This window comes from Pseudescherichia sp. L3 (assembly GCF_024656065.1).
GTDB lineage: Bacteria > Pseudomonadota > Gammaproteobacteria > Enterobacterales > Enterobacteriaceae > Pseudescherichia.
Genome location: NZ_JANKYC010000002.1, coordinates 57,672 through 288,357 on the forward strand (window position 1 = coordinate 57,672; position 230,686 = coordinate 288,357).

213 protein-coding genes, 7 tRNA genes and 1 riboswitch (1 of these 221 running past the window's edge) are annotated in these 230,686 nt (G+C 56.9%); of the genes, 73 read left to right on the forward strand and 147 right to left on the reverse strand.

Features of this window, described 5'->3' with window-relative positions; all coding sequences use genetic code 11:
• Positions 1-185: 185 nt before the first annotated feature.
• The gene (locus tag NR795_RS11820) at positions 186-1,010 is read left to right on the forward strand and encodes an RNase A-like domain-containing protein (RefSeq protein ID WP_257758640.1); all 825 of its coding nucleotides are present in this window, start codon (positions 186-188) and stop codon (positions 1,008-1,010) included.
• A gap of 12 nt (positions 1,011-1,022) precedes the next feature.
• The gene (locus NR795_RS11825) at positions 1,023-1,322 is read left to right on the forward strand and encodes a contact-dependent growth inhibition system immunity protein (RefSeq protein WP_257758329.1); all 300 of its coding nucleotides are present in this window, start codon (positions 1,023-1,025) and stop codon (positions 1,320-1,322) included.
• A gap of 816 nt (positions 1,323-2,138) precedes the next feature.
• Here NR795_RS11825 and NR795_RS20730 read toward each other — a convergent pair.
• A complete protein-coding gene (locus tag NR795_RS20730) occupies positions 2,139-2,357 on the reverse strand; it encodes a phage polarity suppression protein (protein ID WP_374544319.1) in 219 nt (72 codons plus the stop codon).
• A 260-nt stretch (positions 2,358-2,617) separates the two neighbouring features.
• On the opposite strand from NR795_RS20730, the gene NR795_RS11830 reads away from it, so the two are divergent.
• The 15 genes from NR795_RS11830 (at position 2,618) to NR795_RS11900 (ending at position 15,700) form a co-directional block, all read left to right on the forward strand.
• Positions 2,618-3,142 carry a DUF2778 domain-containing protein gene (locus tag NR795_RS11830; protein WP_257758330.1) on the forward strand — a complete coding sequence of 175 codons (525 nt, stop codon included), beginning with the start codon at positions 2,618-2,620 and terminating at the stop codon, positions 3,140-3,142.
• The gene (locus NR795_RS11835) at positions 3,132-3,395 is read left to right on the forward strand and encodes a hypothetical protein (RefSeq protein ID WP_257758331.1); all 264 of its coding nucleotides are present in this window, start codon (positions 3,132-3,134) and stop codon (positions 3,393-3,395) included. Before NR795_RS11830 ends, NR795_RS11835 begins: the two co-directional genes overlap by 11 nt.
• Positions 3,396-3,475: 80 nt before the next feature.
• A complete protein-coding gene (locus NR795_RS11840; protein ID WP_257758332.1) occupies positions 3,476-3,886 on the forward strand; it encodes a hypothetical protein in 411 nt (136 codons plus the stop codon).
• 330 nt (positions 3,887-4,216) lie between these two features.
• Positions 4,217-4,663 (forward strand): DUF943 family protein, encoded by a 447-nt coding sequence (locus NR795_RS11845; RefSeq protein WP_257758333.1) that lies wholly within the window; start codon positions 4,217-4,219, stop codon positions 4,661-4,663.
• Positions 4,664-5,005: 342 nt separating this feature from the next.
• Positions 5,006-5,479 carry a hypothetical protein gene (locus NR795_RS11850; RefSeq protein WP_257758334.1) on the forward strand — a complete coding sequence of 158 codons (474 nt, stop codon included), beginning with the start codon at positions 5,006-5,008 and terminating at the stop codon, positions 5,477-5,479.
• Between the two features lie 285 nt (positions 5,480-5,764).
• The gene (locus tag NR795_RS11855; protein WP_257758335.1) at positions 5,765-6,814 is read left to right on the forward strand and encodes a dipeptidase; all 1,050 of its coding nucleotides are present in this window, start codon (positions 5,765-5,767) and stop codon (positions 6,812-6,814) included.
• Positions 6,815-6,929: 115 nt separating this feature from the next.
• Positions 6,930-7,007, forward strand: a complete 78-nt coding sequence (gene pqqA / locus NR795_RS11860) for a pyrroloquinoline quinone precursor peptide PqqA (protein ID WP_144817913.1) — start codon at positions 6,930-6,932, stop codon at positions 7,005-7,007.
• Between the two features lie 57 nt (positions 7,008-7,064).
• Positions 7,065-7,976 (forward strand): pyrroloquinoline quinone biosynthesis protein PqqB, encoded by a 912-nt coding sequence (gene pqqB, locus NR795_RS11865; protein ID WP_257758336.1) that lies wholly within the window; start codon positions 7,065-7,067, stop codon positions 7,974-7,976.
• A gap of 9 nt (positions 7,977-7,985) precedes the next feature.
• Complete coding sequence (pqqC, locus tag NR795_RS11870; RefSeq protein WP_257758337.1) at positions 7,986-8,741, forward strand: pyrroloquinoline-quinone synthase PqqC; 756 nt, start codon at positions 7,986-7,988, stop codon at positions 8,739-8,741.
• Positions 8,741-9,019 carry a pyrroloquinoline quinone biosynthesis peptide chaperone PqqD gene (gene pqqD, locus NR795_RS11875; protein ID WP_144817873.1) on the forward strand — a complete coding sequence of 93 codons (279 nt, stop codon included), beginning with the start codon at positions 8,741-8,743 and terminating at the stop codon, positions 9,017-9,019. The genes pqqC and pqqD overlap by 1 nt, the downstream gene beginning before the upstream one ends.
• Positions 9,012-10,145, forward strand: coding sequence for a pyrroloquinoline quinone biosynthesis protein PqqE (gene pqqE / locus NR795_RS11880; protein ID WP_144817872.1), 1,134 nt, complete (start codon positions 9,012-9,014; stop codon positions 10,143-10,145). The genes pqqD and pqqE overlap by 8 nt, the downstream gene beginning before the upstream one ends.
• Before the next feature lie 2 nt (positions 10,146-10,147).
• Entirely contained in the window at positions 10,148-12,475 is a 2,328-nt protein-coding gene (gene pqqF, locus NR795_RS11885; RefSeq protein ID WP_257758338.1) for a pyrroloquinoline quinone biosynthesis protein PqqF, read from the forward strand.
• Between the two features lie 111 nt (positions 12,476-12,586).
• Positions 12,587-13,231 (forward strand): helix-turn-helix domain-containing protein, encoded by a 645-nt coding sequence (locus tag NR795_RS11890; RefSeq protein ID WP_144817870.1) that lies wholly within the window; start codon positions 12,587-12,589, stop codon positions 13,229-13,231.
• Between the two features lie 151 nt (positions 13,232-13,382).
• Positions 13,383-14,219 (forward strand): glycerophosphodiester phosphodiesterase family protein, encoded by an 837-nt coding sequence (locus NR795_RS11895; RefSeq protein WP_257758339.1) that lies wholly within the window; start codon positions 13,383-13,385, stop codon positions 14,217-14,219.
• 68 nt (positions 14,220-14,287) lie between these two features.
• Positions 14,288-15,700 (forward strand): DNA cytosine methyltransferase, encoded by a 1,413-nt coding sequence (locus NR795_RS11900; RefSeq protein ID WP_257758340.1) that lies wholly within the window; start codon positions 14,288-14,290, stop codon positions 15,698-15,700.
• A gap of 42 nt (positions 15,701-15,742) precedes the next feature.
• Here NR795_RS11900 and NR795_RS11905 read toward each other — a convergent pair whose 3' ends face one another.
• Positions 15,743-15,901 carry a YqaE/Pmp3 family membrane protein gene (locus NR795_RS11905; RefSeq protein ID WP_042387589.1) on the reverse strand — a complete coding sequence of 53 codons (159 nt, stop codon included), beginning with the start codon at positions 15,899-15,901 and terminating at the stop codon, positions 15,743-15,745.
• Positions 15,902-16,140: 239 nt separating this feature from the next.
• On the opposite strand from NR795_RS11905, the gene NR795_RS11910 reads away from it, so the two are divergent.
• Positions 16,141-16,320: a hypothetical protein gene (locus NR795_RS11910; protein WP_042387590.1), complete on the forward strand. Its 180-nt coding sequence runs from the start codon at positions 16,141-16,143 to the stop codon at positions 16,318-16,320.
• 294 nt (positions 16,321-16,614) lie between these two features.
• On the forward strand, positions 16,615-17,064 hold the full coding sequence (gene alaE, locus NR795_RS11915) for an L-alanine exporter AlaE (RefSeq protein WP_257758341.1): 450 nt from the start codon (positions 16,615-16,617) through the stop codon (positions 17,062-17,064).
• A gap of 12 nt (positions 17,065-17,076) precedes the next feature.
• Here alaE and NR795_RS11920 read toward each other — a convergent pair whose 3' ends face one another.
• Complete coding sequence (locus NR795_RS11920; RefSeq protein WP_144817866.1) at positions 17,077-17,421, reverse strand: DUF2002 family protein; 345 nt, start codon at positions 17,419-17,421, stop codon at positions 17,077-17,079.
• 161 nt (positions 17,422-17,582) lie between these two features.
• Here NR795_RS11920 and NR795_RS11925 point away from each other — a divergent pair, with 161 nt between their 5' ends.
• Positions 17,583-17,909, forward strand: a complete 327-nt coding sequence (locus NR795_RS11925; RefSeq protein ID WP_042387595.1) for a DUF883 family protein — start codon at positions 17,583-17,585, stop codon at positions 17,907-17,909.
• A gap of 16 nt (positions 17,910-17,925) precedes the next feature.
• On the opposite strand, the gene NR795_RS11930 is transcribed toward NR795_RS11925, so the two are convergent.
• A complete protein-coding gene (locus NR795_RS11930) occupies positions 17,926-19,275 on the reverse strand; it encodes a PLP-dependent aminotransferase family protein (protein WP_257758342.1) in 1,350 nt (449 codons plus the stop codon).
• Between the two features lie 88 nt (positions 19,276-19,363).
• Between NR795_RS11930 and NR795_RS11935 the strand changes: the two genes are divergently transcribed.
• From NR795_RS11935 to leuA, 13 genes are all read left to right on the forward strand, one after another.
• Positions 19,364-19,798: a carboxymuconolactone decarboxylase family protein gene (locus NR795_RS11935; RefSeq protein ID WP_257758343.1), complete on the forward strand. Its 435-nt coding sequence runs from the start codon at positions 19,364-19,366 to the stop codon at positions 19,796-19,798.
• Positions 19,799-19,979: 181 nt separating this feature from the next.
• Positions 19,980-20,225, forward strand: coding sequence for a glutaredoxin-like protein NrdH (nrdH, locus tag NR795_RS11940; RefSeq protein WP_144817863.1), 246 nt, complete (start codon positions 19,980-19,982; stop codon positions 20,223-20,225).
• Entirely contained in the window at positions 20,222-20,632 is a 411-nt protein-coding gene (nrdI, locus tag NR795_RS11945) for a class Ib ribonucleoside-diphosphate reductase assembly flavoprotein NrdI (RefSeq protein WP_144817862.1), read from the forward strand. Before nrdH ends, nrdI begins: the two co-directional genes overlap by 4 nt.
• The gene (gene nrdE, locus NR795_RS11950; RefSeq protein ID WP_257758344.1) at positions 20,605-22,749 is read left to right on the forward strand and encodes a class 1b ribonucleoside-diphosphate reductase subunit alpha; all 2,145 of its coding nucleotides are present in this window, start codon (positions 20,605-20,607) and stop codon (positions 22,747-22,749) included. The genes nrdI and nrdE overlap by 28 nt, the downstream gene beginning before the upstream one ends.
• A gap of 10 nt (positions 22,750-22,759) precedes the next feature.
• Positions 22,760-23,722: a class 1b ribonucleoside-diphosphate reductase subunit beta gene (nrdF, locus tag NR795_RS11955; protein WP_144817860.1), complete on the forward strand. Its 963-nt coding sequence runs from the start codon at positions 22,760-22,762 to the stop codon at positions 23,720-23,722.
• Between the two features lie 353 nt (positions 23,723-24,075).
• Complete coding sequence (gene proV / locus NR795_RS11960; RefSeq protein ID WP_144817859.1) at positions 24,076-25,278, forward strand: glycine betaine/L-proline ABC transporter ATP-binding protein ProV; 1,203 nt, start codon at positions 24,076-24,078, stop codon at positions 25,276-25,278.
• The gene (proW, locus tag NR795_RS11965; protein ID WP_257758345.1) at positions 25,271-26,362 is read left to right on the forward strand and encodes a glycine betaine/L-proline ABC transporter permease ProW; all 1,092 of its coding nucleotides are present in this window, start codon (positions 25,271-25,273) and stop codon (positions 26,360-26,362) included. Before proV ends, proW begins: the two co-directional genes overlap by 8 nt.
• A 69-nt stretch (positions 26,363-26,431) precedes the next feature.
• Positions 26,432-27,427: a glycine betaine/L-proline ABC transporter substrate-binding protein ProX gene (gene proX / locus NR795_RS11970; protein ID WP_144817857.1), complete on the forward strand. Its 996-nt coding sequence runs from the start codon at positions 26,432-26,434 to the stop codon at positions 27,425-27,427.
• 126 nt (positions 27,428-27,553) lie between these two features.
• Positions 27,554-28,738 carry an MFS transporter gene (locus tag NR795_RS11975; RefSeq protein WP_257758346.1) on the forward strand — a complete coding sequence of 395 codons (1,185 nt, stop codon included), beginning with the start codon at positions 27,554-27,556 and terminating at the stop codon, positions 28,736-28,738.
• 163 nt (positions 28,739-28,901) lie between these two features.
• A complete protein-coding gene (gene mprA, locus NR795_RS11980; protein WP_042387615.1) occupies positions 28,902-29,432 on the forward strand; it encodes a transcriptional repressor MprA in 531 nt (176 codons plus the stop codon).
• A gap of 122 nt (positions 29,433-29,554) precedes the next feature.
• Positions 29,555-30,730 (forward strand): multidrug efflux MFS transporter periplasmic adaptor subunit EmrA, encoded by a 1,176-nt coding sequence (gene emrA, locus NR795_RS11985; RefSeq protein ID WP_144817855.1) that lies wholly within the window; start codon positions 29,555-29,557, stop codon positions 30,728-30,730.
• Positions 30,731-30,735: 5 nt separating this feature from the next.
• Positions 30,736-32,283: a multidrug efflux MFS transporter permease subunit EmrB gene (emrB, locus tag NR795_RS11990; protein ID WP_144817854.1), complete on the forward strand. Its 1,548-nt coding sequence runs from the start codon at positions 30,736-30,738 to the stop codon at positions 32,281-32,283.
• A gap of 102 nt (positions 32,284-32,385) precedes the next feature.
• Positions 32,386-34,035 (forward strand): 2-isopropylmalate synthase, encoded by a 1,650-nt coding sequence (gene leuA, locus NR795_RS11995; protein WP_257758347.1) that lies wholly within the window; start codon positions 32,386-32,388, stop codon positions 34,033-34,035.
• Here the strand turns inward: leuA and NR795_RS12000 are convergent.
• From NR795_RS12000 to norR, 16 genes are all read right to left on the reverse strand, one after another.
• Positions 34,032-34,790, reverse strand: a complete 759-nt coding sequence (locus tag NR795_RS12000) for a helix-turn-helix domain-containing protein (RefSeq protein WP_222888624.1) — start codon at positions 34,788-34,790, stop codon at positions 34,032-34,034. The genes leuA and NR795_RS12000 overlap by 4 nt on opposite strands.
• Before the next feature lie 59 nt (positions 34,791-34,849).
• Positions 34,850-35,365, reverse strand: a complete 516-nt coding sequence (luxS, locus tag NR795_RS12005; RefSeq protein ID WP_042387630.1) for an S-ribosylhomocysteine lyase — start codon at positions 35,363-35,365, stop codon at positions 34,850-34,852.
• A gap of 159 nt (positions 35,366-35,524) precedes the next feature.
• Complete coding sequence (gshA, locus tag NR795_RS12010) at positions 35,525-37,069, reverse strand: glutamate--cysteine ligase (RefSeq protein ID WP_144817849.1); 1,545 nt, start codon at positions 37,067-37,069, stop codon at positions 35,525-35,527.
• Between the two features lie 78 nt (positions 37,070-37,147).
• Positions 37,148-37,576 carry a YqaA family protein gene (locus tag NR795_RS12015; protein WP_257758348.1) on the reverse strand — a complete coding sequence of 143 codons (429 nt, stop codon included), beginning with the start codon at positions 37,574-37,576 and terminating at the stop codon, positions 37,148-37,150.
• On the reverse strand, positions 37,573-38,139 hold the full coding sequence (yqaB, locus tag NR795_RS12020) for a fructose-1-phosphate/6-phosphogluconate phosphatase (RefSeq protein WP_238081137.1): 567 nt from the start codon (positions 38,137-38,139) through the stop codon (positions 37,573-37,575). The genes NR795_RS12015 and yqaB overlap by 4 nt, the downstream gene beginning before the upstream one ends.
• A gap of 299 nt (positions 38,140-38,438) precedes the next feature.
• Positions 38,439-38,515 (reverse strand) — tRNA-Arg (locus tag NR795_RS12025).
• 28 nt (positions 38,516-38,543) lie between these two features.
• Positions 38,544-38,620, reverse strand: a tRNA-Arg gene (locus NR795_RS12030).
• A gap of 61 nt (positions 38,621-38,681) precedes the next feature.
• Positions 38,682-38,758: transfer RNA gene (locus NR795_RS12035), tRNA-Arg, on the reverse strand.
• A 3-nt stretch (positions 38,759-38,761) separates the two neighbouring features.
• Positions 38,762-38,854 (reverse strand) — tRNA-Ser (locus NR795_RS12040).
• Positions 38,855-39,168: 314 nt separating this feature from the next.
• Complete coding sequence (gene csrA, locus NR795_RS12045) at positions 39,169-39,354, reverse strand: carbon storage regulator CsrA (RefSeq protein ID WP_000906486.1); 186 nt, start codon at positions 39,352-39,354, stop codon at positions 39,169-39,171.
• Positions 39,355-39,596: 242 nt separating this feature from the next.
• Positions 39,597-42,224, reverse strand: coding sequence for an alanine--tRNA ligase (alaS, locus tag NR795_RS12050; RefSeq protein WP_257758349.1), 2,628 nt, complete (start codon positions 42,222-42,224; stop codon positions 39,597-39,599).
• A 145-nt stretch (positions 42,225-42,369) separates the two neighbouring features.
• A complete protein-coding gene (gene recX / locus NR795_RS12055; RefSeq protein WP_144817846.1) occupies positions 42,370-42,855 on the reverse strand; it encodes a recombination regulator RecX in 486 nt (161 codons plus the stop codon).
• 70 nt (positions 42,856-42,925) lie between these two features.
• Positions 42,926-43,990 (reverse strand): recombinase RecA, encoded by a 1,065-nt coding sequence (gene recA / locus NR795_RS12060; protein ID WP_144817845.1) that lies wholly within the window; start codon positions 43,988-43,990, stop codon positions 42,926-42,928.
• Between the two features lie 89 nt (positions 43,991-44,079).
• The gene (pncC, locus tag NR795_RS12065) at positions 44,080-44,577 is read right to left on the reverse strand and encodes a nicotinamide-nucleotide amidase (RefSeq protein ID WP_257758350.1); all 498 of its coding nucleotides are present in this window, start codon (positions 44,575-44,577) and stop codon (positions 44,080-44,082) included.
• 135 nt (positions 44,578-44,712) lie between these two features.
• Positions 44,713-45,795: a lytic murein transglycosylase B gene (gene mltB, locus NR795_RS12070; RefSeq protein WP_042387649.1), complete on the reverse strand. Its 1,083-nt coding sequence runs from the start codon at positions 45,793-45,795 to the stop codon at positions 44,713-44,715.
• 34 nt (positions 45,796-45,829) lie between these two features.
• A complete protein-coding gene (norR, locus tag NR795_RS12075) occupies positions 45,830-47,362 on the reverse strand; it encodes a nitric oxide reductase transcriptional regulator NorR (RefSeq protein ID WP_257758351.1) in 1,533 nt (510 codons plus the stop codon).
• Between the two features lie 189 nt (positions 47,363-47,551).
• On the opposite strand from norR, the gene norV reads away from it, so the two are divergent.
• Together norV and norW are read left to right on the forward strand one after the other, a co-directional pair.
• Positions 47,552-48,994 (forward strand): anaerobic nitric oxide reductase flavorubredoxin, encoded by a 1,443-nt coding sequence (norV, locus tag NR795_RS12080; protein ID WP_257758352.1) that lies wholly within the window; start codon positions 47,552-47,554, stop codon positions 48,992-48,994.
• Positions 48,991-50,151, forward strand: a complete 1,161-nt coding sequence (gene norW / locus NR795_RS12085) for an NADH:flavorubredoxin reductase NorW (RefSeq protein WP_257758353.1) — start codon at positions 48,991-48,993, stop codon at positions 50,149-50,151. The genes norV and norW overlap by 4 nt, the downstream gene beginning before the upstream one ends.
• Here the strand turns inward: norW and NR795_RS12090 are convergent.
• The 5 genes from NR795_RS12090 to NR795_RS12110 form a co-directional block, all read right to left on the reverse strand.
• Positions 50,096-51,124 (reverse strand): HoxN/HupN/NixA family nickel/cobalt transporter, encoded by a 1,029-nt coding sequence (locus NR795_RS12090; protein WP_257758354.1) that lies wholly within the window; start codon positions 51,122-51,124, stop codon positions 50,096-50,098. The genes norW and NR795_RS12090 overlap by 56 nt on opposite strands.
• Before the next feature lie 15 nt (positions 51,125-51,139).
• The gene (gene hypF, locus NR795_RS12095; protein WP_257758355.1) at positions 51,140-53,362 is read right to left on the reverse strand and encodes a carbamoyltransferase HypF; all 2,223 of its coding nucleotides are present in this window, start codon (positions 53,360-53,362) and stop codon (positions 51,140-51,142) included.
• Between the two features lie 4 nt (positions 53,363-53,366).
• On the reverse strand, positions 53,367-55,514 hold the full coding sequence (gene fdhF, locus NR795_RS12100) for a formate dehydrogenase subunit alpha (RefSeq protein ID WP_257758356.1): 2,148 nt from the start codon (positions 55,512-55,514) through the stop codon (positions 53,367-53,369).
• Positions 55,515-55,551: 37 nt separating this feature from the next.
• Positions 55,552-56,097 (reverse strand): electron transport protein HydN, encoded by a 546-nt coding sequence (hydN, locus tag NR795_RS12105; RefSeq protein WP_257758357.1) that lies wholly within the window; start codon positions 56,095-56,097, stop codon positions 55,552-55,554.
• A gap of 133 nt (positions 56,098-56,230) precedes the next feature.
• Positions 56,231-57,343: a LacI family DNA-binding transcriptional regulator gene (locus tag NR795_RS12110; RefSeq protein ID WP_374544360.1), complete on the reverse strand. Its 1,113-nt coding sequence runs from the start codon at positions 57,341-57,343 to the stop codon at positions 56,231-56,233.
• Positions 57,344-57,467: 124 nt separating this feature from the next.
• On the opposite strand from NR795_RS12110, the gene ascF reads away from it, so the two are divergent.
• The gene (gene ascF / locus NR795_RS12115) at positions 57,468-58,916 is read left to right on the forward strand and encodes a PTS cellobiose/arbutin/salicin transporter subunit IIBC (RefSeq protein WP_144817831.1); all 1,449 of its coding nucleotides are present in this window, start codon (positions 57,468-57,470) and stop codon (positions 58,914-58,916) included.
• Positions 58,917-58,934: 18 nt separating this feature from the next.
• A complete protein-coding gene (locus NR795_RS12120) occupies positions 58,935-60,359 on the forward strand; it encodes a 6-phospho-beta-glucosidase (RefSeq protein ID WP_257758358.1) in 1,425 nt (474 codons plus the stop codon).
• Between the two features lie 78 nt (positions 60,360-60,437).
• Here the strand turns inward: NR795_RS12120 and hycI are convergent, their stop codons facing one another.
• The 9 genes from hycI to hycA all read right to left on the reverse strand — a co-directional run bounded on the left by hycI (position 60,438) and on the right by hycA (position 68,241).
• Entirely contained in the window at positions 60,438-60,893 is a 456-nt protein-coding gene (gene hycI / locus NR795_RS12125) for a hydrogenase maturation peptidase HycI (protein WP_257758359.1), read from the reverse strand.
• Positions 60,886-61,296 (reverse strand): formate hydrogenlyase maturation HycH family protein, encoded by a 411-nt coding sequence (locus NR795_RS12130; RefSeq protein WP_144817828.1) that lies wholly within the window; start codon positions 61,294-61,296, stop codon positions 60,886-60,888. The genes hycI and NR795_RS12130 overlap by 8 nt, the downstream gene beginning before the upstream one ends.
• Positions 61,293-62,060 carry an NADH-quinone oxidoreductase subunit B family protein gene (locus NR795_RS12135; RefSeq protein ID WP_144817827.1) on the reverse strand — a complete coding sequence of 256 codons (768 nt, stop codon included), beginning with the start codon at positions 62,058-62,060 and terminating at the stop codon, positions 61,293-61,295. The genes NR795_RS12130 and NR795_RS12135 overlap by 4 nt, the downstream gene beginning before the upstream one ends.
• On the reverse strand, positions 62,060-62,602 hold the full coding sequence (locus tag NR795_RS12140; RefSeq protein ID WP_257758360.1) for a formate hydrogenlyase complex iron-sulfur subunit: 543 nt from the start codon (positions 62,600-62,602) through the stop codon (positions 62,060-62,062). Before NR795_RS12140 ends, NR795_RS12135 begins: the two co-directional genes overlap by 1 nt.
• 9 nt (positions 62,603-62,611) lie before the next feature.
• The gene (gene hycE / locus NR795_RS12145) at positions 62,612-64,321 is read right to left on the reverse strand and encodes a formate hydrogenlyase subunit HycE (protein WP_144817825.1); all 1,710 of its coding nucleotides are present in this window, start codon (positions 64,319-64,321) and stop codon (positions 62,612-62,614) included.
• Positions 64,322-64,338: 17 nt separating this feature from the next.
• Positions 64,339-65,262, reverse strand: a complete 924-nt coding sequence (locus NR795_RS12150) for a respiratory chain complex I subunit 1 family protein (RefSeq protein ID WP_144817824.1) — start codon at positions 65,260-65,262, stop codon at positions 64,339-64,341.
• A gap of 2 nt (positions 65,263-65,264) precedes the next feature.
• On the reverse strand, positions 65,265-67,091 hold the full coding sequence (hycC, locus tag NR795_RS12155) for a formate hydrogenlyase subunit 3 (protein WP_257758362.1): 1,827 nt from the start codon (positions 67,089-67,091) through the stop codon (positions 65,265-65,267).
• Positions 67,088-67,693 carry a 4Fe-4S dicluster domain-containing protein gene (locus NR795_RS12160; protein WP_222888646.1) on the reverse strand — a complete coding sequence of 202 codons (606 nt, stop codon included), beginning with the start codon at positions 67,691-67,693 and terminating at the stop codon, positions 67,088-67,090. Before NR795_RS12160 ends, hycC begins: the two co-directional genes overlap by 4 nt.
• 80 nt (positions 67,694-67,773) lie before the next feature.
• Complete coding sequence (gene hycA, locus NR795_RS12165) at positions 67,774-68,241, reverse strand: formate hydrogenlyase regulator HycA (protein ID WP_257758363.1); 468 nt, start codon at positions 68,239-68,241, stop codon at positions 67,774-67,776.
• 188 nt (positions 68,242-68,429) lie between these two features.
• Here hycA and hypA point away from each other — a divergent pair, with 188 nt between their 5' ends.
• From hypA to flhA, 6 genes are all read left to right on the forward strand, one after another.
• A complete protein-coding gene (gene hypA, locus NR795_RS12170) occupies positions 68,430-68,780 on the forward strand; it encodes a hydrogenase maturation nickel metallochaperone HypA (protein WP_257758364.1) in 351 nt (116 codons plus the stop codon).
• 3 nt (positions 68,781-68,783) lie between these two features.
• A complete protein-coding gene (hypB, locus tag NR795_RS12175; protein ID WP_257758365.1) occupies positions 68,784-69,656 on the forward strand; it encodes a hydrogenase nickel incorporation protein HypB in 873 nt (290 codons plus the stop codon).
• Positions 69,647-69,919: a HypC/HybG/HupF family hydrogenase formation chaperone gene (locus NR795_RS12180; protein WP_257758366.1), complete on the forward strand. Its 273-nt coding sequence runs from the start codon at positions 69,647-69,649 to the stop codon at positions 69,917-69,919. The genes hypB and NR795_RS12180 overlap by 10 nt, the downstream gene beginning before the upstream one ends.
• Positions 69,919-71,040 (forward strand): hydrogenase formation protein HypD, encoded by a 1,122-nt coding sequence (hypD, locus tag NR795_RS12185; protein ID WP_257758367.1) that lies wholly within the window; start codon positions 69,919-69,921, stop codon positions 71,038-71,040. The genes NR795_RS12180 and hypD overlap by 1 nt, the downstream gene beginning before the upstream one ends.
• On the forward strand, positions 71,037-72,047 hold the full coding sequence (gene hypE, locus NR795_RS12190) for a hydrogenase expression/formation protein HypE (RefSeq protein ID WP_257758368.1): 1,011 nt from the start codon (positions 71,037-71,039) through the stop codon (positions 72,045-72,047). The genes hypD and hypE overlap by 4 nt, the downstream gene beginning before the upstream one ends.
• A gap of 71 nt (positions 72,048-72,118) precedes the next feature.
• Complete coding sequence (flhA, locus tag NR795_RS12195; protein ID WP_257758369.1) at positions 72,119-74,188, forward strand: formate hydrogenlyase transcriptional activator FlhA; 2,070 nt, start codon at positions 72,119-72,121, stop codon at positions 74,186-74,188.
• 35 nt (positions 74,189-74,223) lie between these two features.
• Here flhA and NR795_RS12200 read toward each other — a convergent pair whose 3' ends face one another.
• Positions 74,224-74,586: a nitrous oxide-stimulated promoter family protein gene (locus tag NR795_RS12200; protein WP_257758370.1), complete on the reverse strand. Its 363-nt coding sequence runs from the start codon at positions 74,584-74,586 to the stop codon at positions 74,224-74,226.
• A gap of 137 nt (positions 74,587-74,723) precedes the next feature.
• On the opposite strand from NR795_RS12200, the gene NR795_RS12205 reads away from it, so the two are divergent.
• Both NR795_RS12205 and NR795_RS12210 read left to right on the forward strand, forming a co-directional pair.
• Positions 74,724-74,960 carry a DUF2171 domain-containing protein gene (locus NR795_RS12205; RefSeq protein WP_042387703.1) on the forward strand — a complete coding sequence of 79 codons (237 nt, stop codon included), beginning with the start codon at positions 74,724-74,726 and terminating at the stop codon, positions 74,958-74,960.
• 235 nt (positions 74,961-75,195) lie between these two features.
• A complete protein-coding gene (locus NR795_RS12210; RefSeq protein WP_257758371.1) occupies positions 75,196-76,467 on the forward strand; it encodes an EAL and HDOD domain-containing protein in 1,272 nt (423 codons plus the stop codon).
• Here the strand turns inward: NR795_RS12210 and uca are convergent.
• The 8 genes from uca to NR795_RS12250 all read right to left on the reverse strand — a co-directional run bounded on the left by uca (position 76,464) and on the right by NR795_RS12250 (position 85,486).
• A complete protein-coding gene (gene uca / locus NR795_RS12215; RefSeq protein ID WP_257758372.1) occupies positions 76,464-80,075 on the reverse strand; it encodes an urea carboxylase in 3,612 nt (1,203 codons plus the stop codon). The two genes, NR795_RS12210 and uca, sit on opposite strands and share 4 nt — an antisense overlap.
• Positions 80,076-80,231: 156 nt before the next feature.
• Positions 80,232-80,867, reverse strand: a complete 636-nt coding sequence (locus NR795_RS12220; RefSeq protein WP_257758373.1) for an urea amidolyase associated protein UAAP2 — start codon at positions 80,865-80,867, stop codon at positions 80,232-80,234.
• Positions 80,868-80,878: 11 nt separating this feature from the next.
• Complete coding sequence (locus NR795_RS12225) at positions 80,879-81,607, reverse strand: urea amidolyase associated protein UAAP1 (RefSeq protein ID WP_144817810.1); 729 nt, start codon at positions 81,605-81,607, stop codon at positions 80,879-80,881.
• Positions 81,608-81,611: 4 nt separating this feature from the next.
• Positions 81,612-82,388 carry an ABC transporter ATP-binding protein gene (locus NR795_RS12230; protein ID WP_144817809.1) on the reverse strand — a complete coding sequence of 259 codons (777 nt, stop codon included), beginning with the start codon at positions 82,386-82,388 and terminating at the stop codon, positions 81,612-81,614.
• Complete coding sequence (locus tag NR795_RS12235) at positions 82,385-83,200, reverse strand: ABC transporter permease (RefSeq protein WP_042387713.1); 816 nt, start codon at positions 83,198-83,200, stop codon at positions 82,385-82,387. Before NR795_RS12235 ends, NR795_RS12230 begins: the two co-directional genes overlap by 4 nt.
• 18 nt (positions 83,201-83,218) lie before the next feature.
• A complete protein-coding gene (locus NR795_RS12240; RefSeq protein WP_257758374.1) occupies positions 83,219-84,277 on the reverse strand; it encodes a putative urea ABC transporter substrate-binding protein in 1,059 nt (352 codons plus the stop codon).
• A 56-nt stretch (positions 84,278-84,333) separates the two neighbouring features.
• Positions 84,334-84,432: riboswitch (guanidine-I (ykkC/yxkD leader) on the reverse strand.
• Between the two features lie 157 nt (positions 84,433-84,589).
• Entirely contained in the window at positions 84,590-85,045 is a 456-nt protein-coding gene (locus tag NR795_RS12245) for a DMT family transporter (RefSeq protein ID WP_144817806.1), read from the reverse strand.
• A gap of 6 nt (positions 85,046-85,051) precedes the next feature.
• A complete protein-coding gene (locus tag NR795_RS12250) occupies positions 85,052-85,486 on the reverse strand; it encodes a DMT family transporter (RefSeq protein WP_257758375.1) in 435 nt (144 codons plus the stop codon).
• 100 nt (positions 85,487-85,586) lie between these two features.
• Between NR795_RS12250 and NR795_RS12255 the strand changes: the two genes are divergently transcribed.
• Both NR795_RS12255 and NR795_RS12260 read left to right on the forward strand, forming a co-directional pair.
• Positions 85,587-86,522, forward strand: coding sequence for a LysR family transcriptional regulator (locus NR795_RS12255; protein WP_257758376.1), 936 nt, complete (start codon positions 85,587-85,589; stop codon positions 86,520-86,522).
• Between the two features lie 114 nt (positions 86,523-86,636).
• Positions 86,637-86,864, forward strand: coding sequence for a YgdI/YgdR family lipoprotein (locus NR795_RS12260; protein WP_042387723.1), 228 nt, complete (start codon positions 86,637-86,639; stop codon positions 86,862-86,864).
• A 52-nt stretch (positions 86,865-86,916) separates the two neighbouring features.
• On the opposite strand, the gene NR795_RS12265 is transcribed toward NR795_RS12260, so the two are convergent.
• The 5 genes from NR795_RS12265 to pgaA all read right to left on the reverse strand — a co-directional run bounded on the left by NR795_RS12265 (position 86,917) and on the right by pgaA (position 94,234).
• Complete coding sequence (locus NR795_RS12265) at positions 86,917-87,876, reverse strand: sensor domain-containing diguanylate cyclase (RefSeq protein ID WP_257758377.1); 960 nt, start codon at positions 87,874-87,876, stop codon at positions 86,917-86,919.
• A gap of 108 nt (positions 87,877-87,984) precedes the next feature.
• Positions 87,985-88,419, reverse strand: a complete 435-nt coding sequence (gene pgaD, locus NR795_RS12270) for a poly-beta-1,6-N-acetyl-D-glucosamine biosynthesis protein PgaD (protein WP_257758378.1) — start codon at positions 88,417-88,419, stop codon at positions 87,985-87,987.
• Complete coding sequence (pgaC, locus tag NR795_RS12275; protein ID WP_144817800.1) at positions 88,416-89,750, reverse strand: poly-beta-1,6-N-acetyl-D-glucosamine synthase; 1,335 nt, start codon at positions 89,748-89,750, stop codon at positions 88,416-88,418. The genes pgaD and pgaC overlap by 4 nt, the downstream gene beginning before the upstream one ends.
• Entirely contained in the window at positions 89,747-91,762 is a 2,016-nt protein-coding gene (pgaB, locus tag NR795_RS12280; protein ID WP_144817799.1) for a poly-beta-1,6-N-acetyl-D-glucosamine N-deacetylase PgaB, read from the reverse strand. The genes pgaC and pgaB overlap by 4 nt, the downstream gene beginning before the upstream one ends.
• 9 nt (positions 91,763-91,771) lie before the next feature.
• Positions 91,772-94,234: a poly-beta-1,6 N-acetyl-D-glucosamine export porin PgaA gene (pgaA, locus tag NR795_RS12285; protein ID WP_257758379.1), complete on the reverse strand. Its 2,463-nt coding sequence runs from the start codon at positions 94,232-94,234 to the stop codon at positions 91,772-91,774.
• A 397-nt stretch (positions 94,235-94,631) separates the two neighbouring features.
• Between pgaA and NR795_RS12290 the strand changes: the two genes are divergently transcribed.
• On the forward strand, positions 94,632-95,612 hold the full coding sequence (locus tag NR795_RS12290) for a GlxA family transcriptional regulator (RefSeq protein WP_238081207.1): 981 nt from the start codon (positions 94,632-94,634) through the stop codon (positions 95,610-95,612).
• Between the two features lie 78 nt (positions 95,613-95,690).
• Positions 95,691-96,701, forward strand: coding sequence for a type I glyceraldehyde-3-phosphate dehydrogenase (gene gap, locus NR795_RS12295; protein ID WP_257758380.1), 1,011 nt, complete (start codon positions 95,691-95,693; stop codon positions 96,699-96,701).
• A 78-nt stretch (positions 96,702-96,779) separates the two neighbouring features.
• Here the strand turns inward: gap and NR795_RS12300 are convergent, their stop codons facing one another.
• The 39 genes from NR795_RS12300 to NR795_RS12490 form a co-directional block, all read right to left on the reverse strand.
• On the reverse strand, positions 96,780-97,853 hold the full coding sequence (locus NR795_RS12300; protein ID WP_257758381.1) for a hypothetical protein: 1,074 nt from the start codon (positions 97,851-97,853) through the stop codon (positions 96,780-96,782).
• A gap of 14 nt (positions 97,854-97,867) precedes the next feature.
• Positions 97,868-98,311: a hypothetical protein gene (locus tag NR795_RS12305; RefSeq protein ID WP_257758382.1), complete on the reverse strand. Its 444-nt coding sequence runs from the start codon at positions 98,309-98,311 to the stop codon at positions 97,868-97,870.
• 24 nt (positions 98,312-98,335) lie between these two features.
• Positions 98,336-99,391: a PAAR domain-containing protein gene (locus tag NR795_RS12310; RefSeq protein ID WP_257758383.1), complete on the reverse strand. Its 1,056-nt coding sequence runs from the start codon at positions 99,389-99,391 to the stop codon at positions 98,336-98,338.
• 22 nt (positions 99,392-99,413) lie between these two features.
• A complete protein-coding gene (locus tag NR795_RS12315) occupies positions 99,414-101,375 on the reverse strand; it encodes a type VI secretion system Vgr family protein (RefSeq protein WP_257758384.1) in 1,962 nt (653 codons plus the stop codon).
• A 94-nt stretch (positions 101,376-101,469) separates the two neighbouring features.
• Positions 101,470-101,889, reverse strand: a complete 420-nt coding sequence (locus NR795_RS12320; protein WP_257758385.1) for a hypothetical protein — start codon at positions 101,887-101,889, stop codon at positions 101,470-101,472.
• 53 nt (positions 101,890-101,942) lie between these two features.
• A complete protein-coding gene (locus NR795_RS12325; protein ID WP_257758386.1) occupies positions 101,943-102,443 on the reverse strand; it encodes a hypothetical protein in 501 nt (166 codons plus the stop codon).
• Between the two features lie 150 nt (positions 102,444-102,593).
• Positions 102,594-103,322, reverse strand: coding sequence for an ankyrin repeat domain-containing protein (locus NR795_RS12330; RefSeq protein WP_374544361.1), 729 nt, complete (start codon positions 103,320-103,322; stop codon positions 102,594-102,596).
• A 41-nt stretch (positions 103,323-103,363) separates the two neighbouring features.
• Positions 103,364-104,842, reverse strand: a complete 1,479-nt coding sequence (locus NR795_RS12335; protein WP_144817787.1) for a phospholipase — start codon at positions 104,840-104,842, stop codon at positions 103,364-103,366.
• A 39-nt stretch (positions 104,843-104,881) separates the two neighbouring features.
• Positions 104,882-106,324, reverse strand: a complete 1,443-nt coding sequence (locus NR795_RS12340) for a serine/threonine-protein kinase (RefSeq protein ID WP_257758388.1) — start codon at positions 106,322-106,324, stop codon at positions 104,882-104,884.
• 26 nt (positions 106,325-106,350) lie between these two features.
• Complete coding sequence (gene tssH / locus NR795_RS12345) at positions 106,351-108,966, reverse strand: type VI secretion system ATPase TssH (protein ID WP_257758389.1); 2,616 nt, start codon at positions 108,964-108,966, stop codon at positions 106,351-106,353.
• A gap of 46 nt (positions 108,967-109,012) precedes the next feature.
• Positions 109,013-110,056: a type VI secretion system baseplate subunit TssG gene (gene tssG, locus NR795_RS12350; RefSeq protein ID WP_144817784.1), complete on the reverse strand. Its 1,044-nt coding sequence runs from the start codon at positions 110,054-110,056 to the stop codon at positions 109,013-109,015.
• The gene (gene tssF, locus NR795_RS12355; RefSeq protein WP_257758390.1) at positions 110,053-111,924 is read right to left on the reverse strand and encodes a type VI secretion system baseplate subunit TssF; all 1,872 of its coding nucleotides are present in this window, start codon (positions 111,922-111,924) and stop codon (positions 110,053-110,055) included. Before tssF ends, tssG begins: the two co-directional genes overlap by 4 nt.
• Positions 111,925-111,926: 2 nt before the next feature.
• The gene (gene tssE, locus NR795_RS12360; RefSeq protein ID WP_144817782.1) at positions 111,927-112,490 is read right to left on the reverse strand and encodes a type VI secretion system baseplate subunit TssE; all 564 of its coding nucleotides are present in this window, start codon (positions 112,488-112,490) and stop codon (positions 111,927-111,929) included.
• A complete protein-coding gene (locus NR795_RS12365) occupies positions 112,483-113,295 on the reverse strand; it encodes a type VI secretion system accessory protein TagJ (protein WP_144817781.1) in 813 nt (270 codons plus the stop codon). Before NR795_RS12365 ends, tssE begins: the two co-directional genes overlap by 8 nt.
• 9 nt (positions 113,296-113,304) lie before the next feature.
• The gene (locus tag NR795_RS12370; RefSeq protein WP_257758391.1) at positions 113,305-114,294 is read right to left on the reverse strand and encodes a hypothetical protein; all 990 of its coding nucleotides are present in this window, start codon (positions 114,292-114,294) and stop codon (positions 113,305-113,307) included.
• Between the two features lie 20 nt (positions 114,295-114,314).
• Positions 114,315-115,109 (reverse strand): PP2C family serine/threonine-protein phosphatase, encoded by a 795-nt coding sequence (locus tag NR795_RS12375; protein ID WP_144817779.1) that lies wholly within the window; start codon positions 115,107-115,109, stop codon positions 114,315-114,317.
• A complete protein-coding gene (tagH, locus tag NR795_RS12380; protein WP_257758392.1) occupies positions 115,106-117,046 on the reverse strand; it encodes a type VI secretion system-associated FHA domain protein TagH in 1,941 nt (646 codons plus the stop codon). The genes NR795_RS12375 and tagH overlap by 4 nt, the downstream gene beginning before the upstream one ends.
• A gap of 173 nt (positions 117,047-117,219) precedes the next feature.
• Positions 117,220-117,627, reverse strand: coding sequence for a hypothetical protein (locus NR795_RS12385; RefSeq protein WP_257758393.1), 408 nt, complete (start codon positions 117,625-117,627; stop codon positions 117,220-117,222).
• A gap of 86 nt (positions 117,628-117,713) precedes the next feature.
• On the reverse strand, positions 117,714-118,115 hold the full coding sequence (locus NR795_RS12390) for a hypothetical protein (RefSeq protein WP_257758394.1): 402 nt from the start codon (positions 118,113-118,115) through the stop codon (positions 117,714-117,716).
• A 57-nt stretch (positions 118,116-118,172) separates the two neighbouring features.
• Positions 118,173-118,583, reverse strand: coding sequence for a hypothetical protein (locus tag NR795_RS12395; RefSeq protein ID WP_257758395.1), 411 nt, complete (start codon positions 118,581-118,583; stop codon positions 118,173-118,175).
• A gap of 1 nt (position 118,584) precedes the next feature.
• Complete coding sequence (locus NR795_RS12400; protein ID WP_257758396.1) at positions 118,585-119,598, reverse strand: hypothetical protein; 1,014 nt, start codon at positions 119,596-119,598, stop codon at positions 118,585-118,587.
• 304 nt (positions 119,599-119,902) lie between these two features.
• The gene (locus NR795_RS12405) at positions 119,903-120,295 is read right to left on the reverse strand and encodes a hypothetical protein (RefSeq protein ID WP_257758397.1); all 393 of its coding nucleotides are present in this window, start codon (positions 120,293-120,295) and stop codon (positions 119,903-119,905) included.
• Between the two features lie 108 nt (positions 120,296-120,403).
• Entirely contained in the window at positions 120,404-120,805 is a 402-nt protein-coding gene (locus NR795_RS12410) for a hypothetical protein (RefSeq protein WP_257758398.1), read from the reverse strand.
• A gap of 1 nt (position 120,806) precedes the next feature.
• The gene (locus NR795_RS12415; protein ID WP_257758399.1) at positions 120,807-121,796 is read right to left on the reverse strand and encodes a hypothetical protein; all 990 of its coding nucleotides are present in this window, start codon (positions 121,794-121,796) and stop codon (positions 120,807-120,809) included.
• A gap of 262 nt (positions 121,797-122,058) precedes the next feature.
• Positions 122,059-122,460, reverse strand: a complete 402-nt coding sequence (locus NR795_RS12420) for a T6SS amidase immunity protein Tai4 family protein (RefSeq protein WP_374544355.1) — start codon at positions 122,458-122,460, stop codon at positions 122,059-122,061.
• Between the two features lie 63 nt (positions 122,461-122,523).
• A complete protein-coding gene (locus tag NR795_RS12425; RefSeq protein WP_374544362.1) occupies positions 122,524-122,823 on the reverse strand; it encodes a T6SS amidase immunity protein Tai4 family protein in 300 nt (99 codons plus the stop codon).
• A gap of 114 nt (positions 122,824-122,937) precedes the next feature.
• The gene (locus NR795_RS12430) at positions 122,938-123,420 is read right to left on the reverse strand and encodes a type VI secretion system tube protein Hcp (RefSeq protein ID WP_144817769.1); all 483 of its coding nucleotides are present in this window, start codon (positions 123,418-123,420) and stop codon (positions 122,938-122,940) included.
• Between the two features lie 575 nt (positions 123,421-123,995).
• The gene (locus NR795_RS12435) at positions 123,996-124,430 is read right to left on the reverse strand and encodes a Rap1a/Tai family immunity protein (protein WP_186370571.1); all 435 of its coding nucleotides are present in this window, start codon (positions 124,428-124,430) and stop codon (positions 123,996-123,998) included.
• 41 nt (positions 124,431-124,471) lie between these two features.
• Positions 124,472-124,897 (reverse strand): type VI secretion system amidase immunity protein Tai4, encoded by a 426-nt coding sequence (locus tag NR795_RS12440; RefSeq protein WP_257758401.1) that lies wholly within the window; start codon positions 124,895-124,897, stop codon positions 124,472-124,474.
• Positions 124,894-125,400 carry a type VI secretion system amidase effector protein Tae4 gene (locus NR795_RS12445; RefSeq protein ID WP_144817767.1) on the reverse strand — a complete coding sequence of 169 codons (507 nt, stop codon included), beginning with the start codon at positions 125,398-125,400 and terminating at the stop codon, positions 124,894-124,896. The genes NR795_RS12440 and NR795_RS12445 overlap by 4 nt, the downstream gene beginning before the upstream one ends.
• A 51-nt stretch (positions 125,401-125,451) precedes the next feature.
• Positions 125,452-126,951: a type VI secretion system contractile sheath large subunit gene (tssC, locus tag NR795_RS12450; protein WP_144817766.1), complete on the reverse strand. Its 1,500-nt coding sequence runs from the start codon at positions 126,949-126,951 to the stop codon at positions 125,452-125,454.
• Positions 126,952-126,954: 3 nt separating this feature from the next.
• The gene (gene tssB / locus NR795_RS12455) at positions 126,955-127,479 is read right to left on the reverse strand and encodes a type VI secretion system contractile sheath small subunit (protein WP_042387797.1); all 525 of its coding nucleotides are present in this window, start codon (positions 127,477-127,479) and stop codon (positions 126,955-126,957) included.
• Between the two features lie 75 nt (positions 127,480-127,554).
• Positions 127,555-128,571, reverse strand: coding sequence for a type VI secretion system protein TssA (gene tssA / locus NR795_RS12460; protein ID WP_257758402.1), 1,017 nt, complete (start codon positions 128,569-128,571; stop codon positions 127,555-127,557).
• An 11-nt stretch (positions 128,572-128,582) separates the two neighbouring features.
• A complete protein-coding gene (gene tagF / locus NR795_RS12465; protein WP_257758403.1) occupies positions 128,583-129,290 on the reverse strand; it encodes a type VI secretion system-associated protein TagF in 708 nt (235 codons plus the stop codon).
• A gap of 16 nt (positions 129,291-129,306) precedes the next feature.
• Positions 129,307-132,930: a type VI secretion system membrane subunit TssM gene (gene tssM / locus NR795_RS12470; RefSeq protein WP_257758404.1), complete on the reverse strand. Its 3,624-nt coding sequence runs from the start codon at positions 132,928-132,930 to the stop codon at positions 129,307-129,309.
• Position 132,931: 1 nt separating this feature from the next.
• Positions 132,932-134,170 (reverse strand): DotU family type VI secretion system protein, encoded by a 1,239-nt coding sequence (locus NR795_RS12475; protein WP_042387804.1) that lies wholly within the window; start codon positions 134,168-134,170, stop codon positions 132,932-132,934.
• A gap of 17 nt (positions 134,171-134,187) precedes the next feature.
• Positions 134,188-135,531, reverse strand: coding sequence for a type VI secretion system baseplate subunit TssK (gene tssK / locus NR795_RS12480; RefSeq protein WP_144817762.1), 1,344 nt, complete (start codon positions 135,529-135,531; stop codon positions 134,188-134,190).
• A gap of 29 nt (positions 135,532-135,560) precedes the next feature.
• A complete protein-coding gene (gene tssJ / locus NR795_RS12485) occupies positions 135,561-136,067 on the reverse strand; it encodes a type VI secretion system lipoprotein TssJ (protein WP_144817761.1) in 507 nt (168 codons plus the stop codon).
• A gap of 24 nt (positions 136,068-136,091) precedes the next feature.
• Positions 136,092-136,586, reverse strand: coding sequence for an SH3 domain-containing protein (locus tag NR795_RS12490; RefSeq protein WP_257758405.1), 495 nt, complete (start codon positions 136,584-136,586; stop codon positions 136,092-136,094).
• 918 nt (positions 136,587-137,504) lie between these two features.
• Here NR795_RS12490 and mutS point away from each other — a divergent pair.
• Positions 137,505-140,066 (forward strand): DNA mismatch repair protein MutS, encoded by a 2,562-nt coding sequence (gene mutS / locus NR795_RS12495; protein WP_222888701.1) that lies wholly within the window; start codon positions 137,505-137,507, stop codon positions 140,064-140,066.
• A 62-nt stretch (positions 140,067-140,128) separates the two neighbouring features.
• Positions 140,129-140,557 carry an OsmC family protein gene (locus NR795_RS12500; RefSeq protein ID WP_144817758.1) on the forward strand — a complete coding sequence of 143 codons (429 nt, stop codon included), beginning with the start codon at positions 140,129-140,131 and terminating at the stop codon, positions 140,555-140,557.
• Positions 140,558-140,681: 124 nt separating this feature from the next.
• Here NR795_RS12500 and rpoS read toward each other — a convergent pair whose 3' ends face one another.
• The 12 genes from rpoS to cysD all read right to left on the reverse strand — a co-directional run bounded on the left by rpoS (position 140,682) and on the right by cysD (position 150,477).
• Positions 140,682-141,674 (reverse strand): RNA polymerase sigma factor RpoS, encoded by a 993-nt coding sequence (gene rpoS / locus NR795_RS12505; RefSeq protein ID WP_103818262.1) that lies wholly within the window; start codon positions 141,672-141,674, stop codon positions 140,682-140,684.
• A 120-nt stretch (positions 141,675-141,794) separates the two neighbouring features.
• A complete protein-coding gene (gene nlpD, locus NR795_RS12510) occupies positions 141,795-142,949 on the reverse strand; it encodes a murein hydrolase activator NlpD (protein WP_374544356.1) in 1,155 nt (384 codons plus the stop codon).
• A gap of 109 nt (positions 142,950-143,058) precedes the next feature.
• Positions 143,059-143,685, reverse strand: a complete 627-nt coding sequence (locus NR795_RS12520) for a protein-L-isoaspartate(D-aspartate) O-methyltransferase (protein WP_144817756.1) — start codon at positions 143,683-143,685, stop codon at positions 143,059-143,061.
• Positions 143,679-144,440, reverse strand: a complete 762-nt coding sequence (gene surE, locus NR795_RS12525; RefSeq protein WP_257758407.1) for a 5'/3'-nucleotidase SurE — start codon at positions 144,438-144,440, stop codon at positions 143,679-143,681. Before surE ends, NR795_RS12520 begins: the two co-directional genes overlap by 7 nt.
• Positions 144,421-145,470, reverse strand: coding sequence for a tRNA pseudouridine(13) synthase TruD (gene truD / locus NR795_RS12530; protein ID WP_144817754.1), 1,050 nt, complete (start codon positions 145,468-145,470; stop codon positions 144,421-144,423). The genes surE and truD overlap by 20 nt, the downstream gene beginning before the upstream one ends.
• Positions 145,467-145,946 carry a 2-C-methyl-D-erythritol 2,4-cyclodiphosphate synthase gene (gene ispF / locus NR795_RS12535; protein ID WP_144817753.1) on the reverse strand — a complete coding sequence of 160 codons (480 nt, stop codon included), beginning with the start codon at positions 145,944-145,946 and terminating at the stop codon, positions 145,467-145,469. The genes truD and ispF overlap by 4 nt, the downstream gene beginning before the upstream one ends.
• A gap of 2 nt (positions 145,947-145,948) precedes the next feature.
• Positions 145,949-146,656 carry a 2-C-methyl-D-erythritol 4-phosphate cytidylyltransferase gene (gene ispD, locus NR795_RS12540; protein WP_257758408.1) on the reverse strand — a complete coding sequence of 236 codons (708 nt, stop codon included), beginning with the start codon at positions 146,654-146,656 and terminating at the stop codon, positions 145,949-145,951.
• Positions 146,657-146,675: 19 nt separating this feature from the next.
• Positions 146,676-146,987, reverse strand: coding sequence for a cell division protein FtsB (ftsB, locus tag NR795_RS12545; RefSeq protein WP_042387824.1), 312 nt, complete (start codon positions 146,985-146,987; stop codon positions 146,676-146,678).
• A 168-nt stretch (positions 146,988-147,155) separates the two neighbouring features.
• Entirely contained in the window at positions 147,156-147,479 is a 324-nt protein-coding gene (locus tag NR795_RS12550; RefSeq protein WP_144817751.1) for a DUF3561 family protein, read from the reverse strand.
• 47 nt (positions 147,480-147,526) lie between these two features.
• The gene (gene cysC / locus NR795_RS12555; protein WP_144817750.1) at positions 147,527-148,132 is read right to left on the reverse strand and encodes an adenylyl-sulfate kinase; all 606 of its coding nucleotides are present in this window, start codon (positions 148,130-148,132) and stop codon (positions 147,527-147,529) included.
• Positions 148,132-149,559: a sulfate adenylyltransferase subunit CysN gene (cysN, locus tag NR795_RS12560; protein ID WP_257758409.1), complete on the reverse strand. Its 1,428-nt coding sequence runs from the start codon at positions 149,557-149,559 to the stop codon at positions 148,132-148,134. Before cysN ends, cysC begins: the two co-directional genes overlap by 1 nt.
• Positions 149,560-149,568: 9 nt before the next feature.
• Entirely contained in the window at positions 149,569-150,477 is a 909-nt protein-coding gene (gene cysD / locus NR795_RS12565) for a sulfate adenylyltransferase subunit CysD (protein WP_042387833.1), read from the reverse strand.
• 298 nt (positions 150,478-150,775) lie between these two features.
• On the opposite strand from cysD, the gene NR795_RS12570 reads away from it, so the two are divergent.
• Positions 150,776-151,822: an aminopeptidase gene (locus NR795_RS12570; protein WP_257758410.1), complete on the forward strand. Its 1,047-nt coding sequence runs from the start codon at positions 150,776-150,778 to the stop codon at positions 151,820-151,822.
• Positions 151,823-151,967: 145 nt separating this feature from the next.
• Here the strand turns inward: NR795_RS12570 and NR795_RS12575 are convergent, their stop codons facing one another.
• Positions 151,968-152,303, reverse strand: a complete 336-nt coding sequence (locus NR795_RS12575; protein ID WP_257758411.1) for a HigA family addiction module antitoxin — start codon at positions 152,301-152,303, stop codon at positions 151,968-151,970.
• A gap of 73 nt (positions 152,304-152,376) precedes the next feature.
• Positions 152,377-152,673: a type II toxin-antitoxin system RelE/ParE family toxin gene (locus NR795_RS12580; protein WP_257758412.1), complete on the reverse strand. Its 297-nt coding sequence runs from the start codon at positions 152,671-152,673 to the stop codon at positions 152,377-152,379.
• A gap of 443 nt (positions 152,674-153,116) precedes the next feature.
• Here NR795_RS12580 and NR795_RS12585 point away from each other — a divergent pair, with 443 nt between their 5' ends.
• The 3 genes from NR795_RS12585 to NR795_RS12595 all read left to right on the forward strand — a co-directional run bounded on the left by NR795_RS12585 (position 153,117) and on the right by NR795_RS12595 (position 154,418).
• On the forward strand, positions 153,117-153,527 hold the full coding sequence (locus tag NR795_RS12585) for a hypothetical protein (protein WP_257758413.1): 411 nt from the start codon (positions 153,117-153,119) through the stop codon (positions 153,525-153,527).
• A 195-nt stretch (positions 153,528-153,722) separates the two neighbouring features.
• Positions 153,723-154,118: a YfeC-like transcriptional regulator gene (locus NR795_RS12590; RefSeq protein WP_257758644.1), complete on the forward strand. Its 396-nt coding sequence runs from the start codon at positions 153,723-153,725 to the stop codon at positions 154,116-154,118.
• Between the two features lie 171 nt (positions 154,119-154,289).
• Positions 154,290-154,418: a hypothetical protein gene (locus NR795_RS12595; RefSeq protein ID WP_256380191.1), complete on the forward strand. Its 129-nt coding sequence runs from the start codon at positions 154,290-154,292 to the stop codon at positions 154,416-154,418.
• Positions 154,419-154,718: 300 nt separating this feature from the next.
• On the opposite strand, the gene NR795_RS12600 is transcribed toward NR795_RS12595, so the two are convergent.
• From NR795_RS12600 to NR795_RS12620, 5 genes are all read right to left on the reverse strand, one after another.
• Complete coding sequence (locus NR795_RS12600) at positions 154,719-156,116, reverse strand: AAA family ATPase (RefSeq protein WP_257758414.1); 1,398 nt, start codon at positions 156,114-156,116, stop codon at positions 154,719-154,721.
• Between the two features lie 535 nt (positions 156,117-156,651).
• Complete coding sequence (locus NR795_RS12605) at positions 156,652-156,954, reverse strand: hypothetical protein (protein ID WP_257758415.1); 303 nt, start codon at positions 156,952-156,954, stop codon at positions 156,652-156,654.
• Positions 156,955-158,426: 1,472 nt separating this feature from the next.
• The gene (locus NR795_RS12610) at positions 158,427-159,371 is read right to left on the reverse strand and encodes an S-4TM family putative pore-forming effector (protein WP_257758416.1); all 945 of its coding nucleotides are present in this window, start codon (positions 159,369-159,371) and stop codon (positions 158,427-158,429) included.
• A gap of 3 nt (positions 159,372-159,374) precedes the next feature.
• Entirely contained in the window at positions 159,375-160,370 is a 996-nt protein-coding gene (locus tag NR795_RS12615; RefSeq protein ID WP_257758417.1) for a nucleotidyltransferase, read from the reverse strand.
• Positions 160,371-160,944: 574 nt separating this feature from the next.
• On the reverse strand, positions 160,945-161,625 hold the full coding sequence (locus NR795_RS12620) for a hypothetical protein (protein WP_257758418.1): 681 nt from the start codon (positions 161,623-161,625) through the stop codon (positions 160,945-160,947).
• A 632-nt stretch (positions 161,626-162,257) separates the two neighbouring features.
• On the opposite strand from NR795_RS12620, the gene NR795_RS12625 reads away from it, so the two are divergent.
• Complete coding sequence (locus NR795_RS12625; RefSeq protein ID WP_257758419.1) at positions 162,258-162,500, forward strand: hypothetical protein; 243 nt, start codon at positions 162,258-162,260, stop codon at positions 162,498-162,500.
• 123 nt (positions 162,501-162,623) lie between these two features.
• On the opposite strand, the gene NR795_RS12630 is transcribed toward NR795_RS12625, so the two are convergent.
• The 4 genes from NR795_RS12630 to cysJ all read right to left on the reverse strand — a co-directional run bounded on the left by NR795_RS12630 (position 162,624) and on the right by cysJ (position 168,914).
• Entirely contained in the window at positions 162,624-163,631 is a 1,008-nt protein-coding gene (locus tag NR795_RS12630; RefSeq protein ID WP_257758420.1) for a hypothetical protein, read from the reverse strand.
• A 927-nt stretch (positions 163,632-164,558) separates the two neighbouring features.
• On the reverse strand, positions 164,559-165,293 hold the full coding sequence (gene cysH / locus NR795_RS12635; RefSeq protein ID WP_144817747.1) for a phosphoadenosine phosphosulfate reductase: 735 nt from the start codon (positions 165,291-165,293) through the stop codon (positions 164,559-164,561).
• Between the two features lie 97 nt (positions 165,294-165,390).
• Positions 165,391-167,103, reverse strand: a complete 1,713-nt coding sequence (gene cysI / locus NR795_RS12640) for an assimilatory sulfite reductase (NADPH) hemoprotein subunit (RefSeq protein ID WP_257758421.1) — start codon at positions 167,101-167,103, stop codon at positions 165,391-165,393.
• The gene (cysJ, locus tag NR795_RS12645; protein WP_257758422.1) at positions 167,103-168,914 is read right to left on the reverse strand and encodes an NADPH-dependent assimilatory sulfite reductase flavoprotein subunit; all 1,812 of its coding nucleotides are present in this window, start codon (positions 168,912-168,914) and stop codon (positions 167,103-167,105) included. Before cysJ ends, cysI begins: the two co-directional genes overlap by 1 nt.
• A 305-nt stretch (positions 168,915-169,219) precedes the next feature.
• On the opposite strand from cysJ, the gene queD reads away from it, so the two are divergent.
• Complete coding sequence (gene queD / locus NR795_RS12650) at positions 169,220-169,582, forward strand: 6-carboxytetrahydropterin synthase QueD (RefSeq protein WP_154058438.1); 363 nt, start codon at positions 169,220-169,222, stop codon at positions 169,580-169,582.
• Between the two features lie 60 nt (positions 169,583-169,642).
• Here the strand turns inward: queD and queE are convergent, their stop codons facing one another.
• The 6 genes from queE to rlmD all read right to left on the reverse strand — a co-directional run bounded on the left by queE (position 169,643) and on the right by rlmD (position 178,178).
• Entirely contained in the window at positions 169,643-170,314 is a 672-nt protein-coding gene (gene queE, locus NR795_RS12655) for a 7-carboxy-7-deazaguanine synthase QueE (protein ID WP_042387845.1), read from the reverse strand.
• 134 nt (positions 170,315-170,448) lie between these two features.
• The gene (gene eno / locus NR795_RS12660) at positions 170,449-171,747 is read right to left on the reverse strand and encodes a phosphopyruvate hydratase (protein WP_144817744.1); all 1,299 of its coding nucleotides are present in this window, start codon (positions 171,745-171,747) and stop codon (positions 170,449-170,451) included.
• A 79-nt stretch (positions 171,748-171,826) separates the two neighbouring features.
• On the reverse strand, positions 171,827-173,464 hold the full coding sequence (gene pyrG, locus NR795_RS12665; RefSeq protein WP_144817743.1) for a glutamine hydrolyzing CTP synthase: 1,638 nt from the start codon (positions 173,462-173,464) through the stop codon (positions 171,827-171,829).
• 226 nt (positions 173,465-173,690) lie between these two features.
• A complete protein-coding gene (mazG, locus tag NR795_RS12670) occupies positions 173,691-174,482 on the reverse strand; it encodes a nucleoside triphosphate pyrophosphohydrolase (protein ID WP_144817742.1) in 792 nt (263 codons plus the stop codon).
• Positions 174,483-174,589: 107 nt separating this feature from the next.
• Positions 174,590-176,827, reverse strand: a complete 2,238-nt coding sequence (gene relA / locus NR795_RS12675; protein WP_144817741.1) for a GTP diphosphokinase — start codon at positions 176,825-176,827, stop codon at positions 174,590-174,592.
• 52 nt (positions 176,828-176,879) lie between these two features.
• Positions 176,880-178,178, reverse strand: a complete 1,299-nt coding sequence (rlmD, locus tag NR795_RS12680; protein ID WP_257758423.1) for a 23S rRNA (uracil(1939)-C(5))-methyltransferase RlmD — start codon at positions 178,176-178,178, stop codon at positions 176,880-176,882.
• Between the two features lie 57 nt (positions 178,179-178,235).
• On the opposite strand from rlmD, the gene barA reads away from it, so the two are divergent.
• A complete protein-coding gene (gene barA, locus NR795_RS12685; RefSeq protein WP_257758424.1) occupies positions 178,236-180,998 on the forward strand; it encodes a two-component sensor histidine kinase BarA in 2,763 nt (920 codons plus the stop codon).
• 50 nt (positions 180,999-181,048) lie between these two features.
• Here barA and NR795_RS12690 read toward each other — a convergent pair whose 3' ends face one another.
• The 8 genes from NR795_RS12690 to syd form a co-directional block, all read right to left on the reverse strand.
• Entirely contained in the window at positions 181,049-182,191 is a 1,143-nt protein-coding gene (locus NR795_RS12690) for a glycerate kinase (RefSeq protein WP_257758425.1), read from the reverse strand.
• An 86-nt stretch (positions 182,192-182,277) separates the two neighbouring features.
• Positions 182,278-183,618 carry a glucarate dehydratase gene (gudD, locus tag NR795_RS12695; protein ID WP_257758426.1) on the reverse strand — a complete coding sequence of 447 codons (1,341 nt, stop codon included), beginning with the start codon at positions 183,616-183,618 and terminating at the stop codon, positions 182,278-182,280.
• Positions 183,619-183,642: 24 nt separating this feature from the next.
• Complete coding sequence (locus NR795_RS12700) at positions 183,643-184,983, reverse strand: glucarate dehydratase family protein (RefSeq protein WP_257758427.1); 1,341 nt, start codon at positions 184,981-184,983, stop codon at positions 183,643-183,645.
• A gap of 2 nt (positions 184,984-184,985) precedes the next feature.
• The gene (gene gudP, locus NR795_RS12705; protein WP_144817735.1) at positions 184,986-186,338 is read right to left on the reverse strand and encodes a galactarate/glucarate/glycerate transporter GudP; all 1,353 of its coding nucleotides are present in this window, start codon (positions 186,336-186,338) and stop codon (positions 184,986-184,988) included.
• Between the two features lie 335 nt (positions 186,339-186,673).
• Positions 186,674-187,123: a flavodoxin gene (locus NR795_RS12710; protein WP_257758428.1), complete on the reverse strand. Its 450-nt coding sequence runs from the start codon at positions 187,121-187,123 to the stop codon at positions 186,674-186,676.
• A gap of 3 nt (positions 187,124-187,126) precedes the next feature.
• Positions 187,127-187,921, reverse strand: coding sequence for a tRNA pseudouridine(65) synthase TruC (truC, locus tag NR795_RS12715; protein WP_257758429.1), 795 nt, complete (start codon positions 187,919-187,921; stop codon positions 187,127-187,129).
• Entirely contained in the window at positions 187,921-188,250 is a 330-nt protein-coding gene (locus NR795_RS12720; RefSeq protein ID WP_257758430.1) for a YqcC family protein, read from the reverse strand. Before NR795_RS12720 ends, truC begins: the two co-directional genes overlap by 1 nt.
• A 634-nt stretch (positions 188,251-188,884) precedes the next feature.
• The gene (gene syd / locus NR795_RS12725; RefSeq protein ID WP_144817731.1) at positions 188,885-189,430 is read right to left on the reverse strand and encodes a SecY-interacting protein; all 546 of its coding nucleotides are present in this window, start codon (positions 189,428-189,430) and stop codon (positions 188,885-188,887) included.
• Positions 189,431-189,499: 69 nt separating this feature from the next.
• Between syd and queF the strand changes: the two genes are divergently transcribed.
• The 5 genes from queF (at position 189,500) to xni (ending at position 195,899) form a co-directional block, all read left to right on the forward strand.
• Positions 189,500-190,348 carry an NADPH-dependent 7-cyano-7-deazaguanine reductase QueF gene (gene queF / locus NR795_RS12730; protein WP_144817730.1) on the forward strand — a complete coding sequence of 283 codons (849 nt, stop codon included), beginning with the start codon at positions 189,500-189,502 and terminating at the stop codon, positions 190,346-190,348.
• A gap of 127 nt (positions 190,349-190,475) precedes the next feature.
• Positions 190,476-191,840: a nucleotide 5'-monophosphate nucleosidase PpnN gene (gene ppnN / locus NR795_RS12735; RefSeq protein ID WP_144817729.1), complete on the forward strand. Its 1,365-nt coding sequence runs from the start codon at positions 190,476-190,478 to the stop codon at positions 191,838-191,840.
• 496 nt (positions 191,841-192,336) lie between these two features.
• Positions 192,337-193,638, forward strand: a complete 1,302-nt coding sequence (locus NR795_RS12740; RefSeq protein ID WP_257758431.1) for an HAAAP family serine/threonine permease — start codon at positions 192,337-192,339, stop codon at positions 193,636-193,638.
• A gap of 62 nt (positions 193,639-193,700) precedes the next feature.
• A complete protein-coding gene (locus tag NR795_RS12745) occupies positions 193,701-195,068 on the forward strand; it encodes an L-serine ammonia-lyase (protein ID WP_257758432.1) in 1,368 nt (455 codons plus the stop codon).
• Between the two features lie 75 nt (positions 195,069-195,143).
• Positions 195,144-195,899 (forward strand): flap endonuclease Xni, encoded by a 756-nt coding sequence (xni, locus tag NR795_RS12750; RefSeq protein WP_257758433.1) that lies wholly within the window; start codon positions 195,144-195,146, stop codon positions 195,897-195,899.
• A 39-nt stretch (positions 195,900-195,938) separates the two neighbouring features.
• On the opposite strand, the gene rlmM is transcribed toward xni, so the two are convergent.
• The 4 genes from rlmM to NR795_RS12770 form a co-directional block, all read right to left on the reverse strand.
• A complete protein-coding gene (gene rlmM, locus NR795_RS12755) occupies positions 195,939-197,039 on the reverse strand; it encodes a 23S rRNA (cytidine(2498)-2'-O)-methyltransferase RlmM (protein WP_144817725.1) in 1,101 nt (366 codons plus the stop codon).
• Positions 197,032-197,427, reverse strand: a complete 396-nt coding sequence (locus NR795_RS12760) for a DUF423 domain-containing protein (RefSeq protein WP_144817724.1) — start codon at positions 197,425-197,427, stop codon at positions 197,032-197,034. The genes rlmM and NR795_RS12760 overlap by 8 nt, the downstream gene beginning before the upstream one ends.
• A gap of 43 nt (positions 197,428-197,470) precedes the next feature.
• Positions 197,471-198,385 (reverse strand): glycine cleavage system transcriptional regulator GcvA, encoded by a 915-nt coding sequence (gene gcvA / locus NR795_RS12765; protein ID WP_042387892.1) that lies wholly within the window; start codon positions 198,383-198,385, stop codon positions 197,471-197,473.
• Positions 198,386-198,763: 378 nt separating this feature from the next.
• The gene (locus NR795_RS12770) at positions 198,764-198,991 is read right to left on the reverse strand and encodes a YgdI/YgdR family lipoprotein (RefSeq protein WP_144817723.1); all 228 of its coding nucleotides are present in this window, start codon (positions 198,989-198,991) and stop codon (positions 198,764-198,766) included.
• A 192-nt stretch (positions 198,992-199,183) separates the two neighbouring features.
• On the opposite strand from NR795_RS12770, the gene csdA reads away from it, so the two are divergent.
• Both csdA and csdE read left to right on the forward strand, forming a co-directional pair.
• Entirely contained in the window at positions 199,184-200,389 is a 1,206-nt protein-coding gene (csdA, locus tag NR795_RS12775; RefSeq protein ID WP_257758434.1) for a cysteine desulfurase CsdA, read from the forward strand.
• A complete protein-coding gene (gene csdE / locus NR795_RS12780; protein WP_257758435.1) occupies positions 200,389-200,832 on the forward strand; it encodes a cysteine desulfurase sulfur acceptor subunit CsdE in 444 nt (147 codons plus the stop codon). Before csdA ends, csdE begins: the two co-directional genes overlap by 1 nt.
• Before the next feature lie 30 nt (positions 200,833-200,862).
• Here csdE and tcdA read toward each other — a convergent pair whose 3' ends face one another.
• Together tcdA and mltA are read right to left on the reverse strand one after the other, a co-directional pair.
• Positions 200,863-201,669, reverse strand: a complete 807-nt coding sequence (gene tcdA / locus NR795_RS12785) for a tRNA cyclic N6-threonylcarbamoyladenosine(37) synthase TcdA (RefSeq protein WP_144817720.1) — start codon at positions 201,667-201,669, stop codon at positions 200,863-200,865.
• Between the two features lie 41 nt (positions 201,670-201,710).
• Positions 201,711-202,814, reverse strand: a complete 1,104-nt coding sequence (mltA, locus tag NR795_RS12790; RefSeq protein WP_222888736.1) for a murein transglycosylase A — start codon at positions 202,812-202,814, stop codon at positions 201,711-201,713.
• A 209-nt stretch (positions 202,815-203,023) separates the two neighbouring features.
• Between mltA and NR795_RS12795 the strand changes: the two genes are divergently transcribed.
• From NR795_RS12795 to NR795_RS12805, 3 genes are all read left to right on the forward strand, one after another.
• Positions 203,024-203,100 (forward strand) — tRNA-Met (locus tag NR795_RS12795).
• Positions 203,101-203,148: 48 nt separating this feature from the next.
• A tRNA-Met gene (locus tag NR795_RS12800) sits at positions 203,149-203,225 on the forward strand.
• Between the two features lie 42 nt (positions 203,226-203,267).
• Positions 203,268-203,344 (forward strand) — tRNA-Met (locus NR795_RS12805).
• A 70-nt stretch (positions 203,345-203,414) separates the two neighbouring features.
• Here the strand turns inward: NR795_RS12805 and amiC are convergent.
• Positions 203,415-204,668, reverse strand: coding sequence for an N-acetylmuramoyl-L-alanine amidase AmiC (amiC, locus tag NR795_RS12810; protein ID WP_257758436.1), 1,254 nt, complete (start codon positions 204,666-204,668; stop codon positions 203,415-203,417).
• A gap of 230 nt (positions 204,669-204,898) precedes the next feature.
• Between amiC and argA the strand changes: the two genes are divergently transcribed.
• Positions 204,899-206,230, forward strand: a complete 1,332-nt coding sequence (gene argA / locus NR795_RS12815) for an amino-acid N-acetyltransferase (protein ID WP_042387905.1) — start codon at positions 204,899-204,901, stop codon at positions 206,228-206,230.
• A 36-nt stretch (positions 206,231-206,266) separates the two neighbouring features.
• Here the strand turns inward: argA and recD are convergent, their stop codons facing one another.
• The 12 genes from recD to rppH form a co-directional block, all read right to left on the reverse strand.
• Complete coding sequence (gene recD, locus NR795_RS12820; protein ID WP_257758437.1) at positions 206,267-208,099, reverse strand: exodeoxyribonuclease V subunit alpha; 1,833 nt, start codon at positions 208,097-208,099, stop codon at positions 206,267-206,269.
• A complete protein-coding gene (gene recB / locus NR795_RS12825; protein WP_257758438.1) occupies positions 208,096-211,656 on the reverse strand; it encodes an exodeoxyribonuclease V subunit beta in 3,561 nt (1,186 codons plus the stop codon). Before recB ends, recD begins: the two co-directional genes overlap by 4 nt.
• Positions 211,653-214,538, reverse strand: coding sequence for a pitrilysin (gene ptrA, locus NR795_RS12830; protein ID WP_257758439.1), 2,886 nt, complete (start codon positions 214,536-214,538; stop codon positions 211,653-211,655). Before ptrA ends, recB begins: the two co-directional genes overlap by 4 nt.
• Positions 214,539-214,654: 116 nt before the next feature.
• Entirely contained in the window at positions 214,655-218,023 is a 3,369-nt protein-coding gene (gene recC, locus NR795_RS12835) for an exodeoxyribonuclease V subunit gamma (protein WP_257758440.1), read from the reverse strand.
• Between the two features lie 12 nt (positions 218,024-218,035).
• The gene (locus NR795_RS12840) at positions 218,036-218,359 is read right to left on the reverse strand and encodes a prepilin-type N-terminal cleavage/methylation domain-containing protein (protein ID WP_257758441.1); all 324 of its coding nucleotides are present in this window, start codon (positions 218,357-218,359) and stop codon (positions 218,036-218,038) included.
• Positions 218,344-218,751 (reverse strand): DUF2509 family protein, encoded by a 408-nt coding sequence (locus NR795_RS12845; RefSeq protein ID WP_257758442.1) that lies wholly within the window; start codon positions 218,749-218,751, stop codon positions 218,344-218,346. Before NR795_RS12845 ends, NR795_RS12840 begins: the two co-directional genes overlap by 16 nt.
• On the reverse strand, positions 218,748-219,311 hold the full coding sequence (locus NR795_RS12850; protein ID WP_257758646.1) for a prepilin peptidase-dependent protein: 564 nt from the start codon (positions 219,309-219,311) through the stop codon (positions 218,748-218,750). The genes NR795_RS12845 and NR795_RS12850 overlap by 4 nt, the downstream gene beginning before the upstream one ends.
• A complete protein-coding gene (locus NR795_RS12855; protein WP_144819064.1) occupies positions 219,302-219,772 on the reverse strand; it encodes a prepilin peptidase-dependent protein in 471 nt (156 codons plus the stop codon). The genes NR795_RS12850 and NR795_RS12855 overlap by 10 nt, the downstream gene beginning before the upstream one ends.
• Positions 219,773-219,955: 183 nt before the next feature.
• Positions 219,956-220,750, reverse strand: coding sequence for a thymidylate synthase (gene thyA, locus NR795_RS12860; protein WP_144819062.1), 795 nt, complete (start codon positions 220,748-220,750; stop codon positions 219,956-219,958).
• A gap of 6 nt (positions 220,751-220,756) precedes the next feature.
• Complete coding sequence (lgt, locus tag NR795_RS12865; protein WP_144819060.1) at positions 220,757-221,632, reverse strand: prolipoprotein diacylglyceryl transferase; 876 nt, start codon at positions 221,630-221,632, stop codon at positions 220,757-220,759.
• 164 nt (positions 221,633-221,796) lie between these two features.
• Positions 221,797-224,043, reverse strand: a complete 2,247-nt coding sequence (gene ptsP, locus NR795_RS12870) for a phosphoenolpyruvate--protein phosphotransferase (protein WP_144819058.1) — start codon at positions 224,041-224,043, stop codon at positions 221,797-221,799.
• Positions 224,044-224,055: 12 nt separating this feature from the next.
• A complete protein-coding gene (rppH, locus tag NR795_RS12875; protein ID WP_042387929.1) occupies positions 224,056-224,586 on the reverse strand; it encodes an RNA pyrophosphohydrolase in 531 nt (176 codons plus the stop codon).
• A gap of 680 nt (positions 224,587-225,266) precedes the next feature.
• Here rppH and mutH point away from each other — a divergent pair.
• Entirely contained in the window at positions 225,267-225,962 is a 696-nt protein-coding gene (mutH, locus tag NR795_RS12880; protein ID WP_257758443.1) for a DNA mismatch repair endonuclease MutH, read from the forward strand.
• Positions 225,963-226,025: 63 nt separating this feature from the next.
• Positions 226,026-226,739 (forward strand): TerC family protein, encoded by a 714-nt coding sequence (locus NR795_RS12885; RefSeq protein WP_144819054.1) that lies wholly within the window; start codon positions 226,026-226,028, stop codon positions 226,737-226,739.
• Positions 226,740-226,771: 32 nt separating this feature from the next.
• On the opposite strand, the gene NR795_RS12890 is transcribed toward NR795_RS12885, so the two are convergent.
• From NR795_RS12890 to NR795_RS12900, 3 genes are read right to left on the reverse strand one after another with little or no spacing between them, the layout of a single operon-like run.
• Complete coding sequence (locus NR795_RS12890) at positions 226,772-227,209, reverse strand: putative T6SS immunity periplasmic lipoprotein (RefSeq protein WP_144819052.1); 438 nt, start codon at positions 227,207-227,209, stop codon at positions 226,772-226,774.
• A gap of 2 nt (positions 227,210-227,211) precedes the next feature.
• On the reverse strand, positions 227,212-227,739 hold the full coding sequence (locus tag NR795_RS12895) for a type IV secretion protein Rhs (protein WP_257758647.1): 528 nt from the start codon (positions 227,737-227,739) through the stop codon (positions 227,212-227,214).
• 36 nt (positions 227,740-227,775) lie between these two features.
• Positions 227,776-228,033 (reverse strand): hemolysin XhlA, encoded by a 258-nt coding sequence (locus NR795_RS12900; RefSeq protein ID WP_238081370.1) that lies wholly within the window; start codon positions 228,031-228,033, stop codon positions 227,776-227,778.
• 186 nt (positions 228,034-228,219) lie between these two features.
• Between NR795_RS12900 and NR795_RS12905 the strand changes: the two genes are divergently transcribed.
• On the forward strand, positions 228,220-228,438 hold the full coding sequence (locus NR795_RS12905) for a YgdI/YgdR family lipoprotein (RefSeq protein WP_042387937.1): 219 nt from the start codon (positions 228,220-228,222) through the stop codon (positions 228,436-228,438).
• A gap of 123 nt (positions 228,439-228,561) precedes the next feature.
• Positions 228,562-229,602, forward strand: coding sequence for an NADP(H)-dependent aldo-keto reductase (locus NR795_RS12910; RefSeq protein ID WP_222888749.1), 1,041 nt, complete (start codon positions 228,562-228,564; stop codon positions 229,600-229,602).
• Positions 229,603-229,752: 150 nt separating this feature from the next.
• Here the strand turns inward: NR795_RS12910 and lplT are convergent, their stop codons facing one another.
• On the reverse strand, positions 229,753-230,686 hold the 3' portion of the coding sequence (gene lplT, locus NR795_RS12915; RefSeq protein ID WP_144819044.1) for a lysophospholipid transporter LplT. The gene runs 260 nt beyond the window's last position; only the last 934 of its 1,194 coding nucleotides appear in the window; its start codon lies off the right edge, out of view; it ends in the stop codon at positions 229,753-229,755.

Here is a 230,686-nt window from a genome sequence, read left to right on the forward strand (position 1 = left end):
CTGGCTGCCGAAATGCGATGAACCCGCAACGACATAAACAACTCCAGACCGGCAACAGCCGGTCTTTTTATATCAGCTGAATATGATGAGTTTAAATAAATAAGGAAGGTTAAGAATTTACTCTTATCAACCGAAGAAAGTTTTGGCTATTATTGAGTAAGGATATGGGGGAATGGGATACTGTGATGGAAGAAGGTGGAATGATCGTTGTTATGTCACCGGTACAACTGGCGGCGGTGCTTTCAGATAAGAGCGTTACAGAGGCGGAAACGCTGAGTAACCGATTATTGGGTGGACTTGGTGTTTTACTCGGAGCGGTAGAAATGGTCGGTGCCACGGCACTATGTATCGCACCAGAACCAACAGGACTAACGAAAGCGGGATGTGTGGTTGTTGGTGCACATAGTCTTGACGCTGTTCAAAGCGCAGCCAGACAGGTGATAACCGGTCGTGATACGCGCTCAGCCACCTGGCAGATCGCTGTGAGCGCGGCAAGAGAACTTGGTGCCGATGAAGACACCGCCCTCAATATCGGCATGACAGTTGATATAGCCGTTCCGCTTGGATTTGCAGCGGCTATTGGTGCCGTCCGTGTAGCTGCAATTAAAGCTGGCCGCATCAAATTGATCCAGCATGAATCAGTTACGGGTCTCAAACCCGGTGGGCATACACTCGCAAATCATGTCGGAAAAACTGACAGTGAGTTACTTGCCCGATTCGAGAAAAATAAGCGACTTTTAATGTCTTCAACGTTTAAAGATTTAAATGTTGCTGAAAATGTTATTTCGAAGGCAGTCTATCTTAACCGGGCAAATATAAAATCTTTACTCGGAGGTGGTAAAAACGGTGGACGCCTTACCATCAATTATCCTGTCGGGCAGGAGGTTGGGTATGGATTCACGCGAGGCAGCACACAGCGCATCAGCATGCGTGGAGTGAGGATTGTTATCGAACTGCAAGAGTATAACGGAAAACCTTACTATATCCTTACAGCATTCCCGACCCCATAGGACAGGTGGATTATGCAAAGTTTCTATCATCTTGATCAGCTGATTCAGGGTTATTTCAATCAGGATTATGACCTCATAAATGAGGGAGAGAATACTATTGAGGGCACTGTTAAACTCTATAAAAAAACAGCCCCCAACTGGATGTTAAAAGAGTTAGCCGAAGAGGTCGATTCTTTCCTTGAGCTTTACGGAGACAAGTTGGATGAGGAGTTCAAAAGCCGGTATGGATTTGATTTTTCACCTGAGTTGTGGGATTCAACCCCCTTCGATTTCCTGATGACAGTGCGCAGACTTGCACTTTCTTCGAAGTAGCTACAGGAAGACAAACCCGCAGCGACTTAACCGACCTCAGACCGGCAACAGCCGGTCTTTTACTTTCTAAACATAACTTAAGGGTGAACAGTCCACGGTTCACCCTTCACCGTATGTTCACCATCTAACCGCATGAAATTAATTGTAAAAATCAAAGATGAACAGTGTGAACAGTTAAATGCAAAAAAACTTTTTTCTTGATGTGCTCCATTCAAAAAACAGGTTTGCTCAACCACAGGAAACACTGCAACAAATCGCCATTGGTATACGTTTAGGTATACCAATGAAAGTTGAATTAATGAATTATCAATAAAAACAATACATTAAATAATTTATTCAGACTCCGCCAACCCAACAAAATTCTTTGTCAATGGTCACCAGAGCCTGAGATGAAGTCCCGAAAGCCCGTAAGGCGTAAGCCTGGCGGGCTTTTTTGTGCCTGTTGTTGTTCAGCGAGAATTGCTGAGAGCTATCACTTTTGGCACCCTGGATGGGACCCACAACGAAGGGTCAAAAAATCGAGGGTCCCAAAATGGCAATGGCTTATAACCCCATTGATCTCCCTAATAATCTTAGCCTGTTTTGTCATATTTAAAAGCACAACAAAGCAAAGAGACGCCATAAAAGCTTGTAATGATACAATGCTTTTTTATAAGTGTTATAACCACAGCAACCCTAACCATAAAAATATTAAATTGACGGGAATTTAGCGTTTTTTCACACCGGCTCGTGGACTGCATGTCCGGCTTTACGACGCGCATAAATCAAATTTTGTGCTGAGTTATATTTTTCCTATTAATCAACGTGCGGGGCCTTTTAAGGCCTGAATCCTATAGTGGTTAAAATGTCATTATCCTGTGCCGCATAACTAGTCTCTGCACCTTCTTCCAGCCAGGCTGCCAACGCATCACGCACATACGCTGTAGCACGGTCAAGGACGCGATTTTTTATCAGCGTAGGTTGGCTGTTCAGGTTCATCAGCTTCGGAGCAAGGGCGACGTCTAACTTCGCACCATGAGCGCAGCATAAAGTCATTCAGCTCTTGCCGGATGCTAAGGCACTAAACTTTTCCATGTGAACGAGTAACCCCCTTGTCAGCCATATTACTTTCCTGCTTCGTGAACTTAATAAATTGGCGCAGATCGTAATAAAAACATAATTATCATCTATCAATTTTTAGAATTAATAAATCACAAGAATGTATTATTCGGATTTTACCCTCAACTATTTTGTTCAATCATAAATCAAATGGTGGTACCCTTTTTTGGCGTTAATTGACAACATTTGGAAATAAAATGATTGATTGCTTACTCGACTTTGACCAAATTTCAGCCGACCGAAAAAAAGTGTACTTACAATGCCCTGGCATTGGTAAATTTGAAGTTTTCAGCGGTGATATGCCATTCACCAATCGCCCTGAATGCTCTTTTATCGACCATTCAGCGATACCTAACGGGAAGTACTGGATAGTAGATCGCCCAAGAGGGCCCTGGAAATCACGGACTCTTACTTGGGCAGAGGATTTTGCAACCGGAAACGAACATAGTACATGGTTTGCTTTGTATCGGGCCGATGGCAGCATTGATGATGAAACCTTTATCAGCGGTGTAAGACGCTCACATTTTAGGACCCATCCTTTACGGCCTGACGGTTCTGGTACATCATGGGGTTGTATCACATTCTTTCGTAGTTCGGAGTTTATGTTTTTTCGGAACTCTTTACTTAGAGTACAGAAGTTTAGGATTAATAATACTAACCTGCTGTCATATGTGTCAGTAACGGTAAAAGGTTCGGTTGAGGGGCCATGTTATGTTAGGTAATAAAATTATTTATCCTCTTCTTTTTATTGCCCTCACTACCTGCTTAGTAAAAAGCAGAGTCTTATTAACTGTGTCCGATAGTATTCTTAATTTTGTTGACCGAGCCTGTCGAGCTTCATCCATTCAATGCACAGGTGGCGATCATGATTTAGCTTTACTGATAACGCTGCTGATCGTTAACGGGATTGTTGCTCTAATACTTATTGCTGCAATTAATAGGATCCTTCGTGCCATGCGAATGAATTTTAATTAAAAAGGCTATAGCAGGTATCAACAGCTTGCGTTCATCGGCAATAAGATAAATCGCGAGCAAAAAGTACAGAGGAGAAACTGATGCGCTTTAACGAGACAGAGTTAGCTATCCGCATCCCAGTATGGCACGCGTTATCCGAGCTTTTTACCGGTCGTGAGCTTCAGGACTATGACTACAGATGGATAGCGCAGGCGCTGAAGAAGTCAGCGTTAAGCCGTAAAGAGATCTTCACGATTCTGGATGAGGAAGTTGCCCCTGCCTTCCAGGATAATCTTCTTTATAACCCAACGCCGGTGATGGATGGCTGGACAGAAGAAGATGTTAAACGGCTCATAATACAGTATGTGAGCAGGAAGCCGACCATTATTGAGCGTGTTGTTCCAGCCAGTTTATTGTTAAAACTGCGTAGGAAACACATTCGGGATGAGCTAAACAGGCTTACTGCCGAGCTGGATAAATGCACACAGGAAATAAACCCAAAAGCCTGTTAAGCGAAGCGATTGATATACGCTTTCTTTGTCGATGGTCACCAGAGCCTGATGTAAAGTCTTGAAAGCCCTGCGGGCTTTTTTGTGTCTGTAATCGTTTAGTGAGAATTGCTGAAATCTATTACTTATGGCACCCTGAACAGGACCCGTTGAAAAGGGTCCAAAACTGAGGAGCCCACAATGGCATTGATTGCTAAGAAACTTTCAGACACTGAAATCAAAATGAAACACCCAGACTACATTTTCAGCTACAAAAAGGTTGGGAAAAACCCCAACTGCACCACTTAAGTATATAGTAATTTTAAGCCACTATAACATTGACAGGAGAAACCAATGTTTAATTATAAAAGGATTGGAGCTATTATAGTTGCTTTAATAGCCGCATATTTTTTATGGATTACTGTAAGACCAACCAAAATAGTCAGAGTGGATAAGGGTGCTGTTTTTGTAGAACATTTGCCATTAAGTACAGAGGGAAAATTAAGCTGGTGGATGAAAAACAAGGATTTACTTCAGCAAAAATATCATGTTATTAATACACCTTATAACTTCACAGTTACCATCATGAACTTCAATGGTTATGAACAATTACCCAAAGGAACAAGAGATGGTTCCATCGACGATTACGCCTGCTTTGATGATACTGATGGGAAGCATCATAAATGCGTATATAATAGTATTGCAATAATTATTAGAGGCAACCTTAAAGGTAAAAAATTCATAAACATAGACGGTAAAACGTATATTGAGAATGCTAATGGCCAAGTCACTTTAGAATAAAAAACAATAATTTTAACCATTCAAAAAATAAACTAAGAATAATTTACTATGGAAAACAATAAGTTCATACTAAGCGACCGCCAAAAGCACGAACCAACAAGCTCTTTACAAGGCGCGGATACAGTGCCGAGCCCCCATTACTTATCCTTAACACGAGTTAAACCCTGATAAAGCTTGCTCACCATATACCGCCCACCATCGCGACCACGATGGAGGCAATGCCCACAAACACCATCACAGAGAGGAATGGGCTGAAAAGACCACCCAAACTCGTAAATCAGCTCAGACTGACAAGGGTTTCACCTGATACAGTCCTTAACACGAACTCAGGAATAATTAGAAATGAAATTAATTGATACCGTATCGCTAGAAATAGCCAAAGACTCTGACGCTTTTTCAGAAACTCAGTGTTATGTCAATATTAATAACGCTAATACCAAAATCATCATTTCTGGAAAGATTCTTGAAGCCGCAATTTTTGTTGACGTTGATCTCTACCTATTATTTACAACTGATGGTATCGATTATGAAGAAACCCTGAAAATATCGCTTATAAATTTAAAAAAGGGCTTGCTTGAGGTCGTCTCTTTGGGCGGACAGTATCTCACGGGTACCTTTGAAAAAATGCGAGTGCGAGATGATTATATTGATTTTAGTTTTTTTGGAGATACTACCTGGACCGTAAGAGTAATGAGAGATCCTTCATTAAGATTGCCGTTTTCTGATCCGCGTGGCGTATCGCGCCGATTTGGCTTTAAGAAATTTATTGATATTTCAGCCAATCCTCCACTCGCTCGTGCAGACGGTCGTCGTTGATGTAATATGTAAGAGATCCCGGCATAAGGCCGCTCCTAGCTCCTACCTATAGTAACAGTAAGATTTTTGAGGCTAAACTGCGAAAAAATCTCAGGAGAGAAACTGATGCGCTTTAACGGGGCAGAATTAGCTATCCGCATCTCAGTATGGTATGCGTTATCCGAGCTTTTTATCGGTCGTGAGCTGCAGGACTATGACTATAGATGGATAGTTAAAATTAAAAACATCAAAAAATAATCAATGCAGTTATTGTAATCATCAATGAAAACACTCAGTAAAATGCCCATGCCCTTCGCCCCTCTCTGGCCAGTGTTTGACGGCCACAACGATCTGCTGCTGAACCTGTGGCTACAGCATGACAACGATCCGGTCACGGCCTTCTACTCCGGGATCCCGTCGGGTCATCTCGACTTCCCGCGTATGCAGCGCGGCGGCTTCTGCGGCGGACTCTTTGCGGTGTTCATACCGCCCGTTAGCTATATCGCACAGATGCGTAAGCAGACGCACGCCGAAGCGCGTGCAGCCTTCGACCCATTAGCCATCGCCGAGCGGCAGATCGCTATTATGCACCAGCTCGAGCAGGCCTCTCAGGGGCAGCTGCGCATCTGTTGTACGGTCGAGGAGATTGAGCAGTGCCGCCTTAATCGGCAGATCGCTGTGGTACTGCATATTGAAGGTGCCAGCATGATGGATGCCGGGCTATCGCAACTGGAGGCCTTTTATCAGCTGGGCGTGCGCAGCATTGGTCCGTTCTGGAACCTGCCGAATGCTTTTGGCGAAGGCGTTAACGGGCCGTTCCCCGGTTCGCCCGATACCGGCCCCGGCCTGACGCCTGCGGGTGAAGCGTTAATCCGTGCCTGTAACCGGCAGCGCCTCCTGATCGATGTCTCACATATGAATGAAAAAGCCTTCTGGCAAACCGCTGAGCTGAGCCGCGCCCCGCTGGTTGCGACCCACTCCAATGCCCACGCGCTTTGCCCGCAGCCACGCAACCTGACCGACGCCCAGCTGGAGGCGATTGCCCGCAGCGGCGGGCTGGTCGGCGTCAATTTCGGTACCGCTTTCCTGCGGGCAGATGGAAAACGCGACAGTACGACAACCGGAATAACGGAAATTGTTAAACATGTTACGTATTTGATCGCTAAACTTGGTGAGGATCGTGTGGGATTTGGTTCTGATTTTGACGGGGTTAACGTTCCGCACCAGTTGGAAGATGTCGAAGGTCTGCCCCGCCTGATGCTGGCGCTGTCGAAGGCAGGATTCGACGATCGACTGCTGGAGAAACTGGCCTGGCGTAACTGGCTGAACGTGCTCTCTGCCACCTGGGGCAAATAACCTGTTACCTTTTTAAAGTTGTGAACCAAATCACATTTCGTTAACATTCACCGGCCTGATGCGAATGCTTATCATCAGGCCTGACACTCTACGATGCATCTAAAGGAGCACCGCTATGACTACCTGGATTAAACCTGAGTTTGTTGATCTGCGCCTGGGCCTGGAAGTGACGCTGTACATTTCCAACCGTTAATCGCCCGTCTGCCCGCTTTTCGTGCGGGCATTTCTTTCTCTTTCTTCTGGTTTTGACATGCAGATAAAAGTTCTCGGCTCGGCAGCGGGCGGCGGTTTTCCCCAGTGGAATTGCAACTGTGAAAACTGCCGCGGCGTTCGCGATCACAGCATCAACGCCACGCGCCGCACCCAGTCATCCATCGCCGTCAGCGACGACGGTAAAAACTGGGTCTTATGCAATGTCTCGCCGGACATTTGCCATCAGCTGCTGGCCTCACCCGAATTGAATAACCCTGACGTACTGCGTGGGACCGGTATCGGCGCAATCATTCTGACGGACAGTCAGATCGATCACAGTGCGGGATTACTCAATTTACGTGAAGGCTGCCCTCATCACGTGTGGTGCACCCCGGAAGTGCATAACGATCTCAGCACCGGTTTTCCCGTGTTTCCTATGCTCTCCCACTGGAACGGCGGGCTAATTCACCATCCGGTGACGCCCGGCGAGCCGTTTCAAACCGCGGTCTGCTCCCATGTGCGCTTCACCGCCATCCCGCTGTTGAGCAACGCACCGCCCTATTCACCATACCGGGATCGCCCGTTGCCAGGCCATAACGTGGCGCTATTTATCGAGGATACCGCACGCGGGGTTGGGCTGCTATATGCCCCAGGCCTGGGTGAACCAGACGAGGCGCTCATGCCCTGGCTACGCCGGGCAGATTGTCTGCTGATCGACGGCACGCTATGGCGTGATAATGAGCTGGCCAATACTGGCGTAGGCCGCAATACCGGTAAAGACATGGGGCATCTGGCGCTGGCGGAAGAGAACGGGCTGGCGGCGCTGCTTAGCACCCTGCCCGCCAGGCGTAAGATCCTCATTCATATTAACAATACCAACCCGATCCTCAACGAGGACTCCGCGGAGCGGCGGAGCCTGAACGCCGCTGGCATCGAAGTGAGCTGGGATGGCATGAACATCGAGTTGTAGGAAATGACCATGACACAACCACAGCTTCTCTCTTCTGAGGCATTTGAGGCGGCGCTGCGCGCGAAAGGTGCTTACTACCACATTCATCATCCGTATCACATCGCAATGCATAACGGTGAAGCCACCCGCGAGCAGATCCAGGGTTGGGTCGCCAACCGGTTCTACTATCAGACCAGCATTCCCATCAAGGATGCAGCCATCATGGCTAACTGTCCGCAGCCGGAAACCCGCCGCAAGTGGGTGCAGCGTATTCTGGATCACGACGGCTACGGCGGTAGCGAGGGGGGGATTGAAGCGTGGCTGCGCCTCGGTGAGGCCGTCGGCCTGCAGCGCGAGAGTCTGCTCTGTGAAGAGCGAGTGCTTCCTGGCGTGCGCTTCGCGGTGGATGCCTATGTGAACTTCGCGCGCCGCGCCTGCTGGCAGGAAGCCGCCTGTAGCTCCCTGACCGAACTCTTCGCACCGCAGATCCATCAGTCGCGCCTCGACAGCTGGCCGCAGCACTACCCGTGGATCGACGCAGCGGGCTATGACTACTTCCGCAGCCGCCTTGGCCAGGCCAATCGCGACGTTGAGCATGGTCTGGCGCTGGCGCTAGAGTACTGCGATACCGTTGAGAAGCAGCAGCGGATGCTGGAGATCCTGCAGTTCAAGCTGGATATTCTGTGGAGCATGCTGGACGCCATGAGCATGGCCTACACCCTGAACCGTCCCCCTTATCACAGCGTGACCGCCGAGCGGGTATGGCACAATCAGAGGCTGGTATAATGACATTAACCCCTGAACAAATTCCCCTCTTCCGTCGCGGCTACCGCCTGCAATGGGAGCAGGTTCAAAATAGCCATGTGATCCTCTACCCGGAGGGCATGGCCAAACTAAACGATAGCGCGGCCGCCATTTTACAGCTGGTCGATGGCCACACGACGCTGGAGGGCATTATCGCGCAGTTAAACGCGCGTTTCCCCGATGCCGGAGGGCTGGCGGACGACGTAATGGAGTTTTTCCAGCGCGCCTATGAACAAAAATGGGTGATCTTCCATGACTGACCACGCGCCCACGGTGAACCCACCGCTCTGGCTGCTGGCGGAGCTGACCTACCGCTGCCCGCTGCAGTGCCCCTACTGCTCCAACCCACTCGATTTCGCCGCCCAGGAAAAAGAGCTGAGTACCGAGCAGTGGATCGAGGTATTTCGCCAGGCACGCGCGATGGGCAGCGTGCAGTTGGGCTTCTCCGGCGGCGAGCCGCTGGTGCGTAAAGATCTCCCCGAGCTGATCGCCGCCGCGCGCGATCTCGGCTTTTACACCAACCTGATCACCTCCGGCATCGGCCTGACCGAGAAGAAGCTGCAGACCTTCGCCGATGCCGGGCTGGACCATATTCAGATCAGCTTTCAAGCCAGCGACGAGACGTTAAACGCGGCTCTGGCTGGCTCTGCCAAAGCATTTCAGCAGAAGCTGACAATGGCCAAAGCGGTTAAGGCGCTCGGCTATCCGATGGTGCTCAACTTCGTGCTGCATCGCCATAATATCGATCAGATTGACCGTATCATCGAGCTGGCGATCCAGCTGGATGCCGATGACGTAGAGCTGGCAACCTGCCAGTTCTACGGCTGGGCGCACCTGAATCGCGAAGGCCTGCTTCCCACCCGCGAACAGATCGCCAAAGCAGAGAGCGTGGTCCAGCGCTACCGCGAACGCATGGCCGTCGACGGCAAGCTGGCTAATCTGCTGTTTGTCACGCCGGACTACTATGAGGAGCGGCCAAAAGGCTGTATGGGCGGTTGGGGAGCCATTTTCATGAGCGTGACGCCGGAAGGAATGGCCCTGCCCTGCCACAGTGCCCGTCAGCTGCCGGTGAAGTTTCCGTCGGTGCTGGAACACGATCTCGAGCATATCTGGTATCACTCCTTCGGCTTTAACCGTTACCGCGGCAATGCGTGGATGCCGGAGCCGTGCCGATCCTGCCCGGAGAAAGAGAAAGACTTCGGCGGCTGCCGCTGCCAGGCCTTCATGCTCACCGGCGACGCTGATAATGCCGACCCGGTGTGTGCTAAATCGCCCCATCACGGCACCATTTTGGCGGCGCGAGAAGCGGCAAACCGCACCCAGCTCGGCATCGATCAGCTGCGTTTCCGCAATCAGGCCAACTCCCGGCTGATTTTCAAAGGCTAAACGTGGAGATCGCCAACGCCTGCTGGCTGCTCGATAACGGCCTACGCATTCACGCCGTCAGCGACCCCGCCGCAACCTGCGCCGCGGCTCTGGTGCGGGTCGAGGCGGGATCTTTCCAGGAGCCCACCGCCTGGCCTGGCCTCGCACATCTGCTGGAGCATATGCTGTTTCGCGGCAGCGCTAACTTTGCCGCAGAGGATAGCCTTATTGCCTGGGCACAGTCGGTAGGTGGCAGGGTGAACGCCACGACGCAGACCACGCAAACGGCTCTCTTCTTTGAAGCCGGCAGCGAACACCTGGCGGATGGACTGGCCCGTCTGAGCGATATGCTCGCCGCGCCGCGGCTTACTGCCGGGGCGGTAAAGCAAGAGATTGAGGTGATCGACGCAGAGTATCATCTGCTCCGTACCGATGCGGAAACCTGCTGCGAAGCCGCACAGCGGCACATGTTCAGCGGCATTGACGCCCTGCACCGCTTTCATATCGGCAGCCGCGCGGCCTTTGGCGATAACACTCCAGCCCTGCAACGCGCCCTGCGGCAGTTTCATCGCCGCTATTTCCGTGCCCCGGCCATGACGCTATGGCTGCATGGCCCCCAGCCGCTGGAGGCGCTGCATACGCTGGCGACACGCTACGGCAACCGTTTTATCGCTGGCAATGCCCTCCCGCAGGTAGCAGCGCCGCCGCTGGTCGCCGGGCAGGATTATACCCTCTCTCTCCCCGGTGCCCCCCAGCTGCGGCTGGTGTTTGCCCTTCAGCCCTTCCGGTCACGTAGCTGGCTGCGGCGTCTGGAGCGCCTGCTGCTGGATGAGGCCCCCGGAGGGCTGCTGGCCAGGCTGCGGGCTCAGGCATGCTGCGACGCCGTTCGACTCGATTATTTACGCTGTAGTGAAAACAGCGCGCTGCTGAGCTTTATCTTTACCGTCAATAGCGGGTCGGCTCACGAAGCCGCTAACATTGAAAGCGCCCTGCTTGCGTGGCTGGGGTCTCTACGTGACCTGACCCCTGCCCAGCTTGAGCATTATCGCCAGTTGGCGAACCGCGACGTCAAACAGCGGGCGCCGCTCGATCAGCTGCGGGCCAAAGCATTTGGTCTGCCGCCCGCAGAACAGCATGACGGCTGGCGTCAGCATATCGCTGCACTGATTGTCGCCCCCCGCCGCCGTCTGGCCGTGCGCCCTGAGGGCGGCGGCGAAAAACATGAACTTCAGGGGTTGCCGCTGGTGCTCGGCCCTTTTACCAACGCCGCCGCCGCTCCTGCCGCCGAAGCGTTCCACTTTTTCTCCTCTTCGGCACTACCGCCAATGCCGGTACTGCCTGCAGATCGGGCACCGCTTCGGCATCTTCTTCCCGGAGACGCACAGCCGGTGCTGTTGCTCTATCCCGCATGGCCCGCAGCGCTTACCGATGAGCATGCCGGATGCATGCAGGTGGCGCTGCGTGCCGTCGCCGCTGAACTGGCACACCGGGATGGACATGTCAGCGTGGAACGTCATCAGGGTATATGGCTGCTGCAGCTGACGGGCAGCGAGGCGCTGATCTGCCATGGTCTGAGTCTCATAAACCGTGCGCTGGCGGGGCTGACACCGGCAATGCGCCATGAAGCAGCAAGAAACCAGCGCCGCGCCCGGCTGGCAGAGCAATACGATATCGCTATCCGCCGCCTGTTAGCGCAGCTACCCGCGGCGTTAAATGCCTCACCACAGCCAATGCCCAACTGGCACGCCACGCTGGTCGGCGGCGATGAAGCATTACAGCAGCGGCTGGCGCATCTGCTCAGCGATTCTCCCTGTTCCGTCACTGCTGAACGGTCAATAGCCTCTCCGCGCCAGCATCATCCTGTCATGCTGACAGAGAGCGGCAGCGAACATGCGCTGCTGCAATTTTATCCTTTAGCAAATAATGAAGCTGAGGGACGCTGGGCGCTGCGCGTGCTGGCTCAGCTATACGCGCCGCGCTACTTCCAGCGGCTCCGCGTGGAGCACAACATCGGCTACGTAGTGCAGTGCGCGCTCTACCGCAGCGGTGAGGTTGAAGGTCTGCTGTTCGCTCTCCAGTCCCCGACGTTTAGCGTTGAACAGCTGCAACGGTTTACCAATGAATTTTTACTCAACATGCAGCATACGTTAGCGACTCTGGAGGTCGGTGAGTTGAATCAGATACAGCAAAGAGTGCGGCAAAATGTGCGGCAGCTTAGTGCTGAGCCGCTGCAGCGCGCCCGGGAAATCGCACTGGAAAACCGTATGCCTCTGGAGCACGTCTCCTTATTATCATTGACGCAGCTCCAGTATTGGCAGCAGAGGCTGCACCAGAGTATTAAGCTATTATAAAAATATTATTAATGCCGTGCTTATGATTTTTGGCCGCGCCTGCTCATTTCATTCCACACCATCAGCTTGTACTATTCCACTCTTCATATTTTTATAGCACGGTAGACAACAATGGATCTGAAAGCATTAGAAAAACCGCTGGCTTCTATTGAAAATATTTTATCTCACTTTCCTGTTAACCAGCCCTGTCTTATCGAAACAGGCCAGACATTGCCAACCGCCGCACGAAATGGCGCCCCGCCAGGAAAGATCGTTTTTTTGCTCAGCGGAGCCATGATTTGTGCGTTGGGTGAGGGAGATAAAAAGCAAAATTTAGCCATCGTCACCGGCCCATCGATTCTGGGCCTCGGACAGCTTGCGCCTTCGGGTGCTATTGCCCAATATGAAGCTATCGCGCCGTGTATGGTTTATTCAGTAGGCGTTGATAAATTTATTAAGATCGTCGAAGAGAACCGGCTCTGGCCAGATGTTATGAAGATTATACTGACGATTGTTAATACTCTGGCAGCGAGAACCGCAGCGTCTGGACTACAGTCGGCTTATGATATCATCAGAAGCTATCTTATCTATATGGACCGAGAGACCGCCTACTCGCTGAAGGAGCGCTACACCGTAGTCAAATATATGCAGACGTTTTCCAGGCTATCGCGCAGCATCATTTTGAAAATTCTTGCAGAACTGAAGGCGGGTGGGTTTATAGAGATGAAAAAAGGCAAGCTTATACGCATCAACAGAAACCTGCCGGAAAAATTTTAATTAAACCGTTAAGGCATAAAAATAGATAGCTTAATACATTCATCGTAAGAATATTATTTTATAATTAATTCTTTAACATGCCATCTTTACGCACCCCCTGTAAAAAAAGAGAGGGTCTTCACGATGCTGCCGCCCTGTAAGAGAAACAACAATGCGTATTTTGTTTAAATTAATGCTCTCTGTCGGTATGCTATTTTCAATCGTGGCACTGGCTTCAGAGCCGCTGGTCATTACCCGCCAGGGTACGGTAGATACCCCAGAAAATACGCTTTTATCAATCAAAAAGGCTGTCGATAGCGGGGCGAATGCCATCTGGCTGACCCTACAGCTCAGTAAAGATAATGAGATCGTCCTCTATCGCCCTGCCGATCTGCAGACGTTAACCAACCTGAAAGGGCCGGTCGCGGCCTATACCGTCGCCCAACTTCACCAGGCCGACGCAGGCTACTGGTATGGTAAACCAGATTACCCCTTGCGAGGCAAAAATCTCTATGTACCTACCCTGGCAGAGGTGCTCAAAAGATGGCCCAACACCTTTTTCTTTCTCGAGATTAACTCACCCGGTACGCCTCCTCAGCTCTTTTCCGTGCTGCTGGAAGACGTACTTGAAAAGAGCCATAGCTACAACAGGGTGCGCGTATATGCAAATAATGCGCTCTTCCTTGACGCTCTGCCCGATACCATCGCGCGATTTGAGACCGAGCAAGCTACCCAGACGGTGCTCTCGGATATCATCATCAACCATCGCTGTGATGTTCCTTCATTCGCAATTGAAAAGTGGTATATCCTAAAATATCAACGCTATATACAAAATGCACCAGGCGCTTCGCCGCTGGCGTGGGGTCAGGAAGCCATGCGCTGCTTCAGGAATAACAAGCTTGCCAAAGTGATCCTTACTGGAGGGGATACTGAAACCCTGTACCAGATAGCGCAGACGCTGCACGCAGATAGCGTACTTGTTGACTCCCCGCTACCCGATACCCGTTAGCAAGAAATCTCTGTTTCGCTGGGTCAAATGAGTGATATATTTTCACGCATTAACCCCAAGGAGAGATCATGGCGGAATTTGATGTAATAGCGCAGGATTTGCTTGAGCGTGCGCGTACGCATGAGGAGCTGCAGCAGGCTCAGGACAGGAAGCTGCTGGACCAGGTGCTGGCCATCTATGGTCAAAAATATGTGGCGGAGCAGCTGCGTAAGCTGGGTAAGAGCGAGTGGAGTCGGGAGACGCTTAACCGCTGGGTAAACGGGAAAAGCGCACCGAAAACTCTGACGGCATTAGAAGCAGAGCTGCTGCATAAGATGCTTCCCTCTCCTCCGGCACATCATCCCCACTATGCCTTTCGCTTTATCGATCTTTTTGCCGGCATCGGTGGCATACGCCACGGCTTTGAAGCCATCGGCGGACAGTGTGTGTTCACCAGCGAGTGGAACAAAAATGCGGTTCGTACCTACCAGGCTAACTGGTTCAATGACGAAGCATCCCATCGCTTTAACCAGGATATCCGCGAAGTCACGCTTAGCGCGGATAAAGACGTGTCGGAAACCGAGGCCTATGCGCATATTGACGCTGAGATCCCCGATCACGACGTGCTGCTGGCCGGTTTCCCCTGCCAGCCGTTCAGTCTGGCAGGCGTCAGCAAGAAGAACGCCCTGGGCCGGGCACACGGCTTTGAGTGTGAAGCGCAAGGCACCCTCTTTTTCGACGTTGCGCGAATTATCAAAGCGAAAAAGCCCGCTATCTTCGTGCTGGAAAATGTGAAGAACCTAAAGAGCCACGATAAAGGTAAAACTTTCGCCGTCATCATGGCGACGCTGGATGAGCTGGGCTATGAGGTTGCCGATGCGGCCGCAGTGGGTAAAGACGATCCCAAGGTTATCGATGGCCGCCACTTCCTGCCCCAGCACCGGGAGCGCATTGTGCTGGTGGGGTTCAGACGCGATCTGGGCATCCATAACGGCTTTACCCTGCGCGACGTTGCCCGCTTCTACCCTGAACGCCGCCCTGCCTTTGGTGAGCTCCTGCAGCCGGACGCGGACAGCAAATACATCCTGTCAGAAAAGCTGTGGCACTATCTCTGGCACTACGCCAAAAAACATCAGGCAAAGGGTAACGGCTTTGGTTTCGGTCTGGTGGATCCCACCCGCGCAGAGAGCGTGGCGCGTACTCTGTCAGCCCGCTACTACAAGGATGGTTCAGAGATTTTAATCGACAGGGGATGGGATCGCGCGCTCGGCGAAGCTGACTTCGGCAACGCTGATAACCAGCTGCGGCGGCCCCGACGCTTAACGCCGAGGGAGTGCGCTCGTCTGATGGGGTTTGAAAAGCCTGGGCAGGCACCGTTTCGTATACCGGTGTCCGATACCCAGGCTTACCGCCAGTTCGGTAACTCCGTCGTGGTTCCGGTCTTCGCTGCCGTGGCGAAGCTGCTGGAACCCTGGATCCTCGAAGCGGTTAAAAAACGCTAGCGGGATGATGGTTACGGGCAGGTCTCCTGCCCGAAAACGGCATTATGAACGCGACTGCACCCAGAAAGCGTGGATCAGCCCCGGGATGTACCCCAGAAGTGTCAGGATGATGTTCAGAATGAACGCCATACCAAAGCCCTTGCCAAGCAGCACGCCCAGCGGGGGCAGAATAATTGTCAGTACAATTCGCCAGAAACCCATAATTACTCCCGTGTAAAATTTATCCAGGTGGCTGTATAAAAAGACATTTTCTCTTTAAGCGTAGCTATTTTAAGTGACTCTGCCACTTTCGCCCCGTGCTTTTACCCTCTTTTACTTACCCTTAAACTTTGGCTTAATCTGTCTTAAGGTGTTGAACGATAGTTATAATCGGTCTTATTTATTTTCTCAGGCCGCTGGCCTGACCTATAGTGAATGCATCAAAAGAGAGGAGAGACGCTATGTTTTCAGTTGGTGATTATGTGCAGCCCCGCATCGGCGGCCAGAAGCTTAAAGTTGTGGAAGTAAATGATGACCAGATTGTGGCCGTACCCGCCAGTAACGAGCAGGGTGAAAAGGTAACCATTAAGGCTGCTGATGTCACCTTGTACAAAGAAGAAGGCAATTTCGGCGTCTGCTAAAAGACACCGCTTCTACGGTGGGCATCCGCTCACCGTACCGCTTCCCCTCGCCGTTCCACCTCTTTTTAATAACTTCTTGATTAGTAAAACATTACCTAACTACCCCACCAAAAATAACGCAGCGGATGAAAAACAGCCTGCCGCAGAGAATGTTATCGACAAAAGCGTGATAAATAAAAATTTTACGCTAGTTGTACGCTGACAGGCAGAGATATAATCTATGCGCAATCAAAGCAGCGCCGCAAAACGCTGTCAAACCTTCCCCTTTCGTTGCCTTTATGCAGGAGCATCAGCATGTTCTCTCCCCAGTCTCGCCTGCGTCATGCCATGGCAGACACCTTTGCGATGGTCGTCTACTGTTCTGTCGTGAACATGCTGATTGAGATTTTCCTCTCGGGAATGACGTTCGAGCAGTCTCTCTCCTCGCGGCTGGTAGCGATCCCGGTAAACATCCTTATTGCATGGCCGTATGGCCTCTACCGCGATGCCTTTATGCGCTTCGCCCGACGCCTCTCCCCTGCTGGTGGAGTTAAAAACATGGCGGACGTGCTGGCGTATGTGACTTTTCAGTCGCCGGTCTACGTGACAATCCTGCTAGTGGTGGGGGCTGACTGGCATCAGATTGCTGCTGCCGTCAGTTCAAATATCGTGGTTTCAATGGTGATGGGCGCAGCCTATGGCTACTTTCTCGATTACTGCCGTCGCCTGTTCCGGGTGAGCAGCTATCATCAGGCCAAAGCCTGATGGCGTGGCGAGTCAGGCCGACTCGCCAAAGAGTCCAGTCAGATAACGCTCCAGCGCCATACGTGAACTAAAACCGTGCGGAATGCCGTAGTGCTCCTGCGCATCGCCGCCTAAGTAGAGCGGAAAGTGCTGATAGTGATCGCTGGTCTTGATATCGGAAGCCGGTTCAGCCAGCGTCTGGCTGCGCTCTTTTAGCGTAGGATGAATAATCAGCGCCGTGCGCCCCATTCGCGCTTCACGATTCACATACACATAGTTATCTCCGCGACGATAGCCATAGGCCTTTGGCGTCGCGACGTCCATGGTAAATCCCGCCTTCTCAAGAACGCGTGCCACCTCATCGGGTCGTAAATACATATTTTATCCTCGTCATCGTCTACAGCAGCGCCACCTTACAGTATTGAGCATTAGCAGCGCTTTCGGAAAAGTCCATAAACGCCCCATCAAGTCGTGATTGGCGTCAGAGGTTAAAATTTTGCGCTACACTGATTAATACATCGAAATCAAGGGAGGATCATATGCTTAGAAGACCAAACCGTAGCGACGTAGATGCAGGCGTAGACGATATTAATAATGATGTCAGCCAGCTAGCGGACTCTCTGGAGGCGGTATTGAAGTCCTGGGGAAGCGATGCAAAAGATGATGCAGACGGTGCCCGTCGTAAAGCACAGGCGCTGCTGAAACAGACCCGAGCCAAGCTGCATGGCCGTAACCGCGTTACGCAAGCAGCGACCGATGTTGCCGGCTGTGCGGATAGCTTTGTTAAAGACAGGCCATGGTGCAGCGTAGGTGCTGCCGCTGCCGCCGGGATCTTCCTCGGTGCGCTGCTAAGCCTCCGTCGTTAATACCCAACCCCGTGAGCTAACCCTCACGGGGTTTCTTTTCGTTCTCATAGAGCCGCCCTACCCACTGCATCGCCATTTCGGCGGACGTAATATTCGTGAAGCTCATTAAAATCCCGCGACGTCCCGGCTGCGCGCTGTGCCAGTCGCTTAACGCCTGTACTGCCAGCCCCCTCTGCTGCGCCCGCGCCACAATGGCTCTGTCATCCCCGTCGATCTCGGCCACCAGCTGAATACCACCTTGCTGAGGCACTACGTTAAAGCCGTAGTGGATGAGCGCCGCTTCCAGCCAGGCGCGCCGTTGAGCATAGTGCAGCCGCATCTTTTTTAAATGACGCCAAAAATGTCCCTGCTGAATAAAATCCGCCAGCGCGCACTGCCACAGCGTGGGGACGCTGCACGGAGTGCTGGTGATCCGCTGGCGAAACGCCGCTGCTTCCGCGGCTGGCACGACGATCCAGGCCGTGCGTATGGCTGGAAACAGGGATTTACTAAAGGTGCCGGTATAGATCACCCGCTGCGGGGCATCGAGGCTCTTTAACGGCGGCAGCGGCCTGCCGTGATAGCGAAACTCGCTGTCGTAGTCATCCTCAATAATCCACGCGGCCTGCTGGGCCGCCCATGCCAGCACCTGCCTGCGGCGGGGGAGCGACAGCGCAACGCCCAACGGGCTTTGATGGGCCGGGGTGAGCAACGCAAAACGCGCCTGGGGCCAGCGCGCTATCGCCGTCTCGATATCCATTCCGTTCTGGTCCACGGGCACCGGGAGACGCTGGACCCCTTCCCCCTCAATGGCAGAAGAGATCAACGGGAACCCGGGATCTTCCACCCACATGCCATCCCCCGGGCGGGCCAGCGTTTGCAGGATCAGGCTCATCGACTGCGCATAGCCCGAGGTAATAAATATCTGCTCCGGCTGGCACTCAATGCTGCGGGAGAAGCGCAGGTAGTCGGCGATGGCCTGGCGCAGCATAGCCTCGCCCGCCGGATCCCCAAGCGTGAGATCGAAGCGCGACTGGGTACGCAGACGTCTGCCGGTCAGCCGCGCCCACAGCGCACGCGGAAAGAGATCCAGCGCGGGCAGGCCCATCTGAAACGGCTTCGGCTCATGCTCGTCGCCGTGCTGTACGGCGGGCGTCTCTGCTAACGCCGAAGGTGAAGTCTGGCTCACGAAGGTGCCCGCCTGCCCACGCCGCTCCAGCCATCCCTGCGCGACCAGCTCGCCGTAAGCCTGCTCAACCGTTGTACGTGAAATGCCATTCTCCTGGGCCCATGTCCGGCTCGACGGCAGCCGACTCCCGGTTTTGAGCTCTCCTGAAGTAATGGCGGCCTTAAGCTGCCGGGCAATTTGCTGATAGCGTGCGTCCATTATGGTCTGCCTTTTTAATCAAAATATGGCTCTCCAGAGCAGACCATCATAGTGCTACATTTTCGCCATCTTAACGAGGAGAAGAGTGATGACCCAGCTACTACGCCAGCCTTTCTATGAACTTAGCCCAGCCATCTATAACGGCCTGATTCAGGCCAGCCAGGCACTGGAGCAATGCTCGCTTGATAACACGTTTATTGAGCTTATCTACCTGCGTATTTCACAGATCAACGGCTGTGCATTCTGTCTCGACAAGCACAGCCGGGCGCTGCGTAAAGCGGGTGTTGAGCAGGCAAAACTCGATGCGCTGGCAGGGTGGCGGATCAGCCACCACTTCAGTGACAGAGAGCAGGCGGCGCTGGCATGGGCCGAGTCGGTGACCCATATTGCCGACAGCCACGCGGAAGAGAGCGTTTATCAGCCGCTGTTGGCCCATTTTAGCGCTGAGCAGGTGAGCGATCTGACATGTGCCATAAGCCTTATGAATGCATTTAACCGCCTCGCCGTTGCCATGCGCCTGTAATTTCAGCCAAAACCTCCCCGCCCCCGTCGCATGCGTCGACGGGGCAAAAATCCGCCCTAAAACCTATATATAGCGTGGTTGATAATTTTTATATCTACATCTAGTATTCCTGTAAGCAAGAACAACATCTCCCGGGGCGACATTTCGCGCCGACCTGCTATTATAGATGGGAATACGAATCATGATCATTACTATTTACACTCGAAACGACTGTGTTCAGTGCCACGCCACAAAACGGGCTATGGAGAGCCGGGGCGTGAAGTTTGAGATGGTGAATATCGATCTCGTTCCGGAAGCTGCCGATACGCTGCGGGAGCAGGGTTTCCGCCAGCTGCCGGTGGTAATTGCGGGCGACACCAGCTGGTCGGGCTTTCGTCCGGATATGATTAACCGCCTGCAGCCCGCCTCCCGCGTCGCCAGCGCATGAGCACCCTCGTCTACTTCTCCAGCAGCTCGGAAAATACGCAGCGCTTTATTGAGCGTCTCGGGCTGCCGGCGGTGCGCATTCCGCTTAACGAGCGCGAGCGTATTCAGGTGGACGCTCCCTATATTCTGATCGTTCCCAGCTACGGCGGAGGCGGTACGGCAGGCGCGGTGCCGCGCCAGGTGATCCGCTTTCTGAACGATCCACAAAACCGGGCGCTGATCCGTGGCGTTATTGCCGCTGGCAACCGTAACTTCGGTGATGCCTATGGCCGCGCCGGGGATGTGATTTCTCAAAAGTGCAGCGTCCCTTATCTCTACCGTTTTGAACTGATGGGCACGCAGCAGGATCTCGACAACGTGCGAAAAGGAGTGAGCGAATTTTGGCAACGACAACCGCAGAACGCGTGATGCAGGCCGCGCCGGACTACCATGCGCTGAATGCCATGCTGAATCTCTATGATTCATCAGGCCACATTCAGTTGGATAAAGATCGTCAGGCGGTGGAGGCGTTTTACACCGCGCATGTCCTGCCGAATACCGTGACCTTTGCCAGCCAGCAGGCGCGGCTGGACTACCTGGTGAACGAGGGCTACTACGACGGCAGCGTGCTGGCACGCTATGGTCAGGAGTTTGTTGTCGATCTCTTTGCCACCGCTCACCGCAGCGGCTTTCGTTTCCACACTTTTCTGGGTGCATGGAAGTTCTACACCAGCTATACGCTAAAAACCTTCGACGGCAAGCGCTACCTGGAGCACTTTGAGGATCGGGTGGTGATGGTTGCCTTGACCCTGGCCCAGGGCGACGAGGCGCTGGCGCGCCAGCTTAGCGAAGAGATGCTCTCCGGCCGCTTCCAGCCTGCAACGCCTACCTTTTTAAATGCGGGTAAGCAGCAGCGTGGGGAGCTGGTCTCCTGCTTCCTGCTGCGCATTGAAGACAATATGGAGTCGATTGGCCGGGCGGTGAACTCGGCGCTCCAGCTCTCCAAGCGCGGCGGCGGCGTCGCCTTCCTGCTGTCGAACCTGCGCGAGGCGGGCGCGCCGATCAAGCGGATAGAAAACCAGTCCTCGGGCGTTATCCCGGTAATGAAGATGCTGGAGGATGCCTTCTCCTACGCCAATCAGCTGGGGGCGCGCCAGGGGGCCGGGGCCGTCTATCTGCACGCTCACCACCCGGATATCCTGCGCTTTCTTGATACCAAGCGCGAGAACGCCGATGAGAAGATCCGCATTAAAACCCTGTCGCTGGGCGTCGTAATCCCGGACGTCACCTTCCGACTGGCGAAGGAGAACGCCCCGATGGCACTCTTCTCCCCCTACGACGTAGAGCGCATCTACGGCAAACCCTTTGCCGATATCGCTATCAGCGAGCACTATGACACGCTGGTCGCCGACGATCGCATTCGCAAAACCACCATTAACGCCCGTGATTTCTTCCAGCGGCTGGCAGAGATTCAGTTCGAGTCGGGCTACCCGTATATTATGTTCGAGGATACGGTCAACCGCGCTAACCCGATTGCCGGGCGAATCAACATGAGCAACCTCTGCTCGGAGATTTTGCAGGTCAACAGCGCCTCGACGTATGACGAGAACCTCGACTACGCCCAAACCGGACACGACATCTCCTGCAATCTTGGCTCGCTGAACATCGCCCATACCATGGACTCGCCCGATTTTGGCCGCAGCGTAGAGACCGCCATCCGCGGACTGACGGCGGTGTCGGACATGAGCCATATTCGCTCCGTGCCCTCAATTCAGGCCGGCAACGCCGCGTCGCACGCCATTGGCCTTGGGCAGATGAACCTGCACGGCTACCTGGCCCGGGAGGGCATCGCCTACGGCAGCGAAGAGGGGATCGACTTTACCAATCTCTACTTCTACACCGTTACCTGGCATGCGCTGAACACCTCCATGATGCTGGCCCGCGAACGAGGCCAGCGCTTTGCCGGATTTGAGCAGTCGCGCTACGCCAGCGGCGACTACTTTACGCACTATATTGAGGAGCGCTGGCAGCCGAAAACAGAGGCCGTGCGGGCGCTGTTTGCGCGGGCGGGCATCGTACTGCCAACGCGGGAGATGTGGTGCCAGCTGCGCGACGACGTGATGCGCTACGGCATCTACAACCAAAATTTGCAGGCCGTGCCGCCTACCGGCTCCATCTCCTACATCAACCATGCCACCTCCAGCATCCATCCCATCGTATCGAAGATTGAGATCCGCAAAGAGGGAAAAACCGGGCGCGTCTACTACCCTGCCCCGTTTATGACTAACGATAACCTGCATCTCTATCAGGATGCCTATGAGATTGGCCCTGAGAAGATCATCGACACCTATGCGGCGGCCACGCGCCATGTGGATCAGGGGCTCTCTTTAACCCTCTTCTTCCCGGATACCGCCACTACCCGCGACATTAACCGGGCGCAGATCTACGCCTGGAAGCGGGGCATCAAAACGCTGTACTACATTCGCCTGCGCCAGCTGGCGCTGGAAGGCACCGAAATTGAAGGCTGCGTGTCATGCGCGCTGTAAGGAGAAGAGAATGAGCCGTTTATCACGGGTTAGCGCCGTTAACTGGAACATTATTCAGGATGATAAGGATCTGGAGGTCTGGAACCGGCTGACCAGCAACTTCTGGCTACCGGAGAAGGTGCCGCTGTCGAACGACATTCCCGCGTGGCAAACGCTAAGCCACGCCGAGCAGCAGCTGACAATCCGCGTCTTCACCGGCCTGACGCTGCTGGACACCATTCAGAACGGCGTCGGCGCACCGGCGCTGATGGCGGACGCCATCACCCCCCATGAAGAGGCGGTGATGTCCAACATCAGCTTTATGGAGGCGGTCCACGCCCGCTCCTACAGCTCGATATTCTCCACCCTCTGTCAGACCAGCGACGTGGACGCCGCCTACGCGTGGAGCGAGGAGAACGCTCCGCTCCAGCGTAAGGCGCAGATTATTCTGGCGCACTACGCCGCCGATGCGCCGCTGAAGAAGAAGATCGCCAGCGTCTTTCTGGAGTCGTTCCTCTTCTACTCTGGCTTCTGGCTGCCGATGTACTGGTCCAGCCGCGGCAAGCTGACCAATACCGCCGATCTTATCCGGCTGATCATTCGTGATGAAGCGGTACACGGCTACTACATTGGCTATAAGTACCAGCGCGGGCTGGAAAAAGTAGAGGCTGGCGAACGGGAGGCGTTGAAAAATTTCGCCCTCGATCTGCTGATGGAGCTTTACGACAATGAGCTGGCCTACACCGAGGCGCTCTACGCGGGAACCGGCTGGGAAGAGGAGGTGAAAGCCTTTCTCTGCTACAACGCTAACAAGGCGCTGATGAACCTCGGCTATGAAGCGCTGTTCCCGCCGGAGATGGCCGACGTGAACCCGGCCATCCTGGCCGCGCTGTCACCCAATGCCGACGAAAACCATGACTTTTTCTCCGGCTCTGGTTCCTCCTACGTGATGGGAAAAGCGGTGGAAACCGAAGACGCAGACTGGGACTTTTAATTACCTTTTTAGCGGGCCATATTCCCGGCTGGCCCGCCAGGATATTTCCCAAAACCAACATTCATATTACAAATTTATTTCTTTCTAACGTATGGTTAACCTGCGCTAATTATTCCTCTGAATTGCGTAAATTCGGAGGAATTTCTGTCGCCTGGGCAAAAAAATTCCGCCCCTCGCATATCACCGCCAGGCCCTTATATCACTGGAAGTCGCGCCGCTCGCGGTTCGGCAATTTCCATGCCAGGGTGCAATTGAGGGTTGTCTCAGATTCTCACTGTGCTAGGGTATAGCCCGTTCATTATTTCCATCAGGATTGTTATTGATATAAATAAATACGGGAACCTTTTTATTGCATGGCAATTAAACTCGAAGTAAAAAATCTCTATAAGATATTTGGCGACAACCCGCAGCGGGCGTTCAAATATATCGACAAGGGACTTTCGAAAGCACAGATTCTGGAAAAAACAGGGCTATCCCTTGGCGTTATCAACGCCAGTCTGGCCATTGAAGAAGGCGAGATCTTCGTCATCATGGGGCTCTCCGGTTCGGGGAAATCGACCATGGTTCGCCTTCTCAATCGCCTGATTGAACCCACCCGCGGCCAGGTGCTGATTGACGGCGTAGATATCGCCAAAATATCAGACGCCGAACTCCGTGAGGTGCGCAGGAAAAAGATTGCGATGGTTTTCCAGTCATTCGCGCTAATGCCACACATGACCGTACTGGACAATACGGCGTTTGGTATGGAATTAGCGGGAGTGCCTGCTGGCGAGCGCCAGACCAAAGCGCTGGATGCGCTGCGTCAGGTGGGGCTGGAGAACTACGCCCACGCTTACCCGGATGAACTCTCCGGCGGCATGCGCCAGCGCGTTGGCCTTGCCCGCGCCCTTGCGATCAACCCCGATATTCTGCTGATGGACGAAGCGTTCTCGGCCCTCGATCCGCTGATCCGTACCGAGATGCAGGATGAGCTGGTGAAGCTCCAGTCTAAACAGCAGCGTACCATTGTCTTTATCTCCCACGATCTCGACGAAGCCATGCGCATCGGCGACCGCATCGCCATTATGCAGGGCGGCGAAGTGGTGCAGGTCGGCACACCGGATGAGATCTTAAATAACCCGGCCAACGACTACGTGCGCACCTTCTTCCGCGGCGTGGACATCAGCCAGGTGTTTAGCGCCAAGGATATTGCCCGTCGTAGCCCGGTTGGCCTGCTGCGTAAAGCCCCCGGCTTCGGCCCGCGCTCGGCGCTGAAGCTGCTGGAGGACGAGGATCGCGAATATGGCTACGTCATCGAGCGCGGCAACAAGTTTGTCGGCACGGTCTCCATCGACTCCCTGAAGGCGGCGCTGAGCCAGCAGCAGGGTATCGACGCGGCGCTCATTGACTCTCCGGCTCCGGTCGACGCAGAGACGCCGCTTAGCGAACTGCTCTCCCACGTAGGCCAGGCACCCTGTGCCGTACCGGTAGTGGGTGAAGAGCAACAGTACGTCGGCATCATCTCAAAACGGATGCTGCTGCAGGCTTTAGATCGCGAGGGGGCAAACAATGGCTGATCAATCTAATCCGTGGGGAACCACCGAGGCGGCAGACGCCGCGCAATCTGCTGCTACACAATCTACCGCAACGCAGTCCGCCGACGCATGGGGTACGACTCCGGCTGCGGCACCGACCGACGGCGGCAGCGCAGACTGGCTGAACAGCGCCCCGCCTGCGCCGGAACACTTCAACATTATGGATCCGTTCCACAAGACGCTGATCCCGCTGGACAGCTGGGTCACTACCGGCATTGACTGGGTGGTCACCCACTTCCGTCCGGTATTCCAGGGCATCCGCGTACCGGTGGACTATATCCTCAACGGCTTCCAACAGCTGCTGCTGGGTATGCCTGCCCCGGTCGCCATCGTGGTCTTCGCCCTGATCGCCTGGCAGTTTGCCGGCGCGGGTATGGGCATCGCTACCCTGGTGTCGCTGATCCTGATCGGCGCGATCGGTGCCTGGTCGCAGGCGATGATCACCCTGGCGCTGGTGCTGACCGCCCTGCTCTTCTGCGTGTTGATTGGCCTGCCGATGGGGATCTGGCTGGCACGCAGTCCACGGGCGGCGAAAATTATTCGTCCGCTGCTGGATGCGATGCAGACGACGCCGGCCTTTGTCTACCTGGTGCCGATCGTCATGCTGTTCGGGATCGGCAACGTGCCGGGCGTGGTGGTAACCATTATCTTCGCCCTGCCGCCGATCGTGCGTCTGACGATCCTCGGTATTAACCAGGTGCCGGAAGATCTGATCGAAGCCTCACGCTCGTTCGGGGCCAGCCCGCGCCAGATGCTGTTTAAAGTGCAGCTGCCGCTGGCGATGCCGACCATCATGGCCGGTGTGAACCAGACGCTGATGCTCGCCCTCTCGATGGTGGTGATCGCCTCGATGATCGCCGTGGGCGGCCTCGGCCAGATGGTGCTGCGCGGTATTGGCCGTCTCGATATGGGCCTGGCCACCGTGGGCGGCGTCGGGATCGTGATCCTGGCGATCATCCTTGACCGCCTGACCCAGGCCGTGGGCCGCGACTCCCGCAGCCGTGGCAACCGCCGCTGGTATACCTCGGGTCCTATCGGGTTAGTGACGCGTCCTTTCATTAAATAAGTGACTTTTTGCCCGGCGGCGCTTCGCTTGCCGGGCCTACTCCTCCCTTCCCATAATTAAGGAACAACGATGCGACATAGCGTACTTTTTGCCACAGCGTTTGCCACCCTTGTCTCAACCAGCACCTTCGCGGCGGATCTGCCGGGCAAAGGCATGACCGTCCAGCCGATCCAGAGCACCATCTCTGAAGAGTCCTTCCAGACGCTGCTGGTCAGCCGCGCCCTTGAGAAGCTCGGCTACACCGTGAACAAGGCCAGCGAAGTGGACTACAACGTCGGCTACACCTCTATTGCCTCCGGCGATGCCACCTTTACCGCCGTCAACTGGCAGCCGCTGCATGACGACATGTACGCCGCCGCCGGTGGCGATAAGAAGTTCTACCGCGAAGGCACCTTTGTTTCCGGCGCGGCGCAGGGCTACCTGATTGATAAGAAAACCGCCGAGAAGTATCACATCACCAATATCGAGCAGCTGAAGGATCCAAAGATCGCCAAACTGTTTGATACCAACGGTGACGGCAAGGCCGACATGATGGGCTGTTCGCCGGGCTGGGGCTGCGAAGCGGTGATTAACCACCAGAACAAAGCCTTCGATCTGGAGAAAACCGTCGAGGTCAGCCACGGTAACTACTCCGCGATGATGGCCGACACCATTGCCCGCTTTAAAGAGGGTAAGCCCATCATCTATTACACCTGGACCCCATACTGGGTGAGTGACGTGATGAAGCCGGGCCGGGACGTCGTCTGGTTACAGGTACCCTTCTCCTCCCTGCCGGGCGAGCAGAAAGATATCGACACCAAGCTGCCGAACGGCATGAACTATGGCTTCCCGGTTAACACCATGCATATCGTTGCCAACAAAGCCTGGGCCGAGAAAAACCCGGCGGCGGCGAAGCTGTTCTCCGTGATGAAGCTGCCGCTGGCGGACATCAACGCCCAGAATGCCATGATGCACGCGGGCAAAGCCTCGGAAGCGGATATCCAGGGCCACGTCGACGGCTGGATCAAAGCCCACCAGCAGCAGTTTGACGGCTGGATCAAAGAGGCGCTGGCCGCTCAGCAGTAAGCTTTCTCTCCCTCACCTGCAGGTGGGGGAGCATTTTTTCCACAGCACGAACCGACACACGATCTCTCCCCAGCTATCCGCGAATTCGTTATGATAAATAATCATTTATCTGAATATCGCCTACTTATGACCAAATCCTCCCATCCGCTCAGCCCCGCGCTGATTGTGCTTATGTCCGTGGCTACCGGCCTGACCGTGGCCAGCAACTACTATGCCCAGCCCCTGCTCGATACCATCGCGCGCGCCTTTTCACTCTCCTCCAGCCAGGCCGGGTTTATCGTCACTGCCGCCCAGCTCGGCTATGCAGCAGGCCTGCTGCTGCTGGTGCCGCTGGGAGATATGTTCGAGCGCCGGTCGATGATCGTGGTGATGACCCTGCTCGCGGCGGGCGGGATGTTAATCACCGCCACCAGCCAGTCGCTGGGCATGATGATCCTCGGTACCGCCCTCACCGGCCTCTTTTCCGTCGTCGCGCAGATCCTTGTCCCGCTGGCTGCGACCCTCGCTACACCGGCGAAGCGCGGCAAGGTCGTCGGGACGATCATGAGCGGCCTGCTGCTGGGGATCCTGCTGGCGCGCACCGTGGCCGGGCTGCTGGCGAACCTCGGCGGCTGGCGTACAGTCTACTGGGTGGCTACCGTTCTGATGGTGGTGATGGCATTTGCCCTCTGGCGCGGCCTGCCCAAGGTCAAGCAGGACAACCACCTCAACTACTTCCAGCTGCTCGGCTCGGTGTTCTCCCTCTTTACCCATGACAGGCTGCTGCGTACCCGCGCCGTACTGGGTTGCTTTACCTTTGCCAACTTCAGCATCCTCTGGACCTCCATGGCCTTCCTGCTTGCCGCTCCGCCTTTTAACTACTCCGAAGGTGTCATCGGCCTGTTTGGCCTGGCAGGGGCCGCAGGTGCGCTCGGCGCACGTCCAGCGGGAAGCCTTGCCGATCGTGGCAAATCGCACCTGACCACCACCTGGGGTCTGCTGCTGCTCCTGCTGTCGTGGATTGCCATCTGGTTCGGCCACGCCTCGGCGCTGGCGTTAATTGTCGGTATTGTCGTGCTGGATCTCACGGTGCAGGGGGTACATATCACCAACCAGACGGTGATCTACCGCGTTAAGCCGGAGGCGCGTAACCGCCTCACCGCTGGCTACATGACCAGCTACTTTATCGGCGGCGCGGCCGGGTCGCTGATCTCCGCCAGCGCCTGGCAGCACGACGGCTGGCGCGGCGTCTGTCTGGCGGGCAGCGCCGTGGCGCTGATCAACCTGCTGGTCTGGTGGCGTGGCTATCACCGCCAATCGGCTACGGAGTAACCGTTCATTGACCTTTAGTTAGCATCGATAACGGCGGGGGTGGTAAGGTATGCCCCGCCTGGTGACGGTTTCAGTTACTGAATGTATATCCTCAACTAATACATTTACTTTATTTGTCACTATCGTTACTATATCGGCTGTAACTAATGAGGTCATGCCCAAAATGGATAGTTCGTTTACGCCCATTGAACAAATGCTAAAATTTCGCGCCAGTCGCTACGAGGATTTCCCGTTTAACGAGATCCTCCTCACCCGTCTGTGCATGCACATGCAGGGGAAGCTGCTGGATAACCGCAATAAGATGCTGAAAGCTCAAGGGATTAACGAGACGTTATTTATGGCGTTAATTACGCTGGAGTCTCAGGAAAACCACAGCATTCAACCCTCTGAGCTGAGCTGTGCGCTGGGTTCGTCACGTACTAACGCGACCCGTATCGCCGATGAACTGGAAAAGCGCGGCTGGATCGAACGTCGCGAGAGCGATAACGATCGCCGCTGCCTGCATCTGCAGCTGACCGATAAAGGTCATGAGTTTTTACGTCAGGTACTGCCTCCGCAGCATAACTGCCTGCATCAGCTCTGGTCTTCGCTTACCGTCGAAGAGAAAGAGCAGCTTGAGCAGATCACCCGTAAGCTGCTTACCCGCCTGGATGAGATGGATGAACAAGACGTCATCCTTGAGGCGCTGCGCTAACGCGACGATCCGCACGACAATCCTGATTACATAAGAAATTGCCAGGCCAGCACAGCGTGCTGGCCTTTTGGTGAACAGGTCGGCTCAGCCGATGTGAAATAATAAGATCGTGGAGAACAAACATGAGCGCAAATGCGGAGAGTCAGACCCCGCAGCAACCGGTCAATAATAAGAAAGGTAAGCGTACGCGCATCCTGCTTATTCTGACCTTGCTCTTTATCGTTATTGCCGTGGCATATGGGATCTATTGGTTTTTAGTTTTGCGTCATCATGAAGAGACTGACGACGCTTACGTGGCAGGGAACCAGGTTCAGATCATGGCGCAGGTGTCCGGCAGCGTGACGAAAGTCTGGGTCGACAATACCGACTTTGTGAAAAAGGGTGACGTGCTGGTCACGCTGGATCCCACTGACGCTCAGCAGGCGTTCGAGAAAGCGCAGACCGAGCTCGCGTCGAGCGTGCGCCAGACCCGCCAGATGATGATCAACAGCAAGCAGTATCAGGCCAATATTGAGGTGAAGAAGACTGCTCTCGCCCAGGCGCAGAGCGATCTTAACCGCCGCGTGCCGCTGGGTACCGCAAACCTGATTGGCCGTGAAGAGCTGCAGCACGCCCGCGACGCCGTTGCCAGCGCCCAGGCCCAGCTCGACGTGGCGGTTCAGCAGTATAACGCCAACCAGGCGATGATTCTGGGCACCCGCCTGGAAGATCAGCCTGCGGTGCAGCAGGCCGCTGCCGAAGTACGCAACGCCTGGCTCGCCCTGCAGCGTACCAAGATCGTCAGCCCCATGACCGGCTATGTATCACGCCGTGCGGTTCAGCCTGGGGCGCAGATCGGCGTCACCACCCCGCTGATGGCCGTGGTGCCAGCCTCCGGCCTGTGGGTGGATGCTAACTTCAAAGAGACCCAGCTGGCGCACATGCGTATCGGCCAGACGGCAACCGTGGTGAGCGATATCTACGGCGACGACGTGACCTACACCGGTAAGGTGGTCGGTCTCGATATGGGTACCGGCAGCGCCTTCTCGCTGCTTCCGGCACAAAACGCTACCGGGAACTGGATCAAAGTGGTTCAGCGCCTGCCGGTGCGTATTGAGCTGGATGCCAACCAGCTTACCCAGCATCCGCTGCGTATTGGCCTGTCGACGCTGGTCACCGTAGACACCAGTAACAGTGACGGCCAGATGCTGGCCAGCCAGGCACGCACCACGCCAGCCTATGAGAGTAACGCGCGGGAGATCGGCCTCGAACCGGTTAATATCCTGATTAACGATATCGTGCAGGCCAACGCGGGCTAATCCTGATGAGCGCTACGCAACCGAGAAAACCGCTGGAGGGGGCGCAGCTGGTCATCATGACCATTGCGCTGTCGCTGGCGACCTTTATGCAGGTGCTGGACTCCACCATCGCCAACGTGGCGATCCCCACTATTGCCGGTAACCTTGGCGCGTCACTGAGCCAGGGAACGTGGGTGATCACCTCTTTTGGGGTGGCAAACGCCATCTCTATCCCGATCACCGGCTGGCTGGCGAAGCGCGTCGGTGAGGTAAAGCTGTTTTTGTGGTCGACCATCGCCTTTGCCATCGCCTCCTGGGCGTGCGGGATGTCCACCAGCCTCAACATGCTGATCTTCTTCCGCGTCCTGCAGGGGATCGTTGCCGGGCCGCTGATCCCGCTCTCACAGAGCCTGCTGCTTAGCAACTATCCACCGGCGAAGCGCTCTATCGCCCTGTCGCTATGGTCCATGACGGTGATCGTCGCCCCGATCTGCGGCCCGATTCTGGGCGGTTACATCAGCGATAACTATCACTGGGGCTGGATCTTCTTCATCAACGTGCCCATCGGTATCGTGGTAGTCGTGATGGCGATGCAGAGCCTGCGCGGTCGGGAAACCCGCACCGAGCAGCGGCGCATTGATGCCGTTGGCCTGGCGCTGCTGGTGATCGGCGTGGGCTGCCTACAGGTCATGCTCGACCAGGGTAAAGAGCTGGACTGGTTCAACTCCAGGGAGATCATTATCCTAACCATTGTGGCGGTGGTGGCGCTCAGCTTCCTGATCGTCTGGGAGCTGACCGACGACCACCCCATCGTCGATCTCTCGCTGTTTAAGTCGCGCAACTTCACCATCGGCTGCCTCTGTATCAGCATGGCCTACATGCTCTATTTTGGCGCGATTGTACTGCTGCCGCAGCTGTTGCAGGAGGTCTACGGCTACACGGCCACCTGGGCGGGGCTGGCCTCTGCGCCGGTGGGGATCATCCCGGTGATCCTGTCGCCGATTATCGGCCGCTTTGCCCATAAGCTGGATATGCGTCGGCTGGTCACCTTCAGCTTTATTATGTATGCGGTCTGCTTCTACTGGCGTGCCTATACGTTCGAGCCGGGCATGGACTTTGCCGCCTCGGCACTGCCGCAGTTTATCCAGGGGTTTGCCGTCGCCTGCTTCTTTATGCCGCTGACGACCATTATCCTCTCTGGACTACCGCCCGAGCGTCTTGCAGCCGCCTCCAGCCTGTCGAACTTTTCGCGTACGCTGGCAGGCTCCATCGGCACGTCCATTACTACCACGCTGTGGACCAACCGGGAGTCGATCCATCACGCCCAGCTTACGGAGTCGGTGACCCCCTACAACCCTAACGCCCAGCTTATGTATGACCAGCTGCAGGGAATGGGGATGACACAGCAGCAGGCATCCGGCTGGATAGCCCAGCAGATCACTAACCAGGGTCTGATTATCTCGGCAAACGAGATATTTTGGATCTCCGCAGGGATATTCGTCATCATGCTGGGGCTGGTGTGGTTTGCGAAACCGCCGTTTGGCGCAGGCAGCGGCGGCGGCGGCGCGCACTGATCGCCGAGTAAATTGACCGGACTGCGACAGGGATTGTCCGTCCTGATAAAGCCGTGCTCCTGAAATCGCTTCACGATAGTGAAAAGACAACAGGAGCACACCATGCTGAAAAATCCCGCCCAGAAATACCAGCCCTATCCCCCTCTCTCCCTGCCCGATCGCACGTGGCCGGAAAAGCAGATCGCTCACGCACCGCGCTGGCTCTCTACCGATCTGCGTGACGGTAACCAGGCTCTGGCCGAGCCAATGGACGTGGCGCGTAAAATGCAGCTCTGGAACCTGCTGCTTGACTGCGGCTTTAAGGAGATTGAAGTTGCCTTCCCTTCGGCTTCGCAGACCGATTTCAATTTTGTGCGCCAGCTGATAGAAGAGCATCGTATTCCCGACGACGTGACGATCCAGGTGTTAACCCAGGCGCGCGAGGATCTCATTGCGCGCACCTTCGACGCGCTGCGCGGAGCCAGCCGCGCGACGGTGCATCTCTACAATGCCACTGCGCCGCTGTTTCGCCGTCTGGTGTTCGGTATGGAGAAGGCGCAGGTAATTGAACTGGCTACCCGCAGCACGCGCCAGATTCGTCAGCTGTGCGAAGAGAACCCGCAAACGCGCTGGCAGTACGAGTACTCGCCGGAAACCTTCTGCTTTACCGAGCCTGAATTTGCCCTGGAGATTTGCGAAGCGGTGGCGGCTATCTGGCAGCCCTGTGCCGAACGACCAATGATCGTCAATCTCCCCGCCACCGTGGAGGTAAACACGCCTAACGTCTATGCCGATCAAATTGAGTGGTTTTGCCGCCGTTTCAGCCAGCGCGAGGCGGTCTGTATCAGCGTTCATCCGCATAACGATCGCGGCACGGGCGTGGCGAGCGCCGAGCTGGCGGTCATGGCGGGGGCAGATCGCGTTGAGGGCTGTCTGTTTGGCAACGGCGAGCGTACCGGCAACGTCTGTCTGGTAACGCTGGCGATGAATCTCTACAGCCAGGGCATCTCGCCGGAGCTGGATTTCAGCGATATGACGCGCGTGGTGGAGGTGGTTGAAAGCTGCAATCAGCTGCCGGTGCACCCGCGTCACCCCTGGGCCGGGCGGCTGGCCTATACCGCCTTCTCCGGTTCACACCAGGATGCAATCAAGAAAGGATTCGACGCGCGCAGGCCGGGCGAACGCTGGGAAATGCCCTATCTGCCTATCGATCCGCAGGATATCGGCTGCACCTATGAGGCCGTGATCCGCGTTAATAGCCAGTCGGGCAAGAGCGGCAGCGCATGGCTCATTGAACAGAATCACGGCCTGACGCTTCCCCGCGCCCTGCAGCAGGACTTCAGCCAGCTCGTACAGCGGGAAGCCGACGAAGGCGGTAAAGAGATGACGCAAAATGCGCTCTGGCAGCTTTTTCGCAGTCGCTATGGGCTGGTGCCAGCCCCGCGCTTCCGTCTGCTCAGCTACAGCAGTGAAAGCCAGCAGGATGGGCTGTTACGGTTAACCGCCGCCGTCTCGCACGACGGTGAAACGCGACAGCTTGAAGGGTGCGGCAATGGGCTGCTCTCTGCCGCAGCCAGCGGGTTATCGGCATGGGTAGCGCAGCCGTTTGTGATAAAAGATTACCATGAGCACACCCTGGGCGAGCGCAGCGACAGCCGCTCGGTCGCCTATATTCACTGTCTGTTTCAGGATGGCAGCAGCCGCTGGGGCGTAGGCATCGATAATGACGTTGCTCGCGCGTCGCTCCAGGCGCTGTTGAATACGCTGGGCTAGCGAAAGTAGTCGCTGGGTGAAACGCCCATCACCCGGCGGAACATGGCGGTAAAGGCGCTATGGCTGCCGTAGCCGGTATCCAGCGCCACACGCAGCACCGACTGCCCCTGCGCCAGGCGCATAAGGGCCGCCATCAGGCGAGCCCGACGCACCCACTCTCCAAAGCTTAATCCCGTCTGCTGCTGAAAATGGCGGTTGAGCGTGCGCTCACTCATGTTCGTCACGCTAGCCGCCAGGGCTGTGGTCCACTCTCGGGCAGGCTCTTCGCCGATCTGCTGACAGAGCGTGCGCAGGAGATTACTGTGCGGTTCAGGAAGATGGAAAGGCAGCGCCTGCATCACGCGGATCTCATCGAGGATCAGCTCATAGATCCGCTCATCGCGGCTACCCGGCGTGTAGCGTTCAGCCAGATCGAATGATGAGACAATCAGCTCGCGCAGCAGAGGGGAAATTTGCACGATTTGGCAGGAGGCAGGCAGATCAGCGCGTGCCAGCGGATCGATAAACAGCGTGCGGGCGGCAACGTTGCCGGTAATACGTAACGCGTGCTGCGTTGCGGCAGGGAGCCAGACGCCCCGCCCAGGCGGTACCACCCAGCAGCCTGCTGCGGTCTCAACCCTGACCACGCCGCTCAGGCTATGCAGCAGCTGCGCGCAGTCGTGTTGATGCCACGGCTCACTGTCGCCATGGGCGTAATCATGAGCAAAGGGGATCAGCGGGCGATGGGTAAAAGAGAAGGTTGTGGTGGTAGTCATAGTGATCTACAGATGCTGAAACGCCCGGCGGCACTGCGTTTGCCGGGCGTTTGCTACGACTAGATGTGCAGCTCTTGCAGCTTATCTTTCGGCAGCGCCAGCTCGTCGTTGCTGTTGACGCGCACGTCGCGCTCCAGGATATGACGCGCAATCTCCTGCGCCTCATCCAGAGAGTGCATCTGATAGGTGCCGCACTGGTAGACGTTCAGCTCAGGGATCTGGTTCTGCTCTTTCACCTTCAGCACGTCAGCCATCGCCGCTTTCCAGGCATCGGCAACGCGCTGCTCGTCAGGGGTGCCAATCAGGCTCATGTAGAAACCGGTCCGGCAGCCCATCGGCGAGATATCGATGATCTCAACGCCGTTGCCGTTCAGGTGATCGCGCATAAAGCCTGCGAACAGGTGTTCCAGGGTGTGGATGCCCTTCTCTGGCATCACTTCTTTATTCGGGATGCAGAAACGCAGGTCGAAGACGGTGATGGCATCGCCGTGCGGCGTGTTCATAGTTTTCGCAACGCGAACAGCAGGGGCTTCCATACGGGTGTGGTCGACAGTGAAGCTATCCAACAACGGCATTTTTTCACCTCCGGAGTGATTTTTTTAAAAATAAGTGAACTCTTTGAACGCATGCCAGTCTGAATATATGAAAGACGCGCATTTGTTATCATCATCCCTGTTTTCAGAGATGAAATTTTGGCCACAGCAATGTGGCCTTTTTCTTTTCTGTCAGGCCTGTCAGGCGTGTTTTGCCAACAGATCTTCAAACGACTCGCTGTCCGCCGCCTCAATCTCACGCAGACGCGCCCAGGATGCATCGCGCTCTTTGGTGAAGTCCTCGTCCAGCAGAACCTCCAGCGGCTCTTCCCGCAGCATATCACGATACTGTGCCGCCAGCGCCTTGCCGGTACCGCCAATCCCGCTTTCGAGCATTGAATGCAGAATACGCGCCGAGAAGGTCAGCTCCGGATCGTCAAAGCTCGCCACCAGCTGATCGCACACCTCGGCATAGGCGGTGCCGCCGTCAATGCTGTCCAGCGTCAGCGCAACGCGCTTCAGGTCGCGGAACAGATCTTTGCCAACGTCTTTTAACGGGAACTGCGCGGTTTCACAGCCGATGCCCAGGGTCAGGCCCGGCTTGCGCCCTTCCAGAATTACACGATTCCAGTTGGTCCGCGTACAGAGCAGTTCATCGCTGCTCATCTCTGGCGCATCCGCCAGCACGCACCAGACCATAAACAGATCGAGGAAACGCACCTGCTGCTCGTCCACGCCCACCGCCGAGAAGGGGTTAATATCCAGAGAGCGAACCTCAATGTACTCAATGCCGCCGCGCAGGAGCGCATCCGACGGCGCTTCACCACTGCGGGTCACTCGTTTCGGGCGTACCGGCGCATAGAGCTCATTTTCGATCTGCAGAATATTGGTATTGATCTGCAGATGCTTACCGTCCTTCGTCAGCCCCATCTTCTCGTAGTCAGCAGACGGCGTTTTGATCGCCCGTTTCAATGCTGCCACATAACCCTCTAAATCGTTAAACGTAATACCGAGATTGCTTTGCGATTTATTGGTATAGCCGAGGTCGCTCAGACGCAGGGAGGTGGCGTACGGCAGGTAGTACATCCCCTCTTCCGTTTTTTCAAACGGCAGCGTAGTGGGTTTGCCTTGCAAGAACGAGGAGCAGATAGCCGGCGATGCGCCGAAAAGGTAAGGGATCACCCAGCCGAAGCGGTAGTAGTTACGGATCAGGCGGAAATAGCCGTCGGAGACCGCCTCTTTATCCGTACTGCCGCACTTTGCCTGCCAGAAGGCCATTGGCAAAGAGAAGTTGTAGTGCACGCCCGAGATGGTCTGCATCAGCGCACCGTAGCGGTTTTTCAACCCCTCACGGTAAAGCGTCTTGAGACGACCAATATTGGATTTGCCGTACTGCGCCAGCTCAATATCCTGCCCATTCTCGATGTAGCAGGGCATACTCAGCGGCCACAGCCGTTCCTCTCCCAGGTTGCGCACGCTGTAGCGGTGCACGTCGCGCAGCACCGTCAGCATATGATCGATATCGCCATCAACTGGGGTAATAAATTCCAGTAGCGCTTCGGCGAAATCAGTGGTGATCCATTTATGTGTCAGCGCTGCACCAAGCTGCTCCGGATGTCCGGTTGTTGCAAGCGTGCCGTCAGCGTTAACGCGCAGCGTTTCGCGCTCAAGCCCTCGCATAATCCCTTTCAGGACATGAGGATTTTTTTCCAGCCAGGACAGCGCCTGTGATACGTCCGGGATCAAGTTGACCTCCCGCCTGTCGAAATCATTTCTAATAAGCATAATTGTAATGGTTGACGATAAAAGCGTATGACCAACCAATTAGTGCCACCACGTCATACCTTGCAGGGTCAGGGCCGCCAAAACGGCATAGCGTAGCCCCTTGCCAAGGCATAAAAAAAAGATAACCGGCCCCCACGCAATGCGCATCCATCCCGCAAGCAGGCACAGCAGATCACCGATAACAGGCATCCAGCTCAATAATAGCGTGGCTGCGCCATAACGTTTCAAATAGTGTTGGGCTTTTTCCTGCCAGCGTGATGTTTTACGCAGCGGAAAGAAACGTCCAAGGATAACGTTAGTCACCCCTCCAAGGCTATTACCCATTGTTGCTATTAAGATAATGAGCCAGGGCTGGCTGATGCCAGAGATTAACAGGGCAACCAGCAGCACTTCTGAACTGCCCGGCAGAAGCGTGGCACTGAGAAAGCTGCTGGTAAAAAGTGAAAGGAGTGACAGCGCGTCGCTCACAGCGTACGCACGTCCACGGCATCCATTCCTGCCCGCCGCGCCGCCTCAAGACCAAAGTCAGCGTCTTCAAACACCACGCATTTGGTCGGGTCAACGCCCATTAGCTCCGCACAGAGCAGGAAGGTGTCGGGTGCAGGCTTATGGTGCTCAACGTCATCGGCGGCAACCACCGCGGTAAAATAGTGGCGCAGATTAAGGTGAGTGAGCAGCGCTTCGGCAATGGCGCGCTCGCTGCCGGTGCCTACCGCCATAGGACGACGACCGTGCCACGCTTTCACCACGTCAATCAGCGGCAGCGGCTCTACGGTGTCCAGCAGCATCGCCTTCACCGCTTCGGTTTTTTCACGCGCCAGGGCGTAAGGATCGAGATCGCCGTGGTTCCACTCAATGACCGCCTGCGCAATACGCCAGGTCGGCGAGCCGTTAAGCGCGACAATAGCCTGCTCATCAAAGCGCATGCCATAGTGCGCCAGCACGTCGTGCCAGGCTTTACGATGGGTAGGTTCGGTATCAAGGATGGTGCCATCCATATCGAAAATCAGACCGTCATAACGTTCGTACATCGCGTTCTCACACTGCGGATAACAGAACATTACTTTAACGTAAACAGGGCGTTTTGTCGCTGATGGCGATAGAGAGTTAGGGTGTAAAACAGATGATTGAAATTAGAGATAAAAAAGAGAGTGTATTTCGGAGGTTAACGCTGAGAAATATCTTTTGACTTGAAGAATGGTGCATCCAGGAGGATTACTCGGCTGCGCCTCGCCCTACGGGCCGTTGCTTACGCAACGTTATCCTCCCTGGTGCTAGCGATAATTTCGCAGACCTTGAAACAGCAGCCTGGCTGTTATCTCGGAGAATATGGTGCATCCAGGAGGATTCGAACCTCCGACCGCTCGGTTCGTAGCCGAGTACTCTATCCAGCTGAGCTATGGATGCATTAAGGTGGTGCTTTGTTTCCAGAAGATGGTGCATCCAGGAGGATTCGAACCTCCGACCGCTCGGTTCGTAGCCGAGTACTCTATCCAGCTGAGCTATGGATGCATCAGGGTACTGCTTTACAACTTTTTCAATGTCGCTCAACGTGCCGCAACACTGCACAATATGGTGCATCCAGGAGGATTCGAACCTCCGACCGCTCGGTTCGTAGCCGAGTACTCTATCCAGCTGAGCTATGGATGCAAATGGCGGTGAGGCGGGGATTCGAACCCCGGATGCAGCTTTTGACCGCATACTCCCTTAGCAGGGGAGCGCCTTCAGCCTCTCGGCCACCTCACCAACACGCCTCTTGCGAGTGCTTCGAAGAACTTGTTTCCGCTCTTCGTCGCTGCGTTGGCGCACATATTACTTTCTGGGACTTATAAGTCAAACAATTTTTCCCAGCCCTGATTCGTTTGCACACTTCGCAAACAATTTGCGCTGAAAAGGATCAAAAAGAGTGTTTTATCAGCACAATCCTTGACGTAACGCAGCATAAAGAAAGCGAGCCGAGAAATGAAAATGTCATGCAAAAGGGGCAGAATAGGAGGAAAGCGTGAAAAAAAGCGGGCTGGCAAGAGCTGCGTCTCGCCAGAAAGCGAGACGCGATGATATCAGTAGCTGGACTGTTGTGATTTTTCAGCCTGGATACGCTGGTAGATCTCTTCACGATGAACAGATACTTCTTTAGGGGCGTTCACACCAATTCGCACCTGGTTGCCCTTAACCCCTAAAACTGTCACGGTGACCTCGTCCCCAATCATGAGGGTTTCACCAACTCGACGAGTCAGAATCAGCATTCTTTGCTCCTTGAAAGATTAAAAGAGTCGGGTCTCTTGTATCCCGGCATTATCCATCATATAACGCCAAAAAGTAAGCGATGACAAACACGTAAAGTGTAAGCAGTCACGGCATCACATTCTGTTAAACGTAAGTTTAGCCGATATACACAACTTCAACCTGACTTTATCGTTATCAACAGCGTAGTGGCAAGTACGCCATAACCCGAAGGCTATGGCGTCTGCATTCGCTTTGTTTGTTATTACAGTTTTGCGCTTACCCAGCCTTTAACGCTGGCTAACGCCGCAGGAAGCGCGGCTGCGTCGGTACCGCCGGCCTGCGCCATATCTGGACGGCCACCGCCTTTACCACCCACCTGCTGGGCAACCATACCAATCAGCTCCCCTGCTTTCACGCGGTCGGTCACCTCTTTCGAGACCCCCGCAATCAGAGAAACCTTACCCTCTGCTACCGTGGCAAGAACGATTACCGCGGAACCCAGCTGGTTCTTCAGATCGTCAACCATAGTACGCAGCATCTTCGGCTCGACGCCCGCTAGCTCGCTCACCAGCAGCTTCACGCCGTTAATCTCTTCAGCCTTATCGGAGAGGTTTGCGCTCTCCTGCGCCGCCTGCTGCGCTTTCAGCTGCTGCAGCTCTTTCTCTAGCTGGCGAGTTTTATCGAGAACGGAGCGCACTTTCTCGCCCAGGTTCTGACTGTCACCCTTCAGCAGCTGAGCAATGTCCTGCAGCTGCTCGCTCTGCGCATGGAGGCTGGCAAGCGCATTTTCACCGGTAACGGCTTCAATACGACGAACGCCTGCCGCCGTGCCGGATTCCGACACGATGCGGAACAGCCCGATATCACCGGTGCGGGAGGCGTGGGTGCCGCCGCACAGCTCGGTAGAGAAGTCGCCCATGCTCAGAACGCGTACGCGCTCGTCATACTTCTCGCCAAACAGCGCCATCGCACCTTTGGCTCGCGCGTCTTCGAGGTCCATAATCTGGGTTTCAATCGGCAGGTTACGACGAATCTGGGCGTTAACCAGATCTTCTACCGCGCGGATCTCCGCAGGCTTCATGGCTTCAAAGTGGGAGAAGTCAAAGCGCAGCACCTTGTCGTTCACCAGCGAGCCTTTCTGCGCCACGTGGGTGCCCAGCACGTCGCGCAGCGCGGCGTGCATCAGGTGCGTTGCAGAGTGGTTCAGACGGATACGCTCGCGGCGGGCTTCATCCACCTCGGCCTTAACGCCGTCGCCCACTTTCAGCGAGCCGGATGCCAGCTTGCCCTGATGACCTATAGCCTGGCCATATTTCTGGGTATCGGTCACGGTAAAGGTGAAGCCATTGCCTTTCAGCTCGCCCTTGTCGCCCACCTGGCCGCCGGATTCCGCGTAGAACGGCGTTGCGTCAAGAATGACCACCGCCTCCTGCCCTGCGCTAATCGTGTTGACGGACTGGCCCTCAACAAACAGCGCGGTGACCTTGCTGGTCAGCTCCAGGCTGTCGTAACCTTTAAATTCAGAGGCGCCCTCAACGCGGATCATGGCGTTGTAGTCTGCGCCAAAGCCGCTGGATTCACGGGCGCGGTTGCGCTGCGCTTCCATCGCGACCTTAAAGCCCTCTTCGTCGACTTTAATATCGCGCTCGCGACAGACGTCGGCGGTGAGATCCATTGGGAAGCCGTAGGTATCATACAGACGGAAGACGGTTTCACCGTCCAGCGTATCGCCGGTCAGCTTCGCCAGCTCTTCGTCGAGCAGCGCCAGGCCACGCTCCAGCGTGCGGGCAAACTGCTCTTCTTCGGTTTTCAGCGTCTGCTCAACCTGCGCCTGCTGGCTCTTCAGCTCTTCGCCTGCCGCACCCATCACGTCGATCAGCGGGGCAACCAGCTTGTAGAAGAAGGTCTCTTTCGCGCCGAGCATGTTGCCATGACGGACCGCGCGACGAATGATACGGCGCAGCACGTAGCCACGGCTCTCGTTCGACGGCAGCACGCCATCGGCGAGCAGGAACGCACAGGAGCGGATATGGTCGGCAATGACGCGCAGGGATTTGTTGTTCAGATCGGTTGCGCCGGTCACTTTCGCAACGGCAGCGATCAGATCGCGGAACAGGTCGATCTCATAGTTCGAGTTAACGTGCTGCAGCACTGCCGCAATACGCTCCAGGCCCATACCGGTGTCCACGGACGGCTTCGGCAGCGGCTCCATGGTGCCATCGGCCTGGCGGTTGAACTGCATAAAGACGATGTTCCAGATCTCAATGTAGCGATCGCCGTCTTCGTCCGGGCTGCCCGGAGGACCGCCGGCGATATGCGCGCCGTGGTCGAAGAAGATCTCGGTACAGGGGCCGCACGGACCGGTGTCGCCCATCTGCCAGAAGTTATCAGAAGCGTAGGCACCGCCTTTGTTATCACCAATGCGGATGATACGTTCGCGCGGGATGCCAACCTCTTTTTCCCAGATTTCGTAAGCTTCGTCGTCGGTTTCGTAGACGGTTACCCACAGGCGATCTTTCGGCAGGTTGAACCAGTTTTCACCGGTCAGCAGTTCCCATGCGTACTGGATAGCATCGTGTTTGAAATAGTCGCCAAAGCTGAAGTTACCCAGCATTTCAAAGAAGGTGTGATGGCGCGCGGTGTAACCGACGTTTTCCAGATCGTTGTGTTTACCGCCCGCACGCACGCAGCGCTGCGAGGTGGTTGCGCGGGAATAATTACGCTTGTCGAGACCAAGGAAAACATCCTTGAACTGGTTCATCCCGGCGTTAGTAAACAGCAGAGTTGGATCGTTGTTGGGTACCAGGGAGCTGCTTGCAACAACCTGATGACCTTTACTATGGAAAAAATCGAGAAACGCCTGACGGATCTCAGCGGTGCTCTTGCTCATAATTATCCTGAAATCAAGCTAACGAAATGTCGCAGCTGGCGTTTCTCCCTGTTACAGGCGAGGACCAGCTACTGGAAAAAGTGGGAATAAGATAAGTTTTCTTGACTGCGAAGTAAAATCCCGTATGCAGCCAGGACGTAAAATTTCACCAAAGTTCTTTAATATCCTCCATCAGGAATCCCCGATAGAGTAAAAAACGCTGTACTTTCACCTTCTCAGCAAAGACCGCTGGCAGCGGATCGCCATATTTGCGCTGCGCCTGCTCGCGGGCAATCTCAATCCAGTCGATGTCGCTTTCGCGCATCGCCTCCTCTCCCGTTTCCCGGTCAATTCCCTTCTGGGTCAGCTCCTGGCGGATACGTGCCGGACCATAGCCTTTACGGCTGCGGCTGGCGATAAACTGGCGGGCAAAACGGGCATCGTCAAGATAGCGGTTTTCATAGCACCAGTTCACCACGTTATTGATATCGTCTTCAGTGGCATCTACCGGCTCAGGTCCGGTTTTGGTCATCACCGGGGCGGTCAGCTTGCGGCGGAACTCCTGTTCGCTGTGGTCGCGCATGCCGAGAATGCGCATGGCGCGATCGAGCAAGCGGGAATAGGCGGAGCGGCGGGGCGAGGTATCTGTCATGGCACACCTGCTGGATAGATAAATAGCAAAAAGGGCTGCATCGGCAGCCCTTGTTCGTTACGTCAGATTATTAAAAATCTTCGTTGGTCTCTTTCGCATTGACGTCGTTGTCGTCAACCGTAAAGTCCGGTTTGGTGTCCGGGTTCGTGAGCAGAATCTCACGGATCTTCGTTTCGATCTCTTTCGCGGTAGCCGGGTTCTCTTTCAGCCAGGTGGTCGCATTCGCTTTACCCTGACCGATCTTCTCACCGTTGTAGCTATACCATGCGCCCGCTTTTTCGATCAGCTTCTCTTTCACGCCCAGGTCAACCAGCTCGCCGTAGAAGTTGATACCTTCGCCGTAGAGGATCTGGAACTCAGCCTGTTTGAACGGCGCAGCGATCTTGTTTTTCACCACTTTCACGCGGGTTTCGCTCCCGACCACGTTATCGCCCTCTTTCACCGCGCCGATACGGCGGATGTCGAGACGCACGGAGGCGTAGAATTTCAGCGCGTTACCGCCGGTGGTGGTTTCCGGGTTACCGAACATCACACCAATCTTCATACGGATCTGGTTGATGAAGATCAGCAGGGTGTTGGACTGCTTCAGGTTACCCGCCAGCTTACGCATCGCCTGGCTCATCATACGTGCCGCGAGGCCCATGTGAGAGTCGCCGATCTCGCCTTCGATCTCGGCTTTCGGCGTCAGTGCCGCAACGGAGTCAACCACCAGCACGTCAACCGCGCCGGAGCGCGCCAGCGCGTCACAGATCTCAAGCGCCTGCTCACCGGTATCCGGCTGCGAGCAGAGCAGGTTGTCGATATCAACGCCCAGCTTGCGCGCGTACACAGGGTCAAGCGCGTGCTCTGCATCGATAAAGGCACAGGTTTTACCCTGACGCTGGGCAGCAGCGATAACCTGCAGTGTCAGAGTCGTTTTACCTGAGGACTCCGGCCCGTAGATCTCTACGATACGGCCCATTGGCAGGCCGCCCGCACCGAGGGCGATGTCCAGCGAAAGCGAACCCGTGGAGATCGTTTCTACGTCCATAGTACGGTCTTCACCCAGGCGCATGATGGAGCCTTTACCGAATTGCTTTTCGATCTGGCCCAGTGCTGCCGCCAACGCTTTCTGTTTGTTTTCGTCGATAGCCATTATTACTCCTGTCATGCCGGGTAAAGCAGGTGATGCTCGCCGGGGATTACTGTTTTGTTGCGCTCATTATACTGTATACGCATACAGTATCAAGCTCTTTGTAGAAAATGTTGCCACAGGGTTTGCAGGGCATAAACGGTGGCCTGACGGCGCACGCTTTCACGGTCACCGGCGAAGCATTCCCGCCGCGTGATCCCCTCTCCCGCCGCGCTGGCGAAGCCAAACCAGACCGTGCCGACCGGCTTGCTTTCGCTGCCACCGTCCGGGCCCGCGATACCGCTAATAGAGACGGCATAGGTCGCGCGGGCGGCCTTAATCGCACCGATCGCCATCTCAACGACCACTGGCTCGCTGACCGCCCCGTGCTGGGCTAACGTCTCGGGTTTTACGCCGATCATCTGCGCCTTGGCTTCATTAGAATAGGTGACAAAACCCCGTTCAAACCAGGCAGAGCTGCCGGCGATATCGGTAATGGCTTTGGCTACCCAGCCGCCGGTACAGGATTCAGCCGTGGTCACGGTCGCGCCGCGCGCCTTTAGCGCCAGGCCTATGCGCTCGCTGAGCTGCATCAATTCACTGTCAGTCATAACCGCTCCGTAAACGGCTGAAATGAGAGAGATAAGATAGCACTTTCTCTCTTAATATGGGGGCGAAGGCAGGATTTTACGAGGGTGATTCAGAAAAAAGGCCAGCGTGCGCTGGCCCTGGATCCTGAGTAAGCGCTACTGTACGCGAGCCAGTGACACCGCCTGGCCCAGCTGCCAGACCGCCATCGCGTAGTGGGTACTCGCGTTATAGCGGGTGATGGTGTAGAAGTTCGGCAGGCCGTACCAGTATTCGTACCCGGTGCCGACGTCGAGGCGCAGCAGGCTCACCTGCTGATGGTTGCCCACTGGCTGCTGCGGCGTCAGGCCAGCGGCCGCCAGCTGCGAGACGCTGTATTTGGTTTTAAAGCCGTTTGCCAGCCCCGGTGCCTGGCCGTTAGCCGGAATAGCAACCGGATCGCCCTTCACCCAGCCATTGGCTTTAAAGTAGTTCGCTACGCTGCCAATGGCGTCAACCGGATCCCACAGGTTAATGTGACCGTCGCCGTTAAAGTCGACCGCCAGCTTTTTATAGGATGAGGGCATAAACTGACCGTAGCCCATCGCCCCGGCAAAGGAGCCTTTCAGCTCCAGCGGATCGTCCTGCTCGTCACGGGCCATCAGCAGGAAGGTCTCCAGTTCGCTGGAGAAGTACTCGGCGCGGCGCGGGTAGTTAAATGACAGGGTCGCCAGCGCGTCGAGAATACGCGTTTTACCCATCACGCGGCCCCAGCGGGTCTCAACCCCGATAATGCCCACGATAATCTCCGGCGGCACGCCGTAGACCTGCCAGGCGCGGTTGAGGGCGTCTTCATACTGGTTCCAGAACGCGACACCGTTCTGCACGTTGTCCGGGGTAATAAACTGCTTCTTGTAGCGCAGCCATGCGCCGTTCGGGCCAACCGGGGCTGGGCCAGTAGGCGCCTGGCGATCCATCAGGCGCAGGACGTAATCAAGACGCTTCGCCTGGGATAAAATTTCACGCAGCTGCTGGGGATCGAAACCATGCTTGCTGACCATTTTATTTATGAACTGCTCTGCCGCCGGGTTATTGGCAAAGTCACCGCCTGACATAATGACATCATGCTGGGGTTGAAGCAGGAAGCCGCCGGACGGCGTACCGGTGGTAGCCGGAGGCGCTTCAGGCGTTTTGGGTTTGCTGCTGCAGGCAGAGAGCAAAACAAGCGCGGGAAGAAGAGTGATATAACGACGCTTAAACATGGGTTGTCCCTAATACAAAATCGACCTGAGAGAATCATGGTAAATCATCTGGCTGGCCTTTCAAGCCCAGCCGCTTCGCCAGCCGGTGCAGGTTGGCGACGTCCATCTCCAGCGCCCTGGCACAGGCGGCCCAGCTCTGGTTATGCTGTGCCAGCGCCTGGCGGATAGTCTGGCGCTGAAAATCCTCCGTCGCCTCGCGCAGGTTTCTGCCCGGTACGGAGGGTGCGGCGACCGGTATCTGCGGCAGAGGCGCGTCGGCAAAGGCAAAATGCTGCGCCTCCAGCGTGACGTCCTCCCCTGCCCGTGCGGCACGCGCCAGCACTACGGCACGGTGGATGGCGTGCTCCAGCTCACGCACGTTGCCTGGCCAGCCATACTGTAGCAGCTGCGAACGCGCTCCGCTGCTTAATAGCACCTGCGCGAGGCCAAAGCGCTGTCGGCACTGCTCGCAGAAGTACCCCGCCAGCAGCACCACGTCCTCACCGCGCTCGCGCAGCGGCGGCACCGCCAGCGGAAAGACGCTCAGGCGGTGGAAGAGATCGGCACGAAAGCGTCCGGCCAGCACCTCTTCCCGCAGATCGCGGTTGGTAGCCGCCAGCACCCGGACGTCTACCCGCAGGCTGCGATCGTCCCCGACGCGCTGAATATCGCCATACTGCAACACGCGCAGCAGCTTAGCCTGGAGCGCCAGCGACAGCTCGCCAATCTCATCAAGGAACAGCGTGCCGTTATCCGCCATCTCAAACTTGCCGCTGCGGTTGCTGATCGCACCGGTAAACGCCCCTTTGACGTGACCAAACAGCTCGCTCTCCGCCACGCTCTCCGGCAGCGCCGCGCAGTTAAGATAGACCAGCGGCTGGTCTGCACGCGGAGAGCCTTCATGAATGGCTTTCGCCACCAGCTCTTTGCCGGTGCCGGTCTCGCCGCTAATCAGCACGTTCAAATCCGAGGCGGCAACAATATCGATCTCTTTTTTCAGCTGCGTCATGCCCGGCGACAGGCCGATCATCCGGGTGGTGGTCACCGGCTCGAAGATCGCAGGCGCGCCCGGGAGCATATTCTGGCTCTCCAGCTGCTCAATCAGCAGGGCGTTATTGAGTGCCCCCGCTGCCAGAGCGGCAATCAGCCGTAGCTCCTCATCGCTGAAGTTATCGAAGCGATCCGGCGACATGCCGTCAAGGGTCAGGGCACCAATCAGGTGCTGCCCGGCAAACAACGGCAGGCCGATGCAGGCGTGCACTTTCAGCTCCTCCTGGCCAGGAATAAGTCCGTCATAGGGATCGGGCAGATCGCTGTCGGCAGGGAAACGCACCACGTCCCCTGCCCTGGCGATGGCCTCCAGCCGGGGATGTCCCTCAAGGGTAAAACGCCGCCCCAGCACGTCTGGCGCGAGGCCGTCGATAGCTAAGGGAATAAACTCCCGCGCGCTGTAGCGCAGCAGCGCCGAGGCGTCGCAGCCTAAGACCTGACGCAGGGTGGCGATCAGCCGCTGAAAGCGATCCTGATGGCCGATGCCGCTTTGTAACTCAATGGCGATCCCGGCTAATACCTCAACTGAAAAACTCATCGTTACCTCGCTGTCACTTTGACAATACATAGTGTCATATTGACAACAGTGATGATAGTCAAAGTGACTACCCACCTGGAGTTAACTCATTAATAAATTATTTAATTTCAGTCAGTTATAAAGTTGGCATACAACTTGATATAGACAAAGCATCTGAGTCAAACATGCTGAATTGAAATTGAGGTTGCTATGTCTATTCTGGTTAAAAATAACATTCATTGGGTTGGTCAACGTGACTGGGAAGTTCGCGATTTTCATGGGACCGAATATAAAACGCTGCGCGGCAGCAGCTATAACAGCTATCTCATTCGCGAAGGCAAAAACGTGCTGATCGATACCGTCGATCATAAATTCAGCCGCGAGTTCGTGCAGAACCTGCGCAGCGAGATCGACCTTAACGCTATTGATTACATCATTATTAACCATGCCGAAGAGGACCACGCGGGTGCGCTGACCGAGCTGATGTCCCACATCCCGAATACGCCGATCTACTGCACTACCAACGCCATCGACTCTATTAACGGTCACCATCACCATCCGGAGTGGAACTTCCATACCGTGAAGACCGGCGATAGCTTAGATATCGGCAACGGCAAACAGCTGATCTTTGTTGAAACCCCAATGCTGCACTGGCCGGACAGCATGATGACCTACATGACCGGTGACGCGGTGCTGTTCAGCAACGACGCCTTCGGTCAGCACTACTGCGATGAACGCCTGTTTAATGATGAAGTCGATCAGAACGAGCTGTTTGAGCAGTGCCAGCGCTACTACGCCAATATCCTGACCCCATTCAGCCGCCTGGTGACACCAAAAATCACCGAGATCCTCGGCTTCAACCTGCCGGTGGATATGATTGCGACCTCTCACGGCGTGGTCTGGCGTGAAAACCCGACCCAAATCGTTGAGCTGTATCTGAAGTGGGCGGCGGACTATCAGGAGGATCGCATCACTCTCTTCTACGACACCATGTCCAATAACACCCGCATGATGGCAGACGCCATTGCCCAGGGGATCAACGAAGTCGACCCCAACGTGGCGGTAAAAATCTTCAACGTGGCGCGCAGCGATAAGAACGAGGTATTAACCAACGTCTTCCGCTCCAAAGGCGTGCTGGTGGGAACCTCCACCATGAACAACGTGATGATGCCGAAAATTGCCGGTCTGGTAGAGGAGATGACCGGCCTGCGCTTCCGCAACAAACGCGCCAGCGCCTTTGGCTCCCACGGCTGGAGCGGCGGCGCGGTAGACCGCCTCTCTACGCGTCTTCAGGATGCCGGTTTTGAGATGTCCCTGAGCCTGAAGGCGAAATGGCGTCCGGACATTGATGCCCTTGAAATTTGCCGTCAGCACGGCCGCGATATTGCACGTCAGTGGGCACTTACTCCATTACCTGTCGCTGCACCCGCATCCTTCAAGACGCCGGACGCCAGCTCCTGTGCAACCGCTGCCGATCTGGGGCCGAGCATGCAGTGCAGCGTCTGCCAGTGGATCTACGATCCGGCTAAAGGCGAGCCGATGCAGGAGGTCGCTCCTGGGACGCCGTGGTGCGACGTGCCGGACAACTTCCTCTGTCCGGAGTGCTCCCTGGGTAAAGAGGTCTTTGATGAGCTGGCTACGGAGGTTAAATGAACCACGGTATCGTGATTATTGGCTCGGGCTTTGCCGCCCGCCAGCTGGTGAAAAATATCCGCAAGCTTGATGCGAACGTACCGCTGAAGCTGATTGCAGCCGATAGCATCGATGAATACAACAAGCCGGACTTAAGCCACGTTATCAGCCAGAGCCAGCGTGCAGACGACCTCACCCGCCAGACGGCGGGGGAGTTTGCCGAACAGTTTAACCTGCGGCTATTTCCCTGGACCTGGGTGACCGATATTGACGCCGCCGCGCACGTGGTGAAAGCGGGTCAACAATCCTGGCAGTACGATAAGCTGGTGCTGGCGACAGGTGCATCCGCCTTTGTGCCGCCGGTTGAGGGGCGCGAGCTGATGCTTACTCTCAACAGCCAGCGGGAGTATCGCGCCTGTGAAACCGCGCTTCGCGACGCGCAGCGGGTAATGATTGTCGGCAGTGGTCTGATTGGCACCGAGCTGGCGATGGATTTTTGCCGCGCCGGAAAAGTGGTTACCCTCATTGATCAGGCTGCCAGCATTCTGCCTATGCTGATGCCGCCCGAAGTAAGCGGTCGCTTACAGCACTGCCTGACCGATATGGGCGTGCAGCTGCTGCTGAAGTCGCAGCTGCAACGGCTGGAGAAAACCTCTGACGGTATCCGCGTTCAGCTGGATCGCAGCCGCAGCGTGGAGGTAGATGCCGTGGTGGCTGCCACCGGTCTGCGGGCGGAAACCGCGCTGGCGCAGCGCGCCGGCGCAGAAACGCATCGCGGGGTGAAGGTCGACAGCTACCTGCAAACCACGCAGGCAGATATCTATGCGCTTGGCGACTGTGCAGAGATCAACGGCGACGTGCTGCCGTTTCTCCAGCCGATTCAGCTGAGCGCTATGTACCTGGCGAAAAACCTGCTCGGTGCCCGCGTTCCGCTTAAGCTGCCCGCGATGCTGGTAAAAGTCAAAACCCCTGCGCTGCCCTTACAGCTGGCGGGCGAGACCGGGCGGCGCGATCTGCGCTGGCAGATAGAGACCAGCGCAGCGGGGATGGTCGCTCAGGGGTTTGATGAAGGCGATCAGCTCTGCGCCTTTGCGATTAGCGAGGATCGCATGAAAGAGGCGTTTACTCTGCTGAAGCAGCTCCCACCAGCGAGTCATAACCCCGCACCCGGTAGTTAACAATCGAGGCTAGCCAGCAAAGGATAAAAATCGCCACCACGATAAAACCAGCGTCGCCGAGGTTATCGTTCAGCGTGGCGATGGCGTTCCACACGCCGCCGCTCAGGGCAAATTTATCCGCCAGCAGCCCCAGCGCTTCCAGCCCGCCGATAAACAGCGCCACCACCACTGACGTACCGGTGATGGTCATGTTGTAGTAGAGCTTGCGCTGGGGTTTAGCGAAGGCCCAGCCGTAGGCGTTGACCATCAGCAGGTTATCCAGCGAATCCACCAGCGCCATGCCGCTGGCAAACAGCGCCGGGAAGACCATAATCGACCAGATAGAGATACCGTTAGAGGCGCTGGCGGCAGAGATCCCCAGCACGCCAATCTCCGTTGCGGTATCGAAGCCCAGGCCAAAGAGAAAGCCCACCAGATACATGTGCCAGCTCCTGCCCACCAGGCGAAAGGCAGCGCTAAACAGCCAGTGCATCACCCCACCCGGCGTGGCGCTTTCGGCCTCCACCGGCTTACCCTGCTTCAGAGCCTGGAAGCTGCGCCATACGCCGCGCAAAATCACCAGGTTCACCAGCGCCATTGCCAGCAGAAAGATGGCCGATACCGCCGTACCAATCATGCCGCCGGTTTCATGAAACCACGCCATCCGGTGCTGAAACGCTGCTGCCGTGGCGGCAATGGCCACAGAGGCGAGCACCACGATGCTGGAGTGGCCCAGCGAGAACCAGGCCCCGACGCCAAACGGGCGTTTGCCCTGCTGCATCATTTTGCGCGTCACGTTATCAATGGCGGCGATGTGATCCGCATCGACCGCGTGGCGCAGCCCATAGCCCCAGGCCAGCAGGCTGGCGGCCATCAGCGCCGGGCTGCTGGCAAAGGCGTGCCACGCCCAGCCCCAGGCCAGCAGGTTAGCCACAGTCAGCCCCAGCATCAGCAGCGCCGCGCACGGCTCACTGCGTAACATTCGCATCAACATTATCAGGTTCCTTATTTATAAGAGTCTGGCGGCGGCGATGGCCGCCTGCCCAAAGGCAATTGCCCCGTCACCCGCAGGGAGCCTGCGGGGAAACAGCAGCGTAAAATCGTGCAGATAGACGTTCAGGCGGGCGCGCAGAAGTCGGTTATGGATCGCTCCGCCGCTAAAGCAGAGCGTGCGGATCCCGTGGGCGTCGGCATGGTGGCGCATCAGCTCTGCCAGGCCGTGCGCCAGCGCGTCGTGAAAAGCCCACGCCCGCGCCTGCGGTTCCGCCTGCCAGTCAAGGAGTTGCGGCCAGAAGCGCGCCAGATCGAGCCTGCCCTCGTGCAGCGGCAGAGTAAGCGGATGTGCCACGCCAGGGCAGCGTGCGGCCAGCGCCTCCAGTCGACAGGCCGCTTCCCCCTCATAGCTCAGGGTCTCTGGGGCGCACCCCAGCGCACAGGCCACCGCATCAAACAGACGCCCGCAGGAGGAGGCCTGCGGCGCATTAATACCGCGCGTAATCGCCCGCGCCAGCGGCGGCCAGCTTTGCGCCTGCACCGGCTGGGTTTCAGCATAGCTCTGCCAATCAGGAACAAACGCCAAGCAGTGCGCCAGCAGGTTTCGCCAGGGCTGCCGCGCGGCCAGATCGCCGCCGGGGAGCGCCACGGCGGGCAGACCGCCCAGCCATTCGCACTCGCGGTAGTTCACCCGCAGGCACTCTCCGCCCCACAGCGCACCGTCAGCGCCCATGCCGATCCCGTCCAGAGTCAGGGCGATAGCGTCCCCACCCGACAGCGGCCAGCCGTGTTCGGCCAGGCAGGCCGCCGCATGGGCGTGGTGATGCAGCACCCGCGTGATCGGCAGCCCGCTCGCCTCTGCCCACTGGCTGGAGCGATACCCCGGATGGGCATCGCAAACAATCTGACGAGGAGAGAAGTGATAGATGGACTGCATCAGATCCAGCGCCTGTCGCCACTGCGCCTCGACGCCCTCGTCGCCGAGATCGCCGAAGTGCTGGCTCATCACCGCCTGCCCGCCGCGCACTAGGCAGAAGGTATTCTTCATATCCGCGCCCATGCAGAGCAGCGGCGGCACCTCGCTAAAGCCCGGCGGCAGCGGCAAGGCGTCTGGCACAAACCCACGCGAGCGGCGGAGCATCTCCCCGTCGGCCCGCATCACCGAGTCGTCCATCCGCTGGACGATATCGCGGTTATGCAGCAGAAAACCGTCGGCGATGGCGGCGAGATCCCGCAGCGCCTCGTGGTTGGTCAACGCGGGCGGTTGACCGCTGAGGTTGCCGGAGGTCATCACCAGCGGGCGGTTAAGGTGCTGCATCAGCAGATGCTGGAGAGGATTGGCGGGCAGCATCACGCCCACCTCGTTAAGCCTTGGGGCGATGCCCGCGTCCAGCGCAGGCAGCAGGGTTTTATCCACCAGCACCACCGGCGCGGCCGGGGTCTCCAGCGCCGCGCGAACCTGCTCTGGCAACCTCTCTGCATCAGCAATCATCACCGCCAATGGCTTGCCCGGACGCCGCTTACGCAGACGCAGACGCGCTACCGCCTGCGGGTTAAGCGCGTCGCAGGCGAGATGAAAGCCGCCGAGGCCCTTCACCGCCACGATGCCGCCAGCATCCAGTGCCGCCACTGCCGCCGCCAACGCCGCCTCTCCTGCCAGCGTCTCGCCCGCTGCATGCCATGCCAGCTGCGGGCCACACTCCGGGCAGGCTACCGGCTGGGCGTGAAAGCGGCGATCCGCCGGGTTGCGATACTCCGCCTCGCAGGCCGCACAGAGCGGAAACGCCGCCATTGCGGTCTGCGGGCGGTCATAGGGCATAGCGCGGATAATGGTGAAGCGCGGCCCGCAGTGGGTGCAGTTGACGAAGGGGTAGCGATAGCGGCGATCGGTGGGATCGTTCATCTCTGCCAGGCAGGCCGGACAGGTTGCCGCATCCGGCACGATCTGGGTATCCATGCCGCCTGCCGCGCTGGGCAGAATAGTGAACGCCACAGGAGGCTGCGGCCAGTGAAACGGCACGACCTCAGTCTGGTCGATGCGCGCCAGCGGCGGACAGGCCTGCCGCATTTGCGCCATAAACCCGGCCTCCTCTCCCCAGAGCCGCACCACCACGCCCTGCCCGTCGTTGCAGACGTCGCCGGTACGCTGGAGCCGCTGCGCCAGCTGCCAGACAAAGGGGCGGAAGCCCACCCCCTGAACTCTGCCCCGCACGCGGATAAGGACGCCGCTATCGCTCATGCCTTTACACTGCCGCGTCGCGCAGGCGGGTTTTCATCGCCTGATAGGTGGTCTGGGTATAGTTTTCCGCCCAGGGCTGATCGGCAATGGCGCTGACCTTCACCGCGCAGTACTTGGTTTCCGGCGTTTTGGAAACCGGGTCAAGGTTGTCCTGGGTCAGCTCGTTGCAGGCCCCGATCCACCACTGATAGGTCATGTAGACGCTGCCGCGATTAATGCGCTCGTTAACGTCGGCACGGCTGATCACTTTCCCGCGCCGGGACTCAACCCACACCAGCTGCCGGTCACGAATGCCAAGCGCCTGCGCATCCTCCGGGTTGATCTGCACAAAGCCCGGCTCGTCGGCGAGGGTTTGCAGCGCCGCGCAGTTACCGGTCATTGAGCGGCAGGAGTAGTGCCCCACCTCACGCACGGTGCAAAGCACCAGCGGGAAGTCGGCATCAGGCACTTCGGCGGGCGCACGCCACTGCGCGGCAAACAGGTGCCCTTTGCCATCCGGGGTATCGAACTTGTTGCCCTGGTAAAGATAGGGCGTTCCCGGATGATCCAGCGTCGGACAGGGCCACTGCACGTGTCCCATATCGCCCATCTTCTCGTAGGTGACGCCGTAGAAGAGCGGGCACAGCTCACGCAGCTCGTCCCAGATCTGCTGGTTGCTGTCGTAGCGCATCGGGTAGCCCATCTCGGTGGCGATCAGGCTGATAATCTCCCAGTCGCGCTTGACGTTGTACTGCGCCTCCACCGCTTTCTCGAAACGCTGGAAGCCGCGATCGGCGCAGGTGAAGACGCCCCCGTGTTCGCCCCATGAGGTTGCGGGCAGCAGGACATCCGCCTGCTCGGCGGTTTTGGTCATAAAGATATCCTGCACCACCACGAAGTCGAGGGCCTCGAAGCCCTTGCGGACCAGGCCCAGGTCGGCTTCGGTCTGGAGCGGATCCTCACCCATGATGTAGTAGGCTTTGACCTTGCCCTCCAGCGCCAGGTGTGGGACTTCGGTAATGCGTACCCCGACCTGGTCATCCATATCCGCAGCGTTAATCCCCCAGGCTTTGGCGAATTTCTCCCGCACGGCCGGATCCACCACGTCCTGGTAGCCAGGGAACTGGTTGGGGATCACCCCCATATCGCACGCCCCCTGGACGTTGTTCTGCCCGCGTACCGGCCCAACGCCGACGTGCTCCCGGCCAAGGTTGCCGGTGAGCAGCGCCAGGCTTGCCAGACCTTTCACCACGTCCACCGCCTGGCCGAACTGGGTTACGCCCATCCCCCACATAATGGTGGCCGACGGGGCTGCGGCGTAGGTGCGCATCGCCTGGCGGATCTGCTGGGCGCTGACGCCGGTCAGATGCTCAACCGCTTCGGGAGCATAATCCTTAACCACCTCGCGATAGGCATCGAGGCCGCTGGTAAAGCTGGCTACGTACTCCCTGTCGTACAGCTCCTCCTCCAGCAGCACGTAGCCAAAGGCGTTGACCAGCGCCATATTGCAGCCGTTGTTGATCTGCAGATGCTGATCGGCAATGCGCGCGGTCTCGATCCGTCGCGGATCGCAGACGATGATCTTCGCCCCGTTCTGTTTGGCCTTGATCACCCGGCGGGCAACGATCGGATGCGAGTCGGCGCAGTTGTAGCCGAACACCAGCAGGCAGCGGGAGTGCTCAATATCGCCGATGGAGTTGCTCATCGCGCCGTTGCCGAGCGCCTCCTGCAGGCCCGCTACCGACGGGCCGTGGCAGACCCTGGCGCAGCAGTCGACGTTGTTGGTGTGCAGCACGCCACGGGCAAATTTCTGCATCACGTAGTTGGTTTCGTTACCGGTCCCGCGTGAGGAGCCAGTGGTCATGATTGCCCGGCCGCCATACTGGGCCTTAATCTCCCCCAGCCGTTTTGCGGTGTAGCGAATGGCTTCATCCCAGCTTACGGGCGTTAGCTTGCCGCCTTTCTGGTAGCGGATCATCGGCTGGGTCAGGCGCGGCGTCAGGAGTTTCGTATCGTTAAGGAAATCCCAGCCGTAGTAGCCTTTCAGGCAGAGCTGATTCTGGTTAGTGACCCCTTCCGCCGCTTCGGCACGAATAATTTTGTTGTTATCCACTACCAGCTTCAGTTTGCAGCCTGCGCCGCAGTAGGGACAAACGCTCGTAATTTTTTTCATCAGTAACAGACCTGTTAAAAGTTGAAATGCTGTTCAGTTAAAAGAGAAATGAGGCGGCGGTGTCGAGTGCCGCACGGCGGCGTTTCTCGGCGCTGAGCTGCTCCAGACGTGCCCTGTCAACGCAAACCAGCGCCTCGGTGGGGCAGACCTCCATGCAGGCGGGGCCCGCCTCGCGGGTGTGGCAGAGGTCGCACTTGTTGGCTTCGGCTTTCTCCGCCCGCACGTTCAAACCCGCGCCGCTGTTGCGGATCACCGGGCGCACAACGACCTCCATTGCGCCATAGGGGCAGGCGACGACGCAGGTTTTGCACCCGATGCAGCGCTCCTGCATCACGTTAACAAAGCCTTTATCCCGGCTGATGGCGCCGTTGGGGCAGACGTTGGCGCACGGGGCGTCCTCGCACTGACGGCAAAGGGTAGCGGTAGAGACGTTCACGCCTTTAATAACGTGAATACGCGGCAGAAAAGTGTCGGGGGTTAAAGAGGCACAATCCTGTTGCGCCTGATGGGAAACCACGCAGGCAACTTCACAGGTACGGCAGCCAATACATTTACTGGCGTCGGCCATGATGAAACGGTTCATCAAATTCTCCAGCATTAACGGTAGTGTGCCGGAGTATTCACGAATCGTGCCAGAGTTTACTTCATTGATTTATATGGATATTAAAATAAGGAAATAGTGTCATCGACACTTGTGACGATGACAGCTGTCGACGTCAGACGTGCGGGCCGCGGCTAACGGAGCCGCGCAGGATCAGCTCTCCGGTAAAGGCTGGCTGGGGAGTAAACGCGCCTCCGTCGAGCATAAAAATAAGGCGGTTGATGGTCTCTTTGATCATCTCCGTCACCGGGATTTTGACGCTGGCCAACGGCGGGACGGTATAAGGGGCGAGAGCAATGTCATCGAAGCCAATCACCGAGACCTGCTCCGGGACGGCAATGCCGCTGCCGTGCAGCTGGCTAATGGCCCCAATGGCCATGTCATCATTGCTGGCCACCAGCGCGCTGAAGCACACCCCGCGCTCCAGCAGCGTCACCACCCCTGCCGAGCCGCTGGCGGGTGTCCACTTCCCCTCTACTATCAGCTCGTTACGCACCGCTACGCCGTGTCGCTCCAGCGCCTCTCTATAGCCAGAGAGACGCTCTTTGCCGGTGGGCGAGTCGAGGGAGCCGGTAATAAAAGCGATATCCCGATGCCCCTGGGCCAGCAGCGTCTCCACCGCCGCCAGGCTGGTGCCTTTCTGGTCGCAGTAAACGCAGTGGCTGCTGTTTTTACGCAGCCGTCGGTTGAGCACCATAATGGGCTGGGTGTGGCCGTCGATGATCGTGTCGATCTCATCAACGCTGAGAAAACGCGGGTAGATCACGATCGCATCGCAGCGCAGATCGAGCAGATACTGGATCGCCTGCCGCTCTTCGTCAGCGCTGTGTTTGCCGTCGGCAAGGATCAGCTGGCGGCCGCGATCTTCCGTCATCCGCGCCGCGTGGAACAGAAGTTCGCTAAAGTAGACCCCGTGATAGAGGGTGTTGGTCACTACCAGCCCGAGGGTTTGGGTGGTTTTCGCCGCCAGGTTACGCGCCAGCAGGTTAGGCCGGTAGCCGCTCTCCTCAATGGCCTGAAACACGCGCTCCCTGGTCTCCTGGCTGACGTAGCCGTTGCCTGACAGCACGCGGGATACCGTCGCCTTCGACACCCCTGCCCGCTTCGCTACCTCCAGCATCGTGGTCATATTTGCTTTCCTTTCATTTGTATATCCGCAGTTTACTGCACCCGACGCGGATTTGCAGCGCTTTGCCCAGCGGCGATCATGGTGATCGTCCTCACGGATCTAAACATTCATCATTGAATATAAAAATGAAACTCAGCATGATTTTGTGGAACCGGTTTCCTACATCACGTCTCACTGCTCGCGGTGCAGCCGTAACCCCATACTAAAACAGGATAAAAATCCGATGGCCAAAAACTATGCCGCGCTGGCGACGACCGTGGTCACCGCGCTGGGCGGGGCGGACAATATCGCCGCCGTCACCCACTGCATGACGCGCCTGCGTTTTGTGGTGAAAGATGAGACGCAGATCGATAGCGCCACGCTGAAAAGCACCCCTGGCGTGATGGGCGTGGTGCGCAGCGACAGCCAGTGTCAGGTGATCATCGGCAATACGGTGTCGCAGGCCTATGCCGAAGTGGTGCGCCTGCTGCCAGCCGATATGCAGCCGGTAGCCGACACCGGGCCGCAGAAGCTGACCCTGCGGCGCATTGGCGCAGGCATTCTCGATGCGCTGATCGGCACAATGTCGCCGCTGATCCCGGCGATCATCGGCGGATCAATGGTCAAGCTGCTGGCGATGATCCTGGAGATGACCGGCGTACTGGAGAAAGGCGCCTCTACCCTGACAATCCTCACCGTCATCGGCGACGGGGCCTTCTTCTTCCTGCCGTTGATGGTAGCGGCCTCGGCGGCGGTGAAGTTTAAAACCAACATGTCGCTGGCGATTGCCATCGCCGGGGTGCTGGTGCATCCGAGCTTTATCGAGCTGATGGCAAAGGCGGCCCAGGGCCAGCAGGTAGAGTTCGCCCTGGTTCCGGTGACGGCGGTGAAGTACACCTACACGGTGATCCCGGCGCTGGTGATGACCTGGTGCCTCTCCTATATCGAACGCTGGGTAGATCGCATCACCCCGGCGGTGACGAAAAACTTCCTTAAGCCGATGCTGATCGTACTGATCGCCGCCCCGCTCGCCATCCTGCTGATCGGGCCGATCGGGATCTGGATCGGCAGCGCCATCTCCGCGCTGGTCTACACCATTCATAGCTACCTGGGCTGGCTGTCGGTAGCGATCATGGGCGCGCTGTGGCCGCTGCTGGTGATGACCGGCATGCACCGCGTCTTTACCCCAACCATCATCCAGACCATCGCCGAGACCGGCAAAGAGGGCATGGTGATGCCGTCGGAGATTGGTGCAAACCTGTCGCTAGGCGGCTCGTCGCTGGCGGTGGCATGGAAAACCAAAAACCCGGAGCTGCGCCAGACGGCGCTGGCGGCGGCGGCCTCGGCCATTCTGGCGGGTATCTCTGAGCCCGCGCTCTACGGAGTGGCGGTGCGCCTGAAGCGCCCTCTGGTTGCCAGCCTGATCAGCGGCTTTATCTGCGGCGCAGTAGCCGGGATCGCCGGGCTTGCCAGCCACTCGATGGCCGCGCCGGGACTCTTTACCAGCGTACAATTTTTCGATCCGGCTAATCCAATGAGCATTGTCTGGGTCTTTGCCGTGATGGCGCTGGCGGTGGTGCTGTCGTTTGTGCTCACCCTGCTGCTGGGCTTCGAAGATCTGCCCGTCGAGGATGAGGCAGCCAAAGCGCGTGCGTTGCAGGCGGCAAAGCCCGCGGCAGCGGCCAGAGCCTGATTTAACAAGAGGTCAATTATGTCTGTATTTCCAGAGGGATTTTTATGGGGCGGCGCACTGGCCGCCAACCAGTCGGAGGGGGCGTATCGCGAAGGCGGCAAGGGGCTGACCACCGTTGATACTATTCCGCATGGGGCAAACCGTCTGCCGGTTAAGCTCGGCCTGGAGAAGCGCTTTACCCTGCGCGACGATGAGTTCTACCCCAGCCATGAGGCGATCGATTTCTATCATCGCTATAAGGAAGATATTGCCCTGATGGCGGAGATGGGCTTCACCGTGTTTCGCACCTCCATCGCCTGGGCGCGCCTCTACCCCAACGGCGACGAGCTGACGCCCAATCCCGAGGGAATCGCCTTCTACAAGGCGGTGTTTGAGGAGTGTCGAAAGTACAATATCGAGCCGCTGGTGACCCTGTGCCACTTCGACGTGCCGCTGCACCTGGTGCGCGAGTATGGCTCGTGGCGTAACCGTAAGATGGTGGAGTTCTTCACCCGCTACGCCCGGACCTGCTTCGAGGCGTTCGACGGGCTGGTGAAGTACTGGCTGACCTTCAATGAAATTAACATCATGCTGCACAGCCCCTACTCGGGCGCGGGGCTGGTGTTTGAGGAGGGTGAGAACCCGGAGTGGGTCAAGTACCAGGCGGCGCATCACGAGCTGATCGCCAGCGCGCTGGCCACCCAAATTGCTCACGAGGTGAACCCAAACAACCAGGTCGGCTGTATGCTGGCGGGCGGCAACTTCTATCCCTACTCCTGCAAGCCAGAGGACGTCTGGGCGGCGCTGGAGAAGGATCGGGAAAACCTGTTCTTTATTGATGTCCAGGCGCGCGGGGCCTATCCGGCATGGACGGGGCGCATGTTCCGCGAGAAGGGGATTGCCATTGAGATCCTGCCCGGCGACGATGAGATCCTCAAGCACACCGTCGATTTTGTGTCGTTCAGCTACTACGCCTCCCGCTGCGCCTCGGCGGAGATGAACGCGGGCAACACCAGCGCAGCCAACGTGGTTAAATCGCTAAAAAACCCCTGGATCGAGGCCAGCGAGTGGGGCTGGGGCATCGATCCTCTCGGCCTGCGCATCACCATGAACATGATGTATGACCGCTACCAGAAGCCGCTGTTCCTGGTGGAAAACGGGCTGGGGGCGCGGGACGAGTTCGACGCTACCGGTGAGATTAACGACGACTACCGTATCAGCTACCTGCGGGAGCATATTCGTGCCATGGGCGAGGCGGTGGCGGACGGCATTCCCCTGCTTGGCTACACCTCCTGGGGCTGCATCGATCTGGTGGCGGCCTCAACGGGAGAGATGAGCAAGCGCTACGGCTTTGTCTACGTCGACCGCGACGACCACGGCAACGGCACGCTGGACCGCGTCCGCAAGAAGTCGTTCTGGTGGTATAAGAAGGTGATCGCCAGTAACGGGGCTGATCTGGACTAGGTTTTCGCCGGGCGGCGCTGCGCTTGCACCGGCCTACGATCCTGTAGGCCCGGTAAGCGCAGCGCCACCGGGCACAGCTCAGAGTTGAGGAAAACCGCCCTCCCCAGCCCACTCCGCAAGCCGTGAATAAACCTCCTCCACCGCCGCTTTTACCGGCGGGGTCATCGGGTAATAAAAGCCAACGATATCCGGCTGGATGCCGAGAAAGATCACCTCACCCACATCCTCTTTGAGCTGATCGACCAGGTAGTTCAGCGGCATGTTGTGGGTAGTCATCATAAACAGATCGGCAATGTCGTCGGGATCGATAATGCGGATCTCGCCGGGGTTTAACCCCATATCGGTGGCGTCGACGATCAGCAGCCGATCCGGGCGCAGCTCGCGGATCGCTACCACGTCATTCTCCGGCGCGCTGCCGCCGTCAATCACCTGCCACGTGCCCGGCTGCCGGGCGGCGCACATCTCCGCCAGCAGCGGGCCAGCGCCATCGTCGCCCATCATGCTATTGCCCACACAGAGTAAAACGTCAGTCACGGACTCTCCTCACCATCAGATAGATGGCGCTTTCCTGATGAATATCATGCAGCAGGCTGAGCAGCACGCGGCTCCACGTCTGCTGCTGCGGGGTCTGAACCGCCAGCGCCCGGTCAAAGGCCGCGGCCAGCATCGCGATATGCGAGTGGTCGACGACGATCTCGCCATACTTCGGCACCCCCGCCATCTTACGCCGGGCGTTGCTCCCCTCCTCCAGGGTGGCGATCCACGCCAGGTAGTCGTCCCACGGGCAGGTTAGCGCCGCCTCCAGACAGTCAATCACCCCCAGGTGGTGACCAATGGCAAGGCTGTAGTAAACCACCTGCTGCGCCTCGGCGGGCGTGGCGTCGTTCTCATCGATAAACTTTCGGCTCAGCTGGCTGAAGACCACGGATTCACTCATGAGATACGCGCCTCGTCGACGACAGCGTTAAGGTGCGCCACGATCTCGTTCAGACGCGGATCGTCCTCTGCCGCCAGCCAGCGCGCAACCTGGCCCTCACCCAGCGCCCGCAGGCGCAGGTAGTCGTCAGCGATCTCGCGTCCGTAGCGGTAGCCCGCCAGCCGCCGCGCCTCGCGATCGACGCGCACCCGCAGGGGCTGAACAATATTCTCATGCAGCAGCGTCGCCGGCTGGTTATCCTCTTCCCCCGGCAGGCGGGCATGAATTTTCTGCTCCAGCAGCCCCAGCGCCATGGCAAAGCCGTACAGCGTCGCGGCGGGCGTCGGCGGGCAGCCGGGGATGTAAACATCCACCGGAACGATTTTGTCGGTGCCGCCCCAGACGCAGTAGAGATCGTGGAAGATGCCGCCGCTGTTGCCGCACGCCCCGTAGGAGATGCAGATTTTTGGATCGGGAGCCGACTGCCAGGCCCGCAGCGCCGGAGAGCGCATCGCCCGGGTTACCGCCCCGGTAAACAGCAGGATGTCAGCGTGACGCGGAGACGGCACAACCTTGATACCGAAGCGTTCGGCGTCAAACAGCGGCGAAAGCGTGGCGAAGATCTCGATTTCGCAGCCGTTGCAGCCTCCGCAGTCGACGCGGTAGACGTAGGCCGAGCGCTTGATCTTTTTCAGCAGCGAGGCTTTCATGCTGGCGATGGACTCCTCCACCGTCATCGGCACGGGAATGCCGTTGGCGTCGCGCGGTCCCAGTAAATTGCTCATCAGCTGGCCTCCTGCATATGGCGGGTAAGTTCAATGCGATCGGACGACACCAGGCACTTCTGCCGCTTGCACGCCGGACAGGTTTCAAAGCCTTCGCGATGATGTTCCGCCCGGCTGTCACCGTTATGTGCCAGCAGCGCAATGGCGTAGTCGATCTCTTTCTGCACCGCAAAAGGCCGCTCGCAAACGCGGCAGTGGCACAGGTCAAAGTGCGACTGCTGTAAAAAATCCTCTTTCTTCCACACCGCCAGCTCATACTCCTGAGAGAGCGTAATCGCCGCCGTGGGGCAGACCTCCTCGCAGCGCCCGCAGAAGATGCAGCGCCCAAGGTTAAACTGCCAGGCCTGCTTGCTGTTTGCCAGCAGGGTCTCTACCGACAGCGCATTAGAGGGGCAGGCGTTGACGCAGGCCGCACAGCCAATGCACTGGCGGGGATCGTGCTGCGGCTTGCCGCGAAAGTGCTTATCCACCTCGATAGGCGCAAGCGGATAGGACGCGGTGGGCGTGCCGGTCTTGATCACTTTTTTGATAAAGGTAAACATGACGACTCCTTATTTCAGCGGCGAGTTTTTACGCTCAATGCCGTAGCGCTCAAGCTCTTTGTACGGCACGACCTTGCTCTTCTTCTTGCGCACGTCCACCACCGTCATGCGGTCAGTGCAGGAGTAGCAGGGGTCGAGGCTACCAATGATCAGCGGCGCGTCGGAGACGGTATTGCCGCGCAGCATATAGCGCAGGGTCGGCCAGTTGGCGTAGGTCGCCGCCCGGCAGCGCCAGCGGTAGAGCTTCTGGTTATCCCCGGTCATGCTCCAGTGGATATCATCCCCGCGCGGCGCTTCGGCAAAGCCAAGAGCAAAGCGGTTGGGAATATAGGTGAAGCCCTCTACCATCAGCGGGCCGCCGGGCAGGTTATCCAGCCCGAACTCGATCATATTCAGGGCAGTGAGCACCTCGTTAATGCGCACCTTGAGGCGGGAAATAACGTCGCAGCCCTGCTCGCTGTGCACCTCTACCGGCAGCAGGCCGTAGCCGACAAAGGGGTGATCGGCGCGGGTATCCCGGGCGTGGCCGCTGGCGCGCACCATCGGGCCGACGTTGCTGAAGTCGCGGGCGATCTGCGGATCGAGACGGCCAATCCCTACCGTGCGCTGCTCAATATTCGGCGTGCTCATCAGGACATCCACCAGCTCCTGCACGTCGCGGCGCATCTGGCGGGCAAGCTGACGGGTCTGGATCATGTCCTCTTTCAGCATGTCGCGACGAATGCCGCCGATCAGGTTCAGACCGTAGGTTTTACGTGCCCCGGTGAGGATCTCCGCCATCTTCATAGAGGTCTCACGCACGCGGAAGAACTGCATAAAGCCGGAGTCGAAGCCGACGAAGTGGCAGGCCAGGCCAAGGTTCAGCAGGTGGCTGTGCAGACGCTCCACCTCCAGCAGAATGGCGCGGATCATCTGGGCGCGTTCCGGCACCACGATGCCCATCGCGTTCTCTACTGAGGTGGTATACGCGGTGCTGTGGGCGAAGCCGCAGATGCCGCAGACGCGATCCGACAGGAAGGTCACCTCGTTGTAGCCCATGCGAGTCTCCGCCAGCTTCTCCATGCCGCGATGGACGTAGAAGAGACGGTAGTCGGCGTCGATAATGTTCTCCCCATCGACAAACAGGCGGAAGTGACCCGGTTCATCGGAGGTGACGTGCAGCGGGCCAATCGGCACCACGTTGTTCTTTTTGCTGCCCAGCTCGTTAATGAACTCGTAGGTTTCGCTGTCGGTGGTCGGCGCGGGACGCTGACGGTAGTCCATGCTGTCTTTACGCAGCGGGTAGAGTTCATCCGGCCAGTCATCCGGCAGCACCAGACGCCGCTCGTCCGGCAGGCCAACCGGGATCAGGCCGTACATATCGCGCACCTCACGCTCGCCCCAGACAGCGGCAGGCACGCGCGGCGTCACCGACGGGAACTCCAGCGTGTTGGCGTCAACTTCTACGCGCACGGTGATCCAGCATTTAGTGCCCTGCTCCATCGACAGCACGTAGTAGACGGCATAGCGGCCGCAGAGCTGGCGCTCGTCGTTGCCAAACAGCACCGACAGCCAGCCTCCCTGCTGGTAGTAGAGATACTCCACCACCTCCGGCAGGGCATTCACCTTCACGGTAATGGTCAGCTGATCGCGGGTCTGCCAGGCTTCATCCAGCACCGCGCCGGGAATGGCCTGATGCAGCGCCGCCAGGTAGTGCTGACCCAATTTTTCTTCAGACATGTTCAAACTCTCTTTCATCACGCCGCCAGCAAGGAGACGAAGGCTAAAAATGCAAAGCCAAACCCGGCCCAGGTCACGCGGGAGGTCGCGCAGAAGCGCAGCCGCGCCATACTGTTCTCAAACAGGGCAATCACCAGCACACCCAGCACCAGCTTGACGACGGCCACCACCAGCGCCAGCAGCAGGCCGCCTGCGCTAAAGGCCACCATCTGCCCCCACGGCAGGAAGAGGCCGACAAACAGCTGCAATACCACCAGCTGCTTGAGGCTGATGCCCCACTTCAGCAGGGCAAAGCCGCAGCCGCTGTACTCGGTAAGCGGGCCCTCCTGCAGCTCCTGCTCGGCCTCGGCGAGATCGAACGGCAGCTTGCCCATTTCGATAAACGTGGCGAAGGCGCAGGCGCAGAGCGCCAGCAGAAGCGGAACGCTACGCTCAACGGGCCAGGACCAGAGCGTGGCGGTCATGGTGCTGATATGGGTTGAACCCGCCACCAGCGCCACAACCCACAGGCCGAGAAGCAGGATCGGCTCTACTAATACGCCGAGCATCGCCTCACGACTGGCCCCGAGGCCGGTAAAGGGGCTGCCGGTATCAAGCCCGGCAATGGCAAAGAAGAAGCGGGCAATGGCGAAGAGGTAGATCAGGGTGATGAGATCCCCCAGCGCCGGCAGCGGAGAAGCAACGGTCACCACCGGCAGCGCGGTGGCGATGGTCAGCATCACGCCGATCATCACAAAAGGCATCAGGCGGAATACCCAGCTGGCATCCGCCGGCGCGACGCTTTGCCGGCCCAGCAGCTTGATCAGATCCCGGTACTCTTGCAGTACCCCTGGGCCACGGCGGTTATGCAGGCGGGCGCGAGCCACGCGGCTTATCCCGGCCAGCAGCGGCGCAAAGGCAAAGAGCACCAGCGCCTGAAGTAACGGATAGAGAACGCTCATGTTCAGGCTCCTCGTGAAATAACAATAACCACCAGCACCGCCAGCTCGACCAGCGCCAGACGGCGAACCAGCGCCGGGGCAGCACGCTGCCAGACCGGCATCAGCGCCACCGGGTTGAGCCGCTTACGCAGACCCAGCACCGGCGCAAAGGCCTCTTTCACCGGCATCGCGAAGCCGTGGGCGGTGATAACCATCGACTGTTCATGCTCGTAGCCACACGCCCAGGCCGTACCGCGCGAGCGCGACGGCAGGCGGCGGCCTTTGAACAGCATCATGATGATGAACGGCAGCAGCGGGCAGGCAATCAGCAGCAGGGTAATCATTGGCTGCGAGACGACGCTTGCGGTGGCGAGCGGTAACGGCACCGCGGCGGAGAGCAGCGGCAGCAGCCACGGCGAGGCCACGCCACCGATAAGGCAGCACACCGCCAGGCCAACGACCGAGGCGGTCATCAGCCACGGCGCGCGGCGGGCGTTAGCGGCTTCCGGCGTACGCGGCGCGCCGAGGAAGGTGACGCCGTAAACCTTGGCCATGCACATCACCGCCAGCGCGCCGGTGATCGCCAGCCCCACCGCCAGCAGCGGGCCGAGCAGGCGGGCGATAAAGAGATCGCTGCCGCTTAAGGCGAAGAAGCCCTGGTAGATCACCCACTCACCGGCAAAGCCGTTCAGCGGCGGCAGCCCGGCCATCGCCATCAGCCCGACCAGCATCATCAGAGAGATAACCGGCATCCGTTTGCCGATGCCGCCAAGCTTCTCAATGTCGCGATGGCCGGTCGTGAACCAGACGCTGCCCGCGCCCAGCAGCAGCAGGGTCTTAAACAGGCTGTGGTTGATCAGGTGATAGAGGCCGCCCACCAGTCCCAGCGCAATCAGCGCCGGTTGGCCGAGGGCTATCCCAGTCAGGCCTGCGCCGAGGCCCAGCAGAATAATGCCGATATTTTCCAGGGTGTGGTACGCCAGCAGGCGCTGAATGTTGTGCTCCATCAGGGCGTAGAGGCCGCCGACAAACGCGGTCACCGCCCCCAGCAGCAGCAGGCCGAGGCACCACCACAGCGGCATGGACTGCCCGGCCAACAGCGGCAGGACAACGAGGCCAAACAGCCCGACCTTCATCACCACGCCGGAGAAGAGCGCCGCCGCAGGCGCATCGGCCCCGGCATGCGCCTGGGGTACCCAGCCGTGCAGAGGGATAACTCCCGCCAGCATGCCAAATCCCACCAGCCAGAGCAGCCAGACCGCCGTCCCCGGCCCCTCTTCAACGAAGCGCGCCGCGAGACCCGCGATCTCCAGCGTGCCGTAGCGCTGCCACAGCAGCCAGCAGGCGGCGGCCAGCAGCAGCGTTCCTACGCGGCCCAGGGTAAACCACAGCTTGCCGGACTGCGCGCAGCCGGTAAGAAACGCCCCGCACAGCGCCATGATCTCTGCCATCACCACCAGGGTAAGCAGATCGCTGGCGACGAGAGTGCAGACCGCCGCCGCCATCAGTAGATTGACCAGCAGGCCGTTAACCTTAACCCGTGCATGTCGGTGCCACGCCACGTTATACAGGCTGATAAAGAACCCAGGCAGGGCGATAGCCAGTAGCCAGACGGCGTTGAGCGGCGCCAGGCGGATCAGCTGAGGCAGGTAAAGCACGGCGCTCTCGCCGCTTGCCGTCCTGCCGGTTAACAGTCCGACAGCCACGTCGATCACCATCCCGCAGGCCACCGCTCCGCCAATGCCGGCCAGCAAGCCGCTTAAGCCGCGATGAAACGAAAAAAGCAACGCCAGCACCGCCGCCGCAACAAACAGCAGCACGGCCAGGTCGATCAGCATAAACGCGCTCATTTCGCGCCTCCTTGCAGGTTGAGCAGCGAGAGGTCGCCATAGTCGCCGTTGAGGGTCAGCTCGCGCTTGCGTTTGCTGGCCCGGGCGATATCCAGCGAATTCACCATCCGCAGCGCGCCGGTTGGGCAGGTGCGAATGCAGGCCGGTCCGCTCTCATCGAAATCGCAGAGATCGCACTTCACCGCCACGGCGCGTACGCCTGGCACCCAGTCCAGCAGGGAGCTGACGCGCGCAGGAGCCGGCGGCGCGGGGGGCGCTTTCGGTGAATTGGCGTTAGCCGGAATATGCAGCGGGCGGCTGCCGCTCATCTCAATCGCGCCGAAAGGACAGGCGATTGCGCACAGCTTGCAGCTCACGCACAGGCTCTCATTGAGCTGTACCGCCCCCTCTACGCGATTGATGGCGTTCACCGGGCAAACCCCGGCGCAGGGCGCATCCTCACAGTGGTGACAAAGCTGCGGGGCAGACTCTTTCGCGCTGCGCATCACGCTCAGGCGGGGCATTGATTGCAGCCCGTGCTGGCGGTGCGTCTCTGAGCAGGCCGCTTCACAGGTGTGGCAGCCGATACAGAGCGTGGCGTCAGCAATAACAAAACGATTCACCGGACACTCCTCAGGTGGTCATTTTTGACGAAATCGTGCCGACGGTCTGTCATTTCGACACCCCTCGACACGGCAGGCATTCAGGCCACCGAGGCCTGGGCGGATTGGTTGGCGAGCTGGCGGAGATCGACCGGCGTATCCTGCTGAATTGCCGCATACAGGCCGTTGTAAACCGGACCGATCTTCTCTAAGTAGTGCTCCAGCACCTCGGCGCGGTCGCGGTTATTGATCCGGCCATCAATGCGGCCATCCTGCGCCAGCTGGGCCTCGGCAATCAGCAGCTGCTCGCCGCCGCTCTTGCTCTCCACCAGATAGTGGATGGTATGGCTGTTAAAGCCGTCCGCCAGGGCGACGGTAATAAGGAAGTGCTCGAACAGCACAAAGCAGAGATCCCGCTCCGGCGCGCAGTACATGCCGTGATGCAGGTGGGCTTTGGACAGCGTAATGCCCTGAACCAGCGAGTTGCAGTAAGCCTGCCACTCCTCTTGCAGGCGATGGTGCCGTTCGGCAATGAAGTCAGCTTTTTCGCTAATTTCCCAAATGGTCATTTCAGGTTACCCGGTTAGTTGTGACCAGCTCATATAGCACTTTCCATGCCATTTTTTAATTTATTGATTTTTAATGAAATTAATTGCGAGGCAGTGTCATTTCGTCAGCGTCGACATCGTCAGTAACGTCGTTTTCGTTGGCTGGCACCGTTATTGCATTAACGGCGCAGTGGATCATGGGAGGCCCTATGCACGAAATTACCCTATGCCAGCGGGCGCTGGAGCTTATTGAACAGCAGGCGGCGGCGCACGGCGCACGGCGGGTGACCGGCGTATGGCTGAAGATAGGGGCGTTCTCCTGCGTGGAGAGCAGCGCCCTCACCTTCTGCTTTGAACTGGTATGCCGGGGCACCGTGGCGGAAGGCTGCACGCTGCACCTCGACGAGCAGCAGGCGGAGTGCTGGTGCGAAAACTGCCAGCAGTTTGTGACCCTGCTGAGCCAGCGGGTGCGCCGCTGTCCCCAGTGCCAGAGCGATATGTTGCAGATCGTGGCCGACGACGGCCTGCAGATCCAGCGACTCGAAATTGAACAGGAGTAGACTATGTGTAGTACCTGCGGCTGCGGCGAAGGCAATCTCTATATCGAGGGCGACGAGCACCGCCCTCACTCGCCATTTCGCAGCGCCCCCTTTGCCCCTGCCCAGCGCAGCGGCCAGACAATTACCGGGGTGAAAACCTCATCCTTTACCCCCGCCCGGACGCCGGAAGGCGATCTCCACTACGGCCACGGCGTTGCCGGAACCCATGCGCCGGGCATGAGCCAGCGGCGGATGCTGGAGATCGAGATCGACGTCTTAGCTAAAAATAACCATCTCGCGGCGCGCAACCGCGCCCGCTTTGCCGCGAAGCAGCAGCTGGTGCTGAATCTGGTCTCCAGCCCCGGCGCGGGTAAAACTACCCTGCTGAGCGAAACGCTGCTGCGCCTGAAAGGCAAGGCGTCCTGTGCGGTGATCGAGGGCGATCAGCAAACCGTTAACGACGCAGCGCGCATCCGCGCCACCGGCACCCCGGCCATTCAGGTCAATACCGGTAAAGGCTGCCATCTGGACGCGCAGATGATCGCCGACGCCGCCCCGCGCCTGCCGCTGGCAAACGGCGGGATCCTGTTTATCGAAAACGTCGGCAACCTGGTCTGCCCCGCCAGCTTCGATCTTGGTGAGCGACACAAGGTAGCGGTGCTGTCGGTCACCGAAGGCGAAGACAAGCCGCTTAAATATCCGCATATGTTTGCCGCCGCCTCGCTGATGCTGCTCAACAAAATCGACCTGCTGCCGTATCTCCATTTTGACGTGGAAAAATGCCTCGCCAGCGCCAAAGCGGTGAACCCGGATATTGAGATTATCCAGCTCTCCGCCACCAGCGGAGAAGGCATGGACCAGTGGCTGGCCTGGCTGGAGGCGCAGCCATGTGCATAGGCGTACCGGGACAGATCTGCGCCATCGACGGGCTCCAGGCGAAGGTTGAGGTGTGCGGCATCCAGCGCGACGTCGATTTGACCCTGGTGGGCAGCGTCGATGAGTCCGGCGGCTCCCGCCTCGGCCAGTGGGTGCTGGTCCACGTTGGCTTCGCCATGAGCGTGATCGACGAAGCAGAGGCCCGCGACACCCTGGCGGCGCTGCAAAACATGTTTGACGTCGAGCCGGACGTCGGCGCGCTGCTGTATGGGGAGAACGCCTGATGCGCTTCGTTGATGAGTACCGCGCTCCGGAGGCGGTGATGCAGCTGCTTGCGCACTTACGCGATCGCGCCCGTCGTCTCGACTACACCCCGGCGCGCCCGCTGCGGATTATGGAAGTGTGCGGGGGCCATACGCACGCCATCTTTAAGTTCGGCCTCGACCAGCTGCTGCCGGATAATATTGAGTTTATTCACGGTCCCGGCTGCCCGGTCTGCGTTCTGCCGATGGGACGCATCGACGCCTGCGTCGAGATTGCCAGCCGTCCGGAGGTGATCTTCTGCACCTTTGGCGACGCCATTCGCGTACCGGGGAAAAATGGCTCGCTGCTGGCAGCGAAATCACGCGGGGCCGATGTGCGCATGGTCTACTCGCCGATGGATGCGCTTACGCTTGCCGAGGCCAATCCCGATCGCAAGGTGGTCTTTTTTGGGCTGGGATTTGAAACCACCATGCCCGCCACCGCCGTGACCCTGGAGCAGGCCCGCGCCCGCAACCTCACCAATTTCTTCTTCTTTTGCCAGCATATTACCCTCGGCCCCACGCTGCGCAGCCTGCTGGAGCAGCCGGATAACAGCATCGACGCCTTTTTGGCCCCCGGCCACGTCAGCATGGTGACCGGCACGACGGCCTACGGCTTTATCGCCGATGAGTTTCAGCGGCCATTAGTGGTGGCTGGATTCGAACCACTTGATCTACTGCAAGGCGTGGTGATGCTGGTTGAGCAGAAAATAGCAGCCTGTAGCAGGGTAGAGAATCAATACCGGCGGGTGGTGCCCGACAACGGCAATCCGCTGGCGCAGCAGGCTATCGCCAGGGTATTCACCGTTGAGGGCGACAGCGAGTGGCGCGGGCTGGGCGTGATTGCCCACTCCGGAGTGCGTCTTCGCGATGCATTCCGGCGCTTCGATGCAGAAACGCATTTCCAGCTCCGCCCGCAGCAGACCTGGGACGATCCGCGCGCCCGCTGCGGCGAGGTGCTGACGGGGCGCTGTAAGCCGCACCAGTGCCCGCTGTTTGGTCAAACCTGCAACCCACAAACTGCCTTCGGCGCGCTTATGGTCTCTTCAGAAGGAGCCTGCGCCGCCTGGTATCACTATCGCGCCCAGGAGTGTGAAGTATGAGTACGGTGCAAATGGCCCACGGCAGCGGAGGCCAGGCGATGCAGCAGCTGATTAACGCCCTGTTCATGCAGGCCTTTGATAATCCCTGGCTGGCGGAGCAGGAGGATCAGGCCCGTCTCGATATTACGCAGCTGGCGGCGGGCGGCGATCGGCTGGCCTTCTCCACCGACAGCTATGTGATCGATCCGCTCTTCTTTCCAGGGGGCGATATCGGCAAGCTGGCGGTGTGCGGCACCGCTAACGATATTGCGGTCAGCGGCGCAATCCCGCGCTATCTCTCCTGCGGCTTCATCCTTGAAGAAGGGCTGCCGATGGCGACCCTGCAGGCGGTGGTCAACAGCATGGCAGCCACGGCGAAGGCGGCAGATATTGCCATCGTCACCGGCGACACCAAGGTGGTGCAGCGCGGGGCAGCGGATAAGCTGTTTATTAACACCGCGGGCATCGGCGCTATTCCCACCGGTTTGAACTGGCGCGCCCAGGCGCTGCAGCCGGGGGACGTCGTGCTGGTGAGCGGCTCGCTGGGCTGCCACGGCGCGACCATTCTCAACCTGCGCGAGCAGCTCGGGCTGGACGGTGAGCTGATGAGCGACTGTGCGGTGCTCACGCCGCTGATCCAGTCCCTACGCGCTATTGATGGCATTAAGGCCCTGCGCGACGCCACGCGGGGCGGCGTCAACGCGGTGGTGCATGAGTTTGCCGCCAGCAGCGGCTGCGGCATTGAGCTTAACGAGGCCAGCCTGCCGGTGAAGCCCGCCGTGCGCGGCGTGTGTGAGCTGCTGGGCCTTGACGCCCTCAACTTTGCCAACGAGGGCAAACTGGTGATTGTCGCCGAGCGTCAGGCCGCCGAGGCCGCGGTTGAACGGCTGCGCCTGTATCCGCTGGGCCGTGATGCGGCAATTATCGGCGAGGTGGTAGCCCGTAAAGGGGTTCGGCTGAGTGGTCTTTACGGCGTGAAGCGCACCCTGGATCTCCCCCACTCTGAACCCCTGCCGCGAATTTGCTAGGGCATTTTGCAGGCAAGATAAAAACGATTAGGCTTTTGGTACCCCGTTCGGTGCCTTTCTGGATGAGTACAATGTCAAATACACCGATGGGCGATCTCGGACAGCAGGGGCTGTTCGATGTCACCCGGACTCTATTACAGCAGCCGGATCTTGCCGCGCTGGCCCAGACCCTAACCGGGCTGGTCAGGGAGGCGGCGCTGGCGGATCGCGCCGGAATTGTTCTCTGGCGCGCCGGGGATCGCCGGGCCTGCTACTATGCCTCTGGCCCCGACGGCAAGCCCGTGGAGTATGAGGATGAAACCGCCCTGGCCCACGGCCCGGTGCGCCGCATTCTCTCTCGCCCGCAGGCCCTGCACTGTAGCTATCAGGACTTTAGCGAGGCCTGGCCGCAGCTTGCGGAGAGCCATCTTTACCCCGCCTTTGGCCACTATGGCCTGCTGCCGCTGGCAGCAGAGGGGCAGATCTTCGGCGGCTGCGAGTTTATTCGCCATGATGACAGGCCCTGGAGCGCCCAGGAGATGGAGCGCCTGCACACCTTCACCCAGATCGTTGGCGTCGTGGTGGAGCAGATCCAGAGCCGGGTCGACTGCGGCCCGGACTACGATCTCCTGTGCCGCGAGCGCGACAACTTTCGCATTCTGGTCGCCATCACTAACGCGGTGCTCTCCCGCCTTGATATGGACGAACTGGTGGGGGAAATTGCCAAAGAGATCCACCGCTATTTCGATATCGACGCCATCAGCATCGTCCTGCGCAGCAGCCGCAAGAGCAAGCTGAACATCTACTCCACCCACTACCTCAACGAGCGCGCGCCCCTGCACGAGCAGAGCGAGGTTGACGAGGCAGGCACCCTCTCCGAGCGGGTATTTAAAAGCAAAGAGATGCTGCTACTCAACCTGCACGAACGCGACCGGCTGGCTCCCTACGAGCGGCGACTGTTTGAGACCTGGGGCAATCAGATCCAGACCCTCTGCCTGCTGCCGCTGATGTCCGGCGACAATCTGCTGGGCGTTCTGAAGCTGGCCCAGTGCGAGGAGAAAGTCTTCACCACCGCCAATCTCCAGCTGCTGCGCCAGATTGCCGAGCGGGTGGCGATTGCCGTCGACAACGCCCTTGCCTACCAGGAGATCCAGCGCCTCAAAGAGCGGCTGGTGGATGAGAACCTCGCCCTGACCGAGCAGCTAAACAACGTCGAGAGCGAATTCGGCGAGATCATCGGGCGCAGCGAGGCGATGTTCAGCGTCCTCAAGCAGGTGGAGATGGTGGCCCAGAGCAACAGCACGGTGCTGATCCTCGGCGAGACCGGCACCGGCAAAGAGCTGATTGCCCGGGCCATTCACAATCTGAGCGGGCGCAATACGCGGCGGATGGTCAAGATGAACTGCGCGGCGATGCCTGCTGGCCTGCTGGAGAGCGATCTCTTTGGTCACGAGCGGGGGGCCTTTACCGGGGCCAGCGCCCAGCGCATCGGACGCTTTGAGCTGGCGGATAAAAGCTCGCTCTTCCTGGACGAGGTAGGCGATATGCCGCTGGAGCTGCAGCCTAAGCTGCTGCGCGTGTTGCAGGAGCAGGAGTTTGAGCGCCTCGGCAGCAACAAGCTGATCCAGACCGATGTCCGCCTGATCGCCGCCACCAACCGGGATCTCAGGCAGATGGTGCAGGATCGTGAGTTCCGCAGCGATCTCTACTACCGGCTCAACGTCTTCCCGATCCATATTCCGCCCCTGCGCGAGCGTCCGGAGGATATCCCGCTGCTGGTGAAGGCTTTCACCTTCAAAATCGCCCGGCGGCTGGGGCGTAATATTGACAGCATTCCTGCCGAAACGCTGCGCACTCTCTCTGCCATGGAGTGGCCGGGCAACGTGCGCGAGCTGGAGAACGTGATTGAGCGGGCGGTGCTGCTGACGCGCGGCAGCGTGTTGCAGCTGTCGCTGCCGGAGATTGCCGTTGCCGCTACTACGCCGGTGGCGGTAGCTCAGGACGGTGAGGAGGAAACGCAGCTGATCCTGCGGGTACTGCGGGAGACCAACGGTGTCATCGCCGGGCCGAAAGGGGCCGCCCAGCGGCTGGGCCTCAAGCGCACCACCCTGCTGTCGCGCATGAAACGGTTAGGCATTGATAAGAGTACGATTGGTTCGTAGGTCGGGTAAGGCGAAGCCGCCACCCGACATAACGGTTAACGCCGGGTGGCGCTGCGCTTACCCGGCCTACATTTCTCGGGCAGTGGCGGCACCGGGCGCTTATCGTCAATCAGATGGCGTACGGTGAGGATCGGATGGCGCCACAGCATACGCGGCCCGGCCCAGCGCATAATCTGCTTCATCTCTTCCCGCTTTGCCGGCTGGTAACAGTGCACCGGGCACTGCTTACAGGCCGGCTTTTCTTCACCAAATACGCACTTATCCAGACGTTTTTCCGCATAGGCAAAGAGCGCATCGTAATGCCCCTCTTCCGTGAAGGCAGCAGGCGCGCCGCGCTGATAGAGAGCAATCATCCTGCGGATAGTGAGTTTTTCACGGGTAATGCGAGGGCCAGCCATAGAAGATGCTCCAGGGTGGAAAAGAGGTATCCATATTACATCTTCTTCATTAGCCGCTCAAAGAGTTCAGATTGTTCTGCCCTGCAGAGTTAAAAACGTCGACTATACTCAAACTTCATCACAACAAAGGAGGATGTATGGTTAATAAAAGTGAAATTCGTGAACACGCTCAGGTTATTGCTAGCTGTGGTACCCACGTTGGCACCGTTGACCACCTCGAAGGCGAAGACAAGATCAAACTGGCAAAAAGTGATTCGGCTTCCGGCGGTGTGCACCACTATATCCCTCTAAGCTGGGTAGAAAAAGTTGACGGTAATAACGTGGTTCTCAACAAAAACTCGGAAGAGGTAAAATCTTCCTGGCAGACCGCGTAACTGCAGTTTTTGCGCCGTTCGGGTCTCTGACCTGGGCGGCACGCTCTATTTTCCCGCCCTTCTCTTATTCCTAAAAAATAAGCCAGCCTGTCAAACGCCTGTTTTTAAAAGATAAACAGACACACTTTTTTTGTGACGAAACTTTACAAATAAGAGATAATTTGTGAAAAGTATTAGTCAGCCCGCGCATTACGCGGCATAGTGAAAAGCTAAAGCGCTGGGGTGAGGATAGAGAATGTTTTCTTTTGTCGCCAGACAGGCGATTTTTGATGAAAATTTGCAGACGTTTGGCTATGAGCTCCTGTTTCGGGACAGTATGGCTAACCGTTTCCCCAACGTTTCACCTGAACATGCCACCGCCCAGCTCATTGAAGAGCAGTTCTTTGGCGCGCCTGGCAGCAGCCAGAAAGAGTCGGGTACGGTGTTTGTTAACTTTCCCTATGAACTGCTGCTCCAGGGGCTGGCGGAAACGCTGCCTAAAGATCGGGTGGTCATTGAGATCCTTGAAACTGCCGAGCCGACCGGGGCCCTGCTTGCCACCATCAAACGCCTGCATCAGCAAGGGTTTCGCATTGCGCTGGATGATTTTTCCCTTAGCGGCGACTGGGATACCTTTATTCCCTACATCAGCATTATCAAATTTGATATTCGAGAAAATAGCTGGCCGGAAATTCAGGACTACATGCTGTGTCGCGAGGAGCTACTGAAAAACACCCTGCTGCTGGCGGAAAAGATCGAAACCTTCGACGAATACGAGCTATTTAAAAACGCCGGCTTTACCCTTTTTCAGGGCTATTTCTTTAGCAAGCCGGTGGTCTATAAGAGTAATAAACTGGTGCAGAACCATATCGTCTCTCTGAACCTGATTCAGGAGGTGAACTCCGATGCCCCCAACCTGCAGCGCATTGAAGACCTGCTCAAGCACGACGTCGCCCTCTCCTATAAGGTGATGCGCTATGCGCAGAACATTCTCTATAACACCCGGGGCATTAAGGGGACGCGCAGCCACTCGCTAAAAGATATCGTGGTTTATCTGGGGGCGAAAGAGCTGCGGCGTTTTGTGCTGGTCACCTGCCTCAGCTCGATGAATAACGTTAAAACCAATGAAACCTACTATCAAAGCCTGATCCGCGCCAAGTTCTGCGAGCTGGCGGCAACTCGCCTGCGTGGCAGGGTCTCGGCCAACGACGCGTTCATGGTGGGACTCTTCTCTCTGCTGGACGCCGTATTCGAGATCCCACTGGAGGAGCTGATCGGCCAGGTGGTGATCTCTCAGGATGTCCGCATGGCTCTGCAACAGCACCGGGGCCTGCTGCATCAGTTTGTTAGCCTGGCCGAGCTGTACGAGCAGCGGAAGTGGGAGGAGGCCAGCCAGCAGGCTTACCGGCTGGGACTGACGCGCGGGATGATGGCTGAGATGATGACCTCAGCCATCCAGTGGGCCGACGAGATGCCGGTTAACGCCCCGCTGAAGGCCAGCCCGCCGAAAAGCGCCCGCGTGCGCTAAACCACGGCGCGCTCGGCGTTAACCACCGCCACGCACTGCCCGGCCCGCACCGACGATCCCGGCTGTACCCGGACCTGATCCACGATACCATCGCAGGTGGCGCGCAACGGGATCTCCATCTTCATCGACTCCAGAATCACCATTACGTCCCCCTCCTTCACCCTGTCGCCGGGCTTGACCAGCACCTGCCAGAGATTACCGGCTATGGGGCTGTCGATGCCACGCTGGCCCGCCTGGAGCGGCGCATCGTCACCCACCTCCGGCATGGCGTCGTGACTGTCAAAGTGGGCCTGGCCAGAGGCTACCCAGCGCTCTCTTTCAGCATTAAACGCCGCCTGCTGATGGTGGCGGAAGGCGTCGATGCTGGTCGCCTCCTCGGCCAGAAACTGCTGGTACTCCGCCAGCCGCAGCGTGCTCTGCTCAATGCGCAGCGGATAGCGCCCGAGCGGGAAGTCGCGACGGATGGTCAGCAGCTCCTCGGCGGAGACCGGGTAGAAACGGATCTGGTCAAAGAAGCGCAGTAGCCACGGCTTGCCGCCAAAATCCTCGACCGCATGATAGCGACTCCACATCTGCAGCGTACGTCCGACGAACTGATACCCGCCCGGCCCCTCCATGCCATAGACGCAGAGATACGCCCCGCCGATCCCGACCGAGTTCTCTGCCGTCCAGGTGCGCGCCGGATTGTATTTGGTGGTCACCAGCCGGTGACGCGGATCGAGCGGGGTTGCCACCGGCGCACCGAGATAGACATCCCCCAGCCCCATGACCAGGTAGCTGGCGTCAAACACCGTGCGATAAACCTCGTCAATATTGTCGAGATCGTTGATGCGGCGGATAAACTCCAGGTTGCTTGGACACCATGGCGCATCCCGGCGCACGGTGGTCATGTACTTGTCGATGGCTTTCTGGCACGCCGGATCGTCCCACGACAGCGGCAGCCAGACCACACGCGACGGCACCTGCAGATCCTCCTGCTGGCATACCGAGTGCCACACTTCGCGCACGATCCCCAGCAGGTGCTGCAGCGTCAGCGCCTCCGGCTGATAGTGTACCTGTAGCGAGCGGATGCCCGGCGTCAGGTCAATCACCCCGTCGAGGTCCAGCGCCTCCAGGGCCTGCATCAGAGCGTGGCCGCGAAAGCGCAGAACCAGATCCAGCTCGGCATCGCCAATCTCCAGCAGCAGATGGGTATCGCCAGAGAGGCGCGCTACCAGCCGCTTGTCCGCCGCGCCGGTCTCCATCACGATCGGCGAGGTGAGCGGCTGCATCTGCCAGTTGATCGCTACCGGCTGCAGGCTCGCCAGCTCCTGGCTACGCCCCTGCGCCAGCAGGCGGGCGGTGTCGATGTCCACCGGCACGAAGCGCACCCGATCCCCAGCGTTAAGCTGGCCGAGCTGCCAGAGATCCGCCTCGATGACCGTCACCGGGCAGACAAAACCGCCGAGGCTCGGGCCGTCCGGGCCGAGGATCACCGGCATATCGCCGGTAAAGTCTACCGCGCCGATGGCGTAGGGGTTGTCATGAATGTTAGAGGGATGCAGCCCCGCCTCGCCGCCGCTGTCGCGCGCCCACTCCGGTTTTGGGCCAATCAACCGCACGCCGGTGCGGCTGGAGTTGAAGTGTACCTCCCACTCGGTGGCAAAAAAGGTCGGGATCCACTCGGGTGTAAAGTACTCCGGTGCACCGTGCGGGCCGTAGATCACCCGCAGCTCGCGTACCGTCCCGAGGGACGTATGCAGCGCCGCCGGCAGGTCCGTGCCGCAGCGGGCATCGGTTAACGGCGCAAGGTGCAGCACGTCTCCGGTACGCAGGGCGCGCCCGGCATGGCCGCCAAACTGCCCGAGGGTAAAGGTGCTTTTGCTGCCCAGATAGTCCGGCACGTCGAGGCCGCCGCGCAGGCAGAGGTAGCTGCGCACGCCCGCCGCCAGGGTATCTCCCAGGGTTAGCGTGGTGCCAGCAGGAATGAAGAAGGTCTGGCTCATTGCCTGCGGCTGGCCGTCCAGTTCGACACTTATTGCCGCGCCGGTGACGACCGCCACCGCATCGGTATTAAACTTCAGGGTCGGGCCGCTGACGGTGATCTCCAGACCCGCCGCGTCGTCGGCGTTGCCCAGCAGACGGTTGCCAAGGCGCAGGGCACGATCGTCCATTGGCCCGGAGGGGGGTACGCCAACCGCCCAGTAGCCCTGCCGTCCCGGATAGTCCTGTACCGTGGTCTGCGTCCCGGCGCTCACCACCTCCAGCGTCGCCGCCTGGTAGCTCAGGCTCTCAAGGCAGCGGGTCCACGGTTCGCCGCTGGCAAAGGGCGCGTCACGCAAAATCTGCCGCAGGTACTGACGGTTAGTCTCTACGCCGTAGAGGCGCGTCGCGTCCAGAGCGCTGTCCAGCTGGTCGATCGCCTCGTCGCGGGAGTCAGCGTAGGTAATGATCTTGGCCAGCAGAGGATCGAAGAACGGCGGCACCTCGCAGCCAGACTCTACCCAGGTGTCAATTCGCAGCGTGGTGCGATCCTGCTGCGGAAAACTCACGTTAGTCAGCAGGCCTGGCGAGGGCTGGAACTCACGGCCCGGATCCTCGGCATAGACCCGGGCCTGGATCGCATGTCCGTGCGGGCTTAACCCGGCGGCGATCTCGGCCAGCGGGGGCAGATCGCCCGCCGCCAGGGCGATCATCATCTGGACCAGATCTACGCCCCACACCTGCTCGGTGACGCCGTGCTCTACCTGTAACCGGGTGTTGACCTCAAGGAAGTAGAACTGCTGGGCACTGCTGTCGTAAACGAACTCCACCGTGCCGGCGCTGCGGTAGCTTACCGCCTTGCCCAGCTCAATAGCGGCCTGGCAGAGCGCCTCGGCCATTCCCTCAGGCAGCGCGGTGGCGGGAGTCTCCTCCAGCACCTTCTGGTTACGCCGCTGCACCGAGCAGTCGCGCACGCCGAGGGCAATCACCTCTCCCGCGCCGTCGCCAAAGATCTGCACCTCCAGATGGCGGGCACGCTCGATATACTTCTCAATAAAGACGCCCGCATCGCTGAAGTTATTTTTCCCCAGCCGCTGCACCGCATCGAAAGCCTCTGCCAGCTCTACCGGGCTGTAGCAGACGCGCATCCCGATCCCGCCGCCTCCCGCCGTGCTCTTGAGCATTACCGGGTAGCCGACGCTCTCTGCGGCATCCAGCGCTTCCGCGACGTCAGCCAGCAGCTCGGTGCCCTCCAGCAGCGGCACGCCGTGGCTTTTCGCCAGCGCACGGGCGGTGTGTTTCAGGCCGAAGATGCGCAGCTGCTCCGGGGTGGGGCCAACGAAGGCGATCCCGGCGGCCTCGCACGCGTCGGCAAAGGCGGCGTTTTCCGACAGGAAGCCGTAGCCGGGGTGGATAGCCTGCGCCCCGCTCTCCCGGGCGGCAGCGAGGATCTTATCCACCTGCAGGTAGGTTTGCGCCGCCGGGCCTTCACCGAGGCTAATCGCCTCGTCGGCTTCGCGAATATGCAGGCTGCTGGCATCGGACTCCGACCAGACCGCCACCCCTTTCACGTTCATCTCCCGCAGGGTACGCAGGATACGGCAGGCGATAGCGCCCCGGTTAGCGATAAGTAATTTTGTAAACATGATCCAGACCCGAACCGTGGCGGGTCGTCCCGCCGGGAATAATCTCGCCGCCTGGTCGTCCAGGGGGAAAAGGCAGTTACTGCTGCGGCTTATTGTCCAGCGTCAGGCGATTAGCCCGCACTGCAAACAGGCGGTAGAGCATGAGGCGCAGGCGACTCAGTTCCATACCAGCACCTCCGCAGGGGTCGGATTCCAGCCGTTGCACGGGTTGTTAAGCTGCGGACAGTTGGAGATCAGCACGATGACGTTGCACTCGGCGCGCAGTTCAACGTACTTGCCCGCGGCGGAGATGCCGTCCTCAAAGGTCAGACTGCCCTCTGGCGTTACCGGCACGTTCATAAAGAAGTTAATGTTGGCCCCGATATCGCGCTTATGCAGACGGCCATCGTGCAGGCAGGCGCAGAGAAAGTTATCCCGGCAGCTGTGCATGTAGCGTTTGTCGAGGGCGTAGCGCACGGTGTTGCTCTCCTGGGCGCAGGCTCCGCCGAGGGTGTCGTGACGGCCGCAGGTATCGGCCACGATGGTCAGCAGCGGATTGCCCAGCCCCGACCACAGCACGCTTCCGGTGGTCAGGTAGGCGTTGTTCTGGCGGCGCAGGGTGCGCTGGGGATCGTAGCGCTCGCGCGGGTTATCGGCGTTATAGAACAGCGTATCGATGGCCTGGTTGCCTTCGAGATCGTGCAGACGCAGGGTCTGCCCCTTTTTCACTTCAAACAGGTAGTGCTCACCCGCCGGAATGGTATGGCGGAACACCGCTTCTGCCGGATGTTTTTGGCTTTCAACAAGAGACATTTTTCGGCTCCTTACAGGGCAAACAGCTGGGTGTTAGTCAACGCGCGACCGTTTTCAGGCCGGGTCAGCAGGGCGCTAACGGCGGCTTCGTTATCACTCGCCTCGAACCAGCTCAGCTGTACCGGGCGCGGGGCGTATTCAGGCTGCGGATCCATCGGGTGGGGCAGCGCGGTCAGGACGATCAGCGTCTCCATCGGCGCATACAGCTCGACATAGCTTCCCGGCGCTGAGAAGCCGCGGTGAAAGGTAAAGGCCCCCTGCTCGTCAACGCTGACCTTGCTGAAGAAGTTCACCACCATCAGCAGATCCTCGAGGTTGAGGTCCCATTTGCCCATCTCCACCAGCAGGTTATCCATGCCGTTGCGGTAGAAGCCGTTGCGTAGCTCCTGATAGCGACCCTGACCATACTTCTCGGCGGTCTCCTCGGCGTTCAGCACCCCGCCAAAGGGATCGTGCCAGCCGCAGGTATCCGCCACGATGCCCGCCAGCACGCGCCCCATGTCGGAGTAGAAGCAGTGCCCGGCGGTGAGCCTGGCGGTGTGCTGGCCCTTAAGGGTATCCGGCAGGTTCAGACGCTCGCTCTTCTCGTGAGCGTTGAGCATCATCATGCTGACGTTCGCCCCGCCCTCAATGTCGGTCAGGCGCAGGATCTGTCCACGCTTGAGAATAAACGAGGCGTGACCGCCGCCGGGGACGGTCTCCTCACGAATAGCAGTGGCGGTATGCAGAGAGTGCGTCATCGAATTAGCTCCTTAAAGAAATAACGTTCGCGGGCGGGGGCGACATCACCTCCGCCATGCGCGCCTCGTTCAGCGGGATGTCATAGGTAATACGCGCCCCGTAAGCGTTCGGCTCGTGGGGGTCGATGCGCACCTTGTCGAACACCAGCAGGCGCGTGCCGAGGTTGAACCCCTCGGAGAGATCGTGAGTGACCATAAAAACGGTCATCCGCGTTTCGCTCCACAGCTGGAGCAGCAGAGCATGCATGTCCTTGCGGATGCCCGGATCGAGCGCGCCGAACGGTTCATCCAGCAACAGCACCCGCGGCTGCATGATGAACGCCTGGGCGATGGCTAACCGCTGCTGCATCCCGCCCGAGAGCTGGGCCGGATATTTGGTCAGGGCGTGGCCGAGGCCGACCTTCTCCAGCATCTGCGCCGCCTGCTCGCGGGCCGCTTTTTTACGACCGCCGAACAGGCGACCCAGCAGCGGACTGTTGGGCAGTTCAAGGCCAATAGCGACGTTATCCAGCACGTTAAGGTGTGGAAACACCGAGTAACGCTGAAACACTACGCCACGGCTGCGATCCGGCTCGGCCGCCAGCGGCTGGCCGTCGAGGGTAATGCTTCCCCGGGTGGGTCGCTCCTGGCCCAGCAGCAGGCGCAGGAAGGTCGATTTGCCGCAGCCCGAGGCCCCGACCATGGAGCAGAACTCCCCCTGCTGGATTTGCAGGTTGACCCGCTCCAGCACCACGTGATTGCCGTACTCTTGCCAGATGTTGTTGATATCGATAAAGCTCATGCCTTCCCTCCTTCCGCCCAGGGAAAACAGGTTCTGTGCAGCGCCCGCAGCGCCAGATCCATCAGCCAGGCCAGCAGGGTGATCCAGACGACGTACGGAATAATGACGTCCATCGCCATATAGCGGCGGACCAGGAAGATGCGGTAGCCCAGCCCGGCGGTGGAGGAGATCGCCTCGGCGGAGATCAAGAACAGCCAGGCGGATCCGAGCAGCAGCCGCAGAGAGGTCAGCAGGCGCGAGAGCAGCTGTGGCAGCACGACGCGCAGTACCAGCGTCCAGCTGCTGGCCCCCAGCGTCTGGGCCTTGATCAAGATCTCCTGAGGGATCTCTCGCGCTCGATGTTCGAGATCCCGGGCCAGCATCGGCGTGATGCCGATAACGATCAGCATGATCTTGGACAGCTCGTCGAGGCCGAAGACGATAAACAGCACCGGCAGGATCGCCAGGGGTGGGATCATCGACAGCACGGTCATCAGCGGCGAAAGCGAGGCCCGCCACATCGGAAAGACCCCGGCGGTGATGCCGATGCACAGCCCAATCAGCGAGGCGATAACCAGCCCGGTAAGCAGGCGCGCCAGGCTCACCAGGGTATCCAGCCAGAAGAGGTAGTCGCCGCTGCGCCTGTCTGGGGTAAAGGCCATCCGGTCAATGGCGGCCAGCATGCCGTCGAGGCCCGGCAGCAGCTTGTCATGCGGGTTGGCCTCAAGGCGCACCGCGGAGCCAAGAAAGTAGGCCGCCAGCAACAGGACGAACGGCAGCAGCACCAGCATAAGGCGCATACCAGGCTGTGGGTGGCGGTTAATTTGTCGCATGCACAGGCTCCGTTAGTCTTAAAGTTTGCCGTCGGCAGCCAGCTTCACGAAGCTGTCGTCAAAGCGCAGCTTGACGTTGCCCGCATCGCCCTGGGTTACGTTGCCCGGGAAGGCCATGCCGATAAAGTCAGCGCTCTGCGCCCCCTCCCCCAGTAGCCCCTTATCAAAGGAGAACTGCGCCACGCGCTGCATGGTTTTCGCCAGATCGCCCGAGGTGGCGAAAGCGAGGTTATCCGCCGGGGTATAGAAGAGATGGGTGGTTTTCAGCTGCGCCTGGTAACCCGCCAGATCGGTGCCGGAAGCTGCCGCCATTGCGTTCAGCACCTTCGCATCCTGGGCTTTCATCAGGCCCATCATCTCGTACCATGCGCCGGTCAACGCTTTGCCCAGCGCCGGGTTATCCTTCAACGTTTCGGTATTGACTACCATCATGTCGATCAGCTCCCCCGGCACGGCGGTAGAGCTGAAGACTTCGGTGGTTTTCGGCGTCGCCTTGATGGCAGAGAGCTGCGGGTTCCAGGCCACCGCCGCCTGGACGTCATCGGTGGCGAAAGCAGAGACGATATCGGCGTCGGAGGTGTTCACCACCGTCACGTCACGCTCCTGCAATCCGGCCTTCTCCAGGCCGCGCACCAGCAGATAGTGGGAGACGGAGAGTTCCGGCAGGTAGATTTTCATCCCTTTCAGGTCGGCAAGCTTTTTGCCTTCGCCTTTCAGCACCACCCCGTCGTTGCCTTCCGAGTAGCTGCCAAGGATCAGCGCCGTGGTATCGACGCCGCCCGCCGCCGGAATGGTCAGCGCATCCATGTTGGTCATGGTGCAGCCGTCAAACTGGCCGGCGGTGTACTGATTGATGGATTCGATATAGTCATTGAGCTGGACGACGTTGATTTTGATGCCGTACTTACTCGCCCATTTGTCGATGATCTTCTCGCTGCTGATGGTGCCCCACGGCATCCAGCCCGCGTAGATGGTCCAGCAGACGTTGAACTCTTTTTTAGCCGCCGCGAATGAGGGAACGCTGGTAAGCAGGGCCAGCGACAGAGCAAGCGTGCGGAGAAAGGAACGTTTTTTCATTATCTGACCTCGGGTTGGGACAAAAAGGGAGCAGCGCGACACCCTCTGGTGTTGCCGTCTCCCGGGATTTTGCCCCGCCGTGTAACCTCAGAGAGGTCGCCAGCTCTCGGACCAGCATTCATCAATGATGAACCGGAACCCTAGCCAGCCATTTTGTACAGATATGTTGTGTTGCGCTGCCTGCTGTAGTGAACAGTGCAAAAGCTATGCCAGGCGCTAATGCCCGCAAACGGTGCCTGCTGCGAACGCAGCAGGCGAAAAGTGCGCCCCAAAATTGGGCAGTGCTATGTGATGGTGCAATGCGGCCGGGGTCTACTCATCCGCGCGGCTTTTGCTGCCGGAGTAGATAAACCAGAGGGCGATCCCAAGGCACACGACCGCGCCCAGTCGGGTGGCGGAGAAAGGGATCGCCTCGTTATGCAGCCAGCCAAAGTTGTCGATTAGCATGCTCATCGCCAGCTGGCCGAAGATCACCGCGACGGTGGCCACCGCCGTGCCGATACGCTGCACCGCCAGCACCATAATCACGATATAGGGCACGCCCAGCAGCGCGCCGAGCAGCTGCCACTTCGGCACCTCCAGCAGGGTGACCGCATGCTTTGTCTCAAAGAAGAAGATCAGCAGGGCGGTAATCAGTGCCCCCACCGAGAAGGTCAGAAACGCGCTGCGAAACACACCCACCTTGCTGCCCAGCTGACCGTTGATCGCGGCCTGCACGCTTAACAGCGCCCCGCCCACCACCGAGAGAATAATCATCAGTAGAATCATTGTTCGTTATCCTTTTGCCACCAGCGCCAGCCCGGCGATGATGAAAACCAGTGCCCACAGGCGCTTTGCATCAATCTGTCTGTGTCCGGTGCCAAACAGTCCAAAGTGATCGATCACCAGGCTTTTAAACACCTGTCCGGCCAGAATGCCAATCATGCACATCGCTACCCCAACAATCGGCGCGGCCAGGGTCAGGATCACCACGTAAGCCGGGCCAAGCACGCCGCCGAGCAGCTGCCAGCCGGGCTGGCTGAAAAAGGAGGGACTGTTGCGCGGACTGAAAAAGAGCATCAGCAGAAAGGTGAGCGCGGCTCCGACGCCAAAGATGCTGAAGGTGGCCCACAGATGGCCTACCTCGCCCCCCAGCGGGCCGAGAATGCCAGCCTCGACAGACAGCCCCATGCCGCCCGCGATCACCAGTAAAATCAGTAACAATTGCATGACTACGTATCCCTTAAGAACAGAAGCGCAGCAGCCTAAAGCAACCTTCACTATTAAAAAACGCTATAATGCGCGAAACACTTTTGCAGGTTTTGCACTAATGAAAGATACAGGCTCGATCACTCTGCGCGCCCTGCGCTTTTTTGTTGCCGTCTATGATAAGCAGAGTTTTTCAGCGGTGGCCCGCCGGGAGGGCGTCTCCGCCTCAATGATCTCTCGCACCGTGATCCAGCTGGAGAACGCGCTGGGGCAGCAGCTTTTCTACCGCAATACCCGGGCGGTGATCCCCACCGAAGCGGGTCATCTGTTTATGGTGCATGCCCGCGCCATACTGGAAAACATGCATAGCGCGCAGACGGAGCTGCAAAACCGCGCCGCCGTGCCTGCCGGGCTGGTGCGTATCAATGCCCCGGTGTTTTTTGGTCAGCACCATATCGCTCCCTGGCTGAGCGGCCTGGTGGCGCGCTATCCGCAGCTACAGATTGAGCTGAACCAGACCGACGACTATATCGATCCCCATCGCGACGCCGCCGATCTGATCTTTCGTATTGGCACCCTTACCGACTCCTCTTTCCACGCGCGCATCTTAGGAACTCAGCGCTATTACCTGGCCGCATCGCCGGACTACCTGGCAAAACAGGGTGTGCCGCAGACGCCAGCGGAACTGAATCAGCATCGCTGTCTGGTCTACAGCGGCGCTTCCGGCCCTAACCGCTGGCTTTTTAGCGCCGGGGGCAGCGAGTGGATGCACTACCCGGTGGCGGCCCACCTCAGCTCAAATAATGCCGAAACGCTGCTTACCGCCGCGCTGGGCGGCATGGGAATTGTGTTATTTCCGGACTGGATGATAGGCAACTGCCTGCGTCAGGGAACATTAGTTGAGCTATTAGCTAACTATCACCCCACAATTAATGCCGGGCCACAGCATATTGCCGTGATTTATCCCAATACCCGGCATCCGCCTTTAACAGTACGTGCGGTTATTGATTATTTTGTCGACGTTTATGGCACCCCCCTTTATTGGCAGGTAATCTGAACTCATGAGAAAGTTGTAGAATTAAAAAAATCTTCTACACTTATTTTCAAGGCTTCGATTTTAATCATGTTTTGATGAGGTCTTTAATATTCAACTGACAATCAGGAGAGTCTAATGAAAAAAGCGATCGTTTTACCTGTTGCAATTTTACTTGGCGCAGCGGCCCTGTCTGGTTGTACCCGTACCAGCTATGCGATTCATACCAATGATGGCCGAACCATCATCACCGATGGCAAACCAGAGCAGACCGATGCAGGCCTGTTAGGCTATAAAGATGCCAACGGCGTTAAGCAGCAGATAAACCAGTCCGAAGTTCAGAAGGTCTCTGAAGTGCCTCATTAATAGAAGGGCCCCCTACGGGGGCTTTTTTATGGCCCCCTCAACCCTCTCTCAATTAACGCCCCTTGCGCTTCTCGGAATACATCACCGTATCGGCAGCCTTTAGCATATCCACGAGATCGTCATATTTTTCTATGCTATTTTCCAGCATCCCATATGAGTAATTTAACGGATATTTTTTACCTACATTACTATACCAGTCATCTATTTTAGTTTGCAGATTGAATAAAAACGCGTCGGCATCATTCTGTCCATTATGCGCCAGCAGCACGGCAAAGCCGCTGCTGTCTACACGCCCGCAGACGTCGCCATTTTTCATGCAGCTATTAAGGCATCTGGCAAAAGCACGCAGGGCGTTATCTCCCTCGGCATGGCCCCAAATATCATTAAGAGACTGCAGGCCTTCGACCACGAAATAGAGCAGCGTAAAGGGCGTGGCATTCTGAGTTAGCTCGATAAAACGTTTATCGCCAATCTGGAAAAAGCCACGGCGGTTAGGCAGCTCGGTCAGCTTATCGGTCATCGCCATGCCGATAATCACCAGCTCATCTTCCACAATCGCACCTAAATCGAGCAGGAGGTTGATATCGTCGGAGCTGAACTCCCGTGGCTTATTATCCAGCAGGCAGATGGTCCCCGCGATCGATCCATCGGGCAGGCGCACCGGGCAGCCCGCATAGAAACGCACAAAGGGTTCATCATGGACTAGCGGGTTATTTTCGAAGCGATCGTCTTTCAGCGCATCTTTAACGATCATAATGCCCTGCAGCAGGATCGCGTGGGCGCAGAAAGAGACGTTACGCGAGGATTGTCGCATGTTGAAACCCTCGCAGGAGATCATCCACTGCCGATCTCGGTCCAGCAGGGTGATAAGCGCAATGGGCACGTTAAAGGTCGCTTTGGCCAGCCTGGTGAGGCGTTGCAGCCGCTCATCGTCTTTTTTATCAAGCAGATCCATCATATAGAGCGATTTTAAGCGCTCTTTTTCATTAACAGGTACACCGGGAAATTTCATAGACGCCCTCTCTGGTTTTAAACAATATAACCGAGAAGTGCAGTTTTGGTAGGATAAGTACCCTGCCCAGGTCGCTCTCCCGCGTTCTGGGCAAGGCGCTAAACGGCGTCAGGCAACGCTGGCGATAAGGCCTTTGTCTACCTCTGCACGGCTGATGGCACCGGTATCGTAGTGAAACACGGTCAGCACGCGGCCGTTGCTCAGATCCTGTACCAGCGCCGGGGCGATGCGGAAGCTGGCCGCCAGTTCGTCACGTCCCAGTCCCGGACGGCGCTTGCGGCGCTCGACGCGGAAACGGATCTGGTTATATTTGGCCCAGCCAATCAGCACTGCCGCGTTGATCAGCGCAACCATCAGGTAGAACGTCACCGTGTTCACGGTGGAGAACAGCGGACCAAAACCAATAAACGGCGCGTTGGCCAGCATGTTAATCAGCCCTGCATAGACCAGGTAGGAGAACCCAGTCCAGGCAATCAGCGTCAGGGCCACGTCAAAAATACGCGGCATAATACGCAGTTCAGTAAAAATCAGCGGTTGTTTCATGGATCATTTCTTCCTATACCACGGTCAGGACTTACCCAGCGCGCTCTGCTGCGCTTGCGCATCAGCATCACTTTGGGGAAGGCGACCAACGTTGTGAACAAACTCAACATCCAATAAACCACCGGGAACCAAATGATCCAGAAGAGCGACGCGCCGATACCTTGCTCATAGCGTCGTTCAATAATCAAACTCACCAAAAACTGCAGGAGACAAACCACGCCGAGCATCAGCCCGGTAAAAGCCGGTGGGAACAGATGTTGTACATGGAGCGAATCAGGCATGGGGATAACCAGCCCAACAAGGAACAGCAGGATCGTGACCGCATAGGCAAAGGCCCAGGCGGTAGACAGGCAAAACTCGAGGAATAACGGCCACATACGGCGATACTCCCATGCCCAAAGGCGACGCATATTAACAATAAAGACTTCTGCCCCACCCTGGGCCCAGCGCAGGCGCTGTTTCCATAACCCTTTCATCGTCTCTGGCATCAGGATCCAGCAGAGCGCGCGCGGCTCGTAGAACACTGTCCAGTGACGCAGCTGCAGCTTCCAGCTGATATCAATGTCTTCCGTGATCATATCCGGGCTCCAGTAGCCCACTTCCGACAGCGCGCGGCGGCGGAAGGCGGCAATAACGCCGGAAACGGTAAACACCTGGCCATAGACACGCTGGGTGCGCTTGATCAGGCCGATGATGGAGGAGAACTCGCCAACCTGCACGCGCCCCACCAGCGTGGAGCGGGTGCGGATCCGTGGGTTGCCGGTTACCGCCCCAACGCGAGGGTACTGCAGCAGCGGTGCCACCAGGTAGGCCGCCGCATCGCGATCCAGCAGGGCATCGCCATCGATACAGACCAGGAAGTCACTCCGCGCCGAGGCCGCGCCGGTCTGCAACGCCACCGCTTTGCCCTGGTTCTCTGCCAGATGGATCACCCGCAGACGCGGATACTCAATGGCCAGCTGGTCCAGCACCTCGCCGGTGTTGTCCTTTGAGCCATCGTTGATGGCGATCACCTCGATATTTTCATAGCGCTGGGCCAGCGCCGCCTCGATGGTCTCCCGCGCGTTCAGCCCCTCGTTATAGCAAGGTATCAAGATGGAGATGAGCGGATTCCCCTCCAGCTCCGGCGGCGGCGTGTTTGGCCCCCAGGGCCAGTGACGCTCCCGATGGAACCAGAAGTAGAGCCCGCCGCTGATCCATAATGCGGACATAAACAGCGGCCAGAAGAAGACGAAGTTCAGGATCATGTCGCCGGTGAAAATCGCCGCGACCCCCAGCGGGAAGCTGAACATCAGGCACAGTATGAGAAACGCTACAATGCGATCGGTCATTTTTGCGGATACCAGTATGATGAGAAGGCAGAGCGGATCTCAGACATCTCGGGTTGATCGTTAAGGAAATCGTCAGGGTAGTAGCCATAGCTGTCTGCACCGCTCAGCTTGAGCTGGCGCATCCACTCGGTCATCTGTTTCCCACTGATATCTTTCTCTTTCGCATCAGCACGCCAGTCCTGCGCCTGCAGTTCAAAGACGGTTTTATCTAGCGCACCGGGCCGCTGGCCCACGATTTTCACCATTTTGTCCAGCCACGCTTTGTCCTCACCCTCCGGTACGCCCTCCATCCACGGCATGGCCATCGGCGCGGTCCAGTCGTAGGTGGCCAGGAAGTCGTCGAGGTTCTGGGCAAACCAGGCTTCGCTCTCTGGCTCCATGATCGGCGGCGCGTAGATATTGCGGGCGGTTTCCACCTGCGGCCCACGAATGGCGCGTACCGACGCGGTGAGATCGCGGGTAAAGTCGATCAGCGTCTTACTCTTGAAGCGCGTCCAGCGTTTAAAGGTCTCCGGGTTGCTGCGGATCGCCTCGATGCTGCCCGGGAAGCCTGCCGCTTTGTAAGCACGCAGCGCATCCGGTGAGGCGTCCTCGAAATCGCTCAGGAAGGCGTCATCGTGGAACAGCACGCCGTTGAAGGCGGCCCCTTTCGCCAGATCTTCGTAGATCTCGGTGATACGCCTGCGCGCCTCCGGGTTCCATGGCGAGAGACGCACGTACTGCTTGCGCTCTACCATGCTGCGCTTCGTATCCGGGTTCCAGGCCGTGACGCGCGGCAGCGGATCGTCCATCTGGAAAGCCAGTACCGGCATCCAGGCGTAGACGTTCACCCCGCCGCGGCTCTGTAACTGCCAGGCGATAAAGTTGAACAGATCGGCGCGCATCGGCAGCCAGCGGTTCGGGAAGTAGAGTTCGCGGATATTGCCGTCGCCCTCGGGATCGGCGTACGCCTGCAGGAAGACATGGGAGATCTTCATGTCGTACACCCGCTGGATCAGCATGTCGATGTTACGCCGCTGCTGGGCGGGATCCTTGTCATAGACGTAGTCCAGGTCGATATGCATTACGCGCATGTTCTGCTTCTCACGCACCTGGGCAACCTGGCTGGCAAAGGTTTTCAGCGACGGGTTGTTGGTGATCAGGATGCGCGGAATATCTTCCAGGTTTGCGGCGTTAGCCAGACCCTGATTAAGGGTAAAGGCCATCCGATAGCCATGCTGATGGATCAGCTTCAGCGACGTACCGTTTGCTGCCCCGTAAGGCCAGACCCACGCGCGTGGCGCTTTGCCGGTGACCTCGGTGATTTTTTTGGTCACCAGATCCAGGTCTTTGTTGATGCGCGCCTCATACTCCTCGTCGGTTTCATACTTGCCGGTGGCTTTGATGTAGCCACGATTGGCAATGGCCGGCTCCTTGCTGCCCTGCGGGTTTGCCTGGATGCCGTAGTGGGACGCCCAGGTGTGTGCCCCCACTTCAACCAGCGGTGACTCGCCCATCTCCTTGACCATCTGCCAGGTAGCGAACTTGTCACGCGCCGTTTTTAAGCCGCCGAAGTCGATTGGCTGGTTGGCGGGTGTATCCACCCAGCTGCCAACCGGGGCCCAGACCGCAGGCCAGTTGTAGGCTTTGAGGATCGGCCAGACGCGGGTGTAGAAGCTGCTGTAACCATCGTCAAAGGTCAACATTACCGCCTTTTCCGGCAGCGTGATTTTACCGTCGTGAGCATCCAGCACCTGCTGCACGGAAACCGGTTTATAGCCATTGTCACGCAGCCAGGCGATCTGATCGTTTAATGCGCTGGTGCGCACCGAGAGGTAGCGCTGGTCCGCAGCGCCATCCTCAACGTCGTGATACCCCAGTACCAGAAAACTGTTTTTTGGCCAGGCGCTGTCCGCGTTCAGCGGCGGTCTGGCAGAAGGTGGAAGATAACCCGGCTTCTCAGCACTGCTACAGGCGGTGATGAGCATCCATCCGGCGATGAGTGTTGCGGCTCGCAGCCATTTCTTAAACATGACCTGTCCTCAGAACCTGACATTCAAATCAAATGCGAGGGAGATATTCCGCTCACGCTTACCATCGTAGGGACGTTTATCCCAGGTCAGCATCAATCCGCCTTCCACGACGTTGTTCCACTGAACCCGTTGTCCATACCCAAACTGATTTATTGCCCCGACGCTGTGGCCTTTCTGCCAGTAGGCCCCTGCCCCAGCGGCAATCTCCTGCTTCCATATCGTGTCGTAGTGCTGATACATCACATGCTCAGCGGTCAGCGCTGGTACCACAGAGAGATCGCGTTTCGGGTTGTAGTAGTAGACATCCTCCTTGGTGTTCGTACTGCCGCTAATGCCCGGCGTGAAGTCGAGGGTAAAGCGCGGGGCGGTCCACAGCCGCTCTTTGCCGCTCAGGCCGTACTCGATGCGATCGTTATCATCAGAGAAGTGCGAGGCAGCGAACGAGAGCTGATACTCCCGGCGCTCGGTCTGGTGCCAGCGCAGATAGAGATCGCCGCTGTTGGCATAGACGTTGTTGCGCAGGGCACGCAGCGGGGTATTACGCGACAGCCGCTCCGCAGAGCCGCCCAGCCGCCAGTTGTCATTGAAGTCATGCCACGCCGACAGACGGCCGCCGGTCTTCTGCCCGTCGCCGTAGTTACGCGTCGATACCTCCATTTCGGCCCAGTAGTCCCGCGCCGTCCACTCAGTACCGACGCCGAGATCGCGGTTGATCCCCTTGCCCTCTTCAAATTCGCCGCTGGCGAAGTTGTAGGCCGTAAAGAGCCGCCAGTTGTCAGCGATCGGCGGGCTATAGAGCGCCGCGTTAAAGATGAAGTCGTGCTGGCCGCTGACCGGGCTATCAGAGGAGATCCCCTGTGAACCGTTGATCCGCAGCTCGCTCTTGTGGTGCACCTCACGAGCGCGGGCGAGCCGCAGGGAGGATTCATCATCCGGGCTGCGGGCGATGACGTCGTTGGTCAGCTCGTCCGCCTGCCGCCACTCCTGCAACTCAAGAGCGTTCCAGGCCTGCTGCTTCTCCAGCTCAAGGTTGCTTGGCTCGATGACCTCAGCCAGCTTCAGCTCGCGTTCGGCCTGCCGTGGCAGGCCACGGGCGAGCAGCACCGAGGCGTAGGTAATGCGCAGCGCCTGGTTGCCGGAGCCGGTACGCGCCAGCCACTCCGCGTGCTTCTCGGCCTCGGGCAGGTTGTTGGTCTCAATCTCATACTGGGTGAGCAGGCTCTGTCCCAGCAGCCAGCTATCGTTAGGCTGCGGCACGGGGGAACCCAAAACCCGCATCAGGTAGGGGCTCTTTTTAACCAGATCGTCGACCTGGCGCTTCGCCGCCGGGTAGTTGCCGCTGTCGATATGGGCATAGAAGAGATCCTGCTCATCGTCTTCGGTCAACGGCGTCACCGGGATCGGGCCGTTGGGGTAGTAGATCGCCATCAGCATCTCTTCGGCTTTCTGCGGATCTTTCTCCGCCAGGTAGGCGGAGGCTACCCAGCGCCTGGCGTAGTCCGGGATCGGCTGGCCGTCGGCGGAGAGCGACTCATACTCCTTCACGGTCTCTTTGGTACGCTTGCGGATCACCAGCGCGCCCAGGCGGTCAATACGGGCGCGACGCACGTCGGCCTGCGCCGAAGGATCGTCCTTCCAGGCGATCAGCAGCGCGTCGTAGCGGGCGATGGCTTTATCGGCGACGAGGAAACGCTCCTCTTCGTTACGGGTAGGGGTAAACGCCGAACGCACGGTCTGGGCAACCGCGTCCAGCTCCAGCCGCCGCTCAAGGGGGCCCGAAGCCACAGAGGGCGGGGTCAGATCCAGCGCCGGACCGGCAATACGGTTGGCAGAGAGCACCGCCAGCTTGGTGGACTGGACACTTTTGTTCTGCGGATCCAGCGCCTCGGCGCGGCTGGTCGCCAGCAGCGCATCCCAGTTTTTACCCTGCGAATGGTAGACGTAGGCTACCAGCGCATCACGCTCGGCCCCCGGCTCCTCCGCTGCCCATTTGTTGGCTTCGGTGATCGCCTGCTCGTTACGGCGGGCGTCGGCCAGGGTCATGATCCAGCCGGTACGTGCATCAGCACTCTTTGGATCGTCCTTGAGGACGTTCTCCCAGACAGCCAGCGAGGCATTCCAATTTTTCTGGTTACGCAGCGCGCGGGCGACAGCGATTCGCCCACGCGGCGGAATCTGAAGGCGATCCTGATAGCGCTGCCAGATACGGACCGTCTCGGCATTGTCATCTGCCCAGGCGGTAACCTGCAGCCAGTCAGCAACCTGATCGGGCGTGAGCGGCGTCTGCTGTTCCTGAGCCTTTAAGTAATTTAGCAGCGGCGCTCGCTCCCCTTCCCGCGCCTGTACAATCAGGGCATCGTATTCAGGAGAGGCTCCGTACGCGAACGCTGGCAGCATAATACTTGCAGTAAATAAGCACGTGCCGGAACGAAAGCGTTTTACTAAATTTTTACGTCGGTGAATGCTGAACATAGCTGTGCTGTCCTTATTTCCTTATGCCGGAATAAATAAGCATTATCATTAATATGGTGCTGCAATATGCGAGGGGCATCCCCGCGCATCACGGTAATTTATTAGCTTTCACGAAAAATTAATTTAAATTACTACTTTCTTCGTATTTCAATGGTTTCCAGAGTGTATTAAGGCACGTTTTAATAATAAGATCTCGATGTGTGCAAACGTTAGCAGTGGAATATTTATTTTGCCATCACTGTTAAACAAGTCACGTTAAAAAGAAAATTTTAACACCACTTTTTCTAATACTTTTGGCGTTTAATATCGTAAAAAAGCAAAAAACAGCCGCACAATGGTAATTTTATCTGTGCATGTAAAAGTTGACTTATTTTATAAAAAGGGTACTTTTCAGGACATGAAGACGTTTCTTATTATTGTCCCTGATGGCGGTATGTTATTTGAGGCCGCCGGTATCGCCGATATTCTGATGCACGCTAACCGCCTGCATCTGGAAGAGTTTTCCTCTGCTCGCTATCGGATAGACATCGCCACCACTCAGCCTCACCAGGTCATTCATGGTCAGTCCGGGTTAAATCTGCTAGCGGATTTCAGGCTGGTGGATCTCGATTATACCGAGCCGCGGGATACCATCATGGTCACCGGCAAGGGCATGAACGAGCAGGAGAACAGCGCAGTTGTTGACTGGCTGCGTCTTGCCGCTCCTCATGCGCGTCGGGTGGTCTCTATCTGCGGCGGTGCGCTGTTGCTGGCGCAGGCGGGACTGCTTGATGGTCGCCGGGCTACGACCCACTGGCGGCGGCTGGAGGAGATGCAGTCCCACTATCCGCTGGTGAAGGTGGAAGGCGGGCCGCTCTATATTCAGGATGGCCATATCTGGACCTCTGCCGGGGTCAGCTCCGGCTTCGATCTTACGCTGGCGCTGGTGGAAGAGGACTACGGCTTTACCCTGGCCCGCGACGTGGCTCAGGATCTGGTGATGTATCTGCGTCGTCCCGGCGGACAGATGCAGTTCAGCCGGTTTCAGCTGCTTGATGTCGACGGCTCCGGCCCGATTGGCGACGTGCAGCGCTGGATCCAGCAGAACCTGACGGCCGATCTGTCAGTCGAGGCGTTGGCAGATCGGGCAGCAATGAGCCCGCGCAACTTTACCCGCGTCTTTACCCGCGAAACCGGAACCACCCCTGCCCGCTATGTCGCAGAGGCGCGTCTGGCCGCCGCCAGAGACCGTCTTGAGCAGACCATGGATACGCTGGAGCGCGTGGCGGTAGCCACCGGTTTTGGCAGCAGCATCAATCTACGCCGAATTTTCGAGAAGCAGCTCAAGCTCACGCCCGGCGAGTATCGCCAGCGTTTTCACAGCCGCAAGATGGCGTAAAGTGATCCTTTTTTGTCATTTACGCCATTACGGGCGCGGCCTACTCTGATTCCAGTTACAGCATAACAGGAGTACATCATGGTTAAGGTCGGTATTAATGGCTTCGGCAGGATCGGTCGCAACGTGCTTCGTGCCGCGTTAGGTAATGCAGACGTACAGATTGTGGCAATTAACGATCTGACGGACAGCAAAACGCTAGCGCATCTGTTAAAGCATGACTCATTGCTGGGGACGCTTCCCGTACCGGTGGAGGCAGCAGAAGGGGAACTGAAGGTAGATGGAAAACCCGTTAGGGTCTTTTCCGAGCGCGATCCAGCGGCTATTCCGTGGTCCAGCGTCGGCGTTGAGATTGTGATTGAGGCCACCGGCTTCTTTACCGATCGCGAAAAAGCCGAGGTGCACATCACCCACGGCGGCGCTAAGCGGGTGATCATCTCTGCCCCTGGCAAAAACGACGATCTCACTATCGTGCTGGGGGTCAACCACGAGAGCTACGATCCGCAGAAGCACTTTGTGGTAAGCAACGGCAGCTGCACCACTAACGGTTTGGCTCCTGCCGCTCAGGTGCTGCATCAGCGCTTCGGCATTGAGCATGGCCTGATGAACACCACCCACGCTTACACCAACAGCCAGGCGCTGCACGATCAGCCGGAGAAAGATCTGCGCGGGGCGCGTGCTGCTGCCCTGTCGATTGTCCCCTACTCCAGCGGCGCGGCGAAGGCGCTCGGCAAGGTTATTCCTGAACTGGAAGGCCGCCTCACCGGCTACTCGCTGCGTGTGCCGGTCCCGGTGGTGTCGATTGTCGACCTGACCGTGACCCTGAAACGTGACGTGACCGTGGACGAGGTAAACGACGCTTTCCGCCAGGCCGCCGCCGAGGGGCCGTTGCAGGGCATTCTGGGCTACAGCGACGAGCCGCTGGTCTCCAGCGACTACCAGGGCGATCCGCGCTCCTCGATTATCGACGGTCTCTCTACGCTGGTCATCGGCGGGAACCTGGTTAAGATCCTCGCCTGGTACGACAACGAGTGGGGCTTCTCTAATCGTCTGGTTGACCTTGCTAAACTAATGGCCCAGCGCGGTTTATAAATGTTGTAAATACTCTCTACAAAAAATGCCAGTTACCGAAGAAGTAACTGGCATTTTTAGCTTAATTAAAAGCATGGCTTACGCTGTTTCAATATGAAAAGTTGAAAGGATAATCTCCAGACAACGTTTATTCGCCTCGAAGTGGTAGTCGCTATGATTGCGGTGTCTGCCGACCAGCTCTGCGTAGCACCAGATTTTGCCTACGCTAAAGATATAGCACTGGTACATAGCGCGCATTTTTTCCTCGGCGCTGACGAGCTCGCCCTGGCAGGTGGAGAGCGTTTCTCCCAGCGAGGGGCTAAACTCATTCTTAACCGTGCTCAGCGCTTCAGTGGTCAGCGTGACGGCAGGCTCATGCTCATGGAAACGCTTGGTGGCAACCATGAAAACATCCTGCGCATTAAACAGCGTCTCCTGCGAATAGAAGCACAGATTGATTACGCCGTAGTTGATATCGCCAAAGGTATGCTCAACCACCAGCCGCGTGTCCGTCAGCGCCTTCACCTGCCAGGAGTCAGGGATTTTAAAGCCGCTGCTGTTTTTATTACTCAGGCTCACGGTCTTCAACAGTTCCGCCAGGGCCAGATTACTGCGATGCATCAGATCCCAGTTCACCACCGTAAAGAACATATCATTTGCCAGCGCCGGATAGTCACGCGCTGCACAGGCCGCTTTAATCAGGAAGTAGTTGCCACCGCCCTCATCAGGGTTGTAGTCCTTCTGCACGGTAAAGCGTGAGATCACCTCATCCCCGGAAGAGTGGGTTTTAAGCGTCAGCACATCGGCAAACACACCGCTGCCGGCAGGATTGACAATCAAACGCTGGTTCAGCACTTTCTCGCCCATCAGCTCCAGCTTATTAAACAGCCAGTCCGCTGGGTTCATCTCCCACTCACAGCGCTCGTAAGCGGCCCACACTTCCATATAGGGCTGGGTATCATTGGTCACGTAGCGGCCAAGGTTAGTCAGACTGACCTCGGCAATGTGCTGCGGAGCCAGCTCTGCCGGCTTGACGCGCTTGGGCAGGATCACCCAGTACTGAAGCATTTGCTTATCAGTAGAGGTGTACAAGCACTTCCAGTAGTTCGCCTCAATGTCTTCGTTGCTGGCACTGGAGGCGATGGGAAACGGGTAGTTACTCTCGGTATTCATAAAACCTCTTCAACTTAGACCGCAGCGGTTAACCAGATGCCGTAGAACATAAGGAAAGCACCGAATGAAACTAAACATTTTGCCGCAATCAGTAAACCTGGTCCGAATTTATTCGAGATAGATGATATTTTCTGATAATTTTCAGCGTTGTGCACTTCATGGAATCCCATGATCCTTGCAAAAATGGTGCAAAGGAGAACAACCGCCAATTTCAATATCCATACACACAGGAAGGAGAGTGAGACAATAGCCGTATATTGCTTAGCTGTTGCTATTGAAAACAGAGAGAGCGACAGGGACAGCCATTTAAAAATATAGCCTATAATAAATGTCCCTAAAAGAATCAGCCCGAGCATTAAAGCCATACGCACCCACTCTTTTTTAGAAAAACGGTCCTTTCCATTCCAGATAAAAAAGAGCGCTAATCCTAAAAAGACAATAAAAAATAGCCAATTCATTACTTCATCCCTCGTTTACACATATTAATCCCCTATAATGACTGTAACACAGCCGGTCTTGATCACGCCATCTCCGCTATCAGGAGCCGCACTGGCAGGCTTGTCATCGTCATCGAAAATAAAATTCAGAATAGGTTTAATGGCTATTTTAACGTTGGCGTCGGCTTTAAGCCCGAGCGCGAGAGCAACTTCCCCTGCAACCTTAACATTGACAGAATAATCTGTTGCATCAACAAAGGCCGCTAACCCAGCCGATGCACCAGCACTCCCTACGCTACCTCCGAGCTTGCCATCAGCAACAATCACACCGAAGAGATCGGCTTTTGCCGTACCTTCACCTTTGATCCCGGCAGCCTCGGCACCCAATTCAACGTTAAACCCGTAACGTCCTTTGTTCCCTTTGTACATTTCGCTGACGGCCTTCGCTTCGGCGGTCCCTACGGTGAAGTCTCCGCCAACGCCGCCGTACAGGACACCCTCTTTACCGAGACCCCCTGAGGCACCGTACTGCATGCCTGTTGCGGTTGCGCTCGCGTTAAGGGCCGCATAATCTTGCCGATCGAGAACCAGACCACCGCTCGCATTTGCGGTAGCTAACTTAGTGCGAATCTCGCCTTTAGCGAGATCCTTGCTTTTCATGTTCCCGACGGTGATATCCGCAAGGGAAAAGCCAACGGAAGCGGTATCGAGCTTGCCCAGCTCCGTTTTATCCTCAAGGCTGGCGTAGGCGCCCAGCACGCGGGCATCGTAATGGTCGCCGTGCATCATGCCATCTTCACCGGCCTTTTTCGCCAGCGTGCCGCCCCAGTACTGCGGTGCGGCGGGTTTCGGCGCGGCGGGTGCAGGCGAGCCGCCGGTGTTGCACTTGGTCTGATCACCCAGGCGGGCAAGCGGCACACCGTTTACGAAGACCGTGCTGGATCCACCGACGATCGCGCCGCTGCCGTGCTTTGAACACGATAAGGTGTCGCCCTTACGTGCGGCAGGAAAACCACCGATGATCACATCGGGGCTGCCGGACTGTATTGGACCGGTATGCGCGCTGGTGTCGATTGTTGCTCTTGCAGCAGGCTGTCCCATAATCACTATCCCTCTGCTGAAATTAGCTGTTAATTTTAACGACAGCGCCTTTAATATCGGTCAGGTTGGTTCCGCTGATATTAAGCGTATTATTCACTTTCAGCTCGCCATCTTTACCGCCGCCCAGCTTGGTCATCTCCGTGCCTTTGAAGGAGGCTTCGGTAATACTCTCTGCCTTCAGCGTACCTTCCCCAACAATAATTTCGATGGTCGACGGCGTGATAAGAATATAGTTATCTTTCACCTTGAGCTTGATAGAGGTGTTGGCTTCCAGCAGGGCATTACCGTCTTTATCCATGGTTAACACGGTTTGGTTTTCGCCGACGTTAATTTTGTGCTGACTTCCGGTATTGCTGGTTGAGTTTACCCCGACGTTTACATCGCGGTTGCGCTTAACCTTGACGTGTTCATCCTGACCGATAGTTTTTGTCCGATCGACACCGACGCTGTGGGTTTCACTGTTTTCAATGTCGGTGTCCATGTTCCTTTCGGCATGCACCCAGATCTGCTCTGCACCGGCTTTATCTTCAAAGCGCAGGGCGTTGGCGTTGTCTTTGTGCCCGTCTTTACTCCGGCTGTAGAAGCCCATCTGCGTGGCGGCAGCGGGTAAGGCCCACGGCGGCATACTGCCTTCGTTGTAGACGCGCCCGGTGATGATCGGGCGATCCGGATCGCCATTGATAAAGTCGATCACCACTTCATCACCCACGCGCGGGATCTGCACGCTGCCGTAGCCCTGGCCCGCCCACGCGCTGGAGACGCGGATCCAGCTGGAGCTGGTGTCATCCCCTTTCGCCAGTCGGTCCCAGTGGAACTTCACCTTCACCCGGCCATATCTGTCGGTCCAGATGGATTCGCCTTCCGGGCCAACCACGCGTGCGGTCTGCGGGCCAAAGGTGCGCGGCCAGGGTGTGGCCTGCGCCGGACGGAACACCACCGACGACGGGATGACCGAGAAGTCGATGCGGTGAATGGTGAAGCCATCCGCGCCGCTGGCGTAGCGGTTCTCTTCAAACTGGTAGTGGACCGCCGTGGTGAGATACTCGCCGTTGTCGCTGAAGAAAGGTGCATTCAGCAGGGCAAACGTATAGCCCGGCGCGATGCCCATCGCCGTCGCGGTAGCATGGATCTCCTGGTGCTCCACCTGCCAGCGCTCCTGGCGAATGCGGGCATAAAACTCTCCGTGACCGTGTTCGACGAAACGCCCCGGCCAGTCGTAGACGTCAATCCCGCCCGGCTTCGGCGAGGTCGGATTCTGCTGGGCCTTGAATAGCCATGCGTTCGGCTTGCGGAAGTCGTAGTCGTCAAGGCTGTAGATGCCTGGCGTCACGCTGTCGGCCAGGGCCCACTGACCGATTCCCTCTTCATCCGTGCTGCCGCCCGACGGCGTCATGTGGTAGGGGATCATCTCGTAGCCGCTAAAGGGCTCATGCTGGGTCGCGGAATCAGTTAACACCAGCGTGTGGCGATCCGCTTCATGTTTGAAGTGGTAGGTGATACCTTCCAGCTCCATCAAGCGGCTGATGAAGTCGAAGCTGCTCTCCTGATACTGAACGCAGTACTCCCACACCCGGTAGCTTGAGACCAGGCGATCCTCGATATTGACCTGGCACTCGCCGAGCAGGGTTTTAACGATCTGCGGCACCGTCTGGCCCTGGAAGATGCGCAGGTTGCGGTCGCGCGTCATTGGCCACAGATCGGGTTCAACGATCAGCTCATATACCGCATAGCGCGATCCAGACAGCTCTACCGCGCTCACGCCTACCTTAGTGATTTTGCCGTTAATATAGCGCGGCGACAGCAGGCTCTGCGTCGGGATGGTAATAGTCACCGGCTGGCCCAGCAGCGTGCTGCGGTCAAGGCGGGCATCGGTTCCGAGCAGGGTCAGCGTTAGCGCGAACGTCTCTGAGAGCGCCTCACGGCCAGAGAGTTTCCAGAAAAGCAGTCCCTCAACGGGAAGCTGGACAGTGATACGGTTAAGCATAATCTTTATTCCATACGGTTTATGCGATGCAGATGATGTGATGGTAAATTAAAGGTGCTGGCAAGATTAACCTACCCAAATTAGTACCTGAGTTTTATTTCGATTCAGATTCGTCACGCTTGATGGGGTGTTTTTTAGCCACGTAGATGAGCGATCCTATTTTTAGGGCCTCAGAGAGGATCAGCAGAGAGATGTTCATCCAGCCTCCTGCAACGCCTAGCTTCCCGGCAAGTAAGGGAAAGAGCGCAACTGAACAGCGAAACGTCAGAAAACGCAGCACTTCCTGAACCAGGGCAAACTTGATAGCAGCCCCGCTTCTCTTGAAGAAAAGCCACGCTGAGATGAAAAAGGTGAATGGCGTAATGAGATATGCCAGATAAAACAGCCCCGCTAAGGGTCCCGCTGAGGCAAAAAAGAAGATCACCACCGCCAGGTTACCGGCCGCTGATGCCCACATATTTTCCAGCGACGCGATCGGCCCCATAATGTACCAGGCGATACCGATGACATCCATAACGCCCCAAAAGTAGAAGACCTTATCTCTTGTGGTCATAATTTATGTCTCATTTATTCAATGGGATCAGGCGGCCACTTCTCGTGACGCTCATCCACGTCACGCTTAACGGGGTATTTTTTTGCCACATACATCAATGAGCCTATCTTCAATATCTCAGCTGGAATCATGACCATAACCAGAGATAGTGATAAACCAAGGTAGCCATCAGGCGTATCGACTTTGGCTAATATCCATAGAAAAAAGGGTATTGAGCAGCGAACCGTGATAAAGAGAAACACTTCCTGAATCAAAGCAAAGCGGATGGCATAGTCACGTTTTTTAAAGAAAAACCAGGCTGAAAAGAAAAGTGACACTGGCGTAAATATAAAAATAAGAACATAAAGCGCCGTCCATACCTTACCCGCTGCGATAAAGTAGATCGCCATAAACACACCGCCACCCGCAGAACTGATGAGGTCACCCACAGATGAGAATGGCTTAATGATATAATAATAAATACAAATGACATCCATGATGCCCCAAAAATAGAAGACTTTTTCTTTTGTGGTCATAATCCGCTTCTCACTTTTTAACAGGGGCTGGTGTTCATCGCCACGTGCATCCCTGCACAATGAAAGTCAGTGTCAGTACAAGACACACCGATAATAGTGCTTTCATTAACAACTCCCTGTTATATTAATAACTCTGCACCCGTTAAAGAGTTAATTAACGGGTTTAGCGGGTGGCGCAGGCGGCCACTTCCCGCCATGCTGGATCAGCTTCTCTTTTATTTTGATCAACTCTTGATAGTGTTCGTCGCCCTCTTTCGCACCCTTTAAAAGGCGCTGCAGCTGATTGCCCATCGTCCAGCCGAGATTGCTACGGATTTCAGGATCGGCGCCACGATCCAGCAGTAGCAGGACATGGTCATGCTTGCCATAATCCAGGGCATAGATCAGCAGCGTATTTCCCAGCGAATCGGTAACGTTAATATTGGCTCCGCGATCCAGCATCGCTTTCAGCGTCTCGGTATTTTTAGCTTTGATCGTTTCCATTATGATGGGATCGTGATGCACTTTATCTTTCGCATCAGGCGACAAGCCTCCGTCCAGCAGCGCGTTAATCCAGTCTCCACTATCCCCTTGCAAAACAAATTCAGCCGGGCTGCTTCCACCGGCCGGGCGCGGCTGGAGCGGGTCTGCCCCCGCCTTCACCAGGTCGGTGATGATTTCTAACTGGGGTGCTGTTTTTTTATCGTTTATGGCATTGCTGAGCGCCCAGAACAGCAGCGTCATATCCTGCTGTCCGGGTTTATTGAGATCGGTTTCCGGTGCGAGTTTTTTTACCTCGCTAACTTCACCTTGCTCAATTGCCTTTGCCAGCTCGAGCTGCTGGCCGCTGAAGTAATCCTGCGGATTCAAATCCATTGTTTGCTTACACCCCTGAATCATAAACGTAAAGAGCAGCGCGAGGCTGAATGAAAAAATCGTCTTCACACTCGACTCCCGATAATCGCAATATCTTCATCTTTCTGCTGCTCGATGCAGTGAATAGCCTGATCGATACCGTGACGGCTGAGTGCTCCACCCGCTCCGCCAGGCAGATCGTGTGGAATACCGGCCGCGTTTGGGCTCAGAGCGGATATCTCTTCTTTAAGGAGAAGACCTCCCGGTCCAAAGTCCTTCATGATACCGGCGTCCTCCGACAGGTTGACTTCCTGAAGCTTAGTCAGGAGTTCGCCATTAACGCGGTAGGCCTGGATATTGTCTGGACTACCCAACAGGCTTCCACCATATCTTTCTACGGTGCCGCTGTTTAGCCCTGCGGCGTTAAACGTCCATCCAGGTTTACCGCTGGCAATCGACGTTGCCGATGCCAGGCCACCGCCAAGGGAATGCCCGGCGATATCTACGTTCTGACCTGACTTGGCGATTAAGTTACCTATGCCCACCGCTTTTTCATAATATGGCGCACTCATCCCTGCTCCCTGCGACAAATTATTCGACCAGTCAGCACCGTTTTTAATTACTCGACCACCTTCCTCATTGAAGAACCAGGCTTTCAGCTCTGCTCCCGACGCCAACCCCGGCTCCCGGGATCCCCTGAAAACCACGGTAGGGTTCATATCGCTGCCGAAAACGCTGGGGTCTGGCTGATAAACACGCGCCAGAAAATCAGGTGCGACCTCTTTGTCATAAAGCATACTGCTCTTAAGGCCCAGCTTACTCAGCACCGCGTCATCATTACTGATATCTGTCCAGCCCTCTGGCACCCCCGGCGTCGCTTTCAGCGGGTCGACGGTTTTATAGACGTTCTCTGCAAGCTTCGCTTTCTCTACAGCGATATTGTTTGCGGCCAGCCGCTTGGCAGCAATTTGTGCATCCGGAAAGGGACTGGTACTCCCCTTGCCGATCAGATCTTTTCGTGCCTGCCAGCGCTGGGCCTTGGTCATCTCCTGGAGCTGTGCGGCATAGGTCTGATTGTCTTTTCCTGGTGTGGCCTGCTGTCCCACCTGAGGCGCTTTGGATTTCACCACATGCATTGCAGGGATCACGGTAGCTGGCGGACGTTCATACGCCCGCACCATGGTTTCGTAGCGGTCGATGACGGTGCTTACCGGATACGACCAGCTCAACCCCTCCTTCCCCGATGGGCCGAGCGTAAGCTCGCCCTCACCGTTGATGTAGAACATCTCCGTCGCCGCTGACCAACCGCGAGCGCTATTATCAATCGCCACCAGCCTGCCGATCTCCAGATCCTGCACAATAAGCTTTCGCGTATTGCGCCCGGACTGGTTCGGGTTGGCTCCGGTAACCCACTGAAGCAGATCGTAGCGCGTAAACAGCGAGCGTAATGAATTTTCCGGCACCGACATGATCCACTGCCCGGCGACCGAGGGCCGCATAATTCTATCGAACATCGCGGGCGGCACTTTTTCACTAAAAAGATAGATAAATTTAATGTTGTACATAGGCTTTGTCCTGTCACCCCTCCCTGACTTTCGCCGCGTTTACGGGTTCACCAGCCACGTGCCGGGCTTAGCAATATTCAGCGTCTGCGTGCGCGTTTTACCGCTCCCCTGTAGTTCAAAAGTGAACTCCCCTGCCGGGAGGGTAAGAGAGGCGTAGCCGTTGGTCGCCGGACGTAGTGCTTTTGACTCGCCGTTAATCTGCAAGGTTTCACCCTCCAGCATGCGAATGTAGACCAGCACAATCGGCTCGGCTTCAACCGCTGCCGGTGGCGGGCTTTCCACCGCCGGTGGAGCCTGGGTCTGAACAGCAGCCGGAGCCTCATTCGCCGTGGTGGCCGGTGGTGCCTCGGCTGGCGCTGGCGGTGCGGTGACGGCGGTATCGACGCTGGCGGTTTCCGGCGTCTCATCGTCGCTGCCGCTGAACAGCAGCGCGCCCGCAACGATACCGACGATGATCCCCGCTGCGCCAATCGCTGGAACCTTGTAGCGCCGCCAGTCCAGGGCAGACGTCGGCTCCGGCGTCTCCTCTACCGGGACCAGCATGGTGCCCGGCTTTTTGGCGCTCAGCACGTCGTCAATGCCCGCAACGGGCATGTCGATAAGGACGGCGAATTCGTCAATCGACTGAGGACGATCGTCCATGCGCAGCATCAGCGCGCGATCCACCGCCTGGAGCAGAGAGAGCGAATAGCCCGCTGGCTGCAGCTCGGCCAGCGGTTTGTAGGTATCCTGAATCGAGCGCACTACGCTCACCGGCGGCGGTGAACCGGCGATCAGGGTATGGATCACCGCACCCAGGGCGTAGATATCGGTCCACGGCCCCTGCTCGCTCTCGTTGTCATCGGTGTACTGCTCAATAGGCGCAAAGCCCGGGCGCAGCATGGTCTCCGTCTCGTCGGAGAGGTTGCCGATGGTGCGACGCGCCGAGCCGAAGTCGAGCAGTACCGGCAGGCCGTTATCCTGGATCTGAATATTATCCAGGGAGATATCGCGATGCAGGTAGCCTTCATCGTGAATGGTCTTGATGGCACCAAACAGCATCGGCAGCATGCGGCGGATCCACGCCTCGTTGACCATCTCTGGCTTCTGCTCGCGCAGGCGGGAGAGCGTGGTCCCGCTGTAGAACAGCGTCCCCATGTAGGCAGTATCGTTCTGCACCCAAAAGCGCAGGACGTGCACCAGGTTAGGATGGTTAAAGCGCGCCAGCAGGCGCGCCTCCTGGATAAAGCTATTCAGCCCGGCAGAGAAGGCTTTACCGAAGCGCTCGCTGCGCAGTACCAGCGTCATGTCGTCGCCACGTACGGCTAGCGAGGCGGGCATAAACTCTTTGATGGCGATAGTGCGCTCAAGCTGGTGGTCCCAGGCACGATATACGATGCCGAATCCACCGCCGCCAATCACCTCTTTTATCTCAAACTCATTGAAACGGTACCCGACCGGCAGCGCGTTTGGGACAGTCCGATTGTTATCATTATCCATCATGTTTAACAGTTCTCTTGATGATTGCGTTACACGGCAAACTGACAGTGAAACTCGCCCTGCTCACAGGTGACGCGCAGACGTTGGTACTGCTCGTCACTGCGGCTGGCGGTCAATAAAATCTGGCTCATCTGCGGCAGCAGCGTATTGGTAAGAATGGCGTCAACCATACGTCCGCCGGACTCGACCTCGGTACAGCGCTGAACAATCTGCTCTACCACGCTGTCGTCAAATTCTGAATCAATGCCGTGGTTCTCCTCCAGACGGCGCTGAATACGCTTAAGCTGGAGGCGAACGATCTGGCCCAGCATATCATCGCTGAGCGGATAGTAAGGCACCACCAGCAGGCGGCCCAGCAGCGCAGGCGGGAAGACCTGCAGCAGCGGCTGACGTAGCGCACCGCCCAGCGCCTCTGGCTCCGGCATCAGCTCCGGATCGGCACACATAGCGCTAATCAGCTCCGTGCCAACGTTGGAGGTGAGGATGATAATGGTGTTGCGGAAATCGATCAGGCGTCCTTCACCATCCTCCATCCAGCCCTTATCAAAGACCTGGAAGAAGATCTCATGCACATCCGGATGCGCTTTTTCAATTTCGTCCAGCAGCACCACGCTGTAGGGGCGACGGCGAACCGCCTCGGTTAACACACCACCCTCGCCATAGCCCACGTAGCCCGGAGGCGCGCCCTTAAGGGTAGAGACGGTATGCGCCTCCTGGAACTCGCTCATGTTAATGGTGATGACGTTCTGCTCGCCGCCGTAGAGCGACTCTGCCAGCGCCAGCGCGGTTTCGGTTTTACCGACGCCGGAGGGGCCGCACAGCATAAAGACGCCGATGGGTTTGTTGGGATCGTCAAGCTTCGCCCGAGAGGTCTGCACCCGGCGAGCGATCAGCTCCAGGCCGTGGCGTTGACCAATCACCCGCTGGTTGAGCGTATCGGCCAGGCTCAGCACCGCGTCGATCTCGTTTTTCACCATCCGCCCCAGCGGGATGCCGGTCCAGTCGGAGACCACGGCGGCCACCACGTTCTCATCCACGGCAGCAAAAAGCAGCGGCGCATCGCCCTGCAACGTCTTCAGCGCCTGCTGTTGGTCAGCCAGCTGGCTACGTAGCTCGGTCGTCTCCTCCTCCTCGGCGGCAAACAGCGCCGCGCGCAGGCGGATAATCTCTCTGACCAGGCCACGCTCCTCTTCCCAGCGCTGGTTTAACGCCTCGCGCTGGGTCTCTTGCTGGTCGCGCTCCGCCTGGAGGGTGGCAACCCGGTCGGTTTCACCCACGCCGACCCGCGCTTCGCGTCCGGCAATTTCGATCTCTACGTCGAGGGCAGCAATACGGCGCAGGCAGGCTTCAAGCTGCGCCGGCGGTGCGCTCTGGCTGACCGCGACGCGGGCGCAGGCGGTATCAAGCAGGGCGACCGCTTTATCAGGCAGCTGGCGCGCGGGAATATAGCGATGGGAAAGCTTCACCGCCGCGCTGACCGCTTCATCCAGCAGCAGCACCTGATGATGCTTCTCCAGCGGCGAGACGGTGCTGCGCAGCATCAGCACGGCTTTTGCCTCGTCCGGCTCATGCACCTGTACCGTCTGGAAACGGCGGGTCAGGGCCGGATCTTTCTCAATGTATTTTTTGTATTCCGCCCAGGTGGTTGCGCCGATGGTACGCAGCTGACCACGCGCCAGGGCCGGTTTCAGCAGGTTGGCAGCATCGCCGGTGCCCTGCTGGCCGCCAGCGCCAATCAGGGTATGAATTTCATCAATGAACAGAATGATTGGCGTGACGCTGGACTGGACTTCATTGATCAGCGCCTGGAGCCGGGCTTCGAACTCCCCTTTCATGCCCGCGCCCGCCTGCAACATGCCGATATCCAGCAGCCACAGCTGAATATTTTGCAGCGGTTCCGGCACGTCGCCCTCGGCGATACGCAGCGCTAATCCTTCCACGACCGCCGTTTTACCCACCCCGGCTTCCCCGGTCAGCAACGGGTTATTCTGCCGACGACGCATCAGGATATCCACCATCTGGCGGATCTCTTCATCGCGCCCCACCACCGGATCGATTTTTCCCTCTCTGGCGCGGGCCGTCAGATCCTGACCGTACTGCGCCAGCGTGCCCTGCGCAGCGGGCACCGCGCCGGTGGATGCCTCTGCGGCTGCGGCGGCCTGCTGCGTCTCTTTGCTCTGGGCGCAGATGGCGTCGAACTGCTCCAGCAGTACCTCGACGTTGATACGGCCAAACTGGGCGGAGATGCTTTTCAGCACGTTCGCCAGGTTCCAGGTTTTAAGCAGGCCGATGAGCAGGTGCCCGCCGCGAATACGGCTTACGCCAAACGTCAGCGAACCGTATACCCAGGCGCGCTCAACGGCGCTATCGATATGCTCTGAGAGATCGGAGACCGAGCTGGCCCCACGCGGCAGCGCATCCAGCGCGGCGACAATATCGCGGGTGAGCTGTGGCTCATCAAGAGAGAAGTGGCGGATAACCTGCTGGAGATCGCCATCCTGCTGCTGCATAAGCTGATGCAGCCAGTGCACCAGTTCAACATACGGGTTTCCGCGCAGCTTGCAGAAGGCGGTGGCGCTTTCCAGCGAGGTAAATAACAGCGTATCGAGTTTGCCGAAAAGCACGGCACGGCTGATTTCTGACATGTTCGGTTCCATTGATAACATTGATGTGTGACGTCAGAGACGAAAATCAGAGCTCTGCGCTAAAAACCAGGTCGCCGCGAGGTATCGGCAGAGGCTGTTGTCCAAGCCAGGTGTTGTAACCCAGCCGACCGCCTCCCCCGAGCGCCACGCCGCGTACCGCATCGGCTCGTAGTAAAATTTGCGTATCCCACTGATACTCAAGACCCAGGTACTGGCGCACCCAGTCGCGCAGCGCCGTTACCCAGGCTTCGCCAGGCAGAAAGCGGTCATACTCCTCTGCGCTCAGCGGACCTATTTCGATACGAAACTTATGCTGCACGTCGCGGACGGCTACGCCAAGAAACGCCGACTGGCCTAGCCGGGGCAGGCGTCGTCCCGCACCGAGCTGGGCCTGCTCACGAGAGGAAAGCGGCATCCACTGCGGCACGTTCATCGCCAGCTTTACCGGCACCTTAAAGTAGTTGCGCAGGATCTTCTCCAGCCCTTCCGGATCGCGGCTATGGCGCGTCAGGTGTCCGGCATGGGTAAAGCGCGCGTGTGGGCTGAGGCTGCCTTTCGCCATCTGCCCCGGCTGCCCCATACCGATAAGCGACGCCAGATAGCGATCAAAACGCTTATTGTCAGCACGGTCGAGCGACACGGCGGGCTGCGCATCGGCCCACGCGCGGTAGAAAAGCAGCGTCAGACGATGATGAAAGAGATCGGCGAACGCGGCCAGGCTATCGTCCTGATGGTGATGGATACGCTCCCGAGCGTACTCCGTCATGTGCACCGGCAGCGGGCCGTTGGGGCCAAACATGCCAAAGCTCAGGATAGAGACCTCATGCAATCCGCTCTGCGCCCGCTGGCGAACCTGTGCCACCGTGGAGGGGGCAAAGCTCATGGAGGGCTGCTGACCGATACGCAGCGGCTCAAATTTTGGCAGCGGCGCACGGCCCAGCGGGTAACGCTCGCCCCCCTGGGCGTCAACGCGTCTCAGCAGCTGGAAGAGATCGTAGCGCCAGGGCGCGTCCATCACCCCGCGCCAGAACGTCTCCGGCAGCGGCGTCAGGCGATGAACCTGCCGTAGCGTGGTCACGGTTTCACTCATATCAGCGCCCTTTTGCCCATTCTCGGTGCCCAGTAGCCAATCTCCCCCCGCTGCTGGCTCTTAAGCGTGAACTCGGTAAAGCTATTGATGGAGACCAGGCGGGCGAAAAGGCGCTCCAGCACGCTGCCAAACAGCCACGGGCTGGAACCCGAGAAGGCCTGCTCGTCCACCGTCAGGGTAATGCCGATGCCACGGGCGAAAACGATAGGCCCCGGCTCCGGCACGCGGCGATGAACGGGCTCCAGCACGCAGTGGCGAACGCCCTCGATCTGGCGGGCAATGGGCGCTTCGGCCAGGCCGGCATACAGGCCGAGCAGCTGGCGCAGCGCGGCGGCGCCGTCTTCGTTTTCACTGTCCATCAGGCTCAGGTAGTTCATTTGCAACTGGCTGATGAGCCGCCAGGTGCTGAACCCCTCCGCCAGCGCCGGACGCGGCGGCGTGGGGCCTTTACGCAGGCTCAGCTTTTTCACCGGCATCGAATCCGACAGGATAAACTGGCCCAGCTCCTGCTGAAGCATCAGCGGCAGATCGCGGCTGGTACAGAGCACGTCGGCGGTGATATAGCGCAGGCTCTCCTGCCACGGGGCATGCTGCTCATCCACCAGCGAGACAAACACTTCCGAGCCGGTGTAGCCGGTACGGGTGCCGTAGCGTAGCGCATGTTCGGACAGCACACGCTGCTCGCGGCGCAGGGAGAAGTAGGCTCCGTAGTTGCCTGCATCCTGGCTCCAGGTGCTCCAGAACGGACGAAACGTCTGATCGTCACGCTGGCCGTCGGCGCTACCGTAGATCTTGTTTACCGCATAGATTTCATAATCCAGCGGACGGATATTATCGACCACCAGATGACATTCGTGCTGGTTATCACTTAGCTTCTGGCGAGAGGCCACCTTCGGGAAGAGATTGATCACCGGCGTGCAGTGCATCGCCATGTGGCTGGCGTCCACAACCCGCTCCAGCTGCTCGTCGGTTTTATCCAGCAGGATGAAAATATCAAACGCATGCTCTGCTTCGCAGCGGCTAATCAGCTTGCTAAGGCCGCTCAGGCTGATAAAGCGGAAGCGCGCCGGGAAAGCAAAATACTCCTGAAGCAGCCGGTAGCCATCAAAGTTGCGCAGATCCTCTGGCAGCAGCGCATGGTCGGCGTCAAAACCCTCATGACGCAGGGCGTTCTCTGGCAGCTGTTGACGCTGCGGCTGCGCGCCCACGGTCTGGCAGACAACGCCAACGTGATGCTCCATTACCAGTTCCAGCAGCTTCAGCGCTTCGATGTCGGGGCCGCTCAGGAAGAAATCCAGCCGGTCAAAGTTGAGATGTCCAAGGTGCTGCGGGCCATCGCAGGCGATGCGGATCCGCAGGGCGCTGGTGATCCCGCGCTGGCTGAGGCCAAGCTGGGCGAGAGGCAGATCGGCAGGCACGCCCCCCAGCTCAACGCTGTCGATTTTCAGCGGCAGCAGGTTGACGTCATGCGCCGTGGTATAGCTACAGGTGACCCCGTTTTTTTTCAGCGCCAGGCTGTCCATCATGGTGCCGCGCGGCACGATAAACCCGTTGCTCAAATCGCCCCGCCCGCTGTCGGGCTGCAGTTCAGCGATGGCCATGGACGGCGTGGGAGCTAAATAGTTGGGGGCCAGCATCTCCAGCAGGCGCTGGGAGAAGCGCGGAAACTCGGCATCCATTTTGAGCTGTACGCGGGAGGTCAAAAAGGCAAAGCCTTCCATCAGGCGCTCGGTGTACGGGTCCGCCACCTCTATGCCCTGCATCCCTAACCGCCCGGCTACTTTAGGGTAGCGCTGGGCAAACTCTGCACCCATCTCCCGCAGATAGGCCAGCTCGCGGTTGTAGTACTCAAGCAGTTTACTTTCCATAGTTACCCCGCATCTTTAAGTTCAAAATGACCATTTTCCAGATCGACATCCGTGCGAAACAGAAACTCCAACGGGTACGGTACGCACCACATACGCCCTTTGATCTCTATCGACAGCACGTTGTGCAGATCAAGCGACGCCGTGTCGGATATACAGCGCACCTGGAGCCCTTGCGCCATGATACGCGGCTCAAAGTTAACTATCGCCTCGGTTAACTTGCGCTGGATGTCATGCCATTCGATATCCGACATCCGTTTCCCCGCCAGCGGCGCCACGCCGAAGTTCACCACCGAACGGCGCACTTCCGGCAAGGCGCTGAGATCGTGGGACGAGTCCTGATTGATGGTATTAAACAGCCACTGCAGATCGCGCAGCACCTGGTGCCGCAAAGCCGAGTGGGTAATAAAGTTGCTGTTTGCGGGCTCCCGCTGCTTTCCGGGATCGTTATCCGTCAGGCGATCCAGCAGCGAGGGCTGCATCTTGTCGCGCGCGCCCACTCTCTCCTGCTTGCTGCGGGCTTGCCAGCCGCTGCGCAGCAGATCGCCTTCGCCAGCGGGTTTACTCATGCTCGCTGCCTGCCGTAAAGGTGATCAGGCTGAGTGACAGCAGCGGGCTTTCACTCTGCTCACTGAGCCACGCCTTCTGACCCAGCCCTTGATACAGCACGCCGTCGTCATCCAGCGGCAGCCATTCCGTCGCCCGACCCAGCTTGACCGCGTCAGCCGCCTCGGGCTCAAAGGGATAGCGCGCCGGGAGCTGGCAGACCTGCTCGGTGCCATCGGTCAGGCGCACCAGCGCGTGACGCCACACCAGGTCGGTGACGCTGGCCGGAGCCTGAAAACGGATCTCTTCGATGGCGCTAAAGGGCAGCCAGAAATAGCGGCCATTGAGGATAGTTTCACAGACCGGCCCCAGGCGCGCGTCGCCATCCATCAGCCATGCAAAGTCCTGGGTCTCTTCATTCTCAAACGTAAGCACGCCAGCGCTGGCCTCAGCCTGCTCCAGCGCCTCAAGGCGTAGCGTCCGGGCGCGCTCCCCGGTTTCAGCCAGCGCCGAGGCGAGCGTAGCCAGCCAGGGCCACTGCGTATCCGGCATCGACGGGCGCGCCAGGCCTGCCAGAACCTGAGCACGCTGCAGCTCCCCCTGCATGGCCTGCTCAAGCAGCGTCACGGTAGGCTTCGCCTGTGGCTTCATTGCCAGCCAGCTTTTCAGCTGGGTTATCGCCCGCGTCCAGTTACCGCTCAGGGCCAAAAACTGGACAAAGGCGGCGCGCAGATCGGCGTCCGCCGGACGGGATTTGATCTCAGTTTCCAGGCGCAGCAGGGCGTCATTAATCGACTCATCACCCAGATGTTGATAAAGCGTATTCATAGCTGCTCCTTAATTCGCGGCGCGCCAGGCACCCACCGCAGGATCGCGCAGCTGCGGGCGCAGCGCATCGACCAGGACAATATTGAGCGTGGCATTCGGTGCCAGCCACGGGGTCCAGAGCTGTTTCACGGCCTGCAAACGCGCCTGCAGTTGCGCATCGTCGCTGGCCAGCTCCTGAGAGACCTGAACCACTACCGTACCTTCGCTCTTCCAGCTGTTTAGCGCGCTGTCGTAAGGCAGGATCATCCAGCTCTGCTCGCTACCTTTGGTGCTGAAAACCATGCGCTCTTTATTCACGGAAGTGATGAGTACATCATCCGCATTAACGCTGTCGCTCAGGCCGGTGACCGGGAAGCCGTGGACATAGGTCACCGGAGTCTCCTGCTGCCCGCTGTTGCTGGCCTGCGTCATCACAGCATGACCGCTCAGCCAGCTACCTTTTTCGCAGCTCGCCGTGCCGGATGCCGGAATAAACAGCGCCGGTGCGGCCGCGCCGCCCTGCCAGAAGGTACGCAGATGGCAGCCGTTTTGCAGGGTAAACTCCTGCCATGGCGTGCGATCCGCCGCGACCGAGAGCGTTTCCGGATTAACGGCTGGCGGGATCAGGGCGTTATTAGTCGTTGTAGCTACCTGCGGCTGTGGCTGCGGCTGCTTGACTGCGACCGCCCACTCTTTGTTTTTACTCGCCGTCCCCTGGGCCAGGGTTGTACCCGCAGGATCGTTCAGCGTCCACGACAGCTGCTGCAGCTTGCCGCACTGGTTTTCCAGCAGCGCCCCCAGGCGAGGCATAAAGCTGTCGAGTATAGAGACCTCTTTATTGCCGTTCGCCACGATACGTAACGCGACGTCTTGCTTACACCAGCTCTGCGGCGTTTTGTCCTTGATATCGTCTATCCAGATATCCAGCTTTTGTGAAGGCGACTGCACGATGCGATAGTTCTCAGCCTGTGCGGTGCCCGCTACAGCCAGAAGCGCTAAACCCGATAGCCAAAGTTTCATATAAGTCCTTGTGTGCCTAATCAATCCAGTACGGGAAAAAACTGAGCTGCATCAGAGAGCGTATGCAGCAAGGTGGTGTCCTGCGGGTTGCCCATCCACACCGCAACAGCGGTGTAGTTATCCTGAGCGCTACCCTCGCTTTCGCTGTTTTTTTGAATGAGCTGCTGCATTAGCGTCAGCCACTCCTGCGGCGTGTTGACCATATGCAGCGACTGTTTCATCTGCTCTTCGCTAACGCCGTGCCAGAAGCCATCGGTGCATAGCAGAAAGACATCGCCATCTTCGACCGGGACCACATCGCTGTAGCTCGCTTCCGGACCGCCGTTCTCGATGCCCAGCGCCAGATAGAGCAGATTGCTGTTGATGTTATCCGTCTGGTGCCCGGCATCTTTCATCTGCTGGATCAGGCTGTGGTCGGTGGTCACATGGGAGAGCCAGCCGCGACGAAACAGGTAGAGGCGGCTATCGCCCGCGTGCGCCCAGTAGGCCAGCTTGTAGTCACGATCGATAAACAGGCTGACCAGCGTGGTACCCATCCGGCGGTAGTCCTGCACCGCCTGCTGTTCGCTGAGGATGGCGCGGTTTGCCTGCTGAATATAGTCGGGAATTTCTTGTGCGTTCAGGTGCTTATCGCCGTTGAAGCGCGAGATAATGCTGTTGCGGGCAAGCTCAGCCGCGACGTCGCCGCCCGGCAGGCCCGCGATACCGTCACATACTACGAAGCAGGCCGCGCGCTCCCCGATATTTTCTCCCGTCTGATCCTGGTTACTGGCGCGCGTTCCCTGGCGGGAGAGAGAGGCCGTTGCGATATTCATTCTTCTTCCGATCCGCTTTGTGAGTCTTTGTACTGATTGACCTCCATGTCATAGGCATGCAGGAAGGCTTCGCCAAACAGGGTATGGAAGTCATCTTCAATTTCGCCTGCCGTCTGGCCGTAGGAGCGAACGAAGTAGTCCCACAGCGCGGCTTTACGGCTGCCCGGCAAGGATAGACGTGACGTTACGCCATCGAGCTTCGCCTGCTCTTCAAGCTGCTCCGGGTTAAAGGATTGCAGCATGGCGGCGATGATGGCGCGGATGCCGGAGATCATGCCCAGCTGGTGCGCCTGAAGATCGATCAGCGCATCGCGTACCGATTTTTTCGGCGGCATAAAGCCCGGCATGCGGGTGCCGAACATCTGCATCAGCACCGTTTTTCCGGAAGGAAGCAGCTTGAACGGATTATTGGCGTCGTCCAGCACCATCGTCATGTCCGCTTTCACGCCGCGTTTGAGGATCGATCGCGACGAGAGGAGTGCCACCGTCCCCTGAGAGAACATGCTCAGCATCTGGCCGAGCTGGCGCATATTTTCCCGGTCGAACTGCGGCGTCGGCTGCATATCGCCAAGGCCCATCCCTTCCAGCAGTGCCTCCAGCAGCTCGCCCTGCAGTACGTCGCCCCGGGCAGGCTGGGACGAGGAGGCAGAGGCGGCGTTTTGCACCGGATCGATACGCAGGCGGCCTTTAGGCGTCTGCATTTGCGTGCGCGCAACCGCCTGCGGCGTAGGCATGGTAAAGCCTGCGTAGTCCTGGCGGTCCGGCTCCTCGGCTGGCATGTCAGGTTCAGCGTGCGGCGCTTCCGGCAGCGGCTCCTCTGCAAACAGCGGCGAGTTGGCCAGCGGATCGGCATCGTCAGGCGTCTGGACCAGCGGCGCTACGGTTTCAGGCTTTGAGGTAAACTCAGGCTCAGGCTCAGGCTTCTGCTCAGGCGCAGCGGTCAGCGGTGCACCGCCCATCAGCCCCAGAGGATCGTTATCTTCAGCGGGTGCTGCGTCTTTCGGCAGCGGATCGTCTTTGGGCGACAGACTGTTATTAGGCGACAGATCGTCTTTAGAAGAGAGATCGTCGGGATGGGTAAGCGGTGCGCCTCCCATCAGCCCAAGCGGATCGTCATTGCGCGCGGCGGGTGCGCTGGCAGAGCCGCCGAACAGCGCCAGCGGATCGAGCTCGTCCTTCGGCTCCTCTTTTGGCAGCGAAGGCTCGCTCTCTTTTGGCGGCACCAGCGTGCTGGGCGTAGCGTCATTGAAGATGCTGTCGCTTTTAAACAGCGCCTCGTCGCTAAACAGCGAGTCGGTATTAACGTTTTTACGCTCTAGCTGGGGATCGCTATTCTGGAACATCGCCAGCGGATCCTCGGCGTTGCGTTCCGGCTCTTTGGGCTGTGAGAACGGATCGTGAGATTCAGCAGGCTGTGGCCTGGCGCGGCTGCTTGAGATGCTGTCGGAGATAGAGAACTCCTGCATCAGGCTGTCCCAGATCTCCGTAGGCACCGCCGTAGGTGCGGCGTCCGCTTGCGCAGCGTCGCTGGCTGGCTTTGATGCTGGCGCTGGCGCGGCGGCAGGTTTCGGCGGCGGCGGCGTAATCACCGCTGCCGGACGGCTTACCGGCGCAGCCTGCTGTTGCAGGCTAGTAACTTCGATGCGGTAGTCATCAATACCCAGGATGTCGCCATCCTGCAGTTCGACCTGGCGTCCGCGCTCCAGGGGAATATCGTTCAATGCCACGCGGGTCACGCTGCCCCGGTTGGTGATGTGGCACTCGCCCTGAGCATCCACATGGACAATGGCCTGCAGGCGAGAGATCGTGCGGTCGTTATCCGGCAGCACCAGATTGTTATCCGTTCCGCGGCCAATGGTGCCACCGGGCGCATAAAATTCGAAGCTACTCGTGGGTGGCTGATGGCCAGGTTTTGTCGAAATAATCGTGAATCGCATAGCGTATTCCTGCTGGTATGGTTAGCACTCAAACGCAGCCGCTCTTGGGGAAGAATGGCTGCGTTTGGGGGCGACTAAGTTGATTAAGAAAAAGCTGAATGGTGCAAATAGATACGTATTAAAAATAAGTTGCAACTTCTTTTAAGAGCTGAGATTTAACTGCATGATTAATTTTATTTATAGAGCAAAAATATAGCAAAACAAACAGACAACCAAAAAGCAAGTATATAACCTTGGATTATGCATAGTCGATGGAATTTGATTATCCAACTTATTCTTGAATCAGGCAAGGACTGTACAAACGCATATGCTTCTGGCTGGACGTAACGCTCATGGGTAAATTTCATCTTCACCCCTTTATATAAACGCACAAACCAAATTATTTTTTGATAATTGGCTATTGAGCCAAAAAAAACAGCGTAAGTTGTCATTATATCAATATCAAAACCATGTCCAAGGTACTCATCCAGCAACCTTCTATACTCCTCCTCATTCTTTTTAAACTGATACCTGTTAAAAGTATCAATTATCACAATAGCAACAAATGATGAAACCCATAAAAAAAGCAGTATGCTTTCCAATCTTTTGCGTCCTGTTATAAATTAAATAGCGCAGATCATTTATGCAGATAAGCAATCACCTAAACATTATGATAATGACTTACCTTTTATCTATATTTTATAAGTATGCCAGAAACAAAAAACACCAGACCCAGCCCCATTATACAGTTTATCAATCTGTAAAAATCTTTGACCCACAACCAGTCAAAATTCCCTACCAATACTTGCTTAGCCTCTGGCGTAACCCAACGGTTCTTTTCAAGCTGAAATGCTTTTCCTTTCATAATTATTTTTATCAGCGAAACTCGAAACCCAAAACCGTACATCCCCAACTGTTCATAAAAGTAATAATCTTCTAATTTTATTAGTGATTTTTGCTGAAGAAGCCTAAATGCTTCTTTCAGTTGAGTGTTATATTTTTTGTAGAATCTATTATAAAAATAAGCCGTAATGGCTATGCCAATTAAAGCACCATAAGCTAAGGACACTAAAATGATGTCCATTGTCAATTTAGTTGCTCCTAATAATATTTAAATGTTGTTATAACTGCACTAAAAAACCATTACTTATGATAAAAAGCCCATCTTATCAAGTAAAGCATAAATAACGCCAACACCGAAACCTAGTCCCATAAGATAGCCATTTCTATAAAAACCGCGTATCCATGAAAGATCAAAATGCTCTCTGAGCAAGTCACCCGCCTCAGGCTCTATCCACCTTTTATTATCAATCGGAATACGCCGACCCTTTAGAATCATAGAGATAATAGATACACGATATCCAAACCCTGGCACACCTAACTGTTCATAAAAATAGTAATCTTCAAAGCGAATAATCGAATGATCGATTAACAGTTGAAAAACACCTGCAAGTTCGGCCCTATACTTTCGATAATATACATAATATACTACAAGCGTGTATACCCAACTTGACACCATTATTAATAAGAAGGTCAGCTCTATGATGTTTGTCATCATTTCAATTACTACTAAAAAATAATGAATTTATTTTGTTACCTATCTCAATACCTGCAGTATTCCCCTGCCAAGAGCCCCCTGCTGTAAATACCAACCCAACTCCAAAACCGCAAGCAACGGTCCCTATGCCACCAGTAGGTATACCAAGAGCAAGACAGATCGGATCAGCCGCCATTGTAGCAAACCCACCAGCTATTAAGCTACCAGCCGTACCACCACCAAAAATACTGTATTTTTTTACCGCAACCTTCGCACACTCATTCTCGCGCCCGGTAGTACAGGCATGGTACACATCGTTAGTGGTGTTCATAAACGACAAACCTAACGCCACCCATCCGCCCGCCTTCATAAAGCTCGCTGCTTTTGCTGACCGGATAATGTAGCTGGCGTATCCGGGGATGGTGCCCACCCCAACCGTGCTCCACTCATGAATAATTGAGCGTGTGGACAAGCCCAGTGCTCTTTTGATGCTCTCGTAGCGGTCTATGTTTAGCGACATACGGCCGAGGCTATTTAGCAGCGGCTTAAGCTGGGCGAACAGCGCGTTTCGCTCCGTATAAAACTGCTGACCAATCAGCATGCCCTGCGTACGGAACTGGTTCTGGTAGGTCTGCTCTATTTTGACCAGAATCGACTCAATCTGGTGAAAATATCTTTCCCCCGCCTCTCCCGCCGTTCCGACAACCTTCTCTCCCAGGGAGGTCAGTGCCGCAATATGCTGGTAGTTCTTGTTCAGAAATGCCGCTACATTGTCATCCGTTGTTGCCAGGGCCGCGTTAACTTTCTGCTTCGCCATAATCAGGTGATTAAGCTGATACACCTGATTCTGATTCGCCGGGTCGGCGACTATCAAAATCTGTCCGGGCCTGACCCAGCGCATATCCCGATTGAGATGCATAAAGTAGCGGGCCGCTTCGCTGTTCGGATTATTAAACAGTAAACGCGCCTGAAAATCTAAGGTGCCCGGCTGCTGTACCACGCAATACCCGGGGGCTACAGTAGATTGTGTTCTCATCTTTAATCCCTGTTAAATCGCTTTAACAGCAACCTCTGCCCGCTGTTTTAAAGCAACATGAGAAGACGACTTCTCATTTTTACTAAAAATGATTTTGAAATTCGTTCAGCCTGTTAAAGGAACACCTGTTAACCTGACGTAGCATCGCAAACGATTTCAAAATACGGTCTGTAAAAATGATTCTACTGCGAACCTGCTATTCTCTGTAATGTATTTGTGCTATCCATACTATTACAGCTTGTGCTATTTAATACAGCCAACCTGGTTGAGCATCGAAACACTTGATTATCTGCTGTATAAAATTTTATTTACCTGTCATTACGAGAACAACCAACAAAAACATTAATATTGCAACAAAATATGAAAGCTTCTGGAATTTACCGATCCATGAAAAATCATACAGTGATAGCATTAATTTACCAGCATCAGGCTCTAACCAACGCCCCTTGCTTCTCTTCAAGGGCTTACATTGAAGGATTTTTCGCATAAGGTTTACCCGATGAACAAAGCCCGGAGCACCTGACTGCTCATAGAGCCGATAATCTTCAACATCTAAATACCTTTCTTTTTGCAGCTGACTAAACACATCAGAAAGTTGCCTGGAGTATTTACGATAAAATCGGAAGTAAATTACCAGTGAGATAGCAAGCCCTATGAAAATTAAAATTAACGCAATAAACCGGAAGTCCTTATACATTACATTTCCATTGACTGCTAAGGAGCGCCTCTAAGATACAAAGCCAATGAAATTTTTTGATAGACAGCAGCAACTATTATAATCGCTCCCCCATACAACCAATATTCATTAGTAATCATAACCAAACAAAGTTAATATTAGTAAAAAACATAAAAGAACACTACCTAGTTTGACTTTACAACCATAATTTTTAACCCATGCCAGATTAACCCCTCTCAATAATACCTGACATGCTTCTGGCTCAAGCCAGCGAGTATGAGTTAACTTAACTCTCTTACCTTTAAGAATTAAGAACAGAACCATTACTCTTGCACCAAAACCCCAAAAACCTAACATTTCCAAAGTCTGGTAATCATTGACATGCAATAATTTATTATCTTTTAAAATCTGAAAAATACCCACCAATCTTTTTGAGTATCTTTTATAATCCATAAAAAAAGACACAACAATTAGAATCCATACTATAAATAGAAACAAAACAAAAAATGAATAAATATGTTTGGCATCCACACTAATTTCCGCCATAAATCAAATAGTTTGTTACTTGACCAGCATATCCACCGACTGTGGCTCCTATTGATGAACCAGCCGCGCTGACAATAACACCGCAGGCTATTGTTCCCATACCTACAGTAGGTACGCCTAGTGCTAAGCAAACCGGAGTTGTTAAGGAAGCAGCTAAAGCTGCACCAGCTACTCCACCACCAAAATTACTGTAATTTTTAATCGCCACTTTTGCGCACTCACTCTCGCGCCCGGTGGTACAGGCATGGTACACGTCGTTAGAGGTGTTCATAAATGAGAAGCCTAACGCCACCCATCCGCCCGCTTTCATAAAGCTCGCTGCTTTTGCTGACCGGATAATGTAGCTGGCATATCCGGGGATGGTGCCCACCCCAACCGTGCTCCACTCATGAATAATTGAGCGTGTGGACAAACCCAGTGCTCTTTTGATGCTCTCGTAGCGGTCTATGTTTAGCGACATACGGCCGAGGCTATTTAGCAGCGGCTTAAGCTGGGCGAACAGCGCGTTTCGCTCCGTATAAAACTGCTGACCAATCAGCATGCCCTGCGTACGGAACTGGTTCTGGTAGGTCTGCTCTATTTTGACCAGAATCGACTCAATCTGGTGAAAATATCTTTCCCCTGCATCTCCCGCCGTTCCGACAACCTTTTCTCCCCAGGAGGTCAGTGCCGCAATGTGCTGATAATTCTTGTTCAGAAATGCCGCTACATTGTCATCTGTTGTTGCCAGGGCCGCGTTAACTTTCTGCTTCGCCATAATCAGGTGATTAAGCTGATACACCTGATTCTGATTCGCCGGGTCGGCGACTATCAAAATCTGTCCGGGCCTGACCCAGCGCATATCCCGATTGAGATGCATAAAGTAGCGGGCCGCTTCGCTGTTCGGATTATTAAACAGCAGACGCGCCTGGAGATCTAAGTTTCCCGGCTGCTGTACCACGCAATACCCGGGGGCTACAGTAGATTGTGTTCTCATCTCTAATCCCTGTTAAATCGCTTTAACAGCAACCTCTGCCCGCTGTTTTAAAGCAACATGAGAAGACTATTTCTCATTTTTACTAAAAATGATTTTGAAATTAGCTCAGCCTGTTAAAGGAACACCTGTTAACCTGACGTAGCATCGCAAACGATTTCAAAATACGGTCTGTAAAAATGATTCTACTGCGAACCTGCTATTCTCTGTAATGTATTTGTGCTATCCATGCTATTACAGCTTGTGCTATTTAATCTTACAAGAACTACCTGGTGCCTTTACCGTAGATATTCTTAATAGCTTCGCTATTAGCGATAAGCGTACACTTCAACACTTGATACTCACCCGGAAGTGAGCCGCCAATCTTTTCTTTAAGCTGATTATCGATGGCTTTGTCCGCCTCTTCGAATAACTCAGCGGACACGTTACTTGCTTCAAACCATGCAGATGCGCTGGCCTTAGCATCATTCTTTAAAGACTCACCATCAGCAATTTTGCCAATGCAGCGATTTTGCACCCAGTTACTAAAAATTTGCTGCTGAGAAAAGCTATTTACTTCCGGCAGCATTTGCGCAGAAACGTCGGAAAAGGTGATTAACAGGAGAAATGCCAATAGTTTTTTTATTTTAGCCTCCAGGAGGTTATGTAATCGACTTTTCTTGAACACCTCTTTAATACAACCGCTTAATGATAATAACTTTACGGTTTACTTAACTATTTATTCGAAAGCTCAGTTATCTTGTTTACCTTTATACTTTTTAACTAGATCTGCAAGCTCTTTACTATGATAAAAATCGATACATTTTGCCATTGTCATTGGTACGCCCGCCTGGCTTCCATATGTCTTAGCAAGGAAGGTTTTGCCCAATTTTTCTACGGCAGTATGCGCTTTCAGTGAGTAATCACCAAACTCAACATATCCCCTGGCAGCAGCAGAAGCATCTTTTTTAACTTCTTCAGCCTGATACCCTTGAGCAAGGCACGTGCTCAGAGCATAGTTTTTGAGGTACTCTTCTGAAGAGTACTCCATACGACCAATCGCTTGCGAAGATAGCAAAAAACAACCCAAAACGGCCAGATGCCATTTATCTGTCATCCTAATGCCTCGAAAAAGATAAAGTGAGCCCTTGCGGGCTCACTGCAATTACGCTTCTTTGTTTTCTTTGATGTTCCAGCCAGAGCTACTCTCAGCCCCTTTACCGCCAGCAGAAGTCTGTTCCCAGTACTGCTGTTTCACTTTTGCAGCCTGGAATGCGTAAGCAATACCAACCAGATCGCCATTATCGGAACCAGTATACTGAACGGACGTTACCAGCACGTCTTCCAGAGTAATACGACCGTATTCCACCTGCTGACCACCTGCTTTGCAGATAGAAAGTTCAACTTTGGTCAGGTGTTTACCGCTGGCGCAATGCTTCAGGATAGCGGTTGTTGATTTGTCGATCAGCGCATTTACGTGCAGGTCGTTGAAGTTAACTTTACCGGCACCGCCGCCGCCGCCAACACTCATGTTACCCGGCTGGGACGCTCCCCAAGTAAAGGAAGTAATATCAGTCCAACCAGTGTGATTCGAATCTTTCGATTCACCTGTAACACCTTCGACCTTCAGGAACATATCAATAGCCATAGTATCTACTCTTCGTGATTGAAAATTATTGCTTTCAAAAAAGCACTTATATGGCAAACAGGAAAGCATGGGGCTGAATAAAACCGTCCATATTTTACCTCTGCCTCTAGCCTGAACGCTGTCAAAGCATTCAGATCATCCAGAGCGGTAGCAAAAGCTCCCCCTCTAAATCTGGTTCATTCGCGCACTATTATGCGAATGAGTAATATTGCAAAATAGAGCAACATTTAAATCCGTGATTTTAACTTTTCCGCCACATAATATACTGCGACTGATGCAGACAGTGACACTACCAAAATTAGTGCGTTGACCGCTTGCTTTATAGTGCTACCGTCCCACGTAAAGACAAAAAAGCAATAGCTTACTACAGTGAAAAGAAGCATGGCCGAAATAAAAAGAAATGCATAAACGGCTAAGTATGTGACGATTTTTTTATGCACTAACAACTCCTATCCGCATTCACTAAAACCACTTCTTTTTGCAAATGATTTTAGTGAATTTCATGGAACGCATAAATGCGTTAATCATGTAAAGCGAACTCATAACATGTCTCATTGGCGAATAAGGGTTTTCCTTTAATCACTCAGAGTGCGATTTCGTTCTTCTTTAAACTCATCACAGGCAAGGTCTTTTGCTAATGCCTCAGTGATGAGAACAGAAGCTCGCTCTTTCTTACGCTCGGGGGTCAATTTAACCATATAGTTGAACACTCCCTCACGTAAAGATCCAGGTAAAGCCATTTTATAACTGCACCATATCTTACCTTCCGTGGCATCCATTACGCCCAGCAAATACATGTTCGCTTTTATGCGCTCACGCTCATCAGTCTTCGATAGCCAGGCATTGAGAAAGTGCTCACCGCTTAGATTGACATCATTTCGAGAAAGCAAAGCCGTATCGCGCAAAACGTTAGCGGTATCATCCGCCGGTTGCGATTCCGATACGGACCACGCTTTTCCACTAAGGCTAAGCAGAACTAATAGCGCAGCGAGCACGCTTTTTAGCGACATAACCGGTTCATCCTGATAAAACAAGAAAATGTTAAGACTTACTATTGTGGATTATCATCAAGCCAGGTGTGATCCGGTTGGCCGATTATCACTTGCGAAGTTAACTTATCAAGCTCATCGCTATGGTACAGCCGTAAACAGTTTAGGGTTACGCCTTGTATCGCAGGTTTTCGTTCAGAATGAAACCCGTTAGTAAAACCTTTATATTTATCGATGAGAGCATTGACCTTATCATTGCCATTTTCAATATCGAAAGGCACCCACTCCAGCAATGCATTACCGCTGCGTGCGGCGTCCAGAGAAAATTGACTTTTATCATCTGCAACTTGCGCAAGGCAGCGTGACAAAACCATATCTTTTACAACTTGCTTATACGGCATTTTCTTTATAAACAGAACAGGATCATCAGTCGCATTTGCTGACATTGCAGTAGCAAACAGAACAAGGCCTAAAAGCTCATTTTTCATGGTAACTCCCAAAAATTTGCTTTGGTTGTTGTGTAATTGCTATTGGGGTCGTTAAAGTAACAATGATCTGAACATGTCAATCCATCCCAAAATGTTGCATGTCCTGCTGCATCACTCCAGCCCTGAACTTCAAATAAAATGACACCTTTTTTATTGGCCAACTGTTGCACAGGAAGCGAGGGATAACTCACTATCATATCTGGCTTACCCCACTGCCTTGTTAGCCAGGCAATGACGTCTTTAACCCGGAAAAAATACCACTTGTTATCGGCTCCAGAGACAGTCAGTCCAGCGATACGCGGAACAGGGTGTCCCGTATAATTCAAGACATAGCTCATACGAACCGCACAACTATTTGACCAGCCGCCCTGCTGTTCAGGGATTTCAAAGTTATGCTTAACTTTACCGCCTATAACCTCTTTTACTTTGCCAATTGAATCATTGGCATCATAAATACTTTTTGCAGCGCTCCACGCAGCAACAAATGATGGTCTTGTACTCATAACTTGCTCCCGAGAAGGGCCGGGTTGATCTACAACCCGGCTTTTTAACTATTACGCTTCGTTGCTCTTCAGCGACGGCAGCTTCGATACCAGACGCAGGGAAACGGTCAGACCTTCCAGCTGATAGTGCGGACGCAGGAAGAACTTCGCCGCGTAGTAGCCTGGGTTGTCTTCGATCTCCTGCACCTGCACTTCCGCTGCGGCCAGCGGTTTGCGGGATTTGGTCTCCTGAGAGGAGTTAGCCGGGTCGCCGTCGACGTAGTTCATCACCCAGTCATTCAGCCAGCGCTCCATCTCTTCACGCTCGCGGAAGGAACCAATCTTGTCGCGCACGATGCACTTCAGGTAGTGCGCGAAGCGGCAGCAGGCAAACAGATACGGCAGGCGTGCCGCCAGACGGGCATTGGCCGTCGCGTCCGGATCGTGATACTCCGCCGGCTTCTGCAACGACTGCGCACCAATAAAGGCGGCGAAGTCGGAGTTCTTGCGGTGGATCAGCGGCATAAAGCCGTTCTTCGCCAGCTCGGCTTCACGACGGTCGCTGATGGCGATCTCAGTCGGGCACTTCATGTCCACGCCGCCGTCATCGCTCGGGAAGGTGTGGCACGGCAGGTTCTCTACTGCCCCACCTGATTCCACGCCGCGGATGGAGGTGCACCAGCCGAACTCTTTGAAGGAGCGGTTGATGTTGGCGGCCATCGCGTAGGCGGCATTGGCCCATGAGTAGCTGTCATGGTTCGCGCCGTCGGTCTCTTCTTCAAAATCGAAGCTGTCTACCGGGTTAGAACGAATGCCATAAGGCAGGCGCGACAGGAAGCGCGGCATCACCATGCCCAGATAGCGCGCATCTTCGGATTCACGCAGTGAACGCCAGGCGGCGTATTCGGTGTTCTGGAAAATCTTGGTCAGATCGCGCGGGTTTGCCAGCTCCTGCCAGGACTCCATCTGCATCACGCTTGGCGCAGTACCGGTGATGAACGGGCAGTGTGCCGCAGCACCAATGCGCGCCATCTCGCTCAGCAGCTCGACATCCTGCGGGCTGTGGTCAAAGTAGTAGTCGCCCACGATGCAGCCAAACGGCTCGCCACCGAACTGGCCATACTCCTGCTCATAAACTTTTTTGAAGATGGGGCTCTGATCCCAGCCCACCCCTTTATAGCGCTTGAGGGTGCGGCCCAGCTCCTGCTTGGAGATGCTCATAAAGCGAATCTTCAGCATCTCATCGGTTTCGGAGTTGTTTACCAGGTAGCTCAGACCACGCCACGCGCTCTCCAGCTTCTGGAACTCGTCGTGGTGGATAATCTGGTTTACCTGCCGGGAGAGCTGCTCGTCGATACCGGCGATCAGGTTCTGGATGGTACGGTAGGTGTCGTTAGAAAAGGTAACCGTGTTCTCCAGCGCCTGCTGCGCCAGGGTTTTTACCGCGCTCTCTACGGCTGAACGAGCCTGATCAGTCTTCGGGCGGAACTCTTTGTTCAACAACGCGCTGAACTCATCCTGGCTAAACGCCTGCCCCGCCTGCTGCTCATGTTGTTGAGAAGGATTGCTCATCGATTACTCCTCGTTACCTTTTACGCTATCGTCATTTTTTGGCATCTGGCTCAGGGATTTGAGCAGGGTCGGATCCTGAAGGATCTTGGCGATCAGCTCTTCTGCACCATTTTTACCGTCCATGTAAGTCAGCAGGTTGGAGAGCTGCGTGCGCGCCTCCAGCAGCTTGTTGAGCGGCTCAACCTTGCGTGCAATCGCATCCGGCAGGAAATCTTCCATGCTTTCGAAGGTCAGATCGACGTTCAGCTTGCCGTCGCCGGTCAGCGTGTTGTCCACGTGGAACGCCACGCGTGGCTTCAGGGCTTTCATACGCTCATCGAAGTTGTCGAGGTCGATCTCCATGAACTTACGCTCGTCAACCGCAGGCAGGTTCTCAACCGGTTTACCCGCCAGGTCCGCCATCACGCCCATTACGAAGGGAAGCTGGATTTTGCGCTCCGCACCGTAAATCTCTACGTCATACTCAATCTGTACGCGTGGCGCACGGTTACGTGCGATAAATTTCTGCCCACTGTTACTCATTGCCATGATGCTCTCCATCAAAGATGCGCTGTGAAAATGTGGCGACCAGCATCAGGCCAGACGCCGTTACAGGGTTATGCGTCAATCGCGACGCCCAAAAATGTTTTCCAGTTGATGCACGCCATCTGGGGCCAGATCCCGAATGATGTCCATAAAGTTGAGTTCGATTAGCTTCTGCACCCGGTCAATCATCAGCGGCGCGGGATGGCTAGGTTCATGCTGAGCGAAATAGTGCTTGGCTTTCTCCAGCATCAGCTGCGCGTCAGCGCGGCTGGTGACCTGCACGCTGCGCCAGTCGGCGGCGTACTGAACCGGCTGGGGCGCAGGCGCGGAGGGGGTCTCCTCGCTTGCAGACGCGGCGTCCTGCGGCGCTGGTGCCACATTGCCGTCGGCTGACTGGCAGGCGTTAGCCACCAGCCCAACGGTTTTTTGCAGCTGCTCCATCTCTGGCACGCCGCTTTCGCTCAGGTAGCCAATCAGCAGTTCGCGAATGGTTTGCAGACGCTCGTGGATCTGCACTACCGCCTCAATACCCGGCTGGCCGCCGCGCGCCAGTTCGTCAATGAGCCGCGCCCGGCCACCCGGGTAGTCGGCACACTCGGTTTTACTGCCGTCCAGCAACGCCTGGGCATCGCGGAGCGAAATCTCATCGCCGCTGGAGCGCAGCAGCGGCGCAACGCGCAACGCGGCGGTGAGATCTGACTTATCGCTTAGCGCGGCCAGAGCGTTAATGCGGTAGATCGGATCGGTTTCGCCATACTCCTCCAGCAGCGGATAGAGCGGCTCCCAGTAGAGCGAGATCGCCTGCTGGATTAACAGCAGCCCATCGGCATAGCCTGCTAGCCCGCGACGTTTGGTCCAGGCGTGGGTTAACGCCATGATTACCCGCAGATCCTTGGTGCGCTCCAGCAGACCGGTGGCCAGCTTCTCCACCGTAGTCCAGTCGGCAGGCTCAGCGGGAATAATGGTGGTGCCAAACTGCTGCTCGGCTTTCCCCTGGCTGGCCTGCTCCATCGCCTGGTAGTCAGCGTCATATTCCAGATTGTCGCCGCAGGGTTTCTCCGGGCTTATCGGGGTAAGAAAGTGATCGATGCTCATCAGATACCTGCTTATTCAAACATGGGCGGATAAAGCCCGTGACGTCCGGGTCTGGCCCCGCCTGCGGGATCGAACAGCAGCGTAAAGAGCTGTCCGGTAAAGTTACCGCTGTGAACATGGGTGTAGAGCGGATACCCATCGCTGCGGTTGGTCCACCAAAAACTGGTCTGCCGCTGCGGGTCAAAACACTCTGCCGCCTGCGGCCAGCTCAGCGTGCAGCGCTCTTCGCCTTCATAGCCAATGACATCAAGGATGTCAGAGCGCACCTGCGGCTCTGGGAGCTGTGGCGAGGGAATGGCCATCAGCGCCTGATCCAGCTGTTCCGCAGAGAAGGTGTTGCGCACGGCGTGCAGCAGGACGCGACCCAGCTGCTGATACCAGCTTTCCGCCTGAGCCAGCAGGCGCGGCGACCACTCGGTCGGGTTAAAAGAGAGCTGGGCGCACACCGGATAGCGGCGGCCAACGCTGTCGCGCCCTGGCAGCAGACAGCCCATCTGCACCATCTGACTGCCAAGCATGGGCGGCACCACAAAATTCCACACCGGCGCGGCGCTGAAGTCGCGCTCGCCGCTGCGGAGCTCCTCCTGCTGCCAGGCGTGCAGACCTACCTGAAACCAATGCGACCACTGGCGCTGCAGCGAGTCGGGAAAGCGACGCTGTAAAAAATCGCCGGCACTGGGTAATTTTCCGTACCAGCTTGTCGCGGGGGTATTCGTCATACGGCTATCCTTGCGATTAAGGGCATGAGAAACGAGGAAGCTGGAACGGGTTGCGAATGCTGTTTGGCGCAAACTCCAGCGTGACCTGATGGCCATCTACGGTAAACGTCGCCTGCCGGCTCAGACTGCCGCCGCCTGGGCTGATACGTGCTTTATCAAAGAAACGGTTAAGCGCCCAGGCGCCGTTGGTGACCAGCGTCGAGGTGCTGCCGTTCGCCAGCCCCAGCTGCATACGCACCTGGTTTGTTCCGCCTGGCCCCGGCCAGGTCATGATCTGCACCGCCTGCGGCCCGTGGCTGTAACGCAACATCTGACCGTCTACGTCCAGGGTCAGATTGAGAATAGTGTTGTCCATGCGGACGGTGCGCACCGTAACCTTATAGGATGGCGTCGCAGCACCGCTGGCAAAGAAGGCATCGCGAATCGACTGCGCCTGCTGGAAGGGACGCAGCAGCCCTTCGCTGCCCGGTAGCGTTTTGCCATCAATGCCCGGCATAAAGCGCCAGCTCGACTGAGTGGTGTCGACTTTATTGGTCAGGTTGTCGCGAAAGAAGGCATCCATCAGGCCGGTTCCTGGGGCAAACATCCGCGCCAGATCGTCCGGCGTCACCTCACTGCTGGCGCTGCGCACCAGCGGGTAGCGGCCCGCGATAGCCTGACGGCAGAAGCTGCCCACTTCGACATTAATTCGCTTACGCACGTTATCGAGATCGCGGCGCTGGGTATCGCTGCTTGCACCGACCGCCATATTGCTGAACATGGTCTGCAAGCCGCCCGGCAGGCGACCCGCGCTGGCCTGCAGGCGGCTGATAGCTTCCCCGCCCGGCGCAGGCATGCCGCTGTTCGCCGCATCCTGCACGGCGGTCAGATAGCGATACAGCTCATCCACCTGCTTGAGGAAATCATCAAAGACGATGGTTTTGCCGCCCTTCTCCAGGGGCTGTGCCAGCTCTATCATCGGCGCGTAGTGGTCAGTCACCAGCTGCTCCGGTGCCTGGGTCATCACGGCTCCCTGCTTCGGCGCGCCGTCGTTATTGCTAAACAGTGCCTCCAGGGTACGCGTGGCGCGGTTGTTCTGCTCTTTGGCCTGCGCGGCATCCGCTGGGCTCGGCGCTTCACGGGAAAGGGTCAGAACCTTGCTCAGGTTCATCACCAGACGTCGCAGCGGCGAGTTGCTGCTGGAGAGCAGCCGGGCGGTGTTAATGCGCTGGGAGAGATCGGCGCTGTTGTTGAGCTGAATGTCAGCCAGGAAGCTGTCCCAGTTGGCGATAAAGTCGCGCATATAGAGCTGACGTACGGCGTTGTCGGTCTGCTGCTTATCCTCCTGGGCCGAGGTGCTTCCCAGCACCCAGGCGTCATCTTCATGCAGGGCGGTAGTGACGCTATCGATTTGCCCGTTGAAGCTTTTCCAGTAGCCGTCTGGCGTATACAGGCCCGGAACGCCCTCGCTCACCGGTTTACCGCTTTTACGGGAAAACACCAGCTCGCTCTGCGGTCCGCCGAGCATCGACAGTGATACCGGCTTGAGGTTTTCATCATGCTCCAGCAGGCGCTTCAGGCGACCGTACACCCGCGTCGAGAGCGGCTGCTGGTTGATGAGAGCCCGCTCGCGAGCCACCAGCGCCTCGTCTTGCGCATAAGGCGACGCCTGGATCTGCGGCTCCAGCAGTTGAGTCAGATGCCACTCCAGCTCGCGCAGCTGCGCCTGGGTTACGTTTTGCGGCAGGTTGCGCTCCAGGTTGAGCATGACCCACGAGTGCAGGAATTTGCCGTCGTAGTGCTTCGGCTGGTAGAGCATCTGGTAGGCCTTCAGCGCTTCGTAGCTGTACTCTACGTCGCTGCCGTTGTCATTGCGTAACCAGGTGGTGATGTGCATCGCGACGGCGGGCAGCAGCATCTGCTCCAGCGCTTTTTGGTACAGCGCCTGCGATGCGTTGCTGACGTCATACCCGCGATACAGCCCCATCCGCCGGGTGATCGGCGGTTCGTTGATATCAAACTCGCTGCTTTTCGGCAGTTCAACCAGGCCATTAAGCAGCGGCAGCAGCGCAAACAGGTCACGCTGCTGAAGGTTTTGCAGCGCCTTACTCTGCTGTTCCACCTCCGGCACTTTCGCCTGCACCTCTTTGAGGTAGGCGCTGTTTTTACCGTAGCTGGTCAGCCACAGGCCACCTAAAATCACCAGCAGGGCCAGCAGCGCGGCATAACCAGACCAGATCACCGCCCGGTTGCGCAGCTCCCACCAGCGATTCTCCCCGGCGATGCCCGCTTCCTGGAAAATGACGTTTTGCAGCAGATTCTTAATGAAAAAGCTCTGCCCTTTGGCTCCCGGGATCGGGGCCTCTTTGCTTACCGAATCCCAGTTATCCGCCTCGTTACCCTCTGGCAGCGAAAGCGCCCGGTTCAGCTCGCCCATCACCCGGTCAAACGGCATGCCCTCCTGGGTGCCGCTGGCAAAGTAGATCCCGCGCGGCGAAAACTCGGTTTCAAAGTTGGAGCGGGCAAACACCGTGCTCAGGTAGTCCGCCAGTAGCGGACGCAGCGCAGCGAACTCCTGCGGGAAGAGCCAGGCTTCGGCGCGGGTTTTTGCATCGTGCTCCTGGAGCATGGTCTCTGGCAGGCCCGCATCCAGACGCTGCTGCAGCAGGGAGAACTCCTGCTCGAAGTTCCCCATCAGGTCAAAATCGGCCTGCTTAGCTTTTTCCCACGGCAGGGTAAAGCCCCAGATCTGGTCACGCTGGGCCTTATCGAAATCGGAAAACCAGGCGCGGAAGCCTTTAAGCAGATCGACCTTGGTGACCATGACATAGACCGGGAAGCGAATGCCCAGCTGCTCGTGCAGCTCCGACAGACGCTGGCGCAGGTTTACCGCCTGCTGGCGGGAGGCCTCGGCGGACTGCGTCAGCAGATCGGAGATGCTGATGGTGATGATGACGCCGTTGATGGGCTGGCGACGGCGGTATTTACGCAGCAGCTGAACAAAGCTGAGCCACTCCCCGGCATCCTGCGCCTGCTCGCTCTCCTGAGTCGTGTAGCGGCCTGCGGTATCCAGCAGCACCGCCTCATTGGTAAACCACCAGTCACAGTTACGGGTGCCGCCAATACCGCGCAGGGCCGTTTTCCCAAAGCGATCCGCCAGCGGGAACTGGAGGCCAGAGTTGGCCAGCGCGGTAGTTTTACCCGAGCCCGGCGCGCCGATGATCACATACCACGGCAGCTGATAGAGATACTGGGTGCCAAAGCGTTGCGTCCACTGCGCGTTGCGGTTGCCCGCCTTGCTGAAATGGGCTTTCTTCAGCATCTGCGCCGCTTCATCAAAACGGCTGGCCAGGATCTGGTCTTCGCTATTCAGCCGCTGCTGCGGATCCACCGACTGCGGATCGGTCGTATCCTCTTTGAGCTTATCCATCAGCTTGCGGTTGAGCCAGGCGTTATAGAGGCGAGGCACAATGTGGCTCTGGGCCCAGATAAAATAGAGCACCACGATGCTGATGATACGGTTCTGTTCTGATTCGAGCGGCCGGGTATCGACAATCGATAGCAGCGGGCCAATCATCCAGATCACCGCCGCCAGGGCTGTCACACCAAGGAAGCCCCACAGCAGGCGATTGGTGAGAATGGAGAGAAGTGTTGTCAGCATCCTAGTTTCCTTGCGGCAATCCGTTCAGCTCAGCCTGGGTATTTTCAGGCGATACCAGCAGAGTAATTTCCACGCGGCGGTTACGGGCGCGGTTTTCCGGCGTCGTATTTGGCGCGATGGGGTCCATCTCCCCTCTTCCCTCGGCTTTCACACGCTGGGGCTGCGAGAGGCGATCCTGCAACTGCTTTTGCACCGACCGGGCGCGCTCAAGAGAGAGCTCGTAGTTAGAGGCGAAGCGAGCGCTGCGGATCGGCACGTTATCGCTGTAGCCCACTACCAGAATCTTGCCGCTCACGTTGTTCATGGCCTGGGCAATACGCTCGATAACCCGGTCGTAGCGGTCTCTCACCACCGTCGAGGCAGAGGCGAACAGCCCATCTCCTTTGAGGATCACCACGCTGCGGTCCGCTTCGTCTTTCACCGCCACCAGCCCCGCCTCGATCTCCGGCTTCAGGAAGCCGCGCAGATTCAGGACGGCAGGCAGACGCTGCGCGGGCTGCTGAATAGTCGCCTCGGGCAGCGGCGTCTGGTAGATCTTCGCCAGCACCGGATTGGTGCTGTCACCGAGCCGCCAGTTGAGAATGATGTAGAACAGGCAGGCGGCGAATCCGGCAAGCGCCACGCAGGCCCAGAGCGGCACCATGGGCCGCCACAGCTTGCGCAGTACCGGCTGGTCCTCCGGGTGCGGAGAGAGCGGCGGCGGATAGCTGCCGCGCACGCCACGGATCATCTGCCACAGCCGCTGCTTGATGGTTTCAAGCTGGGTACGGCCGTTATCCAGCACCCGGTAGCGCCCTTCAAAGCCTAGCAGTAGGCAGTAGTTAATCATCTCCAGCAGCAGAATGTGCTCACGCGGGTTCTGCGACAGACGCGCCAGCAGCTGGAAAAACTTCTCCCCGCCCCAGGTTTCGTTGTGGAAAGTGACCAGCAGACCGCTCCCGGACCAGACGCCGCTGCTTCCCCAGGGCGTCAGCGCGGCAGCTTCATCCAGCGCCGTACAGAGACAGTAGCGCGCACCGACGATGGTTTCATACGGTAGCCCTGCCTGCTGACAGCGCACTTCGAAGCGCCGGATCTCATCGATTAAACGCTGACGTAGCCCAGCCTGATCGTCATGGGATACTGAATGACGGATCTGCGGGATAGCGTTGAGCAGCGGATTCGCCGCTGCCACCAGAAGGTTATTGCTGCTTGCTCCGGTAAATGCGGCATCGTTGCCGGAAGCCTGTCGTTCCTGCATGTTAAGCGCTCGCTTTATTATTCTGTTGGGCTACGAATGGCCCAAAACGCCATATCCAGTCCTGGAAATTCGCCTGCCAGATGCAGGGCAAACGCGCCGGACTTATCCATTTCGTTCCACAGCTCGCCGCCTTTCTCCAGCTCAAAATAGCTGTATCCGGCATGCCATGGGATTTGCGGCGGAGCCACCGGCATCGCGCGCAGCCCAATGCCCGGCAGCTGGAGCTGCACCAGATCGCGGATTTTAGAGACGGGGGCAACCTTCATCTGTGCCGGGAAATGCGTTTGCAGATGCTCGCCTGGCACGCTGGCTTTTACCGCCAGCACGAAACCAAACTCGCGTACCATGCTGATTTCCGGCACGGTAGCGATATTCAGGCCGTGAGAGCGCTCGTTCAGCGGCAGTTGAATCGCCTGGTCTTCCATCACCATCGACAGACCCTGACGCAGCAGCAGCATCAACTTGCTAAAGCAGCCAGCCAGATCGTCATGGTTATAGACCGGCAGCACGCTTTCCGTGGTGCGGTGAGCGGTCCAGGTTGCCAGCTCGGAGGCAAACGGCAGCCAGCTGCGCCAGAGCGTCTCCGGATGCAGCAGCGGCAGGGACTTAATATGTGAAACCTCACCAAGGTGACGGTTCAGCAGCGACAGCAGCGTGAACTCAATCAGTTCAGAGGTGTTGAAGCGACCCGGCTGACGTAAACGGCCTGCGATCTGCTGGCTTCGCTCACCCAGCAGGCCGTGCAGATCGTTGATCATGCTGTAGATAGCATGGCTGTTGTTGGCGTTCAGCATTGGCGGAATGTAGCTGTTATCCAGCCGGACGTGGTTATCGTTACGCTTTTCATTGACGAAAGCGACGCCAATCGCGGTCCACTCTGCCGTCAGATCTTTCTCCAGCATGAGCTTCAGGCGCAGGCGGCCAAACTGTACCGTGGCCTCCCCTACCGACAGGGCGTTATCATCTTCCACCTCCTCTTCAAACGTGACAAAGCGTGCCAGCGAGGCCTTCTCTTCGCTGAAGACCACCTCTTCACGTTCGCCCCGGCGTACCGGCAGCGCCAGCACGACCTTTTCACCAGAGAGGTTATCGGGGATCTGCAGCGGCAGCGGGCCGTTACGGCTATCCCGAAAGTGGAAAAAGGTCCCGTCGGGCATCAGTCCACTGGCGTAGCTGAGCGCCACACACCCCTGGCGCAGCATGGCCTCGTCGAGCTCCAGATCGAGAAAACCCCACAGGTAAGCGCGTTGCAGCATACCCCATTCACGAATATGGCTTTGCAGGTAGCTTTCCGCGCGCTGAAAATGGTGCGGACGCAGAAACATCCCTTCGGTCCAGACGACCTTTTCTGCTTTCGTCATGATGATCTGTTTTCCTGTTAAGAAGCGCGTTACTGGCTGATGACGCGGATCCCGTTTACGTCAAAAAAGAGAGTGGCTTGCAGTTCTTCTGCAGACCCTTTCCAGAACTGGTAGATATGGTTTTCGCCCGGTACGGGCAGAGGAAGTGACATGCGCCATTTTTTGCCGTCCAGCGCCTGGTATTCCCCCATGATCCCAATGTATCGCGCCTCAGGCGAGCTTTGTCCGCTCAGGCTTTTCGACAGTTGTCCGGGCATCAGGAAGAACACATCGCTATTCAACAGGTTTGCGCCAAGTACGGCTGACGCGTTGTTCTGCAGGGAGTAGAAATCGGCGGACATGAAGTCCGCATCCGATTTCAGCAACAATACCCTGACCTTAAGTGGCGCAGAATCATTGATTTGTGGATGGGCCTGAAACTGCAGGGTGTAGCGGGAAGGCTCGCTGTGTGAAGACGATGCGCAACCACCTATCAATGCAAAGATGAACAGCAAAAACGCCAGGGAAGCCCTGCCGAAAAAAGTATTCTTATTCATAAGGATTCGCTCGCAAAAGCTCTATTAATCCAGGATCCATGTGCCGTTATTATTGTTTTTACAGGCTTTACCGCTGCCATCAACGTTCACGCAGGTGGCCTTTTTCCGTGCTTTTGGTCGCACAGAGGCTTTACGAACCGTGGCTTCATACTGATCGGCTTTCACCACGGCGCGCATTGGAACGTAACCGATCAGCTCGTCTTTACCTTCGTCTGCCAGCGCCATCCAGAAGTGTTCCACCTGCCCTAACACCTCATAGGTTTTACCGGTCTCCAGCGTACGGACAACCTTGCCGCTAAAGTCAGGACGACTCATTAGCGAGGCGGGGTAGAGGGCGCGGTAAGAGGCGTTCACGGGCGTAAACTCCGCTGGCGGCGAGACCGCATTACGGTGGGTCAACGTCACGCCGTTCACCTCGTGGGTGACGATGGTATCGTCAGTCATTGCAGGCTTGGTCGGTGCTTTACACCCTGCAACCGTCATAACAAAAAGAAGTGAAATAATGAGTCGCTTGTTCATATGCTTTTCCGTAGCAATATTCTGCAGATCGTTAACAGGAGATGTGAAGTTTCACTTAAGTGCTATCATTACAGGAAGATGATAATTCAACGTACTCTTTCTATGCAAAAGGCATAGCTACCGCACGAAACTTAACGAGTAAGTTCCATTTCTCGATGGTTTTTTTTGACAACTGAGAAACAATTGTAAAGCAACTTTCCATCAATTCAATATACGTCCGCGCATGCTACCTGTTTTAAGGGCACAGCAGAGCACCATAAGTGCTAATAGTAGAATCCAATGGCTTACATGGCAAAAAAGTAACCATGGAGCATCAAAAGATTCCAGATAATTAAATAACTCTATGATTTCCTTGGCTTATTAAGTGAAACTGCAACGCGATCACATAACGCAACATAATTACAATTACCACTACCATAATTAGTAGAAATGTTTCGTTACCGTGTATATCAATATAACCTCCAAAGAGAGTAGTAGTATTTTCAAAGCATGTTTAGAAAAAACATAAAATATCCTATATAGGACAGGCTATAGATTTTCGGATGTGTAAGACTACGTTGGAATCAGGAAATAACGCACCGTGACTATAAGCCTTACAAAAGTAAACTGAATATATTCTTTTAATACCAGCCTAAATAGTTTAGCTACGCTAAATTATTATTGTGGAACTTCCCAGGCAGCATATGGCTCTGTGGCGGTATGCATCTCCAATATGAGCTTACCCTTCTTTAACCTATGCTAAAACATCTTCGGGTCTTACGCCTCTGCTTTTTGATGAAACTGGAAGGCGTCTCGTGAAGTTCCCTATCGCTGCTTTCCAGCGAATGCTTATCTCCGTTATCATGTCCCCCATGCAAATACCCATCACAACAACGGTATCTGCACCTCATTTTAAATCAGGGAACTGGACACAACTTCATGAGTACACAAGAGAACTTTGACGCCCATACGCCCATGATGCAGCAGTACCTGAAGCTGAAAGCCCAGCATCCGGATATCCTGCTCTTCTACCGGATGGGTGATTTTTATGAGCTGTTCTATGACGATGCGAAACGCGCTTCGCAGCTGATGGACATCTCCCTGACCAAACGCGGTGCCTCGGCCGGTGAACCCATCCCGATGGCGGGCGTGCCACATCACGCGGTGGAGAACTATCTGGCGAAGCTGGTCAGCCTCGGTGAGTCAGTGGCCATCTGCGAACAGATTGGCGATCCGGCCACCAGCAAAGGGCCGGTTGAGCGCAAGGTGGTACGCATCGTAACGCCTGGCACCATCAGCGACGAAGCGCTGCTGCACGAGCGTCAGGACAACCTGCTGGCAGCTATCTGGCAGGACAGCAAAGGCTTTGGCTACGCTACCCTGGATATCAGCTCCGGGCGTTTTCGCCTGAGCGAGCCAGCCGATCGCGAGACCATGGCCGCTGAGCTCCAGCGTACCAACCCGGCAGAGCTGCTCTACGCGGAAGACTTTGCCGAGACCGCCCTGATTGAGGGCCGCCGCGGTCTACGCCGCCGTCCGCTGTGGGAATTTGAGATCGACACCGCTCGCCAGCAGCTGAACCTTCAGTTCGGTACCCGCGATCTGGTGGGCTTTGGCGTAGAGAACGCTACGCGCGGCCTCTGCGCGGCGGGCTGCCTGCTACAGTACGTGAAAGATACCCAGCGCACCTCTCTGCCCCACATTCGGGCAATCACCATGGAGCGCCAGCAGGACAGCATTATTATGGATGCCGCTACCCGCCGTAACCTGGAGATCACCCAGAACCTGGCCGGCGGCATTGAGAATACCCTCGCCTCGGTGCTCGATTGCACGGTAACGCCAATGGGTAGCCGCATGCTCAAGCGCTGGCTGCATATGCCGGTGCGCGACACCAAAACGCTGACCGAGCGCCAGCAGACCATCGCCGCGCTACAGGATGCCACTGCCGAGCTCCAGCCGGTGCTGCGTCAGGTTGGCGATCTGGAGCGTATTCTGGCGCGCCTGGCCCTGCGCACCGCGCGTCCGCGCGATCTGGCCCGCATGCGCCATACCTTCCAGCAGCTCCCCACGCTGAGAGAGATGCTGGCCGAGGTCGACAGCGCGCCGGTACAGCGGCTGCGAGAGACAATGGGTGAATTTAGCGAGCTGCGCGAGCTGCTGGAGCGGGCAATCATCGATGCCCCGCCGGTGCTGGTGCGCGACGGTGGCGTGATCGCCCCCGGCTATAACGCCGAGCTGGACGAGTGGCGCGCCCTGGCAGATGGTGCCACCGACTATCTGGATAAGCTGGAGATCCGCGAGCGCGAGAAGCTGGGCCTCGACACCCTGAAGGTGGGCTATAACGCGGTGCACGGCTACTTTATTCAGATCAGCCGCGGCCAGAGCCATCATGCTCCTATTCACTACGTGCGTCGCCAGACCCTGAAGAACGCCGAACGCTATATCATTCCCGAGCTGAAAGAGTACGAAGACAAGGTGCTCACCTCGAAAGGCAAGGCGCTGGCACTGGAGAAGCAGCTCTATGATGAACTCTTTGACCTGCTGATGCCGCACCTGGCCGATCTTCAGCAGAGTGCCAGCGCGCTGGCGGAGCTTGACGTGCTGGTTAACCTGGCCGAACGCGCCTGGACCCTTAACTACTGCTGCCCAACCTTTAGCGATAAGCCGGGCATCCGTATTAGCGAAGGGCGTCATCCGGTGGTTGAGCAGGTGCTGAACGAACCGTTTATTGCCAACCCGCTGAACCTCTCGCCGCAGCGGCGGATGCTGATCATTACCGGGCCGAACATGGGCGGTAAAAGTACCTATATGCGCCAGACCGCGCTGATTGCCCTGCTGGCCTACATTGGCAGCTACGTGCCGGCGCAGAAGGTAGAGATTGGCCCTATCGACCGCATCTTCACCCGCGTAGGCGCGGCGGACGATCTGGCCAGCGGGCGTTCAACCTTCATGGTCGAGATGACCGAAACCGCCAATATCCTGCACAACGCCACGGAAAATAGCCTGGTGCTGATGGATGAGATTGGGCGCGGCACGTCCACCTATGACGGCCTGTCGCTGGCGTGGGCCTGCGCAGAGAACCTGGCGAACCGCATTAAGGCACTGACCCTGTTTGCTACCCACTACTTCGAGCTGACCCAGTTACCGGAGAAGATGGAAGGCGTTGCTAACGTGCATCTCGATGCGCTGGAGCACGGGGATACCATCGCCTTTATGCACAGCGTGCAGGATGGCGCGGCAAGCAAAAGCTATGGCCTGGCGGTAGCGGCCCTGGCAGGCGTGCCGAAAGAGGTGATCAAGCGCGCCCGGCAGAAGCTGCGCGAGCTGGAGAGCATTACGCCAAACGCGGCCGCCACCCAGGTCGACGGAACGCAGATGTCACTGCTCGCCGCACCGGAGGAGGCTCATCCGGCGGTTGAGGCGTTGGAGGCTCTCGATCCGGATACCCTTTCTCCGCGTCAGGCGCTGGAGTGGATCTATCGCCTTAAGAATATGGCGTAGTTTTCTGTGGGCCTGGCCTGAGCTTCTATACTTAGGTTTTCATCCAAAAAAGGAGCGAATAGATGACGATCCATAAGAAAGGTCAGGCACACTGGGAAGGCGACATCAAAGGCGGTAAAGGCACCATCTCTACCGAGAGCGGCGCATTAAAGCAGCAGCCTTACGGTTTCAACACCCGCTTCGAAGGCGCAGCCGGGACCAACCCGGAAGAGTTGATCGGCGCTGCGCACGCGGGCTGCTTCTCTATGGCGCTGTCATTGATGCTGGGTGAGGAGGGCTATACCCCGGAGAGCATCGACACTACGGCAGATGTGTCTCTGGATAAAGTTGACGGCGGCTTTGCGATTACCAAAATCGCGCTCACCAGCACGGTGAAAGTGCCCGGTATCGAAAAAGAGACCTTCGATAAGATCATCAACAAAGCCAAAGCGGGCTGCCCGGTTTCCCAGCTGCTGAAGGCTGAGATCACACTGGACTATACCCTCAATTAATTGAGTTAAGCCGGGCGGTGGCTCTGCCTTGCCCGGCCTACGGTTTTAGTAAAAATCGTTGCCATCCAAAAGCACAAAAGAAAAAGGCCAGTCAAATGACTGGCCTTTTTTGAAATGGTGTCGCTTATTCGCGGAACAGCGCTTCGATATTCAGCCCCTGCGTCTGCAGGATTTCGCGCAGACGACGCAGACCTTCAACCTGAATCTGACGAACGCGTTCACGAGTCAGGCCAATCTCACGGCCCACATCCTCAAGCGTTGCAGCTTCATAGCCCAGCAGACCGAAACGACGTGCCAGCACCTCACGCTGTTTGGCGTTCAGTTCGAACAGCCATTTGACGATGCTCTGCTTCATGTCATCGTCCTGCGTGGTGTCTTCCGGACCGTTGTCTTTTTCATCGGCCAGGATGTCCAGCAGCGCTTTTTCGGAGTCGCCACCCAGCGGGGTGTCTACCGAGGTAATGCGCTCGTTGAGACGCAGCATACGGCTTACGTCATCAACTGGCTTATCCAGCTGTTCGGCAATCTCTTCTGCACTTGGCTCGTGGTCCAGCTTATGGGACAGTTCACGTGCGGTTCGCAGATAGACGTTCAGCTCTTTAACAATGTGAATTGGCAGACGGATCGTGCGGGTCTGGTTCATGATTGCCCGTTCGATGGTCTGACGAATCCACCAGGTTGCGTAAGTCGAGAAACGGAACCCACGCTCTGGGTCAAACTTCTCAACGGCGCGGATCAGCCCCAGGTTACCTTCTTCAATCAGATCCAGCAGAGCCAGACCACGATTGCTGTAACGACGGGCAATCTTCACGACCAGACGCAGGTTACTTTCAATCATGCGACGGCGTGATGCAACGTCCCCACGCAGTGCGCGACGCGCGAAGTAAACTTCTTCTTCAGCGGTTAATAGAGGAGAATAACCGATCTCTCCTAAGTACAGCTGAGTTGCGTCCAGCACACGCTGTGTTGCTCCCTGAGATAACAGCTCCTCTTCAGCTAACTCGTTATCACTGGGTTCCTCTTCATTCAGGACTTTCTCATCGAAAGCCTCAACTCCGTTCTCATCAAATTCCGCATCTTCATTTAGATCATGAACTTTCAGCGTATTCTGACTCATAAGGTGGCTCCTACCCGTGATCCCTGAACAAAATCTCCATACCCCTTTTCTTATGCGTGGCAGCGGCTGTTACACAAGCTGCCACGGCAAAGCAAAGGACAGTATAGCGACTTTGCCATATTATCGCTGCGGTAAATAACGCAGCGGGTTGACGGATTTCCCCTTGTAACGAATTTCAAAATGCAAACGTGTCGAACTGGTGCCGGTGCTACCCATGGTAGCTATCTTTTGCCCCGCCTTGATATCTTGTTGTTCCCGGACCAGCATTGTGTCGTTATGGGCGTAGGCACTCAGGTAATCATCGTTATGTTTGATGATAATAAGATTACCGTAACCGCGCAGAGCATTACCGGCATATACCACGCGTCCATCTGCGGTCGCGACGATAGCCTGGCCTTTCGACCCTGCGATATCGATCCCTTTATTGCCACCTTCGGTCGCAGAGAAGTTATCGATAACATTGCCATCAGTAGGCCAGCGCCATGTTGAAATTGGTGCGCTGGTTGACGTACTGCTGGCTGTCGGTTCGGTGGTACTTACATCAGAATTGCTAACCGTAGGTGCTGTAACAGGCGCTGTGACTACCGTCGCAGGCTTGTTGTTCGGCAACATTTTGTTAGCACTCTGTTCACCTGAGTCCTCAGAATACGTAATTGTCGGTTGCGGCGCAACTACTACGGTTGATTTTTGTGCAGGCGGAGTCACTATTCCTTGCTCGGAAGCATCAGCCTGAGTGATTGCATTCCCACCAGTGATTGGCGTACCGGATGAATTTCCTACCTGGAGAACTTGCCCGACATTCAGGCCATACGGGGCGGCAACGCCATTCCGCTGGGCCAGGTCACGGAAATCATTGCCGGTTACCCAGGCAATGTAAAACAGTGTATCACCGCGTTTCACAGTGTAAGTACTGCCGCCAGTATAGCTCCCTTTCGGAATGTTCCCATACTGACGATTGTAAACAATTCGACCATTTTGCGTCTGAATGGGCTGCGACGTCACCGGTTGAGGCGTCGCTGGCTGAATGGTCGTTGGCGGAGCGATAACCGGCTGAGCCGGTTGAATTTGCGGTGCCGGCTGTGGTGCGCTGCCCATCTTCGGTGGAGGGGTAATTAACATCCCGGATTCGGTGCTGCTGCCGGAGGCGCTGCCGCCATCAACGGAGCTTACCGGTGCGGGTGGATTACCAGAATTTGAGCATCCTGCCAGCCAGAGCGAAACCAGTGACAGTGCCGCAATCCGGCTTAAGGTGAATGTTGGGCTTCCCGTGCTCATTTATCCCCCAAAAATGTATTTGCTTGTGCGTGTTGAAAACCGTGGCGTTATTTAACGCCGCCCCACCTTACGCTTAAACTCGCTGAAAACTTTAGGAAAAATCCGGGTCTCAGGCCAGTTCGCCTTTCACAAGCGGGACAAAGCGTACGTCTTCCACGGTTTCGATGATAAATTCGCTTCCCCGTCGATGGATGCACTTTAGCTGCTGGTGCTCATCGCCCACGGGTAAAACGAGAATGCCGCCGTTATCCAGCTGCGCCAGAAGCGCGGCGGGGATCTCCGGCGGTGCGGCCGTGACGATGATGGCATCAAACGGGGCGCGCGCCTGCCACCCCTGCCAGCCATCGCCATGACGCGTAGAAACATTATGCAGGTCGAGCTGCTTCAGGCGACGACGCGCCTGCCATTGAAGACTTTTGATGCGCTCAACGGAGCAGACATGGCGTACCAGATGCGCCAGGATAGCAGTCTGGTAGCCAGAGCCGGTGCCGATCTCCAGCACTCTGGAGTCCGGCGTCAGCGCCAGCAGTTCGGTCATTCGCGCGACCATATAGGGCTGCGAGATGGTCTGCCCCTGGCCGATAGGCAGCGCGACGTTTTCCCACGCTTTGTGTTCAAACGCTTCATCAATAAATTTCTCACGGGGAACCCGTGCGATAGCGTCCAGGACATGTTCATCTTTAATGCCCTGGCTGCGTAACTGATCGAGAAGGGCTTGTACGCGTCTGCTTACCATTGCGTGTTCACCCCGGCACGGCTTAACCAGTCCGAAACAACATCACGCGCACCGTAGGCAGTAAGATCGACATGCAGCGGCGTTATCGAGACGTAGCCTTCATCCACGGCGGCAAAGTCGGTGTCCGGCCCGGCGTCGTGCTTCTCACCCGGCGGACCAATCCAGTAGAGCGTATTGCCGCGCGGATCCTCCTGCGGAATGACCTTATCCGCCGGATGGCGACTGCCGCAGCGGGTCACGCGAATGCCTTTGATCTCACTGAGAGGCAGATCGGGCACGTTGATATTCAGGATGCGACCGGTGCGCAGCGGCTCCCGGCTCAGGGCGCGGAGAATCGAACAGGTCACGGCGGCGGCAGTGTCATAGTGCGTGTAGCCGTTAAGCGAGACCGCCAGCGCCGGAAAACCAAGGTGACGCCCCTCCATTGCCGCGGCTACCGTCCCGGAGTAGATCACATCGTCGCCAAGGTTCGGTCCGGCATTGATCCCGGCTACCACGACGTCCGGACGCGGGCGCATCAGCGCATTAACGCCCAGAAAGACGCAGTCGGTCGGCGTCCCCATCTGCACGGCGATATCGCCATTCTCGAAGGTAAAGGTACGAAGTGACGATTCCAGCGTCAGAGAGTTAGAGGCTCCGCTGCGGTTACGATCGGGCGCGACAACCTGCACATCGGCAAATTCCCGTAAAGCATGGGCCAGCGTCTGAATGCCTGGCGCATGGATCCCGTCATCGTTACTCAGCAATATTCGCATAATCACCCGATGTATTGATAAGTTCCCTTACAACGCTGGTGGCAAAGCTCCCTGCCGGCAGCCAGAAGCGCAGTTCGACAGTAACATCATCCCACCAGTTCCAGCTCAGCTGCTGCGGATAGAGCAGCGCCGCCCGGCGCGAGGCCTCAACCTTTTCCCGCACCAGCAGGGACTGTAACAGCGGCGAATCGCTAATGGCCGCCTCTTCACGCGCCAGCGCTTCGCGCTGGGTTCCCCACTCGCCGGTACCCGGCAGCGCAGCGGTAATCAGCAGCGCTTTATCATCAACGCGCGCCTGGAGCGCCGCCAGCTCTTCCGGCGTGGCCACGAACCAGCTTCCGCGCCCCGCTAATTGTAGCGCATCGCCGTCAACAACTTGATTAAAGTCCGCTTTTTTCAGGCGCTCGCTGACGATCTGATTAAACAACGCGCTGCGTGCCGCCGACAACCAAAAACTGCGTTTATTGCGATCGCGCACCGGGGCATCGCTCTGCGCCCAGCGTAGCGCACCGTGCAGGTTGCTGCCGCCGATACCGAAGCGCTGCGCGCCGAAGTAGTTCGGTACGCCCTGCCCGGCGATTGCCGTGAGACGCGCCTCGACGTCGGCGCGGTTGCTCACCTCACGCAGCACCAGCGTAAACTGGTTGCCCTTCAGCGCACCCAGCCGCAGCTTGCGTTTATGCCGCGCATACTCCAGCACCTGGCAACCTTCCAGCTGAAACGCGCTGAGATCCGGCATCTCTTTACCCGGCACGCGGGCGCAGAGCCACTGCTCGGTCACCGCATGCCTGTCTTTCTGCCCGGCGAAGCTGACCTCTCGGGCAGAGATTTTAAGGAATTTTGCCAGCGCGTCAGCGACAAAGCGGGTATTACAGCTGGTCTTCAGCACCCGCACCAGAATATGCTCGCCCTCGCCGTCAGGCGCGAAGCCTAAATCTTCTACCACGACGAAATCTTCCGGGTTGGCCTTCAGCAGGCCACTGGCCAGCGGTTTGCCGTGCAGGTACGTTAGCGCGTCAAACTCGGTCATTTAGCCGCCTTGACTAACAGCGCCACGGCTTCGCAGGCAATGCCTTCGCCGCGCCCGGTAAAGCCCAGCTTCTCGGTGGTGGTGGCCTTAACGTTAACGTCGTCCATGTGGCAGCCGAGATCTTCTGCAATAAAGATGCGCATCTGCGGGATATGCGGCAGCATTTTCGGTGCCTGGGCGATAATGGTCACATCCACGTTGCCAAGGGCATAACCTTTCGCCTGAATACGACGCCAGGCTTCGCGCAGCAGCTCGCGGCTGTCAGCGCCTTTAAATGCCGGGTCGGTGTCCGGAAAAAGTTTGCCGATATCGCCCAGCGCCGCCGCGCCAAGCAGCGCATCGGTTAAGGCGTGCAGGGCCACGTCGCCATCAGAGTGCGCCAGCAGGCCTTTCTCATAGGGAATACGTACGCCGCCGATGATGATGGGGCCTTCGCCGCCAAAAGCGTGTACGTCAAAGCCGTGTCCAATACGCATTATCAGTTCTCCATAGAGGCGTTACGGGTAAGATAAAATTCTGCCAGCGCCAGGTCTTCAGGCCGCGTCACTTTAATATTATCAGCGCGACCGGCAACCAGCTCGGGATGATAGCCGCAGTGCTCCAGTGCTGAGGCTTCATCGGTGATGGTTGCCCCGTCGTTCAGCGCCCGCGTCAGGCACATTTTAAGCAGCGGTAAGGGGAAAAACTGAGGGGTTAGCGCGTGCCACAGATCGTTACGATCAACGGTGTGGGCAATGGCGCTTTTGCCGGGCTCGGCGCGCTTCATGGTATCGCGCACCGGGGCGGCCAGAATGCCACCCGTAGGGCTGGTTTCGCTAAGAGAGAGCAGACGGGAAAGATCGTCCTGATGCAGGCAGGGACGGGCCGCATCGTGTACCAGCACCCACTCGGCATCACCGGCAGCGTGCAGACCAGCCAGCACCGAATCGGCGCGCTCTGCGCCGCCGTCAACCACGGTTATCTGAGGGTGGTGCGCCAGCGGCAGCCGGGCGAAGCGCTCATCGCCTGGGCTGACGGCAATAATCACCCGCTCCACACGCGGATTTGCCAGCAATGCCGCAACCGCGTGTTCAAGAATGGTTTTATTGCCAATCGAAAGATACTGTTTAGGGCATTCCGTTTGCATACGGCGGCCAAATCCGGCGGCCGGTACGACGGCACAGATGGCCGGAACTATTGCTGCCATGTAAGAAAACCTGGGCCTGTTATCGATTATTTTGTGGTGACCCTGGAGTACGTTTAGACGCATCCGGAACCAGACGATAAAAGGTTTCGCCCGGCTTGGTCATACTGAGTTCGTTACGTGCGCGCTCTTCAATCGCTTCCTGACCGCCGTTGAGATCGTCGATCTCGGCAAAAAGCTGATCGTTACGCGCTTTTAGCTTAGCGTTTGTTGCCTGCTGTACTGTGACATCATCGCTGACGCGGCTGAAGTCGTGGAGGCCATTCTTGCCAAACCACAATGAATACTGTAGCCAGACCAGCAGAGCCAGCAACAGCAGCGTTAATTTACCCATCCTGCCCCCTGTAAAACGGCATCATCATCCCATAACTTACGCCAGGACTCCACTCTAAGCCGATGCCGTAACGACGCTGCCAAATGTACCATACCTCACGCGATCCAGGCACTGTCCAGCCTGGAAACATCGTCTTAAAAAGCGTTACGGTTTGAATTATGGCGTGCTTTAACCCATCAGCCACATAAATAGCATGCCGAACATGCCCACGCTGGCGAGCGCCGTCACCAGGCTGGTGTAAACCAGCCTGCCGTTAAGCAAGGAGTGGATGGCAATCCCGACCACAACCGCAACGGGCATCAGCGCGAGAAAGAACGGCCAGGTATAGAGAAAGAAAAAGAGGGTATTAGAGCCGTACAGCAGGAACGGAATGCTTAGCGCCAGCAGCCATGAGGCAAAGCCAACGACAGCGCCTGGCAGTGACCAGGCCGGCTCGTCATTGGCAACGCCGGTTTCAGATGGAGTAATAGTAATATTCTGGCTATTGCGCATAGTGGATCCTGTGACCTGACTTGCCGGGCGCAAAACCCGGCGTTGTCTCAGGATCTGATAATATCGTCCCGTTTCAGTAGATCTAATAATTGAGCCACTAAATTTGTTACTAATTGTTCACCGTCCAGATGCACCTCGGGTAATTCAGGTGCCTCATAGACGGAATCGATCCCGGTAAAATGGCGTAGCTCACCGGCGCGCGCCTTTTTATACAGCCCTTTGGGATCCCGCGCTTCGCAGGTAGCCAGCGAGGTATCGACAAAGATTTCGTAAAAACGCCCCTCGCCTACACGTTCGCGCACCATCTGCCGCTCGGCCCGGTGCGGAGAGATGAAAGCTGTCAGCACCACCAGCCCCGCATCGACCATCAGCCGGGCAACCTCGCCCACGCGGCGAATGTTCTCCTTGCGATCGTCGTCGCTGAAGCCCAGATCGCTGCACAGACCGTGGCGTACGTTATCGCCGTCCAGTAGATAGGTGCTAACACCCAGCCGGTGCAGGGCCTCCTCCAGCGCCCCGGCGACGGTGGATTTACCCGAGCCGGATAGCCCGGTAAACCACAGCACAACCCCACGGTGACCGTGGAGTTGCTCCCGCTGCTGCGCGGTGACGGGATGGGCGTGCCAGACGACGTTCTCGTCATGCTCCGCCATTATTTGCCTCCCAGCAGATCGCGCGCGCCCCAGTGTGGGAAGTGCTTGCGTACCAGCGCATTCAGCTCCAGCTCAAAGGCGCTGAACTCAGACGGCGCGGCCACGGCATCAGCGTTCGGCTGATTAACCATGCCCGCCCCGACGGTGACGTTGCTCAGGCGGTCGATAAAGATCATCCCGCCGGTCACCGGGTTGTCCTGGTACTTATCCAACACCAGCGGCTCGTCAAAAGTCAGATCCACCAGCCCAATGCCGTTAAGCGGCAGCGCGTCGACGCTGCGCTGGGTCAGGTTATTGATATCCACTTGATACTGAACGCCGTCCACCCGCGCTCGGGTCTTCTTGCCAGCGATTTTAATGTCATAGCTCTGGCCTGGGCTCAGCGGCTGCTCGGCCATCCATACCACATCTACCGCTGCGCTCTGTACGGCTGGCAGGCTCTCCTGCGCATCCAGCAGCAGATCGCCCCGGCTGATGTCGATCTCATCCTTCAGCACCAGGGTCACCGCTTCGCCCGCACCTGCTTCCTGCAGATCGCCATCGAAGGTCACAATGCGTGCCACCGTGGACTCCACGCCCGACGGCAGCACCTTGACGCGCTGGCCGACCTTGATGCTGCCGGAGGCCACGGTACCGGAGAAGCCGCGGAAATCGAGGTTCGGACGGTTAACGTACTGCACCGGGAAGCGCATCGGCTGGGTATCGACTACGCGCTGGATCTCCACGCTCTCCAGCACTTCCAGCAACGTCGGGCCGCTGTACCACGGCATGCTTGCGCTCTGGCTGGCTACGTTATCTCCTTCAAGCGCCGACAGCGGCACAAAGCGGATATCGAGGTTGCCCGGCAGCTGCTCGGCAAAGGTCAGGTAGCTCTGGCGAATCGTGTCAAAGGTCTCTTCGCTGAACTCAACCAGGTCCATTTTGTTCACCGCCACCACCAGGTGCTTAATGCCCAGCAGGGTGGAGATAAAGCTGTGGCGACGGGTCTGATCCAGCACGCCTTTACGCGCGTCAATCAGCAGGATCGCCAGATCGCAGGTCGAGGCCCCGGTCGCCATATTACGGGTGTACTGCTCGTGCCCGGGGGTATCCGCGATAATAAATTTGCGTTTTTCGGTAGAGAAGTAGCGGTAGGCCACGTCAATGGTGATGCCCTGCTCACGCTCGGCCTGCAGGCCATCCACCAGCAGCGCGAGGTCAAGCTTTTCGCCCTGGGTCCCGTGGCGTTTGCTGTCGTTGTGCAGCGTGGAGAGCTGATCTTCATAGATCTGGCGCGTGTCGTGCAGCAGACGACCAATCAGGGTGCTTTTGCCGTCGTCGACGCTGCCGCAGGTCAGAAAGCGCAGCAGGCTTTTGTGCTGCTGGGCGTGCAGGTACGCTTCGACGCCGCCTTCATTAGCAATTTGTTGAGCAATAGTGGTATTCATGGCGGCTCCTTAGAAGTATCCCTGGCGTTTTTTCAGCTCCATCGAACCGGCCTGGTCCCGGTCGATGACGCGCCCCTGGCGTTCACTGGTGGTGGAGACCAGCATCTCTTCGATGATCTCCGGCAGCGTCTGGGCATCAGACTCTACCGCGCCGGTCAGCGGCCAGCAGCCGAGGGTACGGAAGCGCACCATGCGCTGTTTGATCTCTTCGCCCGGCTGCAGGTCGATGCGATCGTCATCGATCATCATCAGCATGCCGTCACGTTCCAGCACCGGACGTTCAGCCGCCAGGTACAACGGAACGATTTCAATGTTTTCCAGGTAGATATACTGCCAGATATCCAGCTCGGTCCAGTTCGACAGCGGGAAGACGCGGATGCTCTCCCCTTTGTTGATCTGCCCGTTGTAGTTGTGCCACAGCTCCGGACGCTGGTTTTTCGGATCCCAGCGGTGGAAGCGGTCGCGGAAGGAGTAGATACGCTCTTTCGCGCGGGACTTCTCCTCGTCGCGGCGTGCACCACCAAAGGCGGCGTCAAAGCCGTACTTATTCAGCGCCTGCTTCAGCCCTTCCGTCTTCATGATATCGGTGTGCTTGGCGCTGCCGTGCACGAACGGGTTGATCCCCATCGCTACGCCTTCCGGGTTTTTATGCACCAGCAGCTCGCAGCCGTAGGCTTTGGCGGTACGGTCACGGAACTCATACATCTCACGGAATTTCCAGCCAGTATCGACATGCAGCAGCGGGAAAGGCAGCGTACCTGGATAGAAAGCCTTGCGTGCCAGGTGCAGCATCACGCTGGAGTCTTTGCCGATGGAGTACATCATCACCGGATTGGAGAATTCAGCCGCCACCTCGCGAATGATATGGATGCTTTCCGCCTCCAGTTGTCGCAGGTGGGTGAGTCGTTTTTGATCCATAACCGTTCCTTAAAGGGAAATTTACCACACGAGACGATCTATTCTGTGCGTCTGCTATACGTCGCATGAGTCGCTAAAAACAAGGGATAGAGGGACTATAGGGGTCGTCTAAGGACGAATGAAATTACGAATTGGAATGAGTAGTTACTCAATGGAATAACGTTAAGCAAAAGCAAAGATCAAAAAGTGCTTAACGTGAGAAAATCCGGGCGTTTGAGCGTAATTGAAATTGTGTAACTGCGGTCACAGTTTCATACTATGCACGTCAAAAATTTTGCTTCATTTTTAAGGACTCACTATGTTTCCCGCATTGCGCCATCTTGTTGTAGCTCTGGCGCTCGGTGTGTGCTTTACCGTGCCGGCACAGGCTAAGATCAGCCAGCCCGGCGAGATGGCCAGCGAGCAGGCTCGCCATATTGCTACCTATTTCCCAGGCCGCATGACCGGCACACCTGCGGAGATGCTCTCAGCGGACTATCTGCGCCAGCAGTTTGAACAGATGGGCTACCAGAGCGACATCCGCAAGTTCAACAGCCGCTACATCTATACCTCACGCAATAAGAACCAGAACTGGCACAACGTGACGGGCAGTACGGTCATCGCCGCCCATGAAGGCAAGCTGGCTCAGCAGATCATTGTGATGGCGCATCTCGATACCTACGCGCCGCGCAGCGACGCCGATAGCGATAACAACCTTGGCGGCCTGACGTTACAGGGCCTCGACGATAACGCCGCTGGGCTGGGGGTGATGCTGGAGCTGGCTGACCAGATGAAGCATATGCAGACCCAGTACGGCATCCGCTTTATCGCCACCAGCGGCGAGGAGGAGGGACGGCTGGGCGCGGAAAATCTGCTGCAGCGCATGAGCGACGCCGAGAAGAAAAACACTCTGCTGGTGATCAACCTCGATAACCTGATCGTCGGCGATAAGCTCTACTTCAACAGCGGCAAAAGCACCCCTGCCGCAGTGCGCAAGCTGACCCGGGATCGCGCCTTGGCCATTGCTCGCCAGCACGGCATCACCGCCACCACTAATCCGGGCCTGAACCCAGACTATCCGAAAGGCACCGACTGCTGCCACGACAGCGAAGTGTTCGATCGCGCAGGTATCCCGGTGCTCTCCGTCGAGGCCACGAACTGGTCGCTGGGGAAAAAAGATGGCTACCAGCAGCGGGCAAAAACCAAAGCGTTTCCCGACGGCACCAGCTGGCATAACGTGCGTCTGGATAACCAGCAGTTTATCGACAGCGCCCTGCCCGGCCGCATTGAGCGCCGCAGCCGCGACGTGATGCGTATTATGCTGCCGCTGCTTGAAGAGCTGGCGAAGGCGGAGAAGAACTCGTAACGCCATCGCATATAGATTGCGTTTGGTAGGCCGGGCAAGCGCATCGCGATCTTTATACTCGAACTCAACGTCGCGGGTTTCATATCTTAGATCTGCACCGCCACAGGAATAAAAAGCCCGCTGTCAGGCGGGCTGGTTGCGGTGGTTAGGCGACTTTCTTTTTAGCTTTGCTGGCAATAAACATAGCGGCGGGAACGATGCGGCTAAATTCTTCTTGCGCTCGGGTGTCGTTCTCTACTTCCCAAAGGTCTACAGCAGCCTGGAGATTAAGCCAGAAATCAACGGACGTATCGAATGCTTTAGACAGGCGGAATGCCATGTCAGTCGTCAGTTTGCGGTTGTTGTTAACCAATGCGCTTACACTATTGCGATGCACATGCAACATTTCCGCAAGTTCGTTGATTTTAAGATCTAGCGGCTCCAGGTATTCATACAGCAGGATGTCACCTACGGTAGTCGGTTTTCTGGTTGCCTGTTTCATAATAATCCTTGAGGTTTTTGAGTATCATTCGTAAATCATGAGGGGGACCAGCGCCAACTGGCACCTCTATATGTCAGTATTTGTGCGGATCCAGATAGAGATCTTCCGCTTTTCCATCCACCCATTTAAATATTAAGCGATATTGCTGGTTAATGCGTATTGACGAGTAACCTTCCAGTTTGCCGTTTAACTCCTCATACCTGTTGCCAGGTGGCGATCTCAAATCCAGATAAGTAACGGCAGCGTTGATAATGTCGAGTTTGCGAGCCAACGTGGTATGTATGTCTGGAGGAATCTTTCTATGCGGCGTTGAGTGCAAAAAAAAGTCTTCCAACCATACATCACGGAAGCTTCCTATGTGGTTTAGCATTCCATCCAAGCCTCCCTATGTTTAATGCAATCATGATAACGCACCGCTGCACGGTGCACAAGTGCATTCTGGGCGTAAGTGTTACAGGTTGATGAATGGCTCGTTTAGGGGGCGCGATTTGGCGCGGAGGGGTCGGGAATGCCGTGTTTGGAAAGGGAACGCTGGCGCACTCCACCTCCACGGAGCTGGACGCGCGGTATATCCCCACGCATGTAGGGAACACTCTGTCAGGTGGAAGGCTTCCCTTCGTGAAACCGGTATATCCCCACACATGTGGGGAACGCAGCACGGAGACACCCCCAGGATTTCCAGCTAACCGGTTTATTCCCACGCATGCAGGGAACTCGCGCATGGCGCAGACCACCGCGGAAAACATTCCGGTTTATCCCCGCTGGCGTGAGTTAATATTGACTCAATAAGCCCTTTTTAGCGTTGGAGCGAGAATGAAAGTTAACTATGTCCGGCGGTCAAGCGGTAAACGGACCACTATCACACTGCCCGATTATCTTTGCGAACTCTGGAGAGCTGCCCAGTATCCGGTCGATGATAACGGTGTAAAAGCGGGAATAATTGGCTTGTTGCAACAACTGGATGACCCTGCGCCTGGGATGACATTTCAGGCGTTGGCTGAAAAAACTATGGTTGATGATATCCGTTCCTATCAAAATCGACTGATGGCCAGTAACGATGAGCTCAAATGCCGGGTAATAGACTGGATGCTCGGGCTTCTGCCAGGCAAGGTTTCGCCAGATGATAAAGCGCCAGCTGTGATGAACGCGTTAGCAACGTTGAAAGACGTGAAATGGGAAGTGATGGAGCAGTTCGATTCTCTGGAGGAACAGCGGTGGCGATAAGAGAAATGGCCCAGTTAAAGCTTGGCCTGGAGATTTACCGAAAAATCTTCCCAAGCCACCTTCGATATCTGAGGTATTCAAGTTGCTCGCCGCTGCCAATGCGTCAGCATTAGATATGCGCACTAATCTTCTTATCTGCGCGCAAGATGAGTGGCTTACTTGAAATTTCAACCAGCAGCAACAGTGAAAAAGCAGATGAAATTACTTGATAAAATGACGCCAGAAGAGATGGCAGATTACCTTGGTGTCACCAGACAAACCGTAAATCGCTGGATACGCGAACAGGGCTGGACAACTGAGGCACTGACTGGTGTGAAAGGTGGAAGAGCGCGGCTGATCCATGTTGATGAGAGCGTACTGGTTTATATGCGTAAGACGCCGGTGGTTCACCATCGTCGGGCGTCCTGTTTAATAGCGGAATCTACTGCAGACTATAGTATGCGGTTACAAACAGCCTCGCTGTGCCAGATTGTCAAGGTCCTGCAGAAAATGACACCCGCAGAGCAGGAGCGGCTTGAATGCTTTCTGGTGAGAGAAGGGCTGCTCGGATTTCTAAACCAGCTGGGCATTCCTAACTCCGAGAAAGAATAAAATAGTCAGTTTGTTGTCTAACTGACTGGCATTTGGTAATTCGCCACTGCTATTGCGTATAAACATACTTTTTCGCAGGTAAAATCCTCCTTGAAAGAGCAAGTGAATAAGCGTAAAAACTTTATACTCTTGACTGAGTAATTATCTTTTAATATGCAAAGGAGAACGACCATGAGTCTTAAGCCAGGCCCGAAAAGAATTGCCGACTCAACAGGGGAACCTGATAAACGCCAGCGCGACAATAAAAAAACCCCGGGAAATACTGACAAACTGAAACCCAGTAAAAACCCAAAGAAATAATTCAGTAGCTCAAAGCCCTACGGGGCTTTTTTTATTTACCATGTGTCAGAATTGAGCAACTGTCGAGAAGCTCATGATAAAGAGTTTGAAACACTGTCTTAGCTCAGGCGGACATTATAATTCTGCCATTATTATGTTTGTCAAAGCTAAATTCAGATGTTCGGGGCAGGGCAAAGCTGAAATGTGCGTTCTGTGCCAGAAGCGGACATGATATGGATAAGGCAAGATTACCTTCTTGGCTCGGGAGGAATCCATCATCATGAATTCCTCATGTAATAAATATGTAGCCAGTTAGTCTACTTACATGTCATTCGCCTCTTCAGCATCCTTTTCATCATCACGTCTGAGGCGAGCTACGCTACGCTCTACTGGACTCAGGGGACTATACACTCCCTTTACAGCCGCAGTTCTGATGCTGGCTGTATGGGCGCTATATTGGCGGTCGAAGTCCAGAACTATTCCACACTTCTCTGCCTGCATTCTGACAAAACCTCTGATCATGTTCTCTCTGAATCGAAACCAGCCAGGGCGGACACCATCTTTTCCTACAAGCGCATGGCACAGAATAGAACCATGATTCTCTTTACGAAGCCTGGCAAAACGGCTGTCAAAATTCTTCTGAGTGAGAGGTTCAATACTGAGGTGCTTCATGACCTGTATATAGGAAGTAATGATGTGGTCTTTCATTCGATTGAGATCCGCTCCTTCAGCCATCGCCCATAGAATGTGGTGCATATGTTCATCACGGCATGTCGCAGCCTCATAGCATGATCTGAGTGTTTCTTCCGCAGACAATACAGACGCATCGAGCGACGCCAGAAATAACTCACGAGTCACCGTACCGACTACTTCATCAGCCATATAACATTCATGGAGGAGTTTGCTGCACATGAGATGAACATAGTACGGGAATCCATCACTCAGCGCGCAAATACGGTCAGCGATTTCAGCAGGGATATCTACGCCAAAGTACTCAAAAGCACTGTCTACGATCCGTTTCCGGCCGGTCCAATGCAGGCGATCAAGGTCGATCTGTTCAATCTGTCTTTGACTGGACAAGTGCCCACCAATCAAATCAGATAACGACTGTCCAATCCCGGTAAAGATGATACGAACCGGTACATCCCCGTCGCTTAACTGCTTGAGTAAAACACCAAAGCGAGACCGCTGTTCTTCGCTACGGATCAGGTCAAACTCATCGATGACTACAACGGTTTTCTTTGAATAGCTTTCTGTCAGATAGTTGAGGGCTTCAACCGCACTGGCCATGTTAATGACAGGACGAATACGTGACGTATTAACCTTATCAAAACGAGCTTCGGCTTTTACAATTGGGATGTTAACACCAAATGTAGTGGACGTTTTATATTGTTCCATCGGCATACGCAGTATTGCCTGACTTATAACCGACTCGATGACAGACTCAAGTGTCGAGTCATGGTCACAGCTGACGGTTATGGGGCGGTTATCTGAAGACTGAATAAGCGATGCGGCGGTGTGTGCCAGAGAAGTCTTCCCTACACCTCGGTCACCATAGATGAATACATGGCGGCCCGGGGAGTGAAGTGCTAACTGTATTGTTTCCAGCTGTTTTTCTCTCCCGAACAGTTTTTCGGGGGTACGTACCGGAACGCTGAGAGTCAGCACTTCATTAAGTTTGGTGGCGAAAGTCGTAAAGTCGCAGCCTGCAATAGCCATACCCATTAACTCCGGAAAGAAGATTAAAAGATATTATACTGATTTCCTTAATGCGATGCATGGCTGACCTGTTCTCCATTGATTAATACATGCTATAAACCGTGAGAGCAATGGCGAACATGCCTTTTCGCTCTTAGCGGGAATGAACCCCCTGGCATTGCAGTTCTATGAAAGTTGGGGCTTATGTCTTTCATCTTAACTTAGCTATGAGCGAACATTACAACTTTGCTGTTACATTCTTAGTGCGCATAATCTATCTTATATTAAATATATAGTGCACTATTAAATAGCGAACGATATACTGCATGTATTGTGCCCCTGCCCTTCATTTTTCAGTACAAAGCTAGAATGACACTTTAAGTACCAATATAACTAAATCCGCTTTAACATCATCTATCAACTCCCAGCAGATCCGGCAGGTGAGCATGCTGCCTATTCTGAAGCAACCTTGAATCCGGCTAACATTTTGCAAATCGACAAACCGGGATGAGCACAATAGAGAGTGTTACCTTACAGTATGGGTCAGGCAATCACCTTACCTTTCAACGATGTGAATCAGTGCAGTGACAGGCCCGACTATGATCACGCCATCTAATGCTTCTCCTTCCATGGCCTCTCCATCTTCGGTTATTAGCGCATCACCCAGCCATCTGGCGAACTCATTATTGCCGTCGACATTTACCAAAAGTACCCTGCCGGGGAGCGGACGCTTTGATTTATCAATTACTGCCCAGCCGCTCGACGTCGCGATCACCAGGCTGTTGCCGTTTATATTGCAGAGCTGATTCAGGCAGAGCGTCTGCTCAACGTAGTCCTGAGCTGGCGATGGGAACCCCACTAGAGGATTCTGCCCATGCCAATCATAAAGTAACTTTTTTCGTCACCGTGATGCGGCGTGTAGTCACGAAAATAAATTTGGCACCGCTCGATCCAGGCATTAGCACGGCTTAGTGTCCAGTGATGGTGCACCGCTTCAAGCTCACGAACAAAATCAAGGGACGTAACTATAAGTCGGCCGTTTGGCTCTCGTTTAACGGCTGCACTGAACGCAGTACCGATGTCTGAATATCTAGCCACTATTTTATCACTCCCCCAAATACTGTGTTTATATACAGTTTTGTTAAAAAGTTGATAGATCAAGATGGAGTAGCCTATTTATTCGCGTCACGTAGCTCTCTACATGACTCACAGCAGCACCGCCTGCGCGCCAATACCGTCTTATGACGCCCCCAATGACCCATTCAAATCTGCTGCCGCGCCATTATGCAGTTTCAATTGAGCGAGCGGATGGGGCGTCAGGGTATTCACGCGTTAGTTCTCAGGCCACAATAGGCTTCACTTCGTAAATGTACGCGCTAGGCATATCAGGTCATACTTTGGCTGCGGCCTCCAGCGTCAGTATCTTGTGTCGATGCTCTAGTCTCCCTGCCCCGCTGCCGTGCCGACGAGCGACCTTATACTGGCGAAACGCAACACCAGCGGACGCATCAGCAGCGATAGCATGACGTATGCCTCTTTTTTTGCCACGAGCAATCTTCACAACAGCGCGGAGCACGTTTGGCCTATAAACCTCTTCAGATATGAACATATCGCTGCACAGTAGGCGCACGCGAGAAATAAGCTAGTCAAAAACGACTGGTAACAGGGTGTGTTACCAAACAGTGCGAATGGGAAACAAAAATTGTTCGTGGCATCATAAAGCTCCCCGCACAAGGCGGACTGTCTGCCTTTAGGCTGTTATGCTTTGGGGGCATCGAACATAAAGGTGGTGACATTTTTCCTTTAGGAAAGCGAATGATATAACCTGGATGGGCGGAAAGGGACCTCCTACAAGACTTCATGTCGTTACGGTGTATTGCTTCCGGCGTTGACGGGCTATATCTGTCAAAATGAAGGACAGCGCGTCAGGGGCTTATATGTGCTGAATACCCATGATGAGTCAGTTCTGCAGTCTGGCATAATCGATGTCGGTCAGGACGTTAGCGCAGGCGACGCAGGCATTCTCCAGCGGAAATGCACCTCGCGAGAAATAGTCGCTCTGGACATCGATAACAATCAGCGCTTTTTTTTATCTCTGCTCCTTATAAAAATAAGAACGGACAGCCGGGCTTATCTTTGCGGGACCGTCAGCAGTATCCAGCCTGCCATCATGAGCGTTGAGTTGCAAGATAGGTACGGAACACTATTCGATGAAATCGGGTCAGTTAGTCGAAATACGTCAACTGACGACATACGGACTGGTGCGGATGACCGCACCGCTTTGCGAGAGTTCTCTGACGGTTATGGTACGGGAGGGTGATCCCCCGGGATTCAAGGGGCGCTCCGACCCGGCAGGTGCATTTCCGTCAGATTCGTTTCAAAGTAATCGTCATAAACCCGCTCATTTTTGCGTTTCATTATCAGCTGAATGCCGTTCGGTACGGGCGGGCATGAGGCACGGTAGGCGAAAATTTCATCCTGAATATTACGGAGCGTATAACCCAGCGACTCCTCTTCTGCCCGTCCGGACACCCTGATGCCGGAAATTTCCTTCTCAACGTACTTTTTCAACTTCTCACTTCTTTTCATACTGCTGCAATTATCCAGAAACTGAAGCAGGAAATAGCGGATGATCGGCATAGTGAACACTATGTATAAGAGGATCTCATTCAGGCCTGATTTCATGGCAATGCCGTAAACAAGCATGGCGATGGGTGAGACAATGAAAGCTGAAAGATACAACACGTGCAGTACCTCCCTGAGGGATTTATCCCATCCGAGGTTTTTACCGTGGCACAGGAGCGCCATAACGGCTTGGGGTGCATCATAAACCTTAGTTACGTACCATCTCTCTTCGCCAAATCGCCTGCGTGCTTTTTCCGGACTGTCTCTGAAATAGGCTGCTGCCCGGCTTATATCGTCCCGTGAGATCTCCTCCACCTTCAGATCATTACGCCGTATACCAAGTACCCGGCAGTCGTACATTTCCTGGACGGAGGCGGCCTTCCTGCGCAGTGCCGAGATGTGACCGCTAATGGCAATATTAAAGGTAAGGACCAGCAATCCGTAAAGCCCCAGCAACGAAGACAGCAACTCCGAGTCGACAAAACCCCAACTGCGGTTGTAAACGGTCACAACCGAAAGCAGGAACGGCACGATGATGCTGAAGAGAAAATTTAGTCTGTTCCAGTTCTTCACCCTGTCGTAGACGCGGGCCTGAGCATACAGAAGATCCAGGTTTTCTCTGGTTGACTGGTTTGTGTAAATAGCATTCATGGTTCACCCGTAAACTGGAAATGACGGCCCGAACACGTCGCGCCATTTGTTGATGGATTTTTCATAGTTTTTATCATTCTCAAACCGTCTCGCCTCCGAGGCTTTCTGCGCATCGAGAAAACATCTGTCCGAAATCGCCTGGCGTGCCTCGGCTGAAAGAGAGTTGATATCTCCCTGTATGCCTTTGGGATCGTTGACGGAGAACTGCACGAACAGACCAAGATGGCGGAAAAGCGCTTCCAGCTCCATATCGATAAACGATGAGCAGGATGTCCTGCTGGCGTAATAGTCCAGAATCAGCGTCTCCAGCAGATAGGAGCTCATGGAGGGCATCGTCGCTCGCCGCTGCCAGTACTTGACGGCTCTTATGACATTGAGCACATTGCCGTCCTTCTGCACATTGATAGTTGTGACCCTGTCCCTGTCTTTACGGGGATCGGTAAACTTCCAGTGTCCGTTGCCGTCAGGGATCAGGTAGTAAGTCCGTCCAAAGACGTCTTCGCGGGTGATAAAGCACGGCACGATGTCAAAATTCCAGTCCTTGCTGACCAGCTTCAGCGTGACGGCTTCCTGGTTACGCCTGATATCAGCCTGAGCGTACTGGGCAATATCCTGTAGGCGGCTTTTAAAGGCATTCAGAATTCTGACGGAGCAGATAGTGTCAGCTCCCGAGTGTCGATACCCGTGCAGGCGCGAACCCTCTCCGGAAGAGGTCAGGGTGATCCGGTCACTCAGGATGTTATAAGTGCCACTCTCCGCGGATAAGCCGAACATCAGATCGATATCGTCCAGAGGACGGATTTTGGTTCGTCTGGCAAATGAGCCGAAGGCAATATGGATCCCAGGATAACTCACCGGAAAAATATCATCATTTTCAAAATCATTTATCTTTCCGATAAGCCAGTCGCGACTTGCACGCGCGTCATCAGTATCTGCCTTTTTGAGATTTACGGTATCTTTCATAAATTCGTTAAAGGCAGTAATTACGGTGGTGGCCATGGTCAGTCCTTTAATCTTTAATTACTGAAGGAACAGGGCGCAGAAGCAGATAGGAAATCACTGAACCCTGGCAGAGTCGGAACAGTTTATTCCATACGTTGCGAATTCACTACCGCCTCGCTTACGATAAGGCCATATAATTTTGCGCGTTACGAAAGGCGTGATGTTAATTAACAAGTAAGTATACAACTGATAAAATTACTTTACCGAAAGTTATAATTTCCTGTTGGCAATAAAAGCAAGCTTTTATTGCTTAACTCGCATCAGCCTTTCTATTCTCCTCCTGAGATCCGAAAAAAGGTAAAGCCGAAAGTCAATGAGCCTATAAAGTAACTGCTTTCAGCAATTGAGATGCAGCACAGGAATTTCTTGATGAATCACGATGAAATATAGACTAACCGAGATGGCAAACGCACGTCCCTGTGAGTGTTCAGCAGTTATTCCCTGCGGTGGACTCGCATATGTTCAAGGCCTGAGGATCACAGGGAGTTCGCAGCCGGAAAGCACATGACGCCCCTGACGTCATGCTGCTGATACACTGCCATTGAAACGCAGCCGGTAAAGCTTCCTGTCGTTACGGTGTATTGCTTCCCGGCGTTGACGGGCTATATCTGACAAAATGAAGGACCGCACGCCAGGTTTTGCGTGCCATTACCCATAGATTCGGGGACGCAGAATGCATTAAGGCCCGGTAGTCACCGGCGATGCGCTCAATCAGCTGTTGTCTGTATGAAGGTAGCGGGACAGCCAGAGCAGCTAGTTCTTCGTTGTAATTTTTCACCTTTTCGGGTCTCCAGGACATGCGGCTGAGCTGTTCCGTACACTCCTCAGTAGCCCATGACGGGGAAGCAACGACATGGTCGAGATGCAGTATCAGCGGGAGAATGAGCCTTTTCCACTCCTTAAAATCGGCTGGCCGGTGAAGTTCTATGGTAATCTGAAATGCCTTTACTGCCTCAAAATCAATCCGGATCCCCACGCCGGCGGATTTTACGAGACCTTGGGTGACGCTGGCCAGCGTGATGCTCTTTTCATACCCCTTTGACAGATCATGTAGCAACTTCCCCACATTCATGCAGTAGAGATTCAGATTTCTCAGACAGCTGTCGCACTCAAGCACCAGCCTCTCCAACCTCACCGTCTCCAGTTCCAGTGTTTTCTTACGGATATCGTTACTTAATGCGAGTCTGGCTCCAAGCCAGACTGCAGTGACGGTCACGACAGGCGAGATAAGTTCTTTCCAGTCAAAGAGCATGCTCTGTATTTCCTGAAATAAGGCTAAATTTCCTGTGGGATGACATCCGCTGTCGCTTATCGGCAGCGGCCGATGCCTGTAGGACAGGCTGCGTGTGCACTATAGCGGACACAGAGGCTGTGGTTGATGCCGTAAATGCTGTTTTTCCGGGCGCACGGACGCCGGTGCATTCTGACCATCAGGGTGACAATGGGTTAGGATATGCCGTCCCGGAAAAGAATGATCCTGTACCCGGCGGGATGACTATCTGCCAGTTTAGCCCAGCAGCACATTCCCTTCTACAGCCAGACAGCCATGACCAAATAAATTTTACAGCTGTAGTGCCGTACCAGGGTAATGTCTGAAGCCATGATCAAAGCAGCAATACAGGCGAAAGCAGAAGCCGAATAGCTTTCTTTTCATTTCTGATAAAATTGGGCCTTCTGACCCCTCGCCGGAGATACGCCTGATGTGCAGTTTTGAAGCTGATGAAACCTGGATTTGTACTACCTGCATTGGAGAGCCTTTTCTCAGTGCCCGTATAGAAAATGAAGGCACTCATGAGGTCTGTACTTACTGTGGTAAAGAGAATTCCTGTTTCACACTGGAAGAAGTTAGCGATGCAACTGAAACAGCTATCGGGCGATAACGCAATGAAGAGAACGTGTAAGGACGTCGGGGCCCGCTGGCTGGACAGTCGGGTACCGGAGCAGCGCACCGGTGAAGAAGCGCTGAAATTCTCGGATGAATGCTGGGCAGAGGGACTGCGGCTTGCCGCCAGCCGGGAAAATCACTATCAGCACATTATGGATGTGGTTCGCTGGTCACTGACTAAGAGTAAAAAAAAGCTCCCGGAGGGAGCTTTGTGGCAGGACGGTCAGCAGCGGGAGGGTTAGAGGTGACTCTCCATGCTGCTGATCAGTTCTGAAATCACCTTTTTGAGCGGAACCGGATTTTCATCGCCCCGGGCGACGCAAAGTCCGTATGGTGCGCTGAAGACATTACGTGACCGAGTCCTTTCATTCACCTTTTTCTGTTACCGCGCCCTGAAGAATTTTACGGATAAGGCTGTCCATCTTCTCGCAGACGACCTCAGCAAGCCTGTCACGGGTGACCACATCCGTACCGGCTTCTTTCTGCGGCCAGTAATGAATACGGGTTTCTCCCTGAATGAAAAGCAGGCCGCAGATGCCCATTGCCCCGCCGGAGGCAGCTCGAGCAAATGCGGATGTCGCGTTCCTGGGGGCAGAGTCTGCCGGTGCCGAAATAAAGGTGTTATAGCCGCTGTTGATATCCACACCCGGCCCCCAGCCAGCCAGCTGCGGGCAGGGGATCGCCTCTTTCAGACGTGGCGTCAGCAGACGCAGCAGATCCGGTCGCAGCAGAACAATGACATCAGCATGCTCAAAAGCAGCGGCAGCGGTGATAACAGAACAGAATTCGCCGTCTGCACGCTGCTCTTCCTGCACAACCGGTATCTGCCGGCGAAGTAACCCTGCTTTTTGGCACAAATTGCTGACCAGTTCATCCAGGCTGGCTATGGCGGTGGACAGGTGTTGTTCACTCTCGCCGGTAAGCATCAGTGCATCGCGGCTTCCGCCACCCATCGCAATATCACACTCTGCGATCTGCGCCTGAGCCTGTGCCAGAGGCAGCAGCAGCCGGTCAACGGTGAAGGGCAACGCCGGGGCACTGTGCAGCCAGCACAGCCCATCGGCAAGCGCCAGGCGGGAACGGGTAAACAACTGATAAAGTGAAGCCATCTCTCCCCAGCCAGCCTGGCGCTCAGTATGGCCGCGGATAAGCAGCAGTGCATCGCGGATATTCATCAAATCAGAACAGCACTTTGCCACAACCTCACCGGCAGTATGCGGCCGGGGGGCCGGCAAAAAGGGTGACTGCTCATGCTGATCAATATAACGGTACAGATCTGTCATATTCTGGGTGACCGTTATATTCCTGCGCTGAAGGACTGCATCGACCCGGGCTTTCAGATCGTCATCAATGCGGGCATTGACCATAGCCATACAGAAGCTCCTTAACTGGTTGGTAATGTAAAGCTTCATAGCTTTACCATATTAAGTAAAGCTTATGTGCTTTACATAGCCATGTAAAGCTCTGTTGCTTTATTTTTAATGTAAAGATACCCGTCTTGCATTTATGCTGGTTCTGCACTAATTAGAATAATTATTGCCATCCTGTCAATTATGTCCTTTCCTGTTGCCGTAGATCCGAAAAAAGGTAGAAACGGATCTTCACCATCCGCCCCGGCGCGCAGCGGCCCCGTGACACAACATGTAGCGGCGTCAGCAGCTTATTATGACGCTATATGTTGTATCTCTCCCCTGCCCCGTGCCCGCCCCCTCACCATCCTAAAAGGGCGCTTTGCTTATGGCGTGAACGTGGTACACTTCCGGAAATTCGCAGATAAGCAAAAAATCGGATCACCTAAAACCGGTCTCCGGTAATTTACGTTCGTGTTTATCATAATGCTAATTATTTAGATCGTGATGATTGCTTCTTGTAATAAGACAGACGCCTCTATTACCGAGATAATAATCACTGCCATCAATCATGGTGTAGGTGATTGTTACGCACGGTTAGCATTTCACCCGTGACGTGCGGGGAACTCTCATCGCAGCCAGCATGGCCAAACTCCTGGCCCGGTTTATCCCCGCTGGCGCGGGGAACTCTCTAAATACATGAATATGTTTTTAAAGAGTTTTTTAGCACTTAACAATCTACCAACTTATTACCCACGATAAAACAACAATCTCATATTGCTAATCTATTGATTTTAAAATAGAAAGACAGAGCCTTACTATAACCAAGTCAATTCTACCGCCCCACCCAACCATAGCCCTATCTCAAATCGATCTTCCCCCGCTCTCCGCACAAAATATCCAAAAAAAATGCCGACTCGAAAGTCAGCATTTTTCGTCCGGTGCGTTATATCACCCTTCGTGCAGCCCGCATTCGCGCTTGAGGCCGAAGAAGCGGGTCTCTTCCTCTGCCATGCCCGGCTCCCATTTGCGGGTGGTGTGCGTATCGCCCACCGAGAGATAGCCCTGGTCCCACAGCGGGTGGTACTTCAGCCCGTGCTTCTGCAGGTACTGGTAAACGGTACGGTTGTCCCAGTCGATGATCGGCAGCACCTTGAACACGCCGCGCTGAACGGCCAGCACCGGCAGCGTGGCGCGGCTGCCGGACTGCTCCCGGCGCAGGCCTGCAAACCACGTCTGCGCCTTCAGCTCTTTCAGGGCGCGGTTCATCGGCTCGACCTTGTTGATCTCATTGTACTTCTCAATGCCTTCCACGCCCTGCTCCCACAGCTTGCCGTAGCGTGCTTCCTGCCACGCCGGACTCTGCTCCGCACGGTAGATCTTCAAATTCAGCTTAAGCTTGTCTGCCAGCTCATCAATGAACTGGTAGGTCTCCGGGAACAGGTAGCCGGTATCGGTCAGGATCACCGGAATATCCGGGCTGATCTGATTCACCAGATGCAGGCTGACCGCCGCCTGGATACCAAAGCTTGAGGAGAGCACATACTCGCCGGGCAGGTTCTCTAACGACCAGACGACGCGCTCTTCCGCGCTCAGTTTTTCCAGCTGGCCATTGGTCTCTGCCAGCGCCAGAATGCGTTCAACCTTTGGCAGCTCATTAAGGGCGTTTAGATCGAGTACGGACATAAGAACCTCGTTTGCCTGTTACGCCGGGCGGCACGACGTTTGCCCGACCTACTGTTTTGTAGGCCCGGTAAGCGAAGCGCCACCGGGCATGACCTCGTTACTCCCAGAAATCCCGCGCCGGATCCAGCACAGGGCGGATGATCCCCGTCCGGACGGTGAAGTCGCCGAAACCTTCATCTGCTTCGCGCTCTTTCGACCAGCGGCCTACCAGCACGTCGATAGAGTCGAGGATCTCTGACTCGGTGATATTCTCACGGTACATGCGCGGAATACGCGTGCCCATGCGGTTGCCGCCAAGGTGCAGGTTATAGCGTCCCGGCGCTTTACCCACCAGGCCCATCTCCGCCAGCAGCGCACGGCCACAGCCGTTCGGACAGCCGGTGACGCGCATGACGATATGATCGTCACCAACGCCGTGCTTCTCCATAATCGCTTCGACTTTATCAACAAAGCTCGGCAGGAAACGCTCCGCTTCCGCCATCGCCAGCGGACAGGTCGGGAAGGCGACGCAGGCCATGGAGTTCTCACGCTGCGGTTTCACCGCATCCATCAGACCATGGGAGCGGGCCAGCTTTTCAATCTTCGCCTTTTCGCCTTCCGGCACGCCCGCGACGATCAGGTTCTGGTTCGCGGTCAGACGGAAATCGCCCTTGTGGATCTTCGCGATCTCCAGCAGGCCGGTCTTCAGCGGACGATCCGGGTAATCAAGGATACGGCCGTTTTCAATAAACAGCGTCAGGTGCCACCTGTTATCGATACCTTTCACCCAGCCGATACGATCCCCGCGACCCGTGAATTCGTACGGACGAACCGGCTCGAATTTCATGCCAGCCCGGCGCTCAACTTCCGCTTTAAAGGTCTCAACGCCCACGCGCTCAAGGGTGTATTTGGTCTTGGCATTTTTACGATCGGTACGGTTGCCCCAGTCGCGCTGGGTCGTCACTACCGCCTCTGCCACCGCCAGGGTGTGCTCCAGCGGCAGGAAACCAAACTCGCTCGCGGTACGGGCGTAGGTTTTTTTGTTACCGTGCTCGATTGAGAGGCCACCGCCCACCAGCAGGTTAAAGCCGATCAGCTTGCCGTGCTCGGCGATGGCGATAAAGTTCATGTCGTTGGCGTGTAGATCAACGTCGTTCTGCGGCGGGATCACTACCGTGGTTTTGAACTTACGCGGCAGATAGGTCTGCCCGAGGATCGGCTCTTCATCGGTGGTCGCCACCTTCTCCGCGTCGTGCCAGATCTCAGCATAGGCGCGGGTGCGTGGCAGCAGGTGCTCAGAGAGCTTCTTCGCCCACTCGTAGGCCTCCGCATGCAGCTCCGACTCAATCGGGTTAGAGGTGCAGAGCACGTTACGGTTCATGTCGTTGGCGGTCGCCAGCGCGTCCAGACCCACTTCATGCAGCATCTGATGGGCAGGCTTAACGTTCTTCTTCAGAATACCGTGATACTGGAAAGTCTGGCGGTTGGTCAGACGAATACTGCCGTAAATGGTCTTCTCTTCGGCAAACTTATCGATAGCCTGCCACTGCGCCGGGGTAATGATCCCCCCCGGCAGACGGCAGCGCAGCATCATGGCATGGCGCGGCTCCAGCTTCTGCTCGGCGCGTTCGGCACGAATATCACGATCGTCCTGCTGATACATACCGTGGAAGCGGATCAGCAGAAAGTTGTCACCTTTAAAACCGCCGGTAAGCCCGTCGTTCAGATCTTCCGCAATCGTACCGCGCAGGTAGTTGCTCTCACGTTTCATACGCTCGGCGTCGGTCAGTTTACCTTCGACCACCAGCGGACCAGGGTGTTTATCGCTCATTAGTAGACATCTCGCTGATAACGGCGCTCTACGCGCAGCTCACTTAAATATTCGTCAGCCGTTTCGGTATCCATGCCACCGAACTCGGCAATCACTTCCAGTAAAGCCTGCTCAACGTCGCGCGCCATGCGCGTCGCGTCGCCGCAGACATAAATATGCGCGCCTTCGTTGATCCAGCGCCACAGCTCTGCGCCCTGCTCGCGCAGCTTATCTTGTACGTATATTTTCTCTTTCTGGTCACGGGACCAGGCCAGATCGATGCGGTTCAGCACGCCCTCTTTGACGTAGCGCTGCCACTCCACCTGGTACAGGAAGTCTTCGGTAAAGTGCGGATTACCAAAAATCAGCCAGTTTTTACCCGGCGCCTCATCGGCCGCACGCTGCTGCATAAAGGCGCGGAACGGGGCGATACCGGTGCCTGGGCCGATCATGATCACCGGCGTCTCTGGGTTTGCAGGCAGACGGAAGTTGTCGTTGTGCTCAATGAACACGCGGATCTCACCGTCCTCTTCGACACGATCGGCGAGGAAGCCTGATGCGCCGCCGGTGCGGGCGCGGCCTTCAACGTCATAGCGCACCACGCCAACGGTAACGTGCACTTCGCTCTCGACTTCCGCCTGGGATGAGGCGATGGAGTAGAGGCGCGGGGTCAGAGGACGCAGCAGGCCAATCAGCGCCTCAGCATCCAGCTGGGCAGCGGAGAAGCGCACCATGTCGACGATCGGCGTCGTCGCGGCGTAGTGCTGAAGTCGAGCTTTGTCGCCCACCATCGGCAGCAGGGTTTCACTGCGGCTCAGCCTGGCGTAGTTCTCAACGATGCTGGCGGTGTTGACCGTCAGCTCAAAATGCCACTCCAGCGCTTCAGAGAGCGGCAGCGTTTTGCCATCCACGGTGACCGGCTCGTCGCCTTTCAGCCACAGCAGCTCAACCAGCTCGCGCACCAGCGCCGGATCGTTCTGATACCACACGCCCAGCGCATCGCCCGGCTGGTAGCGCAGACCGGAGTCGCCCAGATCGATCTCGATATGGCGCACATCTTTCTCGGAATCACGGCCGGTGATCTTCTGGTTCACGGCGAGCGTGGCAACCAGCGGCTCCTCTTTAGTATAGGGGCTGGAGAAGACCTCGTTGACCACGCCGGTGGCGGTCACTGCCGCCAGGGCCGGGCTTTCGGTGGGCACGCGGGCCTTGAGGATCTCAACGATGCGGGCCCGCCACTCGCTGGCCGCCGTCTGATACTCAACGTCGGCATCCACGCGATCCAGCAGGCGCTCGGCACCCAGCTCCGCCAGCTTGCTGTCAAAATCTTTACCGCACTGGCAGAAGAATTCGTAGGAGGTATCGCCCAGGCCGAACACGGCAAAGGCACTGCCGTTAAGCTTCGGCGCTTTTTTCGAGAACAGGAACTTGTGCAGGGCGACCGCTTCTTCCGGTGGCTCCCCTTCCCCCTGGGTCGAAGCAACCACAACCAGCAGCTTTTCATTGGCAATTTGTTTGAATTTATAGTCGCCAGCGTTGACCAGGTTGACGTTGAGCTTCGCCGCCAGCAGATCGTCACGCAGTGCTTCTGCGACGCGACGCGCGTTACCGGTTTGCGACGCGCTGAGCAGCGTGATCGTCGGCGTCTCTGCCGCCGGAGCCGGCGCTGCCGCCATCGCTGCTGCGCCAGGCTGCTGATTAAGCACGCCCCAGAAATAGCCGGAAACCCAGGCGAGCTGGGTCGGTGTTAAATCGGTGGTGGCTGCCTGAAGGCGCGCCAGCTGCTCCGGGTTCAGCGGAAGCAAAGCGGAAGGTGGGGCCTGTGTCGTCATGCGTCGTTATGTTCCAGTAAGCAAAGCGAATAAAAAAGCGTAAAAACAGAACAGAGTGTAAGGTTAACGGCGTGAATAATAACAATTAAAGAAGGGATGGAAATAACAAATAACTAAAAACGCTAACCGCTTTTAGTCATAGTTATTAACAGTAAAACAGGTTAATTAAACTACTGATATATAAAGATAAAATGGCAATTTTATGACTGTAGGGCAGGCTTTACCGCTTTTGCCTGTTTTAGTTAATGCCAAAAAAGGTCAATTCCGGTAGTATGCGGCGGTTTTTGCCTGTCTGAGAATTCATCATGTCTACCACGTTATTTAAAGATTTCATCTTCGAAGCTGCTCACCGTCTGCCCCACGTGCCCGAAGGCCACAAATGTGGTCGCCTGCATGGCCACTCGTTTATGGTGCGCCTGGAAATTACCGGTGACGTCGATCCCCATACGGGTTGGATCATGGACTTTTCCGAGCTAAAGGCGGCGTTTAAGCCAACCTACGACCGGCTGGATCACTACTATCTGAACGATATTCCTGGCCTGGAGAACCCAACTAGCGAAGTGCTGGCGAAGTGGATCTGGGAAGAGATGAAGCCGCTTGTGCCGCTGCTGAGCGCAGTGACAATCAAAGAGACCTGTACGGCGGGCTGTGTCTATCGCGGAGAGTGAGAAGTCGCGGTGCGGTTAACGTAGGCCCGGTAAGCGAAGCGCCACCGGGCATAGCGATTATCAAGCAATATTCAGGTATTTATGCGTCTGCATCGACAGACGCCAGTTGCGAGCGATGCAGGTTTCAATGCACAGACGCGTCGCATCCTCTTTCTGGCTAATCGGCTGAAGCGCAATCACCCGCGGCTTGTCGTCGTGCAGCGTCGCCAGCAGTTCATCCAGCGCCTCAACGTCACGCATCCGGCCAACCGGGTGCTTGATCTCATCCGCACGATCCAGCGCCTGCTGGAGAATGTCATACCCGCCGCGCATATTCACCTTCGGTGAAACCGTTACCCAGGTATTGGTCGAGGTGCGCACCTCGTGGGTGCCGCTGGTTTCGATCTGGCAGCTAAAGCCGTTTTTCTCCAGCAGCATCGTCAGCGGGATCAGATCGTGAATGCAGGGTTCGCCGCCGGTGATCACCACGTGGCGGGCGGTATAGCCCTGACGCTCAATGATGGCCAGCAGATCTTCACTGCTTGCCGGGCCCCACTTATCGCTCTCTTTGGTTTTTGCCAGCACGCTGTAGAGGGACACCTCTCGATCGGCGAGCTTATCCCAGGTGTGCTTGGTATCGCACCAGGCACAGCCTACCGGGCACCCCTGCAGACGGATAAAAATAGCGGGAACGCCGGTAAAGTAACCCTCGCCTTGCAAGGTCTGGAACATCTCATTAATCGGGTACTGCATACTCATCTCTGTTTGGCTGTAAAAGGTAAGTATCGCAGATCCCTGCCCTCAGGTCATGTGCAGCAGCTGCGCTATTGCAGCAATAAAAAAACCCGCCGAAGCGGGTTTTCTCTTAAGAGTGAAAAGTCAGGCGATTATGCCTGGCCTTTGATCTCTTTACGACCGTTGTACGGTGCTTGCTCACCCAGCGCTTCTTCGATACGAATCAGCTGGTTGTACTTAGCAACGCGGTCAGAACGGCTCATGGAACCGGTTTTGATCTGGCCAGCAGCGGTGCCCACAGCCAGGTCAGCGATGGTTGCATCTTCAGTTTCGCCAGAGCGGTGAGAGATTACCGCAGTGTAGCCAGCGTCTTTCGCCATTTTGATCGCAGCCAGGGTTTCGGTCAGAGAACCGATCTGGTTGAATTTGATCAGGATGGAGTTAACGATGCCTTTCTCGATGCCTTCTTTCAGGATCTTGGTGTTGGTTACGAACAGATCGTCGCCAACCAGCTGGATTTTGTCGCCCAGCACTTTGGTCTGGTAAGCAAAGCCAGTCCAGTCAGACTCGTCCAGGCCATCTTCGATGGAAACGATCGGATACTGTTTGGTCAGATCTTCCAGGAAGTGGGTGAACTCTTCAGAGGTGAACGCTTTGTTGCCTTCGCCAGCCAGAACGTATTTGCCATCTTTGTAGAACTCAGAGGCTGCACAGTCCATCGCCAGAGTGATGTCGGTACCCAGCTCGTAGCCTGCTGCTTTTACCGCTTCAGCGATAACAGCCAGTGCTTCGGCGTTGGAACCCAGGTTCGGCGCATAGCCACCTTCGTCGCCCACAGCGGTGTTCATGCCTTTAGATTTCAGCACTTTCGCCAGGTTGTGGAACACTTCTGAACCCATACGTACAGCTTCTTTCAGGGATTTCGCGCCAACCGGCTGAATCATAAATTCCTGAATGTCTACGTTGTTGTCAGCGTGCTCGCCACCGTTGATGATGTTCATCATCGGAACCGGCATAGAGTATTTGCCCGGGGTGCCGTTCAGTTCAGCGATGTGCGCATACAGCGGCAGGCCTTTAGAGGCAGCGGCAGCTTTGGCGTTCGCCAGGGAAACAGCCAGAATTGCGTTAGCACCGAAGTTAGATTTGTTCTCAGTACCGTCCAGGTCGATCATGATCTGGTCGATGCCAGCCTGATCTTTAGCGTCTTTGCCAAGGATAGCCTGAGCAATCGGGCCGTTAACCGCGCCAACGGCTTTGGTCACGCCTTTACCCATGAAACGGGATTTGTCGCCATCGCGCAGTTCCAGCGCTTCGCGGGAACCAGTAGAAGCACCTGACGGGGCAGCAGCCATACCGACGAAACCACCTTCCAGGTGTACTTCGGCTTCAACAGTCGGGTTACCACGGGAGTCGATGATTTCACGACCGATGACTTTAACGATTTTGGACATTAGGATTTCCTCAGTACAAGTTTAATTAAAACTCCAGACAAACAACGCGTACCTTAAGTACGCGTTGTCGCTCTAACTCTTACTTCGCCTGACGTTTCTGGTGCTCGCTGGCGGCTTTCACAAAGCCTGAGAACAGCGGATGCCCGTCGCGCGGCGTTGAAGTAAATTCCGGGTGGAACTGACAGGCAACAAACCACGGATGGTTTGGCACCTCGATGATCTCGACCAACTGATCATCGCCGGAACGGCCTGCAACACGCAGACCCGCAGCTTCAATTTGTTTCAACAGCATGTTGTTAACTTCATAGCGGTGACGATGACGTTCAACGATAGTCGACGAACCGTACATCTGACGCACCAGGCTATCGTCATCAAGCTGGCACTGCTGCGCACCAAGACGCATCGTGCCGCCCAGGTCGCTCTTCTCAGAGCGCACTTCGACGTTGCCCTCTTCGTCACGCCATTCGGTAATGAGAGCCACAACCGGGAACTTACAGTCTGGCACAAATTCCGTTGAGTTAGCGTTGTCCATCCCCGCCACGTTGCGCGCAAACTCGATCAGCGCAACCTGCATACCCAGGCAGATACCCAGATATGGAATATTGTGTTCACGCGCATAGCGCGCGGTGGCGATTTTGCCTTCTACGCCACGGTAGCCGAAACCACCAGGGATCAGGATAGCATCCAAATCCTTCAAGATTTCTACACCACGTGTTTCAACATCTTGCGAATCGATCAATTTGATGTTGACGGTAACACGGTTTTTCAGGCCGCCATGCTTCAGCGCTTCAATCACCGATTTGTAGGCATCCGGCAGCTCAATATACTTGCCGACCATACCGATGGTGACTTCACCTGACGGATTCGCCTCTTCGTAGATAACCTGTTCCCATTCGCTCAGGTTAGCTTCCGGACAGGTCAAGCTGAATCGTTTACAAATATAATCGTCCAGCCCCTGTGATTTCAACAGGCCTGGAATTTTATAAATCGAATCGACGTCTTTCATTGAAATAACGGCCTTTTCCGGCACGTTACAGAACAATGCAATTTTCGCACGTTCGTTAGCAGGAACGGCACGATCGGAACGGCAAACCAGGATATCTGGCTGAATACCGATAGAGAGCAGTTCTTTAACAGAGTGCTGGGTAGGCTTGGTTTTCACTTCGCCCGCTGCCGCCATGTACGGCACCAGGGTAAGGTGCATAAACAGCGCGTGCTCACGGCCGATATCCACCGCCAGCTGGCGGATCGCTTCAAGGAACGGCAGGGATTCGATATCACCCACGGTACCGCCGATCTCAACCAGCACCACATCGTGGCCTTCGCCACCGGCAACGATGCGCTCTTTAATGGCGTTGGTGATGTGGGGAATAACCTGAACGGTTGCGCCCAGGTAGTCGCCACGGCGCTCTTTGCGCAGTACGTCGGAATAGATACGGCCAGTGGTGAAGTTGTTGCGGCGCGTCATTTTAGTACGAATGAAACGCTCGTAGTGGCCCAAATCCAGGTCGGTTTCAGCGCCGTCTTCCGTAACGAACACTTCCCCGTGCTGGATAGGACTCATGGTACCCGGATCGACGTTGATATACGGATCCAGTTTCATCATGGTCACGTTAAGGCCACGGGCTTCAAGAATGGCTGCGAGGGAGGCGGCTGCAATGCCTTTACCCAGAGAGGATACAACCCCGCCGGTCACAAAAATATAGTTCGTTGTCATGCTGAACCTGAGAAGTTAGGTTTAAAAGACGATGGAATAACCAGGACGGGAAAGTAGTATACCGGAACCAGGCTGTCGCCACAAACTTTCATTATCCCTCCTCTTCTCATCTTCAGCTCACTACGGGGAGAGAGAAAATAGCTCGTTTGCGGCAAATGTTTTTGACGCAAATCAAGCGCTTGTTATTTAAAAAATCACACTATTCACGCTTGATTCACAAAACTCGTTAGAGATCAGATTCCTGGCGCTTTACCTCCTGCCAGACTTCTTCCATAGTGTCGAGATCGACGCCGGTCATTGTCAGACCGCGGGCGGCGACAATTCGCTCAACTTCACGGAAGCGGCGCTCAAATTTGAGGTTCGCTTTTTGCAGCGCGGTTTCGGCTTTTACCCCTAAATGACGAGAGAGATTGACGGTGGCAAACAGCAGATCGCCCACTTCCTCTTCCAGTTTGGCCTGATCCACGACCGCCTGTTTTGCCTCGTGCATTACCTCGTCGATCTCTTCATGCACCTTACCCAGCACCGGGCCGAGAGAGTCCCAGTCAAAGCCCACCGCCGAGCAGCGCTTCTGGATCTTATGGGCACGCATCAGCGCGGGAAAAGCGTGGGGAATATCGTCCAGCGCCGAGTGCTGTGCTTTTTCAGCCCGCTCGCTGGTTTTGATCTCCTCCCAGCGCGCCAGCACTTCGCTGCTGCTGCTGGCGGTCGCGTCGGCAAAGATATGCGGATGGCGGCGCTCAAGCTTGTCGCTGATGGCCGCGCAGATGTCATTGAAGTCAAAATGCCCCTGCTCCTGCGCCATCTGAGCATAAAACACCACCTGGAACAGCAGATCCCCCAGCTCGCCGCGCAGATCGTCAAGATCGTTACGGGCGATGGCGTCGAGCACCTCGTAGGTCTCTTCCAGCGTATAGGGGGCGATGGTGGCGAAGGTCTGCTCTTTATCCCACGGACAGCCGGTTTCCGGGTCGCGCAGGCGCTGCATGATGCTCAGCAAGCGGTTGATTTGATTCATATGATTTCCTGAATAAAACGCCGGGTAGCGCTAACGTTTACCCGGCCTACGATAGAGCGTAGCCCCGGCAGGCAACGCGCCACCGGGGAAAATAGCAGCGTATGCGGTTAACCGCCGTGCAGCCGACGGGCGTCAATCACGTCTGGCACCTGGTTGAGCTTGCCAAGCACGCGTCCCAGCACCTGCAGGTTGTAGATTTCGATATTCATATCAATAGTGGCCAGCTGCTGCCGGGTATCGCTCCGGCTGGCAACGCCAAGCACGTTCACCTTCTCGTTAGCGAGAATAGTGGTGATGTCGCGCAGCAGGCCGCTGCGATCGTTGGCGGTGACGCGCACCACCAGCGAGTAGCCCGCCGAGTAGCTCTCGCCCCATACCGCATCGACGATGCGCTCCGGCGCGTGGGATTGCAGATCCGTCAGCTGGTCGCAGTCGGCGCGGTGAATGGAGATCCCGCGCCCCTGGGTGATAAAGCCGACAATCTCATCGCCCGGAATGGGCTGGCAGCAGCGGGCGATGTGGTGCATCAGATTACCGACGCCCTCAACTACCACCCGACCATCGTCTTTGCCGTTGCGCCCCTGCGGCGCATAGGATTTCTGCTGCAGCTGCTTCAGCGCGGCGGCATCCTGCTCTTCGGCGCTGGGCTTGTTAAAGTGCGACTGCAGGAAGTTCACCATCTGGTTAAGGCGAATATCGCCTCCGCCGATGGCCGCCAGCAGCTCCTCCATTTCATTGAAGTTGTAGCGCGGCAGCAGAAGCTTCTCTGCCTCTTTCAGGCTGATGCCCAGGTGCGCGAGCTCATCGTCAAGGATCTGGCGTCCGGCAAGAATGTTCTTGTCACGATCCTGCTTGCGGAACCAGGCGTGGATCTTCGAGCGTCCGCGGCTGGTGGTGACGTAGCCAAGGTTTGGGTTCAGCCAGTCGCGGCTCGGGTTCGGCTGCTTCTGGGTGATGATCTCAATCTGATCGCCCATCTGCAGCTGATAGGTAAAGGGCACGATACGCCCGCTGATCTTGGCCCCGATGCAGCGGTGACCGACGTCGCTGTGGATATGGTAGGCGAAATCAAGCGGCGTCGAGCCAGCGGGCAGATCCACGACGTCGCCTTTCGGGGTAAAGACATAGACACGATCGTCAAAGACCTGGCTGCGCACCTCATCAAGCATTTCGCCGGAGTCTGCCATCTCCTCCTGCCAGGCAATCAGCTTCCGCAGCCAGGCGATGCGATCCTCATGGCTGTTATGCGCGCTTGTCGCCGTTGTGCCCTCTTTGTATTTCCAGTGCGCGGCAACGCCCAGCTCCGCATCCTCATGCATCTGTTTAGTGCGGATCTGGATCTCAACGGTTTTGCCGCTCGGCCCCAGTACCACGGTGTGGATCGACTGATAGCCGTTCGGCTTCGGGTTGGCGACGTAGTCGTCGAACTCGTCCGGCAGGTGACGATGGTGGGTATGGACAATCCCCAGCGCGGCGTAGCAGTCCTGCAGGCGCTCGGCGACGATACGCACCGCCCGCACGTCAAACAGTTCGTCAAAGGCGAGATGCTTTTTCTGCATTTTGCGCCAGATGCTGTAGATATGCTTAGGCCGACCATAGACTTCGGCCTTCACCCCCTCGCGCTTCATTTCAGCGCGCAGGTGACCGACGAATTCATCAATATAGCGTTCACGATCGATGCGCCGCTCGTGCAGCAGCCTGGCGATACGCTTGTACTCGTCCGGATGCAGATAGCGGAAGCAGTAGTCTTCCAGCTCCCACTTCAGCTGGCCGATGCCCAACCGGTTTGCCAGCGGGGCGTAGATGTTGGTGCACTCTTTGGCCGCCAGCACGCGTTCGTCTTCCGGAGCGTCCTTCACCTCTCGCAGGTGTGCGACGCGCTCGGCGAGCTTGATGACCACGCAGCGGAAATCATCCACCATGGCCAGCAGCATGCGGCGAACGTTATCGACCTGTTCAGAGGAGACGGCGTCGGTATGCGTGGCCTTGAGCTGGCGGATCGCCGCCATATCACGCACGCCGTAGATCAGCGCCACGACGGACTTGCTAACGCTTTCGCGCAGCACCGCTTCGCTCACTACTTCGGCATCCGCCAGCGGGAAGAGTAGCGCGGCCTGCAGCGTGTCGAGATCCATACTGAGCATGGAGAGGATTTCCACCATCTCGACGCCGCGCCACAGCAGCAGCTCGGCATCAGGGTGGTCCTGAGTATGTTGCAGGCAGTACGCCCAGGTTTCGGCTAAGCGCTCACACGACGGCTGACTGGAGATGCCCAGACTTGCGATCCATTTTTTCGAATCGAATTCACCCGCTCGATTAAGATGTGCACTTCTTACCGCAACCATTGTCCTCTCCTTTCCGGGACGAAGCCTGCCGAATTCGGCAAGCCAGAGTTAATCAATTGTGCTCAAACAACACCATCGATTCCAGATGCCCGGTGTGCGGGAACATATCCAGCATCGCAAGGTGCGACATAGTGTAGCCCGCATTTAATAATGCTTCGCTGTCTCGGGCAAGCGTCGCGGGGTTGCATGACACGTAGACCACCTTTTTTGGGGATAGTTTTAGCACGTGCTGCATCACGCCTGCTGCGCCCGCGCGCGCCGGGTCGAGCAGCACTTTTGTGAAACCGTGCTGCGCCCAGGGCTGTTTTGTGACGTCATCTTCCAGGTTCTCATGGAAGAAGGTCACGTTCTGCAACCCATTCTGCTGCGCGTTCTCCTGCGCCTTCGCCACCAGCGCAGCCACCCCCTCTACGCCCACGACGCTGGCGGCGCGTTTAGCCAGCGGCAGGGTAAAGTTGCCCATGCCGCAGAAGAGATCCAGCACCCGATCGTCCGGCTGAATATCCAGCCACGCCAGCGCCCGATCTACCATCTGCTGGTTCACTTTATCATTAACCTGAATGAAATCACGCGGGCTAAAGGTCAGGCGTAGTCCGTCAGAGGTGTACCAGGGCAACTCACCGGATACCTGCTCCAGTATGGCGCTTTCCGGAGCAAGAAACAGCGCAACGCCGTGAGAATGCGAAAAGCGTTCCAGTTTTTCGCGATCGGCGGCCGGAAGGGGTGCCGTATGACGCAAGACCATCAGCGGGCCGTTATCGGCCAGCACCAGCTCAACGTGGCCGAGATGGCGTACCGCCTCCAGGCTCTGTAAGCATTCACGTAGCGAAGGGATCGCTGCCTCAAGAGGGGGCGCCAGCACCGGGCAACGCACCACGTTGACGATCTCGCTGGCGCTGGCTTTGCGAAAACCCATCTCCAGCGTTTGCGTTTTCGGCTGATAGTTCAGGCTCAGCCGCGCCCGCCGCCGGTAGCCCCACGGCTCGGCGGCGATGATGTCGTCTACCTCGTGCTTCATCAGACGCGCCAGCGCATGGCTTTTGCTGCGCTGCTGCAGTGCCACGCTGGCATGCTGCTGCTGGCAGCCGCCGCAGACGCCAAAATGCGGGCACGGCGGCGTTTCGCGATCCGGGCTGTCGTTCAGCCGACGCTTCACCGCCCCGCGCGCGAACTGACGTTTATCTTCAGTCAGGGTAACTTCGCCGCGCTCGCCGGGCAGCAGTCCGGGGATAAACAGCGCTTTGCCGTTGTGACGTGCAACGCCCTGGCCAAAGGGATCCAGGTCGTTTACTGTTACGGTTATGATCTCACGCGTCGTCACGCGCCGTTTTGCAGAGTAGAATTGCGCCATTGCCGGGATTTTTCTCAATCAAACATAATGACTCTAATTGTCCCATAACGGAACTCCATGACCAACTACAGCCTGCGGGCGCGAATGATGATTTTAATCTTAGCGCCAACCGTTCTGATCGGTTTACTGCTTAGCGTTTTCTTTGTTGTCCACCGCTACAATGACTTACAGCAGCAGCTTGAGGATGCGGGGGCGAGCATTATCGAGCCGCTGGCGGTGGCGAGTGAATACGGTATGAACCTGCAGAATCGCGACTCTATCGGCCAGCTGATCAGCATTCTGCACCGCCGCCACTCCGACATCGTGCGTGCCATCTCCGTCTACGATGACAATAACCGGCTGTTCGTGACCTCAAATTTTCAACTCGATCCCAAAACGTTAAAGCTCCCGGACGGCGCAGCCTTCCCTCGGCTGCTGAGCGTTACGCGCCATGGCGATCTGATGATCCTGCGCACGCCCATTGTCTCTGAGGGCTATTCACCCGACGAGCCCGCCACACCGGATGTGAAAGCATCCAGTAATATGCTGGGCTACGTCGCGCTGGAGCTGGATCTCCGCTCCGTGCGTTTACAGCAGTATAAAGAGATCTTTATCGCTGCCATGATGATGTTCTTCTGCATGGGGCTCGCGCTGATCTTTGGCTGGCGGCTGATGCGCGACGTCACCGGGCCTATCCGTAACATGGTCAATACGGTTGACCGCATCCGTCGGGGCCAGCTGGATAGCCGCGTTGAGGGCTTTATGCTGGGCGAGCTGGATATGCTGAAAAACGGCATCAACTCAATGGCGATGTCGCTGGCGGCCTACCATGAGGAGATGCAGCACAACATCGATCAGGCAACATCGGATCTGCGTGAAACCCTTGAGCAGATGGAGATCCAGAACGTCGAGCTGGACCTGGCGAAGAAGCGCGCCCAGGAAGCCGCCCGCATCAAGTCCGAATTTTTGGCCAATATGTCCCACGAGTTGCGCACCCCGCTTAACGGCGTGATTGGCTTTACCCGGCTGACGCTGAAATCTGAGCTGACGCCGACCCAGCGCGATCATCTGCATACCATTGAGCGCTCGGCCGATAACCTGCTTACCATCATTAACGACGTGCTGGACTTCTCCAAGCTGGAGGCTGGCAAGCTGATCCTGGAGAGCATTCCCTTCCCGCTGCGTAACGCCCTCGACGAGGTGGTTACCCTGCTCGCCCACTCCGCCCATGATAAAGGGCTGGAGCTGACGCTCAACGTCAAAAACGACGTGCCAGATAATGTGATTGGCGATCCGCTGCGCCTGCAACAGGTGATTACCAACCTGGTCGGCAACGCCATCAAGTTTACCGAAAACGGCAATATTGACGTGCTGGTAGAGAAACGCGCCCTGAGCAACAACAAGGTGCAGATCGAGATGCAGATCCGCGATACCGGGATCGGCATTCCCGAGCGCGATCAGTCCCGGCTCTTCCAGGCGTTTCGCCAGGCGGATGCCAGCATCTCCCGGCGGCACGGCGGAACCGGGCTGGGGCTGGTGATCACCCAGAAGCTGGTCAACGAGATGGGGGGCGATATCTCCTTCCACAGCCAGCCAGGGCGGGGTTCGACGTTCTGGTTCCACATCAACCTCGATCTTAACCCTAACGTCAGCAGCGAAGGATTGCCGACCGACTGCCTCGCCGGCAAGCGGCTGGCCTACGTTGAGCCAAACGCCGCCGCCGCCCAGAGTACGCTGGATCTGCTCCAGGCAACCCCGCTGGAGGTGATCTACAGCCCGACCTTCTCTGCCCTGCCTGAGGCGCGCTACGATATCCTGCTGCTGGCGGTGCCGGTGACCCTGCGCGAGCCGCTCACCATGCAGCACGAAAGGCTGGCAAAGGCCGCCTCCATGACCGATTTCCTGCTGCTGGCGCTGCCGTGTCACGTGCAGATCAACGCCGAGCAGCTCAAGCAGGAGGGTGCCGCCGCGTGCCTGTTAAAACCGCTTACCTCCACCCGCCTGCTGCCTGCCCTGACCGAGTACTGCCGCCTTAATCGTCCTCGTGAGCAGGTGCTTAACGACGACCGCAAGCTGCCAATGAGCGTCATGGCGGTGGATGACAACCCGGCCAACCTGAAGCTTATCGGGGCGCTGCTTGAGGATCAGGTCCAGTATGTCCAGCTGTGCGACAGCGGTCATAGCGCGATCGACTGTGCGAAGCAGATGCAGTTCGATCTGATCCTGATGGATATTCAGATGCCCGATATCGACGGGATTCGCGCCAGCGAAACCATTCGCCAGCTGCCGCACCAGCAGCAGACGCCGGTGATCGCTGTAACGGCCCACGCCATGGCCGGGCAAAAAGAGAAGCTGCTGAACGCGGGGATGAGCGGCTATCTGGCAAAGCCCATAGATGAAGAGAAGCTCCACAGCCTGCTGCTGCGCTACCTTCCCGGCCCTGGGGTCAGCCAGTGGCTAACCCCGCCGGAGCCGGAGCCGATAGAGGCACCGCAGGATCCTGAGGTCTCCCTGGACTGGCAGCTGGCCCTGCGCCAGTCGGCAAATAAACCCGATCTGGCGCGGGAGATGCTACAGATGCTGATCGCTTTCCTGCCGGAGATCCGCAATAAGGTTGAAGAGCAGTTGGTGGGAGAAGCGCCCGAAGATTTACTCGAGGCGATTCACAAGCTGCACGGCAGCTGCGGCTACAGCGGCGTACCGCGCCTCAAGCGGCTGTGTCATCTGATCGAACACCACTTGCGCAGCGGCATGCCTGCGGAGGATCTGGAGCCGGAGTTTCTGGAGCTGCTGGATGAGATGGATAACGTGGCGCGGGAAGCGCGCAGGTGGATTAGCTGATAAGATCCGTCACGCCGGGCGGCGCTGCGTTTGCCCGGCCTACGGTTCGATTAACGCAATGCCTGGCCCGCTTTCAACACCGCTGCCACATTGCGGGCCGTCATGCGCACGTTTTCCGCCGCATTTTTCAGGGCGTCGTCCAGGGTGCAGATGCCGTAGATCACGCTGAATACCGCGTCGATCCCATGCTCGTGCACCACGCCGACGTCTGCCGTCAGGCTGCCAGCGATGCCGATCACCGGCTTGTTGTAGCGCCTCGCTACCTTTGCCACACCCACGGGAACTTTACCGTGCACGGTCTGGCTATCGATCCGCCCCTCGCCGGTGATCACCAGATCCGCTTCGGCGACATAGCGATCGAGATGCAGCGCGTCGGTGACAATCTCAATGCCCTGCCGCAGCTCAGCACCGCAGAACGCAAACAGCGCCGCGCCCATGCCACCCGCAGCCCCGCCCCCGGCAAGATCCAGCACGTCGAGATCGAGATCGCGCTTGATCAGCTCGGCATAGTGCGCCAGCGCCGCATCAAGGCGGGTAATCATCTCCGGCGTTGCCCCTTTCTGCGGCCCGAAGATCGCCGTTGCGCCCTCTTTGCCGGTCAGGGGATTGGTCACGTCGCAGGCAACCTCAATACGGCAGTCGTGGAGCCGCCTGTCCAGCTCGCTGATGTCGATCCGCGCCAGCGTCTCCAGCGCGCCGCCGCCCTGCCCGAGGGGGTTGCCTTCGCTATCCAGCAGCTTTGCCCCCAGCGCCTGCACCATGCCTGCGCCGCCGTCGTTGGTGGCGCTACCGCCGATGCCAATAATGATATGCTTCACGCCTGCGTCCAGCGCATGACGGATCAGCTCCCCCGTTCCCCACGAGGTGGTGATCAGCGGATTACGCTGTTCGGGTAAGACCAGCTCAAGGCCGCTGGCCGCCGCCATCTCAATAAATGCGCTCTGCTCGTCGCCGGAGAGGCCATAGAAGCCCTCAACCTGAGTGCCAAGCGGGCCGGTAACGGTAACCTCGACGATCCGCCCCTGAGTGGCGGCGACCATCGCTTCAACCGTGCCTTCACCGCCATCCGCTACCGGCAGTTTGATGTACTCCGCCTGGGGAAAGATCTCACGAAAGCCCTGCTCTATGGCGGTGGCGACATCAAGGGCGCTCAAACTCTCTTTATAGGAGTCCGGTGCGATAACAATTTTCATAAGCCGTCCTTACGCAGAGTGATTGCCTAAACCCTACAGCCGGAAAAACAGGGAGCAGGCCGATCCCGCCGGGACCGGCCTCTGCATTAACGCACCATGCACGGACGTTTGTTATCAAACGTCCAGCCAGGGATCAGGTACTGCATGCCCATGGCATCGTCACGCGCGCCGAGACCGTGCTTCTGGTACAGCTCGTGCGCCTTCATCACCTGGTCCATATCCAGCTCGACGCCCAGACCCGGCGTGCTCGGCACCTGCACCATCCCGCCTTTGATCTCAAACGGCGCTTTGGTCAGGCGCTGGTTGCCCTCCTGCCAGATCCAGTGGGTATCGATAGCGGTGACTTTACCCGGTGCGGCGGCAGCCACGTGGGTGAACATCGCCAGTGAAATGTCAAAGTGGTTGTTGGAGTGCGAGCCCCAGGTCAGGCCAAACTCGTGGCACATCTGCGCCACGCGCACGGAGCCCTGCATGGTCCAGAAGTGCGGATCCGCCAGCGGGATATCCACGGACTGCAGGGAGAGCGTATGGCCCATCTGCCGCCAGTCGGTGGCGATCATGTTGGTGGCGGTCGGCAGACCGGTGGCGCGGCGGAACTCGGCCATCACCTCACGGCCAGAGAAGCCCTGCTCTGCGCCACACGGATCTTCCGCATAGGCCAGCACGCCCTTCAGGTACTTACCGATGCTGATGGCCTCGGCCAGCGACCACGCGCCGTTGGGGTCGAGGGTCACGCGCGCCTGCGGGAAGCGTTTCGCCAGCGCCACGATGGACTCGGCCTCCTCATCGCCCGCCAGCACGCCGCCTTTAAGTTTGAAATCGTTAAAGCCGTATTTCTCATAGGCCGCTTCGGCCAGACGCACCACGCGGTCCGGGGTCATCGCCTCTTCATGACGCACGCGGTACCAGTCGCATGGGTCATCCGGCTGGCTCTGGTACGGCAGCGGCGTCGCTTTGGCGTTGCCGACGAAGAACAGGTAGCCGAGCATCTCTACTTCACTGCGCTGCTGACCGTCGCCGAGCAGGGTCGCCACGTTGACGCCCAGGTGCTGACCCAGCAGGTCCAGCATCGCGGCTTCGATCCCGGTCACCACGTGAATGGTCGTACGCAGGTCAAAGGTTTGCAGGCCACGGCCCGCCGAGTCGCGGTCGGCAAACTGGTTACGTACGGCGGTCAGAATGTTTTTGTACTCGCCAACGGTTTTGCCGACCACCAGCGCGGCGGCATCTTCCAGCGTCTGGCGGATCTTCTCGCCGCCCGGGATCTCGCCCACGCCGGTATGACCCGAGTTGTCTTTGATGATAACGATGTTACGGGTGAAGAACGGCGCGTGCGCGCCGCTCAGGTTCATCAGCATGCTGTCGTGGCCCGCAACCGGGATCACCTGCATGGACGTGACGACCGGGGTAGAAAATTGATTGCTCATCGTTTAATCCTTTCTCTAACAAATTTAGTGTCGACCAAAGACGGGGCGTTTGCGATCGAACGTCCAGCCGGGGATCAGATACTGCATCGGGCCCGCGTCATTACGCGCCCCGCCCGGAAGCGTCTTGTACAGCTCGTGGGCTTTCTGTACCTGGTCCCAGTCCAGCTCCACGCCAAGGCCTGGCGCGTCCGGCACGGCAATCTGGCCGTGCTTAATCTCCAGCGGCTGCGTAGTCAGCCGTGCCTCGCCCTCTTGCCAGATCCAGTGGGTATCAATGGCGGTCGGATTACCCGGCGCGGCGGCAGCGACATGGGTAAACATCGCCAGTGAGATATCAAAGTGGTTATTGGAGTGGCAGCCCCACGTCAGACCCCAGTCGTCGCACAGCTGCGCCACACGTACCGCGCCGGAGAGGGTCCAGAAATGCGGATCCGCCAGCGGTATATCCACCGCGTTGAGCATCACCGCGTGGCCCATCTCACGCCAGTTGGTGGCGATCATATTGGTTGCCACCGGCAGACCGGTTGCGCGACGGAACTCCGCCATCACCTCCCGGCCAGAGAAGCCCTGCTCTGCACCGCACGGATCTTCCGCGTAGGTCAGGACATCGTTCAGCCCTTTACAGAGTTCAATGGCCTCATCCAGCAGCCATGCGCCGTTAGGGTCGACGGTGATGCGGGCGTCCGGGAAGCGCTTTTTCAGCGCGCGGGCGGTGTCAATCTCCTGCTCGCCCGGCAGCACGCCACCTTTCAGTTTGAAATCTTTGAAGCCGTAGCGATCCTGTGACGCCTCCGCCAGGCGCACCACCGCCTCGCTGTTCATCGCCTCCTGATGACGAAGATGATACCAGTCGTGGTTGCCCTCGGTTTTGACGAGATACGGCAAATCGGTCTTTTGCCGGTCGCCGACGTAGAACAGGTAGCCGAGCACCGTTACGGCATCGCGCTGTTTGCCTGGCCCCAGCAGCTCGCAGACCGGCACCCCAAGCGTTTTACCCAGCAGGTCGAGCAGCGCGGCCTCCAGGGCCGCTACCGCATTCACCCGCAGCTCAAAGGTCCAGGCACCTTTGCCGAAGGTGTCAAAGTCAGCCGCCTGGTTGCCTTTGTGCACCCGCTGAACCACCTGGTTTAAGCGGGCAACCTGCTGGCCGATAACCATTGGGATCGCATCGGTCAGCGTCTTCAGGATCACTTCGCCGCCGGGCGCTTCTCCAACGCCGGTGTTCCCGGCGTTGTCGGTCAGCACCACGATATTGCGGGTGAAGTAAGCGTTATGTGCCCCGCCGATATTCATCAGCATACTGTCGTAGCCGGCGACCGGGATCACTTTCATATCGGTAATAACGGGGCTGGAGTGCATACTCATCGTTAGTGTCCTGTCACAGGTTTCAGTTCGACACGTTTGATATCGCCCACCAGCACCAGATAGCTGAGGACCGCGATCAGGGCATGAACACCCACGTAGATCAGCGCGCCGTTAAAGGATCCGGTAGTGCCCACGATATAGCCGATGGCGATCGGGGTAACGATCCCGGAGATGTTACCGAACATGTTGAACAGGCCGCCGGAGAGGCCGCTGATCTCTTTCGGTGCGGTGTCGGCCATTACGGCCCAGCCCAGCGCGCCGATGCCTTTGCCGAAGAAGGCCATCGCCATAAAGCCGATGATCATCCACTCTGCGTCGACGTAGTTACAGAACACCATCACCATCGACAGCAGCATACCGAGCACGATAGGTGTTTTACGGGCGATGTTCAGCGAGCCCGTACGGCGCATCAGCCAGTCGGAGATAATGCCGCCCAGCACGCCACCGGCAAAGCCGCAGATAGCCGGGATAGAGGCGACAAAGCCCGCTTTCAGAATTGACATGCCGCGCGCCTGCACCAGGTAGACCGGGAACCAGGTGATAAAGAAGTAGGTCAGGGCGTTAATGCAGTACTGGCCGATATAGACCCCGATCATCATGCGCGAGTTGAGCAGCTGTTTGATTTGCGCCCACTTGACGCTGAACGGTACTTTTATTTTTGTACCGGGTTGATCCATGTTGATTAGCCCGCCGCCTTCGGCAATGTACTCCAGCTCTTTCTTATTCACGCCTGGATGCTGATTCGGCTCATGGATCACTTTCAGCCAGATAAAGCTGATGATAATGCCGAGTCCGCCCATGAAGAAGAAGACGTGCGACCAGCCCACCTCGTGGGTCAGCCAGCCCATAATCGGGGCGAAGATAACGGTGGCAAAGTACTGGGCGGAGTTAAAGATCGCAACCGCCGTGCCCCTCTCCTGCGCCGGGAACCAGGCCGCCACGATGCGACTGTTGCCAGGGAAAGAGGGCGCTTCCGCTAAGCCCACCAGGAAGCGCAGGGTAAAGAGCGCAACAATGATGCCGAAGCCGCTGAAAATATCAACGAAGCCCTGCAGCAGGGTAAACAGTGACCAGATGAAGATAGACCAGAAGTAGACGCGTTTTGAACCGAAGCGGTCAAGCAGCCAGCCGCCTGGGATTTGGCCGATAACATAGGCCCATGAAAATGCAGAGAAAACATACCCCATGCCAACAGCATCAAGACCGATATCTTTTGCCATTTCAGAGCCGGCAATGGACAGCGTCGCGCGGTCACCATAGTTGAAGGATGTGACGATAAACAGCATCACCACTATCCAGTAGCGAGCGTTAGTGCGCTTTTCGGCGCTGCTCGCTGCGTGGCTTAATGAACTCATTATTGCACTCCTGAATTATAGCGTTGAGCTACATTCATTCTGAAAAGCACAACCTGTAGGGGTATCAGAATGACGTACTGGTGTTTTATTGCAGTCTCTGTGCAGCGGTTCGTTACTCCCCTGCGGGCTGCGTTTTAATAACTGGCGAGAAAAGTATATGAAGTGGCCAGAATCTGCTCACCGTGCAAGCACACAACATTCAGGATGCTTATAGTTCTGCTTTGGGGCATAGGCCCAAACCAGTGGGGGGTACTTCACGGAATTGAAAAGCGTCGGGGGTAAACGAGAGGAAAAGAGGGTGCTAGCCCTCCGCGGCAGGGAGGGCTAAAGAGAATTTATACTAGCAGGGTTCCCCACTGCTCAACCCACGGGTTCGACTCCGTCTCAGGCTCAGGGTGTTCGCTGGCGTCAATGAGCAGCACCTCACCGACGCGCTGCGCCTGCTGGTCTGCAAGCAGCTCGGCAAACCGTTTCCCGCCGCCGCAGAAGTGGGAGTAGGTGCTGTCCCCCAGCGCAATCACGCCGTAGCGCAGGTTGGGCTGGAAGCCAAGCGAATCGCGGATCGCCGCGTAGAGCGGCGCGATGTTATCCGGCAGATCGCCCTGCCCCGTCGTGGAGGTGACCACCAGCACGGTTTTGTCCTGGTAATGGGCCCAGTCCGCTAACGTCCCATCCTCAAAGACCTTAACCTTATGCCCCTGCCCGGTCAGCAGCGTCTCCGCCTCTTCGGCCACCAGCAATGAGTTGCCATACATGGTGCCAACAAAAATACCAATCTCTGCCATTTTTCACTCCCTGGTTGCTAACTGCCTGGTTTCATCCTGGCCGCTGTCCGGCACAAACTCAACCCTTTCATTCATCGGGAGAAGGCCGCGCCAGCCAAACTGGGTTAACGCCTGCATCCAGACGTCGTCCAGCCCGGCGCGCAGAGTTAACGGCTCGCCGGTAAAGGGATGGGTCAGGGAGAGCTCGCTGGCGTGTAGCATGAGCCGGTTCAGGCCAAAGTGCGCCGCCGCGCTGCGGTTCTGGCGTAGATCGCCATGCTTGCTGTCGCCAATAATCGGATGGCGCAGGTGAGTAAGGTGACGGCGCAGCTGGTGCTTGCGTCCGGTTTGCGGATCCAGCTCTACCAGCCCGTAGCGGGTGGTCGGAAACTTGCTGATGGCAACCGGCAGCTCGACGGTGGCTAGCCCGCGGTAGCGGGTGACCGCCGGCTGTGGCTCTTTGTCAGTCCGGGAAAACTTATCGGCGATCTTATCCAGCTCCTCTACCAGCGGGTAGTCCAGCGTCGCGGCATCCATCAGCCAGCCGCGGACAATCGCATGATAACGCTTCTGGATCAGGTGTTGCTCAAACTGCTGGGAGAGCAGACGCCCCGCCTCGCTGGAGAGCCCCATCAGCAGTACGCCGGAGGTGGGTCGGTCAAGGCGGTGGGCAGTAAAGACGTGCTGACCAATCTGATCCCGCACGGTTTGCATCACCACCACTTTTTCATCGCGATCGAGCCAGCTACGGTGCACCAGCCAGCCAGAGGGTTTATTCACCGCCACCAGCCACTCATCCTGATAAATAATTTCCAGCATCAGGCGTCGCTACCGGCAAAGAGCGTATCAAGGCGTTGCAGATGCACAAGGATGACATCACGCAGCGGATCGCTGGCATCGAGCGCCATCTCGTAATAAGGGGTAAGGGCAAAGGCCTGCGGCAGCGGCTGACCGCTGTCCAGCAGGGCGTGCATACGGGGGATCAACACCCACTGCAGCCACTCCAGCGGGGTGAGCGTATCCAGGCAGAATGGCTGGGTGCTGGCAAACGCGCTGCTCTCTGGCGCCACGCCCTGCCAGACATTTTTTTCGCGCAGCAGCGCCTCAATGGCGTGCAGCTGCTCGCGTACGCTGATATGAAGAGACATAGAAACCTCAATGACGATCGAACTGGCGCGCAGAATAGCATTGCGGAGGGAGAAATAAAAAAGGGAGCACTGTAATTAAACAGTGCTCCCGGTTCGTTTAGCAGCAGTCCGGCTACCTTGATGCTCCCTGCTCATCCATGAAAACTTTTCCTGCGGTCTCCTGACCTGTTCATCCATAAACCATGCTGCCTGCTCGCATCGCCCGATACGACACGCTTAATCCATTAAGCGACTTCCTAATCATCCTGATCCACCGGATATCCTGCCCGGTTCACATTCTCCTTCCTGGAGGTGTCCTTTAACGCGCTCCGGCGTTGTCCTCTCTACTTCATCCTGAAGCCTTTCCCTGTCATACCGTCCCGGTATATCCCGTGTCAGAAGCGACATCATCCTGATATTCACTTCGTGTTCAACATCCTGTCGACACAAATAGAATCGACCTTTCCGCTTCGTCTTGCAAGCATGCCATAAGACTTTAGTACGGATTAATTTGCGTTAAATGTCGCGCATTTTTTGGTAAATTACTGATTTAAAATTGCTTTATCGATTTTACATCTTAAAAATATTTTTTAACAAAATGGCAATATCTTACAAGCTTGTAAGAGATGTCTCACACGCGTAATAGAGGATTGGATTACATGACCGGCTCAAGCCGCTGGAGGAATAGCGCTACCGATGGGGCAAGCACGGTGCGATGGCGGGTACCGAGCGTCTCTTTCACCACCTCGCCGGTTAAGTTACAGATCGAGATGACATCCAGTTCGCTATCGAGCGTGGCGATAAAGAGCGTGGGTGGCAGCTTTAATCGCTTTTGCGTTACCAAATGCCCAATGAGATTCTCCTGAACACGCAGGAAATCGTCCGCACTCCAGGTTTGCAGGAGCGTCAGCGTCTCGTTCTCGAATCGTGCCAGCATATCACCGGCAAACTGTGTGGAATAAAAGCTGTGAACTGCAGGTTGTATCACAATATCTAATGCCCGTTCAACAGCGTTTACATTCTCTTCTGCATCAAAAGGTTGGGGCTGCCAGATCACCCGGTCTTCAAGCGAGGAGATGACGCAGGGCGACGGCACGCCATACAGCGCCTCGCTCTGCGGCCAGCTATTGTGGGTCTCATGCCAGGCATCGCAGTAGCGCGCGGTAAAAGCCTTCAGGGCAAGGGATGTCTCTTGGTCCACTGGTTCCTCTCTTCACTCAGCCAGGATAAACTTAAGGCTGAGAGTTTACCTGCAAAACGGCGATGAAACATGTCTTCTTCTTATGATAACCACCAGGCGCTGGCTGGCCTGACCCTGGGCAAAACCACCCGCTACTGCGATACCTACGATGCGACCCTGCTGCAGGGCGTTCCCCGCAGCCTCAATCGCGATCCCCTCGGCCTGCACGCCGACAGCCTGCCCTTCCACGGCGGCGACATCTGGACGCTGTATGAGCTGTCATGGCTCAACGCCAATGGCCTGCCGCAGGTTGCCGTGGGCCACGTCGAGCTGGACTACGCCAGCCTCAACCTGGTGGAGTCAAAAAGCTTTAAGCTCTACCTGAACAGCTTTAACCAGACGCGTTTTGGCAGCTGGGAAGAGGTTCGCGCTACGCTGGAGCGGGATCTCAGCGCCTGTGCGCAGGGCAAGGTGAGCGTGATGCTCTATGCACTGGATGAGTTAGAAGGCCAGCCGATCGCCCACTTCAACGGTAAGTGCATCGATAACCAGGATATCGCGATCGATGACTACCAGTTCAACGCCGACTACCTGCAAAATGCCGCGGGCGGCAGCGTAGTGGAAGAAACTCTGGTCAGCCACCTGCTGAAGTCCAACTGCCTGATCACCCATCAGCCGGACTGGGGCTCCGTGCAGATTCAGTATCGCGGGCCACAGATCGATCGCGAGAAGCTCCTGCGCTATCTGGTCTCCTTCCGCCACCACAATGAGTTTCACGAGCAGTGCGTAGAGCGCATCTTTAACGATCTGCTGCGCTTCTGCCAGCCGGAAACGCTGAGCGTCTATGCCCGCTATACCCGTCGCGGTGGCCTGGATATCAACCCGTGGCGTAGCAACACCCACTTCCAGCCCGCTACCGGTCGTCTGGTGCGCCAGTAACGGCGGCAAAAAGTACGCTTTTTTACTGATTTGCGCGGTGGATTCCGCGCCTGAGGTTGTTAAACGTCATATGCCAGGGCTATTGTAATCACAGGGAGCGGCGATCTTCGCCCCATAAGGAGTTCACTTGATTACACATATTAGCCCGCTAGGCTCAATGGATCTGTTGTCGCAGCTGGAAGTCGATATGCTCAAAAGCTCGGCCAGCAGCGACCTTTATCAACTGTTTCGTAACTGTTCACTTGCCGTTCTAAACTCAGGAAGCCAGACCGACAGCAGTAAAGAGCTGCTGTCCCGCTTCGAGAATTTTGATATCAACGTGTTACGTCGTGAACGCGGCGTAAAGCTGGAGCTGATCAACCCGCCGGAAGAGGCGTTCGTTGACGGGCGTATTATCCGCTCGCTGCAGGCTAACCTCTTTGCCGTACTGCGCGATATCCTGTTCGTCAACGGACAGATCCACAACGCCGGGCGCTTCCAGCATCTTAACCTGGAGAGCTCTACCCACATCACCAACCTGGTCTTTTCGATCCTGCGTAACGCCCGCGCGCTGCACGTAGGCGAAGCGCCTAATATGGTGGTGTGCTGGGGCGGCCACTCGATCAATGAAACCGAGTACCTCTACGCGCGCCGCGTCGGTACCCAACTGGGCCTGCGCGAGCTGAATATCTGCACCGGCTGTGGCCCAGGCGCAATGGAAGCCCCGATGAAAGGTGCCGCGGTGGGCCATGCCCAGCAGCGCTATAAAGAGGGACGCTTTATCGGCATGACCGAGCCGTCCATTATTGCCGCCGAGCCGCCCAACCCGCTGGTCAATGAGCTGGTGATCATGCCGGATATCGAGAAGCGTCTGGAGGCCTTCGTACGCATCGCCCACGGGATCATCATCTTCCCCGGCGGCGTGGGAACGGCGGAGGAGCTGCTCTATCTGCTCGGCATTCTAATGAACCCGGCCAACCAGCATCAGGTGCTGCCGCTGATCCTCACCGGGCCAAAACAGAGCGCCGACTACTTCCGCGTGCTGGACGAGTTTATTACCCATACGCTCGGCGAATCGGCCCGCCGCTACTACCGCATCATCATTGACGATGCGCCGGAAGTGGCACGCCAGATGAAAAAAGCGATGCCGCTGGTGAAAGAGCATCGTCGCAATACGGGAGACGCCTACAGCTTCAACTGGTCTATTCGCATCGCGCCGGATCTGCAGATGCCTTTCGAACCGACCCATGAGAACATGGCTAACCTTCAGCTCTACCCGGATCGGCCGGTGGAGGTGCTGGCGGCGGATCTGCGTCGCGCCTTCTCCGGGATCGTGGCGGGCAACGTTAAAGAGGTGGGCATTCGCGCCATCGAAGCTGACGGCCCATACAAGATCCACGGCGACCGGGCAATGATGCGCCGGATGGACGATCTGCTCCAGGGCTTTGTGGCCCAGCACCGCATGAAGCTACCTGGCTCGGCCTATATCCCCTGCTACGAAATCTGTGCCTGATTTTTCCTGACCTGCCGGGTGGCGCTCTGCTTACCCGGCTCCCTCAATACATACATTAAACTTATAGTTCTAAACCACCCCCGTAAAAAGCAATCGATTGCTTATCAAATATGCCCCGTTATTTATCTAGCAAAGTTTTGCTTAAATCTGATAAAACGCTGCCATCTGTGCCTTTTGCCGGGTGATTATCGTATTTCGCGTCTACCGCTTTGATCGCAAATCCTGGCAATGGTAGCCTTCGCCACCATAAATCTTACCGTGTGCATTTTTGGCAGGGCGTTGGTCCAAATATATCCATATAGAAAGTGGATTATGGCAATTGAGATCGCGATCACTGTCAGTGTGATAACTAAAATGTATCGTTCCGCCCCAAAATGTAACGGATAAAAATAATCCCAACACGTTACTTAACCCAATTTTATATTACCGTTGGGCGCTTTTTCATCGGATTTGACTAAGCACCTGATATTTAGCTTTTAAGTAAATGGAGATTGAAATGGAAACCACGCAAACCAGCACCATTGCTTCGCAGGCAACGCGAAGCACATGGCGTAAGAGCGATACCATGTGGATGCTGGGCCTGTATGGCACGGCGATTGGCGCAGGCGTCCTGTTCCTGCCGATTAACGCCGGCGTCGGCGGCATGATCCCCCTGATCATCATGGCGATTATCGCCTTCCCGATGACCTTTTTTGCCCACCGCGGCCTGACCCGCTTCGTGCTGTCAGGGAAAAACCCTGGTGAAGACATCACCGAAGTGGTGGAAGAGCATTTTGGCGTCGGTGCCGGTAAGGTCATCACCCTGCTCTACTTCTTTGCTATCTACCCGATCCTGCTGGTTTACAGCGTAGCGATCACCAACACCGTCGACAGCTTCCTGACCCATCAGCTGGGCATGGTTTCGCCGCCGCGCGTCGTGCTGTCCCTGATCCTGATTATCGGCATGATGACCATCGTGCGTTTCGGCGAGAAGATGATCGTTAAGGCGATGAGCATCCTGGTGTTCCCATTTGTGATTGCCCTGATGCTGCTGGCGCTCTACCTGATCCCGCAGTGGAACGGCGCGGCGCTGGAAACCCTCTCTTTTGATGCTGCCGCCAATACCGGGCAAGGCCTGTGGATGACCCTGTGGCTGGCGATCCCGGTGATGGTTTTCTCCTTTAACCACTCGCCGATCATCTCCTCCTTCGCCGTTGCTAAACGCGAAGAGTACGGCGATGGCGCAGAGAAAAAATGCTCCCGCATCCTCTCCTATGCCCACATCATGATGGTGCTGACGGTGATGTTCTTTGTCTTCAGCTGCGTGCTGAGCCTGGCTCCGGCCGATCTGATTGCGGCGAAAGAGCAGAACATCTCTATCCTCTCCTACCTGGCTAACCACTTCCATGCCCCGGTCATTGAGTGGATGGCACCGATTATCGCCATGGTTGCGATCACCAAATCCTTCCTCGGCCACTACCTGGGCGCGCGCGAAGGCTTTAACGGCATGATCATTAAGTCTCTGCGCGGCAAAGGCAAAACCATGGAGATCGGCAAGCTGAACCGCATCACGGCGATCTTCATGCTGCTGACCACCTGGCTGGTTGCGACGCTGAACCCGAGCATCCTTGGCCTGATCGAAACCCTGGGCGGCCCGGTTATCGCCATGATCCTGTTCCTGATGCCGATGTACGCCATCCAGAAAGTCCCGGCGATGCGTAAATACAGCGGCCACATCAGCAACGCGTTTGTTGTGGTGATGGGCCTGATCGCTATCTCTGCGATCTTCTACTCGCTGTACCACCTCTTCGCTGCTTAAGTTATCCCCCCTCGCCGCCCACCCGGGCGGCGAACCCAGCTCTACGCCATGGACAATGCATTATGATCAGCGTATTCGATATCTTTAAAATTGGTATTGGCCCCTCCAGCTCGCACACCGTCGGGCCAATGAAAGCCGGAAAGCAGTTCACCGATGACCTGGTGACCCGCGGGATCCTTACCGATACCACCCGCGTCGTGGTTGACGTATATGGCTCGCTGTCGCTTACCGGCAAAGGCCACCATACCGATATAGCCATTATTATGGGCCTCGCAGGCAACCTGCCGGACAGCGTCGACATCGATGCCATCCCGGCATTTATTGCCGATGTCAGCGCCCGAGGCCGTCTGCCGCTGGCGAACGGTCAGCATGAGGTCGATTTTCCCCTTGAGCAGAGCATGAACTTCCATGCTGACAATCTCTCTCTGCATGAAAACGGGATGCGTATCAGCGCCCTGGCAGGCGATAAGCTGCTTTACAGCCAGACCTACTACTCTATCGGCGGCGGGTTTATCGTCGATGAGGCGCACTTCGGCCAAACCAGCGACTCGCCGGTTGCCGTGCCCTACCCCTATAAGAACGCCGCCGATCTGCAGCGCCACTGTCAGCAGACCGGCCTGTCGCTCTCCGGGCTGATGATGGAGAATGAGCTGGCCCTGCACAGCAAAGCGGCGCTGGAGCAGCACTTCACCAGCGTCTGGGCGGTCATGCGCGGCGGTATCGAGCGCGGGATCACCACTGAAGGGGCGCTGCCGGGCAAGCTGCGGGTGCCGCGTCGGGCGGCAGCGCTGCGCCGGATGCTGGTAAGCAGCGATAAAACCACCACCGATCCGATGGCGGTAGTCGACTGGATCAACATGTTTGCGCTGGCGGTAAACGAAGAGAACGCTGCTGGCGGGCGGGTAGTCACCGCACCAACCAACGGCGCATGCGGTATCGTTCCCGCCGTGCTGGCTTACTATGACAAGTTCATCCGCGATGTGAATGCTAACTCGCTTGCGCGCTACCTGCTGGTGTGCAGCGCCATCGGCTCGCTCTATAAGATGAACGCCTCTATCTCCGGGGCGGAGGTGGGCTGTCAGGGTGAAGTCGGCGTCGCCTGCTCAATGGCGGCTGCCGGGCTAACCGAGCTGCTGGGCGGTAGCCCGACGCAGGTCTGCATCGCAGCGGAAATCGGCATGGAACATAACCTGGGTCTGACCTGCGATCCAGTTGCCGGTCAGGTACAGGTTCCCTGCATTGAGCGTAACGCCATCGCCTCTGTCAAAGCGGTGAATGCCGCGCGAATGGCACTGCGTCGTACCAGCGAGCCGCGCGTTTGCCTCGATAAGGTGATCGAAACCATGTACGAAACCGGTAAGGACATGAACGCCAAATACCGCGAGACCTCTCGTGGTGGGCTGGCAATGAAAATCGTCTCCTGCGATTGATCCCCTGAGCGATGAATGGTCTCCGCCTCCCGTCAATGATACCCTTAGCCGGTCTGTCATTGCCGGGAGGATCCCGTGGCCGTTCATCTGCTTATCGTTGATGCACTTAACCTTATTCGCCGTATTCATGCCGTCCAGGGGTCACCCTGCGTGGAAGCCTGTACGCACGCGCTGGGGCAGCTGATTGTTCACAGCCAGCCGACCCATGCGGTCGCGGTATTTGACGATGAGGCCCGCAACAGCGGCTGGCGACACCAGAAGCTGCCGGACTATAAGGCGGGTCGCCCGCCGATGCCCGATACCCTTCACGGCGAAATGCCTGCCCTGCGCGCCGCGTTTGAACAGCGCGGCGTACGCTGCTGGATCTCCGAAGGCAACGAGGCGGACGATCTTGCCGCCACGCTGGCGGTAAAGGTGGCCCAGGCGGGACATCAGGCGACCATCGTCTCAACCGACAAAGGCTACTGCCAGCTTCTCTCCCCCACTCTACGCATTCGTGACTACTTCCAGAAGCGCTGGCTGGATGCGCCCTTTATTGCAGGCGAGTTTGGCGTTCTGCCGGAGCAGCTAACGGATTTCTGGGGACTGGCGGGCATCAGCAGCTCGAAAATCCCTGGCGTGGCGGGGATTGGTCCAAAGAGCGCCGCCCAGCTGCTGGCACAGTTTGCAACTCTGGAAGGGATCTATGCTCATCTGAACGAGGTGCCGGAGAAGTGGCGCAGCAAGCTTGAGGCACACCGGGAGATGGCGTTTATCTGCCGCGAGGTGGCAAAGCTACAGACGGATCTGCACCTCGACGGCAATTTACAGCAGTTACGATTGAGCGCCTAGGCCCGGTAAGCGCAGCGCCACCGGGCGATAAGATTTATATTAGCGCTCGTCGCGACGGCCACCCACGGCAGCCCACCAGCGACGGACGTGCACCGTCACCTCTTCGCGATCGTGATAGAGCTGACGGGCCTGGATCTGCGCGTTGATACCGTTCTCTTCCAGCTGCTGCTGAATGTACGCGAGGTTGTTCGAGACCTCCTCATAGCGCTTTTTCATCGGCAGCTTAAGGTTAAAGATGGTTTCCCGGCACCAGCCGTTAACCAGCCACTGCGCCATCAGGGCAGCAACTTTCGCCGGCTTCTCTACCATATCGCACACCATCCAGGTAATGTTGCTGCGCGTTGGGCGATATCTGAAACCATCTTCCCGCAGCCAGGTCACCTGCCCGGTATCCATCAGGCTCTGCGCCATCGGGCCGTTATCCACCGACGCGACCCACATGTTGCGCTTCACCAGCTGATAGGTCCAGCCGCCGGGGCAGGCGCCCAGATCGACCGCATGCATGCCATTCGCCAGGCGCTCGTCCCACTCGTCCGCCGGGATAAAGACGTGGAAGGCCTCCTCCAGCTTCAGCGTAGATCGACTCGGCGCATCGGACGGGAACTTCAGGCGCGGGATGCCCATGTAGAACGGCGAGTTATTGTCGGAGTAGGAGTAGCCGGTGTAGCAGCAGCCAGGTGCGATAAAGAAGACATGCACCACCGGACGCTTGGCGGTTTCGTAGCTGGTGAGGATCTTCGCCTCACGCAGCGCAGCGCGCAGCGGCACGGTGAACTTGCGGCAGAACTTCATCAGCTCTTTGCTTTCGTTGGTGTCGGCCACCTCAACGCGCAGCTCGCCGCCTTTTTCGACCACGCCCTGCAGCATGCCAACGATCGGCGTAATGCGATCCTCCGGAGGCAGATCCTGAAGCAGTTCACCCACCACGAACATCTGGCGGACAAAAATCAGCGAGCTAAATGGCAGCTCGCGCGCCAGCTTGTCGGCCTCTTCGGCCTGATAGCACTCAAAAATTACATAGCCAGCGTTATCTTTGACGCGGGCAAAACCAAACACGTTCAGCCGCCCGGCCTTATCGGTAATCTCTGCGGCGCACTCTTTTTCAAATCCAGGGCGACACAGTAGTACAAGCTTATTCATGACCAGGGCCTTTACGTTTCAGACGAATTGCGCCAATTAACATTAATACCCAGCCGGTAAGGAAGCTGACGCCGCCGACCGGGGTGACAAACGCCCACAGGCGCAGATGCGACAGCGCGAGGCAATAAAGGCTCCCGCTAAAGAGAACCGTACCCAGCGCCAGAAAGACGCTGCTCCAGTAGAACCAGATGCTGATCCGACGCTGCATCGCTACCGCCAGGCCAAAGACCGCCAGGGTATGAAACGCCTGGTACTCAAGACCGGTCTGGATCCAGCCCATCTCGGCAGCGCCTAACGATTTACTTAATACGTGTGCGCCAAACGCGCCCAGGGCCACAAAAATAAAACCGCTGATAGCGGCAAAAATCAGCATAAATCGGCTGGTCATAGTCTTACCCTAAAGTCATGCGCTAACCGCGCGCCTATATACGTTATTGCTCATAGCGAAAGCGAAATTTTTCTTGCTCGGCTGCCGCTTTGGCCAGGATCCACTGGCGGAAGGCAGCTATTTTACCCAGTTCTGCCTGACTGTCATGACAAACCAGATAAAAGGCGTTTTTACTGACCAGCACATCGTTAAACGGGCAGGCCAGGCGACCGGCTTCGATCTCTGACTGGGCCATCACGTTATTTGCCAGCGCAACGCCCTGACCGTGAATGGCCGCCTGCAGCACCATGGCGCTGTGGCTGAAGATGGGCCCCTGCTGCACGTTAAGGTTCAGGCCCAGCTGGCGGGTATAGGTCTGCCAGTCGCGGCGGGAGGCATCATGCAGCAGCGTATGCTTAGCCAGATCCTCAGGCGTTTTTATCGGTTTGTCGCCGGTGAGCAGCAGCGGTGAGCAGACCGGCAGCAGATATTCTGCGTATAATTTTTCAACACGCAAGCCTGGCCAGTTACCGCGACCGTAAAAAATGGCTACGTCGACGTCGTCCGCCAGTTTGTCGACCTCACGGTCTACGGCCTGGATACGAACGTCGATTCCCGGATAAGCTGAGTTAAAGCTAGAGAGTCTTGGCACCAGCCACTGAATAGCAAAGCTGGGCAATAGACTGACGGTTAACGCCCCTTTTGCGCTGCGCGACTGTAACTTGCGCGTGGCCTCGGTGAGCTGAGAAAAGATCTCTTTGATATCCTGAAAATAGCTCTGCCCCTCCTCCGTTAACAGCAGGGATCGGTTGCGGCGGCGGAACAGCTTGAGCCCAAGAAAATCCTCAAGAGACTTGATCTGGTGGCTTACTGCGGCCTGCGTCACAAAAAGCTCATCGGCGGCGCGAGTAAAACTTAAATGGCGGGCGGCAGCATCAAAAACACGTAATGCATTTAAGGGCGGTAATCGCTTAGACATGGGTTATTTGGCTTAGGTGTTAAATCATTTTAACAAACAGGAAACAACACGTTACCTATTAGTTTTTTTTATCTGAGCCATTATAAATTGTCCGTTGAGGAACTACCAGCAAATACCTATAGTGGCGGCACTTCCTGAGCCGGAACGAAAAGCTTTTTTTGGAATGCGTGTTCTGATGGGCTTTTGGCTTACGGTTGTGATGTTGTGTTGTTGTGTTTGCATTTGGTCTGCGATTCAGACCATGGTAGCAACGCTACCCTATTTCACTTCCTGTACATTTACCCTGTCTGTCCATAGTGATTAATGTAGCACCGCGAATTGCGGTGCTTTTTTTTAGGCTATTTTCAGTAGCTTAAATTTCAGTAGCTTAACCTGAGATTATTTCTCCAGCGCGACCATCTCTTTCACGTCGGTGCGGTTAATCTGCTGTTTGTTACCGTTCGCATCTTTATACGAAATCATCCCGGTCTGGTCATCAGTCTTCGGCTTACCGTCGGAAACAATAGTACGACCATCGTTGGTGTGCATCACATAGTTCGGACCGGAACAGGCGCTCAGGGCAAAAGCCAGTGTACAAGCAGAGATAATTGCGGCAGTCTTTTTCATCTTCTTCTCCTTTTAGCAATAAATGCTATTCAAACCGTTTTTCTTAACAGGCTTCAATCGACACCTAACACTTATCAGCATAATCGGCTTACGTAAATTCGCCAGGATAAACAGATAATTCCGATGGTTAGCACTTTGCTTGTACATTGGTGAAAATTGCGCGACGATCCTTATATTGATATGAGGAATTCTATGAACGCTTTTAATCCTGCGCAGTTTCGCGCCCAGTTCCCGGCGCTCACCGATGCCGGTATCTACCTGGACTCTGCCGCCACGGCGCTGAAGCCCCAGGCGGTGATCGACGCGACGCAGCAGTTCTACAGCCTGAGCGCGGGCAACGTCCACCGCAGCCAGTTTGCCGAGGCCCAGCGGCTAACGGCCCGCTATGAAGCGGCGCGGGATCGCGTCGCGGCCCTGCTTAATGCCCCCTCCGGCAAGAATATCGTCTGGACGCGAGGCACCACCGAAGCCATCAATATGGTCGCCCAGTGCTACGCCCGCCCGCGTTTGAAGGCGGGAGATGAGATCATCGTCAGCGTGGCCGAGCACCATGCTAACCTGGTGCCGTGGCTAATGGTGGCAGAGCAGACCGGGGCACGCATCGTTAAGCTGCCGCTGGCGGCCAACGGCGTACCGGACGTTGAGCAGCTTGAAGCGCTGATCACCCCGCGCAGCCGCATTCTCGCCCTCGGGCAGATGTCTAATGTCACCGGCGGCTGCCCGGATCTGGCCCGCGCTATCGCCTGGGCCCACGGTGCAGGCATGGTAGTCGTGGTCGACGGCGCACAGGGCGCGGTGCACTTTCCCGCCGACGTGCAGAAACTGGGGATCGATTTCTACGCCTTCTCCGGCCATAAGCTGTATGGCCCAACCGGTATCGGCGTGCTCTACGGCAAAGCCAGTCTGCTGGATGAGATGTCACCCTGGCTGGGCGGCGGCAAGATGATCGCCGAAGTGACCTTCGACGGTTTTACCACGCAGCCTGTGCCCTATCGTCTGGAGGCGGGTACCCCCAACGTTGCCGGCGTAATTGGCCTCTGCGCCGCGCTGGAGTGGCTGGAGGGGTTTGATATCGTGCAGGCCGAGAGCTACAGTCGTGGCCTGGCGACGCTGGCCGAAGAGGCGCTGGCCCAGCGTCCGGGCTTCCGCTCGTTCCGCTGTCAGGACTCCAGCCTGCTGGCGTTTGATTTTGCCGGTGTTCACCACAGCGATATGGTCACCCTGCTGGCGGAGTCCGGGATCGCCCTGCGCGCCGGGCAACATTGCGCCCAGCCGCTGCTGGCAGCCCTCGGCGTGAGCGGGACGCTGCGCGCCTCGTTTGCCCCCTACAACACGAAAGCTGACGTCGACGCGCTGGTTAACGCCGTCGATCGCGCCCTTGAGATACTGGTGGATTAATGACTAGCCCTGCTTTTGCCGGACACCCGTTTGGCACCGCCGTCACCGAAGAGACGCTGAAAAAGACCTTTGGCCCGCTGACCCAGTGGGAGGACAAGTATCGCCAGCTGATTATGCTCGGTAAGCAGCTGCCGCCCCTGTCGGAGGAGCTGAAGGCGCAGGCCCGGGAGATCCCCGGCTGTGAAAACCGGGTCTGGCTTGGTCATACGCGCACGGCAACGGGAAAAATGCACTTCTTTGGCGACAGTGAGGGGCGTATTGTGCGCGGCCTACTGGCGGTGCTGCTGACCGCCGTCGAAGGAAAAAGTGCCGACGCGCTGCTGGCGGGCGATCCGCTGGCGCTGTTTGATGAGCTTGGCCTGCGCGCGCAACTGAGCGCCTCGCGTACGCAGGGCCTGGCGGCGCTGAGCGAGGCGGTGGTTGAGGCGGCGCGTCAGGGGTGAAAACGCCCGGTGGCGCTACGCTTACCGGGCCTACGAAACCCGTGCTGCTTTTGCCATCATCTTCTTCAGCGCGTGGGAGACCGCCACAAAACCAAAGGTGGCGGTGACCATAGTGGCTGCGCCGAAGCCGGAGGCACAGTCCATCCGTTTCGGCCCCTCTGCGGTGCTCTTCATGGCACAGACCGAGCCGTCCGCCTGGGGGTAGACCAGCGCCTCGGTAGAGAAGACACAGTCCACGCCCAGTTTGCCCTTGCTGTTTTTCACCACGCCAAAATCGCTTTTCAGCCGTTCGCGCAGCTTGGCCGCCAGCGGATCCTGAATCGTCTTTGCCAGATCGCTGACCTGAATCTGCGTCGGATCGATCTGCCCGCCCGCACCGCCGGTGGTAACCAGCGGAATTTTATACCGGCGGCAGTACGCAATCAGCGCCGCCTTGGGGCGCACGCTGTCGATCGCGTCAATGACGTAGGTGAAGTCCCTGTTCAGCAGCGTCGCCACGTTATCGGCGGTCACGAAGTCGTCCACCACCGTCACCAGGCACTCAGGGTTGATCTGGCGAATGCGCTCCGCCATCACCTCGGCCTTGGCCAGCCCAACGCTGTCGCGCAGGGCATGGATCTGCCGGTTGGTGTTGGTCACGCAGACGTCGTCCATATCAATCAGCGTGATAGCGCCGATCCCGGTGCGGGCCAGCGCCTCCGCCGCCCAGGAGCCAACGCCGCCAATGCCGACCACGCAGATATGCGCGCCGGCAAACAGCGCCAGCGCATCTTCACCGTATAACCGCGCCGTGCCGCCAAAACGCTGACGCCAGGCATCGCTGATTACCACAGACATAAGACCTCAGATAGTTAAATTGGGCGCGCAGATTAGCATACTCAGCCGCTAAAGACGTTACCGGTTCCTGCCCCCGGCGCGTTTTTCAGTACCCATACGCGGCCGTAGTGGTTATACCATCCGGCACGGTGCCCGGCCTCAGGGCCAATCCCCTGATAGATATCAAAGTGCTGACCCTTAATCGCGCCACCCACGTCGAGGGCCACCATCAGGCGCAGCTCATACTGACCGTTGAACTTGCCGTTGTTATCCAGCAGCGGGACTTCCGCCAGCAGGGTGGTTCCGGCCGGGATAATGCTGCGGTCGGAGGCCACCGAAGCGCGGCCAATCAGCGGCACGGCGCTGGCCCCTTTCACCGGCGCATAGGACTGCGGTTTAAAGAAGACGAATGAAGGGTTCTGCTCCAGCAGCTCCTGCACTTCGGCCGGGCTGTGGGTTTCGCCCCAGTGGCGGATCGCCTGCATCGACATATCCTCGCGCTTCACTTCCCCACGATCGATCAGCACCTTACCGATACTGCGGTAGGCGTGGCCGTTTTTACCGCCGTAGCTAAAGAAGTTAAGCGGGCTGCCATCGCCGAAATCGATATAGCCGCTGCCCTGCACGTCCATAATAAAGTTGTCCATCAGCGAGTTGCTGTAGGCCAGGACATAGTTTTCGCTGAGCGCGCCCGCGTAGATCTCTGCCCGGGACGGCAGGCGGCCGCGTTTAGGCGGCATGCGGTAGATCGGATACTGGAACTCGCCCTGACGGGTATGGCGGGCCTGTACGACCGGCGTGTAGTAGCCGGTAAACTGAACGTTGCCGTAGTTATCGGTGCCGTTCATCTGCCAGGCGTCAATGCCGTACTGGCGCATAGTGCGGGTATCGCCCCCGGCGCGCAGCCACTCCTGCACCGCACTGTAGACGGCGCTCTGGTTGCCATAGAGGCGCGGCGAAGCGCTGCGGATCTGGCCTACCTGCTGGGCAAAGTCGCCGCCGTTAATCGGGGCACCTACCGCATCCGGCTGGTTTACCAGGGTGAAAGGCTGGGTTAATTTCCCGTCTTCATACTGCTGACCGCGATCGGTCGGTTTCGAGGAGCAGGCGGCAAGCAAAGCCAGCGCTGCGCCCGTGAGGAGATACTTCAACCAACGTCCTTTCATTGTCTCTCATCTTTTTGGTTAACCAGGGGGCGTGATGAAGATAACAAACCAGTTTCGCTAATGAAATGCGAAAAAGGGGACTTAACGGCAATTGCGTTCAAAAAACGCGCATAATGTGCCTTTTTTATGCAGATGCTTTCATAATTTAACAATTTTCTCGAAAAAGGGTTGCGTCAAAGAGCGAGCGGAGTATAGTGCGCTTCCACGGACGCGGGGTGGAGCAGCCTGGTAGCTCGTCGGGCTCATAACCCGAAGGTCGTCGGTTCAAATCCGGCCCCCGCAACCAATACAGTGTGAAAGAAAGAAAGAAACCTGCTGAGTAAGCAGAGACGGACGCGGGGTGGAGCAGCCTGGTAGCTCGTCGGGCTCATAACCCGAAGGTCGTCGGTTCAAATCCGGCCCCCGCAACCAACACTGTACCGTGTAGTAAAAATAAGAAGTAGAAGACTCGGACGCGGGGTGGAGCAGCCTGGTAGCTCGTCGGGCTCATAACCCGAAGGTCGTCGGTTCAAATCCGGCCCCCGCAACCACTTCAACAATAAACACCCTTCCGGGTGTTTTTTTGTATCTGTCTCCCGGCAAACCCTCCCGGCAAAAACGTTAGCCCCTGCGGGCCAACGTCACACCATCAGCAAAGTACGCCTTGATCCCAGCCAGAATCGACTCTGCGACCTCCTGCTGAAACGCTACGGTTTTGAGCTTGCGCTCCTCTTCCACGTTACTGATAAACGCCGTCTCTACCAGAATCGATGGAATATCCGGCGCCTTCAATACCGCAAAACCGGCCTGATCGACCCGGTTCTTATGCAGTTTGTTGACCTGCCCAAGGCGGTTTAGCACCTCTTTGCCAAACTTCAGGCTGTCGTTGATGGTCAGGGACTGCACCATATCAAACAGGGTGTGGTCCAGATACTGATCGCCGCTCTTGCTTACGCCACCGATCAGGTCGGCGGCATTCTGCGTCTGGGCGAGGTATTTTGCCGCCGTACTGGTGGCCCCTTTCGTTGACAGCGCAAAGACCGACGAGCCGCGAGCGGCCCGGCTGGTAAAGGCATCGGCGTGGATGGAGACAAAGAGATCGGCGCGCTGCTTCTGCGCCTTAGCGACCCGCACCTTCAGCGGAATAAAGACATCTTCGTTGCGCGTCATGTAGGCCTTCATATTGGCCTCTTTATCAATCAGCGCACGCAGGCGGCGGGCAATTTGCAGCACCACGTCTTTTTCACGGGTTTTATATTTGCCGATCGCCCCTGGATCCTCGCCCCCGTGACCGGGATCGAGCATGATCACCACCGGACGGTCGCGCCCGGCTTTGCCCGGCTTCGGCCCGCTCTGGGCAGGCGGAACCTGCTTCTCCAGGCTCCCTTTGTTGTAATCTTCCAGCAGCGCCAAGAGCGGATCCTGCTCGTTCTGCCCGTTAACCGGGTAGAGATCCATCACCAGACGCTCTTTAAACTCCGCTACCGGAGCCAGCGAGAAGAGGTGTGGCGTGACGTTCTGCTTAAGTTCAAACACCATGCGCACGGTGTTGGGATCGAACTGCCCTACGCGGGCAGATTTGATAAAGGGATCGCTGTCGTGGATCTGCGTCCCCATCCCCTTCAGAACCGAATTAAGATTCACCCCTTCGATATCCACCACCAGCCGTTCAGGGTTGCTTAGGGCGAACTGACGGTACTTCAGCACCCGGTTTGACTCCACGGTAATGCGCGTATAGGTCGATGCGGGCCAAACGCGTACGGCAATAATCTGACTTACCGCGGCTAAACCTGCCTTGCTTACGCTAAGCAACCACAGAGCGCCAGCGCCTTGCAACAGCCGGCGACGGCTAAGAGCTGAGTTGGATCCTGACATGCCTCTCCCGAGCAAAAAAATATGACATTTATTATTAAAACGGCCTGCTTGACGAAAAACTTTAACGAATGATGCATAAACTGTCATCAACAAAAGGGTAAACATTGGTTTAACGGCGGTGACAATGTGGAGATTTTTCTCACATCCCGGTGAAATTTTGACTTGCGCCCACGGCAATAAAAGAATAAAAATACATAAATTCCGAATAAACATGCAATGAGGGTTGTGCCGTGGTGAAGGAGCGTCGAACCGAACTGGTGCAGGGATTCCGCCACTCTGTTCCCTATATTAATGCCCATCGGGGGAAAACCTTTGTCATCATGCTGGGCGGTGAAGCCATCGAGCATGAGAACTTTTCCAGCATTGTCAACGACATCGGGCTGCTGCACAGCCTCGGCATTCGCCTGGTGGTGGTCTATGGCGCACGGCCACAGATCGATGCCAATCTGGCGGAGCACCACCACGAGCCTATCTATCACAAGCATACTCGCGTGACCGACGCGAAAACCCTGGAGCTGGTCAAGCAGGCGGCGGGGCTGTTACAGCTTGATATCACTGCCCGTCTCTCTATGAGCCTCAACAATACGCCGCTGCAGGGGGCGCATATCAACGTGGTCAGCGGCAACTTTATCATTGCTCAGCCGCTGGGCGTCGATGACGGCGTCGACTACTGCCACAGCGGGCGTATTCGCCGCATTGATGAAGAGGCGATCCACCGCCAGCTCGACGGCGGCGCGATCGTGCTGCTGGGGCCGGTGGCGGTCTCAGTAACGGGAGAGAGCTTTAACCTCACCTCGGAAGAGGTCGCTACCCAGCTCGCGATCAAGCTGAAGGCGGAGAAGATGATCGGCTTCTGCTCCTCGCAGGGGGTGATCAACGACGAGGGCAATATCGTCTCGGAGCTGTTCCCCAACGAGGCTCAGGCGCGGGTTGAAGAGCTGGAGGGGCGGCAGGACTACCACTCCGGCACGGTACGCTTCCTGCGCGGCGCGGTGAAGGCCTGCCGCAGCGGCGTGCGCCGCAGCCATCTGATTAGCTATCAGGAAGATGGCGCGCTGTTACAAGAGCTTTTCTCTCGCGATGGTATCGGGACGCAGATCGTAATGGAGAGCGCCGAGCAGATCCGCCGCGCCACCATCAACGACATCGGCGGCATTCTGGAGCTGATCCGTCCCCTGGAGCAGCAGGGTATTCTGGTGCGGCGCTCCCGCGAGCAGCTGGAGATGGAGATCGACAAGTTCACGATTATTCAGCGCGACAACCTGACTATCGCCTGCGCGGCGCTCTATCCGTTCCCGGAAGAGAAGATTGGCGAGATGGCCTGCGTGGCGGTGCACCCGGACTACCGCAGCTCGTCGCGGGGGGAAGCGCTGCTGGAGCGCGTTGCCCTTCAGGCGCGGCAGATGGGCCTTAGCAAGCTGTTTGTGCTGACCACCCGCAGCATCCACTGGTTCCAGGAGCGCGGCTTTACGCCAGTGGATATCGACCTGCTGCCGGAGAGCAAGAAAGAGATGTACAACTACCAGCGCCGCTCAAAGGTGCTGATGGCCGATCTTACCTAAGCACGCCCTTCCCTACCCGGCCGGGTAGGGATCTCGCTATTTGACCTGCGCAAAAATATCGCCAAGGCCGCTGCGTCGTTCGGTACGGGTGGCAATAGCCTGCACCAGAATACGCTCGTCGGCATAGAGCGACAGCCGACGGCGCGCGCGGGTGATAGCGGTATAGACCAGCTCCCGAGTCACCACCGGCACCATCTGCCCCGGCAGGATCAGCGCAGCGTGGTCAAACTCCGAGCCCTGTGATTTATGCACCGTCATCGCCCAGGCCGTTTCGTGCTCCGGCAGGCGGCTGGGCTGTACCGATTTGATGCTGCCGTCCGGCAGCGGGAACCAGACGCGCGTCCCCTGCCCCCGGTTCAGCGCCACGCCGATATCGCCGTTAAACAGCCCCAGCGCGCTGTCGTTACGGGAGATCATCACCGGGCGTCCATCAAACCAGCGCGAGTGTGGCGTCCGGCTGATACGCCGCTGGTTCGCCAGGGTCTGCTCAAGCCGCTCGTTGAGGCCTGCTACGCCAAACGGCCCCTCGCGCAGGGCGCAGAGCAGCTGGTACTCGCTGAATGCCGCGAGGATCGCCTTTGGCTCCGCCTCATCCCGCACCAGCTGCAAATAGCGCGCGTAGCCCGCCAGCGCATCGTCTAGCAATGCCTGGTAGTCGTCACGCGCCTGGAGAGGCTTGTGCTCAATGTCGCTAAAGCCCTGGCTAAACACCGAGCGGGTACTTTTTTTATCGCCCCGGTTTACCGCCGCCGCCAGCTGGCCAATGCCGGAGTCGCTGCCGAAGCGGTAGCTGGTTTGCAGCAGGCAGAGGCTGTCGCGCAATGCGCCCGCCCCCCCCGGCTCGCCGCCAGGAACCGCCATGCCCGTCAGACGGGAGAGTTGCTCGGCCCGCGCCGGGGTAAAGCCCGCGTTAACCCATGCGCAGATATCTCCCAGCACCGCTCCCGCCTCTACCGAGGCCAGCTGATCGCGGTCGCCTAAGAAAATCACCCGTCCATGGGCGGGCAGCGCATCGATCAGCCGCGACATCATCGGCAGATCAATCATCGACGCCTCATCCACCACCAGCACATCAAGGTGTAACGGGTTACCGGCGTGATAGCGCAGGCGCTGACTGCCGGGTTGGGCACCCAGCAGGCGGTGCAGCGTACTGGCCTCCACCGGCAGGCGCTTTTTCTGATCGTCGGTTAATGCCAGCTGGCGCAGGGCCGCGCCCAGCGACTCCGTCAGGCGCGCCGCGGCTTTCCCGGTCGGAGCCGCCAGATGGATGCGACAGCGACCGCCGTTCGCCATCTGTACCAGCGCCGCCAGCAGCTTCGCTACCGTGGTTGTTTTTCCGGTGCCGGGCCCGCCGGAGATCACCGAGATCCGCCGGGTCAGCGCCACTGCTGCTGCCACCTTCTGCCAGTTGATCCCCTCCGTTGGCGGAAAAAGCCCGTCGAGGATCTGACGCAGCTGGGCTTCGTCAACGCTCAGCGGCTGGTTAACCTCGCTAAAGAAACTCGCTACGGTCAGCTCGTTGCACCACATACGGTTCAGGTAGAGGCGCTCCCCGGCCAGCACCATCGGTGCAGGGGTATGACCGTCGCTGACGGCGTCAGATCGCTGTAAGATCCCAGCCCAATCGCAGGGCGCACCGGCCTCGGCAAACAGCGCCATCAGCAGGGAATGGCTCTTATCTTCGGCCTCGGCCGCCAGTCGGGAGAGAGGCAGACAGACGTGGCCCTCCCCCGCGTCGCGGCTAAGTATCGCCGCCGCCAGGGTTACCGCTGGCTCGTCGCGTCCGGCCACGGTCAGGGCAAACTGGACGTCCAACGGGCGAAACAGCTTTTGAGCCAGCGCCTCTATAAGCAGAGTTTGCATCGTCACTGTGCGGTCTCCTGATAGTCTTCACTGGCCTCTTCACCGCTAAACAGGGCATCCATCTCGTTAATCAGCCGTACATCCGGGCGAGTGGTATAGATGCCCTGCTCGCGGTTTTGCGCATCAACGCCACGCAGGAACAGGTAGATCACGCCGCCAAAGTGGCGCTCATAATCGTAGTCCGCAATGCGATGGCGGAGATAGCGGTGTAGCGCCAGCGTATAAAGTTGATACTGTAAGTCGTAGCGGTGCGACTGCATAGCAGCCGCCATTGCCTCACGGGTATAGGCCTCGCTGCTTTCGCCCAGCCAGTTAGACTTGTAGTCCAGCAGATAGAAGCGGCCGTTGTGGCGGAAAACCAGGTCGATAAAGCCCTTTAGCATCCCGCGCACGTCGCGAAAATCCAGCGGCGAACAGCCCGCAGACAGCGGATCGTAGCGACGGATCGCCGCATCCAGCTTCTCTGAGGTCAGGGTCCGGGCAATCGGAATATAGAACTCCATCTCTACCTGCTTATCTTTCGCGGTGAGCTGGCTTAACGATAAACCTGACTCAATAAGCGGCGCACGCAGGATGGCGTTGATCCAGGCCAGCAGCACCGGCTGCCACTGCTCGTCAAAACCGCCTGCCTGAAGGCGCTCGCTCACCCACGCCTCGGTCACCGGCTGGGTGAAATCAATATCTTCAAACAGCCCGTGTAAGAAGGTGCCCGGCGACGCCCCGCGTGGAAACGCGTGCGGCGTTAAGGCCGGTATCTCGTCTGCCTGGCGTTCACCTGCGGCGTCAACGTCCAGCCGCGGGAGCAGATCCTGGGCGATGCCGTGCCCACGCTGCTGCAGGCCAGAGTAGCTGGTCACCCGCCAGTCGTCGAGAATAGGACGGTCAATGTGTCGGGCACGCAGCGACGGCGGCAGAGAGAGTGTGTACTCCCAGCGCGAATTATCCGGCGTGCCGGGGATGCTCAGCACGATATCGTCACTGCACAGCGCCTCCAGGCAGTGGCGTAAGCCTGCGGCATCGCGCGGCTCGCCCTGCTGGATCAGCCTGCCCAGTGCGCTGTGGTGGAAATCGCTCTCGCCGCTCTTCTCTCCGCGACGGCGAAACAGCGGCGCAATGCCGAGGCTACAGTGCCATACCGAGCGCGTCAGCGCCACGTAGAGCAGGCGCAGATCCTCCGCCAGCCGCTCCGCCTCGGCCAGCTCAATGCTCTCGTCGGCCTGGCTAAGATCCAGCACCGCCTCAAAGGAGGTACGATCGTGATAGAAGGCCTGGTCCTGTGCCCGGTAGTTGGCGATAAACGGCAGCCAGACTAGCGGATACTCCAGCCCTTTGGCTTTATGAATGGTGACGATCTGCACCAGATGCTTGTCGCTCTCCAGCCGGAGCTGCTGGCTGGCGGCGTTGCTGTCCGGCTCGGCAATATGCTGCGCCAGCCAGCGCACCAACGCATGCTCGCTCTCGGTATGCGCTCCCGCCTCCTGTAACAGCTCGCTGATGTGCAGAATATCGGTCAGACGCCGCTCGCCGCCGGAGGTCGCCAGCAGGTTCTCCGCGATATTGCGCCGGGCCATTAGGGTGCGCAGCATCGGCATGACGCCGCGCTTTTGCCACGTCTGGCGGTAGCCGTCAAACTCCTCAACCACCTGGTCCCACGCCTCTTCATCCTTGTTGAGCCGTTCAATATCCTGGGCGGTCAGACCAAGCATCCCCGTTGCCAGAGCGCTGCGCAGCGTGCTCTCCCGCTCGGGCGTCAGCACCGCCTGGATAAGCCACAGCAGCTCCTGCGCCTCTGGCGTCTCAAAGACGCTGTCGCGGTTGGAGAGGTACACCGAAGGGATGTTCAGCAGCGTCAGGGCGTCGCGGATCAGCGCCGCCTCGTGGCGACTACGCACCAGTACGGTTATGTCGGAGGCCTGCACCGGCCGAGAGCGCTTGCCGTCATGCAGCAGGGCGCTACCCTGCTGACCCTCCACCAGCCAGTCGCGGATCTGCGCCGCGCAGAGCTGGGCCATAAAGGACTGATAGTCTCCGATGCCAACGCCGTCGCCCTCCATCAGCCACAGGTTCATAGCAGGCTGGGTTTCACCGTGCAGCTCAAAGCGCAGGGGCTGGTTTCTTTCCGCTGCCTTCACCGGCATGAAGGGGATCTCGCGGAACATAAAGGCGTTGTCCATCTGGCTAAACAGCGTATTCACGCTGTTGACCATGCCGGGAGCAGAACGCCAGTTGGTATCGAGCGTATAGTGAGCGCTGACTTCCCCACGCGCTTTCATGTAGGTGAAGATGTCCGCGCCGCGAAAGGCGTAGATCGCCTGCTTGGGATCGCCAATCAGCAGCAGCGCGGTATCCGGCTGCTGCCGCCAGATGCGGCGGAAAATACGGTACTGCTGGGGATCGGTATCCTGAAACTCATCGATCATCGCGACCGGAAAACGCTGGCGGATCGCAGTCGCCAGCGCCTCGCCGTTTTCACTGTTCAGCGCCTGGTCGAGACGGCTCAGCATGTCATCAAAGCCCAGCTCGCCGCGACGGCGTTTCTCGCGCGCTACCGCCTCGCGGATCTCCCGCATGGCGGTGGTCAGCACCAGATCGCTGAGGGTGAGCGGCTCGGCCAGCAGCCCCTCAATGGCGACAAACAGCGGGTGCTCCGGCACAACGCCGCCCGCCTTGGTGCGCGAGGTTAAAAAGGACTGGGCGAACTTCTCCAGCGCATCCGGCAGCAGATAGCCGCGGGTCTCCTCCTGCGCCCAGGCGCTAATCTTCTCGATCCACTTGCCCTGGTTGCCCCGGTTAAACTTGCGTCGGTCAATGCCTGAATTTTCAATCAGGGGATCGAGCTCCGCTACCGCCGCAAGCCACTGCTGCTTGATGGCATCAATACGGGCGATGATTTTCGCATGGCGCGAGGCAAGGGTCTCATCCGCAGGCGGCGGGGATTTGATTACCGGTGCCTCTCCCTGCAGATAGCGGTTAATTGCGTTCAGCAGCTCCAGCGGCCCCTTCCACGAGGCGTGGATCACTTCGGCAATATCACGAGGCAGCGGATAGCAGTGGCGACGCCAGAAATCGGCGCAGGCCTGCGCGCGCAGTAGGGACTCATCTTCAATCAGCTGCTGCTGGAAAAGCATGCCCGACTCAAAGGCGTTGAGGCTCAGCATGCGCTGACAGAAGCCGTGGATGGTAAAGACCGCGGCCTCGTCCATCTGCCGCTCGGCCAGCATCAACCAGCTCGCCGCCTGTTGCTTATCGGGAATATCATCAAGCAGGCGAGCGTAGAGCGCATCGGCGCTGCTTTCACGCAGGCAGGCGATACGTAGCTCGTGAATGTTGCTGCGGATACGGCCGCGCAGCTCTTCGGTGGCGGCTTCGGTAAAGGTCACCACCAGCAGCTCTTCCACGGTAAGCGGACGCGAAAAGGCACTCTCGCCGCCCAGGCCCAGCAGCAGGCGCAGGTAGAGGGCGGCGATGGTGTAGGTTTTCCCGGTGCCCGCAGAGGCTTCAATCAGGCGCTCACCGCGTAAGGGTAAGCGCAGGGGGTCCAGAGTCTCAGCGGGGTTACTCATTGTTTCTCACTTATCAGGGGCAGCGTGCGCTGCAGCGCGCTGACGTTGTCCCATACCTTCCAGCCTTCAGGGTGTACATACCCGGATTTATCACTCGGTGTGCCGGAGACCTGGGACAGGATCGCCATCCCCTGCGGCTCTACCACCGCCTGGTGGAAGAAGTCGGCAAGCTTCTGCGGCGTCAGCTGTTTAATCTCAGCGACAACTTTATCACGGGAGTCAAAGCGCATATTACCCCGATCGAAATCTTTGCTGATCTGCGACGCCTCTTCCCCCAGCGTTTGCGGGGCCTGAGTGACCTGAGCGATCACCGCCTGCTGCAGCTGGGCAAACTCTTCTGCGCTCATTTTACGCAGCCGCTCTTCTGCCGTTGGAAAGAAGGCCTGGTAACGCGCCCACAGCGCCGACGGCTGCTTGTCGCTGCTTTGAAGCAGGAAGCCTAAGCCCCACTGGCGGCCAACGCTCATCGGGAAGGCAAACACCGCATAACCGAGCTGCTCTTCGGTACGCAGCTGGTTATAGAACCACGGCTGGATAATTTGACCCAGCATCGCGCTGTAGGCCGAGCTGCTGTACTCGTCATAGCCGGGCGGAACGAACACGGCGGCCAGCGCCGAGTCGCTGGTGCTGCCTGCTTTTTCAAAGATTATCCCCTGCTTTTTGTCCACCAGAACGTCACGATTGCGGCACCACTGGTTTCCCTTCGCCGCAAGCTGATCCTGCACCTGGTGAGCCAGATCTTTCGCCTGCGTCTCGCTCATATTGCCAACGATTAAGAACTCCGGACGGGCGTTGCTTTTCAGCCGATCGCGGTAGGCCATCACCTCTTTCAGGGTGATCTCCGGCAGCAGGGCCCGACGCTCCTCACGCTGGAAGTAGGGAACCTGAGAGAGCATCTGCGCCGGCATAATCGCCTGCTCGTAGGCTTTGCCCTTCTCTGCGGAGTCCATCATTTGCGCATACCAGGACTTCGCCTGCGCCAGCTGATCCTCGGTTGGCGTATAGCTGAAGTAGCCCGTCAGCAGTGCGCTGAAGAGCTGCGGCAGGCGCTGGGTATAGCCGTTAGCGTTAAGCATCAGGCCGTTATTGGCGTTAGTGGAGAAGCTAATCCCGCCAACGGCGGCCTGGTTGCTGAGCTGATCCAGAGCGATCCCCGCCAGGTAGTCGTTCAGGGCGAACATCACCTGGTTTTTGGCGCTGTCCATCGCCAGCGGATTGCGCAGCACCACGCTAACGTCAGCCTTTGGCTCGCTGGCAAAGTAGCGGCTCGGCATGTAAACCACGCGCAGAGTGGGATCATCCACAATCAGCTCGGGATGGGTGTAGTTTTTCGCTGGCTTTTGCAGCGTGAAATCATCCGGAATATAGGGATTCAGCTCCGGCAGCGTCAGCGCGATGGCGTTAGATTTCTGCTGCCAGTCGGCGAAAGTCTGGTCGCTAATCTTATCGACCTGATAGGGCGCATCGACAAAATAGGCGGTTTTATTGTGCGGCTCCTGCGGGCTGATATACCAGATGCGGGCGTTCTGCGGCGTCATCATCGCCAGACGCGCCTTAACGGCCTCGGCATCAAACTGGTCAGCAATGTTTACCGCATCCAGGGTGTGCTCAACCGGCACGCGGATCATGGTATCTGCCAGCCACTCGACGTAGTCCATATCCCGGGTAATAGAGGGGTAGCGGAAGTCGAGATCCAGCACGTGGGACAGCTCGTCAAAGTAGCGCTTGTCCACGCCCTTCTCACGCAGAAGCTGGAGGTAACTAAAAATAGCCGCAACTACCTCATCACGGTGCGCCAGCCCTTTGTCGGTCAACGTTGCGGATATCGCCAGTACGCCGCTGTTCCCGTTAACGATGGGGTCAGAGTCGGCGCGGATCCCTTCCACAAGCCCCTGCTGTTGTAACCAGTCAGAGAGCGTGCCCGGGCTGCGGTTGCCAATCAGGTAGGTGATCAGCTCGTCAGTTTTGCTGCGGAACTGCGGCGTATTGTTATCGATGCGGAACTCAACCCGCACCACCTTGCGCGGCATCACCGGCACATAGTGGAGGATCAGCCCCTTCTGCGCATCGGTCACCACCGGCACGTCAATTTTCGGCAGATCCAGCGTTTTGTTCGGCACGCGGCCAAAGGTTTTCGCCGCGATGGCGGCTAACTCCGGCAGCGGACGATTGCTGTAGACCACGGCCTTCATCAGGTTCGCCGAATAGTATTTGTCGCGGAAGGCCAGCAGCGCCTCCTGCACCGGGCTACCCGGCTTGTCGCTCAGGGTCTCCAGGTTACCGCCAGAGAAGCGTGCAGCAGGATGCGCCGGATTGATGGTCTCGGCGCTCACCTGCGCCATGCGCATCCCGTCCCGGGAACGGGCCAGCGTCAGCTCGGCGTTAACCGCGTTGCGCTCGCGTTCGGCGTACTTTTTATCAAGCAGCGGCGAGGCGATGGCATCCGCCAGCCGATCCACGGCCCCTTCCAGCGCATCGTTCTCAACTTCCAGATAGAACGCGGTACGGTAGGGTGCGGTGCTGGCATTGTGGCTGCCGCCGTGCAGCTTTAAAAATTCAGCAAGGCTGTCCGGCTGGGGATAGTGGGTAGAGCCCATCAGGGTCATGTGCTCAAGATAGTGCGCCAGGCCGGGATGCGCCTGCGGATCCTGCAGCGAGCCAACGGGCACCACCAGTGCGGAGAGCGATTTCACCGCCTGCGGATCGTTCACCAGGAGCACCACCATACCATTATCGAGGCGAATAGCCTGATACTGACGGGTGTCCTTATCGCTTTTACGAATGGTTTCCTGAACGGGTTGCCAACCGGTGTCTGCCTGACTTAACGGTGCCCAGAAGGCGACAAATAAGACTAACGCTTTGAACCAGGTGCTGCTGGGCATTCACGAACCTCATCATTAACAAACCAGTGCCAGCAGTGCCGGCATATCCAATCAGTCCGTGATTCGCTGCGCATCATAATGGAAGCCTTTCCACTGCGCAATTTTTATACACTTCATCAGGACTGACTAAAGCGAAAGAGCGGCAGTAAATAACGTTCTGCCTGCTTAACTATCTCGGCATAGTTTTCAGGTTCGAGGGTACGCCACAGGCGCTGGTACCATACGTCCTCACCCTCGCCGCTGACCACCATGTTGCCTTCATAAGCCTGCAAGAATTTGCTTCGCGCCTTAGCGAGCGTCTCCTCATCTTTTAACATCGCATCATTTGTTGCGTCATAACAGGCTTTTATCCATGCGCCCCCGCTTTCGGGTAGCAGCAGCAGCGGTTTTTTCATCCCCGCCCGGTAGCCCTCGACCAGCTCTTCAAGGTACTTCAGGGCCTCATCTTGCTTGAGAGGCGGGAACTGCCAGGCTTTATCATTGCGGACAAACAGCCGGCTCTCTCCCGTTCCGCCGCTGGCACAGTAGACAAGATGTTCCAGCCAAAGTTGCAGCCCTTGTGAGACCTTCAGCATCGAAGGACGCCAGCGCAGCAGGCCATCCTCCTGCACGTGCTGTAGCCAGCCGGTCAGGTGCACCTTGCCACAGTCAAGTTCGATCTCCATGCTCTCGGCTGGCTTGCGGTGCTCGTGAACCCGCGAAGCCAGCTGCTGCATCTCCTGGTGCTGGCTCTCCCAGACAATTTCACCAAATGCGCCGTAGGGCAGCTGGCCCGCCGCACGGTATTGGCGGAAGAGTTTCTCGACATCTTCCTCCTCTACCAGGGTGTTGAGCAGCGCCTGGTTGAGCTGGTAGCGGTCCAGGCCATCAATGATAAACGGCTCGGCGTCGGGAATATCGCTCGCCTCGGGGCGGAAGTTAACCTTCAGACGCATCTGGAAGAAAGCCCGCACCGGGTGTGCCCAGAAGCGCTGTAGCTGCTCAAACGCCAGCGTCTCCAGCGGCTCATCTTCCAGCTCCTGAATAAAGGTGGCATGCGCCACCCCCTGCTGGCTGGCGGCGGGCAACCACTCCCGGGCATAGCTTTGCAGCTCATCGGCAATAAAGTTTTCTGCATCGAACGGCATTCGCGTATGCAGGTGAGTAATATGATCCACCACCCGTCGCGCGCTCTCGTCGCAGGTGAGCCCCTCATCGCCAGGCAGATAGTGGCTCTGCCCGATGTAGTCCACTAGCTCCTGCACCAGCACCGACGGGAAGCGTTCGCTGTTATCCTGAATCGAGCGCCCGATATAGCTAATGTAGAGCTTCTGCTGCGCGGAGATGAGCGCCTCCAGGAAGAGGTAGCGGTCATCGTCCCGGCGGCTGCGGTCGCCGCGCATCGGTTTCTGGCTCATCAAATCAAAGCCGAGCGGGGCTAGCGCGCGCGGATAGACGCCGTCGTTCATCCCCAGCAGGCAAACGACCTTAAAGGGGATGGATCGCATCGGCATCAGGGTACAGATATTGATAGGCCCGGCGAGGAAACGCTGGCTGATGCGCTCCTGATCGAGCCTCTGCGCCAGCTCGTCGCGCAGCAGCGAGAGCGGCACCGCCTCGTCATAGTGCGCGCCGACGCCCTGGGTGATCACCGCCTGCCACTGCTGTTCAATCAGCGCCAGCGCGGCTTCGGTATCGGGATCCGGCAGGAAGAAGTCGTTGAGCATGTCGCGGCAGACCGGTAGCCACTCGGCCAACGGGCGATCCTGAGCCAGCCCTTTACGCCACAACCTGAGCTGCATCAGCAGTGAGGCCAGATGGCCTACCAGCTCGGCAATCAGGCCGCTGGACTCATCGTAGGGCAGCACCGACTGCCACTCGCCTTGACGGCTCTCCATCGCGTAGCCAAGCAGCATGCGCGTCAGGCCAAACTGCCAGGTGTGCTGCCCGGTGGCAGGCAGCGCCAGTTCGCGTACGTTGTCGTCGTCCATGCCCCAGCGCACGCCAGACTCGTTGACCCACTGACGGAGATAGCGCAGTCCCTCTTCGTCGATGTTAAACCGCGCGGCGAGCACTGGCACATCCAGCAGAGCCAGCACATCCTCCGACTGGAAGCGGCTATCCGGCAGCGAAAGCAGGCTGATAAAGGCCTGCAGCGCCGGGTGCGACTGGCGGGCGCGGCGGTCGGAGATGGCATAGGGCAGATAGCGCTCCCCGCTGGCGCTGCCAAATACCGCCTGGATAAAGGGGCTGTAGCTGTCGATATCCGCCACCATCACAATGATGTCGCGCGGGGAGAGATCGGGATCCTCCTCCAGCATCGCCAGCAGACGATCGTGCAGCACTTCAACCTCGCGCTGCGGGCTGTGGCAGACGTGCACCGCCACGCTGCGATCCTCTCGCTCCAGCCTGCGCTTGGCGTCGCTGCGCTCATACTCCTGGGCCGTCACGCCGGCGACGGCGCTGTTTTTCAGCTCCAGGATGTCATACTGCACGTTTTGTAGCAGCGCACCGGGCGTAATATCAACGAAGGCATCGAGATCGTCGTAGCGATCCATGCCTGCCAACAGATAGATGTAGTCGCGCCCCAGCTTGCCCCACGAGGCCAGCAGCGGGTTACCCACCTCCTGCTCGCCTTCGCTGTTAAACAGGCCCTCTACCGGCTGATCTTCACGGAACAGGGCCACCGGATGAGCATCAAGGTGGTGTTTACGCTGGCGGGCAATGAGCCGGGAGAGAAACGCCGGATCTTTGATATCCCCCCAGTAGTAGCGGCAGGGGTTGGTAAACAGCAGGTGAATATCCACATGCTTACCCAGGGCCTGCAATGCCTGGAGATAGACTGGCGGCAGGGCCGAAATGCCGCAGATGAACACCCGGGAAGGCAGCCCGGCTGGCGGCGTTGTCGCAGACTCCAGCACGTTGATAAAACGTTGATAGAGATTGGCGCGGTGCCAGTGCGGCTGCCCCAGCGCCGCGGTATGCTCTACCAGCGCTCGCCAGAGCGGTGCCTGCCAGATCTGCGCTTCACCGAGACCGTCGATCAGGCCGCCCTCTTCCCAGCGGGTCAGCCACTCCGGGCGAAAGACCAGATACTGATCGTAGAGATCCGCTACCCGAGACGAGAGCTGAAACAGCTTGCGCTTGTCATCATCGTCATTGAGGTAGTGGCGGAGCATGGTGAACGCCTCCTGCTCCAGCATCTGCGGCAGCAGGGTCATCAGCTTCCAGCTCATGCTCTGTTTATTAAAGGCGCTCTCTTTCGGGATGTCCGGCAGCACGCGGACAAACATATCCCAGATAAAGCTCGCCGGGAGCGGGAAGTCGATATTGGCGGCGATGCCAAACTTTTGCGACAGCGTCATCTGTAGCCATTGCGCCATGCCGGTACTCTGTACCAGCACCATTTCGGCCTCAAAGGGATCGTCGAGCCGTTCGCGCTCAACGATAAACTCCATCAACGCTTCCAACACATCCAGACGATTGGAGTGATAGACCCTTAACATAAACGCTCCTGACTACTTATAAACTGGGCAATATAACCGCGTCATCTTCCCCTGCCTGCCCACCGGCGAGGTGATGGTTACGCTGATGCTGACACATCCGGCGTCCGTTGTCTGTAGCCGGCTGACCTGCCAGCCGGGCGGTAGCGGCGCGGGCCGGGGCTGCGCCTGCTGCCAGCCGTAACGCCACAGGTAGCGATAGTGGCTCCAGGCGGTGAAGCCCTCCAGCAGCACGCGATGATACCCTGTCAGCGCCGTGACAACCATGACCAGCAACACCATTGCCAGCATCGTTTCCGGCAGGCTAAATCCCCGCTGGGGGGCTACGGCATCTGACACAGGCGTATCTCCTTGAGGGGACAGAAATCGCTCCAGCCGTGGGGCGAAAACGTCACGCCGCTCTCCCCTATCGCGCCGCTGCGCCACAGCGTTTCACTCCCGCTGGCGGCGATCAGCACCAGCGTCCGGTCGGCAAAAATGCGCAAGCAGACCCGCCACGGCTGGCGATGATGCTCCCGACACTGCACGGCAGGCTGCCTCTGCCAGCGTTGCATTCGCCCCCACTCCAGCGCCGAGTGAGCATCGGCCAAATTGCGCATCGCCCGACTCTCGCTGGTAATGCGCTGCGTATGGGTGCGCTGGCGCTGGTTTAAACCGCTAAGCATCAAGCTACCCAACACCAGCAGCAGGAGCACCAGTGCCAGGGAGGATACTCCTCTTTCGCCCCTCACAGGTTGTACCCCACCACGCTGTACGTCGCGCTAATGGCGTCCTCGGGATGATTAAGAGGAGCCGCCGTCAGCGTTACCGTCACCAGGGGGGCTAAAGTGCCCTGCGGCTGGCGGATCACCGCGAAGCGCTGCACGCCGATCGTGGCGGGATCGGTGATTTTATCCCACCCTTTCTCTTCGCAGCTCTCTGCCCCCTGCCGCGTCTCCAGCACGCCGCTCTGCAAGCGAAAGCCGGTCTGTTCGGCCTCCGAGAGGGGGGAGTGTTCCCACCGGCCGTTGCTGTTGGCATCCCATCGCACGATTATGCAGGCTCCCTGCCGACCCATGACCAGCGGTTGTCCGCTGCACTCTCCCCGGCAGTAGCCAGCCCGCTGGAGATGCTTTCCCAGCGTGAAGAGATGCTGCCAAACCGCCTCTTCCAGCGCTTGCTGCCGGGTTTGATGGAGCATTGCCGCTTGCAGCGCAGGTAAAAAGCGAGCGGCACTGAGCAGGAGCACGCTGCCGATGGTCATCGCGATGAGTATCTCCAGCAGCGAGAACCCGCCTTCGGTCAGCTGCATGCACCGCTGTTTGTACGCTGGCATACTCTTATCCGCCCCCAGTTCGATACAATAATTTGCCACTCCCCCGCCTCGCTACGCAGCGTGATGTGTCCGGCCCATGCGGTATTACGCAGCCCGTAAAAGCCGAGCGAGGGGGTGATATCTACCAGCGCCACCTCAGGCCAGAGCGGACGCAGCGCAAAGGGGTCATCCCCGCCACACGTTGCCTGCGCATCAGCTGACGCCAGCAGGCACCAGCGGCCGCTCTCTTGTTTCACCCATACCTTGCGATCCCGGTTGTGCCAGTTGGCGTCGTTCCGCAGCAGTTCCAGATAGTCACGCACCTGCCAGGCGGTTTGCCACAGACGCTGATGTGCCTGATAGCTCTGCCAGCCATACAGCCCCGACGCGCCAAGGATCACCAGAACGATCGTTGCTACCGTGATCTCTATAAGGGTGTAACCCTGCTCTTTTTTCATGGCCGTACTTTGCGCCTGATGCGTGATGCATGCGAGGTGAGATGCTCGCTTTTACGAGGCGCTACGGGAGAAATATTGTGGATTGCAGAGGGTTACATCACAGCGGGAAGGCGGGTCGCAGAACGGGGTAAAAGCGAAAAAAAGCCGGCGCAGTAACGCGCCGGCTGTGGCAGGCTGTGATTATCAGATAGCGACCGGGGCTTTGATGCCAGGGTGCGGATCGTAGCCTTCAATCTCAAAGTCGTCGAAGCGGTAGTCAAACAGCGACGCGGGCTTACGCTTGATAACAAGCTTCGGCAGCGCGCGCGGCTCACGGCTCAGCTGCAGGTGCGTCTGCTCCATGTGGTTGCTGTAGAGATGGGTATCGCCGCCGGTCCAGACGAAGTCACCCACCTCAAGATCACACTGCTGCGCCATCATATGCACCAGCAGCGCATAGCTGGCGATATTAAACGGCAGACCGAGGAAGACATCGCAGGAGCGCTGGTAGAGCTGGCAGGAGAGCTTGCCATCCGCCACGTAAAACTGGAAAAACGCGTGGCACGGGGCCAGCGCCATTTTGTCCAGTTCGCCCACGTTCCAGGCGGAGACGATGATCCGCCGGGAGTCCGGATCGGTCTTCAGTTGGTTCAGCACGGTCGCGATCTGGTCAATGTGGCGACCGTCCGGCGTAGGCCATGCACGCCACTGTTTGCCGTAAACCGGGCCAAGGTTGCCCTGCTCGTCGGCCCACTCGTCCCAGATGGTGACGTTGTTTTCATGCAGGTAGGCAATGTTAGTATCGCCCTGCAGGAACCACAGCAGCTCATGGATGATTGAGCGCAGGTGGCAGCGCTTGGTAGTCACCAGCGGGAAGCCCTCCTGCAGGTTAAAGCGCATCTGATGACCAAAAATGGAAAGCGTGCCGGTGCCGGTACGGTCGTTTTTCTGCGTGCCTTCATCCAGCACTTTTTGCATCAGTTCTAAATACTGTTTCATGATTCCTCAGGAGACGTGTTGCTGCGGGCGACGGCGGTACGCCCAGACCATCATCAGCGCACCCGCAATAATCATTGGGATAGAGAGGATCTGGCCCATGCTGATGTACTGCACCCATTCGCCGGTAAACTGCGCGTCCGGCTGGCGGAAGAACTCCACAATAATGCGGAATGCGCCATAGCCGATCAGGAACAGGCCTGATACTGCACCCATCGGGCGCGGCTTACGAATATACAGATTAAGGATGATAAACAGCACCACCCCTTCCAGCGCCAGCTCGTAGAGCTGAGACATGTGGCGCGGCAGGACGCCATAGGTGTCAAAAATAGACTGCCACTCTGGATGTGAAGGCAGCAGCGCCATATCCTCGGCGCGAGAGCCAGGGAAGAGCATGGTATAAGGGAAACTCGGATCGACGCGGCCCCACAGCTCGCCGTTGATAAAGTTACCCAGCCTTCCGGCACCCAGCCCGAAGGGGATCAGCGGCGCAATAAAATCAGAGACCTGGAAGAAGGTGCGCTTAGTGCGTTTAGCAAAGATGATCATCACCACGATCACACCGATCAGGCCGCCGTGGAAGGACATGCCGCCGTCCCAGACGCGGAACAGATAGAGCGGATCCTGGATAAAGGTCGGGAAGTTATAGAACAGCACATAGCCGATGCGCCCGCCGAGGAAGACGCCCAGGAATCCCGCATAGAGCAGGTTTTCCACTTCGTTTTTCGTCCAGCCGCTGCCGGGACGGTTTGCGCGGCGGCCAGCCAGCCACATGGCAAAAATAAAGCCAACAAGGTACATCAGGCCGTACCAGTGCAGCGAAAGCGGTCCGATAGAGAAAATTACCGGATCGAAATCGGGAAAATGCAGATATCCATTATTCATCTGTCACCACAAAGTGTTGTTATTCCGCCAAAAATCGACAGCGGTTAAGATGTGCGCCCGCTTAACAGGGCGCTCCAAAGCTGGGAATCATAGCATAAGCCAGGCGGGCGATTAGGGCGAAGTTGTAAAAGATCTGTATCTTCCCTTTACCCGCCGCCGATGCGCTAGCGTCCGCCGCGGATCAGGCCACCCATGCCACGGCGCTCCATAAAGGCGGCCACCTGGTGGCGCACCTCAGAGGTAAACTGCGCCTCCAGGGTACGGTTTGCCAGCGTCTCGGCATCCTCGCGATCAATATGGCGTAGCAGATATTTAACGCGGGCCACCGAACGGCCGTTCATCGACAGATGGCGGTAACCAAGACCGATCAGCACCGCCACGCACATCGGATCGCCCGCCATCTCACCGCACAGGCAGAGATCGATGCCATAGCGCTCCGTCTCCTGAGCAATGGTTGCCAGCGCTCGCAGAACCGCCGGATGCAGGCTGTCGTAGAGGCTTGCCACACGGGTGTTGTTGCGATCGACCGCCAGAAGGTACTGAGTGAGATCGTTGGTACCGACGGAGATAAAATCGACCCGGCTCGCCAGATGCGCCAGCATAAAGACCATGGAAGGGACTTCCAGCATCACGCCGATGCGCGGCCTGGGGATAGCGTAGCCGATCATCTCTTCCACTTCCCGCCCGGCGCGCTCAATCAGTCGGCGAGCTTCGTCCACCTCTTCAATGCTGGTGATCATCGGCAGCAGGATGCTGAGGTTGCCGGTGGCGGCGTTGGCGCGCAGCATGGCCCGCACCTGGATTAAAAAGATCTCTGGCTGATCGAGCGTAATACGGATCCCACGCCAGCCAAGGCAGGGGTTCTCCTCGCTGATGGGCATATAGGGCAGCTGCTTATCCGCCCCGACGTCCAGCGTACGCAGGGTCACCGGCTTCTCGTTAAACAGCTGCAGCATTCCCTGATACTGAGCCACCTGCTCCTCTTCGGAGGGGAAGCCGCTTTGCAGCATAAACGGGATCTCAGTTCGGTAGAGACCAATCCCGTCGATGCGGCTGCCAAGCTGCTCCTCATGCGCAGGACTCAGCCCGGCGTTGAGCATCACCTTAACCCGATCGCCGCTTTTTAGCTGGGCGGGAAGGTTAACCTCATCCTCCGCCAGCTTGCTGAGCTCGTTCTCTTCGGTGATGAGACGCTGATACTCCTGAAGCAGGATCGGCTCAGGATCGACCAGCAGCTCACCCCGGTAGCCATCCACCACCAGCGTGCGACGATGCAGCACCGAGGGCTGAATATCGGCCCCCATGACCGTTGGGATGCCCAGCGCACGCACCATAATCGCCGCGTGGGAGTTGGCTGCGCCGTCGCGTACGACCACCCCGACCAGCCGATCGTGAGGCAGTTCAGCCAGCGTAGTAGCGGAGAGCTCGTCGGCCACCAGCACAAAGCGCTCGGGCCAGGTATTGGGGCCCTGTAGGCTATCATCGAGGTGGAACAGCAGGCGCTGACCCAGCGTGCGCAGATCGCCAGCGCGCTCCTTGAGATAACCGTCGGAGAGGGCAGCAAACTGTTCGGCAAAGCGTCCGATGACCTTTTTCACCGCCCACTCGGCCACGAAACCGCGATCCACCTCGTCGAACAGCTCGCGTCTGAGGCGGGCGTCCGACAGCAGGTGGGAGTAGAGATCGAAGATGGCCGCCGTCTCTTTCTGCTGCCCGGCAGAGAAGCGCTTGCTGTAGCGACGAAACTCGCCGGCGGCCTCCTCAAGCGCACCGGTGAGGCGTTCACGCTCAAGGGCGGTGTCCAGCGTCGAGGCTTCGTAGACCTGCTCCATCAGCGGCAGGGTGGCATCCATCCACCCCTCGGCAATGGCGACGCCGGGTGCGGCAGGCAGGGCACGAATACGCGTCTGGCGATACTGGCCAAACAGCGCGGCAAGCTGCGACTGAGAGAGGATCGCCGCCATTTGGGTGGCCAGCGTGACTAAAAACGACTCTTCGCTCTCATCAAACTGGCGCAGCTCGCGCTGCTGTACCACCAGCACGCCCAGCAGCTGACGCCGCTGGATAATCGGCACGCCAAGGAAGGCGCGGAAGCGCTCCTCTTTTACTGAGGGAATGTATTTAAAGCTGGGATGCTTTTGCGCGTCGGCGAGGTTAATCGGCTCCGCCAGCCTGCCTACCAGGCCGACGATACCCTGATCGAATGCGAGCGTGATGGTGCGGCCGCGCGGCTTTTTCAACCCGCGCGTCGCCATCAGGTAATAGCAGCGTCTGTCGTGATCGGCGAGGTAGACCGAACAGACTTCGGTATCCATCGCCAGACAGATGTCCGTCACCAGAATATCCAGCGCCTCATTAAGGCGTGGCGCGCTGGCAACTTTCTCAACTATTTCTCGTAACCGGGTGAGCATGATATGTATGGCTTATCCTCTCTTACGTCGCCAGGCAGGAGAGTGTTGTGGCTTTGGGGTGCTCTCCGCCAGCGCCATAACCACACTTGCAAACTCCTTCATCACCCGACGATAAACATCGCGCTTAAACGAGACAACCTGACGAACAGGATACCAGTAGCTTACCCAGCGCCAGCCATCAAACTCAGGGGTACTGCTGGTTTGCATATTGATATCCGCATCGTTGCTGATCAATTGCAAAAGAAACCACTTCTGTTTTTGGCCGATACAAACCGGCTTTGTGTCCCAACGCACCAAACGTTTTGGTAACTTGTAACGCAACCAGCTGCGGGTCGAAGCAAGAATACGTACATCCTTACGGCTCAGCCCCACCTCTTCGAACAGCTCCCGGTACATAGCTTGCTCCGGGGACTCGCCAGGGTTGATACCGCCCTGGGGAAACTGCCATGAGTGCTGACCGAAGCGCCTGGCCCACATGACCTGGCCTTGTCGATTACAGATTACGATACCCACATTTGGGCGGTAGCCATCGTCATCAATCACCGGACTACCTCAAAATAAACCTGAATTAAACGATTGTTTCACACTCGTGAGATACGGTAAACCACTCTCTCAATGCGCTATAACCGAATAACATTTGAATAACTCACAATTATCACCCGAGTTATAAACAGAATGGGCGCATCGGCTGCGGTTTTATTCACGATTTCTGTGGATAGAGTTGTGCAGAAGTACGGAATTACTCCGGGAAAACCCTGACGGCCCTGAACAATCAGTTTATCACTCGTAAAAATAATTTGGGACTATTCATTAGGTTATATCACGATCTTTATGCTATCGGGATCATTATGTGACGTGTATCACAGGCACGATCCGACAACTGATGAAAGATCGAACAGAGCCGGTTTTATCCACAGTTTGTGCCAATAAGTTAAGCACAATTTGTGCGAAAATTCGATTTTGGTCGCACGTCAAGGCTGTAAATGGAAACAGTAGTCCGGGTTTTTCTCACTTATCCCACTTTTCTGTGGATAACATGGTGTAAGATCCTGTTCATTGTCAGTGACCAGATTTGGAAAACATGGCGACCCGTTGCGCAACAGAGATCGCGCAAGGGAAAAAAATCCTAAAAATCATTGCGTTGTTTATCGCTGTGGGAAAAGATCTATCCCGTTGCCCCCTGTGCACTATTGCTGTTCATTTTTTAACCAGAGGTTGTATATATGCTGCCGCTCTCTCCTTTTACCTCTCCGCCAGACTCGGAAAGCGCTCTGCTTGAGCAGGCGCAGCGGTTGGCTGGGCTGACACTTGGCGAGCTGGGTGCGCTGGCTGGGCTGCCGGTTCCGGCAGACTTCAAGCGTGATAAGGGCTGGACCGGTGTGCTGCTGGAGCGCTGGCTGGGGGCGAGCGCGGGCAGCAAGCCTGAGCAAGATTTCGCTGCGCTAGGGGTGGAGCTGAAGACCATTCCGGTGGACAGCCTGGGCCGTCCGCTGGAGACAACCTTCGTTTGCGTTGCACCGCTGACCGGCAACAGCGGCGTTACCTGGGAGAGCAGTCACGTGCGTCACAAGCTGACGCGGGTGCTGTGGATCCCGGTAGAGGGCTCGCGGGAGATCCCTGTCGCCAGCCGCCGGGTTGGCTCGCCGCTGCTGTGGAGTCCAAGCGTTCAGGAAGAGCAGCAGCTGCGCATGGACTGGGAGGAGCTGATGGATCTTATTGTGCTGGGTCAGGTAGAGAGCATCACCGCCCGCCATGGCGAGGTGCTACAGCTTCGGCCAAAGGCGGCAAACAGCAAGGCGCTGACCGAGGCGGTGGGCCAGCATGGCCAGCCGATTCTGACGCTGCCGCGCGGCTTCTATCTGAAAAAGAACTTCACCCGCGCGCTGCTGGCGCGGCATTTTTTGTTGCAGGGTTATTAAATTTTTTGCCCTCGCCTGCCAGAGGCTTATAATTAGCGCTTCTTTTTTTGGCAGGACTTTACGATGTTATTTGCATGGATAACCGATCCCAACGCCTGGCTCGCGCTCGGTACGCTGACGCTGCTGGAGATTGTGCTCGGGATCGACAATATTATTTTCCTCTCTCTGGTCGTTGCAAAACTCCCGACCGCACAGCGTAACCATGCCCGGCGTATTGGCCTGGCAGGCGCAATGCTGATGCGTCTGGCGCTGCTGGCCTCTATTTCCTGGGTTACCCGGCTGACTACGCCGCTGTTCACCGTGCTCGATCATGCGGTCTCCGCCCGCGATCTGATCCTGCTGCTCGGTGGTCTGTTCTTAATCTGGAAGGCCAGCAAGGAGATCCATGAAACGATTGAAGGTGAAGAGGAGGGGCTGAAAACCAACGTTCACTCTTTCCTCGGTGCCATCGTGCAGATCATGATGCTGGATATTATCTTTAGCCTCGACTCGGTCATTACGGCAGTGGGCTTGTCGGATCATCTGTTCATTATGATGGCGGCGGTAGTGATCTCTGTCGGCGTGATGATGTTTGCCGCCCGCCCTATCGGCGAGTTTGTCGATCGTCACCCGTCGGTAAAAATGCTGGCCCTGTCGTTCCTGATCCTGGTTGGCTTTACGCTGATGCTGGAGAGTTTTGGCATTCACGTGCCAAAAGGCTATATCTATTTCGCCATGTTCTTCTCGATCGCCGTCGAGACCCTGAACCTGTTGCGCAATAAAAAGAATCCGCTGTGATCTCTCGCTCCCCCGCTACGGGGGAGCCATCGCTACTTAACCTGCCGCGTTGTTTCGCCTTCGGTAAGCGGTATGCTTTTAACATGCCCGTCTGAGAACTCAATCCCTGTTACCACGCTTCGCTGTGAAGCATGACCGTCAGACTCTTCCAGTATGTACTGCACGATGTACTGACCTTTTTCCGGGAAGTGATAAAAATCAGGTGGTATGCATAGCTTTCCATTTTTTACGGCCAGCGCGGGCGAGTCTGTTACTTTTAACTTTTGCGGAGGGGTGCCGCGCAGATTTATGGCGATCAGAGTAGGCTGGTAGCTACCGGCATCCGCAACCTGGAAGCATATGTTTTCTCCAATCTTACTCACGGCCGCAGTTTCATCGGCTTTTAATCTGTCGCCGGATCCCGGGCAGCCGGTGAGTAAGACGATGGAAGCAACCAGTAAGAGTGGACTAATTTTGCGAGTGCCTTTCATTATTATCCCCATGGGAAGTAACGCATTGTTTTCTCATATTTTTGTCTAATTACTGCTTCGCTGAGATCTCCATCCAATGTAATATCTCCTCTTCGTCTGAGTATCATCCATAATGAATATCCATAATTAGTTAGTATAAAATAATCTGCAATAATCTGAGCTTGTTGCTCCATTGGATAGCGTCTTAACGGTCGGCCATCCAGACTATAACGATAACTGACAGCAAAGCTCACTAAGCCTCTTGCTATAACATTCATGCCTCTTTCACGCTGCCATACATGACTCATCTCGTGAATGAAAAGATGCCTGAGGGGGTAATCTGCTACAGAAAAATCATTGGTATACCAAGTTCTGAAGTACAGTTCTCCGTTCGGGGTCATCGCAGTATCTTTGTTTTGTAGACCGAAAGGTAAGTAACTTCCATGATGGATCCAAACTTTGCTGTAGTGAATCGCCTCTCCAAAAACGTTACTTTGAGTGCGCCGTCGAGATCCTGAACCTGTTGCGCAATAAAAAGAATCCGCTGTGATCTCTCGCTCCCCCGCTACGGGGGAGCCATCGCTACATTAATGAGCGAGAAATTTAATGATAACGCCTGAAGCGACGCCGGTAATCGCAATCATTGAGCCAACGATCGTCGTTACCTGAGTTCTAAGCGTGCTATGAAGCTCGGCCTTTACATCTGCAATCCTGACGTTAGTCTCTGCTAATTCCACTCTGATGGTTGAGATATCCTCCTTCGTTGCATAGTTAGACTTAATCACGGCGACATCCGTGACCAGCGACTCCACCTTCTCCTCAAGCGTTTTGACGCGTATCTCCATCTCTCCTTCTCCGTTACGTGTAACGTTAATTACGTCACGAAAATATTACCACGCTACGGGTAGGGTAAACCGTGGCGAATGCCGCTATTTCTCGCGGCCTTTTAAGATTTTCCCGCTTTTTCCTTTCGTATCCGTGCGTTATTACTACACTCATTACAGATTCTGGCCTTAAGAAGGAGAACAACCGTGAAAAAATGGGCAGTAGTGATTTCCGCAGTGGGTTTAGCCTGTGCAGTTTCAGGATGCAGCAGCGACTACGTGATGGCGACCAAAGATGGCCGTATGATCCTGACTGAAGGTAAGCCGGCAGTAGATGACGATACCGGGCTGGTCAGCTACCGCGACCTGCAGGGCAACGAGATGCAGATTAACCGTGATGACGTGTCGCAAATTATCGAACGCTAAGTGCTAAGGTCAGCAATCTGCTGGCCTTTTGATTTTTCTCTTCCCCTTTTGCCTCCCCTCTGCCATGTTTATATTCCTTTGTCAGGAAGCCCCTGACGTTGTTAAAAAAAAAGGAAGCCGGCTATGCATTATCACCGTATCCCTCACAGCTCGCTTGAGATAAGCACGCTGGGGCTGGGCACAATGACCTTTGGTGAGCAGAACAGCGAAGCCGAGGCCCATGAGCAGCTTGATTACGCCGTAGCCCAGGGTATTAACCTGATTGATGTGGCAGAGATGTATCCCGTACCGCCGCGCCCGGAGACGCAGGGTTTAACCGAAACCTACGTCGGCAACTGGCTGGCCAGGCACGGCAACCGTGAAAAGCTGGTTATCGCCTCCAAGGTGAGCGGGCCGAGCCGCAATAACGACAGCGGCATTCGCCAGAACCAGGTGCTGGATCGCAAAAATATCCGTGAAGCGCTGGACGCCAGCCTGAAACGCCTGCAAACCGACTATCTCGATCTCTACCAGGTTCACTGGCCGCAGCGCCCAACTAACTGCTTTGGCAAGCTGGGCTACGAGTGGGCCGAATCCGCGCCAGGCGTCACTATTCTCGACACGCTGGAAGCGCTGGCCGAGTGCCAGCGGGCAGGCAAGATCCGCTATATCGGCGTCTCGAACGAAACGGCGTTTGGCGTGATGCGTTATCTGCACCTGGCGGATAAGCACGATCTGCCGCGCATCGTCACTATTCAGAATCCTTACAGCCTGCTGAACCGCAGCTTTGAGGTTGGTCTGTCAGAGGTGAGTCAGTTTGAGGGCGTTGAACTGCTGGCCTACTCCTGCCTGGCCTTCGGCACCCTAACCGGTAAATACCTGAATGGCGCGAAGCCCGCCGGCGCGCGCAACACGCTGTTTAGCCGCTTTACGCGCTACAGCGGCGAGCAGACGCAAAAAGCGATCGCTGCCTATGTGGATATCGCCAAACGGCATAATCTGGATCCGGCGCAGATGGCGCTGGCCTTTGTCCGCCGCCAGCCGTTTGTCGCCAGCACCCTGCTGGGTGCCACGACCATGGAGCAGCTGAAAACCAACGTTGAGAGCCTGTATCTGGAGCTGAGCGAAGAGGTACTGGCGGAGATTGAAGCGGTGCACAAGGTCTATACCTACCCGGCACCGTAAGTGAATGCGCCTGCCGGACCTACGATCGACACGGTATCGACTGTAGGCCCGGTAAGCGTAGCGCCACCGGGCATTTCTGTGCTGATGCTGCAATGCCGGGCGGCACTACGTTTGCCCAGCCTACGGTGGCTGCCATGCGGCATAAAGTGATTAGCGACGGCGCTGCCACAGCCACAGGCCGGCAATCGCCAGCGCAAACAGCACGCCAAAGCCTACCCCGACGCCGACCACCGGTGCCCCCGCCTTCACCGCCAGCGAGTAAAGCCCCAGCATAAGCAGCATCGCCGCGTTCTCGCCCAGGTTCTGCACTGCGATGGCATTGCCCGCCCCCACGGAACGTTTTCCTCGTTCCTGCAGAAGCGCATTAAGCGGCACGACGAAAAACCCGCCCAGAATACCAATGAGCACCAGCAGGCCGTAGGCAGGCAGCAATGCATGTTGTAACGAAAAGAGCGTCACCACCACACCAATAAGGATCCCCGCAGGCATGCAGCGAGCCACGCTCTCCAGGGTCACCAGCTTCGCCGCCACGCCCGCCCCAACAACGATACCCACCGCTACCATAGCGTTAAGATAGGTTGGCGTCGCGTTATCGCTGATGCCAAGCGCCACCGGCACCCACAGTACCAGCAGGAAGCGCAGCGTCACCCCTGCTCCCCAGAACAGGCTGGTGCCCACCAGCGAAAAGCGGGTTTCGCCGTTTAGCCATAGCGTTTTACAGGCGTGAAAGAAGCTCTGGGTCATGGGGGCAAAACGCCAGCTCTGGCCCGGCCGGGCCGCCGGCAGTTTCGGGATCAGCAGGTTCGCAACCACCGCTCCGGCGTACACCAGGGCGCAGACGCCGAGCGCCGCCAGCACGTGCCAGTCTGCCAGCACGCCCCCGGCCACCGAGCCAAGCAGAATGGCGGCGATAGTCGAGGACTCCATCAGGCCATTGGCCTTCACCAGCTTATCGCCGGAGGTCAGCTCGCCGAGAATGCCGTATTTGGCCGGAGAGTAGGCCGCCGCGCCAATGCCCACCAGCGTATAGCCAATAAATGGGTTAAGGCCCACGCAGATACTCAGCGCCCCGAGCAGCTTCAGC

What these genes read in the sequence shown, in the direction of transcription:
- pqqB (WP_257758336.1), top strand. Translation starts at nt 7,065, where the DNA reads ATGCAGATAAAAGTTCTCGGCTCGGCAGCGGGCGGCGGTTTTCCCCAG.
- NR795_RS12890 (WP_144819052.1), bottom strand. Translation starts at nt 227,209, where the DNA reads ATGAAAGGCACTCGCAAAATTAGTCCACTCTTACTGGTTGCTTCCATC.
- NR795_RS12205 (WP_042387703.1), top strand. Translation starts at nt 74,724, where the DNA reads ATGGTTAATAAAAGTGAAATTCGTGAACACGCTCAGGTTATTGCTAGC.
- hypA (WP_257758364.1), top strand. Translation starts at nt 68,430, where the DNA reads ATGCACGAAATTACCCTATGCCAGCGGGCGCTGGAGCTTATTGAACAG.
- NR795_RS12235 (WP_042387713.1), bottom strand. Translation starts at nt 83,200, where the DNA reads ATGCGACAAATTAACCGCCACCCACAGCCTGGTATGCGCCTTATGCTG.
- NR795_RS12600 (WP_257758414.1), bottom strand. Translation starts at nt 156,116, where the DNA reads ATGGCTATTGCAGGCTGCGACTTTACGACTTTCGCCACCAAACTTAAT.
- NR795_RS12445 (WP_144817767.1), bottom strand. Translation starts at nt 125,400, where the DNA reads ATGAGTACAAGACCATCATTTGTTGCTGCGTGGAGCGCTGCAAAAAGT.
- proW (WP_257758345.1), top strand. Translation starts at nt 25,271, where the DNA reads ATGGCTGATCAATCTAATCCGTGGGGAACCACCGAGGCGGCAGACGCC.
- NR795_RS12405 (WP_257758397.1), bottom strand. Translation starts at nt 120,295, where the DNA reads ATGTATAAGGACTTCCGGTTTATTGCGTTAATTTTAATTTTCATAGGG.
- truD (WP_144817754.1), bottom strand. Translation starts at nt 145,470, where the DNA reads ATGACCGAGTTTGACGCGCTAACGTACCTGCACGGCAAACCGCTGGCC.
- pgaC (WP_144817800.1), bottom strand. Translation starts at nt 89,750, where the DNA reads ATGACCGATCGCATTGTAGCGTTTCTCATACTGTGCCTGATGTTCAGC.
- proX (WP_144817857.1), top strand. Translation starts at nt 26,432, where the DNA reads ATGCGACATAGCGTACTTTTTGCCACAGCGTTTGCCACCCTTGTCTCA.
- uca (WP_257758372.1), bottom strand. Translation starts at nt 80,075, where the DNA reads ATGTTTACAAAATTACTTATCGCTAACCGGGGCGCTATCGCCTGCCGT.
- tssA (WP_257758402.1), bottom strand. Translation starts at nt 128,571, where the DNA reads ATGAGCATCGATCACTTTCTTACCCCGATAAGCCCGGAGAAACCCTGC.
- NR795_RS12395 (WP_257758395.1), bottom strand. Translation starts at nt 118,583, where the DNA reads ATGATGACAAACATCATAGAGCTGACCTTCTTATTAATAATGGTGTCA.
- recX (WP_144817846.1), bottom strand. Translation starts at nt 42,855, where the DNA reads ATGACAGATACCTCGCCCCGCCGCTCCGCCTATTCCCGCTTGCTCGAT.
- NR795_RS20730 (WP_374544319.1), bottom strand. Translation starts at nt 2,357, where the DNA reads ATGACTTTATGCTGCGCTCATGGTGCGAAGTTAGACGTCGCCCTTGCT.
- tagF (WP_257758403.1), bottom strand. Translation starts at nt 129,290, where the DNA reads ATGACGAATACCCCCGCGACAAGCTGGTACGGAAAATTACCCAGTGCC.
- NR795_RS11930 (WP_257758342.1), bottom strand. Translation starts at nt 19,275, where the DNA reads ATGGACGCACGCTATCAGCAAATTGCCCGGCAGCTTAAGGCCGCCATT.
- NR795_RS12325 (WP_257758386.1), bottom strand. Translation starts at nt 102,443, where the DNA reads ATGACCACAAAAGAAAAAGTCTTCTATTTTTGGGGCATCATGGATGTC.
- cysD (WP_042387833.1), bottom strand. Translation starts at nt 150,477, where the DNA reads ATGGATCAAAAACGACTCACCCACCTGCGACAACTGGAGGCGGAAAGC.
- queF (WP_144817730.1), top strand. Translation starts at nt 189,500, where the DNA reads ATGTCTTCTTCTTATGATAACCACCAGGCGCTGGCTGGCCTGACCCTG.
- pgaD (WP_257758378.1), bottom strand. Translation starts at nt 88,419, where the DNA reads ATGAAACAACCGCTGATTTTTACTGAACTGCGTATTATGCCGCGTATT.
- NR795_RS11895 (WP_257758339.1), top strand. Translation starts at nt 13,383, where the DNA reads ATGCGTATTTTGTTTAAATTAATGCTCTCTGTCGGTATGCTATTTTCA.
- NR795_RS12760 (WP_144817724.1), bottom strand. Translation starts at nt 197,427, where the DNA reads ATGACCAGCCGATTTATGCTGATTTTTGCCGCTATCAGCGGTTTTATT.
- pqqD (WP_144817873.1), top strand. Translation starts at nt 8,741, where the DNA reads ATGACATTAACCCCTGAACAAATTCCCCTCTTCCGTCGCGGCTACCGC.
- mutH (WP_257758443.1), top strand. Translation starts at nt 225,267, where the DNA reads ATGCTGCCGCTCTCTCCTTTTACCTCTCCGCCAGACTCGGAAAGCGCT.
- NR795_RS12585 (WP_257758413.1), top strand. Translation starts at nt 153,117, where the DNA reads ATGAAAGTTAACTATGTCCGGCGGTCAAGCGGTAAACGGACCACTATC.
- eno (WP_144817744.1), bottom strand. Translation starts at nt 171,747, where the DNA reads ATGTCCAAAATCGTTAAAGTCATCGGTCGTGAAATCATCGACTCCCGT.
- emrA (WP_144817855.1), top strand. Translation starts at nt 29,555, where the DNA reads ATGAGCGCAAATGCGGAGAGTCAGACCCCGCAGCAACCGGTCAATAAT.
- tssH (WP_257758389.1), bottom strand. Translation starts at nt 108,966, where the DNA reads ATGTCAGAAATCAGCCGTGCCGTGCTTTTCGGCAAACTCGATACGCTG.
- recC (WP_257758440.1), bottom strand. Translation starts at nt 218,023, where the DNA reads ATGTTAAGGGTCTATCACTCCAATCGTCTGGATGTGTTGGAAGCGTTG.
- queE (WP_042387845.1), bottom strand. Translation starts at nt 170,314, where the DNA reads ATGCAGTACCCGATTAATGAGATGTTCCAGACCTTGCAAGGCGAGGGT.
- NR795_RS11820 (WP_257758640.1), top strand. Translation starts at nt 186, where the DNA reads ATGGAAGAAGGTGGAATGATCGTTGTTATGTCACCGGTACAACTGGCG.
- hypB (WP_257758365.1), top strand. Translation starts at nt 68,784, where the DNA reads ATGTGTAGTACCTGCGGCTGCGGCGAAGGCAATCTCTATATCGAGGGC.
- NR795_RS12475 (WP_042387804.1), bottom strand. Translation starts at nt 134,170, where the DNA reads ATGCAGGAACGACAGGCTTCCGGCAACGATGCCGCATTTACCGGAGCA.
- nrdH (WP_144817863.1), top strand. Translation starts at nt 19,980, where the DNA reads ATGATCATTACTATTTACACTCGAAACGACTGTGTTCAGTGCCACGCC.
- NR795_RS11925 (WP_042387595.1), top strand. Translation starts at nt 17,583, where the DNA reads ATGCTTAGAAGACCAAACCGTAGCGACGTAGATGCAGGCGTAGACGAT.
- NR795_RS12265 (WP_257758377.1), bottom strand. Translation starts at nt 87,876, where the DNA reads ATGAAATTTCCCGGTGTACCTGTTAATGAAAAAGAGCGCTTAAAATCG.
- NR795_RS12320 (WP_257758385.1), bottom strand. Translation starts at nt 101,889, where the DNA reads ATGGATGTCATCGGTATCGCCTGGTACATTATGGGGCCGATCGCGTCG.
- recB (WP_257758438.1), bottom strand. Translation starts at nt 211,656, where the DNA reads ATGAGTAACCCCGCTGAGACTCTGGACCCCCTGCGCTTACCCTTACGC.
- nrdF (WP_144817860.1), top strand. Translation starts at nt 22,760, where the DNA reads ATGAGCCGTTTATCACGGGTTAGCGCCGTTAACTGGAACATTATTCAG.
- NR795_RS12910 (WP_222888749.1), top strand. Translation starts at nt 228,562, where the DNA reads ATGCATTATCACCGTATCCCTCACAGCTCGCTTGAGATAAGCACGCTG.
- amiC (WP_257758436.1), bottom strand. Translation starts at nt 204,668, where the DNA reads ATGTCAGGATCCAACTCAGCTCTTAGCCGTCGCCGGCTGTTGCAAGGC.
- pqqC (WP_257758337.1), top strand. Translation starts at nt 7,986, where the DNA reads ATGACACAACCACAGCTTCTCTCTTCTGAGGCATTTGAGGCGGCGCTG.
- cysN (WP_257758409.1), bottom strand. Translation starts at nt 149,559, where the DNA reads ATGAATACCACTATTGCTCAACAAATTGCTAATGAAGGCGGCGTCGAA.
- pgaB (WP_144817799.1), bottom strand. Translation starts at nt 91,762, where the DNA reads ATGTTTAAGAAATGGCTGCGAGCCGCAACACTCATCGCCGGATGGATG.
- NR795_RS11825 (WP_257758329.1), top strand. Translation starts at nt 1,023, where the DNA reads ATGCAAAGTTTCTATCATCTTGATCAGCTGATTCAGGGTTATTTCAAT.
- tssF (WP_257758390.1), bottom strand. Translation starts at nt 111,924, where the DNA reads ATGGAAAGTAAACTGCTTGAGTACTACAACCGCGAGCTGGCCTATCTG.
- norV (WP_257758352.1), top strand. Translation starts at nt 47,552, where the DNA reads ATGTCTATTCTGGTTAAAAATAACATTCATTGGGTTGGTCAACGTGAC.
- NR795_RS11900 (WP_257758340.1), top strand. Translation starts at nt 14,288, where the DNA reads ATGGCGGAATTTGATGTAATAGCGCAGGATTTGCTTGAGCGTGCGCGT.
- tssC (WP_144817766.1), bottom strand. Translation starts at nt 126,951, where the DNA reads ATGAGCAATCCTTCTCAACAACATGAGCAGCAGGCGGGGCAGGCGTTT.
- NR795_RS12425 (WP_374544362.1), bottom strand. Translation starts at nt 122,823, where the DNA reads ATGGAGTACTCTTCAGAAGAGTACCTCAAAAACTATGCTCTGAGCACG.
- NR795_RS12180 (WP_257758366.1), top strand. Translation starts at nt 69,647, where the DNA reads ATGTGCATAGGCGTACCGGGACAGATCTGCGCCATCGACGGGCTCCAG.
- ptsP (WP_144819058.1), bottom strand. Translation starts at nt 224,043, where the DNA reads ATGCTCACCCGGTTACGAGAAATAGTTGAGAAAGTTGCCAGCGCGCCA.
- NR795_RS12415 (WP_257758399.1), bottom strand. Translation starts at nt 121,796, where the DNA reads ATGAGAACACAATCTACTGTAGCCCCCGGGTATTGCGTGGTACAGCAG.
- ispF (WP_144817753.1), bottom strand. Translation starts at nt 145,946, where the DNA reads ATGCGTATTGGACACGGCTTTGACGTACACGCTTTTGGCGGCGAAGGC.
- hycA (WP_257758363.1), bottom strand. Translation starts at nt 68,241, where the DNA reads ATGACCATTTGGGAAATTAGCGAAAAAGCTGACTTCATTGCCGAACGG.
- NR795_RS11905 (WP_042387589.1), bottom strand. Translation starts at nt 15,901, where the DNA reads ATGGGTTTCTGGCGAATTGTACTGACAATTATTCTGCCCCCGCTGGGC.
- lgt (WP_144819060.1), bottom strand. Translation starts at nt 221,632, where the DNA reads ATGAATAATGGATATCTGCATTTTCCCGATTTCGATCCGGTAATTTTC.
- ispD (WP_257758408.1), bottom strand. Translation starts at nt 146,656, where the DNA reads ATGGCAGCAATAGTTCCGGCCATCTGTGCCGTCGTACCGGCCGCCGGA.
- alaE (WP_257758341.1), top strand. Translation starts at nt 16,615, where the DNA reads ATGTTCTCTCCCCAGTCTCGCCTGCGTCATGCCATGGCAGACACCTTT.
- NR795_RS11840 (WP_257758332.1), top strand. Translation starts at nt 3,476, where the DNA reads ATGCGCTTTAACGAGACAGAGTTAGCTATCCGCATCCCAGTATGGCAC.
- NR795_RS12720 (WP_257758430.1), bottom strand. Translation starts at nt 188,250, where the DNA reads ATGTCTCTTCATATCAGCGTACGCGAGCAGCTGCACGCCATTGAGGCG.
- hypD (WP_257758367.1), top strand. Translation starts at nt 69,919, where the DNA reads ATGCGCTTCGTTGATGAGTACCGCGCTCCGGAGGCGGTGATGCAGCTG.
- NR795_RS12365 (WP_144817781.1), bottom strand. Translation starts at nt 113,295, where the DNA reads ATGAATACGCTTTATCAACATCTGGGTGATGAGTCGATTAATGACGCC.
- NR795_RS12245 (WP_144817806.1), bottom strand. Translation starts at nt 85,045, where the DNA reads ATGATTCTACTGATGATTATTCTCTCGGTGGTGGGCGGGGCGCTGTTA.
- NR795_RS12590 (WP_257758644.1), top strand. Translation starts at nt 153,723, where the DNA reads ATGAAATTACTTGATAAAATGACGCCAGAAGAGATGGCAGATTACCTT.
- NR795_RS12300 (WP_257758381.1), bottom strand. Translation starts at nt 97,853, where the DNA reads ATGAATACCGAGAGTAACTACCCGTTTCCCATCGCCTCCAGTGCCAGC.
- NR795_RS12900 (WP_238081370.1), bottom strand. Translation starts at nt 228,033, where the DNA reads ATGGAGATACGCGTCAAAACGCTTGAGGAGAAGGTGGAGTCGCTGGTC.
- rlmD (WP_257758423.1), bottom strand. Translation starts at nt 178,178, where the DNA reads ATGGCGCAATTCTACTCTGCAAAACGGCGCGTGACGACGCGTGAGATC.
- ftsB (WP_042387824.1), bottom strand. Translation starts at nt 146,987, where the DNA reads ATGGGTAAATTAACGCTGCTGTTGCTGGCTCTGCTGGTCTGGCTACAG.
- csdE (WP_257758435.1), top strand. Translation starts at nt 200,389, where the DNA reads ATGACTAGCCCTGCTTTTGCCGGACACCCGTTTGGCACCGCCGTCACC.
- NR795_RS12210 (WP_257758371.1), top strand. Translation starts at nt 75,196, where the DNA reads ATGTTTTCTTTTGTCGCCAGACAGGCGATTTTTGATGAAAATTTGCAG.
- NR795_RS11890 (WP_144817870.1), top strand. Translation starts at nt 12,587, where the DNA reads ATGGATCTGAAAGCATTAGAAAAACCGCTGGCTTCTATTGAAAATATT.
- NR795_RS12620 (WP_257758418.1), bottom strand. Translation starts at nt 161,625, where the DNA reads ATGCTCTTTGACTGGAAAGAACTTATCTCGCCTGTCGTGACCGTCACT.
- rpoS (WP_103818262.1), bottom strand. Translation starts at nt 141,674, where the DNA reads ATGAGTCAGAATACGCTGAAAGTTCATGATCTAAATGAAGATGCGGAA.
- NR795_RS12595 (WP_256380191.1), top strand. Translation starts at nt 154,290, where the DNA reads ATGAGTCTTAAGCCAGGCCCGAAAAGAATTGCCGACTCAACAGGGGAA.
- NR795_RS12120 (WP_257758358.1), top strand. Translation starts at nt 58,935, where the DNA reads ATGTCTGTATTTCCAGAGGGATTTTTATGGGGCGGCGCACTGGCCGCC.
- tssM (WP_257758404.1), bottom strand. Translation starts at nt 132,930, where the DNA reads ATGCTGACAACACTTCTCTCCATTCTCACCAATCGCCTGCTGTGGGGC.
- NR795_RS11920 (WP_144817866.1), bottom strand. Translation starts at nt 17,421, where the DNA reads ATGTATTTACGACCCGATGAGGTGGCACGCGTTCTTGAGAAGGCGGGA.
- NR795_RS12255 (WP_257758376.1), top strand. Translation starts at nt 85,587, where the DNA reads ATGAAAGATACAGGCTCGATCACTCTGCGCGCCCTGCGCTTTTTTGTT.
- gudD (WP_257758426.1), bottom strand. Translation starts at nt 183,618, where the DNA reads ATGAGCAATCAATTTTCTACCCCGGTCGTCACGTCCATGCAGGTGATC.
- NR795_RS12305 (WP_257758382.1), bottom strand. Translation starts at nt 98,311, where the DNA reads ATGAATTGGCTATTTTTTATTGTCTTTTTAGGATTAGCGCTCTTTTTT.
- NR795_RS12580 (WP_257758412.1), bottom strand. Translation starts at nt 152,673, where the DNA reads ATGCTAAACCACATAGGAAGCTTCCGTGATGTATGGTTGGAAGACTTT.
- norR (WP_257758351.1), bottom strand. Translation starts at nt 47,362, where the DNA reads ATGAGTTTTTCAGTTGAGGTATTAGCCGGGATCGCCATTGAGTTACAA.
- NR795_RS12315 (WP_257758384.1), bottom strand. Translation starts at nt 101,375, where the DNA reads ATGCTTAACCGTATCACTGTCCAGCTTCCCGTTGAGGGACTGCTTTTC.
- tcdA (WP_144817720.1), bottom strand. Translation starts at nt 201,669, where the DNA reads ATGTCTGTGGTAATCAGCGATGCCTGGCGTCAGCGTTTTGGCGGCACG.
- NR795_RS12140 (WP_257758360.1), bottom strand. Translation starts at nt 62,602, where the DNA reads ATGTTTACCTTTATCAAAAAAGTGATCAAGACCGGCACGCCCACCGCG.
- NR795_RS12090 (WP_257758354.1), bottom strand. Translation starts at nt 51,124, where the DNA reads ATGTTGATGCGAATGTTACGCAGTGAGCCGTGCGCGGCGCTGCTGATG.
- NR795_RS11850 (WP_257758334.1), top strand. Translation starts at nt 5,006, where the DNA reads ATGAAATTAATTGATACCGTATCGCTAGAAATAGCCAAAGACTCTGAC.
- NR795_RS12250 (WP_257758375.1), bottom strand. Translation starts at nt 85,486, where the DNA reads ATGCAATTGTTACTGATTTTACTGGTGATCGCGGGCGGCATGGGGCTG.
- NR795_RS11935 (WP_257758343.1), top strand. Translation starts at nt 19,364, where the DNA reads ATGACCCAGCTACTACGCCAGCCTTTCTATGAACTTAGCCCAGCCATC.
- NR795_RS11910 (WP_042387590.1), top strand. Translation starts at nt 16,141, where the DNA reads ATGTTTTCAGTTGGTGATTATGTGCAGCCCCGCATCGGCGGCCAGAAG.
- cysJ (WP_257758422.1), bottom strand. Translation starts at nt 168,914, where the DNA reads ATGACGACACAGGCCCCACCTTCCGCTTTGCTTCCGCTGAACCCGGAG.
- NR795_RS12885 (WP_144819054.1), top strand. Translation starts at nt 226,026, where the DNA reads ATGTTATTTGCATGGATAACCGATCCCAACGCCTGGCTCGCGCTCGGT.
- tssE (WP_144817782.1), bottom strand. Translation starts at nt 112,490, where the DNA reads ATGAGTAAACCCGCTGGCGAAGGCGATCTGCTGCGCAGCGGCTGGCAA.
- csrA (WP_000906486.1), bottom strand. Translation starts at nt 39,354, where the DNA reads ATGCTGATTCTGACTCGTCGAGTTGGTGAAACCCTCATGATTGGGGAC.
- NR795_RS12290 (WP_238081207.1), top strand. Translation starts at nt 94,632, where the DNA reads ATGAAGACGTTTCTTATTATTGTCCCTGATGGCGGTATGTTATTTGAG.
- NR795_RS12490 (WP_257758405.1), bottom strand. Translation starts at nt 136,586, where the DNA reads ATGAACAAGCGACTCATTATTTCACTTCTTTTTGTTATGACGGTTGCA.
- hypF (WP_257758355.1), bottom strand. Translation starts at nt 53,362, where the DNA reads ATGAGCGATAGCGGCGTCCTTATCCGCGTGCGGGGCAGAGTTCAGGGG.
- NR795_RS11845 (WP_257758333.1), top strand. Translation starts at nt 4,217, where the DNA reads ATGTTTAATTATAAAAGGATTGGAGCTATTATAGTTGCTTTAATAGCC.
- NR795_RS12855 (WP_144819064.1), bottom strand. Translation starts at nt 219,772, where the DNA reads ATGAAAAAAGAGCAGGGTTACACCCTTATAGAGATCACGGTAGCAACG.
- gcvA (WP_042387892.1), bottom strand. Translation starts at nt 198,385, where the DNA reads ATGTCTAAGCGATTACCGCCCTTAAATGCATTACGTGTTTTTGATGCT.
- NR795_RS12700 (WP_257758427.1), bottom strand. Translation starts at nt 184,983, where the DNA reads ATGAGTATGCACTCCAGCCCCGTTATTACCGATATGAAAGTGATCCCG.
- NR795_RS12435 (WP_186370571.1), bottom strand. Translation starts at nt 124,430, where the DNA reads ATGTCGCTAAAAAGCGTGCTCGCTGCGCTATTAGTTCTGCTTAGCCTT.
- norW (WP_257758353.1), top strand. Translation starts at nt 48,991, where the DNA reads ATGAACCACGGTATCGTGATTATTGGCTCGGGCTTTGCCGCCCGCCAG.
- NR795_RS12575 (WP_257758411.1), bottom strand. Translation starts at nt 152,303, where the DNA reads ATGAAACAGGCAACCAGAAAACCGACTACCGTAGGTGACATCCTGCTG.
- NR795_RS12610 (WP_257758416.1), bottom strand. Translation starts at nt 159,371, where the DNA reads ATGAATGCTATTTACACAAACCAGTCAACCAGAGAAAACCTGGATCTT.
- queD (WP_154058438.1), top strand. Translation starts at nt 169,220, where the DNA reads ATGTCTACCACGTTATTTAAAGATTTCATCTTCGAAGCTGCTCACCGT.
- NR795_RS12000 (WP_222888624.1), bottom strand. Translation starts at nt 34,790, where the DNA reads ATGACTACCACCACAACCTTCTCTTTTACCCATCGCCCGCTGATCCCC.
- barA (WP_257758424.1), top strand. Translation starts at nt 178,236, where the DNA reads ATGACCAACTACAGCCTGCGGGCGCGAATGATGATTTTAATCTTAGCG.
- recA (WP_144817845.1), bottom strand. Translation starts at nt 43,990, where the DNA reads ATGGCTATCGACGAAAACAAACAGAAAGCGTTGGCGGCAGCACTGGGC.
- NR795_RS12240 (WP_257758374.1), bottom strand. Translation starts at nt 84,277, where the DNA reads ATGAAAAAACGTTCCTTTCTCCGCACGCTTGCTCTGTCGCTGGCCCTG.
- pyrG (WP_144817743.1), bottom strand. Translation starts at nt 173,464, where the DNA reads ATGACAACGAACTATATTTTTGTGACCGGCGGGGTTGTATCCTCTCTG.
- NR795_RS12770 (WP_144817723.1), bottom strand. Translation starts at nt 198,991, where the DNA reads ATGAAAAAGACTGCCGCAATTATCTCTGCTTGTACACTGGCTTTTGCC.
- pqqE (WP_144817872.1), top strand. Translation starts at nt 9,012, where the DNA reads ATGACTGACCACGCGCCCACGGTGAACCCACCGCTCTGGCTGCTGGCG.
- truC (WP_257758429.1), bottom strand. Translation starts at nt 187,921, where the DNA reads ATGCTGGAAATTATTTATCAGGATGAGTGGCTGGTGGCGGTGAATAAA.
- tssG (WP_144817784.1), bottom strand. Translation starts at nt 110,056, where the DNA reads ATGAGTGAAACCGTGACCACGCTACGGCAGGTTCATCGCCTGACGCCG.
- ptrA (WP_257758439.1), bottom strand. Translation starts at nt 214,538, where the DNA reads ATGCCCAGCAGCACCTGGTTCAAAGCGTTAGTCTTATTTGTCGCCTTC.
- NR795_RS12500 (WP_144817758.1), top strand. Translation starts at nt 140,129, where the DNA reads ATGACGATCCATAAGAAAGGTCAGGCACACTGGGAAGGCGACATCAAA.
- NR795_RS11830 (WP_257758330.1), top strand. Translation starts at nt 2,618, where the DNA reads ATGATTGATTGCTTACTCGACTTTGACCAAATTTCAGCCGACCGAAAA.
- nlpD (WP_374544356.1), bottom strand. Translation starts at nt 142,949, where the DNA reads ATGAGCACGGGAAGCCCAACATTCACCTTAAGCCGGATTGCGGCACTG.
- pgaA (WP_257758379.1), bottom strand. Translation starts at nt 94,234, where the DNA reads ATGTTCAGCATTCACCGACGTAAAAATTTAGTAAAACGCTTTCGTTCC.
- NR795_RS12260 (WP_042387723.1), top strand. Translation starts at nt 86,637, where the DNA reads ATGAAAAAAGCGATCGTTTTACCTGTTGCAATTTTACTTGGCGCAGCG.
- NR795_RS11835 (WP_257758331.1), top strand. Translation starts at nt 3,132, where the DNA reads ATGTTAGGTAATAAAATTATTTATCCTCTTCTTTTTATTGCCCTCACT.
- NR795_RS12200 (WP_257758370.1), bottom strand. Translation starts at nt 74,586, where the DNA reads ATGGCTGGCCCTCGCATTACCCGTGAAAAACTCACTATCCGCAGGATG.
- cysH (WP_144817747.1), bottom strand. Translation starts at nt 165,293, where the DNA reads ATGTCCGTACTCGATCTAAACGCCCTTAATGAGCTGCCAAAGGTTGAA.
- hycE (WP_144817825.1), bottom strand. Translation starts at nt 64,321, where the DNA reads ATGTCTGAAGAAAAATTGGGTCAGCACTACCTGGCGGCGCTGCATCAG.
- ascF (WP_144817831.1), top strand. Translation starts at nt 57,468, where the DNA reads ATGGCCAAAAACTATGCCGCGCTGGCGACGACCGTGGTCACCGCGCTG.
- gap (WP_257758380.1), top strand. Translation starts at nt 95,691, where the DNA reads ATGGTTAAGGTCGGTATTAATGGCTTCGGCAGGATCGGTCGCAACGTG.
- tssB (WP_042387797.1), bottom strand. Translation starts at nt 127,479, where the DNA reads ATGGCAATGAGTAACAGTGGGCAGAAATTTATCGCACGTAACCGTGCG.
- pqqA (WP_144817913.1), top strand. Translation starts at nt 6,930, where the DNA reads ATGACTACCTGGATTAAACCTGAGTTTGTTGATCTGCGCCTGGGCCTG.
- NR795_RS12745 (WP_257758432.1), top strand. Translation starts at nt 193,701, where the DNA reads ATGATCAGCGTATTCGATATCTTTAAAATTGGTATTGGCCCCTCCAGC.
- tssJ (WP_144817761.1), bottom strand. Translation starts at nt 136,067, where the DNA reads ATGAATAAGAATACTTTTTTCGGCAGGGCTTCCCTGGCGTTTTTGCTG.
- NR795_RS11855 (WP_257758335.1), top strand. Translation starts at nt 5,765, where the DNA reads ATGCCCTTCGCCCCTCTCTGGCCAGTGTTTGACGGCCACAACGATCTG.
- leuA (WP_257758347.1), top strand. Translation starts at nt 32,386, where the DNA reads ATGCTGAAAAATCCCGCCCAGAAATACCAGCCCTATCCCCCTCTCTCC.
- tagH (WP_257758392.1), bottom strand. Translation starts at nt 117,046, where the DNA reads ATGCGATTCACGATTATTTCGACAAAACCTGGCCATCAGCCACCCACG.
- NR795_RS11975 (WP_257758346.1), top strand. Translation starts at nt 27,554, where the DNA reads ATGACCAAATCCTCCCATCCGCTCAGCCCCGCGCTGATTGTGCTTATG.
- NR795_RS12630 (WP_257758420.1), bottom strand. Translation starts at nt 163,631, where the DNA reads ATGGCTATGGTCAATGCCCGCATTGATGACGATCTGAAAGCCCGGGTC.
- mltA (WP_222888736.1), bottom strand. Translation starts at nt 202,814, where the DNA reads ATGAAAGGACGTTGGTTGAAGTATCTCCTCACGGGCGCAGCGCTGGCT.
- NR795_RS12225 (WP_144817810.1), bottom strand. Translation starts at nt 81,607, where the DNA reads ATGACGCACTCTCTGCATACCGCCACTGCTATTCGTGAGGAGACCGTC.
- rlmM (WP_144817725.1), bottom strand. Translation starts at nt 197,039, where the DNA reads ATGAATAAGCTTGTACTACTGTGTCGCCCTGGATTTGAAAAAGAGTGC.
- NR795_RS12370 (WP_257758391.1), bottom strand. Translation starts at nt 114,294, where the DNA reads ATGAAACTTTGGCTATCGGGTTTAGCGCTTCTGGCTGTAGCGGGCACC.
- NR795_RS12550 (WP_144817751.1), bottom strand. Translation starts at nt 147,479, where the DNA reads ATGCGCAATAGCCAGAATATTACTATTACTCCATCTGAAACCGGCGTT.
- mprA (WP_042387615.1), top strand. Translation starts at nt 28,902, where the DNA reads ATGGATAGTTCGTTTACGCCCATTGAACAAATGCTAAAATTTCGCGCC.
- pncC (WP_257758350.1), bottom strand. Translation starts at nt 44,577, where the DNA reads ATGACTGACAGTGAATTGATGCAGCTCAGCGAGCGCATAGGCCTGGCG.
- mazG (WP_144817742.1), bottom strand. Translation starts at nt 174,482, where the DNA reads ATGAATCAAATCAACCGCTTGCTGAGCATCATGCAGCGCCTGCGCGAC.
- NR795_RS12230 (WP_144817809.1), bottom strand. Translation starts at nt 82,388, where the DNA reads ATGAGCTTTATCGATATCAACAACATCTGGCAAGAGTACGGCAATCAC.
- NR795_RS12130 (WP_144817828.1), bottom strand. Translation starts at nt 61,296, where the DNA reads ATGAGTGAATCCGTGGTCTTCAGCCAGCTGAGCCGAAAGTTTATCGAT.
- flhA (WP_257758369.1), top strand. Translation starts at nt 72,119, where the DNA reads ATGTCAAATACACCGATGGGCGATCTCGGACAGCAGGGGCTGTTCGAT.
- NR795_RS12310 (WP_257758383.1), bottom strand. Translation starts at nt 99,391, where the DNA reads ATGGGACAGCCTGCTGCAAGAGCAACAATCGACACCAGCGCGCATACC.
- hydN (WP_257758357.1), bottom strand. Translation starts at nt 56,097, where the DNA reads ATGAACCGTTTCATCATGGCCGACGCCAGTAAATGTATTGGCTGCCGT.
- thyA (WP_144819062.1), bottom strand. Translation starts at nt 220,750, where the DNA reads ATGAAACAGTATTTAGAACTGATGCAAAAAGTGCTGGATGAAGGCACG.
- csdA (WP_257758434.1), top strand. Translation starts at nt 199,184, where the DNA reads ATGAACGCTTTTAATCCTGCGCAGTTTCGCGCCCAGTTCCCGGCGCTC.
- NR795_RS12135 (WP_144817827.1), bottom strand. Translation starts at nt 62,060, where the DNA reads ATGAGCAATTTACTGGGACCGCGCGACGCCAACGGCATTCCCGTGCCG.
- NR795_RS12340 (WP_257758388.1), bottom strand. Translation starts at nt 106,324, where the DNA reads ATGATGGATAATGATAACAATCGGACTGTCCCAAACGCGCTGCCGGTC.
- NR795_RS12335 (WP_144817787.1), bottom strand. Translation starts at nt 104,842, where the DNA reads ATGTACAACATTAAATTTATCTATCTTTTTAGTGAAAAAGTGCCGCCC.
- NR795_RS12400 (WP_257758396.1), bottom strand. Translation starts at nt 119,598, where the DNA reads ATGAGAACACAATCTACTGTAGCCCCCGGGTATTGCGTGGTACAGCAG.
- NR795_RS12710 (WP_257758428.1), bottom strand. Translation starts at nt 187,123, where the DNA reads ATGGCAGAGATTGGTATTTTTGTTGGCACCATGTATGGCAACTCATTG.
- NR795_RS12615 (WP_257758417.1), bottom strand. Translation starts at nt 160,370, where the DNA reads ATGGCCACCACCGTAATTACTGCCTTTAACGAATTTATGAAAGATACC.
- gudP (WP_144817735.1), bottom strand. Translation starts at nt 186,338, where the DNA reads ATGAGTTCATTAAGCCACGCAGCGAGCAGCGCCGAAAAGCGCACTAAC.
- yqaB (WP_238081137.1), bottom strand. Translation starts at nt 38,139, where the DNA reads ATGTACGAACGTTATGACGGTCTGATTTTCGATATGGATGGCACCATC.
- NR795_RS12850 (WP_257758646.1), bottom strand. Translation starts at nt 219,311, where the DNA reads ATGCAGCTGACCGAAGGCGGGTTCTCGCTGCTGGAGATACTCATCGCG.
- emrB (WP_144817854.1), top strand. Translation starts at nt 30,736, where the DNA reads ATGAGCGCTACGCAACCGAGAAAACCGCTGGAGGGGGCGCAGCTGGTC.
- hypE (WP_257758368.1), top strand. Translation starts at nt 71,037, where the DNA reads ATGAGTACGGTGCAAATGGCCCACGGCAGCGGAGGCCAGGCGATGCAG.
- NR795_RS12690 (WP_257758425.1), bottom strand. Translation starts at nt 182,191, where the DNA reads ATGAAAATTGTTATCGCACCGGACTCCTATAAAGAGAGTTTGAGCGCC.
- NR795_RS12440 (WP_257758401.1), bottom strand. Translation starts at nt 124,897, where the DNA reads ATGAAAAATGAGCTTTTAGGCCTTGTTCTGTTTGCTACTGCAATGTCA.
- NR795_RS12375 (WP_144817779.1), bottom strand. Translation starts at nt 115,109, where the DNA reads ATGAATATCGCAACGGCCTCTCTCTCCCGCCAGGGAACGCGCGCCAGT.
- NR795_RS12430 (WP_144817769.1), bottom strand. Translation starts at nt 123,420, where the DNA reads ATGGCTATTGATATGTTCCTGAAGGTCGAAGGTGTTACAGGTGAATCG.
- cysI (WP_257758421.1), bottom strand. Translation starts at nt 167,103, where the DNA reads ATGAGCGATAAACACCCTGGTCCGCTGGTGGTCGAAGGTAAACTGACC.
- fdhF (WP_257758356.1), bottom strand. Translation starts at nt 55,514, where the DNA reads ATGAAAAAAATTACGAGCGTTTGTCCCTACTGCGGCGCAGGCTGCAAA.
- NR795_RS12330 (WP_374544361.1), bottom strand. Translation starts at nt 103,322, where the DNA reads ATGATTCAGGGGTGTAAGCAAACAATGGATTTGAATCCGCAGGATTAC.
- NR795_RS12520 (WP_144817756.1), bottom strand. Translation starts at nt 143,685, where the DNA reads ATGGTAAGCAGACGCGTACAAGCCCTTCTCGATCAGTTACGCAGCCAG.
- NR795_RS12150 (WP_144817824.1), bottom strand. Translation starts at nt 65,262, where the DNA reads ATGAGCGTTCTCTATCCGTTACTTCAGGCGCTGGTGCTCTTTGCCTTT.
- NR795_RS12625 (WP_257758419.1), top strand. Translation starts at nt 162,258, where the DNA reads ATGAAGAGAACGTGTAAGGACGTCGGGGCCCGCTGGCTGGACAGTCGG.
- nrdI (WP_144817862.1), top strand. Translation starts at nt 20,222, where the DNA reads ATGAGCACCCTCGTCTACTTCTCCAGCAGCTCGGAAAATACGCAGCGC.
- surE (WP_257758407.1), bottom strand. Translation starts at nt 144,440, where the DNA reads ATGCGAATATTGCTGAGTAACGATGACGGGATCCATGCGCCAGGCATT.
- relA (WP_144817741.1), bottom strand. Translation starts at nt 176,827, where the DNA reads ATGGTTGCGGTAAGAAGTGCACATCTTAATCGAGCGGGTGAATTCGAT.
- NR795_RS12740 (WP_257758431.1), top strand. Translation starts at nt 192,337, where the DNA reads ATGGAAACCACGCAAACCAGCACCATTGCTTCGCAGGCAACGCGAAGC.
- NR795_RS12570 (WP_257758410.1), top strand. Translation starts at nt 150,776, where the DNA reads ATGTTTCCCGCATTGCGCCATCTTGTTGTAGCTCTGGCGCTCGGTGTG.
- cysC (WP_144817750.1), bottom strand. Translation starts at nt 148,132, where the DNA reads ATGGCGGAGCATGACGAGAACGTCGTCTGGCACGCCCATCCCGTCACC.
- tssK (WP_144817762.1), bottom strand. Translation starts at nt 135,531, where the DNA reads ATGACGAAAGCAGAAAAGGTCGTCTGGACCGAAGGGATGTTTCTGCGT.
- NR795_RS12220 (WP_257758373.1), bottom strand. Translation starts at nt 80,867, where the DNA reads ATGTCTCTTGTTGAAAGCCAAAAACATCCGGCAGAAGCGGTGTTCCGC.
- proV (WP_144817859.1), top strand. Translation starts at nt 24,076, where the DNA reads ATGGCAATTAAACTCGAAGTAAAAAATCTCTATAAGATATTTGGCGAC.
- mltB (WP_042387649.1), bottom strand. Translation starts at nt 45,795, where the DNA reads ATGTTTAAGCGTCGTTATATCACTCTTCTTCCCGCGCTTGTTTTGCTC.
- luxS (WP_042387630.1), bottom strand. Translation starts at nt 35,365, where the DNA reads ATGCCGTTGTTGGATAGCTTCACTGTCGACCACACCCGTATGGAAGCC.
- alaS (WP_257758349.1), bottom strand. Translation starts at nt 42,224, where the DNA reads ATGAGCAAGAGCACCGCTGAGATCCGTCAGGCGTTTCTCGATTTTTTC.
- hycC (WP_257758362.1), bottom strand. Translation starts at nt 67,091, where the DNA reads ATGAGCGCGTTTATGCTGATCGACCTGGCCGTGCTGCTGTTTGTTGCG.
- mutS (WP_222888701.1), top strand. Translation starts at nt 137,505, where the DNA reads ATGAGTACACAAGAGAACTTTGACGCCCATACGCCCATGATGCAGCAG.